The organism is Rhodoferax sp. SPJ21 (genome assembly GCF_058216335.1).
This window is the reverse complement of record NZ_JBYZMO010000002.1, coordinates 1,353,163-1,583,848: the sequence shown is the minus strand read 5'-3', so window position 1 is coordinate 1,583,848 and position 230,686 is coordinate 1,353,163. Positions and strand designations below refer to the sequence as shown.

Below are 230,686 nucleotides of genomic sequence, written 5' to 3'. Positions count from 1 at the left end.
GCATGTACGAAAATTTTTAACATCAATTTCACTCGGGGATACTGATAATTTCAAACAATCCAGTTTTTCAAGCATTGAATCACATGAAGGTAATTTTGATTTACTATTTTCTTGTCCCTGCAATTTATATCTGTTTAAATTTAACGACTCCATCGCATTTAAAGCTGTATAAGCAGTACGCTCCCATGTAAATTTTCCTACTTGCATACGTGCGTGATTTATAAGTTTTTCTCTAAATTTAGTGTTTGTTAAAACAGAATATAATTTCTCTGCGATGCTTGAGGGTAATTTGGGATCAAAAAGAGCTTCATCCAATCCGTGAGCCTCCGGAATACTTGTGCAATTGGATGCGATTACAGCTGCACCACAAAGCATCGCCTCAAGGACAGGCAAACCAAATCCCTCGTGCAAAGAAGGGAAAACATAAGCTCGACAAGATCTATACAAATATGCAAGTTCAGAATCCGTCACATAATCTGTGAGTATTAACTGCGAAGCATCTATTCCAAAAGTACCAGCCTTCCAAATAATTCCTTTAGCATATCCGTCAGGAAGCTTGCTTGCAATAACAAGTTTATGTTCATTCCTAACATTAATCGGCAATAAGGCATAGGCTTCAAGCAATTTATCTAAATTTTTACGCGGATCAAAACCACCCGGCGCATAAAGCAAAAAACCAGGCGAAACTCCAAACTTTTCGAGTACAGATTCTGATTCATTCAAAAGCTCTACACTAGCAAAAAAATCCTCATTAACAGCCGAAGACATATTTACAACATTCGCATTTGGTATTTCTAATACCCTCAATGCCTCTTTCCTTGAAAAATCTGATATTGCCAATAAAAGATCCGCGCACCGGATACTTTCTAGCTTATTTATATAATATTCACGAAATTTATTGTCTAACATATACACATCTGACATTACATAAGGTATCAAATCATAATGTGTAAGTGCGGTTGGCACGTGTATACCCAAGGCACCAACCGATGCAACCGTGTCATCATCCCAGCCATCTGCCAACAACGTTGAAACGTGTATAACATCTGGCAATAAAGATGCCAACGCGTGCTCTCTCAATAATCTTGAAGCCATTTGTCGCCAATGATTTTCCGGCTCACGTGCATGACAATTATTTAGTATATGAAAATCAAAAAATTTTAAAGAAAAAGAATTATTAAAAAATGATAATCTAATCTGCTTTGCCTCTTCAGGAAAAGCACTACTTAACGCAATTATTACCTCGTGACCTCGCGCTATCAACTGAGGCACAATTTTTTGAGCAAAAGACATTGAGTACCGGCCAATCCCTCGAAAGCGACTACTGGATTGACAAGCTTGGAGGTCAAGTACTACACGCATTTAATTAAACTTTCTTTTATTCAAAAATTACTTTCTACTTGCTATAAATATAGTGCCTCGCTCTACTATCGGGAATGAATATTTCCTTACCACCCACCCATAGTGCGCCATCGTTTCTCGAAAATAATTTTCTTTGAAACCAAGTTCTAACCATTTGAAATTTCGACTTGCCCACACGCTTTCACCATCGAACTGCACTCCCCATGGCACAGGAAAGTCCTCATATATAGGTTCACCCGCAAATACAATTATTCCGAGTTCGGTCAACCGATCCTCAAATAAAGAAATTAGTTTCTGATGATCTGAACAATGATGAAAACACTCTTTAAACAATAGTGCATCATATTTTTCATTCAATTGTTCGATAGAAAAAAAATCACCGCATATAGTTTTAATAGGTGTTTCAAAATTTTTCGTACGTCCATTAACAATATCCAGATATCTATGCTCAATATCAATGACCGTAGTTTCGTATCCCATCCTACATAAATTTACAGCTGTATTTCCCCACCCTGCACCAAACTCAAGAATTTTTGCGCCAGGTGTGAGTCGCATTAATTTTATAATCAATCCAATCATTATTATTTGATCAGATACAGTTGAGAAACTTTTTGTATAAAATGGAAATGGCGTAACAATAGACTTTTCAACATTAATAAAATTAGAAAGTTCATTTTTTATTTCATATGGCACACCTGATATTTTTTCATAACAAGAAAATTGCCATTTTTTATACTCACTAGAGAATGGGTCCCTAGGCATACTTGAATAATCAAAATCAAATTTATATGTTTTAAATACTGCCCTAAGTGCATCATCAGAGATGGACAATGCAGCATCACATTCTTTTAAATAAGCATTTAAATCTACAATAGAATTTATATTTTTAATCTCGACAGCATTATTTTCCGGCTCTATATTGTCAAAAAACGCAACCATGATAACCCTTTAAACATTAATTACCTAATGGTAATGTATTAATAAAATCCGCCACTTGACTAACCGCTGTTGCCTGATCGAAAAGATGAAAAATTTTTGAACTCACGGCATCATTAATAGTTAGTGCAGTAATCGCTTTGGATATCTCGTCAATATTCAGAGGATCAACCATAGTACAAAAATTCCCAATTACCTCTTCCGACCACTCCGTTTTACTCAACACCAATGTACAACCCGCCGTTGCAGCTTCCACCGCAGATGTGCCGGGAAAATCTAAAGGCAACTCTATAAAAACACTACTATTTTTCAATGCTGAAATATGTAGATCCGAACCAAATGGCATTGCTGGGATGAAATGTATATTTGAACTTGCTTCCCGTTTACACAAATTCATATAAGCAATATCTCTTACTCGTCCAGATATAACCAAATTAAGATTTAAATCTTTAAATGCTCTTACTGCGGAAATTTGATTTTTTTGTGGTTCTATAATTCCAGGCCAGATAGCGTATTTATCCAATCCATAAGACTCTCTAAACACATCTGAGACATCTTTACTTCGAAATCGACGTGAAATAATACATTCAGATCGAATTACTGCCTTTCTTCCCAGATCAAAATATTCACGAAAATGCTTTTCCTCTGTTTTTGATCGAAATACTACAGCCTCAAAATATGAAAGTAGCAATTCAATGCTTTGCAACTGCTCAGCCAATGGATCTGATACGAACCATAGATTTGGCCAAAGTATTAATTTTATGCCTTCTTCATGTAACGCTTGCAACAAAATCTCAGATCCTCTAACCGTTGAGAAATGTATAGCAGCATCATAAGTATTTATCTCTCGTGATGTAGGTCCATAAATATCTACAACAATTCCAGAGTCTTCCAATGCTTCCTTTAAAAGAAACATTTCTCGCTCCCCACCTCCCTGATGAAGAAATGCACTCGGAAATGTAGTAAGTAAAACCCTCTTCATCACTGCACTCCAATCAAGCCATGTAATTCTACGTGCTCGTATCGCTCAACTATTCCACTATTTAAGTCAAAAAATAAATAGTCACAATTTCCTATCAAAAAATCAGGATAGTCCGACAAGCTCAAGCGAAAAATATATGAATATATTGAACGCAAAGTTCCCTCATGCCCAACAATTAATATGTTTTCGTTAAATTTCCATAATTTTTCATGCTCCTTGAACCATTCGGATACTCTAGTTACCATTTCACGAAAAGTTTCACCTTCCGGATAACGTAATTCAGGATGCAACCAAGGTTTTCGAAAACGCTCATCTCTTTTCCATAATTCAGGAAGTGTTATATGGCTAACACTTCCCGTATTGAGCTCTTTTAATTCTTTACAAATTTTTATTTCGAAATTTCTTTCGAAAAAAGGAACTGTACTTCTCGCCCGCGAAAGTGGTGATGAATAAATATAATCAAACCTTATTGCCTTAAGGTGTGCGGAAATTATTTCAACTTGCTCACAACCTTTTGTAGACAATGGATACTCACTTGCCCCGCAAACCAGCATACGCTCATTTGCAACACTAGCACCGTGTCTTAAAATATAGATTTTCACCTCAAAATCCATACATATTACTTACACCAACCTCATAATCTATATGGCGATTACTCATATCGTCGGGATATGAGAAATTTCCGCCAATTAAATCCAACCGTGCTTTCATTAATTTACCTATCGCACTAATGGAGAAATCACGTTGAATACTTTTTCGTGATCGTATTGCTCGAAGAACCCATTTTTTATGATTTTCAACTAGATCCTTAAATCCATCAATAGCGTCATTCATATCTGGCTCAGCCCATACATCATCAATGCGATAGCGAGGCCTGTTATGTCCTACCTCAACCAAATCATAAGAAACCAATCTAGTTTCCGCAGCGTTACAAAAATCCATATTACCAGAGTATCCTGTTACCAAAACCGGAATTCCTCTACTCATTGCATCCGAAATTGTCAAACCAAATCCTTCTGCTCGATGGAGAGATACATAAGCATCAGCATCAGCATATAGTTGAGATAATTCATCATTACTCAAATATCCGTCCACAATAATTACATTTTTGTTATTTTTTGAAATTAATTTTAATTTACTAGAAAGCTCATGATCAAAATCTAAATTTCTAGTTTTCATAATTAGCCTTACATTAAGATTTCCAGCATGGGCTTCCAAAAAAGCTCTGACCGTAAACAATGGGTTTTTACGTTCAGCGTCACTGTAAACGTCAAATACGGCTAGAAAATTAAATTCAGTAAAAACATCCCCCTTACCAATAGCTAGCATTCTTTTAGTAATTTTATTTATTTCTATAGGATAAGGTATTTTTATTACAGGTATATTTGCAGATTGTGAAATTGCACTTTGGCAAAGCGAGGATGGCGTCCAAATTTCATCAAAAAACTCTAACTGCCTAGCCCATTGATTTGGTATGCTTTTCATTTCATGAACCCAAAAACCAATGTTATAAAAATCTTTTAACGAATCCTCGCCTAATCTGGAAAAATACAGAGGTACTCTTCTTGCATTAAAATGAAAAATATTTATTCTGTACTTCAAAGTTGAAATAAGATTATCATCCACAGTTCCATAATTAATATTCTGATTAGGTTTTGGTCGCGATAACAAATGTATATCATGAGCTACTTTTGAAATTTCCAAGCATGCAATATTTAAAGACGCAACACGGCCTATACTATCTTTCGCTTCAAAAGGCCCAAAAAAATTAACGCCATTTTTCATGTATCTGACTCATGCATTCACGACTGAACGAATAATACTCATCATGTTCTGCAATCTCTTAACCCATGTATTTTCACCGACTAATTGACGCGATTCATTTTTATTAAATCGACCACGATCCATCTGAAGATGGACGGCTTTCTCAAATGCATAAGCATTTTCAGCAATATGTAAACCATCATGATAATATTTCGTAAACTCCAACGGAGTACTAACTACAGGTACACCTGCAGCCAAATACTCGAAATATTTCATCGGAAACATCGACCGGGTGTACTCATTGATCAACGTTGGGAGCGTGCCGACATCGAAACCACGCAGATAGTCGGGCAATACAGCATACGGTTTGTCCCCCAAAAAGTGGACATTCGGCAATGCACGCAATGCTTCAACCAAAGGACTTTGCTGCCCTTCGCGCTCTGCACCGATCACCACCCAATGCCAATCCGGCCGAGCAATAGCCACGCTCCGCATTAGTGCAAAGTCCACTTTGAAGTCCGATAGTGCCCCCACGTAGCCGATTCGTGGCGACGGTATGGCAGCAATATCTGGCGGCAATGTGCCAGGGTGATGGGCACGGCCAAAATGGTCTAAATCTGCAACGTTAGAAAAATAATACGTATTGGCATTAAACGGTGCGCATTTTTCTTTCAGCGCAAGGCTGGTAACAAATACCACAGCGCATTCAGCCAGCAACCGCTGCTCTTCTTGATTGAAGCCCATCGGATCAATGCCGGGCACAGCCGACAGGTCGTCAACACAGTGATAGACGAGCTTGCCATGGGGTAGTTTGGATATCGTTTCCCGCATGAAAGGGTGGTAAGTCCAGATCATGGGTAACTTAAAACCCTGACGCAGCATAAACAGCTTGATGCGTGTTCTGAGCCAGCCTTGGTTGATCGCCCGAACCATCGGCAAGTGCTGCTTAAAGGGTATAGCCAGTGGCGACATAACCCACACATTGGGCTCTACCAGTTTTGCGGGTCGCAATCCCCGCTTTAGCCTTTGCCAAATACGCTTAAGGTCCCGCCCATTCATGGTGGGCGCGCGCAAGCCTATGCTCTCGATATACAAGACTCGATATCCCGCAAGTGCGAGGTGGTGAGCCGTATGCTGCTTGTTGGTCCAATAGGGGGTATCCCAGTCTGCCGTAGCAAATAACACGCAGTCTTTGGAGTTGGGTGCTTCTGGCTCAGCCATTAAAGGCCTCTACGTTGCTGCCCGACAGTATGGCAACAATACGTTGACTGGCAAGGCCGTCGCCGTAGGGGTTGCCTCTTTGCTGCAATTCGGTTTGCAGGCCAGGGTTACCTAAATATCGCTCCGCAGTAGAAACAATCCGACGTGTATCTGTACCGGTTAAAGTGGCAAAACCTGCCGTAACGCCGTCACTACGCTCTGTGTGTTCTCGCATCACAACGGTCGGCACGCCGAAGCTTGGTGCTTCTTCTTGTATGCCGCCAGAGTCTGTGATGATGAGTGCGCACTGGCTTTGCAAATGCAGGTTGGCTTCAAAGTCCACGGGTTCAATCAACCGCAGATTGGGCAATCCGTCCAACTCCATGAACACTACCTTTCGTACCTCAGGATTCAAGTGCACCGGGAACACAAAACCGACTTCCGGATGATTGGTACATAGCATTGTGATAGCGGCACAAATTTGCCCTAAGCCTTGTCCGAAGTTTTCTCGGCGATGCGTGGTGACGAGCACCATGCGTTTGTTTTCAAAGTACACCGGAAACTTGTGCTCATGGCCCGGTTCCGCCCAGCGACGTTGAACCATGCCAATGGCGTCCACAACGGTGTTGCCGGTGATAAAAACCTTTGCCGGGTCTACTGCTTCTGCGCGCAAGCAGTTTGCCGCGCTACGGGTAGGAGCGAAATGCCAGCTTGCAATGCGGCTAATAGCAACACGGTTGAACTCTTCTGGAAACGGGCTGTCCCAAATACCAGTGCGCAAGCCGGCTTCTACATGTGCAACCGGTATGCGCAAATAGAACGCAGCCAATGCGGATGCAAATGCCGTGGTGGTATCTCCTTGCACCATCAGCACATCAGGGCGGTGCTCAAGCAATGCGGCTGTCACGCGTTCCACGAGCTTGGCAGTCAATCCGGCCAAAGTTTGGCCTTCTTGCATGACCGACAAGTCCAACTGCGGGGTGATACCAAAAACGGCCAGCGCCTGGTCCAGCATGTGGCGATGCTGGCCAGAAGAGCACACGATTAAATTGATGGCTGAAGGATGCTTTTGCACCTCCGCAATGACAGGCGCAAGCTTTATGACTTCTGGACGGGTGCCAAAAATGACCATCAACTTCATAACAGAACACCATCTTCCGTGACCTCAAGCAGGTTACCGCGATATTCAACAGCAACTGCCCACGGAGTCACCTTGGCACCAGGAGCTATTGCATATTGAGCGCCTGTAACTGATAGCCTTATAGAGGCGCGATAGTGCAGAAAGTCCATTGCGTCGGTCTCGTTACAGAACAACACGTTCTTTGTCTGCTTCATGTAGGCAATAAACACCTGGTGGAACTCAATTCGCTGAGCTTCTGTCTGCCACCCATATTGATACCTGGGTGAAAACGGGTGGTCTAGATAGCCAAAGAAGGCACCGCCCGCTTTAGAAATGTCAAACGATTGCTTGAATACTGCGTGTGGATCTGCATCCTGTAGTACGCAGTCACCATGCAGCATGCATTGTTGGCTGTGCCCGATAAAGCCTTCACCCGCTGCGGGCACTTGGCCGGAGCGCGCTGTCAAAAAATCTGGGTCATTCCGAATGATGCCACCGATACAACCGGCATATCCTGCGTCAGCCAATGCAGCACGGGCATAACCTGGCGTTTGGTGAAATGGAGACACCGCATACTTGACCCGATAGGCAATGGCATCAGCAATGCATGCCGCAGAGGCAGTGCCTTCAATAAATGCAGCCTCGTAACTACCTCCCCAGTCCGGTGCGTGCGTAGCAGTATGTGACAGTAACGCACCGCCATGGGCCAGTACTTGCTTGGGCAATGTATGGTGGATCGGGTCTGCTAACACTTTGGCATGGAGTGCCAATGAAAACGGCACACCCAGCGCACAATAAGCCTCCCACAGCGGGCGAGCAGACTCGACATCTTCGTCACAATCCAAACGCATGGTGACGGCAGCATCAAACCCGTACGGTATTTCGCGCAGCACCGGCCAACAAGACAAATCGACAGATCGGTAGCTGGCAATAAAGTGTTCGACCAAGGCCCACTCCTGCGAGTCCACCGGGCCTACCGCACGGTTAAACCACAGCAGACTGCTTTGGGGTGTGTCCCAAACCCCAGCATAGGCACTCAAAGCTACGTGATTGGCGTGCACTTCGGCAATCACGTTGGAAGGGGGTGCAGCGGCAGATTGCGCTAATGCCCAAATGGAAGAATACGTTGCATCCATGTGAATGGGCCCGTAGCCCAGATTGTTCCACTCGTCGGTAAAGTCATATCGCAGAAATGGCCGCTCTTGCACAGGAGACACCTTGCTGCCCAAGGCAGCGGTATAACGCACAGCAGCCGCACTTTGCGAAAACCGGCCAGAAAGGGCTGGGGCGCAATTTGCGGCATCCACCAAAGCGTCGCTTACAGGTGATATTGCAACATTTAGATACTGAGCCAACTTGGGCGGCAAAGCACCAAAAACAATGACCTTGCTGTTGGAGACGCCCAATGTGGCAATGATGCTGTCGACCCAATCGTTCAGAGGATCGATGAGAACCCAACAGCAGGGTGTGTCAACCTGGGCCGGATAGGCCATCTGGCTAATGGATGAGCGCGTCACCAGATGGGGGCTGCAACTGCGCACGAATGCAAGTGCAACTACCTCTCCCGCTTGGGCGCGTGAGCCAGGGCAAATGACATTAATCATGGATGAACGACGTGCCTGAATTTAGCGTGACGGCCAACTCGAACGAATGCGTCGTGGTCTACAAACTGTAGTTCAAAACCTTGCCCCCAAAAACTGGTGACCTTTCGGCGTATTTCTTCTTTATCAGCAAACACCTCTGGCACGATTTTCAGTACAGGCGGTGTTGATCGAAGGTCTATCTGAAACTCCTGGATACCTCCCACACGATGATCCAGCATGTCCTGGATATGGTGTGTTGGATGATCGACGCCATTGATAGACACCAGATCGTGTATGCGGCCAACCACGTTGGTCAAGAAAAACCCCTGGGGCCCATCTTCCACCTTGGCGAGATCACCAGTACGATAGCGAATGAGTGGCATGAGTTTGTTGCGAAACCCAGTAAACACCAGTTCATGTTCACCGTTTTCCGCACGATCTACTTCAAATGACTCTGGCCAGGCTTCAGACTCAAGCACCTGCTGCCCATTGCCTGCGCCAGACAGTTCGTAACCAACAACCCCCAACTCCGCCAGGCCATAACGGTCTACAACACGACAATGCAGCGCACGGCTAATGGCTTCTCGCTGATATGGCTCCAACAATTCACCGCTAGACTCAAAAACCTCAAAGGCTTTACCACTACCGTATTTACGTTCAACATAACATGCCAAAGCATAGATGGTGGATGGGTGTGCGTGCGCCAAGTAGGGTCGACGGCGAAGAAGTGTCTGCCATATTTCTTCTAGCCCATTATCATCGACGCTACTGAAAAAAATATTGCTGCGGTTCATCGCAAAGCATTTGAAGTCTTCGCGCGTAGGCCATTGGGACACAGCGGCATCTGGAAAGCGACAGGCGAAATGCAGTTCTGTTTTGTACTTGCGTTTGCCGATGCGCTCCCGCGCATACAAGGTAACAGCAGCCGAATAATCAGCACCTTCCTGATCGTAATAAATTACACATGACAGCCCCGTTGAACCACCCGTCTTACAGATGTGGTGGCGAGTTTGGTCCAGCTCGCGCGACAGCATGCGGTCGCCCTGCTCGCGAATAATGTCTTTGGTTAAGTAGGGAAGATCATTCAGGTACCGGACATCCGCGCGAACATTCTCGGGATTGAATGCGTGCTGGGCAAAAAGGTCTCGGTAATAAGGCACCGAAGTTCCGGCAAAACCAAGGGCATCGGCCAAGCGATTGGTAGCGATGCTGCGGCGCTGGGCTTTGTCCAGGCTATAAAAGCGCCTCAACTCTTCAAGTTTGGGGCGAACTTCACGCTGTTCTCGCTTTTCAGCGTAAGGATATGCAATGTTTGCGCTAAACAGCCCCTTAAGTAACTTGAGCGGCTGGTAGGAGAATGCAATTGCTCCTGCACGAAGAACCGGATGGTCTGCCCTAATCATGCGACAACTACAGTCGTTACTGGCTCATCCGAAATAATCCGCCCATGCTCCATAGTGATCTTGCGGTTGCAGATTCGCTGGATAAGGCTTGGGTCATGCGATGCAACCACAAGAATCGAAGCCTTACCCACAATACTTTCAAGTCGGATAGCGGCCTTGGCACTGAATGCTGCGTCACCTACGCTAAGCCACTCATCCATGATGATGATGTCTGCCTCGATACTGGTCGAAATTGCAAACGCAAGCCTCAGCATCATGCCGCTGGAATACGTACGCACGGGTAGATTGAGGTAATCGCCAAGTTCGCTGAAATCTGCAATCTCGTCAACTTTGGAACGTATCTTGGCAGGTTTCAATCCGTCCAGAATACCCCGGAGATAGATGTTTTCAAAACCAGTGGCATCCGGATCTAGCCCCATGGACACATCCAACAACGATGCAATTGATCCCGACACCTTCAACTGACCACGCACAGGCGCATAAACCCCGGATAGGACTCGCAACAAAGTTGTCTTGCCCGAACCGTTGTGCCCCAACAGTCCCACTCGAGCACCCTCTTCAAACCGGAAGTTCAAACTATCTAGTGCGGTAACGATCGAGTGCTTACCCGTGTCCTGGCCAATTTTTCCACCAGTAGAAAGATTTAGAACGGCTTTTTTGAGAGAGCGGTGTGAGTTTTCATAAATTGGAAACTCTACACACAACTCTCTAGCAACAATTGAAGTACTCACGTTATTACAACCAATATGGCACGCGATTGCGATACCGTTTCATCAAAAATTGCGCAAAAATAAATCCTACGACTAGAAGCCCAATAGCCCATACCCAAGACCCCAAGGGAACTGGACGACCGACAATCGGGCCACGTGCAATTTCGATCAAGTGATAGAGCGGATTAAATTCTGCCACCCAGGCACGGTCGGCTAGTATGTCTGGCGACCACATCACAGGGGTAAAGAAAAAAGTTACCTGCACAAGATTAGCAACGATGGGCGCTATGTCCCTAAAACGAGTGCAAAGTATACCAAGTACAACGCCTATCCAAATTCCCTGCAACCAGAGAATAAGCAATGCAAATGGCAGCAATAATATCTCCGCAGTAGGCCAACGTCCAAAAACCAAAAGAGTAAGTATCACTACCGGTAAACTATGCAGGAGAATGACAAAATTACGCCATGCAATACGACACACATGGACAGTGAGGGGCAAACGTATCTGTTTAATCAAATAAGCAGATCCAATGAATGACGCGCAGCCCTCAGTTACCGCCGAAGCCAGATACTGCCAAACAACAAGGCCGACAGCCAAATAAGGCAAATAGTTACTAATTTCCTGATGTAACAACTGCGAATACAACAACCCCAGAACGACCACCATAATCAACGTACTCAACGTGAACCAGAACGGACCGAGTACAGAACGGCGATACCGCTGGCGAATATCATGCCAACCCAAGGTTCCCCAAACCGTATATGCCGCCATACCCGAACAAAGGTCACTGGAGGAGGTGTGGTCCGCAAGGCCATTCTCAGCCCCACATTTTCTATGCGTCAAAACTTCTGCAATCATATTTAGCCATGTCCATCTTGAAAACGGACCGTATTAACTTAACTGAAATTTTTATAAAATTATTTGCAACATCCAAGGTGCAAATACAAAGATAGACGGACCTTAATCATCGTCATTTTTTCGAAAAGCATGAAATCCCCGTACGATATTATGTCAGACGCAGACCAGCACAAACTTCGGGTTGTGTAACTATTGCACAGACAACCTGCTCCACACTGCAGCAAAGAGAACTCCCGCGAGTCTTATTGCGGCGAACTAGGCCCACATGTACACATTGCTAGCCACACATGCACACCTTCAATCCCGAAATGAATATTTGGACAACAGCCAAAAAGCCATGAAGAATTCCATCGCAAAGCATTCAAGAGATCCGTATTTCTCCAGGACAAGAAGCCGCGTACCTTGACTTAGTAGCAATTTACACAGGACCATCCGTTGATTCAATCGGACAAAAGTCTTTACCCCAAGCATTGAAACACCCGGTCAGCGCCAGCCGCCATTAAGCTTCGCGCCTCAAGTATTTACCCACCTCACTGCCAACACGCAAAATCACATAGCAATACCCTTTGCTTGCCAGTGCATGGCCCCTAAATGCACCAGAGTTCCGATTGAAATAGAAGTCAAGCTCAATACTTGCCGTAACTAGCCGCTGGTGCGAGTGCTTCGCAAGAAGTCTTCATAGGCTCGGGCTATACCGTCTTTCAGCGGAGTACTTGCTTTCCAGCCAAGTTCCTTCAGGCAAGACACATCCAAAAGTTTGCGGGGGGTGCCGTCTGGTTTAGATGTATCGAATTCGATGGTTCCCTGGTAGCCCACCGCAACCTTCACCAATTTGGCTAACTCAGCGATCGAAAGGTCTTGACCGCTACCCACATTGATATGCCCTTGCATCGGCTGTACGTGCAAATCAAGTATGGCCCTTGGCAGCTGCATGACATGGATGCAAGCAGCTGCCATGTCATCCACATACAAAAACTCTCGTTTGGGGGTTCCCGTGCCCCAAATGGTAGCACTGGGGAGATTCGCAACGCGGGCTTCATGAAAGCGTCGAATCATCGCAGGCAGCACATGGCTATTTTCAGGATGGTAGCTATCGCCAGGTCCATACAGATTCGTGGGCATCACACTTCGGTAGTCGATGCCATGGCTGCTGCCGTATTGGCGGTTGTAGCTTTCGCATAGTTTGATGCCTGCAATTTTGGCCACTGCGTAAGGCTCATTAGTGGGCTCCAGCTTGCCCGTGAGCAACACGTCTTCGGCCATGGGCTGTAAGGCAAGGCGAGGGTATATGCAGCTTGAGCCCAAAAACAGCAATTGCTTGACACCCGCCTTAAATGCCTCATGCACCACTACTGTCTCAAGCATGAGGTTGCTGTAGATGAAATCTGCCGGATATGTATTGTTAGCGTGGATCCCCCCAACCCGCGCTGCAGCAAGATAGACTTGGTCAATGCGCTCAGAGGCAAAGAAGGCGCGCACCTGAGATTGCTCGGTTAAATCAAGCTCGGCATGCGTCCGGGTGATGATGTGGTCAGCAGGAATTCCGCGGGCCCGCAGAGTTCGCATGATCGCTCCGCCCACCATACCGCGGTGCCCCGCCACAAATATCTTCTTGATCATTTTTAAATCCTTACGTCAACTTGCAACCGTTTGGAGTACCGCCAAGACTCATCACTCAAAGTACCTCGATCAAAATGCCGCTTGCGAATAACGCCCCAATCATCATAGGTGGACACCGCTTAGCGGGAAGTGAAACCAACTTAACGGCTATGTGACACCGCTCAGCTTGATCCGAACAATTAATCTCGCGCGTGAACACCATTCGTGCATAGTTCCTCCTGAAATTTTAGCTACTTAGCTCTTAAAGACAGATTCGACAATTTGGTGATGCCCCAATTCTTTAGCGCTTAAAGAAGATGCGACGTCAGATAAAAATTTAGAACATTCAACGACCGACTGCCGGCAAACGTAACGGGTGCAGACAAACCCCACCAAACAGACCTGAATGACCAGAAGAAGCAACATGAGTCGGATGCGGAATGTGTCAATTGCGCCCTCTAAACAAGGACCACCACCGCTTGCGACACACAAAACCTACTATCACTGCAATATAAAATATCTATCAAATAAAGATTGTTAATAGCCTATGATAACATCCGGTAGTAAATGCATCCCGCACCCGGCTACCAATGTTTAACAGGAATACCACATGTCTCTGATCAATACCCAAGTCCAGCCTTTCAAGACCGAAGCCTTCCATAACGGCAAGTTCGTTACCGTGAGCGATGAGACGCTGAAGGGCAAATGGTCTGTTCTGATCTTCATGCCGGCCGCCTTCACCTTCAACTGCCCAACCGAAATCGAAGACGCGGCTGAAAACTATGCCGAGTTCCAAAAGGCGGGTGCTGAGGTTTACATCGTCACCACCGACACGCATTTCTCGCACAAGGTGTGGCACGAAACCTCGCCCGCAGTTGGCAAGGCCAAGTTCCCTCTGGTGGGCGACCCTACGCACACCCTGACCAACGCATTCGGCGTGCACATTCCTGAAGAAGGCCTGGCGCTGCGCGGCACCTTCATCATCAACCCCGAGTTGGTGATCAAGACCGCCGAAATCCACTCCAACGAGATCGCCCGCGACGTCAAGGAAACCGTGCGTAAGCTGAAAGCAGCCCAGTACACCGCCGCCCACCCAGGCCAGGTGTGCCCCGCCAAGTGGAACGAAGGCGCTGCTACGCTGACCCCATCGCTGGACCTGGTTGGCAAGATCTAAATCTGCATGAAGTCGACGGCCCGCAAAGGCCGTTAAACCCGCTATCTGCCCACAAAGTGGGTGGCGGGAATGGATAACTACGCCTGAAAAATGGGCAGCAAAGTCGAGATAGGAAGAACACCATGTTGGACGACAGCCTCAAAGCACAACTGAAGAGCTACCTGGAGCGGGTTACCAAGCCGTTCGAGATCACAGCGTCGCTGGACGACAGCAAAGGTGCTGTTGAAATGCGCGGCCTGCTGGAGGACATCATTGGTCTGTCCGACAAAATCACCTTGAAGACCGATGGTACGGATGCACGCAAGCCGTCCTTCAGCCTGAACCGCATCGGCAGCGAAATGAGCCTGCGCTTTGCCGCCATCCCCATGGGCCATGAATTTACATCTCTCGTGCTGGCGCTGCTGTGGACCGGTGGCCACCCACCGAAGGTCGAACCCGGCGTGATCGAGAGCATCCAGGCATTGGATGGCGACTTTAATTTCGAGGTCTACATGTCCCTCAGTTGCCACAACTGCCCGGACGTGGTGCAAGCGCTGACGCTGATGTCGGTATACAACCCCAAAATCAAAACAGTCATCATCGATGGCGCGTTGTACCAGGACGAAGTCAACGCACGCGAAGTGATGGCCGTACCCAGCATTTACCTGAACGGCAGCCACTTCGGCTCGGGCCGCATGACAGTAGAAGAAATCGTCACCAAACTCGACACCGGCGCGGCCGACAAAGACGCCGCCCGACTTTCCGCCAAAGAAGCCTTCGACGTGCTGGTAGTCGGCGGTGGCCCCGCAGGCGCAGCAGCGGCCGTGTACGCGGCCCGCAAAGGCATACGCACCGGCATTGCCGCCGAGCGCTTTGGCGGACAAGTGAATGACACGCTGGCGATCGAGAACTTCATCTCCGTGCTGGAGACCGACGGCCCGAAGTTCGCCATGGGCCTGGACGCGCACGTGAAGGCCTACGGCGTGGACGTGATGAACCTGCAACGCGGCGACAAGCTGATCCCCGCAGCCACGCCCGGCGGCTTGGTCGAAGTGCAACTGGCCAATGGCGGCTCGCTGAAATCCAAGACCGTGATCGTGACGACCGGCGCACGCTGGAGAAACGTCAATGTGCCCGGCGAACAGGAATACAAAAACAAGGGCGTAGCCTACTGCCCGCACTGCGACGGTCCGCTATTCAAGGGCAAGCGCGTGGCTGTCATTGGTGGTGGCAACTCGGGGGTTGAGGCGGCCATCGACTTGGCGGGCCTGGTGGAGCACGTGACTTTGATCGAATTCGGCGAAGCACTGCGTGCCGATGCCGTGCTGGTCAAAAAGCTGCACAGCCTGGCCAACGTGACAGTGCATGTGTCGGCGCAAACCACCGAATTGACCGGCGACGGCAACAAGCTGAACGGCCTAAGCTACACCGACCGCACCAGTGGCGAAAGCCACCACATTGCGCTGGAAGGCTGCTTTGTGCAGATCGGACTGGTGCCGAACACCGAATGGCTCAAAGGCACGCTGGAGCTTAGCAAGCATGGCGAGATCATTGTGGACAGCCGCGGCCAGACCTCGGTGCCAGGAGTGTTCGCCGCCGGTGACGCGACCACCGTTCCCTTCAAGCAGATCATCATTGCCGCAGGCGATGGTGCAAAGGCTGCGCTGGGTGCGTTTGACCACCTGATGCGCAGCTCGGCTCCCGCTGCCTGATTGAGCGTGCGCAGCAGCGCAGCCCGTGCTTCACACGAGACTGCGCTGCGCGATGAACCACTGCAAGGTACGCTGCAACAACCGGGCATCGTTGCTAGCGCGGTGGCGCTGCTCTCCCAGCTCTTGCGACATCTTTTGTTTGACGGTATGCCACTGTTCGGCCTCCTCCTCCGTCAACAGCGAGCGCATGTTCTCCAGCTTGAAGTAAGGGCTGAGATCGGCCACATCGAACAACGCACTGATCCAGGTGAAATCATTCGCCCAGCCGTCCGAATACACGGTTTGCCCGCGCAGTTGGGCATTCAGCATCTGCGCCACCTCTAACGCCGAGCGCCCCTTGTCGCATACCAATTCGCGAGAAATATGGTGCAGCTCTTCCGCCTGCGGGTCCCAGTGGGTCCATTCAGGTTCGGGGCGAATCAATGAGCAAAAGCTCTTGCCATCAGGCAACACGCAGCCTACCTCGATAGGGTAGCTGCGACGCCCGAAACCCGAAGCTTCGATATCCAGGACGGCGGGGGCAGAATGTAAAGGCATGGGCGCAATTGTGCCGAGGGAACCCATAGCGTCAATTGATTCATACCTGATATGCATCAAATATCCGCAACCACTGCGGGTATAGAGTGGTCGGTTCAACCCGGACCCCACATGCCCATCGAGCTCTACCGCGACCCTCAACATGCCTGCCTGATGTTCGCCGACCTGATTGAAGAAGGCGGCCATGCTGTGCAGGCCAACCAGTTCCTTATCGTAGACAACGGTACGGGCGCCATCATCGACCCGGGCGGGAACCTGGCCTTCAATGAGCTGTTTCTGGGCATGTCACGCTACTTCAGCCCGCAGCGGCTGTCCTACGTGATGGCCTCGCATGCCGACCCAGACATCATTGCGTCCCTGGACCGCTGGTTGACCTCCACCAAAGCGGATCTGGTCATCTCCAAAGTATGGGAACGCTTCGTTCCGCATTTCACCAAGGTCGGCAAAACCGAAGACCGCATCATTGGCGTCGCGGATGCAGGCGGCCGCCTGCCGCTGGGCAAAAGCGAGCTCTGGTTACTGCCCGCGCACTTTCTGCACTCTGAGGGCAACTTCCATTTTTACGACCCGATCAGCCGCATCTTGTTCACGGGGGACCTCGGGGCCTCTGTGCTCACAGGCGAAGAGTCCAAGCAGGCCATTACCGATGTACACAAGCACATCCCGCGCATGGAGGGCTTTCATCGCCGCTACATGGTGGCCAACAAAGTGCTGCGCCTGTGGGTGCGCATGGCACGCCAGCTCGACATTTCCATGCTGGTGCCGCAGCATGGCGCGCCGATTGTCGGAGCCCCCGCGATCGCGGCGTTCTTCGACTGGGCCGAGTCGCTCGCGTGCGGCATCGACCTGTTTGACGAGCAGGCCTACCAAATACCCACGCAAAACATAGCCCACTGAACCGTGGCGCCCGGTGTAGCAGGGAGGCAAAGCAGGCATATTTGTTTTGATAGTCGCGCAGACTGCAGCGACAATGGCCCCATCTTTTCACCCCCTGAAGCTAGAGGAAGAACACCATGAAGGGCGACCCACAAGTCATCGCGCACCTGCAAGCGCAACTCAAGAACGAGCTCACCGCCATCAACCAGTACTTCCTGCACTACCGCATGTACAAGCACTGGGGCTTGGACAAGCTGGCAAAGAAGGAATACGAAGAATCCATCGGCGAGATGAAGCACGCGGACCAGTTGATGGACCGCATCTTCATGCTGGACGGCCTGCCCAATCTGCAAGACCTGGCCAAGATACTGGTGGGTGAAGACGTGCCTGAATGCCTGGCCTGCGACCTGAAGGCCGAGCAAGGCGCGCAAGCCACCATCAAGGACGGTATCGCCCACTGCGAAAGCGTGCGCGACTACGTGTCCCGTGACCTGCTGCAAGGCATTCTGGACGACACCGAAGAGCACATCGACTTCCTGGAAACCCAGATCGATCTGGTCGGCAAGGTCGGCATCCAAAATTACCTGCAAAGCCAGATGGGCGAGCTGGGCTAAACCCCGCCACTCCCAAGCCAATAGCGGACCGGTGCAAACCGGTCCGCTATTTTTTTAGTAGCTGCTCGCGCAGGTTCTACCTGCGCTACAGCCATTTTTTCTATAAATGGTGGACTGCCACGGCAGCGGCGGGCAAGGCCGCTTGTGCCACCTGCACCAAATGCTGGTGGTGGGTAAACAGCAGCACCTGGCCTCCTTGGGCGAAGCGGGCCAGGGCCTGGAACACCAGGGCGGCGCGGGCGTCGTCCGATGTCATCAGCACATCGTCCAGCACCAGAGGCATGGTTTTGCCAGCCTCGCGCTGCAGCTCCAGCGCGGCCAGTCGCAACGCCAGGTACAGCTGGTCGGCCGTGCCCTCGCTCATGGCTTCAATGCCAATCACCCGGCCGTCGGCGCCCTCGGCCTGCAGCACTGGCTTGTCGGCAGATGCATCGACCACCAGCTTGGGGTAGCGGCCGCCGGTGATGAGCCCAAAGTACTCCGACGCCAACCGCACCATAGGTGCCTGGGCCCGCTCACAGAAACGCTTCAAAGCCTCTTGCAGCAAGGTCTCGGCCAGGCGCAGCTGGGCCCAGGGGCGCACGGCACCGCGCAGGCGCGCTACAGCAGACTCCATCTGTTCGCGGGCATCAGCGGCGGCGGCTGAGGTGTCTATGGCCTGCAGCGCGCGGCGGGCATTTTGGGCAGCTTCCGCAGCGTGGGCGATGTCCTGGTCCAGCTGCACCACAGCCGCCTCGCAGGCGCTGCGCTCGGCATCCAAGTCCACCACATCCAGCCCTGCTACAGCCGCCCGCAGGTCGGCTACAGGGCGGGTTGCGGCCTGCTGCAACTGGCCCTCCAGCGTGCGGAATTGCTCTTGCAGCAAGCGCTTGGCGCTAGAGCGGTCTTCGGCCTCGGGTAACGTCGTCACGGTGTCCACCGCAGCCGCCAGGCACAAGGCCTGCAGCGCCTGTTCGTTGGCCTGCTTTTGCTGGCTTGCCACGGCCTGCTGGCGCAAAGCAAGCTCCAGCCGCCGCTGGAGCTCGGTCGCCTGCGCGGCATGTGACTGGGCCCGGGCCAGGCGGCTACCTAGGCCGTCCGCGAAATCGTCCACGTGCTGCACTGGCGGCTCTTGCAGCAACTCGGCCAAGGCCTGGGCCTGGCTGTGTAGCGCATCCTCGCGCGCTTGCAGCTGGGCCAGAGACTGGGCGCGGCGGGTCTGCTCCGACTGCGACTGCTCCAGCGCAGCCAACTCTGTCAGGCGCGCCTTCATGGTGGCGGGGCTGCTGGCCAGAGGGAGGAACAGGCGCTTCGCCCAAGCGCCCCGGGCAGCCTCCAGCGTGTCCAGCGCCTGCTGTTGTTCGGCAACACGGGTTTGCAGCGCGCTGCGCTCTGCCTGCAGCAGACCGCGCTGCCGGGTGCGCTCGCGGATACGGGTCTGGGCTTCCAATGTGCTGCGCAGCCAGGCTGACGCCAGAGGCAACAAGGCGCCCAGATCTAACGCAGCGCCCTGCCCCACAGCTTGCAGTGCGGTGGCCAAGGTCTGTGTAGCGCTCTGCGCGCTGCGGTGCATGTCGGCGGCGTCGCGCTGCAGCGCATCGAACTGCTCACACAGCGCAAGCGCATTCTGGTGCTGGGCCAGCCACTCACGCAGCGCTGCAGGGGTGTAGGCGGGCAAACCCGATTGGGCGAGGTGCGCCTTCCATTCGCTTTGCTGCTGCGCGCTGTGTGCAACGCACACCTCTAGTTGCTCGGCAATGGCGGCGCGCCTGCGCTGCGCTTCACCGGTCTGCAGTGCCCACTCGGCTGCCTGGGCGGCCCGCTCGGCACCCGCGCGCAGCAGGTCGGCCTGGCGATCGCCCTCTGCCTGCGCCTGCTCAAAAGGCAGCAGCAACGCTGGGTCGGCAACAGGGTCAGCGTAGGTACTTTTCAGCTGCAGCCAAAGACCATCGCGCTGCAGGCGCGCAGTCTGCAAGCTCTGCGCAGTGACCAGCTCGCCAACCGCCGCCAGCTGCTGCTGGCGCAACTGCAAAGCCTGCAGGGTGCGCTGCAGGCTAGCGTCCTCCTGCTGCAGTGCATCGGTCTGTGCGGCCAGCGTGGCGTGTGCCTTCTCGGCATCGGCGATCTCGGCTTGCAGCAAGGGGCGCACGGCGTACAAGGCGGGGGCATCGGCCAAATGCAACGTGGCCAAGGCCTGCTGCAGCCGAGGGGCCATTGCGTCCAAGCCGCGCTGCGCCTCGGCCAGGCGCTTGGGCAGGTCGCCCAATGCCTGCGCTTGCTGCACGGCGGCGTCCACAGCGGCTTGCAGCGGCGCAGCCACGGGATGCACATCAGCATCAGCAGCTTCGGCCAGCTGGGTGTCGATTTGTAGCAGCCGGGCTTGCTGCTGCGCCGAGGCCTGGGCCTGGTGCGCCAGTTGGTCGAACACGCCATCCAGCGCCACCCGGTCTGCCGGGCCGGGTGCAGCCGCCAGCACAGCGGCCAGATCTTGCTGCGGGGCGATACGGTGCGCCAATGCGGCCAACTGGACGTTGCCCTGCTCTAGCTGTATTTGGATTTGCAGACGTTCTGGCCGCTGCTGGCGCACCAGAGCGCAATCGCGCAACAGCCGCTCGGTAGCGGGCGCATGGGCGAGCAAGGCCGGCTCCAGCTGCAAGCCAGACTGGGCCTGCGCGCAGTGGTCGATTTCGGCTTGGGCTGCCTCCCATTGGCTGTGGGCGGTATGCAAATTGTGCTGCGCAGCCAGGCGCTGCTCGCGCGCGTCCATCGCCAGTAGATTGATAGCACTTTGTGCCTCCAGCGCAGACTGCACCTGCGCAAGCTGCTGCAATAAAGGTAGCACAGCGCGCAGCTCGGTCAAGGTATGGATACGCTTGGTCTGGTGGGCCAGCTGCTGTTTCAGGCCGTCTAGATTCTGGCTGGTGGACTCCAGTGCGCGCTGCCGGTCCTTCCATTCTGCCGGGCGGGTCAACGCAGCCTTGAAAGCAGCCTTGTGCTCTTCAATCTGACGCAGTGCCTCGGGGATGGTGGCCTGGGTGGCGCGCGGACTGTAATAGCTTTTGGCATCGTCCTGCAGGCTGGCCAGCAGGGCCTTCACGCCCTGCAGGCCGGCGCTGGCTTCGAACAAGGCGGCGCCGAGTTCGCCCTCGCCTTTGAGCAGGTCTTCGCCGCCCTGGCGCAGCCGCGTATGGTCCAGGCCGAAGCTGCGCTCGAAGCCGGCGCGGTCCAGCCCACCGGTGAGTGCCTGGGCGATGGCGGCCGACACAGGTGTGGCCAGCGGCAGGCCGGTATCGGGGTCGGCGGCAGTCAGCGCGTCTTTGTTCTTCTTGCGCCGCCCCACGGCCACGCGCTGGCCATCGGCGTCGGTGAACACGCCGGCCAGCAGCAGCTTGGCGCTGTCATGCACAAAGTTGTCGCCACTGCGCAGCGGAATGCCGAAGCGCAGGTCGGCCATGGCGCGCAGAGCCGAGGACTTACCGGCCTCGTTGGGGCCATAGAGCAGGTGCACATTGGCCGAGGTGGCGCTGAAGTCCAGCTCTTTACCGGTGAAGGGGCCGAAGGCGCTCAAGAAAAGTTTTTGCAGCTTCATACGGCGCTCCCCAGCCGCGCAAGCAAAGTGGCTTCGGCGTCCAGCAGCAGGGCTTGCATGGCAGCAGAGGTGCTCCAGTCGGCATCGGTTTTAGCCTCGGCCGGCAGCTTGTGCAGCACGTCGCCACAGGCCTTGGCCGTCCAGGCGGCGAGTGCCGCCGGGTCCGCAGCCAGTTCATCGACCAGGCGCAGCAGCTCGGCCACGGCGTCATCACCCTGGGCCAGCTGGGCCCGGTCTATCGGGCTGGCCAGGCGCAGCTGCACCTGCTCTATCCACAGCTCGGCGCCGGCCACGTCCTGGGCGGCAGCGTGGACCGCGGCCTCCAGCGTGCCGGGTTGCTGGGCCTCGGTGGCGTGCAAGGCGCTGCGGCCGGTCAGCACCACGCGCAGCGCATGCAGGCGGTCGCCCGCGCCCTGGGTGGCCTCGGCCAGTGCAGCGGCGATCTGCTGAGTGGCTTGGGCCAGGCTATCAACGTCGTCCAAAGGCAGCTGCAGCTGGTGCCAGCGCACAACATCCAGCGCCACAAAGCGCGCGTCCATCTGGCCGTCTTGCACCGTCACCAGTTCGCAGCCCTTGGGCCCGGTCTCATTCGCATGCCGGCCCTGCAGGTTGCCTGGGAAGACCACGCGCGGCGACTCGCATTCCACCGAGCGGGTGTGCACGTGGCCCAGCGCCCAGTAGTCGTAGCCCTTGGTCTTCAAGGTCGCAATGTCGGTTGGCGCGTAGGTGTCGTGGCCCGCCGCACCGGTCAGGCTGGTGTGCAGCATACCGATGTTGAACTGGCCCGGCAGCGCATCCGGGTACTGGGGCACAAAGTCTTCGGGCACCTCACGCTGGGGAAAGCTGCGGCCGTGGATGGCCACACCCAGCGCGGCCAGATGCACGGTTTCAGCGCTGCGGCTGGAGAACACTTTCACATGCTCGGGCAGCGGCAGTTCGCGGGTGATGGTGCCCTGGGCATCGTGGTTGCCCTGCACGATGTAGACGGCAATGCCAGCACGCCCCAGGCGCACCATTTGTTCACGGAAAAATAGGCCGGTATGGAAGTCGGGCCAGTCGCGGTCGTACAGGTCGCCGGCCAGCAGCACAAACTGCACCCGCTCGGCCAGCGCCAAATCGACCAGGTTTTCCAGCGCCCGGCGGGTGGCGTTACGCAGCCGCTCCACCGGCGCACCCGCATAGCGGCTCAGGCCGCGCAGCGGGCTGTCGATGTGCAGATCGGCGGCGTGGATGAAACGGAAGCTGCCTGGGGTTTCCACTACAGTATTCATAGCACCTAGTGTAGGTGGAATATGCGGCGAAGGGCTTTTATCAAGCGACAGAAATCAGCCTGCAACTGGCGTTTGCGTTTCGCTTACGTTTGGACATAAAAAAAGCACCTGGCGCAGACAGAGCCTGCGCCAGGTGCTATTGTTTTTGCAGAGCGGGCTTACCCCGCTCTGGTGCTTACTCGCCGAGGTATGCGGCGCGAACCTTGGGATCGCTCAGCATTTCCTTGGCGTCGCCGCTCATGGTGACGATGCCGGACTCCATCACGTAGCCACGGTCGGCAATGCCGAGGGCGCGGCTGGCGTTTTGCTCGACCAGCAGCACGGTCACGCCCTGGGCGTACACGTCTTTCACCACTTCAAAGATCTTGTCGACCATGATGGGCGACAGGCCCATGGACGGTTCGTCCAGCAGCAGCACCTTGGGTCGGCTCATCAGAGCGCGGCCCATGGCCAGCATTTGCTGTTCACCGCCGGACATGGTGCCGGCCAGTTGGTCCTTGCGCTCACGCAGGCGCGGGAAGATGGTGAACATCTTTTCGATGTCTTCCAAAATCGCGGCCTTGTCGTTGCGGATGTAGGCGCCCATCAGCAGGTTTTCAGTGATGGTCATGCGGGTGAACACGCCACGGCCTTCCGGCACCATGGCCAGGCCCTTCTTGACCAGGTCCCAAGCGCCCTGCCCCTTGATGCTTTCGCCCAGGTACTGGATGTCGCCGGCCACGTAAGGCAAGGTGCCAGTAATGGCCTTCATGGTGGTGGTTTTGCCAGCGCCGTTGGAGCCGATCAGCGAGACCAGTTCGCCTTCGCGCACTTCAAAGTCCACGCCCTTGACGGCCTGGATGCCGCCGTAGGAAACCTTCAGTCCACTGACTTTCAGCAGCACAGCGCCCGCTTTTTTGTTGGGTGTTGCAGCCATTATCAATGTCCTCCGGTTCCGAGATAAGCTTCGATCACTTTTTCATTTTTCTGCACTTCGGCAGGCGTGCCCTCGGCAATTTGCTTGCCGTAGTCGAGCACGGTCAGGCGGTCGCACAGGCCCATCACCAGCTTCACATCGTGTTCGATCAGCAAGATGGTGCGGTTGTCCTTGCGGATCTTGCTGATGAGTTCGCGCAGCATGACCTTTTCGGTCGCGTTCATGCCGGCAGCGGGCTCGTCCAGTGCAATCAGCTGCGGGTCGGTAGCCAGGGCACGGGCGATTTCCAGGCGGCGCTGGTCACCGTAGCTCAGGGTGCGGGCCTTGTAGTCGGCCAGCTTGCCGATGCCGACATAGTCCAGCAACTCCTGGGCGCGTTGGGCGATTTCCAGCTCTTCCTTCTTGAACGAAGGGGTACGGAACAAAGCGCCCAGCAGACCCGAATGGGTGCGGATGTGGCGGCCGACCATCACGTTTTCCAGGGCCGTCATTTCAGCGAACAAGCGGATGTTCTGGAACGTGCGGGCGATACCGGCCTTGGCGACTTCATGCACCGCGGTAGGAGAGTACGGCTTGCCAGCCAGTTCGAAACTGCCGCTGTCCGGCGTGTACAGACCGGTGATGACGTTGAAGAACGTGGTCTTGCCGGCGCCGTTGGGGCCGATCAGGCCATATACCTGGCCGCGCTTGATGGTGATGCCTACATCGCTCAGGGCCTGCAGGCCGCCGAAACGCTTGGAAATGCCCGCGACCCGCAGGACCACATCGGTGTTATTTGTATCAGTCATGTGTGTTCCTTACTTACCTTGCAGCGACTTGCCATGGTCGGGCGCTGGCCACAAACCACGGGGGCGCAACAGCATGATCACGATCATGGCGACAGCGATCAGCAGCTGGCGCAAGATGGCCGAGTCCAGACGGCCACCGGTCATGGCCTGCAGCGGGCCAGCCAGGTAGCGCAGTACTTCGGGCAGAGCCGACAGCAAGATGGCGCCCAAAATAACGCCCGGCAAATGGCCGATACCGCCCAGCACCACCATCGCAACAATCATCACCGACTCCATCAAACTGAAGGACTCGGGCGACACAAAGCCCTGGAACGCGCCGAACAAGGTGCCCGACACGCCACCAAAAGTAGCGCCCATACCGAAAGCCAGCAGCTTCATGTTGCGGGTGTTGATACCCATGGCCTTGGCAGCGATTTCGTCTTCACGGATGGCCATCCAGGCGCGACCGATACGCGACAGCTCCAGGCGAGAGCACAGCACGACGCTGATCACCACCAGTGCCAGGAACAGGTAGTAGTACAAGCTGACGGATGCCACCTCGAAGCCAAACACTGTCAGCGGCTTGCCCAGGTCGATGCCAAAGAACTTCAGCGAGTCGATCTGGCCCAGGCCCTTGGGGCCGTTGGTGATGTTGATGGGGTGGTCCAGGTTGTTCAGGAACACGCGGATGATTTCACCGAAACCCAGGGTCACGATGGCCAGGTAGTCACCACGCAACTTGAGGGTAGGAGCCCCCAGCAGCATGCCGAACAGGCCTGCGATCACCGCCCCGACCGGCAAGATCAGCCACAGAGGCATGTGCAGGCCTTCTGGGAACATGGCGGCGATGGCCGGGAATGCATCCGTCAGTTGTGGCGAAGCCAGCAGGCCATAGGTGTAGGCACCCACGGCGAAGAAGGCCACGTAACCCAGGTCCAGCAGACCGGCAAAACCGACCACGATGTTCAGGCCCAGGGCCAGCATCACGTAGATCAAGGCCATGTCGGCGATACGCACCCAGGCGTTGCCAAAGCCTTGCAAGACCAGCGGCAGAATCACCGCAGCTAGCGCCGCAATGATGAAGGTAATAGTTTTGTTCTGTTTCATGGAAGTGCTCCGGTCAGGCGCGGTCGGCCACACGCTCACCCAGCAGACCCGAAGGACGCAGCGTCAGCACGATGATCAAGACGATGAAGGCAAAGATGTCCGAGTAGTTACTACCCAGGATGCCACCAGTTACCTGGCCGATATAGCCCGCGCCAATGGATTCAATCAGGCCCAGCAGAATGCCGCCAACCACCGCGCCGGCCAGGTTGCCAATGCCGCCAAAGACGGCAGCGGTAAACGCCTTCAAACCGGGCAGGAAGCCCATGCTGTGCTGCACCGTACCGTAGTTGGACGCATACATGATGCCGGCGATGGCCGCCAGCACTGCGCCGATGATGAAGGTGGCAGAAATCACCATGTCGGGCTTCACACCCATCAGAGCCGCTACACGGGGGTTCTCAGCCGTTGCACGCATGGCACGACCGAGCTTGGTGTAATTCACCAACCACACCAGCACGGCCAACGATACCGCTGTCAGGCCCAAGATCAAGATCTGGGTGGGCGTGATCACCGCGCCACCCAGGTTGAAGGGCGCACTAGGCAGCAAGGTGGGATACGGCTTGTAGTTGGGCTTCCAGATGATCATGGCCAGCGTCTGCAGCAAGATGGACATGCCGATCGCGGTGATCAAGGGGGCCAGTTTGGGGCTGTTGCGCAGCGGCCGGTAGGCCACTTTTTCAATGACGAAATTGAGTGTCGCCGCAACCACGCAAGCAATGATCATCGAAATGAAAAGCATGATCCAACCCGGTGTGCCCGGCATGGCGTCTTGCATCCAGCCGATGATGGTCCAGCTGGTCAGCGCGCCGACCATCAGTACCTCGCCGTGCGCGAAGTTGATCAAGTTGATGATGCCGTACACCATGGTGTAACCCAAGGCGACCAAGGCATACATGCTGCCCAGTACCAGACCGTTGATGATCTGCTGAAGCAAGATATCCATAAAAATTATTCTCCAATTTGTAATGCACTACAGCCAGCGACAGTGCATAGCCCGCGATCCGGGGCCGGCGTTCATACACAAGCACCCGTCTAGCAAAAAACCCGCCAGGGCCATCCATGGTCGGGTTCTGCCGGGATTGTAGCGAGCATGAATCGGGCCAAAACCAAGGTTTTATGCCGTGTTTACCCTCGAAACCCGAGGAATTAGTGGTTTTTCACAAGTATTAGCCAAACTCATTATGCAAATACATTAACGCGCACAACTTATAGGACATAGGTCTTGCAAAGCGCTTTGGCTTTTCAGGTTGAAAAGCACTCACATTGTTGAAAATTTCGCCCGCGGCCTCGTGCGCCTCGGGCCCGCTCTGACACACGGCGGCACGTCAGCACCAATGCAGAGCGTGGTCGGCCGGAAGTGGGCACGCATCCAGCAGCATGCTTAGGCCAGCCCGCAGACGCAGCGACCACGCAACTATTTACCCGGTGTGCCCGCCTCGTCATCCCACTTCCTCAGCAGGGCCAGCTTCTCGCCAATCTTGGCTTCCAGGCCGCGTGGTGTCGGCTGGTACCAGGCCGGCTCCTGCATGCCATCCGGAAGATAGGTTTCACCTGCGGCGTAGGCATTCGGTTCATCATGCGCGTAGCGGTATGCGTGCCCGTAGCCCAGCTCTTTCATCAGCTTGGTGGGGGCGTTGCGCAGGTGCACTGGCACTTCACGGCTCTTGTCTTGCTTGACGAAGGCTTTGGCCTGGTTGTACGCGTTGTAGCCCGCGTTGCTCTTGGCCGCCACCGCCAGGTAGATCACCGCCTGGCCCAGTGCCAACTCTCCCTCGGGGCTGCCCAGCCGCTCGTACGTCAGAGCGGCATCGTTGGCTATCTGCATGGCGCGGGGATCCGCAAGCCCAATGTCTTCCCAGGCCATGCGTACGATCCGCCGTGACAGATAGCGCGCATCGGCCCCACCGTCCAGCATTCTCGTCAGCCAGTAGAGCGCGGCATCGGGGTGCGAGCCACGGACCGATTTGTGCAGGGCAGAAATCTGGTCGTAAAAATTGTCGCCACCTTTGTCAAAACGCCGGCTGTTCAAAGTCAGGGCGTTCTGCAGGAAATCGGCCGTGATCAAGCGCAGATCCGTCGCCTTGGCGGCGGTGCTGGTTTGCTCCAGCAGGTTCAAAAACCTTCTGGCGTCGCCGTCGGCGTAGCCAATGATGGTGTCGCGTGCCAGGTCATCAAACTCCAGATGGCCCAGCGCCATTTCCTGCGCCCGCTTCAGCAGCAGCTTTAATTCTTCGTCGGTCAGCGACTTCAGCACATAGACCTGCGCACGCGACAGCAAGGCCGAGTTCACTTCAAACGAAGGATTCTCGGTGGTCGCGCCAATGAAGGTCACCAGGCCGCTTTCCGCATAGGGCAGCAGCGCATCTTGCTGGGATTTGTTGAATCGGTGGATCTCGTCGACGAACAAGATGGTGTGCTTACCCATGGCCAGGTTCTGCTGGGCCTGCTCCATCGCCGCACGGATATCTTTGACACCTGAAAACACGGCAGACAAGGCGATGAACTCGCATTTGAAGGCCGTGGCCGTAAGCCGCGCCAAAGTGGTTTTGCCCACACCCGGCGGACCCCAGAAGATCATGGAGTGGGGCTTTCCCGACTGGAAGGCCAGCCTCAAAGGCTTGCCTTCGCCGAGCAGGTGGGATTGCCCAACCACATCATCCAGGGTCTTGGGGCGCAGGGCTTCCGCCAAGGGCGCAGCGGGCTCTTGTGCGAACAGATCAAGCATGGCGCCACCCTGCAAAACCAGCGGAAATCCCCCTAGCCCGCACAACCTCCGCCAGCCTTCGCGTATGCAGGCGATCAAGCCGGCGGACATCTTGGGATGGAGGGATGGAGGTCATGGTGCAGCGCAGGCGGATATGGGAAGGAATTTCTGCGCAGCTAGCGCGCACTGATTCTGCCATGCGACCCATATACAGGAGCCCGCAGCCACCCAGCCCGCCAGATACCGTATCCTCGGGCACTTTCCAAGCAACCCCTTGCGCGCGCCGTTTCCACAATGATTTACGTTCCCGTGCCCGTCTGGCACATCGAGATAGACCGGCCCCTGCCCATCAACATCTGGGACTCCAAAGGCAATCTGCTGCTGCGCAGAGGCCAGGCCATCACTTCGGAACACCACCGCGAACACCTGGACGCACATGGTGCCTGCGCCATACAGAGCGACTACAAAGCCTGGGCCCATAGCTATGACCGACTGGTCTACGCCATGCTGCGGGCCGGCGCGAGCATCGATGAAATCGCCAAAGCCAAAATGCCAGAAGAAGTCCTGGAGCTGGACTACACCGTGGGCGAAGACATCACCGGCGACTGGACCGACGTGCAAGCCGTGCTGGGCACCATCCTGCATGCCGGTGCCGCGGCCAAGAACCCACTGGGTCGTCTGGAAGGCGTGCAAAAGCGCGCTATGGAGCTACTGAACCACGACGTGGACGACAGCCTGTTCAAGCTCTTTCAGGCCCTGGCCGACAAGTCGCTGGGCTACTGCGCCACCCACGCCCTGCTGTGCGCCGTGGTGTGCGAACTGACCGCGCGCAAGATGGAAGTGGATGAAACTGTACGCCCGGTGCTGATGCAGGCGGCGCTAACGATGAACATCGGCATGGTCAAGCTGCAGGACGCATTAGCCACGCAAACCACGCCGCTCGACGCAACGCAAAAGCAAATGATCCAGGACCACCCGCAACGCGGCGTGGACATGCTGCGCGGCTTCGGCGTGGTCAACGACGACCTGCTGGACATCGTCTTGCTGCACCATGACCACGACCCGAAAAAAGGACTGGAGCGTAATCTGCTGTGCCGGCGCATTCTGTACACAGCCGATGCCTTCATCGGCAAGATGGCAACCCGCTCCACCCGCCCGGCCCTTTCTGCGCTGGGCGCAGCCAAGGACGGTATCGTAGGTGCGCGGGAAGAAGATTCCGATGTGGCCAAAGCCATGGCGACGGTACTGGGCTTCTACCCGCCCGGCACCTATGTGCTGCTGGCCAATGGCGAAAAAGCCGTGAGCGCCAAGAAAGGCGCCTCGGTCAACACCCCGTTGGTGGTCAGCGTGGTCAACCCGCAAGGCCTGCCGCTGGGCATCTATGTGATGCGCGATACGCGGGACAAAAGCTATGCCATCCAATCACCGGTGGCTGCCGACAGCATGCGCATACACCACGAACGTGTGCAGCGTGCCCTGGGCAAACAACCGATGAACACCTGAAGGCACTACAGATAGCCGCTACTGCCGCACCACGTCGGCGCCTGCCGGTGGCTTGAACTGGAAGCTGTCCGCAGCCAGGCTGGGGTTGAGCTCCATCTTGGCGAAGCTCATCACCGAACGCTGGCCAAAGCTGTCCAGGATCTCCAGCGCGCCGAGCTCGGTCGCCTTGTCTACCTGCTTGAAGCCCACGCGCACGCTTTGTAGCTGCCCGTCCTTGGCCTTGGGCGTGGCTACCACCCACTGCAGGCCATCCTGGTCGGGTGCGGCCTGCAGCGTGAAATCCGCCTGCAGGGCCTTCAGATCGGGTGCTGCCGCAATCAGTGCAGCGGGCGTGGAGCCCAGCACCTGAGACTGTTTACGCGCGGTCACCTGGTTCAGGTCCACGTCATACAGCCACAGGGTCTGGCCATCGGCCACGATGCTTTGGGCAAACGGTTTTTTGTAGACGAACTTGAAGCGGCTGGGGCGTTGAAACTCAAACGTTCCGCTGGACGTCTTGCTGCGCGCCGCCTGCCCGTCCTTGGGCGGCGAGGTCACCACCTGGGTGAATTCAGCGCGACCGGTCTTCGCGGTCTTCACGAAATCTTCCAAGCTTTCCAGGCCTCCAGCGTAGGCAACACCTGCGCTGGCAGCTATGAATACCGTAGCAATCAGTTTTTTCATGTATTTACTCCGCTCGCGCGGGCACAAGAATCTCGCGCTGGCCCGCACCGCTCATGGCGCTGACCAGGCCGGCTTTTTCCATGTCTTCCACCAGACGTGCGGCGCGGTTGTAGCCGATCTTCAAATGGCGCTGCACCAGCGAGATGCTGGCCTTGCGGTTTTTCAACACCACTTCCACCGCCATGTCGTACATCGGGTCCTTCTCGCCGCCGCTGCCACCCAACCCATCGGCACCCTCTCCGTCTTCACCCTCAACCGTGCCGCCTTCCAGCACACCTTCGATGTAGTCGGGCTCGCCTTGGGTCTTCAAGTAACTGACAACGCGGTGCACCTCTTCGTCGCTGACAAAGGCGCCGTGCACCCGCGTCGGCATGCCGCTGCCGGGCATGTACAGCATGTCGCCCAGGCCCAGCAGGGCTTCGGCGCCCATCTGGTCCAGAATGGTGCGGCTGTCGATCTTGCTGCTGACCTTGAAGGAAATCCGCGTCGGGATGTTGGCCTTGATCAGGCCGGTAATCACGTCCACGCTGGGGCGCTGGGTCGCCAGAATCAAGTGGATGCCGGCTGCGCGGGCCTTTTGCGCCAGGCGGGCGATCAGCTCTTCGATTTTCTTGCCAACCACCATCATCAAGTCGGCCAACTCATCGATAACCACCACGATGTGTGGCTCGCGCTTCAGCGGTTCGGGGCTGTCGGGCGTCAGGCTAAACGGGTTGTAGATGAACTCTTCACGCGAGGCGGCCTCGTCGATCTTGGCGTTGTAACCGGCCAGGTTACGTACTCCCAGCTTGCTCAGCAGCTTGTATCGGCGCTCCATCTCGGCCACGCACCAGGTCAGGCCGTGCGCCGCCTGGCGCATATCGGTGACCACCGGGGCCAGCAGGTGCGGAATGCCTTCGTAGACCGACATTTCCAGCATCTTCGGGTCGATCATCAAGATGCGCACGTCACGTGCCTCGGCCTTGTATAGCAGGCTCAAGATCATGGCGTTGATACCCACCGATTTGCCCGAGCCGGTGGTACCGGCCACCAGCACGTGCGGCATCTTCGCCAGGTCCACCACCACCGGGTTGCCGATGATGTCCTTGCCCAGGCCCATGGTCAGCAGCGACTTGGCCTCGTGGTAGACCTGCGAGCCCAGAATTTCAGACAGGGTGATGGACTGGCGCTTGGCATTCGGGAGCTCCAGCGCCATATAGTTTTTGCCAGGAATGGTTTCCACCACGCGGATGGACACCAGGCTTAAGGACCGTGCCAAGTCCTTGGCCAAGCCGACAATCTGCGAGCCCTTGACGCCGGTAGCGGGCTCAATCTCGTAGCGGGTGATCACAGGGCCGGGCGAGGCCAGGACCACGCGCACTTCGACGCCGAAATCCTTCAGCTTCTTCTCGATCATGCGGCTGGTCATTTCCAGCGTCTCGGGGGCCACGGTTTCCTGGCGCAGCTGCGGGCCGTCCAGCAGGTCCACCTGCGGCAGCTTGGTGTCGGGCATCTCGGTAAACAGCGGCTTCTGGCGCTCCTTGGCGACACGCTGGCTCTTGGGTGGATCGACCAAGGTCGGCTCGATCATGACCGGCTGCGGGTGGTGGGCCTCGATCTCGACACGCTCCTCGCGCACCACGGCTTCGCGCTTTTTGGCGGCCTTCTTACCCACGGCCAGGTCCACGGCCACTTCGCGCTTCTCGCGCCGCGTTTCCACCAGAGAATAGGCCCAGGCGCCCAGGCGTTCAGCAACCTGGCTCCAGGAAAAGCGGAACACCGCCGACACGCCGATCACACCCAGCGTAATCCACACCAGGCCGGAGCCAGTGAAACCCAGCCACTTCACGCCAAACGGGCCCATCAAATAGCCCAGCGCTCCGCCCACGTGGCCTGGCAGCTGCGACTCCAGGCGGTACAGGCGAGACCATTCCAACCCGGTGCTGGCGCACAGCAGAACGACCAGGCCGATCCAGAAAGTCCAGGCATTGCCGCTGAGACGCGACGCAGGCTGCTGGGCGCGCTCATCCGGGGCATGGCCGCGCATCCAGTCGGCCAGGGCGGCCAGCCAGGCGCGCACGCCGGCAGCAAAGCACCACCACACAGAAAAGCCCAAGCTGAAATAACTGAGATCGGCGATCCAGGCCCCCAGACGCCCGCCCCAGTTGCGCACCACCGTACTCTGGCCGGAAGTAGACCAGGCGGGGTCTTGCAAGGTGTAGCCCAACATGGACATGAGCCAGAACACCAGGGCCAGCAGCCCCAGGATCAGACCGATTTCACGCGCAAAGCGGTTCAGGCCCGTGCGCACCGGCGACACCACTGGACCGGATGAATTGAGGGTATTGAGAGAATAAGTCATGGGCAGAGAGAACTGCCCTTAGCTTACCCCATGCCCACCACCCCGAATGGGGCTCGGCGACCACGCACTCCACGCAAGATGTAACAGCCCGTGTAGGACTGCCAATCGCTTAAATCAGACTGCCCAGCACCGACTGAATATGGGTGGAACCATTGTCCTGGCTGACGATATAGCCACGCTCTTCCAGATCCTTCATCACCCGACTGACCATCTCGCGCGATGCGCCCACCATCTTGGCCACGTCCTGGCGGGAGATCTTGTCTCGTATCACCATCTGGCCGTTCACGTCATGGGCGGCAGACTCCAACAACACATGGGCCACGCGCCCATACACATCCATCAAGGCCAGAGACTCGATCTTCTGGTCAGCACGGCGCAGCCGCTTGACCAGCCCGGTCATCACGGCCCGGGCCATGGCGGTGTTGCCCTCCAGGCAATGCTCGAATTCAGCGCGGCCCAGCACCAGACAGTCGGTCAAGGCATCGGCCTGCACAGTGGCCGAATGCGGTTCGTGGTCGATCAGGCTCATCTCCCCCACATAGTCACCCATTTGCAACGTGGCCAGGATCACTTCGCGGCCCCGACCGTCGGTGGTCAACACCCGGGCCCGGCCGCTAAGCACGATAAACAGCGTGTCGGACTTGAGGCCCTGCTCCACGATCACCTCGCCACGCTTGAAACGCCGCTTGGTGACCGCCTTGGCCACGACGTCCGCCTGCTCGGACGTCATGCTGGAAAACAGGGGAACGCGTAACAGCAGCTCTATGTTGGACAACATTGACATTCGCATTTCCTCATAAAAAGACACATCCGCCTGGGCCCAGCCCGAGCTCGGCACACAGCATGGACAACTGCGCTGAACCCTGCAAGCCGTGGGTTCATACAATCTGGGGCAAAATTTCAACCCATAGCCGTCACATTCAACGCGCCTAACAGCCGCGCCGACTTGCATTTCGATAGCAAGACGCAAACTGTACACGGCACCTTCCTATTTTCACTACAGGTTTTCATACATGTCTACGATTAAACATGCCAAGGTTTTGGTTTTGGGCTCGGGCCCTGCTGGCTACACGGCCGCCATCTACGCCGCCCGCGCCAACCTGAACCCGGTGCTCATCACCGGCATCGCCCAGGGCGGCCAGCTGATGACCACCACCGAAGTAGATAACTGGCCCGCCGACGTCATGGGCGTGCAAGGCCCGGAGCTGATGCAGCGCTTCCAGGAGCATGCCGAGCGCTTCAAGACCGAAATCATCTTCGACCACATCAACACCGTGGACTTCAGCAAGCGCCCCTTCACCCTGACCGGCGATAGCGGCAGCTACACCTGCGACGCCCTGATCCTGGCCACTGGTGCATCTGCGCAGTACCTGGGTCTGGAGTCCGAAACCGCCTTCATGGGCCGAGGCGTGTCTGGCTGCGCCACTTGCGACGGCTTCTTCTACCGTGGTGAAGATGTGTGCGTGGTCGGCGGCGGCAATACCGCTGTGGAAGAAGCGCTGTACCTGTCCAACATCGCCCGCAAGGTCACCCTGGTGCACCGCCGCGACAGCTTCAAGGCAGAGGCCATTCTGGTGGACAAGCTGCACGAAAAAGTTGCCGAGGGCAAGATCGAGCTGAAGCTATTCCACACGCTGCAACAGGTGCTGGGTGACGCATCCGGCGTAACAGGCGTGCGCCTGAAAAGCACCCAGAGCGATGCCACCACGGACATCGAACTCAAAGGTTGCTTCATCGCGATCGGCCACAAGCCAAACACCGAGATCTTCGCAGGCCAGCTGGAAATGAAAGACGGCTACATCGTCACCCGCAGCGGCCTGCAAGGCTTTGCCACCATGACCAGCGTGCCTGGCGTGTTTGCTGCGGGCGACGTGCAAGACCACATCTACCGCCAGGCCATCACCAGCGCCGGTACCGGCTGCATGGCCGCACTGGATGCGCAGCGCTTCCTGGAGCAAGGCACGCATTAAAAGGCAGCCCGCGCGCGGGCCTGGATTTAAATAAAAAGAGCGGCTGGCGCAGGTATTAACTGCGCCAGCCGCTCTTTTTTTGATAGTAAATGACTACTGCGCAGGTTTGGGCTGCAAGGTGATGCGTAGGCCCTGCGGTGTCACCTCCAGGCTGCCGGGTACATAGCCCATGCCTTCCACGGCGGCCATGTTCTTGGCGCTCACCTGGTAGAGGCTGGCGTCGTCCAGCAAGCGCTCGGCCAACTGGGGTGCCAGGCCTTGCACCAGGCTTTGGTAGCGCTCGGGCACGCCGCCAAAGTCCAGACTGTTGACGTGCAGATCGACCAGGCGGATGGTCTGGTCGCGGGGCTCAAAGCGCAGGGCATAGTCCACATCCAATGTGCCATTGAACACATTGCGGCCCAGGCGCTCGGACACCTGGATCTGCAGCACTGTGCCGACACGGTTGCGCTCGGGCAGCATGCGCACCTGGGGCGTTTGGGCCTGGATTTCAAACAGCGGGCCGATGCGCCCGGTGTAGGGGAAGCGCTGCGCCAGCAGCGACTCGATCTTCTCGGTACTGATGGTGGTGCTGCGCGGCCCGGTGCCCGCACACGCAGCCAAGAGGCTCACACCCAGCAGCACAACCCAGCGCAACAAATAAACATACACACGCATTACAGCAAAGCCTCCTTGTCTACGCCATTGCGGCCCAGTTGGATGCGCAGCTTGCGCAGGGCCTCGTTTTGCACCTGGCGAACCCGCTCGCGGGTCAGGCCCAGGCGCACACTCAAAGTATCCAGGGTTTCGGGTTCACGGTTGTGCAGGCCAAAGCGGCCGTCCAGCACCTCACGCTCGCGCCGGGTCAGGGTGCCAGTCCAGGCTTCCAGCAGGCGTTCCACCTCGTGGATCTGGGTGTGCGCGGCAGGGTCCAGCGCATTCTCATCAGTCAAGGTATCGCCCAGGGTCTGGCCGTCTTCCGAACGGTCAAAGGTGGAGTCCAGTGAGCGCGGTGTTTCTGCCAGGGCCAGCAGGTCGGCCACCTCATGCTCGTCGCGGCCCATCAGCGCAGCGACATCATCGACCCGCACGCCGTCCGGGCGCAGCGCGGCAAATACCGGGTCATGCTCCAGCGTGCGGCGCGCGCGCAGCACCTGTTGCAGCTCGCGCACCACATGTACCGGCAGACGTATCACCCGGCCCTGTTGCATCACCGCACGCTCGACCGACTGGCGTATCCACCAGGTGGCGTAGGTGGAGAAGCGGAAGCCCCGGTCGGGTTCGAACTTGTCGATGGAATGCATCAGGCCCAGATTGCCTTCCTCGATCAGGTCACCCATGGGTACACCGCGCCCCAGATAGGCCTTGGCGATGCTGACGACCAGGCGCAGATTGTGTTCAATCATGGCCTGGCGGGCCGCGAAATCGCCAGCCCGGGCACGCACCGCCATATCGAACTCTTCGCTGGCGGTGAACAGCTCGGTGCGGCGCACATCGCGCAGATACAGAGTGAGCGCGTCGTGGATTTCTCCGCCGGTGGCGAGCCAGGAGGCCAGGCCGTCACCCGCCAAAGGCACGGCGTCTGCCTCAGGCGCGGCATCTTCGCCCAACACATCCACGACCAAGGTCTTAGCGGATACGTCAGGCTTTTGCATGGTATTTACCGGTTGGGGAGGTATTTGATCGGATCGACCGGCTTGCCCTGGCGCCGGATCTCGAAGTGCAGCTTCACACGGTCGGTGTCGCTGCTGCCCATCTCGGCGATCTTCTGGCCCTTGCGCACCGACTGGTCTTCCTTGACCAGCAGGGTCTGATTGTGGGCATAAGCCGTCAGATAGGTGTTGTTGTGCTTCAGGATCAGCAGATTGCCATAGCCGCGCAATCCAGCACCGGCATAGACCACGCGACCATCGGCGGCGGCCAGCACCGGGTCACCGGCCTTGCCACCCAGGTCCAGACCCTTGTTCTTGGCTTCGTCGAAACCAGCGATCTGGCTGCCACTGGTGGGCCAGATGAAAGCTACGTCGTCGTCACCCCCTGTGGCCACAGGGGCCACTGGAGCCGCTGATACGGGTGCAACCGGCTTGCTGGCGGCGCTGGCCGGGCTGGTGGCAGCATTGGCCGCAGCACTGGCTGCAGGCACCGCAGCCGCCGTCACGGTAGAGCTGGCGACCGGGCGCGTTACCACTCCGGCTTCGGTGGCCGTCGCGTTCGGCGAGATCACCCGCAGCACCTGGCCGACTTCGATCAGATTGGGGTTGTCCAAGCCGTTCCAGCGCGCAATATCTTTCCAGCTCTGGCCGTTGTCCAGGCCGATGCGGATCAGCGTATCGCCGGGGCGCACGGTGTAATAACCAGGCTTGCCTGCATTTTCGGCGCCGGGCAAGGGTTTGGCGGGAGCGGCATCGGCCGGCGCAACGACAACGGACGATTGGGTGCGCACTGCCCCCGTACCACGGTCTTCTACCGGAGCTTTGTGCAAACTGGTACTGGAGCAGCCGACCACGGCCAGTACGGCCAAAACGGCGGCCGTGTATTTCCAATCCTGAGGACGCAAAGCGAGCATGTGTAATTCCTGTTCAAGCAATCCCTGATTTTAGAGGGACAAAGTGAACGGCCTCGAGCAATTGCTGCTGCAGACCTTTGGCCGTTTTATCCACGACCACCAAAGCCTGCTGCCCCCCGGGCGTCACCATGGGTGCCACCAGGCGCCCACCTACGGCCAACTGGTCCAGCCACGCCTGGGGAATCGCCTCGCCGCCTGCAGCGGCGATGATGCCCGCATAGGGCGCCCCCTTGGCGTAGCCCACCATGCCGTCGCCGAACAGCAGGTGCACATTCGGCAGACGAAACGGCCGCAAATTGGCGCGGGCCTTGTCATGCAGACCGCGCAGACGCTCGATGCTGTAGACCTCGCGTGCCAGCACCGCCAGCACCGCCGCCTGGTAGCCGCAGCCCGTCCCGATCTCCAACACGCGGCCCAGCGGGCCAGCATGGCCCAGCGGCGAATCCAGCAATAGCTCGGCCATGCGGGCCACCACATTGGGCTTGGAGATAGTCTGGCCCAGGCCGATGGGCAGGCTGGTGTCTTCATAGGCCTGGTTCACCAAGGCGGTATCGACGAAGCGATGGCGTTCTACCTGGCCCATGGCACGCAGCACAGCGACCGAGCCTATGCCCATGGACGCCAGCTTCTGCACCATGCGCGCACGCACAGCTGCCGAGTCCATGCCGTGGCCGGGTGCCGGTGCATGTTCAAAGCTTTTTAAGCCCCTGTCGCTTGAAGTAACTGCGGTAGCAGTTACTTTTTTTATAGCAACCGTCTTGCCGGATGGGGCACCAGAGGAGAGATCCAGCTGCGCAGGAAAGCGGGGACGTTGGGTCATGGAATCCACCGCCGCTATGCGCCGGCGAGATGGGCTGCAGTCTGCGCCCAGTAACCCAGGTGGTCGTGGTCGGTGAGATCCACTTTGAGGGGTGTCATGGTCACGTGGCCCTGCAGGCTGGCGTGGAAGTCGGTGCCTTCTGCATCGTCCTTGGCGCGACCGGCCTCGCCTATCCAGTACATGGTGTCGCCACGCGGACTGTCCATGGTGATGACTTTTTCGGCCGCATGGCGGCGGCCCAGGCGGCACACCTTGAGGGGCTTGAGCTCTTCCAGCGGCAAGTTGGGGATGTTGATGTTCAACAGGAACGGCTGGGCACCCACCAGCTGCTGCTGGGTCATGCGCAGCACCAGATTGCGCGCAGTCTGGGCTGCGGCATCCAGGTGCTGCCAGCCCTTCTGGGTTTGCGAAAAGGCCAGGGACGGAATACCGAACAAATAGCCTTCCATGGCCGCGCCCACGGTGCCGGAGTAAATGGTGTCGTCGCCCATATTGGCGCCATTGTTGATACCGGAGATCACCATGTCCGGCCGGTAACCCAGCAAGCCGGTTAGCGCGATGTGCACGCAATCCGCCGGGGTGCCATTCACATAGCGGAAACCGTTGCTGGCCTGGTGCACGTACAGCGGGGAGTACAGGGTCAGTGCATTCGACTTGGCGCTGTTGTTGTGCTCGGGCGCAACCACCTCGACCTCGGCCACGTCTTTCAGGGCCTCATACAGCGCAACAATGCCAGCGGCCTGGTAACCATCGTCGTTAGAGATAAGAATTTTCATAAAAGGTTTGTGGCTCAACCCCAGGCCGTAGCGCTGCGCGTCTTTCGCCCCCCTTGCAGGGGGCAACACCAGCAGCCTGGCATAGCCAGTTCTGCGGTGTTTCTGGACGACGGGCGTGGTGCTTCTGGCGTGACGCGAATTGTTACGGTTTGAAAATATCTTGATTGTAGGTGCCGTGTTTCCGGCAAGCCCGGCTAGGCAGGAGCTGTGCCCACCCCCTGCTGCTGCGCAAACACCTCGGGGCGCAAAGGCCGGGCAAAGTGGTAGCCCTGGGCATAGGTGCACTGCAGATGGCGCAGGCGATGGGCGACCGCCTCGGTTTCCACCCCCTCAGCCAGTACCGGCAAACCCAGGCTCAAGGCCAGCGAGATCATGCCGCGCACAATGGCGGCGTTGTCCGGGTCGTCGATCAGGTCGCGCACAAAAGACTGGTCGATCTTGATCTTGTCGAACTTGATACGCCGCAAATACGCAAAGCTGGAATAGCCGGTGCCAAAGTCGTCGATGGACAGCTTCACGCCCAAGGCCTGCAGTCGACGCAGCACGGCGGTGACCGCTTCACCGTCGTGCAGCAGCACGCTCTCGGTCAACTCCAGCTCCAGACAATCGGGTGGAATGCCGGAAACATCCAATGCCTCTTCCACCTGCTTGAGCACCACGCCGCGCTGGAACTGCCGGGCCGACAGATTCACTGCCATCATCAAATCAGGACGGCCTGCATCGTGCCAAGCGCGAAGCTGCAAGGCTGCCGTCTTCAGCACCCATCCCCCCAGAGCTTCGATCACGCCGCAATCTTCGGCAATGGGTATAAACACACCAGGAGGAATTGCGCCGCGCTCGGGGTGGTCCCAGCGGCACAAGGCCTCGACACCAATCACACGCCCGCTGGGCAGATGGATCAGAGGCTGGTACTCCAGGCGCAAGGCATTATTTTCAATCGCCCGGCGCAAGGCCGACTCTATACGCAAGCGCTCCAGCGCAGCCTCGTTCATGGTGGCATCGGCAAACTGGTAGGTTCCCCGGCCACCGCGCTTGGCGGCATACAGGGCTGAATCCGCTCGGCCAAACAGGGCGTCGAAATTGTCGCCATCAGCCGGAAACATAGCGATACCCGCCGAGATGGACACACTCACCGGCATATCGGCAAGCACCATGGGCTGGCCCACGGCATCCATCAGCGCCGTAACCGCATGGGCTGCATCTGTCGTACTGTGCACATTGCGCAGCAGGATAAGAAACTCGTCGCCGCTGAGCCGACCGATAACGGAACGCTCATCGGCAAAGCGGCTCAAACGCAGCCCAACTTCGCGCAGCATATGGTCCCCAGCACCATGGCCCAAGGAATCGTTCAGTGTCTTGAAGTTGTCCACATCAATAACGATCATCGCCACCTGCTCGTGGGTGCTTTGGGCATGCTTGAGCACCAGCGTAGAGCGCAGCGCCACGTGCGTGCGGTTAGGCAAACCGGTAATCACGTCCTGGCTGGACAGATAGGCAATCTGCTCCTCGGCTGCCTTGCGGGAGCTCAGGTCGGTAAATGCCGCCACGTAGTGGGTGATTTCGCCGTGGGCGCGCTGATGCAGAGCCGACAGACTCAGCCACTGCGGGTACACCTCGCCATTCTTGCGCCGGTTCCAAATCTCGCCAGCCCAACGCCCCTCGCCGGTCAAGACCTTCCACATGTTTTCAAAAAACATCGGCGCATGCTGCCCGGACGCCAAAAATTGCGGGTCGCGGCCCAGCACTTCGCTGGACTGGTAACCTGTGATTTCGGAAAACGCGCCATTCACCATGATGATGCGGTTGCGCTCATCCGTGACCATGATGCCGTCGGTACTCTGCTCCAGCACCCGGCCCGCCAGTTCCAGCTTGGTCGCCGCGATTTGCTGGTCTGTAATATCGCGGCGCACCACCAGCAGATGCATGCGCTCACCCCGGCGCCCAAAGGTAGGCACACGGATCACGTCGAAACAGCGCGCGTTACCGTGCCCATCTTCTACCACCTCTTGCATCTGCGACGGCAGCCCTGATTGCCAGGTCGCCTCGTCGGCCAATGCACCGTGGCGCAGGCTGTCGCCCTGAGGATGGTCGCGGTCGGCGATCTCCAGATCGGTATAGCCGTAGGCCTGCTGCTCGGAAATGTCCAGCACCGCGCGTGCAGCAGGATTGGTCAGCAGCCAACGCCCCTCACCATCCTTGAGATACACCAGGTCTGGCAAATGACCAAAGACCGAACCCAATAGTTTGTCGCGGTCGCGCAGCAGGCGGTCAGATTCCGAACGCGCTGTCACATCCAAACCTATGCACCAGATGGCACCGGAGGGTTCACCTTGCTGCAGACCGCCGATACTGGACCAGGCAATACGGCGTTTGGCGCCGGACTTGGTGGTCAACGTGGCTTCCATATCCCGAAAGCTAGACCCCTGATCCAGGAAATCGGCAATCTTGCGCGCTAGATACGCGGAATTTGGATACAGCCACTGCAAGGCCTCAGGATGGCCGACCAGTTCATCGCGGCTATAGCCCGTGACGGCCTCGCATTCACGGTTCCAGTACGTAATGCCCTGGTGTCCGTGGAAATCCTTCGCACAAACCAGGACAGGCAGACTGTCCAGAACGCTCAGTATCTGGGGCGAAACAGCGGCCCCCGCCACCAGAGACGCCAATGCCGCCTGGGCCACATCTCCTGCACCCATACCGAATTGCCGATCAAGTTGCGGCAAAGCGGGTTCCAATAGAACTTTGGGGTGCTGTGTTTCCACGCAAACTTTCTAGAAATAAGGCGGACGGGCATTCAGGATGATATTTTCAAACTGTATACGAGAACACCATCCTGGGCCGCATACGGCCATCGATATTTGATTCGCGCCAGAGAGTAAGGGCGAATGGACCGGCATACCATGTTATGGCAAGCCTTTGGACGCAGAGCAGGCCACGCAAGCATGTCCAGGGAGCACTGATACGCCGAAAATGAAAAAAGCGCACAGCTCGATGAGCAATGCGCTTTTTATTAACTGGGGTGGCTGAAGGGGCTCGAACCCTCGACAACAGGAATCACAATCCTGGACTCTACCAACTGAGCTACAGCCACCGTAGATTTAAATTATAACCTGAGTTTTGGAGGTTAACGATTATTCTGCGCCAGATAGTGTTTTTAGCACCGGTTTAGCCACATTGATCTTGACCTTGAACATCTCTTTCAAAGTTTGGTAGTACGCACGGCCTTCGGCAGCGGCCCAACCCTGGGTGTATTGCTCACGCCCCTGCTGCGCCAGATCCGCAGCAGGCACATCGCGGGGCACGCGCTTGTTGACCTTGACCACGGCATAGCCTTGCTCACCCAAATCAACACCCGCCCAAGCAGGCAGGCTGGCAAGATCGACGCGCATGGCGGCATTCACTACACGGGGCAACTGCTGCTGAGCATTTTCACGCGACACCACAACAGGAGCAGACAACCTCGCAGCGGCAGGGCTTGCCTTCCAGGCCGCCAACTTATCCATGCCGTCCTTCTTGGCCAACTCTGCGGCCCGCGACGCAATCAGCTGCACGCGCACGCGGTCTTTGACATCAGACAATGGCAAGGTATGCGCCGGCGCGTACTGGGTGATACGTCCTGCAACCAACTGATTGGCACCAATGTCAATGGCTTCAGTGTTGCGCTTTTTTTCAATCGAATCAGCCGAAAAAATGGCGTTCAAGAATTTGGCATTGGCCAATGCACCCTTTGCGTCTGCAGCAGGCGTGCGTCCCAGACTTGCGGTCTTGATCTCCAGCTTCAATCTATCAGCAATACGCTTCAGGCTGTCAGACTGCTCATAAACGCCATTGGTGAACACATCAGCCACTTCAGCGAACTTGCTCTGCGCCTGCTGGTTCTTCAGTTCAGCTTCCAGTTCTGGGCGCATTTCTTCAAAACTGCGTTGTTTGGGTGCTCGGACATCCGTCAGCTGGATGATATGAAAGCCAAAGTCCGACTCCACAACGTCACTGATGTCGCCTTTCTTCAAAGCAAATGCGGCGTCTTCAAAAGGCTTGACCATGGCGCCACGCGCAAAGTAGTCCAGGTCGCCGCCCTTCGCAGCGGAGCCGGTATCCTGGGAATTCTTCTTGGCGACATCGGCGAAACTAGCTGGCGATTTTTTCACTAAAGCCAGCAATTCCTCGGCCTTGGCACGGGCCTTTTTACGATCGTCAGCCGACGCATCCTTGGGCGCATTGATCAGGATATGGCTGGCACGACGCTCTTCTTTGCCGGCCAGACGCTCGGCATTTTGCTTGTAGTAGGTTTGCAAATCCTGCTCGTTGGGCACGATGCCTTTTTTCACAGCATCCAGGTCCAACACCAAGTACTCCACCTGGGCTTGTTCGGGCGCCTGGAACAGAGATGCGTGGTCCTTGTACCAAGCGTCCAGTTCTGCATCGCTGGGGCTGACCTTAGAAGCGAAATCCGCCGTCTTGAAAAGGGACACTTGGACCTCGCGCTTTTCAAAAAAAGCGTTCAGGGACACGTCAGCCTCGACCCCAGATGCGAATGCCGTACCGGCCACGCCATTCACTACCTGCCTCTGCGACAAATCAGTGCGCACGCGGGATTCGAACATTTCCGGCGTCATGCCCTGGGCGGACAGCAACTGGCGATAGCGTTCCATATCCAAAGACCCATCGGGCTTGCGCAAAGACGCAATTGTCGAGTCATCCTGCAGACTGCGGGCCAACCGGCTGTCACTGGTCACGAGACGGAATTTCTCGGCAGCCGCCGCCAGCACACGCTCTTGCACCAGGCTTTCCAACGTGGCGTAGCGTGCATCCGCAGAGTCGAGCAGCTTGGGATCCAGATTAGGCCGCGAAGCCATCATGCGCTGAACTTCACGCTGGTGGGCCGCATCCCAATCGGCCTGCTTGATGTCGTGCCCAGCCACCTTGGCGACCGTATCGCCGCCTTCGTTGTAACGCCGGAAGCCCTCACGACCACCGACCACCACGAACGCAGGAATGATCAACAAGAACATCAAGCCCATCATGATCTTGCTGTGCTTGCGGACGAAATCAAACATGGAAGAACTCTTTTGAAAAAACAAAAAAGGCGAACAATCTGTTCGCCTTTGCTGGGTGGGGTTGGTGGGTGCTGACGGGCTCGAACCGCCGACCTACGCCGTGTAAGGGCGCTGCTCTACCAACTGAGCTAAGCACCCCACCTGAAACAGAAAACTCAGTTCAACGCATCTTTCAATGCCTTGCCTGGACGAAACTTTGGCACCTTGGCTGCCTTGATTTTAATCGCAACGCCGGTCCGCGGATTACGTCCGGCACGGGCAGCACGCTTGCCAACAGCAAAGGTGCCGAATCCTACCAGCGAAACGGTTCCGCCTTTTTTCAGCGTGGTTTTCACCGCACCAATGGTGGACTCCAGCGCACGCGCCGCAGCAGCCTTAGAAATATCAGCATGCTTTGCGATGTGTTCAATCAATTCAGTTTTGTTCACAAGGAGCCCCTCGCTCTAATTTATTCAGACCAATGTATCTAACAACTTCCCCTCTGGCTTACTGTTCTGCGGCGCGCAGAAAACAAGCCCGAAGAAAACATAACTTTGCAGCACCTACTGCGCAACCGATTAAAACTTTGGACTCCCAACCTGTCAATCGGACAAACTGCATTCAAGCGGCGCGGAGGCGGATTCTAGACTGAAATCAGGCCACTCTTGAGCAGCACGCACACTTTTTATCTCATCGCAACATCAGCTCACAAACAGTGCGCGGGAACCGCGGCAGTCGCACTACTTTGGGGCCATCAACACAGCTGCTGCAAGCCCTTATTTTGTACGCGCCCGAATCTCCGGCAATGCCTTCTGCAAGTAATAAACCATGGACCAAATAGTCAGGATTGCAGAAATCCAGATCAACCACTGACCCCACACATGGGTGTCCACCACGCCAAACAAACGGCCATCAAAAAGCAAGAACGGAATGGCCACCATCTGCGACACGGTCTTCAGTTTGCCGATCATGTGAACAGCCACACTCTTGGACGCGCCGATCTGCGCCATCCACTCACGCAGCGCTGAAATCGCGATCTCCCGGCCAATGATGATGAGCGCCACGAAGACATCAGCGCGACGCAAATACACCAACACCAGCACACAGGCACACACCAAAAATTTATCCGCTACCGGGTCCAGAAAAGCCCCAAAGGACGAGGTCTGGTTCAGCCTGCGCGCCAGAAAGCCATCCAGCCAGTCGGTGGCGGCAAACACCACGAACATCACAGTCGCAATCAGGTTGCGACTGGGCTCGGCCAGGGGCAAATAAAAGACCCCGACGATCAACGGTATCGCGACGATACGCGTCCAGGTCATGATGGTGGGAATGGTCCAGAACATGCCTGATTGTGTCACGCGATTGAGGCACGGGCCTCAACGCAATGCACGGTAGATTTCTTCCGCCAACTCACGCGAAATGCCGTCAACTTTGGCGATATCGTCCACACCCGCTGCAGCCACGCCACGAATGCCGCCAAAACGCTGCAACAGGCTGGCACGTTTCTTCGGCCCGATGCCAGCAATATCCTCCAGCTTGCTGCCGCCGACGCGGACCTTGGCGCGTTGGGCGCGCATGCCGGTAATGGCAAAGCGGTGGGCCTCGTCGCGTATCTGCGCCACTAACATTAGTGCCGCCGAATCGCGCGCCAGTGTGGCCTTGGTACGGCCATCGGCGAACACCAGTTCTTCGAGCCCGACCTTACGGCCCTCGCCTTTTTCGACCCCCACGATCAACCCCAGGTCCAGGCCCAGCGCCTCGAACACCGACTTCGCCATCGACACCTGACCCTTGCCCCCGTCGACCAGCACCAGGTCCGGCATGCGTCCAGCCGGTGGCTCGACACTGGGCTCCGCCTGCACGCCAAATTTGCTGTAGCGCCGCGTCAGCACCTGGCGCATGGCTGCGTAATCGTCGCCCGGCGTGATGCCCTCGATCTTGTAGCGCCGGTATTCTGAGTTCTGCATCTTGTGCTGCTGGAACACCACGCAGGAAGCCTGCGTTGCCTCGCCGGCGGTGTGGGAGATATCGAAGCACTCGATACGCAAGGTATCGAGGTCGTCCGGCGCCAGGTCCAGCGCATCCACCAAGGCGCGGGTGCGGGCCTGCTGCGAACCCTCCTCGGCCAGCAGCCGCGCCAGTTGCAGGCCGGCATTCTTCTGCGCCATCTCCAGCCAGACGCGGCGCTGCTCGCGCGGGTTGTGCACCGCCGTCACCTTGGTGCCGCTTTGAGATGACAGCGCGTCGAGCAAGCTCTTGCCGACCGGCACGCTGGTGATCAACGCAGGCGGAATCGGTATATCGATGTAATGCTGGGCAATAAAGGCCTCCAGCACCTGCACCTCCACGCCCTGGGCTGCGTCCTCGCCCTCCACCTCGACCGCACTCATGAACACCGCGTCTTCCACATGCGTGGGGTAGTAGGCCCTGTCGCCCAAATGGCGCCCGCCTCGCACCATGGCCAGGTTCACGCAGGCGCGGCCGCCTTGTACCTTCACCGCCAGGATGTCCACGTCCTTGTCGGAGACGTTGTCCACCGACTGCTGGTGCAGCACGGTAGACAAGGCACTCATCTGGTTGCGCAACTCAGCCGCCTGCTCGAACTCCAGCTTGTCAGAGTGGGCCATCATTCGGACCTCCAGCGCCTTCAGCACTTGCTGGGTTTCGCCATCCAGAAACTTCTCGGCGTTCAGCACGTCCTGCGCGTAGTCTTGCGGAGAGACAAAATTCACACAGGGTCCAGAGCAGCGCTTGATCTGGTACAGCAAACAGGGCCGCGTGCGGTTGTTGAAAACTGTGTCTTCACAGGTGCGCAGGCGGAAGACTTTTTGCAGCAGCTGGATCGACTCCTTCACCGCCCAGGCGCTGGGGAAGGGCCCGAAGTAGCGGTGCTTTTTCTCTACCGCGCCGCGGTAGTAGGCCACGCGCGGAAATGTCACCGCGCTAGGTTCTGCCGCGAAGGCCGGCAAAGCCGTGATCTTCAGATACGGATAGCTTTTGTCGTCACGGAACAAGATGTTGTACTTGGGGTGCAGCGTCTTGATGAGGTTGTTTTCCAGCAGCAGCGCCTCGGCTTCGGAGCGCACCACGGTCGTCTGCATGCGCGCGATCTTGCTGACCATGTGGCCGATGCGGGTTCCGCCGTGGTCGCGCTGGAAGTAGGTGGTGACACGCTTCTTCAGGTTCTTGGCCTTGCCCACGTACAGCACGATGCCATCGGCGTCGAAATAGCGGTAGACGCCTGGCAAGGCGGGCAAGGCGGCGACTTCGCTTAGCAGTTGCTCGGAATGCACGGGCGCTTCGGCTGGCGCCTCAGGGGGTTCAACAGGATTAATCTCGGACATAGGCCGTATTGTGGACAATCCCTGGCTGCGCTCCTCCACCGACTCCATGATCCCCCTGAAATACCTGTCGGCTTATCCGGCCCACGTCACCGCCCAGGTGCAGCAGCTGCTGGCCGCCGACAAGCTCGGCCCACTGTTGCTGAAAAAGTACCCCAGCGCCCACAGCGTGCGCACCGACAAAGCGCTGTACGACTACGTGATGGACCTGAAAACCCAGCACCTGCGCAATGCCGCGCAGATCAACAAGGTAGGCTTTGACGCCAAGCTGCACGTCTACCACCACGCGCTCGGCACCCACACCACGGTGTCGCGGGTGCAGGGCAACAAGCTCAAGGCCAAGCACGAGATCCGCATCGCCACCCTGTTCAAGGACGTGCCCGATGCCTTCCTGAAAATGATCGCGGTGCACGAGCTCGCTCACCTGAAGGAGCGCAACCACGACAAGGCCTTCTACCAGCTGTGTACGTACATGGAGCCCGACTACCACCAGCTGGAGTTCGACGTGCGCCTGTACCTAACGCACATCGACGTAGCCGGCAAACTGGACTGGCCCGCTTGAAAACCTGGGACATCTTTTGCCAGGTGATAGACAACTTCGGCGACATCGGCGTCTGCTGGCGCCTGTCCGCCGACCTGGCCGCGCACGGCATGCAGGTGCGGCTGTGGGTGGACGACCCGTCGGCCCTGGCCTGGATGGCGCCGCAGGGCTGCCCCGGCGTGGAAGTGCGGCACTGGGCCCAGCCGCTGGACCTGGCGGGCGTGGGGCCCAGCGATGTCTGGGTAGAAGCCTTCGGCTGCGAAATTGCTCCTGAATTTATAGCTGCTCGCGCAGAATATACCTGCGCCAATGGCACAAAACCCTTGTGGATCAACCTCGAATACTTGTCGGCCGAAAGCTATGTGGAACGCTGCCACGCCCTGCCCTCGCTGGTACGCGACGGCCCGGCTGCGGGCCGGCAAAAGTGGTTCTTCTACCCCGGCTTCAGCGACAAGACCGGCGGCCTGCTGCGCGAAGCCGATCTGGCCCAGCGCCAGACAGACTTCGACCGCAGCGCCTGGTTGCAAGACCTTTGGCCCCAACTTCAGCACGGCTTCGGAGCGCCGCAAGGCGCAACCGGCGAGCAGCGAGTCAGCCTGTTTTGCTACGAGCCCCCGGCCCTGCAGGCCTTGCTGGAACAGCTGGCCAGCACGCCCCTGCCCACCCGCCTGCTGGTCACCGCCGGCAGGGCGACGCATGCGGTGCAGGCCTTGCTTTTAGATAAAAAATGGCTCCAGCGCACATTCCACCTGCGCGGGCAGCTATCAATTTCATACCTGCCAACATTGACCCAACGCGACTTCGACCACCTGCTGTGGGCCGCAGACTGGAATCTGGTGCGCGGCGAAGACTCGCTGGTGCGCGCCATCTGGGCCGGTAAGCCTTTTGTGTGGCAGATCTACCCGCAGGACGACGCGGCCCACCACGCCAAGCTGGAAGCCTTTTTGGACATGGCCCAGGCGCCGGACTCGCTGCGCCAGTTCCACCGGGTCTGGAACGGGCTGCATGACGGCCCCCTGCCGGCACCGGACCTGCCTACGTGGAATGCCTGGGCCCTGGCTTTGCGCGACCGGCTGCTGCTGCAAGCCGACCTGGTGACGCAGCTCCTGAGCTTCCAGCCCAAAACCCGTTAAAATCCAGGGCTTTGCCCAAACGGGCTGCTATCGGCAAACGCGATGTTTTGCCCCACCCGCCGCAGACATATCACCCGGAGATGTTCCCGGGAGCGTTGCGCGGCCCTCACTCCAGAGAATGCTATGAAAATCGCCCAAGAAATCCGCGCAGGCAACGTCATCATGAACGGCAAGGACCCGATGGTCGTCCTGAAAACCGAATACAGCCGCGGCGGCCGCAACTCCGCCACCGTGCGCATGAAGCTCAAGAGCCTGATCGCCAACTTCAACACCGAAGTGGTGTTCAAGGCCGACGACAAGATCGACCAGATCGTGCTGGACAAGAAAGAGTGCACCTACTCCTACTTCGCCGAACCCATGTACATCTGCATGGACACCGAATACAACCAGTACGAAGTCGAAGCCGAAAACATGGGCGACGCACTGAACTACCTGGAAGACGGCATGGAACTGGAAGTCGTGTTCTATGACGGCAAGGCCATCTCGGTTGAACTGCCCACCAGCGTGCAGCGCGAAATCACCTGGACCGAACCCGCCGTCAAGGGCGACACGTCCGGCAAGGTGCTGAAGCCCGCCAAGATCGCCACCGGCTTTGAATTCGGCGTGCCAATCTTTGTGGCCCAAGGCGACAAGGTCGAAATCGACACCCGTACCGGCGAATACCGCAAGCGCGTCTAATACACGCCCAGGCGAACCTAAAAAGGCTCCTTCGGGAGCCTTTTTTATGGCCGACAAACCACACCCTCAGGCCTCCATGCAAGCACCTTCCGCAGTCGATCCCAAAACCGTGGCGCATTTTCAGCCCAAGGCCATCACGCCCACGGCCGAACAGCTGGCGGTGCAGGTCAGCCCAGCGCGCATGGCGATCGTGGAGGCCAACGCGGGCGCCTCCAAGACCACCGTGCTGGCCCTGCGCATGGCCGAGGCCTGGACGCGCGGCACCCGACCCGAACACATCTTCGCGTTGACCTATACCGACGCCGCCCAGCTGGCACTGAAGACGGCCCTGAAAAAAATAGGGGTGCCGGCCGCCATCGTCCAGCAGCTGCGCATACAAACCTTCGAAGCCTTTTGCAGCCAGGTACTGCGCGACATGGAAGGCGGACCGGTGCCGCTCTATACCGAGGCCGAGCAATTCAGCCCAGTGCTCTGGGAGGCCGTGGAACGCGTGGCAGAACACCCCAGCGAAAAGTGGCCGGAAGAACTGCTCATGCCGACCCTGGGTGACCAGGGCCTGGTGGACAGTTTTCTGCAATACAGCGAAATCCTCAAAGGCACGCTGCGCGATGTGCTGGAGCGCCAGGAGCAGTCCGTCACGCCCGACTACGCCGCCTCCCTGGAAATCGAATACACCCAGCTCAAGATCTACCTGGCGTTTGAACGCCTGCGCACCGCCAACCCCGAGAAACCCGCGTTCCGAGGCCCGCAAGACGCCACCTACGACCTGGCCTGCATGCTACGCGAAGCCGAGCCCATGGAGCACTACCCCGCCTGGCCAACCCGGGTGAAGGTGCTGGTCATCGACGAGATGCACGACATGAACCAGGCCATGTTCACCGTGCTGCAGGCCCTGCTGGCCAGCAACCGCTGCTTCTTTTGCGGTGTGGGCGACATCGACCAGGTGATCCACAAAGCCACCGGCGCCGACGCCAAATTCATGCGCAGCAGCCTGGCCGAGCACAGCAGCCACAAGGTACAGCGCTACCCGCTGACGCACAGCTTCCGTTTCGGCGCTGCCGTGGCCAAGCTGGCCGGCCAGATCGCCCACAAAGCCTATGCCACCATGGCCCCGCACAACACCCAGCTCACGCGCCTGGACTACGCCGACAACGCCGCCTGCGCGGCCCTGGTGGTGCAGCAGGCCTTGCAATGGAAGAGCCAGCCGCGCGCCAAGATGCATGAATTTGCAGTGCTGCTGCGCCATGCCCACCAGTCGGTGCAGATTGAAAACGCCCTGATCGAGGCCGGCCTGCCCTACACCACGCGCGGCTTCGACAGCTATGTGCTGCGGCCCGAGGTGCTGTTCCTGCGCGGCCTGCTGGCCGTGGCCACTGACGACCTGCGCAGCGTCACCGTGGAGCGCACCCGCGCCCTGGTGATGCGCGCGCTGGTGTTCTTTGCCGGCTCGCACATCCAGGTGGAGGGGCGCGAACACGAATCACAACAAGAGCTATTGGACGATGCCGTGCGCAGCGTCACCGACAACCCGCTGTTCCTCACCTCGTTCTTCGACAACCAGGTGCTGCGCAACGCGCCGGCCAATACCCGCAAGCGGCTGCAGGCCGCCGTACTGCGCATACGCACCCACACCGGCCCCGGCCTGCTGGACGCCGTGCTGAAAGATTTGCAGATCCATACGCTGGTGAACCAAGTGCTCAGCTCACGTCTGCGCCGCGTGGAGGCAGAAACCAACCTGACCTGGCTGGCCCAGGCCGCCGAGCGATTTGCCAGCCCGGCGCTATTCTTCCAGCACCTGAACGCGATCGAGCAAAAGCAACATGACAGCCAGCGCGACAAAAGCAGCAGCCTGCTGATTGCCAGCATTACCAGCGTCAAGGGGCTGGAGTTCGATGTGGTGCAAATACCGTATCTGGCGCAAGGAGAGTTCCCCGACCCGCATTCCGATGCAGGCGAAGAGGCCAACACCTTCTACGTAGGTGTGACCCGCGCCCGGCGCCAACTGACGCTGCTGGCCAGCCAGACCCGGCCCAGCAGCCTGCTAGCCGACAAGCACTAAATGCAATAAATCGCCTCAGCGGACCATGCAGCTACCGGGTGCGCTGGGCAGGATGATGCCCCAGCGCACCACGCCGGTGCCACTTTTGATGGCCTGCGCCTGCGATACGGCCCAGGGCATATTCCAGGCACCGGTGACAGAGGCCTGCTCCATCAGACGGTTCAGTTCCGGGCTGTTGGCCGAGGAGCCGGTAGCGCCCCGGGTCTGATCGTCCAGCACCATGGCACCGCAGCTGCGGATGGCTTCGGCATTGACCCACGGCGATTTGAAGTAGTGCCCGTCAATCAGCACCGCCACCCGCTGCGAACCCGAACTATGGGCCACGATATTGCCGCCCAGCCAGATATCAGAGACAACGATGCGCAAGGGCACGCTGGTGTGCTTGCGCCACTCTTCCATGGCATTGCGCGCCAGTAAACCGCCTGGGAAGTTGGCCCGGGTACGCCAATGGAAGTGCTCGGCCACCACCGTCTTGCCCAACACCAAACTCAGGCATAGAACAACGTGCGCAGCGATCACCGCACGCAAAATCGAACGCTCAATCAAACTGGACACGGGCATTCGCAGCACGGCCATTGCCAGCAAGCCCGCTAGCAAAAATGCATTCGCGCCCCAACGGGATACCAGCTCCGTCCGGGTCGCGACGCAGTACACCACGGTCAGCACCAGCGGCGACAAGGTAGCGACCCACAGAAACAGGCGATCCGATGGATTGAGGGCCGGCGTGGGTTGCAACGCCTCCGTACTCCTACGGCACAGCCTGCGCAAATACAGCAGGCCCAGCACCAGCGGCCAGACGCGGACCAGCTGGATGCCCGCAAAAGCCCCCAGGCTCGACAACTGGGCCGCCCAGCCCTGCAGGGGCAGCGTCACGGAATGGGCGTAGCGGAAAGGCAGGAAATTGGTGGTTTGCAGCCAGATAGCGTGTGGCACCAGCACGGCCACAGATACCAGGGCCGCCACGGCAAGCCCCTGCAACGTCAGGCGGTGGTGCAAGGCCCGGTCCAGTGCCAGGTACAACAGCAAACCGGCAATGGGCATCAGCGCCACATACTTCACCATCATGGACAAGCCGGCATACAGCCCCACCAAAGCCCACAGATAGAGCGATCCCCGGCGGGTCGCCAGGTAGAACGTCAAGACCATCGCCGCCTGGAAGGGCAGCAATGCCGTGTTGTGGTTGAAGTTGTCAGCCCCCAGGTTGTGGTACGTCACCAGTGAGGTCAGAGCCACCGCCACCAAAGCACGTCGCTGCGACATGAATTCGCAACCCAGGCGCCAGGTCAGGAACAAGGCCAGCACTGTGCTCACTTGGGCAGCCGCGAACGGCAGCACCACCGAGGGGCCAAATACCTGCAGCAAGCCGTGCATCAGCCAAGACGGTACGGGCGGATGTTTCCAGTAGCCGTTCTCCATCGAAAACGACCAGGTGAACTGCTCGGCCGAATCGATCTCGGGGGCCTTGTAGGTCAGGCCAGAAGCCAGGCTCCACAGCAACACCTGGCCCAGGCATAGCAGCAGCACGGTGTGCCATACAGGCCGCTCACGCGTGGCATTCGATGCGGTGGCGCGGCCCAGGGCCTCCAGAGGCATGGCGTCGGTACTCATGCAGGCCGCCCTCCACCCCAAAGACGCGTACGCCTTACGAGGGGATCAGTCCGCCCGCTAAAGGCCATCCACCGCACCTGGCACCCGGTCCCACTTAGCGCTTGAGCAGAATCTTCAGCACGGTCTGCATACGCCGCGCCTGGCCTGCGTCGAAGCTGCTGGCCCAAACCTTGGCAGCATCTTGGGCCCAGGTTTGTGCGGGCGATGGGTCGTTGCGCTTGGTCAGCAACTGCAGTTGCAGCATGCGGCGGGCGCTGACCAGCTCGGCGGGCGTGGGTGCCTCGGCGGCGATTTCCAGACGCAACAGGGCTTCTGCGGCGGTCTTTTCATCGGTCTTGGCGGGCGCGCTCAGGCTCTGTGCCCAGGCCGTACGGGTCGCAGGGTTCACGCCATGGCCCAGGGCCTGGGCGCTGGGCAGCTGGGCGACGTCACGCTTTTCCCAGGCGCTCAGCAGGTCGGTCAAGACCTCGCCATGGGCTTGGGCGGCCAGCTTCTTCAGCGCGTGCTGGGCGTTTTCCAGCGCATCGCGCTGGGCGCGGAAGGCCGCGTCACCCAGACGTGGGCCACGGTCTTCGAACGCGGGGCGGTCGCCAAAACGACCGCCGTCACGGCCACCACGGTCGTCGCGGCGGGGCTCGAACTTGTTGTCACCCGGGCGGGCGGCGCCACGTGGGCCGTCCTTGCGGTCACCAAACTTGCCGCCACGGCCCGCAGCGGGTGCGGGCTCGGCCTTCTTCATGCCGGGGCGGTCGTCGCCGCGCATGGCCACTACGGGCTTACGCGCCGGCTTGGGGGCTTCGACCGGGGCAGCTTCTGCAGCCGGCTCTGCGTTTGCTACATTTTCAGTAGCTGCTTGCGCAGACTCTTCCTGCGCTACAGGCGCATTTTCTTCAGAAGCTTCCGCCACCGGTGCGGCAGCCGCAGATTCGGCCTGCACAGCGGACTGGGCAGCGGCGTCAGCCTTATCAGCATTCACTGCAGCCTGGGCCAGGGCCTGACCGCGCAGCGCGGCCTCCAGGTCGCCCATGGCAGCGCGGATCTTTTGCGCGTCGCCCGAGGCGTTCGCGGCATCCAGTGCCTTGGCGGCGTCCAGCACCATGCGGTCGCGGTCGCTCAGGGCCGTGGCGGCCTTGCTGCGCTCTTCGGTCTTGCGGTTGAATGCCTCGTCCAGCGGCTTGCGGAAGGCGTCCCACAGCTTTTGTTCGAACTTGCGGTCCAGCGGCACGCCCTGGGCCTCAGCCTGCCAGCGTTGCTGCAACGCCTTGACGGCGTCGATGCGCAATACGGGTGCGGCACCCAGCACCTTGGCTTCTTCGATCATGGCCTGGCGGAATTCCACGCTGGCTTTTTGCAGGTTTTCCAGAGGCGCAGCGGCCAGGCCGATGGCCTCTTTCCACAGCGGCTGCATTTCAGCAAACGCCTTTTCGCCCAGGTGGCCGGCATCGCGCCAGCGGTCGCCGAACTGGTGCAGGATGCGGGAGAAGCCCTTCCAGTCGCCGTCCTTGGCCGTCACGTTCTCGGCGGCCCAGGCCTTGACTTCTTCGATCAGCGCCAGGCGCTGGGCCTTGTTGGCCACGGCTTCGGTCTTGACCTTGTCCAGCCAGGCTTCGACGACCTTGTAGGCCTCGTTGCAGGCTTCGTCAAAACGCTTCCACAGCGCATGGTTGGGCACGCCGCCTTGGTCGGTCTGCTTCCATTGCTCGCGCATCTGGCGCAGCGTGTCTTGCATCTTGCGGCCGCCCAGGGCATGGCCGTCGGGGCGCTTGAGCAGGCCTTCGGCTTTGATCAATAGCTCTTCACGCAGTTGGTCGGCGCGCCAGCGCTGCCAGCCTTCGAGTTCACCGGCGGCGGCCAGTGCGGCTTGCGCGGCGTTGCCCAGCTTCTCATCGACCAGACGGTTGTGTTCTTTCAAGGCATTGCGCAATGCCGCTGCGGCGCCGGCGCTGGCCTTGCCATGGCCTTCGGCCACTTCCTGCTCGACCTTGCTGAGTGCGTCTTGCACCGCCTTGTTGGCGGCTTCGCGCAGGGCCGGGTCCACCGGGGCTTTGGGTTCCTTGGCTGGTCTGGCGGGCTTGGCAGCTTCCAATGGAATGCCACGGGCCACACGAATTTCGTCGGCCCACACGTTCACCGGGGGCAGCGGCGCATTGGCGTCGGCGTCGGCCGCGACGACCAGAGCCAAAGCGCCCTGGAAAGCTTCCCACACCACCAGCAGTTGGCCGCGCGAGGCATCCAGCATGGTGGGGTATTTGCCATCCACGCTGGTCCAGTTGCTGTCGGACGCCAAAGCCGTGGCCTGGTCTTGCCAGTGTTGTACATCGTTGCGCAGCACGTCCAGCGCGGCCTGGGCATCACGCCAAGGCTTGGTGGACAGCACTTCGATGCGCTGGGCCAGCAGTACGGCGGCTTCACGCTGCACCTGCACGCGGTGCTGCAGGTCTTCAATGCCTTTGACGCGGTCGGCCAGCTGCACCTTCAGGGCGGCCAGCGGTTCCTTGCTCAGCGGTGCGCCGGCCTTGGCGGCATCGCGCTGCCAAGCCATGGCATCGGCCATGTTCAGCTTGGGCAGGGCCAGCAGCGCGGTGGCCTTGCGGGCCCACTCGGCAGCGATGATTTCAGCGCCCTTGCTGCGCTTGAGTTCGTCCAGCTTTTCCTTCAACGGCTTGGCCGCACCACGGTCTCGTCCGTTCAGCTCCTGGAACACCTCCTGCATCTGCTCGTAGCTGGGGTTGGTCACCAGCCAGTCGCGGATGCGCTGCGCACGCTCACCGGCGGTGTGGGCGGAAAAAGCGCCTCCCGTCAGGGTGTCGAGCGGATGCGGTTCTTGGGATTTTGTGGCGTTCACGGCAGGCTTTTCAGAAGGAGTGGCAGGCGTTGTTTTAGGAGAGGAGAAGCCGAACATGGATGAATTTCTTTGGGGATAGAACAAGCGGCCACCAGGGCCGCTAGGCCCCACGGCACACAGGTCCGGTTCGGGGCAAAGGTGCTATTTTCGCCGCTTTTCAAATAGCTGCACAAATCCAGGCCTGGCGGACCTGGATTTAGCCATCCGGTCTTAAGGCATGGCCAGCTGCAGCTCGGCCTGCGGCTGCCAGGTAGCCTCGGTCGCCAAGGTTTTGGCAGCCCCCAGGAACAAGCGTTCCAGCGGGATTTTTTGCCCCGCCAGATAGTCACGCACAACCACACCGCGCTGTACCGCCAGGCGTTGTAGCGCGTCATCGCTGGCGGGTAGATTGGCCAGCAACAATTGCTCCATCTCGGCATCCGGCAAGTCCTTGAGCAGACCCAGGGCGTTGCGCGGCTTGGGGAAGTTGGCCCGCTTGTACAGGGACTTGAGCAGGGCCGGATATTCGGCGGGGTCTACCGCCATGGACGCCAGCTCGCCGGTATCGGCATCGGGCGCAGCCGCGCCGTCCACTACGGCGTTGCGGCGCTTTTCAGCCAACACGCGGCGTTGCAGCCGGGCCTTTTGCAAAGCTTCACGCTCGGCTTCGACACTGGCGCTGCCCACCACGGTCAACTTCAGGCCATTGCGCGCCTCCAGCGCCTTGGCTACTTTGTCCAGGTTTTGCCGGGCCTCGGGGGTGAGCAGCGCGCTGCCGGGGGCGAAGTGCACTACGCTCAGTTCGTCCCCTCCGCCGCCAAAGGCACTGGCCAGCAGACTGAAGGGCGAGGTAATGGCCTTGGCAATCAGGTTGCCGATGATCTTGAAGATCACCGGTCCGATGCGGAACTGCGGGTCGTTCAACGAACCGGACAAGGGCACATTCAGGTCGATCACGCCATTGCGGTCGGCCAGCAGTGCCACGGCCAGCTTCACTGGCAGGCTGGCCGGCGCTCCCGCCACCTCGTCGCCAAAAACCAGTTGGTTCAGGATGATGCTGTTGGTCGCCGTCAACTGGCCATCGGGCTGGACCACGTAGTGCACGTCCACACTGAGCTTGCCGCGCTCAATGCCGTGGCCAGCGTATTTGATGCTGTAGGGCGACAGCGCGGGCAGCTCCAGGTCGCGCACCTTGGCATTGATGTCCAGTGCCAGGGGCTTGGCCAGCGGGTTGAGCTTGCCCAAAATCTCCAGCGAGGCCGTGCCCTCTGCCCGGCCGCGCAGCTCCAGGTCGGCCTGCTGCACCACGCCCTGCTCGGCCACGGAGGAGAACGCGCCCAGCTTGCCGGTCAGCTCGCTGAGGTTGGCGCTGTAGTTGGGCTTGATGAAGCGGTCCGAGAACTGCACCCGGCCGTTGACCAGGCTGATGGCGCCTATGCGCACCAGGGGTGCGGCGCTACTTGCATCATTTTGGCCGCTGGCGCTTGATTTACCTGCGCCAGCAGCTACAGTATTAGTAGCACCAGGCGGTTCCGCCGGGCTGGATTTGACCAGGTCTTGCAGGTTGATACGGCCGGTTTCGTCCAGGACCACGCGGGCATAGAAGTCGCTGAGCGCGGTTTCCTTGACCTCGACACGGGTCACGGTAGCCGGAGCCAACGCCACGTCCACCCCGCGCAGGTTCAACAATTTCCAGCTCAGCAATTCACGGTTCTGGTTGGCACCTGCATCCGGGGTACTGCTGTAGGGCGAGCGGTTGGCGCGGAACTCCTCCAGCGTGCCGTCGCCACGCACCTTGAGCACCGGCCCGGCCGGGCTGGCGCTGTAAGCGACCTGGCCTTTGAAGCTGGTGTCGGCCCGCACAATGTCCACATTCAAGCTGGCGCCGAAATACGGCTCCAGCGCATGCAGGGGCAGATGCACCACATCCACCTGGCCCTGGGCCGCCAGCGGCTGCAGGGCCAGCGTGCCTTTGTAAGACAGGCGTCCAGCCTCCACATTGCCGGCGCCGATACGGGCGGCAATGTTCAGCGGCGAAGGCTTGGCGCTGTTCGGGTCCAAGTCTTTCATCTGCACCTGCAAAGCCGTCAATTCCAAGGAGACGGGCTGAGCCGCCGCCTTATCTATATAGGAGACAGCGCCGCCTTCCAAGGCAAGGTCGGCCACGTTGATGGACCAGGGCTTGGCCGTTGCGCTGGAAGGTGCTGGCGCGGTCACCGCAGAGTCAGCTACTGGCATGGTACCGGCAGGCGTTTTGAGCCAGCGCTCGAACATCCAGCGCTGGTCGGCGCCCCGCTCCACTTTGGCACGCGGCTCGGTCAAAGCCAGCTTGCCGATGCGCACGCTGTGCTGGGCCAGATCGACCTGGGCTTGCAGCAGCTGCAGTTGGCGCAGGCTGGCCAGGGCAGCCGCTGCCGGCTTGCCGCCGGTAGACGGCGCGCCCAGCGCCAGGCCGTCCAGCGTGAGCTGCTTGGCCGTAATTTGCAGTGCTTCGGACGCCTTCCACTGCAGCTGCAGATCAGCATTCAGCTGGCCACTCAACCGAGGCTCCAGCACAGCCGCCAAGTACGGCGCAGCTAGGTCCAGCGGTAAGCCTCCCAGACTGGCATCGACATTCGCCTCCTGGTCGGTGGCGGAGCCGCTGAAGCGCAGCTCGGCGGCCTTGCCAGCCTGGGCCTTGCCACCCTGTTCCAGCTGGACCTGGCCGCTGAACTTCAGCGGCTGGGTGAACGGCCAGGCGATGGCCGATGCCTCCAGCGCCACATCGTTCAAAGCCAGTTGGGCTGCCGGGCGGGTGGTGGCGTCGCTCCAGCGGACACTGCCCCGCGTCAGCGCCAGCTTGGCCACGTTCAGCTTCCACGGCGAGGACGCTGCAACTTCAACATCCTTTTGAGTGCTAGCGCTTGATTTACCTGCGGGAGTAGCTACGTTTTTAGGAGCAACCGGAGGTACAAGAAAATCCAGCCGCCCGGCGGCATTGCGGCGCATATCCAAGGCCAACGCATTCAACTCGACCGAAGACAGCTTGACCACTTGTTCCAGCGGGCGCACATCCTCCAGCGTCAGCTTCAAGCTGTCCAGCGCCAGCCACGGCGCACCCTGGGGGTTCGCCACCTTCAGCTTGTCGGCCTGCAGCACACCGCGCAGGCGCACGGTCATCTTGGGAGTTTCTTCAAACGCCAGTTGCAGGTCCGCATTCAGCACCGCGCCCTGCACCTTGACCGGCAGGCTGGCGGGTAAGTAGGGCAAATAAGGCGCCAGGTCCAGGTTCTTCAAGACCAGGTGCGCATCGGTCTTGCGGGTGGGCTCAAAGGGCGTGGTCTGGGCCGCTGTGTCAAAACTGCTGCCATTCAGGGTAAAGGCCAACCTGGGCTCGGCCTGAATGCTGCGCTGCGAATCCAGGTTGCTGATGAAAGGCAGGCTCAGGTGCAGGTCGCGCACCGCGTGGGTCTTGCCCACAGGCTGGTCCACAAAGTCCACCGAACCGTCGGTCAGGGTGACGTTGTACAGCGCAAACGAAGGCGTAGGGCTGGGCTGGGGGGCTGGCGGCGTGGCCAGGCGGGCCACGATGTCATCAAAGTCATAGCGCCCATCGCCCAGGTGGGTGATCTTCAGCTGCGGTTGCTGCACAGCGATAGCATCAACCACAGGCGCCAGCCGGCGCAGGGATTGCCACAGCGCCACATCCACCAGCACATGCTCGATGCGCAGCTGCGGCGTCGCCCCTGCTGCCGGTCCGGCGATGGACAACTGGTCCAGCGTCAATGCCAGCGTCCAGGGGTGGAAGTCCACCCGGCCAACCTGCACCTGGCGGCCCAGCTTTTCGCTGCCTGCCTTCTCCAGCTGGCTTTTCAATAGAGGCGGCACCGCCAACCAGGCAAGCACCCATAACACCAACAAACCAACGACAGCCCACAGCACGCGGCGCAGCCATGGACGGGAAGCAAAAGATACAAAGGTCATGTTGCCCATTTTGCCGCCAGACCTGCACCGCACTGTGAGGGAATGCACGGCCCAAAAAAGCAGAAAGCCCGGACGGTAGGTAGTGAGCCTGGCCGCCGGGCTTGACGGCGAACTTGCGGTTCATGCCGTCTGGGTTTGCAAGGGAGAGAGTGATGTCCCCCATTGCATTGGAAGCAAGAGATTGCCTCCATATAGTACCGGGGCTGCTCCACACCACCGTCGCAAAGTGTCAGGCTTAGCAGGCTCCTACCGGTGAACGCCTGTTTGCACAGGCGATGTCAATTTAGTCCATGGTGGGCGAGATTACAAATCTGCTTTTCAATGCATATGCCGTCTGCGATTGAGTCAATTTTCTTGACACAGGAAATGGAGTCTGTCGCCACACGGCGGCTGTATACACGGCAAGCCCTCACTTACATCAAGAAACAAAAAAAATCTGGTTGGCGATGCGAAGTGCCTTCGGCCCTGTGCAAATTAGGCAAAAACGGAGTTGATAATCAACAATTTAGTATATAGAGTGAATTTCATATTCTTGACTTGATATGATAAGTCCTCCTAGAATCCGCCCGTCCCTCCCACTATGGCCTAGGGACAACCCGAATCCGCTGCCGACCCCCGGCTACATCAGATCGCTGCACAAGCCTGGAAGGCGCCGCAGGATACTGATAGCGTACCCACCCAATCGAAGTGCCAAAGCGAATTGCTCTTACGCAAATTGATCGCCCCCGGCCTTCGCTCGATGAGGAAGTGCTATGACAGCGTTACAAAAGTTAGGACATGGACTGCGGACTTTCGCATCCGATATTGCCCAGGGCTTTTTTGAGATTACCCACAACGGATTTGCCCTCTTGGGCTTGGTTGTGGCTTTTACTATCGTGACCATGACCGCCCGGCCCGATCTGCGCCAGGTGGCCGAAGTCCAATTGATGGGCTGGTTACAAGAACGCCAGGTGGAACCCACTGGCATGGAAGACATTGCCGAGGCAGACACCGAGGCCGTGGACCGCGCAACCGCAAGCAACCCCAAGGACCTGCCCAAACAGCAGGCGGCCGTCGCCTATTGGCTGAGCAAAAAATACCATGTCGCGGCCGAACCGGTCAGCGCCCTGGTAGCCGAAGCCTATGACATCGGTAGCCGAGTCAAGCTCGACCCGACCCTGATCCTGGCCGTCATGGCCATCGAATCCGGCTTCAACCCCTTTGCCCAAAGCTCTGTGGGCGCCCAGGGTCTGATGCAAGTCATGACCCAGGTGCATACCCAGAAATACGATGTGTTTGGTGGCAAGCTGGCTGCGTTCGACCCGCTAACCAATCTGCGTGTGGGTGTCAAAGTGCTGCAGGAGTGCATCGCCCGCGCTGGATCGGTCGAAGGTGGGCTGCGTTTTTACGTAGGCGCTGCAAATATTGAAGATGACGGTGGCTACGCCAGCAAGGTCATGGCAGAACACGTCCGCCTGCAACAAGTAGCGGCTGGCCGCGCTACGCCCACGACCCCGCAGTTGCGCACAATCCCCGTCACTGCGCCCGCCCCAAAGCAGCCCGCAACGGATGACGTACAAAAAGTGGCCGTACTTGGCAAGTACTGATCTGCGTTCGCCGGCTCCGTTACACTAGGCAGGTACGCAACTGGCGATAGGCGTGACCCCAGCAGAGGGTGCTCACGCTGACGTGGACCACCGCAGCAAGCTTTTTTACAAGGCTTTTCGGACAACCACTGGGAAGCGTACCGCCAGGCTTTAGCCTGGTGTTCAGCCGTTCGCCTGGGCAGCACTTGTTCCAACCCCAAGACCCTCGTCTGATAGGACTGCCATGTACGACCGCCGCATTCTGATTGAACAAACCGACCCCGAGCTGTTCGCCGCTATCCAGGCCGAAAACGCCCGCCAAGAACACCATATCGAGCTGATCGCCAGCGAAAACTACGCCTCGCCCGCCGTCATGGCCGCGCAAGGCTCGCAGCTCACCAATAAATACGCCGAAGGCTACCCCGGCCGTCGCTACTACGGTGGCTGCGAATACGTGGACATTGCAGAACAATTGGCCATCGACCGCGTCAAGCAACTGTTTGGCGCTGAAGCGGCCAACGTACAACCGCATTGCGGCGCATCGGCCAACGAAGCCGTGTTCCTCGCTTTCCTCAAGCCCGGCGACACCATCATGGGCATGAGCCTCGCCGAAGGCGGTCACCTGACCCACGGCATGGCCCTGAACATGAGCGGCAAATGGTTCAACGTGGTCAGCTATGGCCTGGACGCCAACGAAGCCATCGACTACGACGCGATGGAACGCAAAGCCCATGAAACCAAGCCAAAACTAATTATTGCGGGCGCCAGTGCTTACTCTCTCGCTATCGATTTTGAGCGCTTTGCCAAGGTTGCGAAGGATGTGGGCGCCATCTTCATGGTTGATATGGCCCACTACGCAGGCCTGATTGCCGCCGGCATCTACCCCAACCCCGTGCCACACGCAGACATCGTCACCTCCACCACCCACAAGAGCCTGCGTGGCCCGCGTGGCGGCATCATCTTGATGAAGTCGGAATTTGAGAAAGCCATCAACAGCGCCATCTTCCCTGGCCTGCAAGGCGGCCCACTGATGCACGTCATCGCGGCCAAGGCTGTGGCATTCAAGGAAGCGCTCACGCCCGAATTCAAGACCTACCAGCAACAGGTATTGAAGAACGCCCAGATCGTGGCCGAAACCCTGACCCAACGCGGCCTGCGCATCGTCAGCGGCGGCACCCAAAGCCACGTCATGTTGGTGGATCTGCGCGCCAAGGGCATCACGGGCAAGGAAGCTGAAGCCGTGCTGGGCAGCGCCCACATGACCATCAACAAAAACGCCATCCCCAACGACCCGGAAAAGCCCATGGTCACCAGCGGTGTGCGTATCGGTACACCTGCCATGACCACCCGCGGCTTCAAGGACGAAGAAGCCCGCGCCACCGCGAACCTAGTGGCCGATGTGCTGGACAACCCGCGTGACGCCGCAAACCTCGACGCCGTGCGCGCCAAGGTCGCAGCATTGACCAGCCGCTTCCCCGTCTATCGCTAAGCGCTAAGACGACATGAAATGCCCCTTCTGCGGCCACGGTGAGACCCAAGTAGTCGAAACCCGTGAATCTGACGACGGCGACCTGGTTCGCCGCCGGCGCCGCTGCGGGGGCTGCGAAAAAAGATTCACCACTTATGAGCGACCGGAAGTCAACTTCCCTACCATCGTAAAAAAAGATGGACGCCGCATCGACTATGTAGCCTCCAAACTGCGCGCATCGTTCACACTCGCTTTGCGAAAACGCCCTGTGAGCACTGAACAGGTAGATATGGCGATTGAACGAATTGAAGAAAAACTACTTAATCTAGGGGTACGCGAAGTTCTATCGAACTACATTGGTGAACTGGTTATGCGCGAACTCAAAAAGCTGGACAAAGTCGCTTACATACGTTTCGCAAGCGTGTACCGCAGCTTTGAAGATGTGGATGACTTCAAAACCCTCGTAGACGAAGTGCAACGATAAGGCGCAACACATTAATCGCCGGGGCAACAACAAATAAGCAAAGTTAGCAACGCGATGCGAAACACGGGCATGAGGCAGCTCACCACAGTTTAGGTTGCGTGGATCTCCCTAACGGGCCTTCTCGCACGACGAGCGGTTGTATGGGTACAACCGTAACTGGGATTTTTTTCCTATCATGCGCAAATGGAATCATTGCGCCCCACCCCCCCCGTTTTCCCATTAAAAGCATTGCGAAGAAACAGTCGGCATGTGCGCTCTGCAGGATTTTCCCTGGTAGAAGTGCTGATATCGATCATTGTTTTATCGTTCGGCCTGCTGGGCATGGTTGGACTGCAAGCAACGGCTTTGCAATCCAACAGAGACGCAAAACTGCAATCCATCGCAGTCAACCTTGCGCGTGAATTGGCCGAAATAATGCGTAATAACAAAGATATTGCCTTGTCCAGCACAAGCCCCTACTTTGGCGACTTCAACTCCAATCCATTAGCACCAGCCTCTACCAGTTACTGCCTCAATGTCGCTACCAGCACCACTGCGTGCGCGAGTACAACCGAAATTGCGAGTGCTGAAATGACCGAATGGCTTTCAAGGGTTGACAGCGAATTGCCTGGCGCGCATGTCACCGTCTGCTCCGACTCCGCCCCCTTTGACTCGAACGGCATACCCCAATGGACCTGCGGCACCGGCAGTGGTGCCAGCACTGTCATCAAAATTGGGTGGACAAGGGCGTCAACCGACCGAAAAAGTACGAATAGCACACCACTCGAAAGAGCTACGCTGCCCTCCGTCGTTCTTCCGGTCACTGCAGGTAGCGTGCAGTGAGAGCAAGCTTCCGCAAGCAAAACGGCTTAACCATGGTTGAGCTGTTGGTCGCCATGGCGATCAGTCTGATCATCGCGATAGCAGCCATTGCATCTCTTATCGTAAGTCGCAAAGGTTTCAATGCCATCGATGCATCTTCTCAGTTGCGTGATAACGGCCGATTTGCAATGGACTTGATCCAGCGTATAGCCGTGCAAGCAGGCTACAAAGACGTGCTGTACATCGCCTCACCGCGCCAAACCAACGTAAAAGGTATTTCAACCAATCCAGACCCCGACGTATTCGGCATCGATAACAAACGCCCCAGTTCCAGCGATCCCTTCAATACAGCACCTACAACTGCAGGCATTAACGGCAGCGACATATTGATGGTCCGCTTCCAAACTGCCGCGCTATTCACCGGCGCTACGGCATCTGACAAATCCATGATTGACTGCCAAGGTAGTGGACTCGCCACAGCCCCAATTGACCAAGACGATCGTATAACCAGTGCCTTTTATGTTGGTCTTAGCACTGTCACGAATGAACCAGCGCTGATGTGCGCCACTGGCCCCAATAATGGGCAACCCATAATTGATGGCGTAGAAGACTTCCAAGTTTTATACGGCGTGGATGCAGTCACACCCAATACAGCCCCCACTGGAACGACAGATTCCATTACCGACAGGTATTTAAGGGCAGACCAAATGACAGTAAGCGGCAACGCAGTTGCTACCAACGCCAATTGGCGCAGGGTACGCAGCCTGCGTATTGGCCTGGTACTACGGGGGCCAGTGGGTTCCGCCCAAGACCAGACGGCGCAAACTTTTTACCCCCTGGGCTTAGGCAAGAACTCAGGTAGCACCTCATCTACGCCGGGCTCAGCAATGGCTTCCAGCGGCGATGTTGGCTCGATATTCAGCCCCGCTGCAGACGGTCGGCTACGTCAAGTGGTCACATTCACCGTGCATCTCCGCAATGATCAAAGTCTGAAGCTACAAAGCCCTTGAGTAGAAAATCGAAATGAAACCCGCACTCAATACGCTTAGGCAACGACGACCAGCTGGGTACATACACCGACAAAACGGTATGTCGCTCATTCTGGTAATGATGATTTTGACGATTGTTTCACTACTTGGAGTCGCAGGAATACAAATAGCCATGATGGGGGAACGAGGCGCCCGCAATGACAGAGATATGCAAGTAGCATGGCAAGCAGCAGAAGCTGCACTTATTGACGCTGAATTTGATATCTATGGTCCGACAGCTTCTGTACGCAGATCCATTTTTAAAAATTCAACCGATATTTCAAAATTTACAGCAGGCTGTAGCAACGCTACAAACTATGTGGGTTTATGCCTCCCCGCAACATCTGGAAAACCCATTTGGCTCACTATAGATTTTACAGACACATCTAGCTCAGCCAAAACTACTGCGTTTGGCACTTACACCGGGCGAACGTTTAGTGCAGGGGGTTTAGGCATTCAACCAGCAAAATTACCGCGCTACATCATTGAGGCTATACCTGATACCGAGCAATCTGACCTTTCGGCCACGCCTCCCAAATATATTTACATGTACCGTATAACAGCAATGGGCTTTGGACCCCGAAGCGACATTCAAGCAGTAGCACAAATGATTTACCGTTATTGATCGAAAGAAAATTTATTATGAAAATTAAATTAACTTCAGCCAATAACCATATTTATTTATTTAATAAAATTTTCAACAACCGTTGGCTATTTGTTATTTTATTAACGATTTTATCGATAACAACCACCATTATTGTTAGGGCAGATGCGTCGACCAGCATCCCGTCTATCACCTTATCAACAGTCCCACTTTACGCCACCACCACTGTTGATAAACCAGTCATTGCATTAGCACTCTCAGTTGAGTTTCCAACAGTAGGTGCACAGTACGTAGACCAGCCAGGATCCTCATCAGATGCCACATATTCCAATACCAATGAGTATCTGGGATATTACGATGCGGAAGCATGCTACACCTACAACGATGCCCCCGCAGAAACTCCTGCAACCGGATTAACAAGTAGTGATTACAAACGATTTGACCGTAGTGGTGCAGCCACTAACCGGCAATGTAGCAACGCTTTTAGCGGGAACTTCCTAAACTGGGCCTCTAGCTCTGCTATCGATATGCTGCGGCTAGCGCTCTCTGGTGGCGATCGCTATATAGACACTGCAAGCTTAACGATATTACAGCGTGCTGTCATACCAGATGGAGACCCCACCTGCATGTGGAACACATCGAACTTTCCTGCAAAACAGCTTAAAAGGAGCGGGGGTTCCAATAACTATTTTGGAGCGATACCAACCTCCATGGTCAATGATGCAGCTGGAAACGATATATGGATCGCCAATACATTAAATCGTATTTATTTTCGTGCTGGCACCAGCACGGCCGGTACGTGCGGTAGTACGAGCGGATATACATTAAGCAGCAATGCAGCTCGCCAGATGGGTCCAATTACCACCTCAAATACAAACCGCCCCAATGGGGGTGTCAAATGTGCAGACGAAAGTAGTACCAATTGCCAGTTCACAGGAACAAAAGCGGTATGGTATGGGGCAGGTACCACTTGGGCTGTAGCGCCCGCTTATAACGGCGCAACTTGCTCAAACGGTGTTTTTGGCGACCCCATATCAGGAACATTTAAAGAGTGCTACATAAGCAATTATTCGGGCTCTTGGCAACCGACCACTAGCGGCACCAGCCTGAATTCGGATGGATTTTTTTACGGCCGTGTTCAGGTTTGCAACAAAGTACCGAATTCAAGCACACTCCAAGATGTACGTGATTATGGATTATGCACAGCATATCCGAATGGAAATTTTAAACCCACAGGATCAATTCAAAAATACAGTGACCAACTGAGACTTGCTGCCTTTGGTTACCTTTTAGATCAAACCGATAGTTCTGCAGGCGGTCGATATGGCGGTGTCTTGCGCGCCCCTATGAAATACGTAGGAGCAAAGACATTTGACACAGTGGGTCAAGAAAATACGCCCACCACAGGCAATGCCAATATGGAATGGGATGCTAATACAGGCGTATTTTCAAGCAACCCTGACAATGATACATCCCAAACTCCAAACATCAGTGGCGTTATAAACTATCTAAATAAATTTGGTAGAACAGGTTCTATCCAAGGCAGATATAAAAAATATGATCCCGTAGGTGAGCTTCATTATGAAACATTGCGCTACTTACAGGGTTTACAACCTACTCCCGCCGCAGTAAGTAATATTACCTCAAGCATGTATGATGGCTTTCCAGTTGCTACAACGTGGACAGATCCTTATGCGGGACGCTCTAATACCGCAGATTACTCCTGTTTAAAAAGCAACATTGTGGTAATCGGCGACGTAAATACGCATGACGGCAGCAACTTACCTGCAGCCAATACAAGCAACAACATACCAGATATCAGCTACTGGACAGGAATTACCCAAAGTTTTGAAAATGGAAGCGCAACCTCCTATACCGACGGACAAGGCGCGGCCCGCACTACCGGAAACCCGAACAGCACAGTGAATGGCAGCCCCCCAGGAAACCAAATTATTGGCCAGGCTTATTGGGCACATACGCACGACATACGCGGAACAGATTGGACCAATGCAGTAAGCAGCCAGAGACGTGGATTACGGGTAAAAACAATGTTATTTGACGTTAACGAGTATGGCAACTCCACCTCAGATAACTATCGACACTATAACAATCAATTTTTTACTGCTGCCAAATACGGTGGGTTTCAGGCAGACTCGGCCAATACTGCATCTAAACCGTACAACATATATGGGAATCCATTTAAGCAGCAAAATGGAACTAACAATAACGATGTTTGGCAAGACTCCACCCGCCCTGGGGAGGCCAGCTCTTATTACCTACAAAGCAGTGCTCGTGGCGTATTAAAAGCATTTGATGATATTTTCAACAACGCCACAACCAAATCCAATAATATCGCTGCAACTGCTGCGGCTTCTACCAATATTACGTCAGCAGGCAGCTTGCAATACAAAGGCTCTTTTGACACTTCGGACTGGAGCGGAGATGTTTCGGCCTATCCAATTACAGTAGATTCAACCAATGCTGTTTCGGTGGGATCAACAGCCACATGGAGCGCTGCAACCCAGTTGACAGCCATGAGCGCCCCCGCAACCAATCGCAAAATATATATAGGAGTCCCCCCCCCTATTTCCGGAACTACCGCCACTGAATTCACGTGGACTGCAATTGGCGCCACCTTAAAAGGGAACCTAAATCAATTATCACCATCATCGACATCAGATGGTTTTGGATCTTCTCGCCTAGACTTTATAAGAGGGGATAAAACCAACCAAGTGAGCCCCAGCAATACCGGTGGGCGATTTCGCTCACGAAGTAGTTTATTGGGCGATATTATTAATTCAAGTATTGAATATTCAGGCACTCCCGCATCGAGTATGGCGTATGCCAGCAGCACCTATTCAAGTTTTTATAGCGCTTATACATCACGTACTGCAGCAGTATTTGCGGGTGCTAATGATGGGATGCTGCACGCATTTAATGCAACTACTGGCAACGAGTTGTTTGCCTATATTCCTAGCTGGATGGGCCCCAAGCTGTCTGCACTCACCAGCACGAGCTATAACCAAAACCACCAAAGCTATGTAGATGCACCGCCAGCCATTGCGGAGGCTGAAGTTTTCTCCAATGGAAACGCCGCCGACTGGCGAACCGTACTGGTGGCGGGCACTGGTGCAGGCGGTTCGGGTGTCTTTGCATTGGATGTTACCGACCCTAGTAATTTTGACGCTAGCAAGGTGATGTGGGAGTTCACACGCGCGGACGATCCTGAAATCGGGTTCGTGGTGGGCAAACCCCAAATAGCCCGCCTGAGAACCAGTGCAGCAGGTGCTACCGCCACCTACCGCTGGTTTGCCATAGTCGCAAGTGGCGTAAACAACTATGTACCCGATAGTGCTGGAAGGTATAGCACTACGGGACAACCCGCTATATTTTTACTAGCACTGGACAAGCCTGCTGGAACCGCCTGGACAGCCACGGGCACTACACCCAACTATTACAAAATTTCACTTCCAGTGGATAGCACACTGAGTACGAGCAACCCTACCGGGGTCATCAGCTTCACCGCCATGAAAGGCTCTGCTGGAGAAGTCACCCAAATATATGTGGGCGATTTGCATGGAAAACTGTGGAAACTAGACTTCAGCACCTACGGTGCAGCAGATTGGAATATCAACAAACTGTCGGCTTACAACAAAGGCACTACAGCATCTCCCAATCCCTATCCGTTGTTTATCGCAAAAACAGCCTCTTCAGCCGTGCAACCCATATCGACAGCTCCTATGGTGAAAGCAGGCCCGGTGGTGAGCCAAGTTGCGACCAACTATGTGGCATTTACTACAGGCAAATATTTAGAAAACAGCGATCGAACCTCTACGAATCAAAACTCTGTATACGCGGTCTTTGACAACGGATTGACTGCGGCCGATAGCAATCCGGCAGGCGATAGCGTGATTTCAGGTAGGGGTAGACTTATCGCAGGAACCATTAACCAGTCGGCAGCGACGGTTACCGTACCAGCATTTAACTGGGGACGGGCAGCTAGCGACTCAGACGCTACCCAGCGCTCAGGTTGGTATGCTGATTTTGCAAGTTCAGGCGAAAGAAGTGTAAGCAACGGGCTGGTCAACGGAAACAACATCCTTTTTTCGACATTGGTGCCGGCTGGTGTTGGAACTGCAGGTTCATGCGCCGCCAGCGGCGGCAGTGGATACCTCTACGTAGTCAACCTGCTAAGCGGAACAGGAACCATCACCACATCTACAGTGGGTATTCCAGGAACCCCATTTTTGGTTTCGGGTGAATACAGCAGCACAATATCGAGCATCAGCTACCCTGTGCCTAGTGATTCAACCGGCCGACGCATCAAGCAGAGTACGAAAACCGTGCTGCAATCAGGCACTACGGGGTCCAGCACAGGGGTTACCACCACAACATCCACCGTCTCAGGCCGCTTAAGTTGGCGGCAAATTAATAATTACATCACCTTAAAGAACGCACCATGACCCACAAATACGCGAAGGGCTTTACGCTGTTGGAATTGATGATCGTGGTAGCAGTGGTTGCGATTTTGGGGGCCATTGCCTACCCGTCCTACACATCGTCTGTACTCAAAGGTAAACGCGCACAAGCGCGCACCGCGCTAGTAGAACTTTTACAGCAACAAGAGCGCTACATGACGCAAAAGAATTGCTAACAACAAAGGCACTACAGCATCTCCCAATCCCTATCCGTTGTTTATCGCAAAAACAGCCTCTTCAGCCGTGCAACCCATATCGACAGCTCCTATGGTGAAAGCAGGCCCGGTGGTGAGCCAAGTTGCGACCAACTATGTGGCATTTACTACAGGCAAATATTTAGAAAACAGCGATCGAACCTCTACGAATCAAAACTCTGTATACGCGGTCTTTGACAACGGATTGACTGCGGCCGATAGCAATCCGGCAGGCGATAGCGTGATTTCAGGTAGGGGTAGACTTATCGCAGGAACCATTAACCAGTCGGCAGCGACGGTTACCGTACCAGCATTTAACTGGGGACGGGCAGCTAGCGACTCAGACGCTACCCAGCGCTCAGGTTGGTATGCTGATTTTGCAAGTTCAGGCGAAAGAAGTGTAAGCAACGGGCTGGTCAACGGAAACAACATCCTTTTTTCGACATTGGTGCCGGCTGGTGTTGGAACTGCAGGTTCATGCGCCGCCAGCGGCGGCAGTGGATACCTCTACGTAGTCAACCTGCTAAGCGGAACAGGAACCATCACCACATCTACAGTGGGTATTCCAGGAACCCCATTTTTGGTTTCGGGTGAATACAGCAGCACAATATCGAGCATCAGCTACCCTGTGCCTAGTGATTCAACCGGCCGACGCATCAAGCAGAGTACGAAAACCGTGCTGCAATCAGGCACTACGGGGTCCAGCACAGGGGTTACCACCACAACATCCACCGTCTCAGGCCGCTTAAGTTGGCGGCAAATTAATAATTACATCACCTTAAAGAACGCACCATGACCCACAAATACGCGAAGGGCTTTACGCTGTTGGAATTGATGATCGTGGTAGCAGTGGTTGCGATTTTGGGGGCCATTGCCTACCCGTCCTACACATCGTCTGTACTCAAAGGTAAACGCGCACAAGCGCGCACCGCGCTAGTAGAACTTTTACAGCAACAAGAGCGCTACATGACGCAAAAGAATTGCTATCTTGCTTTCTCAAACACCAATGGCACAGTCGCCGCTATAGCATCTACGTGTGGAGCCACCACTAGCTCAGCGGTGCCGTTCAAAACCTTTTCTGGCGACTCTGCCACCAACACAGCGTACCGCCTGTCCGCAGGTACCTGCCCTGCGCCTGTAACGGGTGCTACGGTGCCAACCATCCAAGAGTGCGTGCAAGTGACTGCGCAGCCTGTGAAATCCGACCCCGAAGTTGGCAACCTCAGCATGACCAGCACAGGGGTTAAATCTTGCACTGGTACGGCCAGTAGCAGCAATTTCAGTTTGTGCTGGCCATGACATACCAGCCAGACCCACAACGTGGGTTTACGCTCATTGAGCTGATGGTGACGCTCGCCATTGCGGCCATTTTGTTACTGACGGCAGTACCCAGCATGCTGACCTACAAGCGCAATGCCGACTTAACCTCTGCGGCCAATACCCTGTTTGCAGCGATCAATGCCGCACGTGGCGAAGCGTTGAAGCGCGGCAGGTACGCGTCTGTAGTGCCCCTCGGAACCGGAGCAGGAAATGGATCAAACTGGGCGACAGGATGGATCGTATTCATCGATATCAACCAAAACGGCGTTTATGACGCCACTGTTGACACCATCGTATTGAAACAAGCCGCCCTGCCAAGCTACATCACCGTAACGGGCAACGGTATAGCAAGCGGCACCGCACCCGCCATCATGTACGACGCATCAGGCTATTCCATAGACAAAACCGGAGCCTTGGGTAGCGCTGTGACATTGCAGCTCTCGCGTAACGACGTGTCGAGTAGCGCGGCATCTGAAGAAACACGGTTTATCAAAATCGCTCGCACAGGCCGCCCCCGCGTATGCAAACCAGCTAGCAGTACAGACACTACGTGCAATCTGAGTTCCACAAGCTGAGTGGAAGGACAACCTATTTCAGACAGTACATCCCCCATGGCGCTTGCGTTGGCGCTTGCACAAAGTGCCGAAAGACTTACGCAACCCAATCCACGCGTAGGCTGCGTCATTACCGATCCTGATGGCAGCATCCTCGGCCAGGGCCACACCCAGCGCGCAGGCGGCCCGCATGCAGAAGTCATGGCTCTGCAAGATGCTGCCGCGCGCAACCACAGAGTGGTGGGCGCCACAGCCTATGTGACGCTAGAACCTTGCTCGCATCAAGGGCGTACCGGTCCTTGTTGCGATGCGCTTGTACAAGCAGGCATTCGCCGCGTAGTCGCATCACTGCCAGACCCCAACCCCCTGGTGGCAGGTAACGGATTTGCACGGCTGAGGGCTGCAGGTGTCGAGGTCGAGGTAGGCCCAGGAGCACACGAGGCCCGTGAATTGAACCTGGGCTTCTTCAGCCGCATGGTACGCAAGACGCCCTGGGTGCGCATGAAGATTGCCGCATCGCTAGACGGCCGCACGGCGCTGGCAAATGGCGAAAGCCAATGGATTACTTCTGCGGCGGCGCGTGCCGATGGCCATGCATCTCGGGCCCGTGCCTGCGCAGTGCTCACAGGCATTGGCACCATTTTGAAAGACAAACCAACACTCGATGCGCGCCTGGTCGATACACCGAGGCAACCCCATGTCATCGTGGTCGATAGCCGACTAGAAACCCCGCCACTCTCTAGCATTTTTATAGCTGGACGCGCAGTGTATATATGCGCTGGCGTCCAAAATGATGAAAAACAAGCCGCACTGGAAGCAGCAGGTGCCACCGTGCTCATGCTGCCTGGCGCAGATGGAAGAGTAGATCTGGCCGCCATGGTGCGTGAGCTAGCACGGCGTGAAATCAACGAGATCCACGTGGAAGCCGGCCAAACACTGAATGGCGCCCTAGTGCAGGCCGGCTTGGTAGACGAATTCCTGGTCTACATAGCGCCCAAGCTGATCGGCCCGGGCATGGATATGGCGCAGCTCAGCCCGCTGACACATCTGCAAGACGCACTCACCCTGGACTTTACATCCGTCAGCCAGGTTGGCCCGGATGTCCGCATTGCCGCGCGTGTGCGGGGCCGCGACCAGTTCTGAAGAATTTCAAGCCGCGCTGGGGTTGCGGTCAAACCCTGCGAAAATAGCGGGATGTTTACCGGAATCATCACCGGCGTGGGGCGCATCGTCGCCGTGCACGACCTGGGTAGCTCTTCTTCGTACGGCAAGCGTCTCACCCTGCAGACGCCCGCCGGGTATCTGGACGACGTAGGCTTGGGCGACAGCATCGCGCTCAACGGCGCCTGCATGACCGCCACGACGCTCGACACGGGCCAGAACCAATTCACCATCGACATCTCAGCCGAGTCGCTAGCCAAAACCACCGGACTGGACCAGCTAGGCCCCGTCAACCTGGAAAAAGCTTTGCGGGCGCATGACAGGCTGGGCGGGCACATTGTGTCGGGCCACGTGGACGGCATCGGCAGCGTTAGTCAATTCACCCAGGTGGGAGAAAGCTGGCTGCTACAGATACTGGCGCCGCGCAGCCTGGCCAAATACCTGGCTTACAAGGGCTCGATCACGGTCAATGGCGTCAGCCTGACGGTGAACCAGATCAAGGACATGGCCGTGGGCTGCGAGATGGATATCAACCTGATACCGCACACCGTGGACAACACGGCGCTGGGCCATTTGAAAGCAGGTTCTCACGTGAATCTGGAGATCGATTTGATCGCGCGTTACGTGGAGCGCATGCTCCAGGCTGACCCCCAGCAACCTTTGAAAGCCCCGCTATGACAGCACCCGTGCCGGTCGCTATTTCCCCCGTGGAAGACATCGTCGCCGACATCCGTGCCGGTCGCATGGTGATATTGGTCGACGAAGAAGACCGCGAGAACGAAGGCGACATCATTCTGGCAGCCGACCACGTTACGGCCGACGCCATCAACTTCATGGCCCGCCATGCACGCGGCCTGATCTGCCTGACCCTGTCGCGCGAAATCTGCGAACGCCTGCAGCTGCCCCCCATGGTGGCCCACAACGGAACCAAGCAGGGTACGGCATTCACCGTGTCGATTGAAGCCGCCGAAGGCGTCAGCACCGGCATCTCTGCCGCCGACCGGGCCCGTACTGTGCAAGCTGCCGTAGCCCGCAATGCCACCGCCAAAGACCTGGTACAGCCCGGCCATATCTTCCCCTTGCAGGCAGTAGACGGCGGAGTGCTGATGCGCGCCGGCCATACCGAAGCCGGTTGCGACCTGTCCGTCATGGCGGGTTGCAGCCCGGCCTCCGTTATCTGCGAAGTGATGAACGATGACGGCACCATGGCCCGCCTGCCCGACCTGCAAATCTTTGCCGCCGTACACGGCCTGAAGATTGGCACGATTGCCGACCTGATCGAATACCGCAGCCGCAATGAATCGCTGATTGAAAAAATAGGCAGCCGAACCATCGAGACAGCTTTCGGCTGCTTTACCGCCCATGCGTTTCGCGATAAACCCAGCCAGGGCGTGCACCTGGCATTGGTCAAAGGCACATGGACAGCCGACACGGTAGTACCGGTGCGGGTGCACGAACCCCTGTCCGTACTGGACGCGCTGGAGATCAACCGCAGCATGCACTCATGGAGCCTGGACGCGAGCCTGCGCCACATTGACGCCGCGGGCCAGGGTGTAGCCGTCTTGCTCAATTGCGGCGAGAGCGCAACCGAGCTGCTGGCACAGTTTGAAGGCACGGCCCGCCCTGCCCAGGCGCCCGAGCGTGGCCGCATGGACCTGCGCACCTACGGCGTGGGCGCCCAGATTCTGCTGGCCTGCGGAGTGCACAAAATGGAACTGATGGGAGCACCCCGCCGTATGCCCAGCATGGCGGGCTATGGCCTGGAAACCACCGGCTACCTCTCACCAAAATAACAACAAGGAATCAATATGCTAAACGCCGACCAAGGAGCACTGGGCTCCGACGATAACCGCTGGGATGGCAGCAAGCTGCGCATTGCCATCGTGCAGGCTCGCTTCAACGAAAGCATCACCAATGCACTCACAGAAGCCTGCAAGGCCGAGCTACAGGCACTGGGTGTTCAGCCTGAGAATATCGATCACGTCCAGGTTCCTGGCGCCCTGGAAGTTGCGCTGGCGCTGCAAGCCTTGGCAGAAACCGAGCATTACGACGCTCTGGTCGCTTTGGGCTGCATCATCCGTGGCGAAACCTACCACTTCGAACTGGTAGCCAACGAATCCGGCAGTGCGGTCACCCGCATCGGGCTGGACTACCAAATCCCGATTGCCAACGCAATCATCACCACCGAAAACCTGGCGCAAGCCGTGGCCCGCCAGACCGACAAAGGCCGCGATGCCGCCCGCGTCGCAGTGGAAATGGCCAAACTGTTGGAACAATTGGCATGAACATCCCTGAAACCCCGCCCTCCCCCAAGCGCCCTCGCCAGTCCCGTAGCGGCCTGACCGATACCGGCGTGCGCAAAGCCGCCGCCAAATCCGACCGCAGCCGGGCCCGCGAATTTGCATTACAGGCGCTGTACCAGCACCTGGTAGGCGGCAACGCCCCCGAAGCCATCGACAGCTTTACCCGCGACCTGGCCGGCTTTCACAAGGCCGACTCGGTGCATTACGACGCGCTGCTGCATGGCTGCATCGAACAATCCGCAGAGCTGGACGCGCTGATCGTGCCGCTGCTGGACCGTAAGCTGGAAGAAATCTCGCCGGTTGAACGCTCCGTGATGTGGATAGGCGTGTACGAGATGCGCAACTGCCTGGACGTGCCTTGGCGTGTGGTGTTGAACGAATGCATCGAGCTGGCCAAGGAGTTTGGCGGCACAGACGGTCACAAGTACGTGAACGGCATTTTGAACAGCCTGGCACCCCAGCTGCGGGCAGCCGAGGTGCAGGCCGACAAGGCCGGCAAAGTTGGCAAAACCAACACCGACTAAGGCGCCCGGCATGCGGATTTCCCGGCGGGCGCAGGCCATAGAGCCGTTTTATGTGATGGAGGTGGCCAAAGCCGCCTCTGAGTTGGCCCAAAAAGTTGCCCACACCGACCGGCCCATGGTGTTCCTGAATATCGGCGAGCCAGATTTCACGGCACCGCCCCTGGTACAAGAAGCAGCGGCCCAAGCAATACGCAACGGCACAACCCAGTACACCCAGGCCACCGGCCTGCAAGCCCTGCGCGAACGCATCAGCGCTTGGTACACCAGCCGCTTTGGTGTGCAGGTTCCGGCAAGCCGCATCGTGGTCACCGCAGGCGCCTCGGCCGCCTTGCAATTGGCTTGCCTGGCGCTGATAGACGCAGGCGACGAAATCCTGATGCCGGACCCGAGCTACCCCTGCAACCGGCATTTCGTGTCCGCAGCAGACGGCAAGGCTGTGCTGTTGCCGACGACCGCCGCCGACCGCTACCAATTGAGCGCCGACCAGGTGGCCGCCGCCTGGACCGACAAGACGCGCGGCGTACTGCTGGCCTCGCCCTCGAACCCCACGGGTACTTCTATCGACCCCGAGGAACTGCGCCGCATCCACAGCGTGGTTCAACAACGCGGCGGCATTACTCTGGTGGATGAAATCTATCTAGGCCTGAGCCATGACGCGCGCTTTGGCCAGACCGCGCTGGCGCTGGACGAGCAGGTCATCAGCATCAACAGCTTCAGCAAATACTTCAACATGACCGGCTGGCGCCTGGGCTGGCTGGTAGTACCTGAAGCACTGGTGCCGGTGGTGGAGAGGATTGCGCAAAACCTGTTCATCTGCCCGAGCACCGTGGCCCAGCATGCAGCACTGGCCTGCTTTGAAGATGCCAGCATTGCCGAGTTTGAACGCCGCCGTGCGGAATTCAAGGCGCGCCGCGACTACTTCATTCCGGCACTCAACGAACTCGGATTCTTAGTACCCGAAATGCCCGATGGCGCTTTTTATGCATGGGCGGACTGCTCTCAAATTTGCAGCAAGCTGGGCATCAAGGACAGCTGGGATCTGGCGTTTGAAATCATGCACCGCGCCCATGTGGCAGTGACACCCGGGCGTGATTTCGGCAGCGCAGAAACGCACCGTTTTCTGCGCTTCTCCACCGCCAGCTCCATGGACAACCTGCACACTGCCATCGCGCGTCTGCGCGAAATGTTGAATTAACGATGGACAAGAACATCTTTACCTTTCCTATACGTGTCTATTGGGAAGACACAGACGCAGGTGGCATAGTCTTCTTTGCCAACTACCTGAAGTTCTTTGAACGGGCGCGCACCGAGTGGTTGCGCGCTCTGGGCCTGGAGCAGCGCAATTTAAAGGAAACCCATGGCGGCATGTTTGTCGTGGCCGAAACCACCGTTAAATACCTGCGCTCAGCCCGGCTGGACGACCAACTTTTGGTAACTGCCCGTGTGGAACAAATTGGCCGATCCACTGTCACATTGCAGCAAGAAGCGATATGCGACGGAGTGGTGCTGTGTGAGGGCAGCATCCGCATCTGCTGGGTACAGGCTGACACACTCAAATCTGGCCGCATCCCGGCCCATCTTTTAGAAGTTCTGCAATGACACAAGACTTGTCCATCTGGACCATGGCTCTCAACGCCAGCACCGTGGTGCAGCTGGTCATGCTGCTGCTGGTCACTGTATCGATCGCCAGCTGGGCAGCGATTTTTCGCAAGCTGTTTGCCCTGGGCAAGGTCAAAGCCCTGAACGAGTCGTTCGAGCGCGATTTTTGGTCTGGCACCAGCCTGAATGACCTGTACACCGGCGCGGCCAAAAAGGCACAGGACGGCGGCCCTATGGAACGCATCTTCGCCAGCGGCATGCGCGAGTACCACAAGCTGCGTGAGCGCCGCATTGCCGATGCCGGCACCCTGATGGACGGTGCGCGCCGCGCCATGCGCGCCAGCTTCCAACGTGAGATGGACGTGATCGAATCCAGTCTTTCGTTTTTGGCGTCCGTCGGTTCAGTGTCGCCCTACGTAGGCCTGTTCGGCACCGTATGGGGCATCATGCACGCCTTCACCGGTTTGGCCAGCATGCAGCAGGTTACCTTGGCCACAGTGGCGCCCGGCATCGCCGAAGCCCTGGTGGCCACCGCCATTGGCCTGTTCTCGGCCATACCGGCCGTGGTGGCCTACAACCGCTTTGCACGCGACATCGACCGCACCGCCAACAGCCTGGAGACCTTTATTGAAGAGTTCTCCAACATCTTGCAGCGCAATGTAGCGGCGCAAACGCCCGCACCCCGCTAAAGGAGCCGCGCACATGCCTTCCATGGTTTCCCGCGGCCGCGGACGGCGCACGATCAATGAAATCAATATGGTGCCCTTCATTGATGTGATGCTGGTGCTGCTGATCATTTTCATGGTCACCGCCCCCATGGTGACTCCCAGCCTGATCAACCTGCCCAGCGTGGGCAAAGCCAATAAGCAACCCGACCGGGTGATCCAGATCGTCATCAACAAGGACGAGTCCCTGGAGCTGAAGCAGGCCAGCGGCAATAGCAGCCACCTCACCAGCCGCGACGTCGCCAACGCAGTCAAAACCGCGCAGGATGGCGAGGCCACCACGCCTGTGGTCATCAGTGCCGACCGCAACGTGAAGTACGAGTCGGTCGTGAAGATCATGGATATCCTGCAAAAAGCTGGCATCCAGCGCGTCGGCCTGTCCGTCCAATTGGGCAAGTAAGGCCCATGCACGCAGCCCAGGACAGCTTCAGCTTTGCGCCGCCCGAACCACCGGGCATGCTGCGCGCAGTCGGCCTGGCACTGCTAGCACATGCCCTTCTACTGCTGGCCCTGGTCTGGAATGTGCAGTGGAAGCAGACCGAAGTGGCCACAGTAGAAGCCGAGCTCTGGTCCAGCACCGTGCAGCAGGCCGCGCCCAAAGCGGTCGAGGAAGCCCCTGCTCCCCCACCGCCACCCACGCCCGCACCACAACCTGCGCCCCCCCCTGTGGCCAAGGTAGTACCGCCACCCGCGCCGGATCTGCACGAAGCCGAAATTGCGCTGGAACGCGCCAAGAAAAAGCGCGAAGCTGAAAAGCAGGCCCAGGCAGAGAAAGACCGGCAAGAGAAAGCATTGCGTGAAAAGGCCAAGCAGGAAAAAGAAAAGCAAGATGCACTGAAGGCCCAGAAAGAAAAGAAGGCCCAAGAGGCCCAAGAAGCTGCGGACAAGAAACGCGCTGAAGAAAAGCAGGCTGAAGACAAGCGCGTCAAAGATAAAAAAGCTGCCCAGGAAAAGCAAGCTAAGGAAGCCCAGGAGGCACAAAAGGAAGAAGCGCAAAAAGCCAAGGCCCAGGCCGAAGCCAAGGCTCTGGCGACCCAACGCGCCGACAACCTCAAGCGTCTGGCCGGCATGGCCGGCGCCAGCGGCGGCGCAACTGCCAGTGGCAGCGCGTTGAAATCCTCCGGCCCCTCAGCCAGCTACGCTGGCAAGGTACTCGCCAAGGTCCGACCTAACATCACATATGCCACGGATTTCGATAACAGTTTGGTCACAGATATTGAGGTCCGTGCGTCCCCCGATGGCACCATCCTCAGCTCCCGGGTAGCGAAATCCAGCGGAAACAAAGCCTGGGATGACGTTGCACTCAGGGCCATCGATAAAACAGCCACCATGCCTCGCGATGTCGATGGAACCGTGCCCCCCCTCTTAACGATTGGCGTCAAGCCAAACAACTAATTTACAGAGAAGCCATGGACTACGTTTTTTCGCCTCCTCCTGTTGTATCCGTACCCGTGGTCGGCCAAACCGCCCGCTTCCCCGTACACCGCGTTTACTGCGTGGGCCGCAACTACGCAGAGCACGCCAAGGAAATGGGCTTCACCGGTCGCGAGCCCCCGTTCTTTTTCATCAAGCCCGCCAGCGCCGTTCTGGCAGTTGAAGCCGGCGAAACCGGCTCCATGAACTATCCCACCCTAACGAACAACCTGCACCATGAGATCGAGCTGGTGGTGGCTATTGGCAAGGGCGGCAAGAACATTGCCGCAGCCGATGCGCACCAGCACATCTACGGATACGCGGTCGGTCTGGACATGACCCGGCGTGACCTGCAGAACGAAATGAAGAAGCAGGGCCGCCCCTGGTGCATAGGCAAGGCCTTTGAGCAATCGGCCCCTATTGGCCCCATCACCCCCGTGGCTCAAGCGGGTGACGTGGAGCTTGCGGAGATCTATCTTCAAGTGAATGGGCAAGACCGCCAACGCAGCAATGTGACCCAACTCATCTGGAACCTGGCAGAAACTATTGAGTCGCTGTCTACCGCGTGGGAGTTGCAGCCCGGCGATCTGATCTACTCCGGCACGCCCGAGGGCGTGGCGGCCGTGGTAGCCGGTGACACCTTGGTGGGCGGCGTAGGCGGCCTGACACCGTTGTCACTGCGCATTGTGTAAAGGCTTGCTACTACACTGGGAACATGATTTACCGCAGCCCCATTAAATACTGCAAAAACTGTGGCACTGCGGTGGTCTACCGCATCCCGGACGACGGCGACACCAAAGAGCGCGCCGTTTGTCCAGCCTGCCAGACGATCCACTATGAAAACCCGCTGAACGTCGTCGGCACCGTGCCCCACTGGGGTGACAAGGTGCTGCTGTGCAAGCGCAACATAGAACCGCGTTTGGGGAAATGGACGCTGCCCGCAGGCTTCATGGAGCTGGGTGAAAGCACATCAGACGGAGCCGCCCGCGAAACCGTGGAAGAAGCTGGCGCCCAGTTCGAGATGGAAGAGCTGTTCACCGTGATGAGCGTCATCCACGTGGGGCAGGTCCATATGTACTACCGGGCACGCCTGCTCAGCGACGTATTCAACCCCGGCTTCGAAACCCAGGAAGCCCGGTTATTCACCGAGGCCGAGATTCCCTGGGACGAAATCGCCTTTCGCACGGTAGCCCACACGCTGAAGCACTACTTCGCGGACCGACGCATGGGGCAGTTTGGCCTACACCACGCCAGCCTGGACTAAGCTCTGAGCTCCCAGTTGCGCTTGGCACCCAGCACCGCATCTGGATAAGGCGCACGGCCACGCGAGCCGTTGTAGCGGCCCAGGCCCATAAACAGATCGCCGCCCTCTCGGTCAAGGTAGTGGCGCAAGATCACGCAGCCGAAGCGCAAATTGGTCTGCATATGGAATAACTTGTCGGCATCGCCATCGCCCAATACGCGGGTCCAGAACGGCATGACCTGGGTGTAGCCACGGGCGCCCACGCTGCTGATGGCGAATTTGCGGAAGTTGCTCTCCACCTGGATCAGGCCCAGCACCAGCGCGGTGTCGAGGCCGGCACGCTTGCTCTCGTACCAGACCGTTTCCAGAAACTCCTTGCGCACCTGCCACTCGGGCTTTTTGGCCCGTAACTTGTCACTCATCGCGGCAAGCCAGCGCAAATAGGCCAGGCGCGATTCGGTGTTAGAAAACTCGGGCACCGGCGGTGCCGCGTTGTGAACTGCTGAGCTCAAGGCCGTGCGCACGGAATCGGCCAGGGGCTCTTCGACCTGGCCCCCTGCATGCGAAAGCTCCACTTTTGATAGCAGCCCCAGCACAGCCGCTGTGCGCAAGACCGCTTTTCTTCTAGTGAGGCCCAGCATCTCCACGGTATCAAACTCCTGTTGCAAGTCCCAACTTGGTTTGCATGAAAGCAAATATGTCAGCCGCGGCCACCTTGGTCGCAGCGGCATCGCGGCGGTGCTGGTATTCCACCTGGCCGTCTTTCAGCGCCTTGTCACCCACGGTAACGCGGTGCGGCACACCAATCAGCTCCCAATCGGCAAACATGGCGCCTGGGCGTTCACCCCGGTCGTCCAGGATCACGTCCACACCCGCTGCCAGTAGCTCTGCATACAGCTTGTCTGCGGCCGCCTTGACGTCGGGACTGCGGTCCGGGCTGATCGGACACACCACCACGGTGAACGGTGCCAATGCATCTGGCCAGATGATGCCGCGAGCATCGTGATTTTGCTCAATCGCAGCGGCCGGCAAGCGCGTAATACCGATGCCGTAGCAGCCCATTTCCATAAACTGCGGCTTGCCGTTCACGTCCAGGAAGGTCGCATTCATGGCCTGGCTGTACTTGGTGCCCAGGTAGAACACATGCCCGATCTCAATGCCCCGCTCGATGGCCAGCACGCCCTTACCGTCGGGCGACAGATCACCTTCGACGATGTTGCGCAGGTCGGCGATAACGTCGGGTTCCGGCAGGTCGCGGCCCCAGTTCACACCGGTGTAGTGGAAGTCGGCCTCGTTGGCGCCGCAGACCCAGTCCGACATGACTGCCACCTCGCGGTCCACCACCAGCTTGACGGGCAGCTTGACGCCCACAGGCCCCAGGTAACCCGGCAGGCTGGCGAAATGCGTGTCAATTTCCTCAATCGTCGCAAAGCGGAATCCTGCGTCCAGGCCCGGCACCTTGCCGACCTTGATCTCATTCATGGAATGGTCGCCACGCAGCAGCAGCAGCCAGACCTGGGTCTTTACGACGTCCCCCTTGTCATTGGTCACTTCAGTGGCCAACACCAGGGATTTCACAGAGTTTTGCAAAGGCAGGTTCAAATACTCAGCCACATCCGCGCAGGTGCTCTTGCCGGGCGTGGCCGTCTTGACCATGGCTTGGCTGGCGGCCTTGCGCTCCACCTGGGGTGGCAAGGCCTCGGCCTTTTCCATATTGGCCGCATAGTCGCTGCTAGGGCAGTACACGATGGCGTCCTCGCCCGTGGCTGCAATCACCTGGAACTCTTCGCTCAGGTCGCCGCCGATGGCGCCACTGTCTGCCGCCACTGCCCGGTAGGTAAGTCCAAAACGGTCGAAAATCTTGCGATAGGCCTGGGCCATCACCTGGTAGCTGGCCTTGGCACCTGCTTGGTCGCGGTCAAAGCTGTACGCGTCCTTCATGGTGAATTCGCGGCCGCGCATCAGACCGAAGCGTGGGCGGCGCTCGTCGCGGAACTTGGTCTGGATCTGGTACAGATTCTTCGGCAGCTGCTTGTAGCTGCGGAACTCCTGGCGAGCAATGTCAGTAACTACTTCCTCGCTGGTGGGCTGCACCACGTAGTCGCGATCATGGCGGTCCTTGATGCGGAGCAATTCGGGGCCCATCTTGTCGAAGCGGCCGGTCTCCTGCCACAGCTCGGCCGGCTGCACCACCGGCATCGCGACTTCGATGGCACCAGCGCGGTTCATCTCCTCACGCACGATGGCTTCTACCTTGCGGATGACGCGCAGACCCATGGGCATGTAGCTGTAGATGCCAGCGCCCAACTTTTTAATCATGCCCGCCCGCGTCATGAGCTGGTGGCTGACCACCTCGGCATCGGATGGCGCTTCTTTGAGCGTGGAAATCAGGAACTGGGAGGCTTTCATGGGTGAATTCGGTTCTGAGGTTCGGGAAACTGGCTGACTCGCTTGATACACAGGCCACGCTGTGCATAATGGACTCAGTTTAAAAATTGGGGTTTGATTATGCTTGACCGCGAAGGCTTTAGGCCTAACGTCGGCATCATCTTGCTCAACCAGAGAAATCAGGTATTTTGGGGCAAACGCATTCGTACCCATTCCTGGCAGTTCCCGCAGGGTGGCATTGACCGTGGCGAAACGCCCGAGCAAGCCATGTTCCGGGAGCTGCACGAGGAAGTAGGCTTACATCCTGAGCATGTACGCGTTGTGGCCCGCACCCGTGACTGGTTGCGCTACGAGGTGCCTGACCGCTTCATCCGAAGGGATGCACGCGGTCATTACAAAGGCCAGAAACAAATCTGGTATCTGCTGCAGTTGGTTGGTCACGACTGGGATTTGAACCTGCGCGCTACCACCCATCCCGAATTCGACGCCTGGCGTTGGAACGACTACTGGGTGCCTCTTGACGTAGTGGTCGAATTCAAACGCGGCGTGTACGAAATGGCGTTGACCGAGTTGGCGCGTTTTCTACCGCGGCAGCAGGACCACCGCAACCGGTATCTGCGCAACAGCATGCGTGGCCGGGAGGGCGAACAGGTCGAAACGTCTTGTGACATGCCCACCAGGCCACTGCACTTTGAACTGCCGCCGGGCGCCACCTTCGAGCCGGATCCGCACCACAGTTACCCTGCGGGCAACCACCTCAGCTAAGCTGATGGACGTACCTGGGTTGGCCTAGCGGACCAGCACCAGGTTGTCGCGGTGCACCATTTCAGGCTCGGCTACGTAGCCCAGCAAGCCCTCAAACTCGTTGGACGGCTTGCGGCAAATAAGCCTTGCTTCTGTGCTAGCGTAGTTCGCTAGGCCACGGGCGATGGCGGTGCCGTCCGGGCCACGAATGGCAATCACGTCACCGCGAGAAAAATCACCATCCACTTGGATCATGCCGATAGGCAGCAAGCTCTTGCCTTCGTCCCGGACCTTCGCTGCCGCGCCCTGATCTACCGTCACGGCGCCGCGCAGCTGCAGATGGTCTGCCATCCACTGCTTGCGTGCCTGGGTTTTTTGGGTTTGGGCCACCAGCAGAGTGCCAATCGCTTCGCCGCGCGACAAACGCACCAGGGCATCGGGCTCTCGCCCCCAAGCAATCACCGTGGAAGCACCGGACCCCGCAGCCCGTTTGGCCGCCAAGATCTTGGTGATCATGCCGCCACGGCCAATGCTGGAGCCAGCGCCACCCGCCATCGCCTCCAAAGCGGGATCACCCGCCTGGGCTTCGTGGACAAAGCGCGCCGCAGGATCTTTGCGTGGATCGGCGGTGTACAAACCCTTTTGGTCGGTCAGGATGACCAGGGCATCTGCTTCCACCAGGTTCGCCACCAGGGCACCCAGGGTGTCGTTGTCACCGAACTTGATCTCGTCGTTGACCACGGTGTCGTTTTCATTGATCACCGGCACCACGCCGTGCTGCAGCAAGGTCAGTAGCGTGGAGCGGGCATTCAAGTAGCGTTCACGGTCGGCAAGATCCGCATGGGTCAGTAGTACCTGGGCACTACCCAAGCCGTTTTCACGCAGCTTGGTTTCATACATCTGGGCCAGCCCCATCTGACCCACAGCCGCAGCCGCCTGGAGCGCATGTACCTCACGTGGACGGGTGGTCCAACCGAGGCGCTTCATACCCTCGGCAATGGCGCCACTGGACACCATGATGACTTCACGCGGACGCAGCGCCGCTCGGCCATCTGACTGCGGGTCCAAACCCTTCACCAAAGCTGCCAGCTGACGACACCATTCACCTATGGCCTGCTCATCCAATCCCCGGCCCTCATTGGTGACCAAGCTGGAGCCCACTTTGACGACGATGCGCCGCGCGTCCCGCAATACCGTTGAAGCGAAGTTTGATGTCATTTATGCCTGTAGCGTAGATTCTCTCTGCGGCAATAGCTATTATTTATATAGCAACCATTTGGCAGCTATTCGCCAGCTGCATCTGCCGGATTGACGGCAAACCGAGGGTCCACCTCCACATGGACCTGCTCAGCCAATTGCTGGGCCTTCACATGCTGGTAGATCGCCTTAACTAGAGGCTCGCAACCCTCACGCGTCAACCCGGAAATTTCAAACACCGGGCCTTTGAACTTGAATCGCTTGACGAAGTCTTTGACCAGCGCCGCGCGCTTGTCGTCGTCCACCATGTCGAGCTTGTTAAGAACCAGCCAGCGGGGCTTCTTAAACAAATCTTCGTCGTACTTTTTCAACTCACCCACGATGGCCTTGGCTTGCGCCACAGGATCAATGGAATCATCAAATGGAGCCATATCCACGACATGCAGCAATAAGCGGGTGCGCTGCAAATGGCGCAAGAACAGATGCCCCAAACCCGCGCCGTCGGAGGCGCCTTCAATCAGGCCGGGCAAATCTGCGACCACAAAGCTCTGCTCCGGGCCCACACGCACCACACCCAGATTGGGGTGCAAGGTCGTGAAAGGATAGTCTGCAATACGCGGACGGGCGTTGGATATCGCCGTGATGAAGGTGGACTTGCCAGCATTGGGCATACCCAACAGGCCCACGTCAGCCAGCACCCGCAGTTCCAGCTTCAGACTGCGCTTTTCGCCTGGCCAGCCAGGTGTCTTTTGGCGTGGAGCACGGTTGACAGCACTTTTGAAGCGCATATTGCCAAAGCCGCCGTCACCGCCCTTCGCGATAGTGATGACCTCGCCGGGCACGAGCAACTCAAACAGCTTCTCACCGGTTTCCGAATCAGAAATGATGGTGCCCACCGGCATCTTGAGCGTGATGTCGTCGCCTGCGGCCCCGAACATATCCGAGCCCATCCCATGCTCGCCCCGCTTGGCGTCGTAGCGGCGCGAAAAACGGAAGTCGACCAAGGTATTCAGATTGATGTCTGCGACCGCAAACACATGGCCACCACGGCCGCCATCGCCACCGTTGGGGCCACCGAATTCCTTGTACTTCTCGTGACGAAACGACACGCAACCCGCCCCACCATCACCTGCGGAGATGTCAATAAATGCTTCGTCAACGAACTTCATACCGACTCCAGTTCACAAAATAGAATCCCCAAAACACCGAAGCCCCGACCAGGCGGGGCTTCGGAGGGATCAAAGCGATCTATGCAACCAGGGCTTTAGGCCGCTGGAGTAATGACCACTTGGTGCTTGTTCATCGAACCCTTAACAGCGAAAGACACGTGGCCGTCCACCAGGGCAAACAAGGTGTGGTCCTTACCCACGCCGACATTGGTGCCGGGGTGGAATTTGGTGCCACGTTGGCGAACAATGATGGAGCCTGCGCTCACCAGTTCACCACCGAACGCCTTGACACCAAGCATTTTTGGCTTGGAATCGCGCCCATTTCGCGTAGAGCCGCCGCCTTTTTTCTGTGCCATGACCTATGCCCCTTATGCCGCAATAGCGCCGATTTGCAGTTCGGTGAACTGCTGACGGTGCCCTTGACGTTTCATGTAGTGTTTACGACGGCGCATTTTGAAAATGCCGACCTTGTCGTGCTTACCATGCGCCACAACCGTGACTGTGACCGTTGCGCCGGACACCAAGGGCGTGCCAACCTTGATCTCGCTGCCGTTACCGACTGCCAGAACCTGGTCGAACACGATCTCTTGGCCTACGTCCGCAGCAATCTGTTCTACTTTAATTTTTTCGCCGGAAGCAACACGATATTGTTTGCCGCCGGTTTTTATGACCGCGTACATGCTTGACCTCTTCACTTAATCTGCAGACCAATTTCCACAGAGCCCTAGATTCTAGCATTCTTTACCGACAAGCTGCGCCAGCCCCGCCATCTATCGCATAAAGGGTTTGCGACCTTCATATAATTGGCCAACTCCTGGTTTCATATTTTGTCCGTCAACTCCTCCCGCACCGCCGACACCCTCGCACTCATTGCCGATGACATGCGTGAGGTAGATCTCGTCATAGCGCAACGTCTTGCATCTGGCGTGCCATTGGTCGGCACGGTGTCGCAGTACATCATTTCGGCCGGCGGCAAGCGATTGCGACCAGCCATTCTGCTGCTGGTCTGCGGCGCGCTCGGTTACCGGGGTGCACAGCGCTTCAATATGGCGGCTGTGGTCGAGTTCATCCACACCGCCACCTTGCTGCACGACGACGTGGTGGACGAATCCACGCTGCGCCGTGGGCGCCCCACTGCGAACGAAGCTTTTGGCAACCCCGCCAGCGTGCTAGTGGGTGACTTCTTGTACTCCCGCGCGTTCCAAATGATGGTGGACGCAAAGGACATGCGCATCATGCAAACTCTGGCAGATGCCACCAATGTGATCGCCGAAGGTGAAGTCATGCAGCTGGTGAATATGCACGACGCCTCGCTCGACGTGACGGCGTATTTGAAGGTCATCCGCTCCAAGACCGCCAAGCTATTTGAGGCCAGCGCGCGCCTAGCAGCCCTGCTGTCCAACAGCAGCCCCGAAGTGGAACAAGCTTGCGCAAATTACGGCCAAGCACTGGGCACGGCATTCCAGGTCATCGACGACGTACTCGACTACGACGGCGACGCTGTCGAAATGGGCAAGAACCTGGGTGACGACCTGCGCGAAGGCAAGGCCACACTGCCGCTGATTGCCGCCATGCAACGCGGAACTCCTGCCCAGTGCGCACTGATACGTCAAGCCATCGAGACCGGCGAAACCGAGCGCCTGGAAGAGATCATCACCATCGTCAAAAGCACCGGTGCGCTGGACGTCACCCGCCAGGCCGCAGCAGCCGAGGCACAGCGCGCGATAGAGGCAACAAAGCACTTCCAGCCCAATGCCTACACCGATGGTTTGCTACAATTAGCTGCTCAATTATTGGAGCGCCGCTCTTAACCCACGCTGTGGGATATGCAGTCATGGCATCGCTTCTGCGGGGTGTAGCTTAGTCAGGTAAAGCGCTACGTTCGGGACGTAGAGACCGGAGGTTCGAATCCTCTCACCCCGACCAAACTCTTCCCGCTCCAAACAAAAAAGCACCTCGTACAAGGTGCTTTTTGCTTTCTCAAGCCAAGGCTGTGCGCCGGACCTTGCGCACATTAAAGGCGCTGGCAATCAACACTGCTTGCACCAGCGCCAGGCCCACGAATACGCTGGTGTAGCGCTGGTGGTCCATCAAAGTACCAAACACCAGGGGCGACAGAGCCTGGCCAATGTCCAGACCTGAATACACCACGCCATATACACGCCCTGTTGAATTGGCAGGCGTGGCCCGCTTGACAATCAGATCCCGCGAAGGCCCGCCGGTGCCGGCGGCAAAACCCATCAAACCAAACAGCACGGGCACACTCCAGGCCGGCACATCCACCAAGGCCAGCACCAGGGCGAAGCTAGCCGCGACGCCAAAACCCAGCCCCACAATCCGCTCGCAGCGCGTGGGATCGGCCGCCAAAAAGCCGCCCAGCACCATCCCGCCAGAGCTGCACACCATATAAATGGTCAGGCACATGGCGACCATGCCCAGCGGCACCGCATGCAGCTGGCGCGCGGCTTCGGGTGCAAAGGCCTGGACGACACTCAGTGCAATGGCGTAAAAAAAGAAGAAGGCAAAGCACATCCATACCGCCGGTATGCGCATAAAGCCCATGCTGCCACCCTCCAGTACAGGCGCACCGGCCTTCGCCGTCGGCAACACAGGCAGCGCCAGCTTGTCGCGGTTCACCCACAGTGCGGCCAGCACGGTGAAGGCCAGCGTGCCCGCCGAAGCCAAGGCCGTACGCCAGGAGAACGCCAGCGCAATCGGCACCAGCATGGCCGGCGCCAGAGCCCAGCCCAGGCTGCCGGTGATGCCGTGCACGCTGTAGGCATGGCCCAGGCGCGGTGCGCTGATCTTGCGGTTCAGCAGCGTGTAGTCCACCGGGTGGAACACGCCATTGCCGATGCCGGCCAGCACCGAGAAAGCCGCCAGCATGGCGTAGCTGGTGCTGGCCGAGAAGCCAAATGCCGCCAGGCCCAGCAGCCCCAGGCCCGCAAACAGGATGGGACGCGGGCCGAACCGGTCCACCACAAAGCCCGAAGCCATCTGCACCGCGCAGGAAACGACGAAGAAAATGCTCATCAAAAAGCCCAGCTCCGCGTAGCTGGCATTGAAGTCCTGCTTCAACCAAGGGAACAGGGGTGCCAACAGCAGCTGGCTGAAATGGCTGATCATGTGGGCCGTGCCCACAAGCCCGATCACGGACGCGTCGTGGCGAAGGCTGGCGGTGGGAGGCAAGGGCAACGAGGTGCTGGAGGTAGACATGCGGCTATCGTAGTATTCGCCACCGTCTTCTGAAATGCATTAATTAGACAGTTTTCATCGAATTCACGCCAAAACCACCATGCTGCGCAGAGGCCCACTCACATCCGCCGATCTGGGAGACTTCCAGAACTTCACTCCCAGCCTCAGCCGGCCGGTGCGCAGCCGCACCCAGATGCAGCCCGCAGACGCGCATTTCGAGCCGCACGAGCACGCCTGGGTGCAGTTGGCATATTGCGACCAGGGCCTGATTCAGGTGACAGCCATGGAGCCGCAAGGCCACACCAGCTTCGTAGTGCCGCCGTGGCGCGCAGTCTGGATACCGGCCAACACCTTGCACGCCGTGACCATGCTGGAAAACGCCCATCTGCGCACGGTGTACATGCACGCTTCAGCCACGCCTGCGGGCTGGACCCAAGCGCGTGCGCTGGTGGTATCGCCACTGTTGCGCGAAGTCATACAGGCCTTGGAAGACATGCAGCCCGGCCCGCGCGAGGACGCCCTGATGCTGCTGACCCTGCAGGAAATCAGCCAAGCCGCGCCGCACCACCTGGCCATCCGCCTGCCCCAGGACAAGCGCCTGCGCGCCCTGTGCGACGCCGTGCTGCGCGACCTGGCCCGGCAGGCCACGCTGGCCGAATGGGCCTCGCATATCGGCGCCAGCGAGCGCACCATCGCTCGCCTGTTCCGAGATGAGTTGGGTACTAGCTATCTGCAATGGCGCCAGCAGGCGGTGCTGGCCCATGCACTGCCCTTGCTGGCGCGCAGCATGCCGGTGGGCCAGGTGGCCCAGGCCTGCGGCTATAGCAGCGACAGCGCCTTCGCCGCCATGTTCAAGGCCGCCATGGGCCATACCCCCAGCCAGTTCCAAGCTGGGCAAGCCTGAATTTGTGTCTACTATGCTTTTGATAGCTACTTGCGCAGAAGATACGTGCGCCAGCGGCCTATTTCATCTAAAAATCTAGGACTGCAAAGCCCACTCTGCCGCGCTGCGCGCATGGATGGCAGTGGTGTCCAGCAGGGGCACGCTGGCATCGGTCGCGCCCACCAGCAGCGAGATTTCGGTGCAGCCCAGGATGATGGCCTGCGCGCCCTGCTCCACCAGCAAGGCCATCACCTTTTGGTAAGCCAAGCGGGATGCGGGCTCGATGCGGCCCAGGCACAGCTCTTCGTAGATCACGCGGTGCACGGTGTCACGTTCTGCCGCCTCCGGCACCAGAACACGCAGGCCGTAGCGCTCGCGCAGCCGGTCGCGGTAAAAGTCCTGTTCCATGGTGAAGCGGGTGCCGAGCAGGCCCACGGTGTGCCAGCCCGCCTGCCGTATCCGGGCGCCGGTCGGGTCGGCGATATGCAGCAGCGGAATGGAGACCGCCGACTCGATCGCCGCCGCCACCTTGTGCATGGTGTTGGTACACAGCACCAGGCAGTCCGCTCCGGCAGCCGCCAATGCGCGGGCAGCACCCGCCAGCAGCAGCCCGGCGGTATCCCAATCACCTGCATGCTGCAGGCGCTCGATCTCATGGAAGTCCACGCTGTACAACACCACCTTGGCCGAGTGCAATCCGCCCAGTTGCTGCTTCACGGTTTCGTTCAGGATGCGGTAGTAGGGAATGGTGGATTCCCAGCTCATGCCGCCGATCAAGCCTATGGTTTTCATACAGATGCCGCCAGACAAAGGGCTGCAGATACTAAGCATTTCAGGCCGCTGGCGCAATATCTAGCTGCGCAAGCAGCTACAAAATAAATAGCGAAATGCCATAAAAAAAGGCCAGACAAAGCTGGCCTTTCGGTGCACACCAGCAGCCCCCAGGGGCTGCAGCGGATTAGACGATGGGGTTGCGCAGGCGGATGTGCAGTTCGCGCAGTTGCTTCTCGTCCACGGTGCTTGGGGCTTGCGTCAGCAAGTCCTGGGCGCGCTGGGTCTTGGGGAAGGCGATCACGTCGCGGATCGACTCGGCACCGGTCATCAGCGTCACGATACGGTCCAGACCGAAGGCCAGGCCGCCGTGCGGAGGCGCGCCATATTGCAGCGCGTCCAGCAGGAAGCCGAACTTGTCTTGCGCTTCTTCGGGCGTGATCTTCAGTGCATCGAACACCTTTTGCTGCACGTCGGCACGGTGGATACGGACCGAGCCGCCACCCATTTCCCAGCCGTTCAACACCATGTCGTAGCCCTTGGAGATGCACTTCTCGGGCGCAGTGACCATCCAGTCTTCGTGGCCGTCCTTAGGCGCAGTGAACGGGTGGTGCGTGGCGGTGTAGCGCTGCGCGTCTTCGTCGAATTCGAACATCGGGAAGTCCACCACCCACATCGGGCGCCAGCCTTTTTCGAACAGGCCGTTCTTCTTGCCGAATTCGCTATGGCCGATCTTGATGCGCAGGGCACCGATGGCGTCGTTGACGATCTTGGCCTTGTCGGCGCCAAAGAAGATCAGGTCGCCGTCTTGTGCGCCGGTGCGCGCCAGAACTTCTGCCAGGGCTTTGTCGTGGATGTTCTTGACGATGGGGCTTTGCAGACCGTCACGGCCCTTGGCCAGCTCGTTGACCTTGATATAAGCCAAGCCCTTAGCGCCGTAGATCTTGACGAATTCGGTGTAGCCATCGATGTCGCTGCGGCTCAGGCCGCCGACTTCCTTGGCACCGCCAGGCACGCGCAGAGCGACCACGCGGCCGTTCTTCATCGTCGCGGCACCGGAGAACACCTTGAAGTCCACATCGGCCATCACGTCGGTCAGCTCAGTGAATTCGAGCTTGACGCGCAGGTCAGGCTTGTCGGAGCCGTAGCGGTGGGCCGCTTCCTGGAAGGTCATCACCGGGAACTCGCCCAGGTCCACACCCAGCGTGTTCTTGAACACGGTGGTGATCATGCCCTGGAACATGTCGCGGATTTCCTGTTCGGTGAGGAACGAGGTTTCGATATCGATCTGGGTGAATTCGGGCTGGCGGTCGGCGCGCAAGTCTTCGTCGCGGAAGCACTTGGTGATCTGGTAGTAGCGGTCGTAGCCAGCCACCATCAGCAGCTGCTTGAACAACTGCGGGCTTTGCGGCAGCGCGAAGAACATGCCTTCGTGCACGCGGCTGGGCACCAGGTAGTCGCGCGCGCCTTCGGGCGTGGACTTGCCCAACATGGGCGTTTCGATGTCCACAAAACCATGGGCATCCAGGAACTTGCGCACTTCCATGGATACGCGGTAGCGCAGCATCAGGTTGTTTTGCATGTAGGGGCGGCGCAGGTCCAGCACGCGGTGCGTCAGACGGGTGGTTTCCGACAGGTTGTCGTCGTCCAGCTGAAACGGGGGCGTGACCGAAGGGTTCAGCACTGTCAGCTCGTGGCACAGGATTTCGATCTTGCCGCTCTTCAGGTTGTCGTTGACCGTGCCTTCGGGACGCGCACGCACCAGGCCTTTGATCTGCACGCAAAATTCGTTACGCAGGGTTTCGGAGACGGCGAACATCTCGGCACGATCCGGGTCGCACACCACTTGCACATAGCCTTCACGGTCGCGCAGGTCAACGAAGATCACGCCACCGTGGTCGCGGCGACGGTTCACCCAGCCGCACAGGGTGACGGTTTGGCCCAGCAGGGCTTCGGTCACGAGACCGCAGTAGGTGGTACGCATTTGAGATTGCATGGCTATCGATTTCTGGCGCCCCGCGGGGCGCAATGGTTACAAAGAAGGCAGACCACCAGGGACTGCCACGCCCATCACGTCTTAATGGGGCTTGGCGAGGTGGGGTGCAACGACGCTCGGCACAACCACCCCCATGGAAACAATGTATTTCAGCGCCTCGTCCACGCTCATTTTCAGCTCGATGCAGTCGCTGCTTTTGAGCATGATGAAGTAGCCGCCGGTAGGGTTGGGCGTGGTCGGCACGTACACGCTGAGGTACTCACCTTGCAGGTAGTTCGCTGCGTCGCCACCGGGCACACCAGTCACGAAGGCAATGGTCCAGGCACCGTCGCGTGGCCATTGGATCAGCACCGCCTTGCGAAAAGCATTACCGGTTTCCGAAAACAAGGTGTCCGACACCTGCTTCACACCCGAATAGATAGAGCGCACGATAGGAATACGGTGCAGCAGGTTGTCCCACCAGCCGACCAGCTTCTTACCGATGAAATTGCTGGCTACGCCGCCCACCAGCAGCAGCATGGCCAAGGCCAGCAAGACGCCGAAACCCGGAATATGGAAGCCCAGCAGTTTGTCGGGCTGCCAGCTGTCGGGCAGGATCAGCAGGGTCTGGTCCAACGTGCTGATGATGGACTCCAGCACCCACACAGTGATCGCCAGCGGCACGATCACCAGCAGGCCGGAGAGCAACCATTTACGGATAGCGGCCATCATGGCTCTCAGCTACCCGAGCCTGTGCCGCCGGAAGCAGCAGGCGCAGGTGCGGGCGCCGCCACCGGGGCTGCGGCTGCAGGGGTGTCGGCGGACTTGGTGGTGCTGGTGGGCTCAGCGGCTGCAGGCTTGCTGTCGTCCACCTTGGGAGCCGGCGTGGACGTAGCGCCGCCACTCTTGAAATCGGTCACATACCAGCCCGAACCCTTGAGCTGGAAACCTGCGGCGGTGACCTGCTTGGCCAGCGCAGGAGCGCCGCAGCTGGGGCAGTCGGTCAGCGGGGCGTCGGACATTTTTTGCAGCACGTCTAATGCGTGCCCGCAAGACTCGCATTTGTAAGCGTAGATAGGCATGGCGTAGAAGGCTCGGGTTGAAGTCGCAAAACCTATGATTATAGTTTGCCCGGGTGAAAACCCGGACTCAGAAGAGGAAGGGCGACAGCAAGGCAACACGCATCACCAGCAGGCCCAGGCCAAAGCCAATAGCGCCAAAAACCAGGCCTTGCAGCAACCGGTTTGTGCGCTTGTGTTCTGCCAGCAGCTCTTCGATTTGCTTGCGCTGGTCGCCGCCCCGGTCGGCCCTCCCCTGCTTCAGGTAGTCCACCAGCAGGCGGGGCAACTCAGGTAGTAACTTGGCATAACGCGGGGCTTCGTTTTTCAGCTGCTCGAAGAAGGCCTTGGGACCCACCTGCTCCAGCATCCACTTTTCCAGGAAGGGCTTGGCGGTGTTCCAGAGATCCAGCTCGGGGTCTAGTTCGCGTCCCAGGCCCTCGATATTCAGCAGGGTTTTCTGCAACAACACCAGCTGCGGCTGGATTTCCACCTGGAAGCGGCGCGAGGTCTGGAACAAGCGCATCAGGATGATGCCCAGTGAGATTTCCTTCAGCGGGCGATCGAAAACCGGCTCGCAGCAGGCACGAATGGCGGCTTCCAGCTCATCCACGCGGGTATTCGCCGGCACCCAGCCTGACTCAATGTGCAGCTCGGCCACGCGCTTGTAGTCGCGCCGGAAGAAGGCGGTGAAGTTCTGCGCCAGATACTCTTTGTCGAACTCGGTGAGGGTGCCGACGATGCCGAAATCCAGCGAGATGTAGCGGCCAAAGGTCGCCGGCTCTACCGATACCTGGATATTGCCCGGGTGCATGTCGGCGTGGAAAAAGCCGTCACGGAACACCTGGGTGAAAAAGATGGTCACGCCATCGCGGGCCAGCTTCTGAAAGTCCACCCCAGCCGCCCGCAGCCGCTCGGTCTGGCTGATGGGGATACCGGTCATGCGCTCCATGACGATGACCTCGGTGGCGCAAAAGTCCCAGAACATCTCGGGAATCAGCACCAGGTTCAACCCGTCCATGTTGCGGCGCAGTTGCGCCGCGCTAGAGGCCTCGCGCACCAAGTCCAGCTCGTCGTGCAGGTATTTGTCGAACTCAGCCACCACCTCCATAGGCTTTAGGCGCTTGCCGTCGGCCGACAAGCCTTGGACCCAGCCGGCCATGGTGCGCATCAGCCCCAGGTCGCTCTCAATCGCCGGCAGCATGCCCGGACGCAACACCTTGACCGCCACGTCACGCAGGCGGCCGTTGCGGTCCTTCAGCACCGCGAAGTGCACCTGGGCGATGGACGCACTGGCCACGGGAGTGTGGTCAAAGCTTTCAAAAATGTCGCCTACCGACTTGCGGAACGCGCGTTCAATGGTCGCAACCGCCACGGCCGACGGAAACGGCGGCACGCGGTCCTGCAAACGCGCCAGCTCGTCGGCGATGTCGGGCGGCAGCAGGTCGCGCCGGGTTGACAACACCTGGCCAAACTTGACGAAGATCGGACCCAGGCGTTCCAGCGCTTCACGCAGACGCTCGCCGCGCGGAGCCTGCAGATTGCGTCCGACCGACAGAACCCGTGCCAGCACCCCCAGCCAGGGCTTCTGGAAGCTGGTCAGTACCAGTTCGTCCAGGCCGTAGCGGAAGACGATCCAGACGATGTAGGCGCCGCGAAAAATCCGGCTCATGTGTGCGCCTTGTCGGCGCTGGCGGCCATACGCTGGCCCAGGAATTGGTGCAAAGCGCCCACTACGCGGCGCGCAACCTGACCAGCCGTATGCGCGGCTGTGTCACCGATGATGCGGGACAGATCTTCCTCCAAGTCCCAGCGCACGTGGTCCACCAGCCAGTTGACCTCGGCCGCCAACTGCACGTCGCCTTCGATGCGCACGCCGGGTTTGTCGGCATTCAGCGCCTGCTGCAACAAAGAGAAAGGCGAAGCTTCGGTCACCGTCAGGGTCAGGCTGGGCTGGACGCCGGGCTCGGCCCGGTCCAGCAAGCCGGCCGGGGTGGCCCGCAAAGCCATGTGGAAATGACGCCATTGCACCACCACCACCTGCCCTTTTTGCCGCGTGAGCCGGGCCATAGCCTCAGGCTCTTGCTGGAGCACATGGTTTAGCAGCAGGACGACGCGGTTCTGCACCTCGTCCACCACCCAGGCGGGCGGCTGCAGGCTCTCAGCGACGCGGTTGAAAATGTTTTCGAACAAAGAAAAAGGGGACTGTGTTGCCATAGTCCCCCATTATCCCGGATAGAAACAAGCTGCCCTTACTGCAGGGCTTGTACCCCTGCAACCAACCAGCCGCTGGCGCCGCTCTTGGGCTTGGTCATGTTCCAGACCTCACGGAACGGGCTCGGTCCGGCGGATGGTTCTTCGCGGATCATGCCGGAGAACTCGACGCTGGCCATGTAATCGTTGCCCAGGTCCTCGATGCCCAGCAACTTGGCGTCCAACATGACCACGTCGGTCTTGTTGATCTGGGCACCAATGTGCAGCTCGCGCTCGTTCAGCTGGGACTGGATCTCGCCCAGCATGGTGTCAGTCATCATGGCCCGCAGGGACGCTATGTCGGAACGGTCCCAGGCCGATTGCAAGGTGATGAAGTTGTTCTTGGCGGCGCGCAAAAAGCCTTCGGTATCAAAGCCCGCAGGCACGCCCCAGCCCTGTGGGCCAGCCAGCGCCGAGCCGATCATCGAAGTGGAAGCGCCTGCGGCCTCCAGCGGCAGCACATTGCTGCGCTCAAAAGGACGTGCAGATGCGTCGTTGCCCACGTTTTCAGGGCGGTACACGCTGGGCGCTACGGGCGCAGCAGCACCCTGGAAGGCATACGGGCTGGCCGATTGCGAGCTATTGGCATTTTTGCGTGCCCGGAAAACACCCCACAGCACCATGCCCGCCAGCACCAGCAAGGCAATCATCAGGAACTGACCCATCTCGGCGCCCAGGCCCAGGGAATGGGCCAGCCAGGCCAAGCCCAAACCTGCAGCCAACCCACCCAGCATGGCGCCCCAGGGACGGCGTGGTGCCGCAGCAGCAGGAGCTACCGCAGGTGAGGGACGGGTTGCGTTGGTGGAGTTTTGCACCGGCGCGGCGGGTGCCGCAGGCGCGGCTTCACGCCGGATGACATTGCTGGACTGCTTGCCCACCGACCTGCCGCCGCCCAAACGCGCGGCCTCGGCATCCACGACCGAGGTCAGCGCCAAGGTCACAGCCAAAACCAATGCCCAGACTTTCATACCATCTCCATTTGAATTATTCAGTCACCACTGCCAACCGACGCGCAGCCTACGGCAGAGTTATACGGGAACAAGGCTAGCACTTGATACCCACATGTAAAGCCACCATGCCACCGGTAAGGTTGTGGTAGTCCACATGGCCAAAGCCGGCGCCCTGCATCAGGGTCTTCAGTTCCTGCTGGCTAGGGTGCATGCGGATGGACTCGGCCAAGTAACGGTAGCTGGCATCGTCGCCCGCCACCAGCTTGCCCAGCCGGGGCAATACCTTGAAGGAATACCAGTCGTACGCCTTCTCCAGAGGTTGGGCCACTTTGGAAAATTCCAACACCAACAACTTGCCACCGGGTTTGAGCACGCGGCACATTTCGGCCAGGGCCACGTCCTTGTGCGTCATATTGCGCAGGCCGAAGGCCACGCTGACGCGGTCAAAACTGGCATCGTCGAACGGCAGTTTTTCGGCATCGCAGACCATGGTGGGCAGCACGATGCCCTTGTCGATCAGCCGGTCGCGGCCGGTGCGCAGCATGGCTTCGTTGATGTCGGTATGCACCACGCGCCCGGTCTTGCCAACCTTTTTGGCGAACGCCATGGACAAGTCTCCCGTGCCGCCAGCAATGTCCAGCACCTGGTGGCCTTCGCGGATGTCTGCCACCAGCACGGTATAGGCCTTCCAGGCGCGGTGCAGCCCGGCCGACATCAGGTCGTTCATCAGGTCGTATTTGCTGGCCACAGAGTCGAACACGCCGCGCACATGGCGGGCCTTTTCGCTCTCGTCCACCGACTGAAAACCAAAATGGGTAGAAGTCATCTCAGCGCACCGTTTCAATAAAATAGGGCTGCAGCGCAGGTAAGGCCTGCGCAAGCAGCTATCAAAAGTATAGCCGCCAGCAACTCAATGGCTGGCGCAGCCATGGCCTTTATTGTCGGCCATGGGCGCATCACGATCCAGCCCCGCAGCGGCCAGGCGCTGGTCGTACTCGGCCCACAGCTTGTCTTGTTCCGAGCCCAGGAAGTACAAGTAGTCCCAGGTGAAGATGCCGGTGCTGTGGCCGTCGGAAAACGTGGGCTGTACGCCGTAGTTGCCTACCGGCTCCAGCCCGGCCAGCGTGACCTCGCGTTTGCCGGTCTGCAGCGTCTCCTGGCCCGGGCCATGGCCCTGCACCTCGGCGGACGGCGAATACACGCGCATCAGCTCGAACGGAATGCGAAAGCTGGCACCGTCCGAGAAACTCACTTCCAGCACCTTGGACTGGCCATGCACCGTGATGTCTTGGGGGGTCGGCGATCCCGCCGTCAAGCCGGCCATCAGACCAAAACCCGCTCAATACCGCCGTTATTGGCTTGCGCCACATAGGTCGGTAGCCACTGGTCGCCCAGGATCTGGTTGGCCATTTCGACCACGATGTAGTCGGCTTCCAGCAGGCCGTTTTGCAGATCGTTGCCGTAGCGGCTCAGGCCTTGCAAGCAGCTTGGGCAGCTGGTCAATATCTTCAGATTCTCTTGCGGGCCCACCTGGCCGGATTCGCGCAGCGCGGTCTCGGACTTGCGCAACTCTTCTTCCTTGCGGAAGCGGACCTGCGTGGAGATGTCGGGCCGGGTCACGCCCAGCGTGCCGGACTCGCCGCAGCAGCGCTTGCTCTCGGTCACCTGGTCGCCCAGCAATGCCTTCACCGTCTTCATAGGCTCCTGCAGCTTCATCGGCGTGTGGCAGGGATCGTGGTACAGGTAGGTGCCGCCGTTGCCCAGGGTGATGCCCTTTTCCAGCAGGTATTCGTGGATGTCGATGATGCGGCAGCCGGGGAATATCTTGTCGAACTCGTAGCCTTGCAGCTGGTCGTAGCAGGTACCGCACGACACCACCACGGTCTTGATGTCCAGGTAGTTCAGCGTGTTCGCCACGCGGTGGAACAGCACCCGGTTGTCGGTGATGATCTTGTCGGCCTTGTCGAACTGGCCGCTGCCCTTTTGCGGGTAGCCACAGCACAGATAGCCGGGCGGCAGCACGGTCTGCACACCGGCATGCCAGAGCATGGCCTGCGTCGCCAAACCGACCTGGCTGAACAAACGCTCGGAACCGCAGCCGGGGAAGTAGAACACCGCTTCCGTCTCGCTGGTGGTGGCCACCGGGTTGCGGATGATGGGCACGTAGTCCTTGTCCTCGATGTCCAAGAGCGCGCGCGCCGTCTTCTTGGGCAGGTTGCCCGGCATCTTCTTGTTGATGAAGTGGATCACCTGCTCTTTGATGGGCGCGGTACCCAGGCTGGCGCGCGGCGCGGCGGTCTGCTTCTTGGCCGCCGGGCGCAGCAGGTCGTTGGCCAGGCGCTGGACCTTGAAGCCCACCCCCACCATGGCCGAGCGGGCCATCTTGATGGTCTCGGGATTGGTCGCGTTCAGGAAGAACATGGCCGCAGCATTGCCGGGGCGGAAGCTCTTCTTGCCCATCTTGCGCAGCAGATTGCGCATATTCATGGTGACATCGCCGAAGTCGATCTTCACCGGGCAAGGCGTCAGGCACTTGTGGCACACCGTGCAGTGGTCGGCCACGTCTTCAAACTGCTCCCAATGCTTGATGGACACACCACGGCGGGTCTGCTCTTCGTACAGGAACGCCTCGACCAGCAGCGAGGTCGCCAGAATCTTGTTGCGTGGGCTGTACAGCAGGTTAGCGCGCGGCACATGGGTGGCGCACACCGGCTTGCATTTGCCGCAGCGCAGGCAGTCCTTCATGCTGGTGGCGATGTCACCGATATCGCTCTGCTGCATGATCAGCGACTCGTGGCCCATCAGCCCAAAGCTTGGGGTGTAGGCATTGGTCAAATCAGCCTCTAGCGCAACACCTGCCTGCGCATGCAGCTGTGAATTTCGTAGCAGCTTGCCTTTGTTGAAGCGGCCTTCGGGGTCCACGCGCTGCTTGTAGTCGGTGAACGGCTGTATCTCGGCGTCGCTCAAAAACTCCAGCTTGGTGATGCCAATGCCGTGCTCGCCAGAGATCACGCCGTCCAGGCTACGGGCCAAGACCATGATGCGCTTCACCGCTTCGTGCGCGGTCTGCAGCATGGCGTAGTTGTCGCTGTTCACCGGCAGATTGGTGTGCACATTGCCGTCGCCGGCGTGCATGTGCAAGGCCACCCAGACCCGGCCCTTGAGCACGGTTTTGTGGATTGCGGTGCACTCGTCCAGGATGCCCTTGAAACCGGCACCGGTGAAGATGTTTTGCAGCCGGGCGCGGATCTGCGTCTTCCAGCTGGCACGCAGGCTGTGGTCTTGCAGCTGGGGGAACAGCGTTTCCACGCCGTCTAGCCAGCCCTGCCACAGGGCGCGGGTCTCGGCCACCAGGCTTTGGGCCTGCACCACGCGCTCTTCCAGCAGCTCTGGGGACGGCACATCGCCGTCTTCATCGCCCTTGCCCAGCGGCAGGTTGCCGCGGCTGAAGAACTCTTGCAGCGCGTCGCACAGTTCCAGCTTGTTCTTCAGGCTGAGTTCGATGTTGATGCGCTCGATGCCGTCGGTGTACTCGGCCATGCGCGGCAGCGGGATCACCACGTCTTCATTGATCTTGAAGGCGTTGGTGTGGCGGCTGATGGCGGCGGTCTTCTTGCGGTCCAGCCAGAATTTCTTGCGCGCCTCGGGGCTGATGGCGATAAAGCCTTCGCCGCTGCGCGAGTTGGCGATGCGCACCACCTCAGACGTGGCGCGGGCCACGTCGTCAGCGTTGTCACCGGCAATGTCGCCAAACAGCGCCATCTTCGGCAGGCCGCCGCGCTTGGACTTGGTGGTGTAGCCCACGGCTTTCAAATAGCGGTCGTCCAGATGCTCCAGCCCGGCCAGCAGCACGCCGGTGCGCTTTTGCTCGGCGAACATGAAGTCCTTTATCTCGACGATGCTGGGCACAGCATTCTTGGCGTCGCCAAAAAACTCCAGGCAGACGGTACGGGTGTGCGCGGGCATGCGGTGCACCACCCAGCGGCCGCTGGTGATCAGGCCGTCGCAGCCTTCTTTCTGGATGCCGGGCAGGCCCGCCAGGAACTTGTCGGTCACGTCCTTGCCCAGGCCTTCCTTGCGGAAGGTGCGGCCGGGGATGTCCAGGCGCTCGGTGCGGATCTTGGTCTTACCGTCGGCTTCGAAATACTGCAGCTCAAAGCTGGCCACTTCCACGTCATGGATCTTGCCCAGGTTGTGGTTCAGGCGGGTGACTTCCAGCCACTGCGCGTCCGGCGTTACCATGCGCCAGGAGGCCAGATTGTCCAGCGCCGTGCCCCACAGCACAGCCTTCTTGCCGCCGGCATTCATGGCGATATTGCCGCCGATGCAGGATGCTTCGGCCGACGTCGGATCGACCGCAAACACATAGCCGCCGCGCTCAGCCGCATCGGCCACGCGCTGGGTGACCACGCCGGCTTCGCTGTAGATGGTGGCCACGGGGTGGTCCACGCCGGGCAGCATGCGCATCTCCACCTCGGTCATGGCTTCGAGCTTTTCGGTGTTGATGACCGCGCTGTTCCAGGTCAGCGGGATCGCGCCGCCGGTGTAGCCTGTACCACCCCCACGCGGAATGATGGTCAAACCGAGTTCGATACAGCCTTTGACCAAACCGGCCATTTCGGCCTCGGTGTCGGGGGTCAGCACCACAAACGGGTATTCAACGCGCCAGTCGGTGGCGTCAGTCACATGGCTCACACGGCTCAGGCCGTCGAACTTGATGTTGTCCTTGGCGGTCAGCTTGCCCAGCACGCGCGCAGTCTTGCGGCGCAGCTCGGCCACCTGGGTGAAGGTGGCGCCAAACTGGGTCACGGCGGCCGTGGCGGCCACCAGCAGCTCGCCCACCAGGGCGTCGCGCTCGCTATCGGCATCCGGCTTGCGGCGCTTGCCAACCTCGTCCAGGCGGTGGTGCAAGGCGTCCACCAGCTGCTTGCGGCGCTTGGGGCTGTCCAGCAGGTCGTCCTGCAGATACGGGTTGCGCTGCACCACCCAGATATCACCCAGCACCTCGTACAGCATGCGGGCTGAGCGGCCAGTGCGGCGCTCCTGGCGCAATGAATTCAGTACATCCCAAGCACGGGAGCCCAGCAGGCGGATGACGATTTCGCGGTCAGAGAACGAGGTGTAGTTATACGGAATTTCGCGCAGGCGCACGGCTTCGGGGGCCTGCGCCAGCAGGGTGGACAACGCGGTGGGAGCATTCATGGAGATAACCTGGGGGTGGGCAGCAGTGCCCGGGAGCCTGGGATGACGAATCGGGTAGCAATTTTAGGTCAGCCCTCTATGACCCCGCCGACAGCGGGTTGTCTGGAAGCGACAGCGGGCTAAAAGAGCACGCGGCTGCGGATGGTGCCCGGCACGGCTGCCAGCTTTTCCAGCGCCAAATCGCTGGATGCGGCGTCGATATCAATCACCACGTAGCCGATCTTTTCATTGGTCTGCAAAAACTGCGCTGCAATATTGATATGGTTGTCGGTAAACACCTGGTTCACCGCCGACAGCACGCCCGGCACATTGCGGTGCACATGCAGCAGGCGGTGCTTGCCCGCATGGCTGCTGAGCGCTACCTCGGGGAAATTGACGGACGAGATGGAAGTACCGTTGTCGCTGTACTTGACAAGCTTTTCGGCCACTTCCAGGCCAATATTGGCTTGGGCCTCCATGGTGGAGCCGCCGACATGCGGGGTCAAAATCACATTGTCCAAGCCGCGCAAGGGCGACTGGAACTCATCTTTATTGCTACGCGGCTCTTCGGGGAACACGTCGATCGCAGCGCCCAGCAGCTTCTTGGCTTTCAACGCAGCCGCCAGGGCATCGATATCCACCACCGTGCCGCGCGCAGCATTGATGAAAATGCCGCCTTGCTTCATGGCTGCAAACTCCGCCGGGCCGATCATCCACTGGGTGGCAGCGGTTTCCGGCACATGCAGGGTGACGATATCGCTCTGGCCTAGCAGCTCATGCAGATTCGCCACCTGGCGCGCATTGCCCAAAGGCAGCTTGGTCACCACGTCATAAAAGCACACCTGCATGCCCAGCGCCTCGGCCAGCACCGACAGCTGCGTACCAATAGAGCCGTAGCCCACGATGCCCAGGGTTTTGCCACGTATTTCAAACGAATTCTCGGCCGACTTGAGCCATCCGCCGCGGTGCGCCACGGCGCTTTTCTCGGGCACGCCACGCAACAGCAGAATGGCTTCGGCCAGCACCAGCTCGGCCACTGAGCGGGTGTTGGAGAACGGCGCGTTGAACACCGCAATACCGTGCTCGCGCGCGGCTTCCAGGTCCACCTGGTTGGTGCCAATACAGAAGCAGCCCACGGCGACCAGCTTGCTGGCGTGGGCAAACACATCTGCGGTCAGCTGGGTGCGCGAGCGGATACCGATGAAATGCGCATCGGCGATCTTTTCCTTCAACTGATCCTCGGGCAAGGCACCAGGCAAGCTCTCGATCTGGGAGTAGCCTGCATTGCGCAGCACCTCTAACGCGGAAGGATGCACGCCCTCCAGCAACAGAAACTTGATCTTGCTTTTGTCCAGAGAGGTCTTGCGCATGCGTTGCCCGGCGTCAGGGAGAGATAAAGGGAAGATGATCCTAGCATGGTGCACCGCAGCAAACAGGCACACAAAGGCACGGCATTGCCAGCAGCAGGGCTATACACCAAGCGCTGGAAGACCCAGCTCAAACGCAAACAAACGCAAACAAACGCAGCCATACGAACGGGTTTTCCCGCTATCACTTTCGTCAGTTACGAGCCAAAATTTCACTGTTTTGTCATAAGCGGCACCTAGCATCGGCCCCTCCCATCTCTTACCGTCACCCTCTTACCGTCCCCCAGGAGATTCCATGCAATTCAACCGTTTAGCGCTGGCCGCCGTGGCCGCTACCGCTGTTCTTTCCGCGCAGGCACAGACCGAGATCCAATGGTGGCATTCCATGAACTCGGTCAACGGCGAATGGGTCAACGACCTGGCCAAAGACTTCAATGCGAGCCAAAAGGAATACAAGATCGTGCCGACCTACAAGGGCCAGTACGACGAATCCATGACCGCCGCCATTGCTGCCTTCCGTGCCGGCAACGCACCACACATCCTGCAGGTATTTGAAGTGGGCACGGCCACCATGATGGCCAGCAAGAAAGCCATTGTGCCGGTCGGCCAGGTCATGAAGGACGCCGGCGAGAAGTTCGACCCCAGCGTCTACATCCCTGCCGTGGCCAGCTACTACACCGCAGCCAATGGCCAGATGATGAGCTTCCCGTTCAACAGCTCGACCACGGTCTTCTATTACAACAAGGACGCGTTCAAGGCCGCTGGCCTGGACCCGAACAAAGCCCCCAGCACCTGGCCCGAAGTGGCACTGGCGGCCGCCAAGCTCAAGGCCAGCGGCCACAAATGCCCGCTGACCATCGCCTGGCAGGGCTGGACCCAGCTGGAGAGCTTCTCCACCTGGCATAACGTCGAGTTCGCCACCAAGGCCAACGGCCTGGGCGGCATGGACGCCCGCATGAAGATCAACTCGCCGCTGCATGTGCGCCACATCGAGAACCTGGGCAATATGGCCAAGCAAGGTCTGTTCGTCTACAAGGGCCGTGGCAACATCCCTGAAGCCAGCTTTGTATCCGGCGAATGCGCCATGACCACCACCTCCAGTGGCTTCTATGGCAACGTCAAGAAGAACGCCAAGTTCGCGTTTGGCGAAGCCCCCCTGCCCTATTACCCCGATGTGCCCGGCGCACCGCAAAACACCGTGATCGGTGGCGCCAGCCTGTGGGTGTTGGCCGGCAAGAAGTCGGAAGAATACAAGGGCGTGGCCAAGTTCTTCACCTATTTGTCCAGCCCCGAAGTGCAATCCGCCAGCCACAAGCGCACCGGCTACCTGCCCGTGACGACGGCCTCGTTCGCACTGACCGAAAAGTCGGGCTTCTACCAAGAAAACCCCGGCACCGATGTCGCGCCGAACCAGATGATCCGCAAGACCACCACCAACTCGCGCGGTATCCGCCTGGGCAACTACCTGCAGGTGCGTGCGATCGAGGACGAAGAACTGGAACAAGTCTGGGCCGGAAAGAAGTCCGCCAAGGAAGCCCTGGACTCCATCGTGCTGCGCGGTAACGAGCAGCTAGACCGCTTCGAAAAAGCTAACAAGCAGTAACACCCCAGGCTACACGCTACGCAATTTCGCCCACCCCACTCGTATCGGTTTGAAAAACCGATACGACACGCAGGGGGCGAACCCAGTGGCCCGGCAGAGCCGGTTCCACGGGTTCCAGGGCTGAAAACCGTTGCGCCCGACGCTAGCTGATTAATAACTACAACAAAGTTGGCCTTAAACATCCATGGAAAAACGCGTCGTCTTTCAATCTCGTTGGCTGCCCTGGGTGCTGATCGCCCCCCAGATGGTGGTGATCTGCGTCTTCTTTTTCTGGCCTGCGGGCCAGGCCATGCTGCAGTCCTTGCAGCAGTCTGACGCGTTTGGCACCTCGGTGGACTGGGTCGGGTTGGACAACTTCCGCAACCTGTGGAACGACGCCAGCTATATGGCCTCGTTCCAGACCACCGCCGTGTTCTCTATCCTCGTGGCGGTACTGGGCATAAGCCTGTCGCTGCTGCTGGCGGTGTTTGCCGACCGCGTGGTACGCGGCAGCGGCATCTACAAAACCTTGCTGATCTGGCCCTATGCCGTGGCGCCTGCGGTGGCGGGCGTGCTGTGGCTGTTCATGTTCTCGCCCAGCATCGGCATCGTGGCCTACTGGCTGGGACTGCTGGGCGTGGACTGGAACCACCTGATGAACAGCAACCACGCCATGGCCCTGGTGGTGATGGCCGCCATCTGGAAGCAGCTGTCGTACAACTTTCTGTTCTTCCTGGCCGGCTTGCAGTCCATCCCCAAATCCTTGATTGAAGCGGCGGCCATGGACGGCGCGCGGCCCTGGCGCCGGTTCTGGACCATCCAGTTTCCGCTGCTCACCCCCACCAGCTTCTTCCTGCTGGTGATCAACATCGTCTACGCATTTTTTGACACCTTCGCCATCATCGACTCCACCACCCAAGGCGGCCCCGGCAAAGACACGGCCATCCTGGTCTACAAGGTGTATTTCGACGGCTTCAAAGCCATGGACCTGGGCGGCTCGGCGGCGCAGTCAGTGGTGCTGATGGTGATCGTGGTCGCCATGACCGTGGTGCAGTTCAAATTTGTCGAAAAGAAAGTGAATTACTGATGGTCGAGCGCCGCACCACCATGGGCATGCTGGCCCATGTGATTCTGATTCTGGGCGTGCTGATCGTGGCCTTTCCGGTCTACATCACCTTTGTCGCCTCTACCCACACCGCATCCGAGATGGTGCAGCGTCCCATCCCCGTGCTACCGGGCTCGCACCTGGTGGAAAACTACGCAGCAGCCTTGCAAGGCACGGGCGCCCACGGCGGCTCCAACGCGGCGGTGGGCCGCATGATGGTGGTCAGCCTGGTCACCGCGCTGGTGATTGCCATCGGCAAGATAGCCATCTCGCTGCTGTCGGCGTTTGCGCTGGTGTACTTCCGCTTTCCGTTCAAGCAATTCTTCTTCTGGATGATCTTCGTCACCCTGATGCTGCCGGTGGAGGTGCGCATAGGCCCCACCTACAAAGTGGTGGCCGACTTGGGGCTGCTCGACAGCTACGCCGGCCTGACGATTCCGCTGATTGCCTCGGCCACCGCCACATTCCTGTTCCGCCAGTTCTTCATGGGCGTGCCGGACGAGTTGGTGGAGGCCGCGCGCATGGACGGCGCTGGCCCCATGCGCTTCTTCTGGGACATTCTGCTACCGCTGTCGCGCACCAGCATGGCGGCGCTGTTCGTCATCCAGTTCATTTACGGCTGGAACCAATACCTGTGGCCGCTGCTGGTCACCACCAATGAAAACATGTACCCGGTGGTGATCGGCATCAAACGCATGATCTCCGGCGGCGACGGCCAGACCGAATGGAACCTGGTGATGGCCACGGCCATTCTGGCGATGCTGCCACCCGCGCTGGTCGTCATGCTGATGCAGAAATGGTTCGTCAAGGGCCTGGTGGATACAGAAAAATAATTTAAAAGAAATTGGGCTCTAGCGCAGGCATTACCTGCGCCAGCAGCTATTAAAAGACTAGCAAAACAGTTTATGGCCGCCATCACACTCAAGAACGTCATCAAGCGCTACGGCAAGGGCGCCAGCGCCAACCAGGTGATCCACGGCGTTAACGCCGACATCGCTGACGGCGAATTCATCGTCATCGTCGGCCCCTCGGGCTGCGGCAAATCCACGCTGCTGCGCATGGTCGCCGGGCTGGAAGAAGTCAGCGACGGCACCATCTCCATCGGCGGGCGCGTGGTCAATAACCTGGAACCCAGCGAGCGCGACATCGCCATGGTGTTCCAAAACTATGCGCTGTACCCGCATATGACGGTGTTCGACAACATGGCCTACGGCCTGAAGATCGCCAAAGTGTCTGAGGCCGACATCAAGACCCGCGTAGACAAGGCCGCCAAGATATTGGAGCTGGGCCAGTTCCTGGCGCGCAAGCCGCGTGAGCTGTCCGGCGGCCAGCGCCAGCGCGTCGCCATGGGCCGCGCCATCGTGCGCCAGCCGCAGGTGTTTCTGTTCGACGAGCCACTCTCCAACCTGGACGCCAAGCTGCGCGCCCAGACCCGGCTGGAAATCCAGAAGCTGCACCGCGAACTGGGCATCACCAGCCTGTTCGTCACCCACGACCAGGTCGAAGCCATGACCCTGGCGCAGCGCATGATCGTGATGAACGGCGGCGTAATGGAGCAGTTCGGCACGCCCGAAGAGGTCTACACCCGCCCCGCCAGCACCTTTGTCGCCAGCTTCATCGGCAGCCCACCCATGAACCTGCTGAAGACTGCCCCCAACACCAGCCTGGGCGGCCCGGTCGACGCCATCCTGGGCATACGCCCCGAGCACTTGCAACTCAGCAACGACGGCTGGCCGCTGACCGTGGAAACCACCGAAATGCTGGGCGCGGAACGCCTGACCTATGCACGCTTAGGCACCGGCCCCAGCAGCGAGCTGCTAATCATCCGCACCGAAGAAAGTGAAGCCGCACCGGCTATCGGCAGCACCATCCACGCCACGCCGCGCACCGACCGGCTGCACTGGTTTAATAGTGACACAGGCAAACGCATAAACCCCTGAATTCCATGCAAATCACCGCAAGCAACTGGCCCTACCCCCGCTGGGTCGCCCACCGTGGCGCGGGCAAACTGGCGCCTGAAAACACCCTCGCCGCCTTCCGCCTGGGTGCGCAGCACGGCTACCGCATGTTCGAGTGCGACGTCAAACTCAGCGCCGACGGCGTGCCCTTTCTGCTGCACGACGACACGCTGGAGCGCACCAGCACCGGCAAAGGCCTGGGCGGCGACCACACCTGGGGCGCGCTGGCCCAATTAGACGCCGGCAGCTGGCATTCGCGCAGCTACGCGGGCGAAACCCTGCCCACACTGGACAACATCGCCGCCTTTTGCCTGCGCAACAGCTACTTTTTGAACATCGAGATCAAGCCGACTCCTGGCGTGGAACGCCTCACTGGCGAAGCCGTGGCGCACCACGCGTCTCGCCTGTGGCGCGGCCAGGCCGTGCCGCCGCTGCTCAGCTCTTTCAGCACCGAGTCCCTAGAAGGCGCCAAAGCCGCCCAGCCCGCGCTGCCACGCGGCCTGCTGCTAGACGAACTCTGGGACGGCTGGCTGGAGGCCGCGCTGGAACTCGGTTGCGTCGCCATCATCTGCAACCACACACTGTGGAATGCCGAAACCGTGACCCGCGTCAAAGCCGCTGGCCTGCGCACCTCCAGCTACACCGTGAACGACGCCGAATCTGTACAGCGCCTGATGGACCTGGGAACCGACGGCATCATCACCGACCGCGTGGACCTGTTCTCGCCAGCACATTGAGCCGCACACATTGCGGCAGCCGCGTTTGCTAGCATCCGAACATGCCAGCACGCTCCACACCCCGCAAGGCCGGCCCCGCGCTGACACCGCTGTTGCAGTACTGCTCGCGGGCTGTGGTGCGCCTGGGCGTTTGGCGCACCACGCTGCTATTCAGCGCGTGCATTTCCCTGATGTCCCTGGGGCTGACCTGGCTGTACATCCGGCTGGGCGGTTACGGCGAGATGGGCGAGGCCTTCTACATCTCGCTGCTTGTGCCGCTGCCCATGACCTTGCTGCCCGGCGGCATGATCTTCGCGCTGGTAGCCGCACTGGAGCAGGCCCGCCACACCGCGCACACCCTGTCCATGACCGACGTGCTGACCGGCCTGCACAACCGGCGTCACTTCATGCAAACCGCCCAGCGCGAGTTGGACCTGGCCCAGCGCCACGGCCTGCCCCTGGCCCTGCTGATCCTGGACATAGACCACTTCAAGCACGTCAACGACCAGCACGGCCACGACGTGGGCGACCAGGTGCTGATGGAAGTAGGCCGGCGCTGCGCCCAGGTGCTGCGCGCCACCGACTTACTGGCCCGCTGGGGCGGCGAGGAATTTGTAGTGCTGCTGCCCAATACCGGCTACGAGCAAGCCCACCAACTGGCCGAACGCATGCGCGAAACCGTGGCCTATTCGGCCCAACTCTACGCCGCGCAAGGCGCTGTCAAGGTGACGATCAGCATAGGCGTGGCCGGCACCGTGGCACAGCAACCCACCACGCTCGACGCCCTGGTACAACAGGCAGACCGTGCGCTGTACGACGCCAAACGCGCGGGCCGCAACCAGGTATGGCTGGCTAAACCGCTCGGCAGTTTTACGCCAGGCCCGCTAGCGCCCCGTTAAACACCACTGGCTGCTGGCGCAGGCTAGCACCAGCGCGGCATAGGTCGCCATCTTGCCGTCATGGCCGAAAAACCAGAGCCCGCCCAGCAGCACCAGCAGGCACACTACAAAATTGATAGCTGCTTGCGCAATTAATCCCTGCGCTACAGCCTTTTTTTTCATAAATATCCGGGCGAGCAGCGCCGTCAGCAGCCCCACAACCAGGGCCGGCGCGGCGAAGTTCAGCAGATGTATCAATGAATCTATGGGTCCCATAGCAGCAATTTTGAGGCTTTGACAGCGAGGCGGCGATTTCGGGCCGCACAAATTTTATAATCCCCCCATGGCAGTCTGGGCATTAGGCATTAACCACAACACCGCACCCTTGGATTTGCGCGGTCGGTTCGCGTTCGCCCTGGACCAAATCGCGCCCACGCTGCAAGGCCTGCGCGCCGCCCTGGCCGGCCCCGAAGCAGCCATCATCTCCACCTGCAACCGCACCGAAATCTATTGCGCGGGCAACCAACAGGCCTTGGACCACACGGTGGACTGGCTGGCTCACAGCGGCGGCGTATCGCCGGCCCTGCTGCGTTCGCACTCCTACACTTTGCAAGACGGCCCCGTGGCGCGCCACGCCTTCCGCGTGGCCAGCGGACTGGATTCCATGGTGCTGGGCGAGCCGCAGATCCTGGGCCAGATGAAAGACGCTGTCCGCGTGGCCGAGCAGGCTGGTGCCCTGGGCACCACCCTGAACCAGCTGTTCCAGCGCTCATTCGCCGTGGCCAAAGAGGTGCGCACCTCCACCGAGATCGGCGCGCACTCCATCAGCATGGCCGCTGCCGCAGTGCGGCTGGCCAGCCAGCTGTTTGAAGACCTGGGTGAAGTGCGGGTGCTGTTTGTCGGTGCCGGTGAAATGATCGAGCTGGCGGCGACCCACTTTGCCGCCAAGAACCCCAAATCCATCGCCATCGCCAACCGCACGCTGGAGCGCGGCGAAAAGCTCGCCACCCGCTTTGGCGGCGAAGTCATGCGCCTGGCCGACCTGCCCAGCCGCCTGCATGAATTCGACGCTGTTGTCAGTTGCACCGCCAGCACCCTGCCCATCATCGGCCTGGGCGCGGTGGAGCGCGCCCTGAAGCTGCGCAAGCACCGCCCCATCTTCATGGTGGACCTGGCCGTACCGCGCGACATCGAGCCCGAAGTGAAGGCACTAGAAGACGTGTACCTGTACACCGTGGACGACCTGGCCCATGTGGTGCAAAGCGGCCAGGCAAATCGCCAAGCTGCGGTGGCCCAGGCCGAGGTCATCATCGACGCCGGCGTGCAAAGCTTTCTGCACTGGATGGACCAACGTGACCCGGTGCACGGCGTGGTGCCGCTGATCCAGCAGCTGAACGCCCAGGCCGACGAATGGCGCGCCGCCGAGCTGACCCGCGCGCGCCGCCTACTGGCCAAGGGCGACGACATCGAGGCCGTGCTGGACATGCTCAGCAAAGGCCTGACCCAAAAGATGCTGCACGGCGCCATGGCCGAGCTGCGCGCCGGCGATGCCAGCAGCCGCGAGCACACGGTACAGGCCATCCACAAACTGTTTTTGCGCAAAGAGCGTTAGCGACGCTGTCGCTTGCGCTTCCGGCCCTGGCTTTTCAGGGGCCTTCATCTCCCTCCATTTAAGTTACCTCGTCACGCCCCACCCCAGACTGCATCAACGCCCTGCCCAGGGATACCGTGGAACCGGCTATGCCGGGCCACTGGTATCGCCCCCTGCAAGGGGGTTGGCGAAGCGCAGCGTAGCCTGGGGGTGAGCCACAATTTTTATGAAACCCTTTCTCCGCCAACAGCTTGAGCGCTACGCCTTTCGCCTTGCCGAACTCGACTTTCTGCTGTCCCGCGAGGACATCATGGGCGACATGAAGCAGTTTTTGCTACTGTCGCGCGAACACACCGAGGTGGGCCAGGTGGCGGCCCGCTTCGCCCGTTACACCCAGCGCGAGTCCGACCTGGCCGCCGCGCAGGAAATGAAGAGCGACCCCGACATGGCCGAAATGGCCGAGGAAGAAATCACCTCCGCCCAGGCCGAGCTGACCCGGTTGGAGGCCGAGCTGCAGCGCATGCTGTTGCCCAAGGACCCGGACGACGCACGCAACGCCTTCATGGAAATCCGGGCCGGCACCGGCGGCGACGAATCCGCCCTGTTCGCAGCCGACCTGCTGCGCATGTACACCCGCTACGCCGAACGCCAGGGCTGGAAAACCGAGATCGTCAGCGAATCCCCCAGTGAGCTTGGCGGCTACAAAGAAGTGGTGCTGCGCATCGAGGGCGACGGCGTCTACGGCCAGCTGAAGTTCGAGTCCGGCGGCCACCGCGTGCAGCGCGTGCCCGCCACCGAAACCCAGGGCCGCATCCACACCAGCGCCTGCACCGTGGCGGTGCTGGCCGAGCCCGACGAGCAGGAAGCCATCAAGATCAACCCGGCCGACCTGCGCATCGACACCTACCGCGCCAGCGGCGCCGGCGGCCAGCACATCAACAAGACCGACTCGGCGGTGCGCATCACCCACATCCCCACCGGTATCGTCGCTGAGTGCCAGGACGGCCGCAGCCAGCACAGCAACAAGGCGCAGGCGCTGAAGGTGCTGACAGCCCGCATCCACGAAAAAGACCGCTCCGAGCGCGCCGCCAAGGACGCTGCCGAGCGCAAGGGCCTGATCGGCAGCGGCGACCGCAGTGACCGCATCCGCACCTACAACTTCCCGCAAGGCCGCTGGACCGACCACCGCATCAACCTCACGCTGTACAAGCTGCTATTCATCATGGAGGGTGACCTGGCCGAGCCGCTGGGCGCCCTGCGTGCGGCCCAGGAAGCAGAGCAACTCGCCGAACTCGAAGTCGGCACTTAAAAGGACCCCATGGCACGTTCCATCAACAAAGGCCCCAAGCCCAGCGGCGGCTACGCCAAGGTCTCCAGCAAATCGCTGAAAGACGCCCAGGAAAAAAGCGCCAAGCGCATGGCGCCTCGGCCAGAACACCCCGGCCTGGGCAAAGTGGCGCGCGCCGCCCGCAAGCCTGTGCCCTCGGTGTATGGAGATACCGTCGCCACGCTGCAAACCGCCCTGCTGGGCGCGCAAAAGCACGGCATCGACAAGCTGGATGCCCGCATGCTGCTGCTGCATGCATTGGGCAAAAATCCATCCGATGCCGCGTGGCTAATGGCCCATAACAACAATGCCTTGAATCCGCTGCAAGCCGCAGCCTTCGGCACGGCGTGTACCCGCCGCCGCGCAGGCGAACCCGTGGCCTATATCACCGGCCAGCGCGAATTCTTTGGCCTGGCGCTGCACGTAGATGCGCGCGTGCTGGTGCCACGCCCTGATACTGAAACCTTGGTGGACTGGGCGCTGGAGCGCCTCCAGGAACAGGCCACGCCCCAGGTACTGGACCTGGGCACGGGCAGCGGAGCCGTCGCCCTGGCCATCCAGCATGCCGCGTCGAAGGCAGTGGTTACGGCAGTGGATGTCAGCGCCGACGCCTTGGCGGTGGCGCAAGCCAATGCGCAGCGGCTGAAATTACCGGTGAAATTTCTGCACAGCAGCTGGCTTGCGCAGGTGAGCGGACGCTTCGATCTGATCGTGTCGAACCCACCCTATATTGCCGATGCGGACCCGCATTTGCCCGCCCTGGTACATGAGCCATTGGGCGCCTTGACCGCAGGTGCCGACGGGCTGGACGACATCCGCCAAATCATCCGCCAGGCACCCGCGCATTTGCAGGCCGGCGGCTGGCTGCTGCTGGAGCACGGCTACGACCAGGCCGCTGCTGTGCGCGCTTTGCTGAAACAGAATGGCTTTACGCAGGTGCAATCCAGGCAGGACCTGGCCGGCATAGAGCGCTGCAGCGGTGGTCAGATCCCCGTCTGAAATTTGTAAGATATTGGCTGCTTGCGCTTATAGAACCTGTGCCAGCAGCTACACAAAATATAGCAACCAGCCCTAGCCCATGTGGGGGCACGGCAGCGCACGCATCCCACCGCAACGTGTGCAGTGAAATAATAGCGGTTTGATTTTCAAGGAGCCCCGCCATGAGCGACGCACAACAACGTATTGATGCACTGGTCAAATCCAACGACGTACTGCTATTCATGAAGGGCAATGCCAGCTTCCCGCAGTGCGGCTTTTCGGGCCGCGCCATCCAGCTACTGAAAGCCTGCGGCGTGGATGCCAAAACGGTCAAGACCGTGAACGTACTGGAAGACGACGAAATTCGCCAAGGCATCAAGGAATACAGCAACTGGCCCACCATCCCCCAGCTCTACGTCAAGGGCGAATTCGTGGGCGGCTCGGACATCATGATGGAAATGTACGAATCCGGTGAACTGCACCAGGTACTGGGCGCCAAGGCCGCCTGAAGCCCGGCCAACAGCCTATGTGGTGAGGAATCCACATAGGCTGTAATAAACGGTACTTTTGCACGGGTTCTACCATGGTGTGCTGGCACGGCTTATGCTGAAATGAAGCTGTGCCAGCAACCAAGGAGTCTTTCATGGAATCCCGCAGTCTTGTTCCGCATGTACCGCAGTTTCAACTGCCCGTCGCCAATGTGCGCAGTGTCTTCCAGACACAAGAAGTCGAACGCAAACTGGCCAAACTCCCCAGCCGAGAACACGAAAACCTGCGCAGCACCTACGAGCGCATGCTGGAGCGCGGCCCTGAGCGCTTCCAGGTCAAGCCCTCTGGCGTGCCGGAAATGTCAGCCCTGTACCAGGCCCTGCCGAACTTCACCGACGTGCTGGACGACGTCAAACGCCATGTGGCCCTGAGTCAGGACAGCCGAGACGGCCTGGAAGTCACACCCATCCTGCTGCTGGGTCTGCCCGGCATAGGCAAAACCCATTTCGCCAAGAAGCTGGCCGATCTGCTGGGCACCGGTATGAACCTGGTACCCATGAGCTCGATGACGGCTGGCTGGCTGCTGTCCGGCTCGTCATCGCAATGGAAAGGCGCTAAGCCCGGCAAGGTGTTCGAAGCACTGATAGACGGTGAATACGCCAACCCAGTGATCGTGGTGGACGAAATCGACAAAGCCAGCGCCGATGCCCAATACGACCCCTTGGGCGCGCTCTACAGCCTGCTGGAACACGATACGGCGCAGAACTTCATGGACGAGTTCGCCGAAGTAGCCATCGACGCCAGCCAGGTGATCTGGATCACCACAGCCAACGACCCGCGCGGCATTCCAGAGCCGATTCTGAACCGCATGAACGTCTTTGAAATCGAGCCGCCCTCACCCGAGGCCGCTAGGCAGATTGCCAATAACCTCTACCAGTCCATCCGAAGCGAACATGGTTGGGGTGAGCGGTTTACACCGGAGCCGCACAGCGATCTGCTGGACGCCCTCGCAGAACTTGCCCCGCGTGAAATGCGCCGTGCGCTGATGACCGGTTTCGGCAATGCCCGCCTAGATGGACGCGACGTCATCAAGGTAGAAGACCTGCCCCGCGCCTCACAGCACAAAAGCCGCATGGGCTTTATCCAGTAATGGGTGCCCTAGAGCAGAAGGCCAATCAGTTGGTCTTCTGCCGCTGCAGCAACTGCACCACGAAGTTGGACGGAATCGCGTAGCTGATACCCGAGGGTTGGCTGATCGCCGACTCTTTGGTGCCTTTGACAAACACCATATTGACGATGCCCACCACTTCGCCGGTTTCGGCATCAAACAGCGGGCCGCCACTGTTGCCCGGATAAGCCGTGCCATCCAGCTGAAAAATATCAAAGCTACCGTCGCGCAGACTGCGGATAGACCGCTCGGTCAGCTGCGCACCTGTGGCCGCTGGCAGCACGATTGCAGTGATAGATGACACCATGGCGCGATGGGTCACAGAAGAAAAGCCCAGCGCCCCGCCGATAGGAAAGCCCATGAACGCCACAGACTGACCTTCCCGCACGCTCTTGGAGTCGCGCAAAGTCAAAGGCGCAACCGGCGCACCCTCAAACCGTAGCAAAGCCAGGTCGTGGATGCGATCCACCTCCAACACCGAAGCGGCGCGCATCTGCAACTCTCCTTTGAAGTCCCTGATCTGCAATGCCAAACTGGCTCCTGCAGGATCTTCCGCAGGCCCCATCAATACATGGGCATTGGTGACAGCAAGATTGCCGCTTTCGACAACAAACCCCGTTCCACGCAACGAAAACCGAGGGCTATTGGTACTCTTGTAGTAACCCACGATGACCACAGATGGCTTAACGTGGGGAATCACGTCCGCCAGCTCCGCTTGGGCGGGGCATTGGATAAAAAGTGCACACAAAACCACATATCGAAAATATGTGTGAATTCCCATGTGATTAACTATCCGATTTGACTGAAGACGGGTTTAGGCATCAAAGAGTCTTGAGTGCAGATTCAACCTCCTCATGCGAGGCAAAATCCTTCCCTAATTTATTCAAATCTTCCAATAGGGATTTGGCCTTTTTCTTATCCCCCGATTTGATATATATTTTTGCCAAATTCAACTTAAGCACCGCATTACTAGGTTGTAGCAACAAAGCCTTATTCTCCATTTCAATGGCTTTTGCATAATCACCCTTATCCGCCCACAACATGGCCAAGGTATCCATAAAGGAGGGTTGGTTCGGCGTCAAACTAACAGCCTTTTCCGCAAAACCTATAGCCGAATCTTTTTTCAACTGACCCGAAACCCAAGCCAGATTGTTATAAGCAAGCGCATTAGTAGGCTGCAACTGCACAACATTGGCATAATATTTCTCAGCAACCAAATAATCTTTCTTTGCCAAAGCATCATCAGCCATATACAACATAAAAGTCGTATCTTTTGGATGCTCCTTGAGCCAAGTTAGTATAAATTTATCAGCATCCGGTTTGTTACCAGAAGCCACCAAAGCGGCATGTATCTTTATAGCGGCTCCCAGCGAGTTGGTTTGCTTCAATCCCAATCGGTATGCTGATATTGCGTCATCCCATTTCTTCTGTTCGGCAAATATGTCCCCTTCCAAGATATAGCCGATGTTTTCTTTGGGACGTTGCCGCTGAATGGTTCTTGCGGTAGTAATCGCATTTTGGTAGCGCTCAGAAGTCGTATCCAAGAATGCCAGAGCACGCTGGGCATCCAACAAGTCAGGCTTCAACTCTAAGGCCTTCTGTAGATTTTGAACTGCCGCGTCTTTGTTCTTGGCTGCCAGATTGACATTCGCCAAACGCATTTGAGGCAAGGGCGACAAAGGCTGCAAGGTAGCCAATTTATTGAAGGTTGCAATCGCTTGGTTCGTATCACCGGATGCCTGCAAGGCACGGCCAAAGGCGTCTAACAACTCGGGACTTTCCGGCAATGCCGTTGTTGCATCCTGAGCAGTCGACAAAGCAGCCTTGGCATCCTTATTTGCCAAATAATAATTTACCAACAATACACGGGGCGTAGGGTCTGACGAGTTTGCGGAAATTGCATTCGCAATCAATTTTGAAACTTCTTCCTTGCTTCCACCTGCTTCTTTGCGTACCTCAGCCAACGCCAATAAAGCCTGCATATTTTTTGGATCTTTGGCAAGAATTTCGTTAAATCGCCTCGATGCTTCATCCGGTTTTTTTTCCGCAATATCCAACGCAGCAAGACTTGCTACAGCAGGAAAATAATTGGGATTCAATTTAGAAGATGCTTCAAAACTCTTTCTAGCTGCAGCGACATTCCCCTGCGCGAACAATATTTTCCCGCGCAAATTTTGTGAAATAGGACTTTCTGGAGTTTTTTTCTCCATCACAGAAATTGCCGCCAATGCTTTATCATACTCCTGCTTGCGCAAATACTCACCAATCAGCGCCATATCGGCACTAATACCCTTGTCGGACGCAGAAATATCGCGCAACTCCAAAAATGCAAAATCACCTTCACCGGCAGCAATGTGCGCCAAAGCCAGCGAAGTTTTCTTCATTGCATTTTTTGGATCTACCTTGGAAGCCTTTGCAAAATAATCAACTGCTTTTTTGACATCTCCATTCTGCATATAAGCCTCACCCGCCACAGAGTACAGCGTGACATCCACCGGCTCCTGGCTCAATGCAGGCTCTAATATAGCGATGGCCTTGGCCACCTGGCCTGTACGCAGATAAACCATGGTCAACATGCGTCGTGACATAGAAAGCTCTGGCGAAGCAGTCAAGGCCTTGTTTAGATAAATTTCTGCCTGCAACATTGAATTCAATTGAAATTCAATGGCTCCGGCCAATTGCAGGCCACGCGTATAATTAGGGGCGACCTTCAGTAGCTGCTGAGAAAATTCTCTTGCAGCTTTATAGTCTTTTTTCTGATAAGCCAACTGCGTTTCAAAATACTTAACCTGGGGACTATTTGGAACAATTGCCTTCATTGCCTCTAATTTTTTAGCAGCCTCGTCTAATTTTTCCTGCTGCATTAGAAGCACCAGCATTCCCATATAACCGGGCAAATAACCGGGCTTGGCTTGTACAGAGTTTTCATACAGAGCCAGAGCTGCATCCTGATCATTGGATGCACTCAATACCAAATCACCCTTTAGTTTCAAAGCATCGGCATTACTGGGTGATTTTTTAATAACAGCATCAATCGACGCCAAAGCACCCGACATATTATTTTTGGCTGCTTGCCTGCGAACGCTCATGATCAAAGCGTCGATATTTCCTGGATCTTCAGCCAAAGCCGCATCCAAGGCTTTCTGTCCCGCAGCCGCACTTCCCTGCTCAAAAAAGGCCGCACTTAACGCCAAATGCAACTCAACCTTCGCAGCCGCAGTCTCCAGCTGGGTCTTCGCAAAATCATCGGTTATTTTCTTGAACTTTCCTTGGGCCAGCAAAGCCTTAGCCAACTCCGGGACGACCAGATCGTCGGGGTACTTCAAAGCTCGCGCTTTGTCCAGCTCGACCTCAGCAGCGCCCGACTCCCCCAAATTCAACAATGTTTTACCCAGTAAGAATCGAGCCTCGGGTAAATTGGGGTTAGCTTGCAGAGCATTTTTGATCTGAATGATTGCAGCTTTTTTTTCATTCTTCTCCAAGTTTTGCTTCGCAGAGGCTAGGTAATTTTCTGGCTTATCATTACCGCAAGCAGTTAAAAAGGCGGCGACCGCCACTGCGCACAAAACACCACGAGATTTTTTATATCGCTGAATCATTGTTACATCCAAATAAAATCAAAATGCATGCATTTCTACTTCAATCCAAGCCGATGCATAATATCGTACAAGGTTGGCCGACTCACACCCAGTAATTCTGCGGCCTTCACGATATTTCCATTTACGCGCCCCAAAGCCGAAATAATTGCATTTTTCTCCGCACTTTCGCGCACAGCCCGCAAATCCAAAGAATCATCTGCAGCTTCAGACACAACAGATTCGAGCCCGACATCTTCCGGCGTAATCTTGTTGCCATCCGCCATAATTACTGCACGTTTAATACAGTTCTCCAACTCTCTAATATTCCCTGGCCATGTGTGGTTCTCTATAACCCGTACGCATTCTTCGCTCAAATTCAAAGATCCGCGATTTTGCTCACGCGCAAACCTACGCACAAAAGAATACGCCAACAAAGCTGCATCGCCATTACGGGCACGCAATGGCGGAATATTGATGACAATTTCAGCCAGTCTGTAATACAAATCCTCTCTGAAACGAGATTCTTTGCTCAAGGCTTTCAAATCCTGGTGGGTCGCGCAGACTATCCGGACGTCAACAGGAATCTCTTGGCGCCCGCCGACCCGTTCAATGGTTCGCTCCTGGATAAAACGCAATAACTTAGCCTGCAGGGAAAAGGGCAAGTCCCCGATTTCATCCAGCATCAAGGTGCCGCCATTGGCCGTCTCAATTTTTCCGAGCGTGGTCTTGGCTGCACCGGTGAACGCGCCTTTTTCGTAGCCAAATAACTCGCTCTCCAGCAGGTTCTCAGGAATGGCCGCACAGTTAATGGCGACAAACTTCTCGCCCTTGCGCTGCGATGCCTGGTGCAGTCCACGTGCCAGCACCTCTTTGCCGGTACCACTTTCACCAAGCAGCATGACAGTGGCGGTGGTGTTGGCTACCTTCTCAATGGTGCGGCATACGCGCAGCATCTCGGGATCACGCGTGACCAGACCAGCCAAGGCGTCGGGCTGGTACATCTCCTGCAAACGGCGGTTTTCTTTTTGTAGTTCGAACATGCGAAAAGCACGATCGATCGTTAAATTCAGAAGCTCGGGCTCAAACGGTTTGGCAAAGAAATCGTAAGCGCCCAATGCAACCGCCCGCAGCGCGTTGGCCTGGTCATTCTGTCCGGTCAAAACGATGACCTTGGTGTCGGGCTCAACCGCCAGAATTTGCTCCAGCAATTTAAAGCCCTCGCTCACGCCGTCAGCATCGGGCGGCAACCCCAGATCCATGGTGACCACGGCCGGGCTGTGCCTGCGCAACTGCACCAGGGCAGTATCTCGGTCATTTGCGGTGACTGACTCAAACTTGTCCACAGACCACTTGATCTGCTTCTGCAGAGCAAGGTCGTCCTCCACAATCAACAGGGAACGGGCGTTCTCACTACTCATATCGCCCCCATGTCGTGCAGATCTGAGCCTTGATGCACCTCGAACAACGGCAACAAAATTGTCACAAGCGTTCCTTTGTTTTGCGCGCTGCTTACCAAAATCTTCCCCCCCAATTCCTGTACATACTGAAAGCTTTCATACGCGCCAATGCCCATGCCCGCCTGTTTGGTTGTTTGAAATGGCTTGAAGAGCCGTTCTTGCACAAACTCTTCCGACATGCCGTGGCCCGTATCGCCAATTTCTACCCGTGCCTGGCCGCTAGCGCGGTCTAGCTTCACCCATACCCGGCCTGATGGGTCTGTGGCGTCGAAAGCGTTTTGCACCACATGCCCGATGATGCGCTCCAAGCGCTCTTCGTGACCACGCGTAACAACCTTGTCTATCTGCTCCATCTCCAACTGCCGGCCACGCTTGAGTGCTGCAGATGCAATGCGCTGAACAATGACTGCCAGATCCACCCCCACAACCGTTCCCGGAGGCGTAGCACCTTCGCGCAATTGGAGCATTAGCTGGCGCATTCTGTCTAATGAATTCTCCACCGTCATGAGCATGTCCTGCTGAAACTCAGGGTTGTCGTGCAGGCGCTTGGCATTCTTCAGCATCAAGGACAGCTGGGTAACAATATTTTTGAGGTCGTGAACCACAAAAGCCGACATTCGGTTGAAGGCGTCAAACTTGCGCACCTCCAACAAGGCTTCCGTAGCACGCATCTGTGCCAGGTAGCTGGCCGCCTGACGACCAGCGGTTTTCAGCAAATCGTTGACCTCCCAGTTGACGTCGATATTGGTTCGCGCGCTGGCCAGCACCACAAAACCAATCATTTCCCCCCCTGCGGTCAAGGGCACGATCAGCCAGGCTTGCGGTAATTCCTGCAACCAGGCTGGCAATGTCAAATCGCCATAGCGTTTGGAATATGTACGAAACTCTTCCAGATTGATCACCCAACCGCTGCTGGCCAGGAACTGGCAAAAAGAAGACTCCGCCTCTTCCTTGACCGGGCTGGACGCCAAGTTCCAGCAGGCCGTCTGGCGGAATGCAGCTTCGCTGCCGCTCTTCATCCACAAGCTACCGCCTGGGCTTTCCAACATGTCCGCAAGTGCCCGCACCACCTGCTGGCCCATGTCGTTCGGCGATTGGTTGCTTGACAGGGTTTGGGTGAACTTGAGCCACTCTTCCCGGTAGTCGTAGCGGTAACGGAAAAAGTGCTTACCCACAAACACTCTTAACTTCGCCCGGAATGCCCCCGACAGAGTCAGCACCAGAAGCGCAATCAACGCAGAAAAAACTAGCCCCTGCTGCAAAGCGCGGCCCCACTCGCCGCCAAAGTAGCGTACGTAGTAGCCCACCGCCGAGATAAAGATCAAATAGGCGCCCGCCACCAGCAAAGTGGCGGAATGAAAAGCAGCCTTTTGCGAAACCCGGATATTCGCGATCCAGTCGCTACGTCGCAGAGTAGAGAGCAGCAGCAGCAGCACCATCAGCCCATGCACTGCACCCCGGACGCTGAGCGCATCGGCGTCAATGCGTTTGAATAACACGGCCTGGGAATACAGGTACAGGTCGAACAAGAAAATGCCTGCAATCCCCAGGCTCAGTGGCTTGATGTTCCAGCGCGAATCCTCGCTGACGTTGCTATAGACCTGCTCCAACAACACCAGCCCCATCACCGGCAAGGCGGTTGCCGCCATCAGATACAACCAAACCGCATCTCCGAAATAAGTGACCTGGAACGCCAGCAGTAGCGGTGCGGCAACAGCGAAGCACAAGGTTGCCAGAGTCACCCATGGCATCCAGCCCATGCCCGGAGGATATCGATCTTCACGGTTGGCGCGGCAAAGCGACAACATGAACCCGAACCAGCAGGCGTAACGAGCCACGTCAGCCGAGCCGCCCAATAGCTGCCACACAGCCTGCGGGTACCAGCGTAATGCAAACAGTAGCCAGCCCCACACCGCCGTGAAGCCGACGGCGGACATCAGATAGACCGAGGATGCATTGCGAGGAGCACGCCAGTAACCCAGGCCCAGCAGGCGCAAGCAGAAAGCCGAGTACACCACTGCAGCCATTGCATAGCCCAGGGAGGTCAACGTAGTGGTTTGGCTATCCATGCAAAGAAACGCTGGGTACAGTGGGCAAGCGCAGCAGCAGGCGCTTATGGTTCAGCGGGCGCCTTTTGCCAGCAACACCACGCCTACGGTTTCGAAAAGAATAACAATATCAAGGAACAGCGAGTGGTTCTTGACGTAGTACAGGTCGTACTACAACTTTTCAGCCGAGTCTTCCAGAGTGGAGCCGTAGTGGTAACGGACCTGGGCCCAGCCCGTCACGCCAGGCTTGACGCTTTGGCGCACGGCATAGTAAGGAATCTGACGCGTCAACTGGTCCACAAAGTAAGGCCGCTCCGGCCTGGGGCCGACCATGCTCATGTCACCGTTCAGCACACAGAACAGCTGCGGCAGCTCGTCGATGCGCACCTTGCGGATGAACTTGCCCACCTTGGTGACACGGTCGTCCCCGGCTGCGGCCCAGCGCGGGGTACCGTCTTTCTCTGCGTCGGTGCGCATACTGCGGAACTTGATGACATTGAACAAGCGGCCATTGAAGCCCACACGCTCCTGCCGGTAGAAAATCGGCCCCGGACTCTCCAGCATCACGAGTAGCATGGTGACCAGCATGATCGGCAAGGTCAGCAAAATCAGCACCAGGGCACTGAAAATATCAAATAGGCGCTTCACCACCGAGCGCAGGCCACCTTGGCTGAAGCCGTCCCCAAAAATCAGCCATCCGGCGTTGACGGAATCCAGGCGAATCTGGCCCTTGGTTTTCTCAAAATGCGTGGCCACGTCCACCACCCGCACGCCGTGCAACTTGCAATCCAGCAGCTCGCGCAAAGGCATGCTGCCACCCCGGCGCTCCACCAGTGCCACCACGATCTCGTCGACCTCCAGCTCCAGGGCCGTATCGGTCAAGGATTTGTGCTTGGACAAAATTCCCCAGGCCGACACCTCGGACTCCGCTTCATTAGGGCTGGCGTAGTAGCCCACCACATCCACATGGGGATCTTCATTCTTCAGCGTCTTACCCACCAATGCCGCCCGCGGCCCCGTGCCGAATACCAGCACACGGTGGCGCATCATGGACTGGGGGGTGGAATGGGCTACGTAGACCCGGTGCAAGAGCACAATAACGAAACCAGCCATGGCCGCCATGGCCAGGTTTTCACGGCTTGCCAGGCTACCTGGGAACAAGGAAAAGACCGCGAACGTCAACGGCACGGCAAATACCAGGGATAGCATGGCCCGTGCGCGCGACTGGTTCAGTGAGCGGTTATGGATGCGTTGGTAAAAGCCCAGGGCCGAATTAATGACCAGCATGCCCAGTGACAGCAGACTGGCCTGCCCAAGCAGGGCCACAACCGAAGTCAGATCCTCACCCCGCCAAACCACAACGGCCAGAACTGCTGCGATTACCAGAGCCAGGTCAAAAAATATCTGCAAAAGTGTTTGTTTATGCAGGTAATGGTTAAAAAGTTTAATCACGACCGCCCCCCGTTAACAACACGCAGCTGCCCCCTGGTCTGTGGCGGGACACGCAATTTTGCACAGGGGACACCAAAGCCGGCGCAAACGTGGTTTGCTGGCCATTCTGCAGGGGGAAATTCATCGAATGTCTTGAACTACGGGGTTATTCTTATTAGCTTTACAGCATACTTTCATCGATTTTTCGGTGATCACAAAGCTGCCCTCTCTTGCTACGTATTCTCCATTATGGGCTTTTTTTGATACAGATCGATTCAACGCCGGATGTAACAGAGACCCTATTGCCGCGCTGAAACTCACGGCTTTCATCCCTTCAGAGGAATGCACGCCTACACACGGCAAAATCCAACCATATGGATACACATGTAGTGGTTGCCGGCGGCGGCATCGGAGGAATGGCGGCTGCACTGGCTTGCAGCCTTGCCGGACACAAAGTCAGCTTATTTGAGCGTGCCAGCACATTTAGCGAAGTCGGTGCCGGCATACAGATTGGCCCTAACGTCGTACGCCAGCTCAACCAATGGGGACTGGACACGGCTCTGCAGGGCGTGGTCGCTTTCCCGCACCGACTGCAGGCCCGCGATGTACGCAACGGCGCGGAGCTAGGCGTTTTATCGCTAGGACGGGCCATGCAGCAGCGCTACGGCGCCCCTTACGCCACGGTACACCGCGCCGACCTGCATACCGTGCTGCACACGGCGGTACAACAGCAAACCAGCGCAGAGCTACACACGCACCACACCCTCAAGCAGTTCCAGCAGAACGACGACGGCGTACAGGTACGCTGGGCAGAGCACGCCGACTCTGCCAGCAACGGGCATTCCGGTGATGTACTGGTCGGCGCCGATGGCCTGTGGAGCCCTGTGCGCCAGTGGCTGCTACAAGACGGCCCACCGCGCGCCACCGGCCACCTGGCCTACCGTGCGCTGGTGCCGCAGGCCCAGCTGCCAGCCCAGCTGCGCTCACAGCAGGTTACCGCCTGGCTGGGTGACAAGCTGCACGTGGTGCAGTACCCCGTGCGCCGGGGTGAATGGCTGAATGTAGTGGCCATTGTGCAAAGTCCCTGGCCGGGGCCTGCCGACAGCCTGGAGCAATGGGACCACAGCGCCAACGCCGCCGACCTGCGCGCCAAGCTGATGCACGCCTGCGCGCCGCTGCAAGACCTGGTGCAAGCCATAGACGGCTGGCGCCTGTGGGTGCTGTGCGACCGCCCACCCATGGCCGGAGCCCACCAGCATGCGCAAGGCCGGGTGGCATTGTTGGGCGATGCCGCACACCCCATGCGGCCCTACCTGGCCCAAGGCGCGGGTATGGCGATTGAAGATGCGGCCGCGCTAGCAGCCGCGCTGGGCTCGGGCCAGCCTATCCCGCAGGCGCTGCAACACTATGCGCAACAGCGCTGGCAGCGCAATGCCAAGGTCCAGGCCCGGGCCGTGCGCAACGGTCAGATATTCCACGCCACCGGCCTGGTGCGCTGGGGCCGAAATCGCGCCATGCAGCTGGGCGGTGAACGGCTGATGGACCAGCCCTGGCTGTACGGCTACACGCCGCCCACCCCGTAACCGCTACAAACTTCATAGCTGCCAGCGCAGGTATTATCTGCGCCAGCGCCCTAAAAAGCTTACAAGTTGGTGCGCAGTGTCCAAATCTCGGGGAACAGCACCACATCCAGCATCTTGCGCAGATAGCTCACGCCACCGGTGCCGCCCGTGCCACGCTTGAAGCCAATCACCCGCTCCACCGTGGTGACGTGGCGGAAGCGCCAAAGGCGGAACGCATCTTCCAGATCGGTCAGCTTCTCGCCCAGTTGGTAAATGTCCCAGTGCTCACGCGGGTCGCGGTAGGCCACCAGCCAGGCCTGCTCCACGGCTGCGTCGGCCACATAGGGCTGGGTCCAGTCGCGCTGCAAGTGACTGGCCGGGATGGCTAGGCCGCGCCGGGCCATCAGGCGCAGCGACTCGTCGTACAGCGAAGGCGCCTCGTATGCCGCCTGCACCAGCGCCAACAAATCTGGCCGGTGCGCATGCGGCTTGAGCATGGCCGCATTCTTGTTGCCCAGCGCAAACTCGATACAGCGGTACTGCGCACTCTGGAAGCCGCTGGAGCTGGCCAGGTAGGGCCGCATGGCGCTGTACTCGGGCGGCGTCATGGTGGCCAGCACATCCCAGGCATGCACCAGCTGGGCCATGATCTTGGACACGCGTGCCAGCATCTTGAAGGCGCTGTGCAGATCGTCTGCCGCCACGCAGCGCATGGCCGCATGCAGCTCGTGCAGCATCAGCTTCATCCACAGCTCGCTGGTCTGGTGCTGGACGATGAACAGCATCTCGTCGTGCGCCGGCGACAAAGGCTTTTGGGCGCCCAGCACCGCATCCAGCTGCAGGTAGTCGCCGTAGCTCATAGACTGGCTGAAGTCCAGTTGGGCCTTTTCTTCCTGCACGATGTTTTCGCCAGAGTTCATGGGGCAGCCCATCTCAGGTCACCGCGTGCTTCTGGTTGAACTCAGGCTGGCGCCACTCCTCGCTCTCCAGCACCTGCTGCAACTGGTCCACCGCGTTCCATACGTCCTCATAGCCCAGGTACAGCGGCGTGAAGCCAAAACGCAGGATGTCCGGGTGCTGCGCACCATTGCCGGCGCGATAGTCGCCAATCACGCCGCGCGCGATCAGCGCCTGCACGATGGCGTAGGCACCGTCGGCCTTGCTCAGGCAGACCTGCGAACCCCGTTTGGCATGCTCGCGCGGGGTGGCCAGGCCCAGCCCGTAGCCGGCGCAGCGCTGCTCTACCAGTTCAATGAACAAATCGGTCAGTGCCAACGACTTCTGGCGCAGGGTCTGCATGGCGCCCTGGTTTGGCACGATGCGGCCGGCCGCGTCGAACACATCCAGCCCGCATTCCAGCGCCGCCAGGCTGATCATGGGCTGGGTGCCGCACAAGTAGCGCGTCACGCCGGGTGCGGGCCGGTAGTCGGGGGTGAATTCAAACGGCGTGGCATGACCCCACCAGCCAGCCAGCGGCTGCCAGAAGCGCTCTGCATGCGCAGGGTTCACCCATACAAATGCCGGCGCGCCGGGGCCACCGTTCAGGTATTTGTAGCCGCAGCCAACCGCGAAGTCGGCCTTGGCACCAGTCAAATTCACCGGCACTGCGCCCGCACTGTGCGCCAAGTCCCACAGCATCAGCGCGCCAGCGTCGTGGGCGGCTTGGGTGACGGCTGGCATATCATGCATGGCACCGGTGCGGTAGTTCACATGGGTCAGCATCAGCACCGCGACCTGCGGGGTCAAGGCGGCAGCGATCTCCTCGGGCTCGACCAGTTGCAGCGTGAAGCCGTGCTGGCGGCATAGCGATTCGGCGATGTACAGATCGGTAGGGAAGTTGCTGCGCTCGCTAACCACCAGCTTGCGCTGCGGCGCATCAGCAGCGGCCATGTTCAGCGCGGCGGTCAACACCTTGAACAGGTTCACCGAGGTGCTATCGGTAGCGACCACCTCGCCCTGGCCCGCGCCAATCAGCGGCGCAATCTGGTTGCCCAGGCGCTGCGGCAGGTCGAACCAGCCGGCGCTGTTCCAGGACTTGATCAGGTCGGTGCCCCACTCCTGCGTCACCACCTGGGCGACACGGGCGGCGGTGGCTGCGGGCAGCACGCCCAGCGAGTTGCCATCCAGGTAAATCACGCCGGGCGGCAGGCTGAAATGGGCGCGCAGCGGCGCCAGCGGGTCCAGCGCATCCAGGCGCAAACAGTCATGCAAAGTGGTCACAGTTCTTCCTTTTCAAATTCAAAGCGGGGTCAAAGTGAGCGCAGCACGGCGCGCACGGGGGAAGCGTCTGCGGTCATCAACTTCAGCGGCAGGGCGATGAGTTCGTAGTCGCCCTCGGGTACGGCGTCGAGCACCAGGTTTTCCAGTACGCGCAGGTTCAGGCGGCGAATGGTCTGGTGGCTGTCCAAGGTCTTGCTGCTGGCCGGGTCGATGCTGGCGGTGTCGATGCCGATCAGCGTCACGCCCAGAGCGGCCAGGCGCTCTACGGTGTCGGGGGCATAGGCAGCCAGGTCGCCGTCCCAGCGGTCCACCGGCATGTGCTGGTAGGTACGCACCAACACACGGGGCGGCAGGTCGTGCACGGCATGGGCCAGATGCTCCCACAGCACCAGCGGGCCACGGCCAATGCAGTGGATGACACGGCACGGGCCCAGGTAGGGTGTGAGATCGACCGCGCCGATTGCCTGGCCCTGCGGGTCGTAATGCAGCGGCGCATCGGCGTGGGCGCCGACGTGGGGCGAAAGGGTCAGCGCGCTGACGTTGACCGGGCAAGCCGGCGAGATGGTCGCCGTCCACTGCTGTTGGTACGGCGTATCACCCGGAAACACCGGGCTGCCAGGGGCTACGGGGGGTGAAATATCCCAGAGGTTTTGCATAGTGCGGCGAAGGTATCACCGCTAAAAACCGCGTGGTGTCGGTTATTTCCAACAGCCTGTAAATTCTGAAACCCGGGCCACATGGGCAGGCCGTGGCGCGCGAACGCTGCTGTGCCAGCAGGTCTATTCATATACAAAAATAGCCTCTGGCGCAGGTATTCTCTGCGCGAGAAGCTATGAAATAAATAGCACCCAGCCTGTCGGCCAGGTGGCTTGCAACTTATGCCACCCGTCCGAGCAGCAGGTACTCCATGAGCGCCTTTTGTACGTGCATGCGGTTCTCGGCCTCGTCCCATACCACCGACTGCGGGCCGTCAATGACGTCGGCCTCGACCTCTTCGCCGCGATGGGCGGGCAGGCAGTGCATGAACAGTGCGTCCGGCTTGGCGGCGCGCATCATTTCGGTATCCACGCACCAGTCGGCAAAGGCTAGTCTGCGCGCCTCGTTCTCGGCCTCGTAGCCCATGCTGGTCCACACATCTGTGGTGACCAGATCAGCACCGGCGCAGGCCTGCATGGGGTTCTTGAAGACCTTGTAGCTGTCGCCGGAACGCAGGCCGGCCACGGACTGGTCCACCTCGTAGCCGCTGGGCGTGCTGACGTGCACGGTAAAGCCCAGAATCTCGCTGGCCTGCAGCCAGGTGTTGGCCATGTTGTTGCCGTCGCCCACCCAGGCCACCGTCTTGCCGGCGATGCTGCCGCGCTGCTCGATGTAGGTAAAGATGTCGGCCAGGATCTGGCAGGGGTGGAACTCGTTGGTCAGGCCGTTGATGACCGGCACGCGCGAATGCTCGGCAAATCGTTCAATCTTGGTCTGCTCGAAGGTGCGGATCATCACCAGATCGACCATGCGGCTGATGACCTTGGCGCTGTCTTCGATAGGCTCGGCGCGGCCCAGCTGGCTGTCGCCCGTGGTCAAGTGCACCACGCTGCCGCCCAGCTGGTACATGCCGGCTTCGAAGCTCACGCGGGTGCGTGTCGAGGCTTTTTCGAAAATCATGGCCAGCGTACGGTCCACCAGGGAATGGTGTTTTTCGTAGGACTTGAACTTCTTCTTGATCAGCGCCGCGCGCTCAAACAGGTAGGCGTATTCCTCGGCGGTGAAGTCGCTGAATTGCAGGTAATGCTTCATACGGGTTCTGCCAAAAATTGCTTGACCAAGGGACACAGAATGCCGACCAGCTCGTCGGCCTCGGCGGCCGTCATGATCAGAGGGGGCACCAAACGGATCACGCTGTCGGCCGTGACGCTGATCAGCAGGCCTGCATCTACCGCTCGCTGGGCCAGCACGCCACAGGGACGGGCCAGTTGCACGCCAATCATCAGGCCCTGACCGCGCACTTCCACGAAGCCTTCCACGCCCGCCAATTCACGGCGTAACGCAGCTTGCAGGTGCTCACCGACGGTGGCCGCGTTCTCCAGCAGGCCTTCTTCTTCCATGATGCGTATGGTTTCCACCCCGGCGCGCATGGCCAGCGGGTTGCCGCCAAAGGTGGTGCCGTGGTTGCCCGGCTGGAAGATGTTGGCGGCCTTGGGGCCAGCGACAACCGCACCCACCGGAACGCCCGAGCCCAAGCCCTTGGCCAGCGGCATCACGTCGGGCTTGATGCCCGCCCACTGGTGGGCAAACCATTTGCCGGTACGGCCCATGCCGCACTGCACTTCGTCGATCATCAGCAGCCAGTCGCGCTCATCGCAGAGCTTGCGCACCTGTTGCAGGTATTCGACGCGCATCGGGTTCACACCGCCCTCGCCCTGGATGGTCTCGAAGAACACCGCCGTCACATTGGGGTTGCCCTCGGTCGCCTTCTTCAAGGCCTCGATATCGTTCAGCGGCACGCGGATGAAGCCTTCAACCATGGGGCCAAAGCCCTTCTGGATCTTCTCGTTACCGGTGGCGCTGAGCGTGGCGATGCTGCGGCCATGGAAGGCCTTTTCATAGACCACGATCTCTGGGCGTTCAATGCCCTTGTCGTGGCCGAACTTGCGCGCCAGCTTCAGGGCGGCTTCGTTGGCTTCCAGGCCGGTGCAGCAGAAGAATACGTTGGTCATGCCCGACAGTTCCACCAGCTTAGCGGCCAGTTTTTCCTGGTTAGGTATGTGGTAATAGTTGCAGCTATGGATGATCTTGCCGATCTGGTCCTGCAGGGCCGGCACCAGCTTGGGGTGGTTGTGGCCCAGGGTGTTGACCGCGATGCCGCCCAGACCATCCAGGTAAGACTTGCCGTTCACGTCCCACACACGCACACCTTGGCCATGCGACAGCGCAATCGGCAGTCGGCCATAGGTGTTCATGGTGTGGGGTGAGGAAGCCTCAATGAAAGCGGTCATGCAGTTCTCCAAAATAAACGGGGATTCAGGGTCAACAGAACCGCTGAAACGCAATTTTAGGCGCAGAGATTGCAAGGTTTTTTGACAATTGCGCATTACTGCAATGCTTTACGCCCCCAGCAAGCCCCCACAAAAAGACCTGAGTCTTATATAAGATACAATTCTTGTGCGCTGCAACAAAGCACCGCAGACAGGCCTATTGCCGCTATGATTCGGTCCATTGCTGCCTCGCAGAACTCCCATCTGGGATGCACCAAACCCCTACTCAAAAGCCCCACCTGATGGTTTCCAACGCTGCCAAAGAAGTCTTTATCCAAGGTGTCACGAGCAACGGAAAAGCCTTCCGCCCCAGTGACTGGGCCGAGCGCCTGGCCGGCGTATTGAGCCAGTTTCGCCCCGGTGGCGCCCAGCCCGGCAGCCACCTCAGCTATTCCCCCTGGTGCGTGCCCACCACCATCAACGGCATCAAGTGCGTGATCCTGAACCACGAACTGCGCGACTACGACGTGATGGCCTGGGACTTCGCCATCAACTTCGCACGCGACAACGGCCTGCAAGTGGCTGAGGCCTGCCTGATCCCCGACGCCACGTCCAAATAAGGCACCGCCCCCCCTAACCAGGGGCTGGCAACACCAAACAAACCCGGCCCCATAACGAAAAAACCGCCAGAGCTTGCGCTCTGGCGGTTTTTTGCTGTGCTGGCAGCGCACCCACAAAACGGCGGACTAACTAGCTCGCGCTAAGCAGTCCGGGCGGTTTGCTTAATAAATTAAGCGGCTACAGGTGCGGCGCCCAGCGCCTTCACCTTGGTGCTCAGGCGGCTCTTATCGCGAGCTGCCTTGTTCTTGTGGAAGATGCCCTTGTCGGCAACCGTGTCCACCACAGCTTGCATCTTGGCAAACAGTTCGGTGGCTTTGGTCTTGTCGCCAGCGAGAACGGCTTTTTCAACGTTCTTCACAGCGGTACGGTATTTGGAACGCAGCGAGGTGTTCGCAGCGTTGATCTTGATGTCCTGGCGGACGCGCTTGCGGCCGGAGGCCAGGCGGGGGTTCTTTTTCTTAGGCTTGGTTGCCATAATATGATTCCTTAGGTGTTAGAGGATGTTGCCAGCAAAGCCCACGATTATAGCAGGCACCTGCACACCGAGGCTGGCGGGCTACACTCAACGGGTGAGCCTCTTCAAATCTGCATCCACCATATCCCTGCTGACCCTGGCCTCCCGCGTGGGCGGCCTGGTCCGCGACCAGCTGTTTGCCGCCACCTTTGGCGCCAACGCCATGACCGACGCGTTCTACGTGGCGTTCCGCATTCCCAACCTGTTCCGCCGCCTGTTTGGCGAAGGCGCATTCAGCCAGGCCTTTGTGCCGGTGCTGGCGGCCAGCAAGGCCACCCATGGGCTGGATGCCACCAAGCAACTGATAGACCACGTAGCCACCTTGCTAACCTGGGTGCTGGCCATCACCTGTGTGCTGGGCGTTACAGGGGCGCCGCTGCTGGTGTGGGGCATGGCCGGCGGCCTGCAGCAAGAACCGCAGGCCTACGCGGCAGCCACCGTGATGACGCGCTGGATGTTCCCCTACATCCTGTTCATTTCGCTGGTGTCCATGGCCTCGGGCATTCTGAATACCTGGCGCATCTTCGCTGTGCCCGCCGCCACGCCAGTGCTGCTGAACATCGCCATGATTGCCGCAACCTTCTGGGGCACGCCCTGGTTCCGCAGCCACGGCATAGAACCCATTTACGCGCAAATCATCGGCGTGATGCTGGGCGGCCTGCTGCAGCTGGGCGTGCAAATTCCCGCCCTGAAACGGCTGGGCCTGTTTCCCAACATAGGGATCAGCTGGGCTGCCGTGCGCACCGCTTGGGCGGACGAAGCTACTAAAAATGTAGCAAAACTGATGGTACCGGCGTTACTGGGCGTCGGCGTGGCGCAGATTTCCATCTTCATCAACACCCAGATCGCCTCGCGCCTGGCCCCTGGCAGCGTGAGCTGGATCAGCGGCGCCGACCGCTTGATGGAATTCCCCACCGCCATGCTGGGCGTGGCCCTGGGCGTGGTGCTGATGCCGCAGCTGGCCGGTGCCCGCGCGGCCAACGACCCCAAACAATACTCCGCCATGCTGGACTGGGGCCTGCGCCTGGTGGTGCTGCTGGCCGTACCCTGCTCGGTGGCGCTACTGACCTTTGCCACGCCGCTGGTGGCCGTTATCTTCCATTACGGCGTGTTTGCCGAAAGCGATGTGGAACAGACCGCCCGCGCGCTGATGGGCTGGGGCGTGGGGCTGCTGGGCGTGGTGGCCATCAAGGTGCTGGCCCCCGGCTTTTATGCCAGCCACAATATGAAAACGCCGGCCCGCATTGCGGTGGCGGTGCTGGTGATAACCCAGGTCTTCAACTTCGTACTGGTGCCGGTATTCCAGCACGCGGCGCTGACCCTGTCGGTCGGCCTGGGCGCGATGGTGAACGCCTGCTGGCTGCTGATTGGGCTGCGCCAGCGCGGCAGCTACCAGCCGCTGCCAGGCTGGTGGAAGTTCATTCTGCAGGTGCTGGCGTCAAGTGCCTTGCTGGCAATCTTCCTGCTGTGGGCGGCGAATGCCGTGCCCTGGACCCATTACGAGCACGCAAAATTGGAACGAATTGGGCTTCTGGCGCTTGTACTACTTGCATCAGCAGCTATTTATTTCGTAGCATTGTGGGCATCTGGCTTAAAGATACGTAAACTTCTGCGGCATTGAGTCCCGTAGCTTGACGACGCCCCCACGCTCCACTACAAAGACGTTATGCAGATCCGCTTCGAAGCACCCACCGCACTTGAATACTTTGCCTCGTTGGTGCAAAGCGACGAACAGCTGCCCTTGCTCGAGGCGGCGGCCAGTTTGGCGCAAGACGAATACCCCGAATTGGACATGGAACAGGTGCTGGGCGATATGGACCAGCTACTGGCCCGCTTGAAGCGCCGCCTGCCACCCGACTCCGCCCCGCTGCAGCGCCTGCGCTCGCTGAACCAGTTCTTCTACCGCGACCTGAACTTCGGCGGCAACGTCAACGACTATTACGACCCAGACAACAGCTACCTGAACGCGGTGCTGCGCACCCGCCGGGGCATCCCCATCTCCCTGGCCGTGCTGTGGATGGAGCTGGCCCAGGGCATAGGCCTGGCGGTGCGTGGCGTGGCATTCCCCGGCCACTTCATGGTCAAAGTCAACCTACCCAAGGGCCAGGTGGTGATGGACCCGTTCACCGGCCAGTCACTGAGCCGCGAAGAGCTGTCCGAGCGGCTGGAACCCTTCATCCGCCACAACGGCCTGGTGGACGACTTCGAAGCCCCGCTGGGCCTTTACCTGCAGGCCGCGCCCTCGCGCGACATCCTGGCCCGCATGCTGCGCAACCTGAAGGACATCCACACCTCGCAAAGCGACTGGGTGCGCGTGCTGGCCGTACAAAACCGCCTGATCGTGCTGCTGCCCGAAGCCTGGAGCGAATACCGCGACCGGGGCCTGGCCCATGCCGCACTGGGCAACAGCGCCCAGGCCGTAGTCGATCTGGAAAAGTACCTGATCTGCTCGCAAGACGCGCTGGACCTGGACAGCATCTCCGAGCGCCTGAGCAGCCTGCGCCGCGCCCGCAACTAGGTGCGACGGCCCCTACCCTAAGCCGCTAGGCCTGGGCCTGGACCTCACGGCGAAAAGGAATAAGTCGGATCAGTGCGCCAGCTCCGCTACCGCGCGCTTGCGGTACAACACCAGGGTGGCGATCAGCCCGCACACAGCGGCAAACGACATCCACATGGCCGGCGCGGCCTTGTTGCCGGTGGCCTCGATCAGGCCTGTAGCGATGGCCGGGGTGAAGCCGCCAAAGATCGCGGTCGCCAGGCTGTAGGCCAGCGAAAAACCCACGGTACGCACCTCTACCGGCATCACCTCGGTCAGCGCCACCACCATCGCGCCGTTGTAGCTGGCGTACAGAAAGGACAGCCACAGCTCTACCGACAGCATCTTGGAAAAGCTGGGGTCGGCCGTCAGCCAGGCCATGGCCGGGTAAGAACTAACGATGGTCAGCACCGTGAAGAACAGCAAAATCGGGCGCCGGCCAATCCGGTCCGACAGTGCGCCCATCACCGGCAGCCAGATGAAGTTGGAAATGCCCACACACAGCGTCACCACCAGCGCGTCGGTGGTGCTCAGGTGCAGCACGCTTTTGCCAAAGGTGGGGGTGTAGACCGTGATCAGGTAGAACGACACCGTGGTCATGGCCACCAGCATCATGCCGGCGATCACCAGGCCCCAATTGTCCAGCATGGAGCGGAAGATGGCCCGCGTGTCAGGCCGGTGCTTGCGCTGCTTGAACTCCTCGGTTTCCTGCAGCGAGCGGCGCAGCACAAACAGCACAGGCACGATCATGCAGCCCACGAAGAAAGGCACGCGCCAGCCCCAGTCGCCAATCTGCAGCGGCGTCAGCCAGATGTTCAGCGCGTAGCCCAGCGCAGCGGCGACGATGATGGCCACCTGCTGGCTGGCCGACTGCCAGCTTACATAAAAACCCTTGTGGCCCGGCGTGGCCATCTCGGCCAGGTAGACCGACACGCCGCCCAGCTCCACACCCGCCGAGAAGCCCTGCAGCAAGCGCCCGGTCAGCACCAGGGCCGGGGCCAGGTAGCCGATGCTGGCATAACCCGGTACGCAGGCGATCAGCACCGTGCCAGTGGCCATCAGCGCCAGGGTCACGATCAGGCCTTGCCGCCGCCCCACGCGGTCCACATAGGCGCCCAGGAAGATGGCGCCCAGCGGCCGCATCAGAAAGCCCGCGCCAAAGGTCATGAAGGTGAACATCAGCGACGCAAACTCATCCGCCGCGGGGAAGAAGGTCTTGGCGATGTAGGTGGCGTAAAAGCCGAACAGGAAGAAGTCGAACATCTCCATGAAGTTGCCACTGGTCACCCGTAAAACGGTGCCGAACTTCGATGCAGAGGGAGCGGTAGAGGTACGCATGCGGGGCTCTCGAACGGTGGCGGCATGCGCCATCCGCAACGGGGTGGCGACATACACAGCGCGATTAATTGTCTAGACAATTTTATCGGCGCACCTAGCAAACTACCCTGCACTCACCCCAAGTACACAAGACTTTACCCAGAGCGCCCTGGAGGCGTATCGGCCAGAAACAGCGCCTGCAAATCGCTCAAGAAGTCGAAGCCACGCTCGGTAGGCCACACACGCACGCCATCCCGCTGCAGCAGGCCCTTGCTCTCGCCCTCGGCCAGGCCCTTCTGGATGCGGGTCAGCGGCAGGCCGGTGCGCTCGGTGAATTGCGGCAGCTCGAAGCCATCGCGCAGGCGCAAGGCGTTCAGCATGTATTCGAAGGGTAGCTCGGCGCGCGCGATGTCTTCGTCCTGGGTCACGGCATTGCCAGCCAGGGCGTTGTCCATGTACAGCTTGGGTTCGCGAAAGCGCACCTGGCGCACGATGCGGTGGGCAAAGCTGAGCTTGCTGTGCGCGCCCGCGCCAATGCCCAGGTAGTCGCCAAACTGCCAGTAGTTCTGGTTGTGCACGCAGGCGTGGCCAGGCAGAGCGTAGGCCGAGACTTCGTAGCGATACATGCCGGCGGCCCCGGTCATCTCGGTGATCTTGTCCAGCATGTCGTAGCCCAGGTCGTCCTCGGGCACCTGGGGCGGGAACTTGGCGAAGTAGGTATTGGGCTCGATGGTCAGCTGGTAGATGGAGATGTGTTTAGGCCCTAGCGCAAGCGCTGTCTGCATATCCCGCTCTAAATCTTGTAGCGTCTGGCCGGGCAGTGCGTACATGATGTCGAGGTTGAAGGTATCAAACGACTGCGCCGCCTCCTGCACCGCTGCCAGCGCCTGGGCGCTGTCGTGCACGCGGCCCAGGGCCTTCAGATGCGCGTCATTGAAGCTCTGCACGCCGACCGACAAACGCGTCACGCCTGCGCCACGGTAGGCGCGGAAGCGGTCTTTCTCGAAGGTACCGGGGTTGGCCTCCATGGTGATTTCGCAGTCCGGCTCCAGCCGCAGCCGGGCGCGGATGTCGCCAATCAGCCGGTCTATCGCCTGCGGCGAAAACAGACTGGGCGTGCCACCACCGATGAAGATGCTGTGCACCGTGCGGCCCCAGATCAGCGGCAGCGAGGCCTCCAAATCGGCCATCAGCGCATCGATATAGCGCTGCTCGGGCACTTCAGCCGTGGGCACGGGCGCGGCCAGGCTGGCGGCGGGATGCAGGGTCTGCGCACCGTCAGCCCGCAGCTCGTGCGAGTTGAAGTCGCAGTACGGGCATTTCTTCAGGCACCAGGGCAGGTGCACGTAGAGCGAAAGCGGCGGCAGCGCGGCCAGCTGCAGCAGGCCGGGGCGCATATAGTGTTGCAGGTCCTTCATGGCAGCCAGCGCTCACGCATCAAGGCCAGCATGGCGCGCGACGACTGGCCGCGGTGGCTGTTGGCGTTCTTCACCTCGGGGCTCAGCTCAGCAAAGGTCTTGCCGAACTGCGGCAGAAACATCACCGGGTCGAAGCCAAAGCCGTTCTCGCCCTGCGGCGCACGGGTGATCTCGCCGACAGCGCGGCCCACTGCGATCAGCGGCTCGGGGTCTTGCGGCGAACGTACGGCCACCAGGGTGCTGACCAGTGCGGCGCGGCGGTTGTCTATGCCCTGCATCTGCTCCAACAAGGCCCGCACATTGTTGTCGTCGCCCTTGGGGTAGCCAAACTGGGTGGCGTAATACGCCGTCTGCACGCCGGGCAGGCCGCCGAATGCATCGACGCACAGGCCGGCATCGTCGGCCACGGCTGGCAGGCCGCTGTGCTCGGCGGCGTGCCGGGCCTTGGCCAGAGCATTCTCAACAAAGGTGTGGAAGGGCTCTGCCGCCTCGGGAATGCCCAAAGCGCCCTGCGCCACCAGTTCCACGCCCAGCGGGGCGAACAGGGCCTGCAGTTCAAACAGCTTGCCCGCGTTATTCGATGCCAATACGATTTTCATAAAAATATGCCTTCAGCGCAGGTATTACCAGCGCAAGCAGCTATTAATTCAATAGCGCCTGTTGTTGCAAACCCATCAGTTCGACGATGCCTTTTTCGGCCAGGCCCAGCAGCGCATCCATCTCGGCGCGGGTGAAGGCCACGCCCTCGGCCGTGCCCTGCACTTCGACGAAATGGCCGGCGCCGGTCATCACCACATTCATGTCGGTGTCGCAGGCCGAGTCTTCGGTATATTCCAGGTCCAGCAGCGGCGTGCCGTCCACAATGCCCACAGAGATAGCGGCGACGCTGTGGGTGATAGGCGTAGCCTTGATCTTGCCGGCTTGCAGCAAGGTGCTGACCGCATCCTGCGCTGCCACAAACGCGCCGGTGATGGCGGCGGTGCGGGTGCCGCCGTCTGCCTGGAGTACATCGCAGTCGATGTGGATGGTGCGCTCGCCCAGCAGCTTCAGGTCGAATACGGCGCGCAGGGATCGGCCGATCAGGCGCTGGATCTCCTGGGTGCGGCCGGTTTGCTTGCCGCGAGCAGCCTCGCGGTCACTGCGGCTATGGGTGGCGCGCGGCAGCATGCCGTATTCGGCGGTCACCCAGCCCTCGCCGCTGCCCTTCTTGTGGCCGGGGACTTTTTCTTCGACCGAGGCGGTGCACAGCACCTTGGTGTTACCAAACTCGATCAGCACCGAGCCTTCGGCGTGGATGGTGTAGCCCCGGGTGATACGCACCGGGCGCAGCTGGTCGGCGGCGCGGCCGCCGTTACGGGCAAATTCAGTCATCAAAATCTCCAGTTGGGGTAAAGCGGAGCAGGCCCAGGCCGACCGCCAGCGCCACATCCGGCATGCGGATCAGCCCCTCTTCGTTGCAGAGCGGCGGATGGCTTCGTTGATCTCGGCAATCGAGCGTTCTATGGCCGCGTCGTCCAGCTCATCCAGTCCGCTGCCGGGTCCGCCGGCCTGGATGGACGACGCAAACACGCCATCCTGTATGGATTCGGTGGAAATGCCACGTGTGGACTCAAAAGGGTCCGGGGTCTCCCACTCTATCGCCATCACGGTGACGTTGTCACTACTGGGGCCAGCCTTGCGCAGCGCCTGCTCCACCAGGTCGGGCACGGCCTCGGACACCGGTGACTGGCAGAGAACGCGCACGATGTCTTCGTCCGGCAAGCTATCCCACAATCCATCCGAGCACAGCATGATCTTGTCGCCCTGGTGCAGGACGATCGGCCCGGTGATGTCGAATACCGGCCGCACCGAGGCGCCCAGACAGGTATAGAGCACGTTGCGGTTCACTGGCCCGGGGGGCGCGCGCCCATCGGAGCGGCTTTGCTCGGCGTAGGAGTGGTCGCGGGTGCGGGTGAGTAACAGGCCGTCGCGCACCACATACAGGCGCGAATCGCCGCAATGCACCCAGGTCGCCGTACTGCCCTGCACCACCGCCGCCACAAAGGTGGTGCGTGGCGAATCCAGCATGCCATTGCGGCCGGCGTAACGCAATATCTGCTCGTGCGCAGCAAGAATGGCAGCGGTCAAAAATTCGGTGACATTGGGCAGCGAAGGCTGGGCCTGCTTCTGGTACAGCGCAGAGGCGGACTGCAAGGCCAGCTGTGCCGCCACCTCGCCCTCCGGGTGGCCGCCCATGCCGTCAGCCAGCAGGAACAGACCAGACTCGCGGGTGTAGCAATAGCCCATGCGGTCTTCATTTTTGGCGCGGCCGCCCTTGCGGCTGACCTGGAATACGGAAAACTTCACTTGGGTGTGGCGCCGATGCCGGTGGCATCACGCACGTTCTTTTTGGTGTCAGACACCAGGGTGTCGAACTGCAGGCGCAGCTTTTCAGCCACGGACAGCTTGGTATAGCGGCGCTCGCCTTCGCGGCTGAGCTCTTTTTGCAGCGCAAACACCGACTGCGGACGCGACAGCGGGTCTACCGACATGCACCACTCCACCACTTCGATCAGGTTGTCGGAGTAGACGCCGCGCAGGCGCGACAGAGCCAAGGCCAGCCGGTCTTTTTCCAGGCGCTGCGGCGCCTCGTTGGGCGGGTAGCCCTGCATGCAGGCATAGATGCAGGCGCCAATGGCGTAGATGTCGGTCCACGGGCCCATGGACGCATCGCGCCGGTACATCTCGGGGGCGGCAAAGCCGGGGGTGTACATGGGGCGGATGAAGTTGCCTTCCTTGTTCAGCACCTCGCGGGCCGCACCGAAGTCAATCAGCACCGCCTTGTTGTCGTCGGTGATGAAAATATTCGCCGGCTTGATGTCCAAGTGCAGCATCTTGTGCTGGTGCACGATGCGCAGGCCGCGCAGGATCTCGTCAAACAGGCTGCGGATGGTGGATTCGCGGAACACCTTCTGCTTGCGCAGGTCGCGCGAGGTGATGATGAAGTCCTGCAGGGTCGCGCCCTCCAGGTAGTTCATCACCATGTAGACGGTTTCGTTCTCGCGGAAGAAATTCAGCACGCTGACCACCGAGGGGTGGGAAATCTGCGCCAGCGAGCGGCCTTCTTCGAAAAAGCTCTTCAGGCCCAGGCGGTAGAGCGACAGCTTTTCGGGCGGAACCTGGGGCAACAGCTCACCAGCAGCACGGGTCGCCAAAGACGAAGGCAGGTACTCCTTCAAAGCCACCTGCCCGCCTTCGTTGTCACCAGCCAGGTACACCACCCCAAAGCCACCGGAGGACAGGCGCCGGACAATCCGGTAACCCCCTACAACAGTGCCTGGCGGTAGCGTGGCAGGTTTAATCTTGGACATAAATTTGGTGGGGAGAGCGGCTCTGCAACGTAACCCAGTTATTCTCGGGCCATTGCAACGATAAGTACCATCTAATGCCAGTTTACAGCATGACCGGCTACGCCAGTGCCCAGCACAGCAGCGCCGCCAACACCCCAGAATCCGAATCCAAAAGCAGCTCCGCGCGGCGCCTGGGGCTGGAAATCCGCTCGGTCAACAGCCGCTTTCTCGACCTGACCTTCAAGCTGCCCGACGAGCTGCGCAGCCATGAACCCGCACTGCGTGAGCGTGTCATGGCCAAGCTCAAACGCGGCAAGGTAGAAGTACGCGCTGCCATCGAAAACACCGCCAGCGGCAGCCTGCCCGACCCGTCGCCGCGCTTGATGCAGCGCGTAAATTCGCTGCAGGACTCGGTCAAGGCCTGGCTGCCCCAGGCAGCGCCGCTCAGCGTGGCCGACGTGATCCGCCTGGCTTCCGGCGAACAAGGCCCGGCCCACGACTGGGCCGACGACCTACTGACTCTGTCCGACACCGTACTGGCTGCGCTGGTAGAAGCCCGTCAGCGCGAGGGCGACCGGCTCGCCACCATGCTCAAAGGGCACATCACCCAGCTGCGCGCCCTGGCCCAGAAAGCCGTGCCCCTGGTGCCGCAGCTGGTGGAGCAACAGCGCCAGCGTTTCCTGGAACGCTGGAAGGAAGCCATGGCACTGACCGACGGCGCCACCCTACCCGAGGCTGCGCAAGACCGAGCACTGACCGAAGCCACCTCTTTTGCCATCCGCATCGATGTGGCCGAGGAACTGACCCGCCTGCATTCGCACCTGGACGAGATGGAACGCATCCTTAAAAAAGGCGGCGAAGTCGGCAAGCGCATGGACTTCCTGATCCAGGAGCTGCACCGCGAAGCCAACACCATGGGCAGCAAGTCTGCCGCACTGGAGTTGACCAAGATTTCCGTGGATATGAAGGTGCTGATCGAGCAGATGCGCGAGCAGGTGCAGAACGTCGAGTAAAAAACTCGGTGCTACAAAAAGAATAGCCGCTAGCGCAGATGGTTTCTGCGCTAGCGGCTTTTTTTATGGCTTAAAACTCTAAGCGATGCGAACCGGAATGCCCCGCTCGGCCATGCGCGCCTTGGCCTGGCCCACGGTGTATTCGCCGTAGTGAAAGATGCTGGCCGCCAATACGGCATCGGCACCGCCCAGGCTCACGCCGTCAGCCAGGTGGTCCAGGTTGCCCACACCGCCGGAAGCGATCACCGGCACGCTGACGGCGTCGCTGACGGCGCGGGTCAGGGCCAGGTCGAAACCGGATTTGGTGCCGTCGCGGTCCATGCTAGTGAGCAGGATTTCGCCCGCACCACGGCGCGCCATCTCGGTCGCCCAGGCCACCGCGTCCAGGCCCATGTTCTTGCGGCCGCCATGGCTGTACACATCCCAGCCGGGGCCACGGGTGGCTGCGTCTTCCGCGCTTCGGCGCTTGGCGTCGATGGCCACGACGATAGCTTGGGCACCGTACTTGGCGGAGGCAGCGTCAATCACGTCCGGATTGGCGATGGCGGCAGAATTGAAGCTGACTTTGTCGGCACCAGAATTTAGCAGTCGGCGCACGTCTTCCACGGTGCGCACGCCACCGCCAACGGTCAAGGGAATGAAGACCTGCGAAGCCACAGCTTCAATGATGTGCAGGATCAAATCACGGCCATCGCTGGTGGCGGTGATGTCCAGGAAGGTCAATTCGTCAGCGCCCTGCTCGTTGTAGCGGGCGGCGATTTCCACCGGGTCGCCCGCGTCACGCAACTCCACGAAATTAACGCCTTTGACGACCCGACCACCGGTCACGTCCAGGCAAGGGATGATGCGTTTGGCCAGCATGGCGACTCCAACAGAACAACAAAAACAGGTTAATCAAGGCTCAGGCGCTGCCAGCCGGTCCACTCGGCACCGGGCTCCAGCTGCACCGGCGCGTTGACCTCGGCGGCCTCCACGCACACCATGTGCAAATAGCCGTCGGCCGGCATATCGGCCATGGTGGCGCATTTCGCAGCACCCGGGTTCCAGACCACGGTATCCGCCAGGTTCTCGCTCTGGGCGATGCGCAGCTGCTGCGTGCCGTCCACCAGCACCAGGGGCTCTGCGGGCGTTTGGTAGACGCGGTCCACCTCGCCGTCAAAACTGACCACGCCAGGCTCCAGCCGGTTGGTCTTTGCCACGTCGTCCCAGTAGGGCTGGGCGGCCAGGCCTTGCAGACGCAAGCCAGCCAGGTCCTGCACGTTGAGGTAAGTGTGCAGAGCCAGGGCGAAGTCCAGCGGCGTGCTGCCCAGGTTCTGCAAGCTAAAGCCGAACTCCACCACGCCCGGCGCTAAATCGACGCGAAGCGTGGCACGGAAGGCATGGGGCCAAATGGCTTGCGTGTCCGCATCGCTGTGCAGCTCCAGCTCCAGCGCGTCCACGGTCTGTGCAACCGGCGTCCAGGCAGTGTTGCGGGCAAAGCCGTGCTTGGGCAGCGGGCCGCGCATATTGAACTGGGGGAAGCATACGGGCACACCGCCGCGGATGGCGGTCTTGCCATCGAACACCGAACGCGGGCTGAGGTACAGGCGCTCTACTCCACCACTGGTCCACGACAGCACGTGCGCACCGTGCAAAGCGACCAGCACGCTGTCGCCACTGCTGTGGCGCAGACGTAGGCAGGGCTGGTTGTGGAAGGTCTCGGCGCTGATCTGCAGATCAGACATCGCCGTAGAAGGTGTCGGCGCGCTCTTGGGCGGAAGCAAAATCCAGGTCGCCGGTGTAGATGGCACGGCCACAGATCACGCCTTCAATGCCTTCGTCTTCGACTTCACACAGACGCTCAATGTCCGTGATGTTGCTCAGGCCGCCGGATGCGATCACCGGCGTGTTCAAAGCCTGGGCCAGCTTGACCGTGGCTTCGATATTGATGCCGGTCAGCATGCCGTCGCGGCCGATGTCGGTGTAGATGAAGGATTCGACGCCGTAGTCCTGGAACTTCTTGGCCAGGTCCACGACCTCGTGGCCGGTGAGCTTGCTCCAGCCGTCGGTGGCGACCTTGCCGTCCTTGGCGTCCAGGCCCACGATGATGTGGCCGCCAAACGCGGTGCAGGCATCTTGCAGAAAACCAGGGTTCTTCACGGCGGCCGTACCGATGATGACGTAGCGCAAGCCGGCGTCCAGGTAGCGCTCGATGGTGTCCAGATCGCGGATGCCGCCACCCAGCTGCACGTCGATCTCGCCACCCACTTCTTTCAGGATCTTGCGAATGGCCATTTCGTTCTTGGGCTTGCCCGCGAACGCGCCATTCAGATCCACCAGGTGCAGGCGCCGCGCGCCCTTGTCCACCCAGCTACGGGCCATTGCGGCGGGATCTTCGCCGAATGTGGTGGTTTGGTCCATGTCGCCTTGTTTGAGGCGCACGCAATGGCCGTCTTTCAGATCTATCGCAGGAATGAGAAGCATGGTGCCGTGAACAGCAAGTGGAGAAAGAGAGATTAAGGGGCCCAGTGCAAGAAGTTGCGGTACAGCGCTAAGCCGTGCTCAGCACTTTTCTCTGGGTGGAATTGGGTTGCGAAAATATTATCACGCGCGACGGCCGCAGTGAACGGCTCGCCGTACTCCGCCAGGCCTGCGCTGTGGTGCGCATCCGACGGTTTGACATAAAAACTGTGGACGAAATAGAAGTAACTGTTATCCGGCACCTCACCCCAGACGGCATGGCGCTTGCCACCAGGGCTTTGCTGCTGTACCTGGTTCCAGCCCATTTGCGGTACTTTGAAGCGGCTGCCGTCCGCTTGCAAGCGGCCTTCGAGGTCAAAACGCAGCACACGGCCGGGTATCAAGCCCAGGCCGGGGGTGTCTTGCTCTTCGCTGTGGTCGAGCAGCATTTGCATGCCTACGCACACGCCCATCAGGGGCTTGTTGCGGGCGGCGTCCAGCACCGCTTCTCTGAGGCCGGAGTCGTGCAGCTCGCGCATGCAGTCGCGCATGGCGCCCTGGCCGGGCAGGACCACACGCTCGGCGGCGAAAACTTCTTCCGGTTTAGAGGTGACTACCACCTGGTAGCCACTGGAGGCCGCCACGTGCATCACGGCCTGGGAGACGGAGAACAGGTTGCCCATGCCGTAGTCAACCACGGCAACCGTTTTATTTGCTATCAATGTCATAGCTGCTTGCGCAGAAGGAATGTGCGGTAGAAGCCGATTCTACTTTTAAATTTACAAAGAGCCCTTGGTGGACGGGATCATGCCCACAGAACGCGGGTCCAGCTCTAGCGCCGAGCGCAGCGCGCGGGCAAAAGCCTTGAACACGGTTTCGGCCTGGTGGTGGGCGTTCACGCCTTTCAGGTTGTCGATGTGCAGAGTGACGAAAGCATGGTTCACAAAGCCCTGGAAGAACTCGTAGGTGAGCTGGCTATCGAACGTGCCGATCATGCCGCTGGTGAACGGCACATGCATTTCCAGGCCGGGCCGCCCCGAGAAATCGATGACCACGCGGCTCAGCGCCTCGTCCAGTGGCACATAGGCGTGGCCGTAGCGGCGAATGCCCTTTTTGTCGCCGACCGCCTTGTGCACGGCCTGGCCCAGGGTGATACCCACGTCTTCCACCGTGTGGTGGCCGTCGATGTGCAGGTCGCCCACACAGGCGATGTCCAGGTCGATCAGGCCGTGGCGGGCGATCTGGTCCAGCATGTGGTCGAAGAAGCCGATGCCGGTGCTGAGGGTGGACTTGCCGGTGCCGTCCAGGTTCAGCTTGACGGTGATTTTGGTTTCAGCCGTGTTGCGGGTAACTTCGGCGGTGCGTTGCAGAACAGGAGCGGTGGGGGTGGTCATAGGGATTTTTGAAAGGCTGCCAACAAGCGTTCATTCTCTTCGGCGGTACCCACCGTGAAACGCAAACAATTGGCCAGCAAGGGGTGCATTTTAGAAACGTTCTTGACCAGCACGCCCTGGGCCTTCATGGCGTCGAAGGTTTTGGCGGCATCGGGGACACGCAGCAGCAGCATATTCGCCTCGCTGGGCCAGACCTTGACGCCAGGCAGAACGCCCAGTGCTGCGAAAAGGATAGCACGCTGCGTACGAATGTCCTGCGCCTGCGCCGCAAACACCTCGGTGTGCTCCAAGGCGAACAAGGCACACTCGCAGTTCAGCAGGCTGACGTTGTAAGGTGGCCGCACTTTGTCGATTTCAGCGATCAGCGCCTGCGGACCCACCAGATAACCCAGGCGCACGCCGGCCAGACCGAACTTGCTCAGGGTGCGCATCAGCAGCACATGGCTGTGTCGCGCCGGGTCGCGGCGGATCACGTCCAGATAGCTTTTGCTGGAAAACGGCTGGTAGGCCTCGTCGATCACCACCAGGCCGGGCGCGGCCTGGATGACTTGCGCGATGGCAGCCTCGTCCCACAAATTCGCCGTGGGGTTGTTCGGGTAGGCCAGGTAAATGATGGCAGGCTGGTGCGTGTCGATGGCGGCCAGCATGGCGGGCAGGTCCAGCTCGAAATCAGCGGTCAGCGGCACACCGACAAATTCCAGGCCTTGCAACTGCGCGCTCATGGCGTACATCACAAAGCCGGGCAAGGGGGCAAGCACCTTGGCACCCGACTGGTCACAGGCGATGGACAACAGGCTGATGAGTTCGTCCGAGCCGTTGCCCAGCAGCAGGCCATAGCCCTCGGGCAGGCCGGTGTGGGCGGCCAGCACCTGGCGCAGGTAGTCCACCCGGCCATCGGGGTAGCGGTTCAACGCGACGGCGCCCAGGCGCTCGCCAAGCTCGGCCTGCAGTGCGATTGATAAGCGGTGCGGGTTCTCCATGGCGTCGAGCTTGACCATGCCGGTGGCGTCCTGCACCAGGTAGGAATGCATGGCCCGGATGTCGGGGCGGATGGTGTTCAGCGGGTTTCTCATGAGGCTCTCTTGGCGTAGCGTTGGGCCAGCACGGCACACACCATCAACTGGATCTGGTGGAACAACATCAAAGGCAGCAGCATCACGCCCACGGTGTGGGCGGCAAACAGCACCTTGGCCATGGGTACGCCGCTGGCCAGGCTTTTCTTGGAGCCGCAGAACACGATGGTGACCTCGTCTTCGGTGCTGAAGCCCAGAATGCGGCTGGACCAGGTGGTCATGGACAGCGACAAGGCCAGCAACAGGCAGCAGGCAGCCACCAGACCCAGCAAGGTAGGCAAAGGCACCTGCTTCCACAGGCCTTCAATCACAGCCGCGCTGAAGGCGGTGTAGACCACCAGCAGGATGGAGCCCTGGTCGACAAACTTCAGCCCGGCTGCATGCTTTTTCACAAAGCCGCCAATCCAGGGCTGCAGCAATTGGCCGGCGACAAAAGGCAGCATCAGCTGCAGCATGATGCGGCCCACAGCCTCCAGCTCGCCCGAGCCTGACACCCCGCCCGGCACCACCAGCCAGCCCACCAGCAGCGGCGTAATGAACACGCCAATCAGGCTGGACGCCGAGGCGCTGCACACCGCCGCCGACACATTGCCACGCGCCATGGCGGTAAAGGCAATCGCGGACTGCACGGTGGCCGGCAAGGTGCATAGAAACAGCATGCCCACGGCGAGGTCTGGCGTGAGCATGAGCGAGAACGCGGGCTTGAGCAGCAGCCCCAGCACCGGGAACAGCACAAAGGTACACACCACCACCAACAGATGTAGACGCCAATGGCTCAGGCCCGCCACCACCGCGGCACGCGACAGCTTGGCACCATGCAGAAAGAACAATAGTGCGATGGCCGCCGTGGTCAACATCTCAAACCCCTGGGCCACCGGGCCCTGGGCGGGCCACAGGCTGGCCAGGGTCACGGTCGCCAGCAGGCACAGGGTGAAGTTGTCGGGGAGAAAGCGGGGGCGTTTCATGGTGCGAGGATGGCTGCTCGCCATGCCGCTACGCATTTTGTAGCTACAGGCGATGGAAGGATATGCGTTGGCTGGGCATTTTATGTCGATGCCCATAAGTCCATGGCTTGTCGGATGTTTTCCGGTTGCGCGCTACTTGCACGGCAATTGCTTGCCCGATATTGGGCATTTTTTATTCTCTTTGAAAATATGGGATATATTCCCATTAAATAAAACAACCAACACCAACATGCTCTTCACCACCCCGGAGCCCGTCCAGGCCAGCATGTACACGGCAGCGGCCAACGCAGCACCTAGAACGCCCATGGTGGTACTGACCGCCACGGAATCCGCCGGCCCGTCTTCGCTGCTGGACATTCTGGACAACCAGGCACTACAGCGCTGGGACATCACCGAGGGCCGCAAGGGCATTCCCGTCACACTGGCACTGCAGCTGATAGACCTGGACAACCAGGGCAGGGCCATCAGCGGCGCCGAGGTGTATTTGCGCCACGGCAGCAGCAGCGACGATGCGGCGACCGAGGCCGCCAGCACCCTGCAGGGCGTGCAGTGCACCACGTCGGGCGGCAAGGTCACGTTCAAGACCCTGTATCCGGGCAGCAACCCGGCGCAACAACAGTTGCACATGCAGTTGCTGCTGCCGAACACCGTGCCTTCATCGCGCACGCTAACGTCAGCCAGCACGCAGCTGCGCTTTCCGCAGGCCGCCAGCGAGCCCGCACAGCCCTACCGCCTGGTGCCAGCCGGCGAAACGCTGAGCGTCAGCGGCGACGACTATGTCGGCTTCGTCGCCAGCATCGTGATCGGCATTACCCGCGTCGAGGCTTAACGCAAATCCGCCGTCGCCACAAAGCTGCCGCTGGCAGCGCTCTGCTCGCCCCGGCCCAACATGGCCATGACCTGGAACACCTGGCGTGGCGTCACCGGGGCGCTGCCGGTGGCACCGCTCAGATAGTCGCGCAAACCAGCGTAGTACAGCAGATAGTTGCCAGCCACGTCCGGTGTGGTCTCGCCCACCTCTTCGCCGTCCAGATGGCGGGTCAGCTGGCCGGGAAGACGGTCGAAGCCCCAGTTACCCAGCAGCTCCAGTTGGGGACGACCACCGGCCTTGAGCGCATCTTCCTGCGGGTCCAGGCCGAACTTGGTAAACGATCCGCCGGTGCCATGCACGACAAAACGCGGCCCCGGCGTGGTGACGCAGGAACTGGCGTGCAGCACCACACGCAAGCCGGGGTGCACCGACTCGTAGCGCAACTGGGCATGGAAGTAGTCATTCGTCTGGGTGTTCTCACGCTGGCGCGCCACATCCAGCGAGATATCGTCGGGCACGCCGAACAGCTGCAGCGCCTGGTCCACCAGGTGCGCACCCAGGTCCAGCCACAGGTCAGAGCCAGGAATATCCTGCTCGCGCCATTTGCCGGGCACCACATGGCGGAAGCGGTCAAAGTGCGACTCGAAATGCGTGATGCGCCCCAGCTGGCCGCCGGCCAACACCTGCTGTAGTAACAGGAAGTCGCCATCAAAACGCCGGTTCTGGTAGACCGTCAGCACGCGCTGCTGCTGCGCCGCCACGGCCAGCAGGTCCTCGGTTTCCGCCAGGGTCACGGTGCAGGGCTTGTCCACCACCACGTGCTTGCCCGCCAGCAGCGCAGCGCGCGCCAGCGGGTGGTGGCTGGTGTTGCTGGTGGCAATGACCACCAGGTCGATGTCCGGATCGGCAAACGCCGCCTCAGGCGTGGGCACCACGCGTACATCCGGCCAGTCGGCGAGCACTACCTCGGGCTTGCTGGAGCAGATACAGGCCAGTTTCAGCCCCGGCACGCCAGCAATCAAGGGTGCATGGAAGACGCGGCCCGCCAAGCCGTAGCCAATGACGGCGACGCGGATGGGGGCGGGAAGCGGGGTCAGGGAGGTATGTGCCATGGTGGTTTTTAAAAGGATAACTGGTGCCCAAAAATGTTTATGCCGCTTCGCGTTCGTCCAGCGAAGCCTCTAAGTCCTCGACCGCCAACTGGGTGTTACTGGCATCGCCACCGGCACGCCGGGCACGGGCCACGGCCTTGCGGGTGGCACGGCTGACCAGCTTATGCAGGTCGCGGCCCGACCAGCCCTGCGTCTTGGCAGCCACTGCTTCGGCAGCCGGGGTCGGATCGAATGCCAAGGGCTTGCCACCCAATTCCAGTAACAGGATCGCAGTGCGCGCGGCCAGGTCGGGTAGGTCGATACGGATTTTTCGGTCCAGCCGCGACAGCACCGCGCTATCCACGCGGTCGGGGTGGTTGCTGGCGCAGAGCAGAAACACCTGGCCTTTTTTGCTGGCCACGCCGTCCAGCTCTTGCAACAACTGGCCAACGATTTCCTGGGTCATCACGTCGTCACGACTCCCGTCGCGCGACGGGGCGACGATGTCGATCTCGTCAATGAACAAAATACAGGGTGCCTGCGCACGGGCCCGCTCGAACAAGGCCTTGACCTTGCTGCCGGACTGGCCCAGGTAGTTAGCCTTCATGTCGGCCGTACTGGCGGCGACAAAGCCCAGCCCCGATTGTCCGGCCAGAACGCGAGCGATCTGGGTCTTTCCCGTGCCCGGTGGGCCGTAGAGCAAGATGCCCGCTGGCGGCGAGATGCCAAGCTTGGCCAGTTGCTCGGCATCGCGGAGTTCGGCCCCCAGGCTCTCAAACTCCTCGCGCGTGTCGGGGGGCAGCACGATGTCGTTCCAGCCCAGTTCGGCGACTTGCGTGGAGCCTTTGCCCCGCACCTGGCGGATCGCCGCCAACAGGCTCTCGGGTTGCAGCTCGCGGTCCAGGTGGTCGGCGATCACGGAGGCCACCAGCGTGTGCAAGTCGCGCCCAGACATGCCGCTGCTCTCCTGAACCACCGTGTCCGGCAGCGCGCTCTCCACCCCGGCCTGCAGGAGCTCGTGGGCCAGGATGCGGCGGCGGGCGGTGGCATCGGGCAGGCCGATCTCCACCTTCGCAGTGAAACGCGAGACGACAGCATCGTCCAGGATATCGCTGCGGTTGGTGGCCCCGATCACCAGCACCTGGCCAGAGGATTGGTTGAAGCCATCCCATTCAGAGATAAAGGTCTGCACCAGCTCGTTACCAAAGCTATCGGTGTCCACGCCACCCCGGCGCGCAAAGACGCTCTCGCATTCATCCACAAACAACAGGGCCGGGGCATTTTTGCGGCAGCGGTCCCATACCGCCTTAACCATCGGGGCGGTGCTGCCCATGTGCTGCCCTTTGAGGTTGGCGATATTGACCGCCTCGAAATGGCAGCCAGCATGCTTGGCCAGCCTGCGAGCGATCAGGGTCTTGCCTGTGCCGGGCGGGCCGTACAGCAGAATACCCTTGGGCGAGGGCTTGCGCCCCGACACGAACATATCCACCAATTTGAGCACCTGGTCCAGCGTCGGCTCGTTGATGGCCACATCCGTCCAGTTGTGGATGACCTCTTGCAGGGTTTTCATGCGCTGGCGCAGCGCATTGACACGGCTGGCTTCCAACGACCACGCATCGCCATGCTGGGCCAACGTGCGGATTGGAGCCACCAGTCCGGCCAGCGCAGGAACTGCTGCCATGGCCAAGGATTCCTGCCACGTCCAGTGCAGCGAGCGCTCCTTGGCATCCATCAAGATCAGCCTTGCGGGCTGGTCGCCGGTCGGCAAACGCAGCTGGGCATACACGCTATCGCCACCTTCGGCCTTGCGGATGGTAACGAGATCCGCACCGAACAGCTTGCCGTATTGGGAGTCGATGTTCAAATGGGCGCGAATGACATGGTCTGGCCACGGTGCCCTGGTCGCCAGGTAAGGGTGGCGGCTGTCACCACTCTCCTTGTCGCCGAAATGCAGCAAGCTGAGCGCACGTCGGCCAAACTCCAGCACCGCCTCGCGTGCCGCCAGGCTGTCGCGGTCGCCCTGGCGTACCGCCCCCCATTTGACCAGTGCACCGTACAACAGGGCCACGGGCAGGTAGAGAATGAACAAGGTGCTGATCGACAGGCTCGTCAACACATTCACCAGCCACTGCCAATAGCCGAGTGTGAATGGACTCCCCACGAACGGCATGAACAGATGCGTGGACAGCCACGGCCCCAGCAACAACAGGCTGGCCCACAGCAGCAAGCGCAATTTGCCGTGGGGAACCAGCGCTTTCAGGGAACGCGCCTTGTCCAGTGCAGCCTTGCGCGCCTGGCTGCGCAGGTCAGCAGCCAGGCGCGTCGAGGTAGTCGCCAGCACCACCTGCATCTCCTGGGCCGCACTTTCACAGGCCGGGTAATGCGACATGAATTCGGCCCGCAGGCGCTCAAGCCGGTTTTCGGCTTCGGCCAGCTCGGTGGCAGCCTGGGCTTGCCGGTTTTGGAGATAGCTTCCGTTTGAAGGGGGGGTGTTTGCCATTGCGGTTACGGGCCGGTTTGTAAATAGGTGTACGGATAGTAGCCGTGGATGTGCATGTGATTTTCAAAACCCATAGCACCAGATGCATTTCGGACCGTGGCAGAGGGCACAAATGCTGGTGTCGTTTTGACGCGGATGCCTGTCGCTCGGCTCAATGGCCGCGATGGCCCGGGGCCTCCAGCCATGCCAAATGCTGGGTCGCACGCTATATCGTCGCCAGCAGCACCGCCATGGGGGCCTTGTCAACGGGCTGTGGCTGGCTGCTGCCGGGCGGGGTGGTCAATGTATCGCCTGCGGTTCGACCATCCATCCCACCAGTTGCCGCAGCTCGTGAAACAGCGCCAGACGCGGATCGCCGAGTTGCAACCAAGCCGCGGCCAGTTCGACCTGCACCTTGCGAAACGTCAGGGCATGCACGCTGCGGCTGCGTGCGTCTGCATCCTGCGCGGTGAGTTGGCCCGGCCGCCGCAATTGCAACTCCTAGCCAAAGCGCTACATGGCCGCATTGAAGCTAAGCAGACCCAAGTCAAAAGCCGCGGCACCCGCGTAGCGGCGTTGAAAATCCACCGTCGCTTGGGGTGCAAGCACCGCCCTCGCCAGGGCCCATGGCCCCCCCCCGCAGCAGGGGCCGCACGCGCAACAGGTCGGCCCGCCCTGCAAGATGCAGCCCACCAGCGGCCCGGCCAAAAAAACCGCCGACATGGGCCGCGTTGTCCAAACCCGTCTGCAAAAACCAAGTACCAGCGAATACACCACGAAAAACCCGAGGCTCCGAAGCACTTGCTTGCCAAACAGCTGGGGCCGGCTCTCGCGCTGCCGCAAGACGGCCACCAGCACCACCATGGCCAGCCGAAACACCGCACCCGAGGCCCCGACAAAAACGGTCGTTTGGGCCGAAAAATGCAGACTAAGGGCACTGGCAGCCAACGCCGAACCAAGGTCAGTCCCTAAAAACTCCCGGGAGCCGTAGATACGTCATCGAACTGGTGCTCTTCCGCCTGAGCGGGGAAGACTTTGGTGATGCCCCTCAGCGTCCCCAGTGGATGCAAGCAGCCATCACACGCCCTGGTTGCGCATCCAATCGGCGGTTTGGAAAAAGCTGTCGCGCAAGCGGGCGCGCAGGGCTTCGTCCACCCCGGTCTCGCCCATGGCCTGGTCCATGCAGGCCAGCCATTGGTCACGCTCCAGAATGCCGATCTTGAACGGCATATGCCGCGCGCGCAGCCGAGGGTGGCCAAACTGCTCGGTGTAGTACTGCGGCCCGCCCAACCAGCCGCACAAGAACATGAACAGCCGCTGCCGCGCATTGTCCAGCGTGGAGCCGTGCGAGCCGCGCAGCGCGGCATAACCAGGCTCCAGGTCCATCAGGTCATAGAAGCGCTCTGTCAGCGCCTTGACCCGCTCTTCGCCGCCTATCCATTCGAACGGGGTAGCGGCAGGTGGCTTTTCTTGGATTTGCATGGGCTCAGAAAAAAAAGGGCCGCAGCGCAGATAAACCTTGCGCTAGCAGCTATTAAAAATGCAGCATAGCGCCGCTACGCGGGGCCAGGCCGAAGCGGGTATTTTCGGCCACCCGGAGCTACTGCATCGATGTTTCAAAAAAACTATCAATGGCATTCATTTGATTTACTTCACAAATCACCAGGCTCTCTCTACCATTTGAGCCTATACATCCCGACCCCACCCCACAGGAACAAGCACCATGAAAGAACTGAAAACCACCGCCGGTCTTTTAATCAACACCTCGGGCCTGGTGATTCTGTTGTCCAACCTCGCGCTGTGGCACGCGGGTTAAGAATCTATGAAAATTAGCGCTAGCGCAGATAAATTCTGCGCTAGCAGCTATCAAAAAAAGAGCGATTACGCCGCAGCCCGGCGCAGCGTCTCCACCACCGGCCGGCGCAGCACATCACGCAAACCCCACCAACCCGCCGCCAATGCCAGCACGGCGCCGGCCAGTGCGCCGAACAAGGGCACCCACAGCGAGCCGCTCCAGGCGAATTCGAAAACGTAGCGGCTCAAGGCCCAGCCCACGGCCACGGCGACCAGGCTGGCCAGGAAGCCGGCCAGCAGGCCTACGCCGGCCAGTTCAGCCCGCTGCACCTGTCGCAGCAGGCTGCTGGGGGCGCCCAGGGCGCGCATGATGGCGAACTCGCGGGCGCGCTCCTCGCGGGTGGCGGTGATGGCGGCGAACAGCACCACCAGGCCGGCGGCCAGGGTGAAGCCGAAGAGGAACTCTACCGCGCGCACCACCTGGTCCAGCACGCGCTGCAGCTGGCCCAGCGTGATGCTCAGGTCCACCGCCGTGATGTTGGGAAACTGGCGCACCAGCTGGTTGTCAAAACCCTTGGTAGGCGGCGCCTTGAAGGCGGCCAGGTAGGTGACGGCGATGTCGGGCGGCATCTGCGCCAGCGGGTAGATCACGAAGAAGTTGGCGCGCATGGAGCCCCAGTCCACCTTGCGCAGCGAGGTGATCTTGGCCTCGCTGGGCTGACCACCAATGTCGAAGCGCAGCGTGTCGCCCAGGTGCAGGCCCAGGGTCTTGGCAATGCCCTCCTCCACGCTGATGGCGCCGGCCTCCTGGTCGGCCCATTGGCCGGCGGCCAGGGGGTTGTGCGCTGGCCGCTCGGCGGTGTTGGACAGGTTGAACTCGCGGTCCACCAGGCGCTTGGCGCGGTCTTCCACGTAGTCGTCCGGGCTGACGGGCTTGCCGTTGATGGCCACCAGGCGGCCACGGAACATGGGGAACCAGTCGTAATCCTTCACCCCGGCGTCAGCCAGGTTCTTGCGGAAGTCGGCGGCCTGGTCAGGCATGATGTTGATGACGAAGCGGTTGGGCGCATCCGGCGGCGTGGCCTTGCGCCAGCTCTGGATCAGGTCGGTGCGCAGCAGCACCAGCAGTACCAGGGCCAGCAGGCCCACGGCCAGCGCGCTGACCTGCACCACGGCGTAGGCCGGGCGGGCCGACATCTGCCGCGTGGCCAGTACCAGCCAACGCGGCGCGGTGGTCTCGTTCACGCTGCGGCGCAGCAGCTTCACCGCCACCCAGCCCAGGCCGGCAAACACCAGTACCGCACCCGCAAAACCGCCCACGGCAATCAGGCCCAGGGTGATGTCGCTGCTGGCCGCCAGCAGCAGCGCGGCAAAGCCCAGTACACCCAGGCCCAGCACGCCCACCGAAGCCGGCTTGAGGCCGCCCACATCGCGGCGTATCACCCGCAGCGGCGGCACCGAGGCCAGCTGCAGCACCGGCGGCAGGCCGAAGGCGAACAGCAGGGTCATGCCCATGCCCAGCCCCAAGGCCGCCGGCCACCAGGTGGCGGCGGGCAAGCTGGCATCCACCAGGCCGGCCAGTAGTAGCACGAACAGGTAGTGCACGCCAAAGCCAATCGCCACGCCCAGCAGACTGGCGAAGATGCCTACCAGCGCGAACTCGAAGGCATAGCTCAGCGCGATGGTGCGCTGGCTCTGGCCCAGCACACGCAGCATGGCGCAGTCGTCCAGGTGGTTGGCGGCAAAGCCGCGCGCGGCCAGGGCCACGGCCACCGCGCTGAGCAGGGCCGACAGCAGGGCCACCAGGTTTAAGAATTTATTGGCGCGGTCTAGCGTCTGGCGCATCTCGGGGCGGCCGGTTTCTAGCGACTCGATGCGCACGCCGTGGATGTCCGGCTTCTTGACCTCGGCCGTGGCCCAGTCCACATAGCGCTGCACAGCCGGATCGGCCCCGGCCACGGCGAAACGGTAGGTGATGCGGCTGGCCGGCTGGACCAGGCCGGTGGCGGCCAGGTCGGCCTCGTTCAGCATCACGCGCGGTGAAAACGACATGAAGCCGCTGCCCCGGTCGGGCTCGATGGCGATGGTCTTGGCCACGCGCAAGCGCGCATCGCCCAGCAGCAGGCTGTCGCCCAGCTTCAGCCCCAGCGCCTCCAGCAGGGACGCGTCCACCCAGGCCGTGCCGGGTGCAGGGATCTCGCGTGTGGTGTGCTGGGGGCCATCGGCGCTGTCGGCCACGGTCAGGCTACCGCGCAAAGGGTAGCCGGCGGCCACGGATTTGAGCGCCACCAGCTTGCTGGCACCGCCCTGCGCGTCCTCGGCCCGGGCCATGGTGGCCAGGGTCAGCGTGCCTACGGACTGCAGGCCCTGGGCCTGCGCCTGGGCCAGAAAGCTGGCCGGCATGGCGTTGTCACTGACGACCACCGCGTCGCCACCCAGCAACTGGCGCGCATCGCGCTGCAAACCACCTTGCAAGCGGTCGGCAAAAAAGCCCACTGCACTCAAAGCAGCGACGGCCAAAGTGACGGCCACGATCAACAGGCGTAATTCCCCCGAGCGCAGATCGCGCCACAAGGTGCGCCAGCCCAGGCGCAAGAATGATGTTTGCATGGGGGCGTACCTTAGCGTAAACCCCAGCCGACTCCCAGCACACCTTGCAAAACCCCGCAGGCTGTCGGCCATAGGAACGGATCAACGCACCGCTGCCCCGCCCCGCGCGCAGGCCAGCACCGCCAGGGCCGATACCGCAAACCCGGCCAGCGCCAACGGCGACAAGCGCTCGCCCAACAGCGCAAAGCCGAACAGCGCCGTCACGCCTGGAATCAAATAGAACAAACTGGCCACCTGCCCAGCCTGGCCCCGACGCACCATCACAAACAGCAGACTGAACGCACCGATGGAGTTCACCAGCCCCAACCACAGCACGGCAAACACCAACTCGCCATGCCAGTGCACGACAAAGCCCTCGGCAGGTGCCGCCAACACGGCGGCAGCCACGGTAGCCACGGCCATCTGCACACAGGCGCCACTGCGCAAGTCCATACCGGCACAAAAACGCTTTTGGTACAAGGTACCCGCCACCAGGCCCAGCAACCCGAGCAAGGTGACAGCCACCGCCGCCGCACTGATGCCGCCACCCGGCGCTTTACCGGCCACCACCAACACCACGCCCAACACCCCACCGGCCAAACCCAGCAGTTGCAAACGGCCCACCCGCTCGCCCAGCCAGACATGCGCGCCCAGCGCCGTCGCCAAGGGCATCATGCCGATCAGCAGGCCCGCCACCCCGGCCGACAAGCCCAGCCGCAAACCGTAATACACCCCCGAAAAATGCAGCGCCTGCATCAGCAGACCGACCACGGCCAGGTGCCCCCAGTCGCGCGCCCGCCGGGGCCAGGGCGCTCGGCTGACCCAGGACACCAGCCCCAGCACCAGAGCCGCCAGGCCAAACCGCAGCACCAGCAGGGTGAACGGCCCCACATGCGGCAGCGCCAGCTTGCCCGCCACATAGCCGGTGCTCCACAGCAAGATGAAGGTCAGCGGCAGACTGGCGTCGGCCAGGCCCTGCAGGCGCTGCGCCAGGCCAGGGGGTGAAATCGCAGAAAAAGTGCTGGATGCAGCCATGGTGAACTCCTTGCGGCACCACAGACAGGCCGCACCACTAATGTAAAAACTGGAGCCTCTGGACACAATCCACCACAATGGCGCATCAGAGTTTCCAAAAGTAGAACGACCATGGGACGCCTGGAAGACCTAGCCACCTTTACCCGCGTGATCGAAGCGCGCAGCCTATCCGGCGCGGCACGCCGCCTGGGCAGCACCAAGTCTGCCGTCAGCAAACAAGTAAACCGCCTGGAAGCCCAGCTCGGCACCCGGTTGTTGCACCGCACCACCCGCAGCGTGAGCCCCACGGACGAGGGTAGCCGCGTCTACGAGCGCGCCCAGCGCATGCTGGAAGAAGCCCAGGCGCTGGAAGCCGAAGTCGCGGGCGACCAGGCGCTGCCCCAGGGCACGCTGCGGCTGAGCACCTCCACCGCCTTTGGCAACCAGCAGCTCACCGCACTGATGGCGCAGTTCTGCGCGCGCTACCCACAGCTGCGGGTGGTGCTGGGCCTGAACGACCGCTACGTGGACCTGGCCGAAGAAGGCTTCGACGTGGTGCTGCGCCTGACCGCCAGCCCCAGCCCCGGACTGGTGGCGCGCCGGCTGGCCCCCATCCTGTACCGGCTGTGCGCCACACCGGCCTACCTGGCGCAGCACGGCACGCCGACCACACTGGAAGCGCTGGCCCAGCACCGCTGCCTCACCTTCGGCTACCTGCACACGCCCACCCAATGGCGCTTTCGCCACAGCACACTGGGCCATGAAGAGACGGTGGACGTGCAGTCAGCGCTGCGGTTTGAAAGCGGCCTCACCACCAACAGCAGCGAAGCCCTGCGCGTGGCCACACTGGCCGGCATGGGCCTGGCGGTGCTACCCACCTATGCAGCCGGGGCCGACCTGCGCACTGGGCGGCTCGTTCCCCTGCTGCAGGACTGGCAACCCGTGGGCCGCCCGGCCGAGGCCGACACGCTGTACGCCGTGTACCTGCCCAGCCGTTTCCCCAGCCCCAAGGTGCGTGCGCTGATCGACTTTCTGCTGGAAGTGCTAGGCGACATTCCACCCTGGGACCGGCCCGACGCGGCCCCATAGGCTGCGCCGCAGGCATACTGGCCGCTTTGCTTTTCGAGGAAGCTCCCCATGTGGCAAGCCTGCGAACGTTACCCCGACCCGGCCATCCAGGTGCTGGACCCGCGTTTTCAAAAATACCACCTGTATGCCGCCGCTGTAGAACGCCTCGCCACCGGCATGCGCTGGGCCGAGGGGCCTGTATGGTTCGGCGATGGACGCTATCTTTTATGGAGCGACATCCCCAATAACCGCATGCTGAAGTGGGAAGAATCCACCGGCGCGGTGAGCGTGTTCCGCCAGCCATCGAACTACAGCAACGGCCACACCCGCGACCGCCAGGGCAGGCTTGTCAGCTGTGAACACGGCGGGCGGCGCGTGGTGCGCACCGAGCACGACGGCAGCACCACGGTACTGGTGGACAGCTTCAACGGCAAGCCGCTGAACTCGCCAAACGACGTAGTGGTGAAGTCTGATGGCACGGTGTGGTTTACCGACCCGCCCTTCGGCATCATGGGGCACTACGAGGGGCACAACGCCACGCCGGAGCTGCCCACCTGCGTCTACCGCTTCGACCCGGCCAGCGGCCAGTGCACGGTGGTGACCGATGCGGTGGCCCGGCCGAATGGCCTGTGCTTCTCGCCGGATGAGCGGCTGCTGTATGTGGTGGAGTCGGGCGCCTCGCCCCGGCGCATCCGGGTATTTGACCTGGCGGCCGATGGCGCCACGCTGGTGAACGACCGCGTGTTCTTCACCTGCGAAGACGGCGTCAGCCCTGACGGTTTCCGCTGCGATGTGGACGGCAATCTGTGGGCCGGCTGGGGTGGCGGGCCGGGGCATGACGGCGTGATGGTCTTCGCCCCCGACGCCACACCCATAGGCCATATTGCCCTGCCCGAGCGCTGCGCCAACCTGTGTTTTGGCGGCCCCAAGCGCAACCGCCTGTTCATGGCGGCAAGCCAGTCGGTCTATGCCCTCTATGTGAACACCCAGGGCGTGGCCGGCGGCTGATAGAGACTTATAAGAAATAAGCCTCTAGCGCATATAAAACCTGCGCAGGAAGCTATTAAATATATAGCACCTAATATCAGGCGGTGTAGCGCACCGCACGCGGGTCGCGGCACAGCCCCCAGAGCTGCAGCCCAGCGGTTTCGGCGATCTGGATGGCCAGCGCCGTGGGCGCTGAAATCGTGGCCAGCGCCGCCACGTTCAGGCGGGCGCATTTGCGCACCAGCTCATAGCTGGCCCGGCTGGACATCACTACTAAGCCCGGCTCGCCCAGGCGCCCGGCGCGCGCCAACTGGCCCAGCAGCTTGTCCAGCGCGTTATGCCGGCCCACGTCTTCCAGTACATCGGTCAACACGCCGTCCGGCGTGGCCCAGCCGGCTGCGTGCAGCGAGCCGCAGGCCGCGTTCAGCACCTGCAGAGGCGGCATGGCTTGCAGCACCTTCAGCACCGTGGCTGCCTGCAGCTGGGTGGCCCAGGCTTGCGGCGGCATGGGCGTGGGCTCCAGGTCCAGCGCGGCCAGGCTGTCGATGCCGCAGACACCGCAGCCGGTACGGCCGGCCAGGCTGCGGCGGCGCTCCTTCAGGCGCTGAAAGCAACGCGAAGACACCTCCAGCTGCACCTCACAGGCGCCCGCACCGGCCTGCACCTCGATGCCATAGCAGTCGGCCACGCGATCCAGAATGCCTTCGCTCAGCGCAAAGCCGAGTGCAAAGGCTTCCAGGTCTTGCGGCGTGGCCATCATCACCGCGTGCGAGATACCGTTGAACACCAGGGCCACCGGTACTTCGGCTGCCACCTGGTCGGCCTGCTCCTGGTCGGCTGGAAAGCGCCGCACCGCCACGGACACCAGGGGCGGCGGTAGCTCAGCCATGCAAGGCCTCGGCACAAAAGCGCCGGCCGGCCTCGGTCAGCCCAGCCATCCAGCGTTCATCTTCCAGTCGCAAGGTGACCCAGCCCGGGCCGGGCTGACCGCCCAAGCTGGCCTCACCCATCAATGCAAGAGCGCGCATCAGCACACTGGCGCCCAGGCCCAGACGCTTGCCCAGGCGCGGCAGGGATATGGGCTCGGATTCGGACAGCAATGCCAGCAAGATGGCCCGGTTCAGCTCCTCAGCCATACCTAGGCTGCGGCTGATATGGCTTCGGCCCGTTGCGACGCAGGCGCAGCCGGTTTCTGGTGCGGCAGCATCAGCACCGGAATGCACTTGGAGGTAGGCGTACCGGCGTTGGCCGCCACAGACGACAGCGGCACCAGCGGGTTGGTCTCGGGGTAGTAGGCCGCCACGCAGCCGCGCGGGATGTTGTAGGCCACCAGCTTGAAGCCATCGGCCCGGCGTTCCTCGCCGTCGTCCCATACGGTGTGGAAGTCGATCCAATCGCCGTCTTTCATGCCCAGCGCGCGGATGTCTTCTGCGTTGGCAAACACCACGCGGCGTTGGCCGTAGACACCACGGTAGCGGTCGTCCGCGCCGTAGATGGTGGTGTTGTACTGGTCGTGCGAACGGGTGGTCATCAGCGCGAACACGATGGCGTCGCCCTTGCGCTCGCGGGCGCGCTGCAGCGGCGTGCCGGTAGGCACAGCATGGGTTTTGAACACGGCCTTCTTGGAGGCGGTATTCCACACCCGCTCACTGGCGGTGTTGCGCAGCCGGAAGCCGCCGGGCACCTGGATGCGCTGGTTGAAGTCCTTGAAGTCAGGGAACACGGCTTCGATCTTGTCGCGGATACGGCTGTAGTCTTCCAGCAGCCACAGCCAGGGCGTTTTAGTCCGACCCGCCAGGGTCGTGGCAGCCAGTCGGGCCACGATGGCCGGCTCGGACAGCAAATGCTCGGACGCGGGCGGGTTGATGCCCATGGAGATGTGCACCATGCTCATCGAGTCTTCCACCGTCACGCCCTGCGCACCGCCGGCCTGCATGTCGATCTCGGTACGGCCCAGGCAGGGCAGGATCAGCGCAGCCTTGCCGTGCACGATGTGGCTGCGGTTCAGCTTGGTGGTGACGTGCACCGTCAGGTCGCATTTGCGCAGCGCCTTCCAGGTCTGCACGGTGTCGGGTGTGGCCGTGGCAAAGTTGCCGCCGAGTGCAAAAAACACCTTGCCCTTGCCGTCCAGCATGGCCTGGATGGATTCCACCGTGTCAAAACCGTGTTCGCGTGGTGGCGTGAAGCCAAACACTTTTTGCAGGTTATTCAACAGGGTCTCGGGCGGTTTTTCCCAGATGCCCATGGTGCGGTCGCCCTGCACATTGCTGTGGCCGCGCACCGGGCACAGGCCGGCGCCGGGGCGACCGATGTTGCCGCGCATGAGCAGCAAGTTGGTGATCATCTGGATGGTGGCCACCGAGTTCTGGTGCTGGGTGATGCCCATGCCCCAGCAGGCGATCACGCTCTTGGCCTGGCGATACACCTCGGCGGCAGCGCGGATGTGCTCTGCGCCCAGGCCGCATTCGGACTCCAGCAGCGCCCAGGACTCGGTACGCAAATCGGCCAGCATGGCCTCAAAACCGGTGGTGTGCTCGGCGATGAAGCCGTGGTCCAGCACATCTTCGCCCGCATCCTGCAACTCCACCAGGTGCTTCATCATGCCTTTGACAAAGGCGAAGTCGCCGCCAATGCCCAGCTGGAAGTAATGGGTGCTGATGCGTGTGTCGGTCAACGTGGCCATCTGCAGCTTGTCCTGCGGGTCGGCGAAGCGCTCTAGCCCACGCTCGCGCAGCGGGTTCAGGCTGACGATGCGCGCGCCACGCTTGGCCGCCTGGCGCAACTCGCCCAGCATGCGCGGGTGGTTGGTGCCGGGGTTCTGGCCAAAGATGAAGATGGCGTCGGCCTGCTCGAAATCATCCAGCGTGACCGTGCCTTTGCCGATACCGACGCTTTCGCGCATGCCGCTGCCGCTGGGCTCGTGGCACATGTTGGAGCAGTCGGGGAAGTTGTTAGTGCCGTATTCGCGCACGAACAGTTGGTACAAAAAGGCGGCTTCGTTGCTGGCCCGGCCGGACGTGTAGAAGATGGCCTGGTTCGGGTCGGGTAAAGCGTTCAGGTGCCGGGCGATCAGCGCAAAAGCGTCGTCCCAGGCGATGGGCTTGTATTTGTCGTCGGCCGGGTCAAAAACCATGGGTTCGGTCAACCGGCCCTGGTCTTCCAGATAGAAGTCGCTTTGGGTGGCGAGATCGGTCACGGTGTGCTGGGCAAAGAAGTCTGCCGTCACGCGCCGGGCCGTGGCCTCGGCTGCTACAGCCTTGGCGCCGTTTTCACAAAACTCGAAGGTGGATGCGTGGTTGCGGTCCGGCCAAGCACAGCCCGGGCAGTCAAAGCCATCGGGCTGGTTGGCATGCAGCAAGGTCTTGGCGCCTTTGAGGGCCACGTCCTGGTGCACCAAGGCTTTGCCCACGCTCTTCAGGGCACCCCAGCCGCCTGCGGGGCCGGTATAAAACTCAATTTTTTGTTCGCTCATGGGAGATTCTTTCGTCTCGTTTTATACGACCTTGCACCCTACCCTGGTGGCTAAGGGGTTTTAAAGCTGTTCACCGCCGCACCCAGCGCGGTGGCTTGCTCGCGCATTTTCATGGCCGCAGCGGCAGACTCTTCTACCAGCGCGGCATTTTGTTGCGTCATTTCGTCAATCTCGGCCACGCTACGGTTGACATCGGCAATGCCCGCGCGCTGCTCGTTGCTGGCCAGCGCTATCTCGTCGACATAGCCCACCACCTGCTGGATGGAGCTGGTGATGTCGGTCATGGACTGCTGGGCTTTCTCCACCAACTCGCCCCCGACATTAGCGGTTTGCACCGATGCGGCAATCAGGTTGCGGATCTCTTTGGCGGCAGTCGCGGACCGCTGCGCCAGGCTGCGCACTTCCGACGCAACCACCGCAAAGCCACGCCCCTGCTCGCCCGCACGGGCCGCCTCCACGGCCGCGTTCAGGGCCAGGATGTTGGTCTGAAAGGCAATACCGTCGATCAGGCCGATGATGTCGTTGATGCGGTGCGCGCTGGACTTGATCTGCCCCATGGTGTCCACCACCTGGCCCACCACGCCGCCGCTGCTCTGCGCCAGCTTGGCCACGGAACCGACCAAGGCGTTCACCTGGTTGGCCTTGTCGGCAGTTTGGCTTACGGTGGCGGTAAGTTCGACGATGGCAGAAGCAGCAGAGTTAATCTCGCCGGCCTGCTTTTCCGTGCGCGACGCCAGGTCGTTGTTGCCGTCGGCGATCTCGCTGGTGCCGCTGGCCACCATGGAAGCAGCCTGGCGCACATTGCCCACCAAGCCGGTCAGGCCGACGCTGATACCGTTGATGGCCAGCAGCAATTTGCCCACGTCGTCGCGGTCACGTACGTCCAGCTGGTTGGTTAGGTCACCGCTGGCCAGGCGCAGCGCGGCTTGCCGGCCCTGGTTCATGGGCTCGGTGACATGGCGCCGCATTTGGAAATAGGTCAGTGCCCACAGCATGGCCATGGACAACAGCGTAAAACCACCGCTGAGCGGGTCCAGCAACTTGCCGGTGGCTGCATGGAAGGCGCAAGCCAACACTCCAAATGCCAGAGTTATGGTGGTCGCCATCCGGGGTGCTACATGGACCGGTGCCATATCGCTCACGTCCAGGCCCACATACAAAATACCCACCACCTGGCCTGCGGCGTCGCGCACAGGGTCGTATCGGGTCATGCATTGCTTGCCAAAAATCGTCGCGTAGCCCACATAGGACTTACCGACCAGCGCCGCCCGGTAAGCCGGTTGGGACCGGTCCAGCGGGGTGCCGATAGCGCGCTCACCGTCCTGCTTGCGCACGGAGGTGGTGATGCGGATGAAGTCTTCACCCATGCGCACAAAAATGGTGGCCCGCATACCGGTTCTTTGGGTAAAGCCGTCGGGTACGGAGAAGTCCAAGTTCAGCACCCGGTTGCCGCAGCGCAGCACCGGCGTCTTTTTGCCCTGCACATCGACTTGCTGCGATGCGTCCAGCGCAAACCCCTCGGGCAAGCTTGACGCAAATGCCTTGGCTGCAGATTCGATGCGTTGCTTCAAGGATTTCAATAACTGCATTGCGTTAAACCCTGTCTCGTTGGAAAAGCAAAAAAGCCTGCCAGGCACTGTATCCAACAGCGACTGACAGGCCTTGTTCAGCGAAGCGTTAGTTGAAGAACTTGGCTACGCTTAGCAGGGTACGGTAAATACCCCAGGTCAGCGGCAAGCCTACAGCCACCCAGGCCAGCGCCACCCAGACCGGGCTCACCGCGTGGTCGTCCACCACACCGCTGGAGCCGACTTCGGAGGCTGCAGCCTTTTCATGGGCCAGGCGTTTTTCATGGGCCAGTTCATCGGGCGTCATGAAATACTTGTCTGCCACCGGCTTGACCAGCAGATTACAAACCAAGCCGATCACCAGCATGCCAACCAGGATGTACATGGTCTGGTTGTAGACCTGCTCACGGGGAATGCCCAGGCCCAGTTGGTACTCGCGCATGTAGTTCACGACCACCGGGCCCAGAATGCCCGCCGTAGCCCAGGCGGTCAGCAGACGACCGTGGATGGCGCCCACCATTTGCGTACCAAACAGGTCGGCCAAGTAGGCCGGCACGGTGGCAAAACCACCGCCGTACATGCTCAAAATAACGCAGAACGCACCTACGAACAGCACGATATTGCCAGCCGCCGCGCTGCCAGGCACGCTGAAATACATCACGCCACCCAGCACGAAGAACACCACATAGGTCAGCTTGCGGCCCAGCTTGTCGGACAGGCTGGCCCAGAAGAAGCGGCCACCGATGTTGAACAAGCTCAACAAGGCGGTAAAGCCCGCCGCCACGGCAGCAATCGCCGCCAACTGGGTTTTATCCAGCTCGCCAAACTTCTGGCTCACGCCAATCAAGGTGCCGCCAAACACTTCTTGCAACATGGGTGACGACATGCCGATCACGCCAATGCCGGCGCTCACGTTCATGCACAACACCATCCAGACCAGCCAGAACTGGGGAATGCCCCAAACCTTCTTCACGTGCACGTGGCGCTGGGTGATCATGGCGTTGTTGACTTGGGCTGGCGGCGGCGTCCAGCCGGCGGGCTTCCAGCCGGTTTCAGGGACGCGGTAGGTCAGTGCGCCGCCCATCATGAACACGAAGTACACGACGGCCATCACCACGAAGGTCTGGGCCACGCCCACGTTGGTCGGGGTGGCGAAATACTTCATCAGATCAGCGGCCAGGGGCGAGCCGATCATGGCGCCGCCACCAAAGCCCATGATGGCCATGCCGGTGGCCATGCCGCGGCGGTCAGGGAACCACTTGATCAGTGTCGATACCGGCGAGATGTAGCCCAAACCCAGGCCCACGCCACCGATCACGCCCGAGCCCACAATCATCAGCCAGAACTGGTGCAGATACACACCCAGGGCAGACAACAACATGCCGCCACACCAGCACAGAGCCGACACCACGCCAGCCTTGCGCGGGCCTACGCGCTCCAGCCAACCACCCCAAAGCGCGGCCGACGAACCCAGCAGCACAAAGAACAGGGTGTACATCCAGCCCAGGGTGGAAATCTTCCAGTCACAGCTAGTGGTAAAAAGCTCAGCCCAGAAACCCACTTCGGGGCCACACTTGATGGCTTCCTTGATACCCAGCGCCTTGGACAAAGGCAGCCAAAACACCGAAAAGCCATAGGCCATGCCGATGCATAGATGGATCGCCAACGCAGCCGGCGGCACCAACCAACGGTTGAAGCCGGGGCCCGCAATGATGCGTTCCTTGTCTAGAAATCCTGCCATTCATTCCTCCATTGCAGAAAAAGCCCGAAGCGGGCTGCAACAGTCTACACAATTAGTTACACAAACAATGGGTAACACTGCACAAGAATCATTCCTATCTAAAGGGTTATTCAGGCTTCAGAAACAAAACCGCCCCCAAACGGGGGCGGCAACAGGAGCATCAAAGCTCAGGTGTTTTTGGAGATCGTGATTGACGGGAACTTGGACGAGAAGTCCTTGTTCTTGCCCGCAATCGACACCGCCACCTGGCGGGCAATACGCTTGTAGATAGCGGAAATTTCGCCGTCTGGATCGGCAACCACCGTGGGCTTGCCGCCGTCGGCCTGGATGCGGATCTGCATGTTCAAAGGCAAGGCGCCCAGGTAGTCCATGCCGTTGTCGGCCGCCATCTTCTTGCCGCCATCGGCACCAAAAATATGCTCCTGGTGGCCGCAGTTGCTGCATACATGGACGGCCATGTTTTCCACGATGCCCAAAATGGGCACGCCCACTTTTTCAAACATCTTGATGCCCTTGCGCGCGTCCAGCAAAGCAATGTCTTGCGGCGTGGTGACGATGACCGCGCCGGTCATGGGCACGCGCTGGCTCAACGTCAGCTGGATGTCGCCAGTGCCGGGCGGCATGTCCACCACCAGATAGTCCAGGTCCTTCCAATTCGTCTGGCGCAGCAGCTGCTCCAGCGCCTGGGTTGCCATGGGGCCACGCCAGACCATGGCCTGGTCCTGGTCCACCAGAAAACCGATCGACATGGCCTGCACGCCGTAGTGCTCCATGGGCTCCATGGTCTTGCCGTCAGCGCTTTCGGGCTTGCCTGCTATGCCCAGCATCATGGGCAGGCTGGGGCCGTAAATATCGGCATCCAGCAAACCGACCTTGGCACCCTCTGCAGCCAGTGCCAGCGCCAGGTTGACCGCCGTGGTGCTCTTGCCCACGCCGCCCTTGCCCGAGGCCACGGCAACAATGTTCTTCACGCCCGGCAGCAGCTGCACACCGCGCTGCACCGCATGGGCGGCAACTTTGGTGGTGATGGTGATGTTGACGCTGCTCACACCGTCCAGGCCCTGCACCGCTGTGGCAAGGGCCGCTTGCAAGGCCGCTTCCTGGCTTTTCGCGGGGTAACCCAGCTCCACGCCAAACGCTACCGCGCCGCCGGTGATGGTCAGATGGCGGATGGCTTTGGTGGAGACGAAATCGGTGCCGGTATTGGGGTCCACCACGGTTTTGATGGCGTCCAGCACCTGCTGTTCTGAGAGAGGCATGCATAACTCCTAAGGGGCGCGTAGTCTATTTCAAACCAGCGCGCCCCTTCCGCGTAGGGGCTTGCCAACCTTAGTCGTCGCTGCCGATGCCAAACAAACTCAGCAAGCTGCTGAACAGGTTGAAGATCGATAGGTACAGGCCCACGGTAGCCAGCACATAGTTGGTTTCACCGCCGTTCACAATGCGACTGGTGTCCATCAGGATGAAGCCTGCCGACAGCAAAGCCACCATGGCCGACACCGCCAGACCCAGCGCGGGCACTTCCATGAACACGGCCGCCAAGCCGGCCAACAGCGCGATCACCATGCCGGCAAACAAGAAGCCGCCCAGGAAACTGAAGTCGCGTCGCGTCGTCACCACCCAGGCCGACAAAGCCAGGAAGGTCACACCCGTGGCCGCCAAAGCCATCGCCACCACTTCACCGCCGCCGGGCAAGGCCAGCGAACGTGCCAGCACAGGCCCCAGCGTGTAGCCCATAAAGCCGGTGAAGGCAAACACCGCCGGCAAGGCCCAGCCGCTGTTTTGCAGCTTGTACACCGCAAACAGCAGGCCAAAGCTACCCGCCAGGCTGATCAGCAAACCGGGCGACGGCGCCCGCAGCACCAGGCTGGCGGTAGCAACCACGGCGCTGAACAGCAGCGTCATCGCCAGCAGGGCGTAGGTATTGCGCAGCACGCGGTTGACAGGCATGGTCTGCGACCCCGCCGTGGTGACCAGCCCACCACCCGGGTGGGTGCGAACGCTTGAGTTGAGGTTTTCCATAGTCTTTCTCCAAATGAGGAAACAAGCCCCGACCATACGCCGCTCATTACTTCTTAAAAAGCAGATAATTTAGAAACAACCATTCATAAATACCTGAATATGGAACACAGCTTCAGCTACCGGCACCTGCACTATTTCTGGGTCGTTGCGCACGAGGGTGGCATGTCGCGCGCAGCAGATCGCCTGGGCATGGCGGTGCAAACCATCAGCACCCAGGTGCGCGAGCTGGAACGCTCGCTGGGCGTGACCCTGCTCAAGCCTGATGGCCGTGGGCTGGCCTTGACGGAGGCAGGCGTAGCCGCACTGCGCCAGGCCGACCTGATCTTCCAGCTGGGCGAGCAGCTGCCCGCAACGGTGCGCGACGCCGTCAGCGCGCCGTCCGTGCGGCTGGCCGTGGGCATATCCGACGGCCTGCCCAAGCTGGTCGCCCGGCGCCTGCTGCAGCCGGTGATGCAGGAGCCTCGCCTGCACCTGATTTGCCATGAAGACGAATTCGAAGACCTGCTGGGCGACCTGGCCCTGCACCGGCTGGACGTGGTGCTGGCCGACCGCGCCGCCCCGCCCAACCCCAACCTCAAGGTCTACAGCCACCGGCTGGGCGCGTCCGACATGGCCTGGTACGCGCCACCCAACTTGCTGGATGCCGTCACGCAGGACTTCCCCCGCAGCCTGGCCAAAGTGCCGGTACTACTGCCCACCACGCATGCCGCCGTGCGCCCCCGGCTGGACCACTGGTTCGAAAACCTGGGTATCAAGCCGCATATCACCGGGGAGTTTGAAGACAGCGCCTTGCTGGCCACCTTCGGCGCCGAAGGCATGGGTGTATTTGCGGCGGCAGACTGGGTACATGAAGACCTGACCACCCGCTACGGCGTGCAGCGCATAGGCGCCTGCCAGGGAGTGGAAGAACAGTTCTACGCGATTGGCACCGAGAAGAAGGTGCAGCACCCGCTGGTGCAGCGCCTGCTGCCTGCCAAGAAAGCCACCTCTTAAATAGAAAAGGCCGCCAGCGCACATAAAACCTGCGCAAGCAGCTATATATTCAATAGCATGCAACGCAAGCACGCCAGCCCATAAACCCTGATTGACGGCGGCGCACACGGCACCTTCCTATGCAGGCATAACACCCGCCACCTCCACCCCGCCCAGTGCCCCCCTACACCGCCATCAGGCCGCGCCGATGGCACCTGCGATGTCCAGCCTCGTCCGCGCCATGCGGATGCGCGGAACACGCCGCACCGCCGCTGGCCGCGCAATCTGAAAGTCCACCGACGGCTCGGCACTCAGCCGCACGTTGACCGCGTGCGGCGCAGTCCAACTGGCGGGAGCTTGCAGCCACACGTCTTCGCTGCAGCCATCCTGCGTCAACCACAAACGACCACTGCTGACACGGAGCACCATGCCTGCGGCCAAACGCAGCGCCACCACATCGGGTGTGCGCAGTTCGAAGTGTTCAATTTTGACCATTGCCATCTCCTGAAACATCACCCACCACGGCTTGCGGTGGAGTGGCATTCACTGTAGTCTTGGCACCTATACAGTACCGATACAGTTCACCAAATAACTACCGCCACTGGCCTGCTCAAATCACCAATACAGTCCATGCCCACATCCTCCACCGATCTCAGCGCAACCCTGGGAGCTCAGACCACCCTGGTAGACCAACTGGTGCAGTGGGCCGAGCAGCGCATCCAGCAGCAGGTGTTTCGCCCTGGCATGCGCATGCCCTCGGTGCGCGAGCTGGCTCAGGAGCGCGGGGTGTCGCGCTTTACCGTGGTGGCGGCCTACGAACGGTTGGTGGCGCGCGGGCACCTGCTGGCGCGGCGCGGGGCGGGATTTTTTGTACGCGAAGCCGCGCCGCCGCCCAGCACACGCGCCAAGTCGGCCCCTGCCCTCGCCAAACCGCAGCAGGCCATCAACATGGGTTGGATGGTGCGCAACATGACCAGTGGCATTCCGGCGCACCTGTCGCCGGGCTCGGGCTATCTGCCGCCCGACATGTGCGGTGGCGACCTGCTCAAAATGGGCCTGCGGGCGATGGCCAACCACAGCACCAGCCAGCAGTTGGCGCAAGGGGCTTCGGCACAGGGCTACGCCCCGCTACGCACGCAAATCCAGCGCACACTGGCCGAGCGCGAGATCCAGGCCCATCCGGCGCAAATACTCACCACCAACGGCGCGGCCCAGGCCATCGACCTGATTTTTCGCATGCTGCTGCGCCCTGGCGATACCGTGCTGGTGGGTGAGCCAGGCTGGTGCAATCCGCTGCTGTGGCTGCAGGGCGTGGAGGTAGTGGGCGTGCCCTACACCCCGCAAGGACTCGACGTACAGGCCCTCACCGCGCTGGTCGAGAAGCACAAACCCAAGCTGATGTTCCTCAACCCGGTGCTGCAAAATCCCACCGGCACCCTTCTGAATGCGGCCACGGCTTACCAGATTCTGCGGCTGGCCGAGGCCCACGACATCCTGGTCATCGAAGACGATATTTATTCCGACTTCCTGCCCCAGGGCATGGCCGTGACGCGCTTGGCCAGCCTGGACCAGCTGCGCCGCGTGGTGTATGTGAACAGCTACTCCAAAATGCTCGCGCCCAACATCCGCGTGGGCTATCTGGCCGGCCCGGCCGAGCTGGTGGACACCTTGACCACGCACAAGCTGTTGACCGCCCTGACAACCCCCGAGATCAACGAACGCATCGTCTACAAGGCGCTGACCGAGGGCAGCTACCGCAAGCACTGCCAGCGGGTGCACGCAGCTCTGGACAGCCTGCGCGAGCCCGCCTTCAAGCGCATGCAAGACCTGGGACTACAGGCTTTTTGCCAGCCGCAGGCCGGCTTTCTGGGCTGGTTCGACACCGGGGTGGACACCAACCATCTGGCCGCCTTGGGGCTGGATGCGGGCTACCTGCTGCGTCCGGGCGCGCTGTTCTCGCTGCGGCAAACACCTAGCACCTGGATGGGCGTCAATATCGCCACCAGCCAAGACCCCGGCATGCTGGCCTGGCTGGGAAAAACCCTGGAACAACTACGCAGCCGTGGCCAAAAATAAAGCGAAACAAGCCGCCAGCGCATATATCGCCTGCGCAAGCAGCTACACATTCAATAGCATGCAACGCGCGTGCGCCAGCCCCATAAACCCTGATTGACGGCGCCCTGCGCAGCACCGTCCAATGCAGCCATGTCCTCCACGCCCCCCCTTCCCCCTGCGGGTCTGCTGCTGACCGGCGGCGGGGCCCGCGCGGCCTACCAGGTCGGCGTGCTGGAGGCCATTGCCGACCTGCGCCTGGCCTGCGGCGCGGGCGACCAGGGCAACCCGTTTCCCATCATCACCGGCACCTCGGCGGGTGCCATCAATGCCGCAGCCCTGGCCTGTGGCGCCGACGACTTTGACAGCATAGTGCGCCAGATGGTGGGCATCTGGAAGAACTTCACCGCCGACCAGGTCTACCGTACCGACGCCATCGGCGTGATGCGCAGCGGGGCGCGCTGGCTGACCCTGCTGTCGGTCGGCTGGATGCTGGCCAAATGGCGCAAGGTGCACCCGCGCTCGCTGCTGGACAACAGCCCCCTGCACGACCTGCTGAAGCACCTGGTGCCACTGGAGCGCCTGCCGCGCCTGATGCGCCAGGGCCATGTGCGGGCGCTGGCCGTCACCGCGTCCAGCTACAGCTCGGGCGAGCATCTAACTTTCTTCCAGGGCACGACCGATCTCAAGCCCTGGGTGCGCTCGCAGCGCCAGGGTGTGCGCGGGCGCCTGCGGCTGAACCATTTGCTGGCCTCCTCGGCCATTCCCTTTGTGTTCCCGGCCCAGCCGCTACAGATCCACGGCCATACCGAATACTTTGGCGACGGCTCCATGCGCCAGTCGGCGCCGGTGGGCGCAGCCATCCACCTGGGGGCCGAACGTGTACTGGTGATCGGCGCAGGCCGTATCCACGAGCCGCGCGAAGACGCCTCGAAAAAGCCCAATGACAGCTACCCCTCGCTGGCGCAAATCGCCGGCCATGCGCTGGCGAATATCTTCCTGGACGCGCTGGCGGTGGACGTAGAGCGGGTGCGTCGCATCAACCACACCCTGTCGCTGATACCCGCCGAACTGCGCCACAACAGCGCTCTGCGCCCGGTGGAACTGCTGCTGATTGCCCCGTCGCAGCGCATAGACGAAATCGCCGCCCGCCATGTGCAAGACCTGCCCCACTCCATACGCACCATGCTGGGCGGCCTGGGCATGCGCTCGCAATCAGACGACGCCAAGGGCTCGGCCCTGGCCAGCTATCTGCTGTTCGAGTCCAACTTCACCCGCGAGCTGATGGCCCTGGGCTATGCCGACGCGCAGCGGCAACGCGCCGAGATCTGCAAATTCTTCGGCTGGACCGATCCCCAGGCCGACCCCGCCACGCCCCGGGTCGAGCGGCGCAAACACGCATTCCGCTGAACCAACAAGGCCCTCTGGCAACGGCACACCCCGAAGCGATAGCCCCCGACTAAAATCAAAGGCTGTTCTGAAAGCCCGTCTGTCCATGCCACGCCAACTCTTCGTCACCACCGCCCTGCCCTACGCCAACGGCAACTTCCACATCGGCCACATCATGGAATACATCCAGGCCGACATCTGGGTGCGGTTCCAGCGCATGCAGGGCCATGCTGTGAACTTTGTGGGCGCGGACGACACCCACGGCGCGCCCATCATGATCGCCGCCGAAAAGGCCGGTATCACGCCCCAGCAGTTCGTGGCCAACATCGCCGCCGGGCGCAAGCCGTATCTGGACGGCTTCCACATTGCCTTTGACAACTGGCACAGCACCGACGCCCCCGAAAACCACGCCCTGGCGCAGCAAATCTACCGCGACCTGAAGGCCGCCGGCCTGATCTCCAGCAAGGTGATCGAACAGTTCTTCGACCCCGAGAAGAACATGTTCCTGCCCGACCGCTTCATCAAGGGCGAGTGCCCCAAATGCCACGCCAAAGACCAGTACGGCGACAACTGCGAAGTCTGCGGCTCGGTCTACGCGCCCACCGATTTGATCAACCCGTACTCGGCCCTGTCTGGCGCCACGCCCGAGCTGAAAAGCTCGGAACACTTGTTCTTCCAACTCTCCGACCCGCGCTGCGTGGCGTTTCTGGAAAGCTGGACCCAAGACGGCCGCCTGCAGCCCGAAGTGGCGAACAAGGTCAAGGAATGGTTCACCGTGCGCACCAACCCCGACGGCACCACCAGCGAAGGCCTGGGCGACTGGGACATCAGCCGCGACGCGCCCTACTTCGGCATCGAAATCCCGGACTCGCCGGGCAAATACTTCTATGTGTGGCTGGACGCGCCCGTGGGCTACCTGGCCAGCCTGAAGAACCTGCTGGACAAGCGCGGCGAGAGCTATGACGCCTACATGGCCAACCCCGACCTGGAGCAGTACCACTTCATCGGCAAGGACATCGTCACCTTCCACACCCTGTTCTGGCCCGCGATGCTGAAGTTCAGCGGCCGCAAAACGCCGGACTCGGTGTTCGTCCACGGCTTCCTGACCGTGAACAACGGCGAAAAAATGAGCAAGAGCCGTGGCACCGGCCTGGACCCGCTGAAGTACCTGGGCCTGGGCATGAACCCCGAGTGGCTGCGCTACTACATAGCAGCCAAACTGTCGGCCCGCAACGAAGACATCGACTTCAACGCCGACGACTTCATGGCCCGCGTGAACAGCGATTTGATCGGCAAGTACGTGAACATCGCGTCGCGTGCGGCAGGTTTCCTGACCAAACGCTTCGGCGGCAAGCTGGGCACGATATCAAGCGATGGCGCAGCATTGATAAGCGCCATCAGCTCTCAAAAAGAGAGCATCGCAAGCATGTACGAACAGCGCGAATACGCCAAGGCACTGCGCGAAACCATGCTGCTGACCGACCGCGTGAACTCCTATGTGGACGCCAACAAGCCCTGGGAACTGGCCAAGCAGGAAGGCGCCGACGCCCGCCTGCAAGACGTGTGCAGCACCTGCATCGAAGCCTTCCGCCTGCTGACCATCTACCTGAAACCGGTGCTGCCCGCGCTGGCCGCCCAGGTCGAAGCCTTCCTGAACGTGGCGCCGCTGGGCTTTGCCGACGCAGACACGCAGCTGGGCGCCGGCCACACCATTGGCGACTACAAGCACCTGATGCAGCGCGTGGACATCAAACAATTGGATGCACTCTTTGAGCCTCCAGCGCAGGCAGAATCTGCGCAAGCAGCTACAGAAACTGTAGTGCCTGGCGGTGAGGAAATTGCGCCCACCATCACCATCGACGACTTCGCCAAGGTGGACTTGCGCATCGCCAAAATCGTCAATTGCGAACCGGTCGAAGGCTCCACCAAACTGCTGCGCCTGACGCTGGACGCTGGCGAAGGCCGCATGCGCAATGTGTTCAGCGGCATCGCGGCCCACTACACGCCGGACCAGCTGATCGGCAAGCTCACCGTGCTGGTGGCCAACCTGGCGCCGCGCAAGATGAAGTTCGGCATCAGCGAAGGCATGGTGCTGGCCGCAAGCCATGCGGATGAAAAAGCCCAGCCGGGCGTCTACGTGCTGGAACCCTTCCCCGGAGCGCAACCCGGTATGCGCATCGGCTAAACATGGCCTCTCCGCTTGCCCGCTTCCGCCCGCGTCTGTGGGACGCGTTGCGGGGCTATAGCGGGGAGCGTTTCGCCAAGGACGTGGGCTCGGGCGTCACGGTGGGCATCGTGGCCCTGCCACTGGCCATGGCGTTTGCGATTGCCAGCGGGCTGTCCCCCCTGGCGGGGCTGTGGACAGCCATCATCGCCGGCTTCCTCATCTCGGCACTCGGCGGCACCACGGTGCAGATTGGCGGGCCGGCCGGGGCCTTCATCGTCATCGTCTACGGCATTGTTGAGCGCTACGGCGTCGCCAACCTGCTGATCTCCACCGCCTGCGCGGGCGTGCTGCTGTTTGGGCTGGGCCTGTTCAAGCTGGGCACGCTGGTGCGCTATGTGCCTGTGAGCATCGTCATCGGCTTCACCAACGGGATTGCAGTGCTGATTGCACTGTCGCAGCTGAAAGACTTGCTGGGGCTGGACATTGCCAAGATGCCGGGCGACTTCTTCTCGCAAATCAAGACCATCATCGCCCACCTGGGCAGCACCAACCCCTATGCGCTGGCGCTGGGCGCGTTGTGCATCCTGGGCCTGGTGGTCTGGCCGCGCATATTCGTGCAGGGCTCGCCAGTGGTGCGCCTGCTGGAGGGGCGCACGGTGCGCACCTTTGCGCGCGTGCCGGGGCCCATCGTGGCGCTGGTCAGCCTGTCGCTGCTGGCCTGGGGTCTGGACCTGCCGGTGGAAACACTGGGCAGCCGGTTTGGCCAGATTCCCGGCGGCCTGCCGGCGTTTGCGCTGCCCGACTTCAGCTGGGCCACGGTGCGCCTGCTGGTCACGCCCACCATCACCATTGCACTGCTGGGCGCCATCGAGTCGCTGCTGTGCGCCCGCGTGGCCGACCAACTGGCCACCGACCCGCACCATGTGAAGCACGACCCCAACCAGGAGCTGATGGCGCAAGGCATCGCCAACTTCGTCGTGGCTTTCTTTGGCGGCATGCCGGCCACCGGCACAATTGCGCGCACGGTGACGAATATCCGCTCCGGTGCCACCTCGCCCATTGCGGGCATGGTGCACGCCCTGGTGTTGGCGGCGGTGGTGCTGGTAGCCGGGCCGCTGGCCCTGTACATCCCGTTGGCGGTGCTGGCGGGCATTTTGCTGTTCGTGGCCTGGAACATGGGCGAATGGCATGAGTTTGTGCGGCTGCGCAACTTCAGCAGCCACTACCGCACGCTGTTGCTGGGCACCTTCTTTCTGACCGTGGTGTTCGACCTGACGGTGGCCGTGGAGGTGGGCATGGTGCTGGCCTGCATTCTGTTCATCAGACGCATGAGTTCGCTGTTCCGCGTGGCGCCCCAGCCCACGCGCACAGGCGTGCTGGCTTTCAAACTCTACGGCGCGTTGTTCTTTGGCGCGGTGGCCAAGATCGACCCCATCGTGCAGGCGGTGGAAAGCCACATTGGCGGCGTGCGGGTGGAGCTGGACGCATCGCAGCTCATCTCGCTCGACGCGACCGGCCTGGACGCGCTGGAGCAGCTGTTCAAGGTGGTGCTGCAGCACGGCGGCCAGCTGCACATCCGCCATGTGAACCCGCAGCCGCGCGGGCTGATGGAGCGCTCTGGCTTTGCGGCGCGGCTGAACGGCTTCCAGCCGGCGCCGGCCACGCGCTACTAAGCTAGCGCCGCTCGGTGTCCGGGTCGGTGACGGACAAGGTGCGCAGCACCCGCATGTCCGGGTCAAACACCACGGTGAACACCATGGACTGGTTGGGCGGCAGCAGGTAGCGCCAGTCGTATTCGGTCTCATGCTTGAGCACAAAGGGCGTGATCTTCATGGGCTTGCCCAGCATGCGGCGCACCTGTTCCATGGCCATGCTGGGCTGCACCTTGGCGAAGTTTTCTGGCGTCAGCACCTGGCGCAGCGCGGACATCTTGCCGTCCGGGGCGATGGTGACCATGTAGTTGCGGTGGCCTGCGGGCTGGCGGTTGTATTCAAAGATGCGGGCACCACCGGGTGCGTCCCAGATGTTCTCGGGCGTACCGAACTGGGCGCGCACATCGGCCTCGGTGGCCACGCCTTCTTCGAGTTGGTCGATGCGCTGCGCATCGCAGCCCGGCAAGCCCACCGCCGACGCCCACACTGCCGCCAACAACGCCATTTGACGAATCCTTTGCACCACACATACCCCCGGTAAAATCACACCCATACATGCCCGTTCTGCGGCATGCCCGAGCCAACACTGAGGTTTAGTTTATGCCCTTCTTCCGCCGCGCCGACTACACGTCCGAAACCACGGCCTTCATCGACCAACTCAAATCGCAAAAACCCCAGCTGGAAGCCCAGCAACTCGCAGGCCGTGCCCTGTTGTGGGACAAAAAAGTGGACCGTGACGCCCAGGCCGAATTCCGCGCCGGCCGCGTTGAGCAAAAGCCCTACGTCTACCAAACCAATAGTTAAATAGAGAAACTGCTTGCGGCGTAGGTATTACCTGCGCAAGCAGCTACTCTTTCGATAGCAGCAATGGCATCCGCCAAGCCCGCCCACGCGGACGCATTGCCCGCTGGCAGTGCTGCAGCCCTGGACAGCATGCCCGAGGTCGTTGACCAGGTGGCTTTGGCACGCCTGTACGGCGAGCCATTGTTCGCCATGCCGCTGGACCTGTACATCCCGCCGGACGCGCTGGAGGTGTTTCTGGAGGCCTTCGAGGGGCCGCTGGATTTGCTGCTGTACCTGATACGCAAGCAAAACTTCAACATCCTCGACATCCCGATGGCGCCGCTGACGCGGCAGTACCTGGCCTATGTGGACGAGATCCGCAGCCGCAACCTGGAGCTTGCGGCCGACTACCTGCTGATGGCGGCCATGCTGATCGAGATCAAGTCGCGCATGCTGCTACCACCCAAGAAGGTGGCCGAAGGTGAAGAGGCCGAAGACCCGCGTGCCGCCCTGGTGCGCCGCCTGCTGGAGTACGAGCAGATCAAACTGGCCGCCGCCCGGCTCAACGCCCTGCCGCAGTTCGGCCGCGACTTCCTGAAGGCCCAGGTCTACATCGAACAAGCGCTACAGCCGCGCCTGCCAGAGGTCCACATCGCCGATCTGCAAGAGGCCTGGCGCGACATTTTGCGCCGAGCCAAGCTGGTGCAGCACCACAAAATCAGCCGCGAAGAGCTGTCGGTGCGCGAGCACATGAGCTTTGTGCTGAAGGTGCTGCAGGGCCGCAAGTTCGTCGAGTTTGAAGAACTATTCGACCCCGCCAAGGGCATGTCGGTGCTGGTGGTGACCTTCATCGCCCTGCTGGAGCTGGGCAAGGAAACCCTGGTGGAAATCGTCCAGGCCGAGGCCTTTGCGCCGATCTACGTGCGCCTAGCGTATTCCCCGGTCTAGCCGCCAGCGCTAGGCCGGCACTCAGTTATCCCTTGAACTGCTTGCGATAACGACCAGGCAGGTCGGCTACGCGCATCAACATGGGCAGGTCGGCGGTGTTGAAGTCTGGGTCCCAGGCCGGGGCGCCCAGCACCTTGGCGCCCAAGCGCAGATAGCCACGGATCAGGGCCGGTGGTTCGATGTCCAGGCTGCTGTCGAACTGGTGCAAAGGCAGCGGCAAGCGGGGCTGCACATGGTATTCAATCGGTGCCATATGGCTGGCCTGCAGCTGGCGCCAGATGCTGGCCGCCGCATCGCCACTGACCAGGCCGTTGTGCAGCATTGGGATGCTGGCGCAGCCCACCATGGTGTCAAGCTGGTTGCGCTGCATGAACTCGGCCAAGGCACCCCACAGCGCCAGGATCACGCCACCGTGGCGGTGCGCGGGGTGCACGCAGCTGCGGCCCAGCTCCACCATGCGGCTGCGCAGGCTGCGCAAGCGCACCAGGTCAAATTCAGTGTCGCTGTAGGTGCTGCCCACGCGCTTGGCCTGTACCGGAGTCAGCACGCGGTAGGTGCCGATCACCTCCTGCGTGGCCACATCCCGCACCAACAAATGCTCGCAGAAGTCATCAAACAGGTCCACGTCGTGGCCCGGTACGCGGCTGGACAGGCGTGCGCCCATTTCCACCGCAAAGACCTGGTACCTCAGGCGCTGGGCTTCGCGGACTTCATCCTGCTGCCGCGCCCAGGAAACCACGATCCCCGCCCCAGGCTGCGCATCCGCACGGCTGCCCGGTGTTTCCAGCCGTTCTGAGGGTCGATGAAGCGACCCCCGAAGCAAAGACGCGGGCGTCAACGGCGAGAGCGCAAAGGTGGGGGTAGGCAGTTCTTTCATGGACTTCTCCTGTGTTGAGGAGAGTCTGAAAGAGCGTCATGACAGCACCGTGTAGGTTTTATGGCGCCGGCGTGACATTACAACTGATACATCTGACGCGGGCGCCGACGGGACTAAACACGAAGGGCCGCCAGACGACGACCCTTCTTCTAAGGCATGGAGACTCAGCGCAGGGTCGCCGCGATCCGCTCCGCGCAGGCCTGGGCCTGCTGCGCGTCGCGGGCTTCCACCATGACACGCACCAGGGGCTCCGTGCCGCTGGCACGTATCAGCACGCGGCCGTTCTTGCCCAGCTCGGCTTCCACCGCCTTGGTGGCAATGGGCAGCTGGGTATTGGCTTTCCAGTCCTGGCCGGGCTGCAGGCGCACGTTGACCAGGGTTTGCGGAAACAGCGTCAGGTCGGCTAAAAGTTCGGACAGGCTTTGGCCTGCACGCACGCAGGCTTGCAGCACTTGCAGCGCGCTGACCAGGCCGTCGCCCGTGGTGTGCTTGTCCAGCGCCAACAGGTGGCCGGAGCCTTCGCCGCCCAGCAGCCAGCCGCGCTTTTCCAGCTCTTCCAGCACATAGCGGTCGCCCACCTTGGCGCGCACCAGTTCTACGCCCTGTTCCTGCAAAGCCAGCTCCACCGCCATATTGGTCATCAAGGTGCCGACCACGCCGGGCACGGCATCGCCCGCGCGCTTGCTGCCGGCTTTGCCGCCCCGCGACAGCCGCTCTTTCACCATCAGGTACAGGATCTCGTCGCCATTGAACAGCCGGCCCTGACTGTCCACCATTTGCAGACGGTCGGCATCGCCATCCAAGGCCACGCCAAAGTGGGCCTGGTGGGCTTTGACGGCCTCTACCAGGGCTTGGGGGTGGGTTGCACCCACCTTGTAGTTGATGTTCAGGCCATCCGGTGCGCAGCCGATGGCAATGACTTCGGCGCCCAGCTCATGAAACACCTTAGGCGCAATGTGGTAAGCCGCGCCATGGGCGGCATCCACCACAATGCGAATGCCTTTCAGCGTCAACGCATTGGAGAAAGTGCTTTTGCAGAATTCGATATATCGGCCAGCGGCATCTTCCAGGCGGCGCGTCTTACCCAGCGAGGCGGAATCGGCCCACACCGGAGGTTTATCCAAGGCCTCCTCGACCGCCATTTCCCAGGCATCGGGCAGCTTGGTACCTTCGGCGCTGAAGAACTTGATGCCGTTGTCTGGGAACGGGTTGTGGCTGGCGCTGATGACCACGCCCAGGCTGGCGCGCTGCGCCCTCGTCAGGTAGGCCACGCCGGGCGTTGGCAGTGGGCCCAGCAAGACCACATCCACGCCGGCAGAGTTGAAGCCGGACTCAAGCGCGCTCTCCAGCATGTAACCGGAGATACGGGTGTCCTTGCCGATCAACACGGTCGGGCGGGCCTCAGTCTGCTTCAGCACACGCCCCACAGCATGGGCCAGGCGCAGCACAAAATCAGGGGTAATGGGAGCCTGGCCGACGGTTCCTCGAATGCCGTCAGTGCCGAAATAGGTACGGGTCATTTTTTTCCTGTTCTTATGAAATGCGTGCGATTACATCGCAGTTTTGCTAGTTTTCTAATAGCCGTTTCAGCCAGCACTCGCCGCCTGCCAGACCTTCAGAGCCTGTACCGTCTGGGCCACGTCGTGCACGCGCACGATGCGGGCCCCACGCTCCACCGCCAGCAAGGCGGCTGCCACGCTGGGCACCAGCCGCTCCTGCGGCGCCAAAGCTCCGCCACCGGCGCCCATCTGGGCCAAAGAAGATTTGCGGGACCAGCCCACGAATAGCGGATAGTCCAATACCAGCAGTTCAGACTGGCGCGCCAGCAAGGCAAAGTTCTGCTCCACAGTTTTACCAAAGCCAACACCAGGGTCGAGTGTAATACGGGTCTTTTCGACCCCCAGCGCAGACAAACCCTGCGCAGCATGCTGTAAAAACAATAGCACTTGCTGCACCACGTCGCCTTGCATGGGAGCGGCCTGCATGGTCATAGGCTCGCGGTGCATATGCATAAGGCAGACACCGCATGCCGGGTGGCTGGCTACGATGTCGGGACCTCGATACTGCGGTGCGGCAGGGTCCGTCCAGCGCAGCGCCCAGATGTCGTTGATGATGTCCGCTCCAGCATCCAGCGCGGCCTGCATGACCTGCGGCTTGTAGGTATCTACCGAAATCGGCACACCCAAGGTGGCCGCCGCACGCAAGACGGGTAGCAGGCGCGCCAGCTCCTGCTCTACCGGTACCGGCTGCGCGCCGGGGCGGGTGGACTCCGCGCCTAGATCCAGAATCTGGGCACCGTCGCGCAGCAGCTGCTCACAATGCGCCATAGCAGCCGAGGTGACAGCATGCTGGCCTCCGTCTGAAAACGAATCAGGGGTGACGTTGACGATGCCCATGACCTGGGGCTGGTCCAAATGGATCTGGAAGCGGGACGTTTGCCAATACATGACCGTTGAATACCGAGAGGGACTATTTCAAAAACAGAAAAAGGGCCCTCAGAGGGCCCTTTTCAACAGGCGCAGCGCTCAGGCTGCGGTAGGTGCTGGGTCGGTAGAAACGGCAGGTGCTCCGCCGCTGCCACCATTGCTGCCGCCACCGGTTGGTGTGCGCGGCGTCCAGTCTTTGGGGGGGCGTGGCTCACGACCGGCCATGATGTCATCGATCTGGTCGATGTCGATGGTTTCCCATTCCAGTAAGGCCTTGGCCATGGCGTGCATTTTGTCGCTGTTCTCTTCGATCAGCTTGCGCGCCAAGGAGTACTGCTGGTCGATGATGCGGCGAACTTCACTGTCCACCTTCTGCATCGTCTGTTCGCTCATATTGGTGGTCTTGGTCACCGAGCGGCCCAGGAACACTTCGCCTTCGTTTTCGGCATACACCATCGGGCCCAGTGCATCAGTCATGCCGTAGCGGGTCACCATATCGCGGGCAATGGAGGTAGCACGCTCGAAATCGTTGCTGGCGCCGGTGGTCATCTGGTTCATGAACACTTCTTCGGCGATACGGCCACCAAACAGCATGCTGATTTGGCTCAGCATATATTCACTGTCGTAGCTGTAGCGGTCTTGGGCTGGCAGACTCATGGTCACGCCCAGGGCGCGGCCACGGGGGATGACAGTAACCTTGTGCACCGGGTCGCACTTGGGCAAGAGCTTGCCGATCAGCGCGTGGCCAGACTCGTGGTAGGCCGTGTTGCGGCGCTCTTCCTCGGGCATGACCATGCTCTTGCGTTCCGGGCCCATCAGGATCTTGTCCTTGGCCTTCTCGAAGTCCTGCATTTCCACCACGCGAGCATTTCTACGGGCCGCCATCAGCGCAGCTTCATTACACAGGTTTGCCAAATCGGCTCCCGACATTCCGGGCGTACCGCGAGCAATGATGCTGGCATTCACGTCCTGGCTGACCGGGACTTTGCGCATGTGCACATGCAGGATCTGCTCGCGGCCACGGATGTCCGGCAAAGTCACATAGACCTGGCGGTCGAAACGGCCTGGACGCAGCAAAGCGGCATCCAGAATGTCAGGGCGGTTGGTGGCAGCCACCACAATCACGCCGAGATTGGTTTCGAAACCGTCCATCTCGACCAGCATCTGGTTCAGGGTTTGTTCGCGCTCGTCGTTACCACCACCCAAGCCGGCACCACGTTGGCGGCCAACGGCATCGATTTCATCGATAAAGATAATGCAAGGTGCGTTCTTTTTGGCGTTTTCGAACATGTCGCGAACACGGGCCGCGCCCACGCCGACGAACATTTCAACGAAATCAGAGCCAGAAATCGAGAAGAAAGGCACTTTGGCTTCGCCTGCGATGCCCTTGGCCAGCAGCGTCTTGCCGGTACCGGGAGGGCCGACCAAAAGCAGGCCACGGGGAATGCGGCCGCCCAGCTTCTGGAATTTGGCCGGGTCTTTCAAGAAGTCCACGACTTCCTTGACTTCTTCCTTGGCCTCGTCGCAACCCGCCACGTCGGCAAAGGTGACGACGTTGTTGTTCTCGTCCAGCATGCGGGCCTTGCTCTTGCCGAAGCTAAATGCTCCACCCTTGCCACCGCCTTGCATCTGGCGCATGAAGTACACCCAGACGCCGATCAACAGCAGCATGGGGCCCCAGCTGACCAGTAGCGTGGTGAGCAAGGAGCCTTCTTCACGCGGCTTGACGTCGAATTTGACGTTGTTGGCGATCAGGTCGCCAACCAGGCCACGGTCCAGATAGGTGGCATTGGTGCGGATACGGCGGTCATCATTGGTGATGGCCACGATCTCGGTACCGCCCTGGCCTTCCTGGATGGTTGCTGTCTTGATGTGCTTGTTACGCACTTCATCCAGAAACTCGGAATAGCCAAGATAGCCAGACCCCACGCTGGCGCGGGTGTCGAACTGTTTGAAAACCGTGAATAGCACCATCGCAATGACGAGCCAGACGGCAATTTTGGAAAACCACGGATTTTTCAAGCAAGGCTCCGGTAGAAAGACTTCAACGTAAGTGCGTACTATTTTAGGCGTTTCAAGGCCACGCACCGTATATCTTGACTATGGCAGCCATAGGCGTAACAAGGGTTTAACGGCATAACCAGGCAATTCACCGAGCTGTTACGGAACTGTTACGAAACTACTGCTGGGTTTTGGCCACTGATTTCAAGCCCAGACCTACCAGGAACGTCTCCGTAGACTTGTCCCGCGAAGCCTTGGGCTTCATGGGTTTCACCGTATGGAACGACTGCTTGAACAGCTTCACCAGCGGATCGTAGGCACCACCATGGAACAACTTCACCACCAAAGCACCCTGGGGTTTCAAATGGCTTTGGCAAAAATCCACGGCTAACTCCACCAAACCCTCGACTCGGGCCGCATCCGCCGAATGGATACCCGACAGATTGGGCGCCATATCAGAAACGACGACATCCGCCAGACGTCCGCCCAACTCCGTGGCCAGCTTGTCCAGCATGCCCTGCTCGCAAAAATCGCCCTGGAAAAACACCACGCCTTCGATAGGCTCCATGGGCAACAGGTCGATGGCAATGATGCTGCCATTGAGCTCACCCACCGCAGCACCACCACCCACCGCCGTCTTGGGCGACAGCTTGCGCCGCACGTACTGGCTCCAGGCACCAGGACTGGAACCCAGATCGACCACTACATGTCCGGGCTTGATCAACTGAAAGGCCTCGTCAATTTCCTTCAATTTATAAGCCGCGCGGGCACGGTATCCCTCTCTTTTGGCCAAAATTACATAGGGGTCGTTGACGTGATCGTTCAACCAAGCCTTGTTGACTTTTTTACTTTGTGTTTTAACTTTCATCTTGGCCTTGATAATACGCACATGTCTCAAATACAACTTACCCCTGCCCAGCGCAAGGTTCATCGCGCTGAAGCCCACCATTTAAACCCGGTGGTGATGGTTGGCAGCGACGGCTTGACCCCCGCTGTCATCAAAGAAGTCAACCTAGCGCTGAACGCACACGGCCTGATCAAGGTACGTATTTTCTCGGACGACCGCGTCGCCCGCGAAACCATGTACCAAACTCTGGCGGACGAACTCGGCGCTGCCCCCATCCAGCACATCGGCAAGCTGCTGATACTCTGGCGCCCGCAGCCGGAAATCACCAAAGAACGCAAAATCGACGAAGACCGCATGCCCGGTCCGCGCGATTTCAAGGTGCTGAAACATAGCACGCGTGGTGGTCAGCGTCCTGAAGTAAAAACTTTGCGGGTTCTGGGCAACCAGCGCCTGACGGCTGGTGGCACCGTGAAGCGCGCCAAGCCAAAGCCCAAAACCAGCCTCAAAAAGCGCAGCCAGACCTGATCTAGGTCTGCGGGGCCGACACCTTCCAGAGTGTCGCGCCCGCTGCCAGCCACTGCAGCAAATACAAGCCTGTACCCAGGCTATGCCACAGCTTCAAGCTCTCCCGCGCCACGATGTGCGGGGACACGGCAAACTCCACCAGCACTGCAGCAAGCAAACCAAATGCTATCAAAATAGTAGCTACAGGCGCATACTTTGCCTGCGCAAGAGCCTCATTTGACCTGGAAATCAACAGCAGCAACAAGGTGCATGCCATAGATAGCCAGGTTTGCGCCGTAAACAGCTTGGCGGCCGCACTCCCCGCAATCGCAGGGCTCGGCAGCACCATGAACAACAACGGCACGACCATAAAGCCAAGCGTGGTCAGGCTGCCCCACCAAAGGGCGGCCAAACCAATAGGCAAACGCTGGCGCATGGCTTAGCTTAGATGTAGCTGACCGCCATCACCTCGTAACGCTTCAGGCCACCCGGCGCGTTTACCTCGGCGGTATCACCGACTTCCTTGCCGATCAGGGCGCGGGCAATCGGGCTGGACACGTTAATGCGGCCCAGCTTCAGATCGGCCTCGTCTTCGCCAACGATCTGGTATTGCACTGCCTGGCCAGAATCTTCGTCTTCCAGATCAACAGTTGCACCGAACACCACACGACCACCAGCATCCAGTGCCGCAGGATCAATGATCTGCGCGGCGGAGAGCTTGCCCTCCACCTCCTGGATCCGGCCTTCGATGAAGCCCTGGCGGTCTTTCGCGGCTTCATATTCGGCGTTTTCGCTCAAGTCACCTTGGGCGCGTGCTTCTGAAATGGCGTTGATCACCCACGGACGGTCAACCGTCTTGAGCTTGTGCAACTCGGCCTTGAGTGTCTCAGCGCCGCGCTTTGTAATAGGGAGAGTGGACATAGTGAACCTGTATCTTTACTTTAGGCGCCTAGCTGAGCGTGCATTTCCTGCACCGAGATCACATCCAGGTCGTCCAGGTACTGCATGCCTTCCACCGCCGCTTCAGCACCAAAAATGGTGGTGAAGGTGGTGACGCGGGCCAGCAAGGCGGAGGTACGGATGTGGCGCGAATCGGCTATCGCGTTGCGGCGCTCTTCCACGGTGTTGATGACCAAGGCAATCTCGTTGTTCTTGATCATGTCCACGATGTTCGGGCGGCCTTCGGTGACCTTGTTGACCGTGGTGCAAGCAATACCCGCAGCCTGGAAAGCCGCCGACGTGCCCTTGGTTGCGATCAAATCAAAGCCCAAGGCCGCCAATCCACGCGCCACTTCCACGGCACGCGCCTTATCGTTGTTTTTAACCGACACAAACGCCTTACCGGAACGCGGCAGCTTGGTGCCCGCGCCGATTTGCGACTTCACAAAAGCTTCGCCGAAGGTCTTGCCCACGCCCATCACCTCGCCGGTGGACTTCATCTCGGGGCCGAGAATCGTGTCCACACCGGGGAACTTGACGAAGGGGAACACGGCTTCCTTGACGCTGAAATACGGCGGGGTAACTTCCTTGAAGATGCCCTGCGCGTCCAGCGACTGGCCGACCATGCAGCGCGCGGCCACCTTGGCCAGCTGGATGCCGGTGGCCTTGCTGACGAAGGGCACGGTGCGCGAGGCACGCGGGTTCACTTCCAACACGTAGATCACGTCCTTGCCGTCCACGTTCTGGATGGCGAACTGCACGTTCATCAGGCCGACCACCTTCAGCGCATGCGCCATGGCGGTGGTCTGGCGTTTGATTTCGGTCACGGTCTCGGCCGACAGGTAGTACGGAGGCAGGGAGCAGGCCGAGTCGCCGCTGTGCACGCCGGCTTGCTCGATATGCTCCATCACGCCGCCGATGAACACGCGCTGGCCATCGCAGATCGCGTCCACATCGCATTCAATCGCGTCGTTCAGGAAGCGGTCCAGCAGCACCGGAGAGTCATGGCTGACCTTGACGGCTTCGCGCATGTAGCGCTCCAGATCGCGCTGCTCGTGGACAATTTCCATGGCGCGGCCGCCCAGCACGTAGCTGGGGCGCACTACCAGGGGGTAGCCTAGGGCAGCAGCCTTTTCCAGCGCTTCGGGCTCGGTACGGGCCGTAGCGTTCGGTGGCTGGCGCAGGTCCAGAGCGTGCAGCAGCTTCTGGAAGCGCTCGCGGTCTTCGGCCGCATCGATCATGTCGGGGCTGGTGCCGATGATGGGCACGCCATTGGCTTCCAGGTCGAGTGCCAGCTTCAACGGGGTCTGGCCGCCATACTGCACGATCACGCCAAAAGGCTTTTCCTTGTCGACGATTTCCAGCACGTCTTCCAGGGTCAGTGGCTCGAAGTACAGGCGGTCGCTGGTGTCGTAGTCGGTGGACACGGTTTCGGGGTTGCAGTTGACCATGATGGTCTCGTACCCGTCTTCACGCATGGCCAGCGCTGCGTGCACGCAGCAGTAATCGAACTCGATGCCCTGGCCGATGCGGTTCGGTCCGCCGCCCAGCACCATGATCTTCTTCTTGTCCGTTGGCGCGGCTTCGCACTCGCCACCTTCCGCCTCGTAGGTCGAATACAGGTAGGCGGTATCGGTAGCAAACTCGGCCGCGCAGGTGTCCACGCGCTTGTAGACCGGGCGCACGCCCAGCGCACGGCGGGCGTTGCGCACCGCGGTGTCGGTGGTCTTCAGCTGCTTGGCCAAGCGGCGGTCCGAGAAACCTTTTTGCTTCAGGGCGCGCAGGGTAGCGGCATCGATGTCCGCCAGGCTCTTGGTTTCGAGCTCCAGCTCGACCTTCACGATCTGCTCGATCTGCACCAGGAACCACGGATCGATCTTGGTCAGCGCAAAAACTTCATCCACGCTCATGCCCTGGGCAAACGCGTCGCCTACGTACCAGATGCGCTCAGGGCCGGGCTCGCCCAGCTCCTTTTCCAGCACTTCGCGGTCCTGGGTTTTCTCGTTCATGCCGTCCACGCCGACTTCCAGGCCGCGCAGGGCTTTCTGAAAGGACTCCTGGAAGGTCCGGCCCATCGCCATGACTTCACCGACCGACTTCATCTGCGTGGTCAGGCGCGCATCGGCGGTGGGGAATTTTTCGAACGCGAAACGCGGAATCTTGGTGACCACGTAGTCGATGCTGGGCTCGAAACTAGCGGGTGTAGCACCACCCGTGATGTCGTTACGCAACTCGTCCAGCGTATAGCCCACAGCCAACTTGGCCGCGACCTTGGCGATGGGGAAACCCGTTGCTTTGGAAGCCAATGCCGAGGAACGCGAGACGCGGGGATTCATCTCGATCACCACCATGCGCCCATCTTTGGGGTTGATGGAGAACTGCACGTTGGAGCCGCCGGTGTCCACGCCGATTTCGCGCAGCACAGCCAGGCTGGCGTTGCGCAGCAACTGGTATTCCTTGTCGGTCAGGGTCTGGGCGGGTGCCACGGTGATGGAGTCGCCGGTATGCACGCCCATCGGGTCCAGGTTTTCGATCGAGCAGACGATGATGCAGTTGTCGGCGGTGTCGCGCACCACTTCCATCTCGTACTCTTTCCAGCCCAGCAGCGATTCCTCAATCAGCAGCTCGTTGGTGGGCGAGGCTTCCAGACCGCGCTTGCAGATGGTTTCAAACTCTTCCGAGTTGTAGGCAATGCCGCCGCCGGTGCCGCCCAAGGTGAAGCTAGGGCGGATAACCGTGGGGAAGCCCAGGGTCTTCTGCACGTCCCAGGCTTCAAGCATGCTGTGCGCAATGCCGGAGCGGGCCGAACCCAGGCCGATCTTGGTCATCGCGTCCTTGAACTTCAGGCGGTCTTCGGCTTTGTCGATGGCTTCGGGCTTGGCGCCGATCAGCTCGACCTTGTACTTTTCCAGCACGCCGTTGTGCCACAGGTCGAGCGCGCAGTTCAGCGCGGTCTGGCCGCCCATGGTCGGCAGGATTGCGTCAGGGCGCTCCTTGGCGATGATCTTCTCAACCGTTTGCCAGGTGATGGGCTCGATATAGGTGACGTCGGCCGTGGCCGGGTCGGTCATGATCGTGGCAGGGTTGCTGTTGATCAGAATGACTTTGTAGCCTTCTTCGCGCAGCGCCTTGCAGGCTTGCACGCCCGAGTAGTCAAACTCGCAGGCCTGGCCGATGATGATCGGGCCAGCGCCGATGATGAGGATGGATTTAAGGTCGGTCCGCTTAGGCATTTTTTGTTTTCTCCATCAGTGCGGTAAAGCGGTCAAACAGGTACGAGATATCGTGCGGGCCGGGCGAGGCTTCAGGGTGGCCCTGGAAGCAGAACGCCGGCTTGTCGGTACGGGCCAGGCCTTGCAGCGTGCCGTCGAACAGGGATACATGGGTGGCGCGCAGGTTGGCCGGCAGGCTGGCCTGGTCCACGGCAAAACCGTGGTTCTGGCTGGTGATACTGACGCGGCCGTCGTCCAGGTCTTTCACCGGATGGTTCGCGCCATGGTGGCCAAACTTCATCTTAAAAGTCTTAGCGCCGCTGGCCAGGGCCATGATCTGGTGGCCCAGGCAGATGCCGAAGGTGGGAATGCCGGACTCAATCAGTTCACGAGCCGCAGCAATCGCGTAATCGCAGGGCTCCGGGTCGCCAGGGCCGTTGGACAGGAACACGCCATCGGGTTGCAGCGCCAGAACCTCTTTGGCGCTGGTCTGGCCCGGCACCACGGTGATGCGGCAGCCGCGGCTGGCCAGCATGCGCAGAATGTTGAATTTGACGCCAAAGTCATACGCCACCACATGGAAGCGCGGCGCGGCTTGCTCGCCATAACCTTGGTGCAGTTGCCATTCGGTCTGGGTCCAGGCGTAGGACTCCTGGACCGACACCACCTTGGCCAGGTCCAAGCCGGCCATGCTGGGTGCGGCCTTGGCGGCAGCCACTGCTTGGGCTGTGACTTCGGGCGTGACAGCGTGGCCTGCGGGCAGGGCCAGGATGCAACCGTTTTGCGCGCCGTGGGTACGCAGGTGACGGGTCAGTTTGCGGGTGTCGAGATTGGCGATGGCCACCGTCTTTTGCTGGACCAGATAGTCCGACAAGTTCATGTGACTGCGGAAGTTGGAGGCGATCAGCGGCAGGTCTTTGATGACCAGGCCGGCGGCATGCACGCGGGCGGCTTCAACGTCTTCCACATTGACACCATAGTTGCCGATGTGGGGGTACGTCAGGGTGACGATCTGCTGGCAGTAGCTGGGGTCGGTGAGGATTTCCTGGTAGCCGGTCATGGCGGTGTTGAACACCACCTCGCCCACGGTGGAGCCTGGGGCTCCAATGGAATTGCCAACAAAGACCGTGCCGTCTGCGAGCGCCAGGATGGCGGATGGGAAGGTTCCCTGAAGAGACAAAAGCACTGGGTTCTCCGAAATAGTTACGGGTACGCCCAAGCGGTCCAAGAGAAAACTCTTGCAAATGCTCTGGAAGGGGGTTCGGTGAGACCGGCGCTAGGCGTACGTGGATGCGGGAAAGCCAATGATTATAGCTCAGCCCCAGGCCGCACACACTGCGTGTGGCTACGCTACCCCCCTTGCCGGGGGCGGTACCAGCGGCCCGGCGGAGCCGGTTTGCGGCACCCTGGAAAGGGGGCGAACCGCCGTCAGCGGCCTGTGGACGAAGCGTGCAGGCAAATTGCTGCCGCCGCCGCCACGTTCAACGACTCCTCGCCGCCAGGCTGGCCAATGCGCACCGCAATCTGGGCGCGCGCCTGCAAGGCCGGGCCCACGCCCTGCCCTTCGTGGCCCATGGCCCAGGCGCAGGGAAAGGGCAGCTTCTGGTCTTGCAGCAGCGCGCCCTGGTGCGAGCTGGTGACAACCAGGGGCACGGCCAGCGCCTCCAGCGCTTCGGGCTCCAGGCCCTCGATCAGCCGCAGGCCGAAATGCGCGCCCATGCCGGCGCGCAGCACCTTGGGGCTCCACAGCGCCGCCGTGCCCTTGAGGGCGATGATCTGCTTGAAGCCAAAGGCGCCGGCGCTGCGCAGGATGGAGCCGACGTTACCAGCGTCCTGCACCCGGTCCAGGATGACGCTTGCTGCCGCCGGGTCCAGCGCGGTGGCGCTGGGCAGATCAACGACAAAACCCATGGGCGCGGGCGATTCCAGACTGCTCAGGTCGGCCAGCAACTTATCCGCTACCACTATGGTTTTAATAGCTGCTTGCGAATATTCCGCCTGCGCCTGAGGCCAAAAAGACTCCGCAAAAACCGCCAGCGCAGGTTTCCAGCCACGGGCCAGAGCGGCGCGGCACAGATGGTCGCCTTCGAGCCAGACGCGGCCCTGCTTACGGTAGGCCGTGCTGTCCTGCGACAAGCGGCGCAGCTCTTTCAGCAGCGGGTTGTCGCGCGACTGTATGTGGGTGATGGGGTCAGAACTCATCGCAGTACCTGGGTTGAACCTAGAGTGCCTTTCATGCCTCGGGACGGCTCTGCCGCCCAAGCATGGAAGTCACGGGGGCAAATGTTTTTCGGTGTAACGGACAGGCGCCATGGGCCTGCAGCGCTGCCAGATGGGCGGCCGTGCCGTAACCCTTGTGGCCGGCAAAACCGTACTCCGGATAGGCGAGGTCCACCTGCGCGCACCAGCGGTCTCGCGTCACCTTGGCCAGAATGGAGGCCGCCGAGATCGCAGGCACCAGGGAATCGCCTTTGACGATAGCCTCGCTGGTCATGCGCAGCGTGGGCAGGCGGTTGCCGTCCACCAGCACATGGCCGGGCTTGAGGCGCAGGCCTTCGACCGCGCGCTGCATGGCCAGCATGGTGGCTTGCAAGATGTTGAGGCGCTCAATCTCTTCGACGCTGGCTTCGGCGATCGAGCAGCACAGGGCCTTGGCCAGTATCTCGCTATACAGCTGTTCCCGGCGCTTGGCGGTCAGCTTCTTGGAGTCAGCCAGGCCACGGATGGGGTGCAAATCGTCCAGGATCACGGCTGCAGCCACTACCGGGCCGGCCAGCGGCCCGCGCCCGGCTTCGTCCACGCCGGCGACCAGGCCACGCGGGCTCCAGGCCAGCGGAACCTGCTCAGGCGCTGATAATTTTTTCGATGGCATGGGTGGCAAGCTGGGCGGTATCGCGCTGCAACGTGTGGTGCAGCGCAGTGAATTTTTCTTCAAGGGCAGCGATTTTCGCAGAGCCCTTGGCGTCCAGCCATTGCAACGCGGCATCGGCCAGGGCCTGGGGCGTAGCCGCGCCCTGTAGCAGCTCGGGCACCACAAAGTCAGCGCACAGGATGTTGGGCAGGCCGACCCAGGGCTGCAGCTGCTTACGCTGCATCAGCTTCCAGGACAGCCAGTGCATGTTGTAGGCGATGACCATGGGCCGCTTGAACAGTGCGGCCTCCAGCGTGGCCGTGCCGCTGGCGATCAAGGTCACGTCGCAGGCGGCCAGCACGGTGTGCGACTGGCCGGCAACGATCTGCACGCGCCCGGCCAGGCCGGCCTGAGCGGCGATGGCTTCGATCCGCTCTTTCAGCGAAGGGATCGCCGGCACTACAAATTTAATAGCCGGTCGCGCAAGCAGCATCTGCGCTGCAGCCTGAAAGAACCGCAAAGCCAGGTATTTGATTTCAGACTGGCGGCTGCCGGGCAGGATGGCGACCACATCGTCCGCACCACCCAAGCCCAGCTTCTGCCGCGCGGCGGCGCGGTCGGGATTGAGCGGGATGACGCTGGCCAGTGGGTGGCCGACGTAGGTGGCGGCAATGCCGTGCTCGGCCAGCAAGGCCGGCTCGAACGGGAAGATGCACAGCACGTGGTCGGCCGCGCGGCGGATCTTCTCCACCCGCTCAGGGCGCCATGCCCAGATCGACGGGCAGACGAAATGCACGGTGGGCACGCCCTGGGCCTTCAGCGCGGCTTCCAGGCCCAGGTTGAAGTCGGGCGCATCCACGCCGATGAACACCGCCGGGCGGTCTTGCAGCAGGCGTTGGCGCAGCTGCTTGCGGATGTTGATGAGCTCGTACAGACGCAAAAACACGTCCATGTTGTAGCCGTGCACGGCCAATTTTTCACTGGGCCAGGCCGCCTGGAAACCACGCTTGGCCATCTGCGGACCGCCAATCCCGGTGGATTGCAGATCGGGCCAATGCACGCGCAAGCCGTCAAGCACCAGACCCGCCAGCAAGTCGCCAGAGGCCTCGCCGGCCACCATGGCGATACAGGGAGCGGACATCAGCGGGCGATGCCGCTGACGGAAGAACCGAGGAAGTCGTCCACCAAGGAGATGTCGGCGGCGGCTTCAGGCACTTCCGCAGCCAAGATCTGGATAGCAGCACGGGCTTCGTCTAGCGTCTTTCCCTGGCGGTAGATCAGCTTGTGCATCTCGCGAATGGCCTTCAAGCGCGCATCCGAAAAATCACGGCGCTTCAGGCCCACCAGATTGACTGCCCGCACCTCCAGCGGATGGCCATCGACCACCATGAAGGGTGGGACATCCTTGTTCACATGGCTGGCAAAACCGACCATGGTGTGTGCTCCAATGCGCATGCGCTGCAGCACACCGGTCAGGCCACCAATCGTGGCCCAATCGCCTATCTGCACATGGCCGGCCAAGGTGGTGTTGTTGGCCATGGTGATCTGGTTGCCCAGCTGGCAGTCGTGCGCGATGTGCACGTAGGCCATGATCCAGTTGTCATCGCCGATGCGCGTGGCGCCCGCATCCTGCACCGTACCAAGGTTGAAGGTGCAGAACTCGCGGATGATGTTGCGGTCGCCAATCACCAGCTCGGTGGGTTCGCCGGCGTATTTCTTGTCCTGCGGCACCGCGCCCAAGGAGTTGAACTGGAAGATGCGGTTGTCACGGCCTATGGTGGTGTGGCCCTCGATCACGCAGTGCGGACCTATCGTGGTGCCAGCACCGACTTTGACGTGCGGGCCGATCACCGTGTAGGGGCCGACGCTGACCGTAGGGTCCAGCTGGGCCTGTGGATCGACGACAGCAGTGGCGTGGATAAGGGTCACGCGCTGTCCTTAGGCGATGGTACGCATGGCGCAGGTGAGCTCGGCTTCAACTGCCAGCTCGTCACCCACAGTGCCCTTGCCCTTGAATTTGAAGATGCCAGACTTCATACGCACCAGCTCCACGTCCAACATCAGCTGGTCGCCAGGTTCGACAGGGCGCTTGAAACGCGCGTTGTCGATGGCCGCAAAGTAGTACACGGTGTCGTCCTCGGGCGATTTGCCGAGAGCATCAAAAGCCAGCAGGGCCGCAGCCTGGGCCAGTGCTTCGAGCATCAGCACGCCAGGCATGACAGGGCGGCGCGGGAAATGGCCCTGGAAAAACGGCTCGTTAATGGTGACGTTCTTGAACGCGCGGATGGACTTGGATTTATCGATGCTCACCACCCGGTCCACCATCAGGAAGGGGTAACGGTGGGGCAGCTGCTTAAGGATTTGGTGGATGTCCATCATGGTGTTTCTAGGCTCTTCAAATGTTGTTCTAGTGATTTCTCGACCGCTTTCAAGCGGTCACGCAAACTGTGCAGCTGTTTCAGGGAAGCAGCGTTCTTTTCCCACTTGCTGTTTTCATCGATCGGAAACATGCCGGTGTAGTGGCCGGGCTGCGAGATTGAGCGGGTCACCACGGTGGCGGCAGAGATATTGACACGGTCGGCCAGCGTCAGATGGCCCAGCACGATGGCCCCGCCACCGACGGTGCAATGCGCGCCGATGTGGGCGCTGCCGGCCACGCCGACGCAGCCGGCCATGGCGGTGTGATCGCCGATCTGCACGTTGTGGCCGATCTGGATCAGATTGTCGAGCTTGACGCCATTGCCAATCACAGTGTCGTCCAGCGCACCACGGTCTATACAGGTGTTGGCGCCGATTTCCACGTCATCGCCTATGCGCACCGCGCCCAGCTGTTCAATCTTTTCCCAGGCGCCGGCATTGGGTGCAAAACCAAAGCCATCGGCACCGATCACCACGCCCGCATGCAACAAGCAACGTGCGCCCACGCTGCAATACTCGCCCACGGTTACGCGGGACTTGAGCACTGAGCCGGCGCCAATGCGCGCACCACGCTCCACCACGCACAACGGGCCGATGGTGGCCGTTGGGTCAATATCAGCACTCGGGTCCACCACCGCGCTGGGGTGTATGCCCGGCGCCTGTCCAGCCACTCGCTGGCGCTTCCACAGCTGGGTAAGTTTGGCGAAATACAGATATGGCGCATCGGCCACGATGCAGGCGCCACGCGCCAGCGCCATATCACGCTGGGCAGGCCCAACGATCACGCATCCAGCTTGGGCATGCGTCAGCTGCTGCTGGTATTTGGGATTACTGAGAAAAGCGATCTCGCTGGCAATCGCCGACTCCAGGGGCGCAATGCCAGTGATGGCCAGATCGGCATCACCATGCAGCTCGCCCCCCAGGGCCTCCACGATCGCGCCAAGGCGCAACACCACGCTGGAAGCCCCCATCATCACTTCAATTATTTAGCGCCCGTCGTCGCATTCAAGGCCTTGATGACCTTGTCAGTAATGTCGTACTTGGGGTTGATGTAGACGGCCTCTTGCAGCACAGCATCGTACTTTTCAGTCTCTGCCACCTGCTTGATCACCTTGTTGGCCTTTTCAAGCACCTGCTGCAGCTCTTCGTTCTTACGGGAATTCAGATCTTCCTGGAATTCGCGGCGCTTGCGCTGGAATTCGCGGTCTTGGTCTACCAGCTGCTTCTGGCGTGACGTGCGCTGGCTTTCGGCCAGAGTCGTAGCTTCACGCTCGAACTTGTCTGAGGCGGCCTTGAGCACCGAACCCGCATCGGTCAGCTCTTTTTCGCGCTTGGAGAACTCTTGCTCCAATTTGGACTGGGCTGATTTGGCGGCAGCAGACTCGCGGAAGATCCGGTCCGTGTTGACAAATCCAACGCGGAACTCGTCTGCCTGCGCGTGTGCCGACAGAAGCATGGCTCCCAGAACAATGCCGGAGCCCCAGTTGCGTAGAAATTTCTTCATTAGAAAGACGTGCCTATTTGGAATTGCAAGGACTGGATTCTATCGCCAGCAAATTTACGTATCGGTTTGGCATAAGCCAGACGCAGCGGACCAACCGGAGAAATCCAGCTCAGGCCCAAACCGGTGGATGCCCGCATGTCGCTGAAACTCATTTTCTGGTCTTCACCGTAGACATTACCCAGGTCTGCAAATGCGAACAAACGCAGGGTACGGTCGTTACCGGCACCAGGGAAAGGCGACTGGATTTCGGTGTTTAGCGTGAACTTCTTCGGGCCACCAATGACCGAGCCGGTCACGTCACGAGGCCCCAGCGTGCCCTGCTCGAACCCGCGCACCGAACCCAGGCCACCGCCATAGAAGTTCTTGAACACCGGGAATGGCTCGCCACCCATGCCCTTGCCGTAACCCAGCTCGCCGTTGAAGGCAAAGGTGAACTGCTTGGTCAAAGGGACGTACTGCTGGTACTGGTAATTGCTGCGCAGGTAGCGGGCATCGCCAAACAAGCCAGCTTCAGTGTTGAAACGCTGGTAAATACCGGAGCTGGGCGCCAAGGTGCTGTCGCGGTTGTCACGCGACCAACCCACAGTCAAGGGAATAGCCGAACTGGTGTAGCCAAATTTCTCGGCATAGGCCAAATAGGCCGCCGGAATATTGGTACCCGGCTTGATGGTGGTGCGTTCCAGGCTGGCGCCGAAATAGACCGTGTCCAGTTCGCTGAACGGCACGCCGAAACGCAAGCCCGCACCCTGGGTTACCAGTTGGTAATTACCACCCTGGTCGTTATAGGGCTTGGTAGCACGGTGGAACACATCGATGGAGCGCGAAATGCCGCTGTTGGTGAAATACGGATCCACCGTGCTGACCACCACGACCTGGTTGTATTTGCTGGTGTTGACTTCCAGGCCCAGGTAGTTGCCCGAGCCAAAGGCGTTTTCCTGCTTGATGCTGAACGACAGCGCCAGCTTTTCAGCGCTGGAGAAGCCGGCTCCCAACTGGATGCTGCCCGAGGATTTTTCTTCCACATTGATCTGCAGGTCCACCTGGTCGGGCGAGCCGGCCACGTCCTGCGTTTCTACGCCGACTTCCTTGAAATAACCCAGGCGGTCCACGCGGTCGCGCGACAGCTTGATCTTGTCGCCGTCATACCAGGAGGATTCGAACTGGCGAAACTCACGGCGTATGACTTCGTCACGCGTACGGCTGTTGCCAGCCACGTTCACCTTGCGCACGTAGGCGCGGCGCGAAGGCTCGGCCTGCAGCACCAGCACCACGCGGTTGGTGGCGCGGTCGATTTCGGGGCGGGCCTCAACCTGGGCAAAGGCAAAGCCGAAACTGCCGAAGTTGTCCTTGAAAGCCTTGGTGGTCTTGGCGACCAGATCGGCGTTGTAGGCTTCACCGGGCTTGATGCTTACCAGGGACTTGAATTCGTCTTCCTTGCCCAGGTAGTTGCCTTCAAGGCGCACGGCCGACACCACAAAACGTTCACCCTCTGTCACGTTGATGGTGATGGACATATTCTGTTTGTCGGGCGAAATCGCCACCTGGGTCGAGTCCACCTTGAACTCCAGGAAGCCGCGCGACAAATAGTAGGAACGCAGGGTTTCAATGTCGGCGTTGAGCTTGGCGCGGGTGTAACGGTCCGACTTGGTATACCAGCTAAGCCAGCCGCCCGTGTCCAGCTCGAACAAGCCACGCAAAGTGGACTCCTCGATGGCTTTGGCACCGACGATGTGGATGTCCTTGATCTTGGCGGGCTCGCCTTCGGTGATGGTGAAGGTCAGGTTGACGCGGTTGCGCTCCACTGGTGTGACGGTGGTCACCACGGTGGCCGCATACAGGCTCTTGTTGATGTACTGGCGCTTGAGCTCTTGCTCGGCGCGGTCGGCCAGAGCCTTGTCGAAGGGGCGGCCATCGGTCAAACCTACGTCGCGCATGGACTTCTTCAGCGCGTCCTTGTCAAACTCTTTGGAGCCAACAAACTCCACTTCGGCGATCGTCGGACGCTCTTCCACCACCACCACCAGCACGTCGCCATTCACTTCCAGGCGCACGTCCTTGAACAGCCCCAATGCAAACAAGGTACGGATAGCCGCCGAGCCCTGTTCGTCGTTGTAGGTATCGCCCACACGGAAAGGTAAAGATGCGAAAACGGTGCCGGGCTCTACACGCTGCAGGCCTTCGATGCGGATGTCGCGCACGGCAAAAGGCGTTACTGCCCAGGCCGTATTGGCGACAAAAATCAAAGCCGCAGCAGCCGACAAAGTCCGCAGGCGAAAGCTATTAAAGTGGTTTTTCATGGATAAGGGTCTTGCCAAACCTGCAGAGCAGCTCAGCGATTGAATGTTAGCCAAAGAGGCGGTTGACATCGTTAAACAGCGCAATGGACATCATGAGCAAAAGCACCGCACCACCTCCGCGTTGCAAGCGCTCCATCCAGGCGTCGGATACGGATTTGCCTGTCACGGCCTCCCAAAGATAATACAACAGGTGCCCGCCATCGAGGATGGGCACGGGCAGCAGGTTCAGCACGCCCAGGCTCACACTGATCAAGGCCAGGAACACCAGATACTGTGTAAAGCCCAAGCTGGCGGACTTGCCCGCGTACTCCGCGACCGACAGGGGGCCACTCAGATTCTTGATGGAGGCGTCGCCCACCAGCATGCGCCCCATCATGCGCAAGGTCAGACCGGACACCTCCCAGGTGCGCTCCATACCGCGCCACAGACCATCGACCAGGCCGTAACGCTTGGTCACCATTTCAGGGGCAGCGCCCACATAGGCACCGATGCGACCGACCGACTGCAGACCCTCAGGCTTGATGTCCGGCGTGACGGACACATCCAGCCTCTGGCCCGCACGCTCTACGCGCCAGGTCTGTGCCAGCGGCTGGCCGTCTACCAAGGAGGCACGGATAACCGCGCGCAGCTGCTGGCCATCCACGATCGGCGTGGCGCCGACCTGCACAACCAGGTCACCGCGTTGCAAACCGGAGCGGGCACCGGCGCCATCGGCAGCCACATCTCCCAGCAACGGACGCGTCCAGGGGCCCACCACGCCTATGGTGCGGAACAGCTGGGCATCCGCATCCTGGGCATGCAGGCTGGCTAGGCCCATGACGATTTCACGGCGGGCGCCATGCTCGTTCGAGGCCAACTCCAGGCGCACATCGCGGCCATCCAGCGCGCCGCGCGTCAGCAGCCAGCGCAGGTCATCAAAAGACTGGACCTCGTCGAGCTCTTCGCCGTCCCAGCCAGCACGGGTCACCACTTCGCCGCCCTGCACGCCCGCCTTTTCCGCCACCGAGCCTATGCCCGGGCTGGCCAGCACCGCGCGTGCTTCGTCCACACCACTCCAATTGACGATGCCGTACAGCAGTACCGCCAACAGCAAATTGGCCAAGGGCCCGGCTGCTACGATGGCAGCCCGTTTGGCCAAGGTCTGGGTATTGAAAGCCAGATGGCGCTCTGCCGGCGCCACAGGCGCTTCGCGCTCGTCCAGCATCTTCACGTAGCCGCCCAGGGGAAATGCCCCGAGTACGAATTCGGTCGGCGAACCCTTGGGCTGCCAGCGCAATAAGGGCTGGCCAAAACCTACGGAAAAACGCAGTACCTTGACGCCGCAAGCCACAGCCACGCGGTAGTGGCCGTACTCGTGCACGGCGATCAACAAGCCCAGCGCCACGATGAAAGCCACTATGGTCAGCATGGCAGTCCTTTCCTAGATTTCTAGATCTGCAGACGTGACACGGTCTGCTGTGCGTCGGCGCGCGATTGCGCGTCCAACGCCAGCAAATCTTCCAGCGTCTGCGGCTTGGAGGGGCTGACCGCCTCCAAAGTTGCAAGATTGATGGAATGGATCTGGTCGAAACGGATACGCCGGTCTAGAAACGCCGCCACAGCCACCTCGTTTGCCGCATTCAGCACCGCGCAGGTACCGGAAGGCGCACGCAAACTCTCCCAGGCAAGCTGCAGGCAGGGGAAGCGCTGAAAATCTGGCACCTCAAAGGTCATAGCCGCCATCTTGGCAAAGTCCAAACGCGCCGTGCCGCTCTCAATCCGCTCCGGCCAGGACAAGCCGTAGGCAATCGGCACACGCATATCCGGCGTGCCCAGCTGCGCCATCACCGATGCATCGTGGAACTGCACCATGGAGTGGATGATTTGCTGCGGATGGATGACCACCTCGATCTGCTCAGGCGTTACGCCGAAGAGGTACTTGGCTTCGATCACCTCCAGCGCCTTGTTCATCATCGTGGCGGAATCCACCGAGATCTTGCGACCCATGGCGAAGTTGGGATGGGCACAGGCCTGCTCGGGCGTGACATCGCGCAGCGTGGCCGGGTCGCGGGTGCGGAAAGGTCCGCCCGACGATGTCAGCATGATCTTCTCGATGCGCCGTGGCCAAACCGCCGGGTCTTCAGGTAACGACTGGAACACCGCTGAATGCTCGCTGTCGATCGGCAGCAGCAAGGCGCCGCCTTCTTTTACCGCCGCCAAGAACACTTCGCCGCCAACCACCAGCGCCTCTTTGTTCGCCAGCAGCAAACGCTTGCCGGCGCGGGCCGCAGCCAGGCAGGGGGCCAGGCCGGCAGCCCCGACGATGGCCGCCATCACCGCGTCCACATCTTCATGCGACGCTACCATTTCAATAGCTGCCGACGCAGATAATACCTGCGTGGGAAGGCTTATTTCTTTAAATTTCTGAGCCAGCAACTCGGCATGCGGCACGCTGGCCATCACGGCAAAACGGGGCTTGAATTGCACGCATTGCTGCAACATCAGGTCCACCTGTGTGGCTGCCGTCAGGGCAAAAATCTCGAAGCGTTCGGGATGGCGGGCCACCACATCCAGCGTGCTGGTACCCACCGAGCCGGTGGAACCCAAAATAGTCAAAACCTGTTTCATACCCTGCTTCATGGGTTCATTAAGCTACGGCGGAGGCCAGCATCATCGCCAACGGCAGGGTCGGCAGCAAAGCATCCACCCGGTCCAACACACCGCCGTGGCCGGGCAGCAAACCGCTGCTGTCTTTCACGCCTGCGCTACGTTTGACCAGCGACTCAATCAAATCACCCGCCACACTCATGGCGGCCAGGAACAAGGCCGCCAAAAGCAGCAGCACGTTGCTGCGTTCCGCCAGGCGGGTGTACAGGCTGGCCACCGTGGCGTGGTTCGCGCTATCGACGGCCACCCAGGCAAAAGCCAACACCACAACCCCCAGCATGCCGCCACACACGCCTTCCCAGCTCTTGCCGGGGCTAATGGCGGGCGCCAGCTTGTTCCTGAAAAATTTAGTGCCGAAGGCACGCCCGGCAAAGTAGGCAAAGATGTCGGCCACCCAGACCAGCACCAGGGCCGACAGCAAAAAGTTGGTACCCATCACGCGGGCCTGGCAGATCGCCAACCAAGCGGCCCACAGGGCGGCAAACCCCACCGTGCCGCGCACGGCGCCAGGGATGCGTCCCCACCCATCCACGCCACCGCGCAGCAACCAGGCCCCCACCAGCACCCAGGCTGAACCGACAACCGTCCACAGCATCGGGGTATGCGCGGTCAACAGGCCCATCAGCCAGGACACAGCGCAAGCCAGCACCATCAACAGACCCAAGCCTAGGGATTTGGCCTGGTTCAAGCCATTCATGCGGCCCCACTCCCAGGCGGCTGCAGCTATCGCCAATACGGCCAGCAAGCACAAGGGCTCTGGAGCAGGATAGAACAGCGCAGGCAGAAGAATCGCCAACAGAACGATGGCCGTGATGACACGTTGCAGCAGCATGGAAGGTGATCAGGTGGGCGTAGCCACCTGCTCCGAGGTTTTGCCAAAGCGGCGTTCACGGCGGCTGTAAACAGCAATCGCCTCGTCCAGCGCGGCTTCGTCGAACTCAGGCCACAGCTTGTCACTGAAGACCAGCTCGGAATACGCTGCTTGCCAGATCAGGAAGTTGCTGATGCGGAACTCGCCTCCGGTGCGTATCAGCAGGTCCGGGTCGGGCGAATGCGCCAGGGCCATGGCGCGGTCCAGGCTTTTTTCGGTGATGGCCTCACCCGCAGCAGCGAGCTTGCGTGCGGCCTGGGCAATGTCCCAGCGGCCACCGTAGTTGAAGCAGATATTAAGCACCAGCCGGGTGTTGTCGGCCGTGGCTTTCTCGGCTTCCAGCAGGCCGTTGCGGACCTTTTCCGACAAGGCGCCCAGGTCGCCCACGAAGTGCAGCTGCACGCCATTGGCCTTGAGCTTGACGACTTCCTTGGCCAGCACGCCGACCATCAATGACATCAGCCCCGAAACCTCTTCTGCCGGGCGGTCCCAGTTCTCGGAAGAAAACGCAAACACAGTCAAAACGCCGACGCCACGGTCCAGGCAAGCCTGCACGCAGCGGCGCAGCGAATCCACGCCCTGATGATGGCCGGCGATGCGCGGCATGAAGCGCCGCGTGGCCCAGCGGCCATTGCCATCCATGACGATGGCGATGTGGCCGGGAACCGAAGATAAAGAAGTAGCCATGTTAAAAATCAACCCCTGTCAAAAACACCGTGGAACCGACTGCATAGAGACCGGGGATGGTCCACATGCTAGACGGCCATGATGTCCTGCTCTTTGGCAACCACCAGTTGGTCGATCTCGGCGATGTGGCGGTCGGTGACCTTTTGCACATCGGCTTCGGCGCGTTTCTGGTCGTCTTCTGAGGCCAGCTTGTCCTTGACCAGCTTCTTCACGGCTTCGTTGGCATCGCGGCGCACATTGCGCACCACGATCTTGGCGCTTTCGCCTTCGGTGCGCGCCAGCTTGGTGAGCTCCTTGCGGCGCTCTTCGCTCATGGCGGGCATGGGTACGCGGATCAGATCACCCAGCGAAGCCGGGTTCAAACCCAGATGGCTGTCACGGATGGCCTTTTCGACCTTGGACGCCATATTCTTTTCCCAGGGCTGAACGCCGATGGTGCGCGAGTCGATAAGCGACACATTGGCCACCTGGCTGATAGGCACCATGGAGCCGTAGTACTCCACTTGCACGGTATCGAGCAAAGCGGGATTGGCGCGACCCGTACGGATCTTGGCCAGGTTGTTCTTGAAGGCAACGATGGACTGGTCCATCTTGGCTTGCAGATTGGTTTTAACGTCGGCGATAGTCATGCTTTTCTCCTCAGGGGCCTGCACACAGGGTCAGGCATGGACCAGGGTGCCCTCATCTTCACCCATCACCACGCGTTTGAGTGCGCCGTGCTTGAATATGGAAAACACCTTGATCGGCAACTTCTGGTCACGGCACAGGGCAAAGGCCGTTGCGTCCATGATGCCCAGGTTTTGCGACATGGCTTCATCGAAGGACAGGCTGGCGTAACGGGTTGCCGAAGGGTCTTTCTTGGGGTCGGCGGTGTACACGCCGTCTACCTTGGTGGCCTTGAGCACCACCTGCGCACCGATCTCCGCACCGCGCAAAGCTGCAGCCGTATCGGTGGTGAAAAATGGGTTGCCAGTACCCGCAGCGAACACCACGACCTTGCCCTCTTCGAGGTACTGCAAAGCCTTGGGACGCACGTAGGGCTCGACCACCTGGTCGATGGCGATGGCAGACATCACACGCGCTGTCAGGCCGGCCTTGTTCATCGCATCGGCCAATGCCAATGCGTTCATCACCGTGGCCAGCATGCCCATGTAATCGGCGGTGGCGCGGTCCATACCGACCGAGCCGCCCGCCACACCACGGAAAATATTGCCGCCACCAATCACCACAGCAACCTCCACACCCAGACGGGTGACTTCGGCGACCTCTTCCACCATGCGCACGATGGTGTCACGGTTGATGCCGAATTGATCGTCTCCCATGAGAGCCTCCCCCGACAGCTTGAGCAAGATACGCTTGTAGGCTGGTTGGGCTTGGGTCATGGAAACTCCTTGGATGGTTGGATGAAAAATGGTAAGGGCAAAGTGTTTCGCGTAGATGTCTGGAACAGGACTTAGGCCGTAGCCTTGGCCGCAGCCACTTGTGCCGCCACTTCAGCAGCAAAGTCGTCCACCTTCTTCTCAATGCCTTCACCCACCACGTACAGGGTGAACGATTTGACATTGGTCGAGGTTGCCTTGAGCATTTGCTCCACGGTTTGCTTGTCGTTCTTGACGAAGGTCTGGTTGAACAACGAGACTTCCTTCAGGTACTTCTGCACGCCGCCTTCGATGCGCTTGGCAACGATTTCGTCGGACTGCACAGGCTTGCCGGCAGCCACTGCCACAGCAGCGTCTTCAGCGGCCTTGGCTGCTGCCACGGAGCGCTCTTTGGCGATCAGGTCAGCAGGCACGTCAGCACTGGTCAGGGCCACGGGCTTCATGGCGGCGATGTGCATTGCAACATCCTTGGCAGCTATTTCGTCGCCTTCAAACTCCACCACCACGCCGATACGCGTGCCGTGCAGGTAACCCGCCAGCTTGGAGCCGGAGAATTGCTTGAAACGGCGGAAGGTCATGTTTTCGCCGATCTTGCCGATCAGACCCTTGCGCACATCTTCCAGCGTGGGGCCGAAACCGTCTTGCTCATAAGCCAGGGCGCTCAGGGCAGCCACATCGGCAGGGTTGTGCTTGGCGATCAATTGCACTGCACCTTGGGCCAGGGCCAGGAAGCTGTCGTTCTTGGTCACGAAGTCGGTTTCGCAGTTCACTTCCAGCAAGGCACCGGTCGTGCCTTCGAAGTAGCTGGTCACAACGCCTTCAGCGGTCACGCGCGAAGCGGCCTTGCCAGCCTTGCTGCCGAGCTTGACGCGCAGCAGCTCTTCGGCCTTGCCCATATCGCCTTCGGCTTCGGTCAGGGCCTTCTTGCATTCCATCATGGGAGCATCGGTCTTGCCACGCAGTTCAGCGACCATGCTTGCGGTAATTGCAGCCATATTTTTCTCCGTCTTCAAATCAAAAAAATTAGTAAAAAAAAGGGGGCTTGCGCCCCTCTTTCATGGCGGCGAACCGCGCAATGGAGAAGCGCTTAGGCAGCGGCTTCGCTCACTTCCACGAATTCGTCGGCAGTTTCAGCAGCCACGGCCTTGACCACATCGCTGGCGGCGTTGTTACGGCCTTCGATGATGGCGTCAGCGATGCCACGGGCGTACAAAGTGACAGCCTTGGAGGAGTCATCGTTGCCTGGGATCACGTAGTCAATGCCTTCTGGCGAGTGGTTGGTATCGACCACGCCGATCAGCGGGATGCCCAGCTTGCGGGCTTCAGCGATGGCGATCTTGTGGTAGCCAACGTCGATCACGAAGATTGCATCTGGCAGGGTGGTCATGTCTTGGATGCCACCGATGTCTTTTTCCAGCTTGGCCATTTCGCGGGCAAACATCAGCTGTTCTTTCTTGCTCATGCTGTCCAGACCGGCTTCTTGCTGGATCTTCATGTCTTTCAGACGCTTGATCGAGGTCTTGACCGTCTTGAAGTTGGTCAACATACCGCCCAACCAGCGTTGGTCAACGAAAGGCACGCCAGCACGGGCTGCTTCACCGGCGACGATTTCGCGGGCTTGGCGCTTGGTGCCGACCATCAGGATGGTGCCACGGTTGGCGGTCAGTTGCTTGGCAAACTTGGCCGCGTCCTGGAACATCGGCAGCGATTTTTCCAGGTTGATGATGTGAATTTTGTTGCGGTGACCGAAGATGAACGGGGCCATCTTGGGGTTCCAGAAGCGGGTTTGGTGACCAAAATGGACGCCGGCTTCTAACATTTCGCGCATGGTGACAGACATGGAGTTCTCCGTAAGGTTGTGTCTAAAATTCAGTCCGATTTGCAACTGTTTTGAGATACTCAAAATCAGCGCAACACCTTGAATGGACTGGTTTGCGATTAGTTTTACTGCAACAGTCAAACGATTCTGACCGATCAGCAAAACCCAAGGAGTGTAGCACGCTCCACGCCACACCATGCATACAGACCTTGTCGCCTCCCGCCTGAAGCTGCAATCGCAGCAGTCCACGCCCCCGAAGGAACTGGAACGCTCGATAGCCATCGCCCAGTCAGACGCATGCAAAAGCGCTTTTCTGCACACCCGCTTTGATACCGCCCGCAGCGTGGCCGCACAGCCCCGCATCATAGAAACACCGCTGGCCGGCCTGGCGGTGTCGGTCAAAGACCTGTTCGATGTAGCGGGCGAGGTCAGCACCGCTGGCTCCACGGTGATGGCCGACCGCCCCGCCGCCACCGCCGACTGCCCCGCCGTGGCCCGCCTGCAGGCCGCTGGCGGCGCCATCCTGGGCCGTACCCACATGGTGGAGTTCGCCTTTTCCGGCGTGGGCACCAACCCGCACTTCGACACACCAGCCGCCTGGGATGGCCGCTACAACCAGCCTGCAGGCGCCCGCACTGTCGGTCCTGTTGCGCGGGTGCCGGGCGGCTCGTCTTCGGGCGCGGCAGTATCGGTAGCCACCGGCGCGGCTTTCATCGGCCTGGGCTCGGATACCGGCGGCTCGATCCGCATCCCAGCCGCGCTGAATGGCATCGTGGGGTTCAAAAGCACAGCCCGGCTGGTACCCACGACCGGCGCCATCCCCTTGTCCAGCACGCTGGACACAGTCTGCGCGCTGACCCGCAGCACGCGCGACGCGGTGCTGGCACATGAAATCCTGGCTCAGCGCAGCGTTGCGCTCAGCGATGCACCGCTGTCGCAATACCGCATTGCGGTGGCCAACAACATCCTGCTGGACCAGATGGACTCCACCGTGGCCCGCGCCTTCGCGCGCGCGCTGCAGCGCCTGCGCGATGCCGGTGCCACCCTGGTAGAGCTCCCGCTGGAGCCGCTCAACGCGCTGGCGCGCATCCAGCAAACCGGCGGCTTCTCGGCGGTCGAGTCGTATATCTGGCACCGCCCTCTGCTGAGCCGTGGTCCGCTCACACGCGCCGCCTACGACCCCCGGGTGCTGGTGCGCATAGAGCGCGGAGCGCAGATGCGGGCTTTCGAGTATTTCGAGCTGGTAGAAGCCCGTGCCGCCTGGATCACGCAAATGGAGTCCGCCCTGCGCGGCTTTGACGCCGTGGTCTCGCCCACCGTGCCCATCTTGGCGCCGCCCATCTCGCACATGGCACCGGGCACGGAGCGCGACGACGCCTTCTTCCACGCCAACGGCCTGTTGCTGCGCAATACCAGCGTGGTGAACATGCTGGACGGCTGTGCCATCTCGCTGCCCTGCCATACGCAAGACGAACTGCCTGTGGGCCTGATGCTGTGGAGCACCGCGATGCGCGATGATGCCCTGCTGAGCCTGGCCTTAAAAGCCGAGGCCACACTACAGTTTTGATAGCTGCTCGCGCAGACAATATCTGCGCCATAGCCACATTTCTTATAAAAACAAGGTCCCCATGCATGTCGTGAAGATGCGGATGTTTTCCGCATGAAAGTTGCCATCATTGGCGCCGGAGTCATCGGCGTCAGCACAGCCTATGAGTTGGCCGCCGACGGTCACGAAGTCACCGTTTTCGAGCGCCGCAGCGCCGCAGCCGAAGAAACCAGCTTTGCCAACGCCGGCATCATCGCGCCCGGCGACATCACCCCCTGGGCGGCCCCGGGCATGCCGGGCAAGATGTTCAAAAGCCTGTTCCAGCGCCACGCCCCGCTGCAGCTGGGTCTGCGCCTGTCCACCAGCGACCTGGCCTGGATGTGGAAGTGGCGCCGCGCCTGCAAGCTCGATACCCACCTGGCCAACCGGAGCCGCCTGCAACGCCTGGCCTTCTACAGCCGCGAACGTCTGCACGCGCTGGCCCACACGCTGCGCCTGGAATACGACCGCAGCGACGGCTATATGGTGCTGCTGCGCACCGCGCAGGACGCCGCCATGGCCGAGCCCGGCCTGCAGCTGCTGCGCGATGCGGGTGTGCGCTTCCAGCAGATCGACGTGGCTGCGGCACGCAGCATCGAGCCCGCGCTGTGCGCCGAAACCGACTTCTTCGGCGCCATCCACCTGCCGGACGACGAGGTGGGCAACTGCCGCCAGTTCACCATGCTGCTCAAGGCCGCAGCCCAGCAGCTGGGTGCAAAATTTGAGTTCAATCGCACGGTAGCGCAGATAAATCCTGCGCCAGCAGCTACTGTTTCCATAGCAAACGAGACCACGCCCCGGCGTTTCGACGCGGTGGTGGTCTGCGCCGGCATGGCCTCCGCCGCCCTGCTCAAGCCGCTGGGTGTGCGCATCCCGCTGGCGGCGGTGTACGGCTATTCGCTCACCGCCAACATCCGCGAGCCGCTGAACGCCCCGGTCAGCGCCGTGATGGACGAACACTACAAAGTCGCCATCTCGCGCATGGGCCAGCGCGTGCGCGTGTCTGGCAGCGCCGAGCTCGGTGGCCAGCCCGACACCAAAAACCCCGCCGCCATCGCCACCCTGTACAAGGTGCTGCACGACTGGTTCCCCGGCGCGGCCCAGCTAGCCAGCAATGTCCAAATCTGGAAAGGCGCCCGCCCCATGCTGCCCGACGGCCCGCCCCTGATCGGTGCCAGCGGCCTGCCCGGCGTCTGGCTCAACCTGGGCCATGGCTCCAGCGGCTGGGCCCTGGCCTGCGGCAGCGCCCGCGCCACCGCCGACCTCGTTGCCGGCAACAGCCCGGCCATCGATATGGAAGGCCTGGGCCTGGAACGCCTGCGAAACTAAGCCCATGCAACGCATCAACGCCGACCAATCGCAGCCTCTGTTCGATACCGCCGCCTCGCGCCGCATCGAAGAGAACGCGCTGGCGGGTCTGCCCGCCAACACCTTGATGCCCCGCGCCGGCCTGGCCGTGGCCCGCCTGGCCCGCGCCCTGGCACCGCATGCGCGCCGCATCTGGGTCGCCTGCGGCCCCGGCAACAACGGCGGCGACGGCTTGGAGGCCGCAGCCCAGATGCAACAGCGCGGCATCCAGGTCGTGGCGACCTGGCTGGGCCAGGAAGCCCGCGCCTCCAGCGACACCCTGGCCGCCCTGGGGCGCGCCCGTGCCGCCGGCGTGCAATTTGCCGATACCCCACCTACCGACCTGGACGCCCAGGACCTGTGCATAGACGCCCTGCTCGGCCTAGGCCAAAGCCGCGCCCCCAGCGGCAGCATGGCCAGCTGGATCGTCGCCATGAACGCCAGTCCGGCACCCACCCTCGCGGTGGACCTGCCCACCGGCCTGCACACAGACACTGGCGCATTTGCTACTAATTCAGTAGCTACCAGCGCAGATGAATCAAGCGCTGCAGCCATTATTCGTGCCGAACACACCCTCAGCCTGTTGACGCTCAAACCCGGCCTGTTCACCGCCCATGGCCGGGACAGCGCAGGCCAGGTCTGGCTGGACGCACTGGGCGTCACACCCGGCGTTGCGGCCAGCGCCCGGCTGCTGGGCGCGCCGCCCGCGCCACAACGCAGCCACGCCAGCCACAAAGGGAGCTACGGCGACGTGGCCGTCATCGGCGGCGCACCCGGCATGACGGGTGCTGCGCTGCTGGCAGCCACCGCCGCCCTGCACCATGGCGCGGGCCGCGTCTTCGTCGGCCTGCTGGACGGCGGTAGCATGCAAGTCCACCCACAGCAACCCGAGCTGATGTTCCGCGCCCCGGGTGCGCTCAAACTGCATGCCTTGGCTGTAGTCTGCGGCTGCGGCGGCGGCGAGGCCGTACGCCCCCTGCTGCCGCGCGTGCTGGGCGAAGCCGCCCGCCTGGTGCTGGACGCCGACGCCTTGAACGCCATCGCCAGCGACACCGCATTGCAAGCCCTGTTGCGCTACCGCGCAGCCCAGGGCCTGCCCACGGTGCTGACGCCGCACCCGCTGGAGGCCGCGCGCCTGCTGGGCTGCACCACACAGCAAATCCAGGCCGACCGCCTGGCCGCCGCCCAGCAGCTGGCCGACCGCTTTGCCTGTGTGGTGGTGCTGAAGGGTTCGGGCACGGTGATCGCGGCGCCGCTGCGAACACCCGCCATCAACCCGACGGGCAACGCCCTGTTGGCCACGGCGGGTACGGGTGATGTGCTGGCAGGCATGGTGGGCGCACGGCTGGCTGCCGGCCAGTACGCCATGGATGCGGCCTGCGATGCGGTCTACATGCACGGGCTGGCAGCGGACGGCTGGCCTGACGGCAAGCTTCTGACGGCCAGCGCGCTGGCGCAGTTCTAGCCGCCCGGCGCAAGGCGACGGAGCAAACGACGGACTAACCCCGGCCCACGAACGGCATCTTTGTCGCCATCACGGTGTGGAACAGCACATTGGCCTCAAGCGGCAGGCTGTCCATATAGAGCACCGACTTGCCTACGATGTTGACGTCCATCACCGGCTCCACCACCATCTCGCCATGGGCTTGCAGAATGCCGGTGGTCATGCGCTGGGTCATATTGGTGGCGGCGTTGCCGATATCGATCTGGCCCACCGCAATATCGTATTTGCGCCCGTCCAGCGCGGCCGACTTGGTCATGCCGCGCACCGCGTGTTTGGTGGCGGTATAGGCAATTGAATTGGGCCGCGGCGTGGTGCTGGAGATGGAGCCGTTGTTGATGATGCGCCCGCCGCGCGGCGTCTGCGCCTTCATCACCCGGAAGGCCTGCTGTATGCACAGAAACATGCCGGTGAAGTTCACATCCACCACGCCCTGCCACTGCGCAAGGCTCAGGTCTTCCAGCAACACGCCCGGCGTGCTGGTGCCGGCATTGTTGAACAGCAGATCGACGCGGCCAAAAGCCTGCACCGTAGCCTCAAACAAGGCCTGCACGGCCGCCGGGTCGGTAACGTCGGTAGGCACTACCAGCGCATTTTGCGCAGCACCGGATTCGGCCTGCACCGCCAGCAAGGCCTCGCTGCGCCGCCCGGCGAGCGCGACACGGTAGCCATCGGCCAGCAAGGCCAGTGCCACAGCCCGGCCAATGCCGCTGCCGGCGCCGGTCACCACGGCGACTTTGGATTGGTTTTCCATCGCCTTCCTTCGCCTATCTGCGGGTACGCGGCTTCTGGGCCTTCTTCTTGGCCGCACCGCCCTTAGCAGGCGCAGCCCCCGAAGATTTTGCCGCCGACTTGGCCGCCTGCACAGGTGTGCGCGGCGCATGGTCACGCGACTGCGACTCCTTGCGGCCGGAGCGCTTGGAAGGCGCGGCCTCGGATTTGGAACGATTCGGGCCCTCACGCTGCACGCCCTTGTCCTTCATGGCGCGGTTGACCAGATCTTCGCCTTCACGGATCAGGCGGAAGTCAATCTTGCGCCCGTCCAGATCGACGCGGCTGACCTGGACCTGCACCCGCGTGCCTATGGAGTAACGGATGCCGGTGCGCTCGCCACGCAGCTCCTGGCGGGCCTCGTCGAACTTGAAGTATTCGCCGCCCAGCTCGGTAATGTGCACCAGGCCTTCCACGTACATAGCGTCCAAGGTGACGAAGATGCCGAAGCCGGTGGCTGCGGTGACCACGCCGCCAAATTCCTCGCCCAGATGCTCACGCATGTATTTGCATTTGAGCCAGGCTTCCACATCGCGGCTGGCCTCATCGGCGCGGCGCTCGTTGGCGCTGCAATGCAGCCCGGCAGCCTGCCAGGCCAGGGTTTCGGGGCTGATCTTCTTGGGTTTCAGATCGGGCTCTGCGACCTTGCCTTGCAGGCGCGCATGGTTGTTCTTACTCAGGCGCTTGGCCAGCTTGGCATGGGCTTCACCCGGGGTGGGCAGCGTAGGCAGCTGGTACTTGCGGTGCGCCAGGATTGCCTTGATGACGCGGTGCACCAGCAGGTCCGGGTAGCGCCGGATCGGGCTGGTGAAGTGGGTATAGGCATCGAACGCCAGGCCGAAGTGCCCGCTGTTGCTGGGCGTGTAAATGGCTTGCTGCATGGAACGCAGCAGCATCGAATGGATTTGCTGCGCGTCAGGCCGGTCTTTGGTGGCCGCCGCAATCGCCTGGAACTCGCCCGGCTTGGGGTCGTCGCTGATCGACATGCCCACGCCGGTGGCCTTCAGGTAGTTGCGCAGAATCTCGATCTTTTCGGGCGTGGGGCCTTCGTGCACACGGAACAGGCCCGGGTGCTTGCCCTGGGCGATGAAGTCGGCGCTGCAGACGTTGGCGGCCAGCATGGCCTCTTCGATCAGCTTATGCGCCTCGTTGCGGGTGCGCGGCACGATTTTTTCAATCCGGCCGTTTTCATCGCAAACGATCTGGGTTTCGGTGGTTTCAAAGTCCACCGCGCCACGCGCCTGGCGCGCCACCAGCAGCGCCCGGTACACATCGTGCAGATTCAGCAGGTCGTTGACACGGTCTTTGCGGCGCAGCGCCTCGGGGCCACGGGTATTGCCCAGAATGGCCGCCACTTCGGTATAGGTGAAGCGCGCATGGCTGTACATCACCGCAGGGTAAAACTGGTAGGCATGCACCTCGCCCTTGGTCGTCACCAGCATGTCGCAGACCATGCACAGACGCTCTACCTCGGGGTTCAGGGAGCACAGGCCGTTGGACAGTTTCTCGGGCAGCATGGGAATGACGCGGCGCGGGAAATACACGCTGGTGGCACGGTCATACGCATCCACGTCGATGGCCGAGCCGGTTTCCACGTAGTTGCTGACATCAGCAATCGCCACCAGCAAACGCCAGCCCTTGCTGCGACCGACCTTGGCAGGTTCACAGTACACAGCGTCGTCGAAGTCGCGCGCATCTTCGCCGTCGATGGTGACCAGGGGCACATCGGTCAGATCGACGCGGTTCTTCTTGTCTTGCGGCCGCACCTTGTCCGGCAAGGTACGCGCCAGGGCAATACAAGCATCGGAGAACACATGCGGCACATCGTATTTGCGCACCGCGATTTCGATTTCCATACCGGGGTCGTCCACCTCGCCCAGCACTTCCTTGACGCGCCCCACCGGCTGGCCGAACAAAGCGGGCGGCTCGGTGAGTTCAACCACGACCACCTGGCCGGGCTTGGCGCTACCAATGGCCGTCTTGGGGATCAATACATCCTGGCCATAACGCTTGTCTTCAGGAGCCACCAGCCAGATGCCGCTTTCTTGCAACAGACGACCAATGATGGGCTGGACCGGGCGTTCAATGATCTCCACTACCCTGCCCTCGGGGCGGCCCTTGCGGTCGCTGCGCACGATGCGGGCCTTGACCCGGTCCTTGTGCAGCACAGCGCGCATTTCATTGGAGGGCAGATAGATATCCGACTCACCGTCATCGCGCAGTACAAACCCGTGTCCATCGCGGTGTCCCTGGATGGTGCCTTCGATCTCGTCCAGCAAGCCGCTGGTATGACTGGTCGTTTTGATAAGGATTCTCTCTTTCTGGTTTACCCAAAGGGTAGCAGAGCACGGCAGGCAGTGGAAAAAACTGCGGATTTCATCAAGCCTTCAACCCGCGAGTCAAAAACGCTGTTTTTCCCATGTTATACTTTAACTCGTGGGCCCAGATGGCGAAATTGGTAGACGCACTGTGTTCAGGTCGCAGCGCCGCAAGGCGTGCTGGTTCGAGTCCAGTTCTGGGCACCACACCTTATCTCGAACAAAAACCGCTAAATTATTGGCGGTTTTTTTCTGGTTAAAAATCTGCAAACTACCTATTGCAGATGGTTAGAGTTTAGTGGGCCCAGATGGCGAAATTGGTAGACGCACTGTGTTCAGGTCGCAGCGCCGCAAGGCGTGCTGGTTCGAGTCCAGTTCTGGGCACCACAACTTACTCGGAAAAAGCCGCTAAGAAGTTAGCGGCTTTTTTTTGCGCGTCTTTTCCCGGCACTACTCCCCCGCACTGCATGGGCAATGCGGGGAAATCAAAACTAGATTGGCAATGCCACCAGATCGTGCCCTTGCGTGCCCACAATCCGCGCCTTGGTGAACTCACCCACCTTTAAGGTTTTGCTAATCTTCTCAGGGGGCAGCAATCGCACAATGCCATCAATCTCTGGCGCATCCGCGTAACTACGGCCAACCCCACCCTTCTTACCCAAGCCCGGCGCCGAATCCACCAACACCTGCATGGTGCTACCAACACGCTTGAGCAGCTTGTTCGCCGAGATCTCTTCCGCCACCGCCATGAAGCGCGCACGGCGCTCTTCGCGCAACTCCAATGGCAGCATGCCGGGAATATCGTTGGCCGCGGCGCCATCCACCGGGCTATAGGCAAAACAACCCGCGCGATCGATCTGGGCTTCACGCATGAAGTCCAACAAATGGGAAAACTCCTCTTCCGTCTCGCCAGGGAATCCCGCAATAAAAGTGCTGCGGATAACCAGCTCAGGGCAAATCTCGCGCCAGCGCTGGATGCGCTCCAGATTCTTTTCACCGCTGGCGGGACGCTTCATGCGCTTGAGCACGTCTGGATGGCTGTGCTGCAAAGGCACATCCAAATAGGGCAGAACGCGACCAGTCGCCATCAAGGGCAGGATGTCGTCCACGCTGGGGTACGGATAAACGTAGTGCAAGCGCACCCAGGCACCATAGGGCTCAGCAATATCCGCCAAAGTTTGCACCAGCTCCAACATGCGGGTCTTGACTGGCTTGCCATCCCAGAAACCGGTGCGGTATTTCACATCCACACCATAGGCCGAAGTATCCTGGCTGATCACCAGCAACTCCTTCACGCCGCCTTCGAACAAGGCCTTCGCATCGCTCAGCACGTCGCCAATCGAGCGCGAAACCAGGTCGCCGCGCATGGACGGAATGATGCAAAAGGTGCATCGGTGGTTGCAACCTTCGCTGATCTTCAGATATGCGTAGTGGCGAGGCGTGAGCTTGATACCCGCGCTGCCGAACGCATTGGGCACCAGATCCAGAAACGGGTCGTGCGGCTTGGGCAGGTTGGCATGTACGGCATCCATCACCTCTTGCGTGGCATGTGGTCCAGTAACAGCTAGCACACTGGGATGCATTTCACGCACCAGGTTGCCACCGGAATCCCCGGCCTTGGCACCCAAACAACCCGTCACGATCACCCGACCATTGGCAGCCAAGGCTTCGCCGATGGTGTCCAGGCTCTCCTTCACCGCATCGTCGATAAAGCCGCAGGTGTTGACGATCACCAGATCGGCACCCTCGAAGGTCTTGGAGGTTTGGTAACCCTCGGCGCTCAGCTGGGTGAGGATCAACTCGGAGTCCGTCAGCGCCTTGGGGCAGCCCAAGCTGACAAATCCAACTTTGGGTGTGTGGGTGGGGGAAATTACTTCAGTCATCCCCCTATTGTCGCCGCGCCGGGGAAATTCAGGGCTTCAAGCCAAAGCTGCCCAGCATTTGCTCGGTCTGGCGTTGCATTTGCTCCTGCATTTGCACGAAGATATTTTTGGACTGCTCCACATAAGCACCCATCATGCCCTGCATCACGGGGGATGGCATTTTCAACATCTGCGCCCAGGCCTCTGGTGTGACGCCCTTGGCCTGCTCACCCATCTTGGACTGCAAATCCATAAAAGTTTGCACATTCTTTTCCAAATAGGGCCCCAAAAAACCCTGCATAGTGTTGCCGTAAAAACGAATGATGTTGGCCAGTACCTGCTCGGTTAACAAGGGCGCGCCACCCGCCTCTTCTTCCAGAATTATCTGCAGAAAAATAGCGCGCGTCAGATCCTCACCAGTTTTGGCATCGCGCACCTGCACCGGCACGTGCTGCATCACCAACTTTTTGACTTCTGCCAGGGTGATATAGGTGGAAGTATCGGTATCGTAGAGACGCCGATTGGGGTATTTCTTAATGACGCGGTGCGCCGGTTTATCGCTATCGGGAGGGTTGCTCGGCACTGCGGTCCTTGGTGGTCAATAGTCTTGCTGCGTGCACTGTACTGCACCGCAACATATTGTAAAAAAACCACCTCGCAATCAGTGTCAAGGATTACCCTGAACAGATTGCACCGCGCAATGTACGGCGGCACAAATAAAAAAGGCCTAGCGGTTAAGCTAGGCCTTTTTTACTACCAAATTATTGGTAGGCGCGATTGGACTCGAACCAACGACCCCCACCATGTCAAGGTGGTGCTCTAACCAGCTGAGCTACGCGCCTAAGGATGCATTCGAGACCACGAGTATAGCACGGGTTTTTTGCAATTCTGCGCACTCGCCATTATTTGCGTCGTGCGGAGCGTACGCCCACCACTTCCGACACCACGCCCAACACCTTATTGAGTCGCGCCGCGTCGGCCACTTCCACTGTGAACGTCATCCACGCCGTGCCCTTGACGGACTGGGTCTGCACGCCGATCACGTTCATCTTCTCCTTGGTGAACACTTCCGAAATATCGCGCAACAAGCCCTGGCGATCCGCAGCCTGCACAGCCACATCGACCGGGTAGACGGCGGCGTGTTCCTTCTTGTCACTGCCCCACTCCACCGGAATCACGCGCTCGCCATTGCGGGCAGACATTTCGCGGAAGTTGCTGCAGTCGGCGCGGTGGATGCTGACGCCCTTGCCACGCGTGACAAAGCCCAGAATCGGGTCCGGTGGCGCGGGCTTGCAGCATTTGGCCAACTGGGTCATCAGCGAATCCACGCCGACCACCAACACCCCGCCTTTAGGCGACTTCTCGGTGTTGCGGGACTTTTTGAGCAGCAGGAAGTCGTCCTGCGGCAGCACCGGCTCGGGCGGGCGCAGCAGGGTCTCAATGCTGCGCAGCGAGAACTCGTCCTTGCCCACCACCTCGAACAAATCGTCTGCCGACTTGAAGCCCAGGCGAGCTGCCAGGTCGTCCAGCTTGATGGAGGTTTTGCCCTCGCGTTGCAACAGTTTTTCCACCGCTTCACGGCCCCGTGCCACGGTGGTGTGGATGGCCATGGCATTGAACCAGGCGCGGGCCTTGGCACGGGCACGGTGGCTGACCAAGTAGCCTAGCTCGGCATTCAGCCAATCGCGCGACGGGCCGCCTTCCTTGGCGGCCGTGATCTCCACGGTCTGGCCGTTTTGCAAGGGCGTGTTCAAGGGGACTTGCACGCCATCCACCTTGGCTCCCCGGCAACGATGGCCCAGGCTGGTGTGCAAGCTGTAGGCAAAGTCCACCGCCGTGGCGCCCGCAGGCAACTCGACTACCGCCGCATCAGGCGTCAGCACGTAGATGCGGTCGCTGAGTACATGCACATCACCAGCATTCGGTGCAGCGCCAGATAGATCTCGCTCCCAGGCCAGCAGTTGGCGCAGCACGGCGATCTTGGCGTCGTATTCACCGCTGGCGGACACGCCCGCATAGCCCTTGGTTCCGGCCTCTTTGTAGGCCCAGTGCGCGGCCACTCCGTACTCGGCATGCTCGTGCATGGCCTGGGTACGGATCTGTATCTCAATCGGCAAGCAAGCCACACCGTCCACCATTTGCTGCACCACGGTGTGCAGCGACTGGTAGCCATTGCCCTTGGGCTTGGCGATGTAGTCGTCAAACTCGTCGGCCATGGGCACGAAGCGGCTGTGCACCCAACCCAGCACGGCGTAGCAATCAGCCACACTGGGCACCACCACGCGCAAGGCCCGTATGTCGAACAGCTGGTCGAAGCCCAGCGACTTGCCGCGCATCTTCTTGACGATGCTGTAGATGTGCTTCGGCCGGCCCTGCACTGTGGCCTGCAGACCCTGGGCGATCAGCTCGGCCTCCAGGGTGGAGCGCAGCTGCTCCATATTGGCCTCGCGCTCCACGCGCTTTTCGTCAAGCAAGCGCGCCACCTGCTTGTAGGTATCGGGCTCGATGAAACGGAACGACAGGTCCTCCATCTCCCACTTGATCTGCCAGATACCCAGGCGGTTGGCTAGCGGAGCGAAGACCTGCAGCGACTCGCGCGCCAGGCGCGGCGATACCGGCGTCTTGCTGGCGGCACAGTAGCGCAAAGTCTGCAGGCGTGAAGCCAGGCGCAGCATGACCACGCGCAAGTCGCGCGAGAAGGCCAGCAGCATCTTGCGCACGTTTTCGGTTTGCGCTGCCGGGTCGTCCGCAGAGTTGGCGGCGCTGTCGGAGCCGCGCGACAGGCGCTGCACGCGCATCAGCTGCGTGGTCTCGACCGCCAGCGCCGCAAAGTTCGCGCCGAAGGCTTTGGCAATCACTTCCTGCGGCTTGTTCAGATGGACGCAGGCGTAGACCAGGTAGCTGGCCGCCTGCATGGCCTCGGAGCCGCCTACCGAGCGAAGGATGGCGGCCACGGCATCGGCATGTTCCAGCGTGTTCTCGCCGCTATCCAACAGCTCTCCGGAAATCAGCGGCTCGGCAAAAGCCCGTGCCCGTGCCAGCGCATTCACCTGCTCGGGCAAGGTCTCGGAAGTAACCGCCACCACATCTGCCAGGCGCTCTTCAGGCGGGCTCGCGGTGGCTTGCACAGTCGGTGCACTTTTCATCCCTAGCTGGTCCTCAGGTAAGCAAAAAACCAACGACTTCGGCAAGCTGCGCGTTGGCAATCAAGGTCGGGGCGTGGCCAACGCCCGCAAACTCCACCAGGCGCGCTTTCGGGCCACGCTGGGTCATGGCATGGGCCGTCGCAGCCGACAACAAATCAGACTGCGCTCCCCGCAGCAGCAAGGTCTGTGCCGTGATGTTGTCGTACAGCTGCCACAGCGCGGCTTCACCCTCGGCCGCAGATGCGGCGCTGAAGCTGCGAAAAGACTCGGCCAGCGCCGGGTCGTAGTGCAGGGTCAGCGCTGGCTCGCCTGGCACCAGGGGTTTGACCATATGGCGCGACAGCTCCAGCCACTGGGCCGGTGTGTGCGGCCCGAAGCTGGACGAGATGGCCCACATCGCATCGGCCGCCTGCTGCAGCGTTTCGAAACGGCCGGTATCGCCCAGGTAGGTGCCGATGCGCTGCAGGGCCGTCCATTCCAGCGCCGGGCCAACGTCGTTCAGCACCAGGCGACGCACCGGTACCGGCAAGGGCAGGCCGGGCGTGCCCAGCACCCCCATGCCGATCAGCCCGCCCATGCTGGTGCCCAGCCAGTCCAGGGTCTGCACCGGGGACTGCTGGTGCAGCTGGGCCAGCAGCGCCAGCATGTCGGCAGCGTAGGTGGGCATTTGGTAGGCCAGCGGGTCTTGCAGCCAATCGCTTTGGCCACGGCCCACCACATCCGGGCAAACCACGCGGGCGCTGCGGCTCAGGGCCTGGGCCAGCACGTCGAAGTCGCGGCCCTGGCGCGTCAGTCCATGCACGCACAGCACGACATGGGGGTTGCTTGGCTCGCCCCATTCCCAGTAGGCCATGCGGTGGCCGCTGGCGTCTGGCGCGTTGCGGGTGGCTGCAGGGCCGGGGCAAGAGACGTAGTGGAGGCGGGGCTCGGTCATGGCAGGCACAGGGTAGAAAGATGGGACCATCCTAATCCATAGCGACACCACGGCGGCATCGCATTGCGCATCACCCCATCACTTTGCAATATATAAAAAATAGGCCGCAAGCGCAGGTAAATACAGCGCCAATAGCTACCATTTATATAGCAATCAAGCAGCACATGAGCGGAAGCCGACAAAACGTACGTCATCACCAGGGAGGGCAAAACCCCGGTGCTTGGGGTGCTTCATGCGCGCACGCGTGGCAAACGACGCGCCACGCATCACCTTGGCGTGGCCAAACCAGGGCACGGAATAGGCCATCCACGGGTCAGCGCTAAAACCGGGCCAGGGCCGGAAGGTGCTGGCTGTCCATTCGTGCACATCCCCCCAATGGAAACCCCTACGGGCCGCATGCATGGCCGCATATTCCCACTCAGCCTCGCTGGGCAGGCGACGCCCGGCCCAGCGGCACCAGGCATCGGCTTCCCACCAGCTCATGTGCATGGCCGGCTGCTGGCCCGCAGCGCGCAGACGCACGCCAAACCGGTTTTGCAGCACAGCGCCGCTGGCCACGCCGATCTGGTCTACATAGCGCGGTGCGCGCCGGCCTTCTTTCTCGTCCATGGCCTGTAGCCAGGCCCAGCCCTCGGGCTGCCACCAGGTGGAATTGTCGTAGCCGCCGTCGTCCACAAACTCCACGTACTGGGCCCAGCTAACGGGCTGCGCGTCGATCTCAAACGCGGGCAGTGCGACCGCGTGCGCCCATTTTTCGTTGTCAAACACAAAGCCGCCCGGCTGCGATCCGAGCTGCCACTGGCAGGCTGGCATCTGCAGCGGTGGCCGCGCGGCCATGCCTGCGGGTGGCTGCAATTGCAGAGGCACGCCGTGCACCTGTGCCAGGGTGATCATTTGCTCGCCGCGCAGGTCTTCATGGAACAGGGCCAGGCGGTAGAAGTACAGCGCGGCGTCGTTGTCGGGCGTCTTCTCCAGCAGCTCCAGCGTGCTCTCCAGCGTTTGCAGCAGGAAGTTCTTGGTGGTAGCCAGGTCTGGCGCGAATGCGGCGCCACGGCCCTCCATCTGCTCCTGGTTCCACCAGATGTCTGCATGGGGCTCTATTGATGCCAGCCGGGTGGGCTGAAAGGCGCATTCCGTACCCCGGCTGCGCTGGGTATTGCGGCCCAGCCAGGCCTCGGCCATCCAGCCGATATGGCCGGCCAGCCAGCGGGGCTGCAAGCCGTACGGCAAGCCCATCTGAGCCGACTCAAACTGGTCCAACAAATGCAGGGTGTGGTTGCGCGCATCCATCAGCGCCAGCGACAGCAGGTCGTGGCCCGCGCTGCGCATGGACGGCGCATCGATAGAGCCCGGCAAGGCCCGTGGCAGGGTGGAGGACATGGACCATTATTCACCCAAATACCCGCATTTGTAACGCCCGCCAACGGGCGCGCCCCAGCTTTACGCTAACAGCCGCGCGCAATGCTCACGCGAGTTGAAGGCATATTCGCGCGGACCGGGCACCCAGTGCGCCATGGCGGGCGAACGGTTGACGATATCGCCCCAGGTGTCACGCATGATGTCGGAGTCCTGCTCCTCGGCCATCAGCTTGTGCAAACTGCGAATTCTGCGTGCATCCGCATCGCACAAGGGTTGCTGCAGCATGCGCTCCACCAAACGGTTGAACCACTTGCGCGCCGGCATCCACTCGCCGACTGCGGGATTGAAGAGGTGGGCATCCATACCGTCGCGGCAAGCCATGAAGCGGCTGACCCGCTCGGTGTTATACGGAATCGGAGTGGCGGCATAACCCAGCTCGCCCTGCAAGGCCAGGGCCGCGCAGGCGCGGGTGAATGCCGCCAGGGACACTGCTTTGCGCACGCTCAGCGGCGTGTCAAACACGCGCACTTCCACCGTGCCGAACTCGGGTTTGGGACGCACGTCCCAGTAAATATCTTTCAAACTTTTGGCCAGGCCGGAGTCGAAAATTTCCTGGGCCACCTTTTCAAACGCGGCCCAGTTCTCCACACGCGGCATAGGGCCACCGTAGGGGTAGACCAACGGCTCCAGCGGGCGCGCAGCGCAAAAGCCGGTATCCACACCTTGCTGAAACGGCGATGCCGCAGACAGGGCAATAAACAACGGGCACAGGCTTTGCAGCACGTTGGCCACTTGGATCGCCTCCTCCTTGCCGGGCACGCCCACGTGCACGTGCATGCCGTAGGTGGAAAAGCGTTTAGGCAGGAAGCCGTACTTGGCATGCAGCTCGGCTGCACGCTCGGTCTCGGTGAACTCGTGCTCGTTCCAGAACTGCAAGATGTGTGTGCCGCCACCGCGCAGGTCGGCACTTTGGCGGCGGGCGATCTGCTTCACGGTGCGCACCAGTTCGCGCGCCTCGTCTTCCATGGCGTCGGCATCTTCGTGCACCGAGGTTGTCACCTCGATGGTGGATTGGGTTGCCTCCAGGGAGAAGCGTTCATGCTCCGGCAGCACTTCCAGTTCGCGCCAGAGCGCGGCACTGCTGGGGGACAGACGGCCGGTGGCGTCGTCCACGATCTGCAGTTCCAGCTCCATGCCGAACGTAAGTGCTTTTGAATGTTGGAAATGCATGTATTGGCTCCTTTTGGGGTGAGTCACTTGAAGGCCAGGCAGCAGTACTGCAGCTGGGCATCTCAAGTTATGGGGGTCAGAATGCCGGTGTGCAAGCAAACCGGGCTCGCAACTTGGTAAGCAATCCGCACAAATGACCCGTTCAGCACCGCCAAGCGACCTGGTTTCCAAAATACAAAAATGCCGCTAGCGCAGATAAATCAAGCGCATTCAGCTACTTTTTAAATAGCACGGCAGCGCTTTACATGCAGAAACAATAAATGCCGACCCTCATCCGCCAGAGGGCCATCTAGGCGTAAACCCGGCCCCTGCCGCGGCATCGGGCGTACGTTACAAAGCTATCATCGTGCGCTGCAAAAAAGCGGCCTCCATCGCCGCAGCCAAGGGCAGCGCCCTATCTTTTTCTGTATCGGAGTGACACCATGTCCGGATTACTCAAGCTTGCCCTCGGCATGGATTGGATCAGCCACCAAATGGGCCGCATTGCCGCCTGGGCGGTGCTGGCCGCAGCCTTTATATCTGCCGGCAACGCCTTCGTGCGCTATGGGCTGGACATCAGCTCCAACGGTTGGCTGGAGATCCAGTGGTATATGTTTGCCATCACCGTGATGCTGGGCGCGCCGGTGGTGCTCAAGCTGAATGAGCATGTGCGCGTGGACATCTTCTACGGCCGACTCAAGGGCCATGCCCCGGTGTATGTGGACCTGTTCGGCCTGGTGTTCTTTCTGATGCCGGTGATGGCCACCATCGCCTGGCTGAGCTGGCCACTGTTCATCGGCATGCTGCGTTCGGGCGAAATGTCGAACAACGCCGGCGGCCTGATTCGCTGGCCCGCCATGATGCTGTTGCCACTGGGTTTCGCGCTGATGTTTCTGCAGGGCCTGGCGGAGGTCATCAAGCGCATCGCCTACCTGCAAGGCAAATTCGAGATGGACACCCACTACGAGAAGCCGGTGCAGTGAGCACTCCAGCCTTCAAGATTTAACGCTTTTCGGGACACAACATGCAGATGGAAAATTTCGCGCCGATGATGTTCGGCGGGCTGGTGCTGATCATGCTGATCGGCTTCCCGGTAGCCTTTTCGCTGTCGGCGCTAGGCATGGCCTCGGGCCTGTTTGCGATCCAGATGGGCTGGTTCCCGGCAGTCTTTATGGAGAACCTGCCCATCAACATCTTCGGCATTTTGTCGAACGACCTGTTGCTGGCAATTCCCTTCTTCACCTTCATGGGTGCCGTGCTGGAAAAATGCGGCCTGGCCGAGGACATGCTGGACTCCATGGGCCAGTTATTCGGCACAGTGAAGGGCGGCCTGGGCTACTCGGTCATCATCGTCGGCTTCATCCTTGGTGCCATCACCGGCACGGTGGCAGGCCAGGTGATTGCCATGGCGCTGATCTCGCTGCCGGTGATGATCCGCTACGGCTACAACATGCGCTACGCCACCGGCGTGCTGGCGGCGTCCGGCACCATCACCCAGTTGGTGCCGCCCTCGCTGGTGCTGATCGTGATGGCCGACCAATTGGGCCGCTCGGTGGGCGACATGTACCGTGGCGCCTGGGGCCCATCCATCCTGCAGGTGCTGATTTTTGCGGGCTACACATTTTTGCTGGGCGTCTTCAAGCCCGACCACATTCCGGGCATCCCCAAAACCGCCCGCACGCTGAGCGGCGCCAAGCTGTGGGCCAAGTGCCTGCGCGGCATCATCCCCTCGGCCGTGCTGATCTTTGCCGTGCTGGGCTCCATGGGCGGCCTGCCGGGCATTGATACCGCCATCGCCACACCGACAGAAGCCGGCGCCATGGGCGTGGTCGGCGCACTGCTGCTGGCCGCTCTGCACCGGCGGCTGACGCTGCCGCTGATCTGGGAGTCCATGGTCAGCACCATGCGGCTGACGGCCATGGTGGTGTTCATTCTGATCGGCGCACGCGTGTTCTCCATGGTCTTCCAGGGCGTGGACGGCGCCAAGTGGGTCGAGCACATGCTGACTGGCCTGCCAGGCGGACAGATCGGCTTCCTGATCGCGGTCAACGTGTTCATCTTCTTCCTGGCCTTCTTCCTGGACTTCTTCGAGATCGCCTTCATCATCCTTCCCATGCTGGGCCCGGTGGCGGCCAAACTGGGCATCGACCTGGTGTGGTTTGGCGTGCTGCTGTGCGTGAACATGCAGACCAGCTTCATGCACCCGCCGTTTGGCTTTGCGCTGTTCTATCTGCGCGGCATTGCCGATACGCTGTTCAAGGAAAAGCGCATCGAGAAGCCGATCCAGTCGAACGACATCTACATGGGCGCCATACCCTGGGTGCTGATGCAGCTGATCCTGGTGGCCATCGTGATCTTTGTGCCGCAGACTGTGACCGTCTTCCTGCCCAAGGAAGAAAAGATCGACACCGAGAAGATCCAGATCGAGGTGCCTGTGGACGATTTGCAAAAGTCCGACAGCGCGGGCGAAAACCCGTTTGGCGATGCCCCCGCAGCAGATGCGCCCACCGATGCAGCATCGGCGCCCACCTCTGAACCCGCGAAGCCCTGAGCCTTGGGTCCCGCTCCTTTCCGTTTCGTGCCGAGCGGCGGCCAGCCGGTGGAAGACACGGCGTTCTCGCCATTGTTCAAGCTGTTGACCACCGCCATCGTGGGCGGCTGCGCGGTCTGGCTGGCGCAACTATTCACCAGTGGAGTGCTGGGCACCGGGCGCACCACCGGCGTGGGGTGGTTCATTGCCGGGCTGGTGCTGATGGCCTGGACCTGGTGGCACATCCTGCGCAGCCGCACCCGCATCAGCTTGGAGGGCCTGCACCAGAGCTGGATCTGGAACAAGCAGTTGGCCTATGACGACCTGGCCTATGGCAAGCTAATACGCGTGCGCGGCCTGGACTGGCTGATCGCCCCGCGCCTCTATGTGCGCACGTTGATGGGCAAGTTCGATGTGTTCTACGGCGCCACGCCGACACTCATAGCCGAATTCGAACGCCTGGTGCGCGAGTTGCAGGAATTCCGCAAGCCATAAAAAACTGCGCCCATGAAAAAACCGCGCCTCGGCGCGGTTTTTCTATTCCAGTGATACCGTGGAACCGGCTTTGCCGGGCCACTGGTATCGCCCACTGCATGTCGCATCGGTTTTATAAACCGATGCGAGGGGGGTTGGCGCAGCGAAGCGCAGCCTGGGGGTGTTCTAGAGTTTTATACTTTGCATATAGCTGTCGAAGCGGCCTTCGGCCACGCGGAACCAGGCCACCTGGTTGCGCTGGAAGGCGCGGAAGTCGGCAAAAATCTTCTTCCACTCGGGGCTCTTGGCATCGTTCTCTTCGTACACGGCCTGGGCCGCCTTGAAGGATGCATCCAGAATGTCCTTGGAGAAAGGCAGCAGCTTGATCTTGGAGCCCAGCAGTTGCTTCAGCGCTTCCGGGTTACGTGCGTCGTACTTGGCCAGCATGTCGACTGCGGCAACGGTGGTGGCGGCTTCCACGATGGCCTTGTTCTCGGGCGACAGCGCATCCAGGGCCTTCTTGTTGATGAAGAAGTCCACCTCGGGACCGCCCTCCCACCAGCCGGGGTAGTAGTAGTTGGGCGCCACTTTGGCAAAGCCCAGCTTCTGATCGTCGTAGGGGCCTACCCATTCGGCCGCGTCGATCGTGCCTTTTTCCAGCGCCTGGTAGATCTCGCCACCAGGCAGGCTTTGGGGCACCACGCCCATCTTGGCCATCACCTCGCCGACCAGGCCGCCGCCCAGGCGCATCTTCAGGCCCTTCAGGTCGGCCACGGTCTTCACTTCCTTGCGGAACCAGCCACCCATCTGCGTGCCGGTATTGCCGCCGGCATAGCTGACCATGCCGTAGTTGGCATAGAACTCGTTCATCAGCTTGCGGCCGTTGCCATGCATCATCCAGGCGTTCATCTGGCGTGCATTCATGCCGAAAGGAATGGCAGCGCCGATGGCAAACGCGGGGTTCTTGCCGTAGAAGTAGTACGGCACGGTGTGGCACATCTCCACCGAACCCTGCTGCACGCCGTCCACCACGCCGAACGGGGGCATCAGCTCGCCGCCGGCATGCACCGAGATTTCAAACTTGCCGCCCGACATGGCTTTCACCGCGTTGGCAAACACCTCGGCCCCGCCGTAAATCGTGTCCAGCGGTTTGGGAAAGCTAGAGGCCAGGCGCCAACGCACGGCGGCCTGGGCGTGTGCTGCAGGCGCCATGCCCGCAGCCAGTACACCCGCAATACCGGAATGTTTGATAAGAGAACGACGGTCCATGAAAAATCTCCCTCCGATGAATAAGTGCAGCCCCGCAGGCGCAGGGGGTAGACGGTAGTCTGCGCAGATTGTAGGGAGGCTTAACAGCCGATTTCGCACGGGTTTTCCCCTGCGCGCACCGGCCCAGAGTGCTACATATTCAATAGCTGCCAGCGCAGATAAGGTGTGCGCCAGCGGGCTATTTCTCTTTTGGCCAACCGTACCGACGCCAGACCCCACATCCCGCTCATATGTTTTGGTAGTTAGCAAACGCCGAATTAATCGTTCTCTTTCCAGCGCAGCCGTCCTACATTCGCCCACACATTCGGTACCCGTGGTACCCATCTGACAAGGCATACGATGACAACGACCCTGGAACGCACACCCACCCACACAGCTACGACGCAAGCACTTGAGATACGCCCTTTCGACGCCCCGCTGGGCGCCGAGGTGCTGGGCCTGGATCTAAGCCGGCCATTGGCTGCCAGTGACTTTGCACGCATCCACCGCGCCCACCTGGAGCACCACGTACTGGTGTTCCGCGACCAGCGCATCACACCGCAGCAGCAGGTGGACTTCAGCGCGCGCTTTGGGCCGCTGCAGATCCACGTGCTGAAGAATTTTCAGCTGCAAAACCACCCGGAAATTCTCGTTGTCTCCAACATCAAGGAAAACGGCCAACCTATCGGCCTGGGCGATGCCGGCGCTTACTGGCACTCTGACCTGTCGTACAAGGAAAAGCCCAGCCTGGGCTCGCTGCTGCACGCACAGGAACTACCCAGCGAAGGCGGCGACACCTTGTTCGCCAACCAGCACACCGCCTGGGACACCCTGCCCGGCGCGTTGCAAAACGCCGTGGCCGGACTGCGCGCCGAGCATTCCTACCTGGCCAAATACGAAGAGCTGCGCGCCCGCAACCCCTGGCGCCCCAAGCTGACGCAAGCCCAGCTGGACGAGGTGCAGCCTGCTGTGCACCCCGTCGTGCGCACCCACCCGGAGAATGGCCGCAGGGCGCTGTTCGTCAGCGAACACTTCACCACCCGCATCGTCGGCATCCCCGAAGACGAAAGCCGCGCCCTGCTGGACGAGTTGTTTGCCCACACCTCCCGCGCCGAGCTGGTCTACCGCCACGTCTGGCAGCCGCACGACATGGTGTTCTGGGACAACCGCTCGGTCACGCACCTAGCCGCCGGCACGCCCGACCACCTACGCCGCAAGCTATTCCGCACCACCATCGAAGGCAATGCGCCTTTTTAAGAACACCATGCCATTCACTCTTACCCGCCTCGTCGCTGGCCTGGCGCTAGCCACGGTAGCGCTCACAGCCCAGGCCGAAGGCCGCATCAGCATCGCCCAGCAATTCGGCATCGGCTACCTGGTGCTCGACGTGGTGCAAGACCAGAAACTGATCGAAAAACACGGCAAGGCCCAGGGCCTGAACATTGATGTGGACTGGACCCAGATCTCTGGCGCCACCGCCATGAACGAAGCCCTGCTGGCCAACGCGCTGGACGTGGTGTCCGCCGGCGTGCCGCCAATGCTGACACTGTGGGACCGCACCAAGGGCCGGCAGAACGTGAAGGCCGTGGCCGCCCTCGGCTCGCTGCCCAACTACCTGATCAGCAACAACCCCAAGGTCAAGACACTGAAAGACCTGGGCGACAAGGACCGCATCGCCGTGCCGGCAGCCGGCACCGGCTTCCAGTCACGCACGCTGCAGATCGAGACCGCCAAGTTGTACGGCAAAGACGACTTCAAGCGCTTCGACACTATCTCGGTGAGCCTGGCCCACCCCGATGCCACTGCCGCGCTGATCGCTGGCGGCTCAGAGATCAACACGCATTTCTCCAGCGCACCCTTCTACTACCAGGCGCTGGAAAACAAGAACGTGCACAAGGTCATCAGCTCGTACGAGATTCTGGGTGGCCCGGCCACGTTCAACGTGCTGTACACCACGCAGAAATTCCACGACGAGAACCCCAAAACCTACAAGGCCTTCTACGCCGCGCTGCTGGAGGCATCGCAGTGGATCAAGGCCAACAAGCCCAAGGCGGCCGAGACCTTCGTCCGCGTGCAGAAGTCCAAGCTGCCGCTGGACTTCGTGCGCAGAATAGTGGAAGACCCGGAAAACGACTTCACCATCTCGCCCTTCCGCACCTATGTCTATGCCGACGAGCTGAACAAACTGGGGGTACTGAAAAACCGCGCCGCTTCGTGGAAGGACTATTTCTTCGAAGAAGCCTACGCCCAGCCGGGCAGCTGAGCACGCCATGGCCACCGTGACCAATTTGAAATCCATACCTGACACACCACTGCTGGAAGTCGATGGCGTCAGCCTGGAATACCGCACGCCAGCCCGGTTGGTGCGCGCCACCCACAAGGTCAGCCTGAACGTGTTCGAGGCCGACCGCTTCGTGCTGCTGGGCGCCTCCGGCTGCGGCAAATCGACCCTGCTCAAAGCCATGGGCGGCTTCATCGCGCCGGTGGAAGGCGAGATCCGCATCGCCGGCCGCAAGGTGACCCAGCCCGGGCCCGACCGCATCGTCGTGTTCCAGGAATTCGACCAGCTACCGCCGTGGAAAACCGTGCTCGACAACGTGGCATTCCCGCTGCTGGCATCCCGCACCCTGGGCAAGAAGGAAGCGCATGAACGCGCGCTGCACTACCTGGACAAGGTGGGCTTGTCGGCCTTCGCCAAGGCCTACCCGAACACCTTGTCGGGCGGCATGAAGCAACGCGTGGCGATTGCCCGCGCGCTGGCCATGCAGCCCAAGGTCTTGCTGATGGACGAGCCCTTTGCCGCGCTAGACGCACTGACGCGCCGCAAGATGCAAGAAGAGCTGCTGGCGCTGTGGGAAGAGGTGCGCTTCACCCTTGTGTTCGTCACGCATTCAATCGAGGAAGCGCTGGTCGTCGGGAACCGCATCGGCCTGCTGTCACCCCACCCTGGCCGCGTCCGTGCCGAGATCAACAGCCACGACTTCGGCATGCACAGCCAGGGCGGTGCCGATTTCCAGGCCGCTGCGCAGCGCATCCACCGCCTGCTGTTCAATGAAGAATCCGACGGCAGCCCCACGCCCGCCAACGAACTACCGCGAAAAATTGCATGAGTACTTTGAATCCGCCCATCCGGGCCGAATACGAGCGCGTGCTCGAAGCCCTGCCCGACACACATGTGGAGCGCCTGCTGCCCTGGACCGCCCGCGTCTGGGAGCAGGCCTGGCTGCGCCGTGGTTTGATCCTGGTGGCGTTGCTCATCCTCTGGGAAATCGTGGCCCGCCTGCAGAACAACGACCTGCTGCTACCCACCGCGCTGCAGACCGGCCATGCGCTGGTCGAGGGCCTGGCCAGTGGCGAGCTCATCACCAAGACGCGCATCTCGCTGAGCCTGCTGCTGCAAGGCTATATCGGCGGCGTCATCGCCGCCTTTGTGCTGACGACACTGGCGGTATCGACCCAGCTTGGGCGTGACCTGCTGGCCACACTGACGGCCATGCTGAACCCGCTGCCGGCCATCGCGCTGCTGCCGCTGGCCCTGCTGTGGTTCGGCCTGGGCCAGGGTAGCCTGGTGTTCGTGCTGATCCATTCCGTGCTGTGGCCGCTGGCCTTGAACACCTACGCCGGCTTCCAGGCGGTGCCCGAAACCCTGCGCATGGCCGGGCGCAACTATGGACTGACAGGGCTGCGCTATGTGCTGCAAATTCTGGTGCCGG

The 230,686-nt window shown here is 60.2% G+C and carries 202 protein-coding genes, 6 tRNA genes and 1 riboswitch (2 of these 209 running past the window's edge); of the genes, 76 read left to right on the top strand and 132 right to left on the bottom strand.

Going from position 1 to position 230,686, the window contains the following annotated elements:
- From AC4BBN_RS15270 to AC4BBN_RS15215, 12 genes are all read right to left on the bottom strand, one after another.
- A protein-coding gene (locus AC4BBN_RS15270) for a glycosyltransferase family 4 protein (protein WP_490592813.1) crosses the window boundary here: on the bottom strand, positions 1-1,293 show its 5' portion. The gene continues 27 nt to the left of window position 1, outside the view; only the first 1,293 of its 1,320 coding nucleotides appear in the window; its start codon is at positions 1,291-1,293; its stop codon lies beyond the left edge, outside the window.
- Positions 1,294-1,389: 96 nt separating this feature from the next.
- Positions 1,390-2,301: a class I SAM-dependent methyltransferase gene (locus tag AC4BBN_RS15265; RefSeq protein ID WP_490592812.1), complete on the bottom strand. Its 912-nt coding sequence runs from the start codon at positions 2,299-2,301 to the stop codon at positions 1,390-1,392.
- Between the two features lie 16 nt (positions 2,302-2,317).
- Positions 2,318-3,280, bottom strand: coding sequence for a glycosyltransferase (locus tag AC4BBN_RS15260; RefSeq protein WP_490592811.1), 963 nt, complete (start codon positions 3,278-3,280; stop codon positions 2,318-2,320).
- Entirely contained in the window at positions 3,280-3,882 is a 603-nt protein-coding gene (locus AC4BBN_RS15255; RefSeq protein ID WP_490592810.1) for a histidine phosphatase family protein, read from the bottom strand. Before AC4BBN_RS15255 ends, AC4BBN_RS15260 begins: the two co-directional genes overlap by 1 nt.
- A 1-nt stretch (position 3,883) precedes the next feature.
- The gene (locus AC4BBN_RS15250) at positions 3,884-5,065 is read right to left on the bottom strand and encodes a glycosyltransferase (RefSeq protein ID WP_490592809.1); all 1,182 of its coding nucleotides are present in this window, start codon (positions 5,063-5,065) and stop codon (positions 3,884-3,886) included.
- Positions 5,066-5,074: 9 nt separating this feature from the next.
- The gene (locus tag AC4BBN_RS15245; RefSeq protein WP_490592808.1) at positions 5,075-6,265 is read right to left on the bottom strand and encodes a glycosyltransferase; all 1,191 of its coding nucleotides are present in this window, start codon (positions 6,263-6,265) and stop codon (positions 5,075-5,077) included.
- Positions 6,258-7,385 (bottom strand): non-hydrolyzing UDP-N-acetylglucosamine 2-epimerase, encoded by a 1,128-nt coding sequence (wecB, locus tag AC4BBN_RS15240; protein ID WP_490592807.1) that lies wholly within the window; start codon positions 7,383-7,385, stop codon positions 6,258-6,260. The genes AC4BBN_RS15245 and wecB overlap by 8 nt, the downstream gene beginning before the upstream one ends.
- Positions 7,382-8,968, bottom strand: a complete 1,587-nt coding sequence (locus AC4BBN_RS15235) for a polysaccharide deacetylase family protein (RefSeq protein WP_490592806.1) — start codon at positions 8,966-8,968, stop codon at positions 7,382-7,384. The genes wecB and AC4BBN_RS15235 overlap by 4 nt, the downstream gene beginning before the upstream one ends.
- Positions 8,965-10,347, bottom strand: a complete 1,383-nt coding sequence (locus AC4BBN_RS15230) for a phenylacetate--CoA ligase family protein (RefSeq protein WP_490592888.1) — start codon at positions 10,345-10,347, stop codon at positions 8,965-8,967. Before AC4BBN_RS15230 ends, AC4BBN_RS15235 begins: the two co-directional genes overlap by 4 nt.
- Positions 10,347-11,081: an ABC transporter ATP-binding protein gene (locus AC4BBN_RS15225; RefSeq protein ID WP_490592805.1), complete on the bottom strand. Its 735-nt coding sequence runs from the start codon at positions 11,079-11,081 to the stop codon at positions 10,347-10,349. The genes AC4BBN_RS15230 and AC4BBN_RS15225 overlap by 1 nt, the downstream gene beginning before the upstream one ends.
- A gap of 4 nt (positions 11,082-11,085) precedes the next feature.
- Complete coding sequence (locus AC4BBN_RS15220) at positions 11,086-11,919, bottom strand: ABC transporter permease (RefSeq protein ID WP_490592804.1); 834 nt, start codon at positions 11,917-11,919, stop codon at positions 11,086-11,088.
- Positions 11,920-12,561: 642 nt separating this feature from the next.
- Positions 12,562-13,539, bottom strand: coding sequence for a GDP-L-fucose synthase family protein (locus AC4BBN_RS15215; RefSeq protein ID WP_490592803.1), 978 nt, complete (start codon positions 13,537-13,539; stop codon positions 12,562-12,564).
- A 589-nt stretch (positions 13,540-14,128) separates the two neighbouring features.
- On the opposite strand from AC4BBN_RS15215, the gene ahpC reads away from it, so the two are divergent.
- Positions 14,129-14,692: an alkyl hydroperoxide reductase subunit C gene (gene ahpC / locus AC4BBN_RS15210; RefSeq protein WP_490592802.1), complete on the top strand. Its 564-nt coding sequence runs from the start codon at positions 14,129-14,131 to the stop codon at positions 14,690-14,692.
- Between the two features lie 122 nt (positions 14,693-14,814).
- Entirely contained in the window at positions 14,815-16,383 is a 1,569-nt protein-coding gene (gene ahpF / locus AC4BBN_RS15205) for an alkyl hydroperoxide reductase subunit F (protein WP_490592801.1), read from the top strand.
- A gap of 30 nt (positions 16,384-16,413) precedes the next feature.
- On the opposite strand, the gene AC4BBN_RS15200 is transcribed toward ahpF, so the two are convergent.
- Entirely contained in the window at positions 16,414-16,920 is a 507-nt protein-coding gene (locus tag AC4BBN_RS15200) for a 3'-5' exonuclease (RefSeq protein WP_490592800.1), read from the bottom strand.
- A gap of 111 nt (positions 16,921-17,031) precedes the next feature.
- Between AC4BBN_RS15200 and AC4BBN_RS15195 the strand changes: the two genes are divergently transcribed.
- Both AC4BBN_RS15195 and bfr read left to right on the top strand, forming a co-directional pair.
- A complete protein-coding gene (locus AC4BBN_RS15195; protein WP_490592799.1) occupies positions 17,032-17,817 on the top strand; it encodes an oxygen-binding di-iron domain-containing protein in 786 nt (261 codons plus the stop codon).
- Between the two features lie 116 nt (positions 17,818-17,933).
- On the top strand, positions 17,934-18,410 hold the full coding sequence (gene bfr, locus AC4BBN_RS15190) for a bacterioferritin (protein WP_490592798.1): 477 nt from the start codon (positions 17,934-17,936) through the stop codon (positions 18,408-18,410).
- Positions 18,411-18,510: 100 nt separating this feature from the next.
- On the opposite strand, the gene AC4BBN_RS15185 is transcribed toward bfr, so the two are convergent.
- The 7 genes from AC4BBN_RS15185 to AC4BBN_RS15155 all read right to left on the bottom strand — a co-directional run bounded on the left by AC4BBN_RS15185 (position 18,511) and on the right by AC4BBN_RS15155 (position 28,764).
- Positions 18,511-21,978, bottom strand: a complete 3,468-nt coding sequence (locus AC4BBN_RS15185; RefSeq protein ID WP_490592797.1) for an ATP-binding protein — start codon at positions 21,976-21,978, stop codon at positions 18,511-18,513.
- Entirely contained in the window at positions 21,975-23,249 is a 1,275-nt protein-coding gene (locus AC4BBN_RS15180; protein ID WP_490592796.1) for a metallophosphoesterase family protein, read from the bottom strand. The genes AC4BBN_RS15185 and AC4BBN_RS15180 overlap by 4 nt, the downstream gene beginning before the upstream one ends.
- Before the next feature lie 175 nt (positions 23,250-23,424).
- Entirely contained in the window at positions 23,425-24,165 is a 741-nt protein-coding gene (locus tag AC4BBN_RS15175; RefSeq protein WP_490592795.1) for an ABC transporter ATP-binding protein, read from the bottom strand.
- A 2-nt stretch (positions 24,166-24,167) separates the two neighbouring features.
- Positions 24,168-24,953, bottom strand: coding sequence for an ABC transporter ATP-binding protein (locus AC4BBN_RS15170; protein WP_490592794.1), 786 nt, complete (start codon positions 24,951-24,953; stop codon positions 24,168-24,170).
- Positions 24,954-24,962: 9 nt separating this feature from the next.
- The gene (locus AC4BBN_RS15165; protein ID WP_490592793.1) at positions 24,963-26,039 is read right to left on the bottom strand and encodes an ABC transporter permease subunit; all 1,077 of its coding nucleotides are present in this window, start codon (positions 26,037-26,039) and stop codon (positions 24,963-24,965) included.
- Between the two features lie 13 nt (positions 26,040-26,052).
- Entirely contained in the window at positions 26,053-26,982 is a 930-nt protein-coding gene (locus AC4BBN_RS15160; RefSeq protein ID WP_490592792.1) for a branched-chain amino acid ABC transporter permease, read from the bottom strand.
- A 471-nt stretch (positions 26,983-27,453) separates the two neighbouring features.
- Positions 27,454-28,764, bottom strand: coding sequence for a replication-associated recombination protein A (locus tag AC4BBN_RS15155; RefSeq protein WP_490592791.1), 1,311 nt, complete (start codon positions 28,762-28,764; stop codon positions 27,454-27,456).
- Between the two features lie 273 nt (positions 28,765-29,037).
- Between AC4BBN_RS15155 and AC4BBN_RS15150 the strand changes: the two genes are divergently transcribed.
- Positions 29,038-30,246, top strand: a complete 1,209-nt coding sequence (locus tag AC4BBN_RS15150; protein WP_490592790.1) for an HD-GYP domain-containing protein — start codon at positions 29,038-29,040, stop codon at positions 30,244-30,246.
- 18 nt (positions 30,247-30,264) lie between these two features.
- On the opposite strand, the gene lolA is transcribed toward AC4BBN_RS15150, so the two are convergent.
- From lolA to AC4BBN_RS15135, 3 genes are all read right to left on the bottom strand, one after another.
- A complete protein-coding gene (lolA, locus tag AC4BBN_RS15145) occupies positions 30,265-30,909 on the bottom strand; it encodes an outer membrane lipoprotein periplasmic chaperone LolA (RefSeq protein WP_490592789.1) in 645 nt (214 codons plus the stop codon).
- A 4-nt stretch (positions 30,910-30,913) separates the two neighbouring features.
- Positions 30,914-33,250: a DNA translocase FtsK gene (locus AC4BBN_RS15140; RefSeq protein ID WP_490592788.1), complete on the bottom strand. Its 2,337-nt coding sequence runs from the start codon at positions 33,248-33,250 to the stop codon at positions 30,914-30,916.
- Positions 33,251-33,359: 109 nt separating this feature from the next.
- Positions 33,360-34,034: a Crp/Fnr family transcriptional regulator gene (locus tag AC4BBN_RS15135; protein WP_490592787.1), complete on the bottom strand. Its 675-nt coding sequence runs from the start codon at positions 34,032-34,034 to the stop codon at positions 33,360-33,362.
- Between the two features lie 229 nt (positions 34,035-34,263).
- Between AC4BBN_RS15135 and trxB the strand changes: the two genes are divergently transcribed.
- Positions 34,264-35,220: a thioredoxin-disulfide reductase gene (gene trxB / locus AC4BBN_RS15130; protein WP_490592786.1), complete on the top strand. Its 957-nt coding sequence runs from the start codon at positions 34,264-34,266 to the stop codon at positions 35,218-35,220.
- A 93-nt stretch (positions 35,221-35,313) separates the two neighbouring features.
- Here the strand turns inward: trxB and AC4BBN_RS15125 are convergent, their stop codons facing one another.
- The 12 genes from AC4BBN_RS15125 to uvrC all read right to left on the bottom strand — a co-directional run bounded on the left by AC4BBN_RS15125 (position 35,314) and on the right by uvrC (position 47,741).
- Complete coding sequence (locus tag AC4BBN_RS15125) at positions 35,314-35,877, bottom strand: YceB family lipoprotein (protein WP_490592785.1); 564 nt, start codon at positions 35,875-35,877, stop codon at positions 35,314-35,316.
- Positions 35,877-36,854, bottom strand: a complete 978-nt coding sequence (locus AC4BBN_RS15120; RefSeq protein WP_490592784.1) for a sigma-70 family RNA polymerase sigma factor — start codon at positions 36,852-36,854, stop codon at positions 35,877-35,879. The genes AC4BBN_RS15125 and AC4BBN_RS15120 overlap by 1 nt, the downstream gene beginning before the upstream one ends.
- Positions 36,855-36,859: 5 nt before the next feature.
- Positions 36,860-37,765 carry a peptidoglycan DD-metalloendopeptidase family protein gene (locus AC4BBN_RS15115; RefSeq protein ID WP_490592783.1) on the bottom strand — a complete coding sequence of 302 codons (906 nt, stop codon included), beginning with the start codon at positions 37,763-37,765 and terminating at the stop codon, positions 36,860-36,862.
- 13 nt (positions 37,766-37,778) lie between these two features.
- Entirely contained in the window at positions 37,779-38,429 is a 651-nt protein-coding gene (locus AC4BBN_RS15110) for a protein-L-isoaspartate(D-aspartate) O-methyltransferase (RefSeq protein ID WP_490592782.1), read from the bottom strand.
- Positions 38,430-38,599: 170 nt separating this feature from the next.
- Complete coding sequence (gene surE, locus AC4BBN_RS15105) at positions 38,600-39,361, bottom strand: 5'/3'-nucleotidase SurE (RefSeq protein WP_490592781.1); 762 nt, start codon at positions 39,359-39,361, stop codon at positions 38,600-38,602.
- Between the two features lie 194 nt (positions 39,362-39,555).
- A complete protein-coding gene (locus AC4BBN_RS15100) occupies positions 39,556-42,084 on the bottom strand; it encodes a sensor domain-containing protein (RefSeq protein ID WP_490592780.1) in 2,529 nt (842 codons plus the stop codon).
- A gap of 292 nt (positions 42,085-42,376) precedes the next feature.
- Positions 42,377-42,452, bottom strand: a tRNA-His gene (locus AC4BBN_RS15095).
- 40 nt (positions 42,453-42,492) lie between these two features.
- A complete protein-coding gene (locus tag AC4BBN_RS15090; protein ID WP_490592779.1) occupies positions 42,493-44,418 on the bottom strand; it encodes a peptidylprolyl isomerase in 1,926 nt (641 codons plus the stop codon).
- Positions 44,419-44,480: 62 nt separating this feature from the next.
- Positions 44,481-44,556 (bottom strand) — tRNA-Val (locus AC4BBN_RS15085).
- Positions 44,557-44,573: 17 nt separating this feature from the next.
- Positions 44,574-44,846 carry an HU family DNA-binding protein gene (locus tag AC4BBN_RS15080; RefSeq protein ID WP_490592778.1) on the bottom strand — a complete coding sequence of 91 codons (273 nt, stop codon included), beginning with the start codon at positions 44,844-44,846 and terminating at the stop codon, positions 44,574-44,576.
- Positions 44,847-45,173: 327 nt separating this feature from the next.
- Positions 45,174-45,740: a CDP-diacylglycerol--glycerol-3-phosphate 3-phosphatidyltransferase gene (pgsA, locus tag AC4BBN_RS15075; RefSeq protein WP_490592777.1), complete on the bottom strand. Its 567-nt coding sequence runs from the start codon at positions 45,738-45,740 to the stop codon at positions 45,174-45,176.
- A gap of 33 nt (positions 45,741-45,773) precedes the next feature.
- On the bottom strand, positions 45,774-47,741 hold the full coding sequence (gene uvrC, locus AC4BBN_RS15070) for an excinuclease ABC subunit UvrC (RefSeq protein ID WP_490592776.1): 1,968 nt from the start codon (positions 47,739-47,741) through the stop codon (positions 45,774-45,776).
- 46 nt (positions 47,742-47,787) lie between these two features.
- Here uvrC and AC4BBN_RS15065 point away from each other — a divergent pair, with 46 nt between their 5' ends.
- The 4 genes from AC4BBN_RS15065 to AC4BBN_RS15050 all read left to right on the top strand — a co-directional run bounded on the left by AC4BBN_RS15065 (position 47,788) and on the right by AC4BBN_RS15050 (position 52,149).
- Complete coding sequence (locus tag AC4BBN_RS15065) at positions 47,788-48,300, top strand: M48 metallopeptidase family protein (protein WP_490592887.1); 513 nt, start codon at positions 47,788-47,790, stop codon at positions 48,298-48,300.
- Complete coding sequence (gene earP, locus AC4BBN_RS15060) at positions 48,288-49,412, top strand: elongation factor P maturation arginine rhamnosyltransferase EarP (RefSeq protein WP_490592886.1); 1,125 nt, start codon at positions 48,288-48,290, stop codon at positions 49,410-49,412. Before AC4BBN_RS15065 ends, earP begins: the two co-directional genes overlap by 13 nt.
- 123 nt (positions 49,413-49,535) lie before the next feature.
- Entirely contained in the window at positions 49,536-50,090 is a 555-nt protein-coding gene (gene efp / locus AC4BBN_RS15055; RefSeq protein ID WP_490592775.1) for an elongation factor P, read from the top strand.
- Positions 50,091-50,136: 46 nt separating this feature from the next.
- Positions 50,137-52,149: a UvrD-helicase domain-containing protein gene (locus AC4BBN_RS15050; RefSeq protein ID WP_490592774.1), complete on the top strand. Its 2,013-nt coding sequence runs from the start codon at positions 50,137-50,139 to the stop codon at positions 52,147-52,149.
- Positions 52,150-52,164: 15 nt separating this feature from the next.
- Here the strand turns inward: AC4BBN_RS15050 and AC4BBN_RS15045 are convergent, their stop codons facing one another.
- The 3 genes from AC4BBN_RS15045 to AC4BBN_RS15035 all read right to left on the bottom strand — a co-directional run bounded on the left by AC4BBN_RS15045 (position 52,165) and on the right by AC4BBN_RS15035 (position 60,544).
- Positions 52,165-53,757: a glycosyltransferase family 39 protein gene (locus AC4BBN_RS15045; protein WP_490592773.1), complete on the bottom strand. Its 1,593-nt coding sequence runs from the start codon at positions 53,755-53,757 to the stop codon at positions 52,165-52,167.
- A gap of 94 nt (positions 53,758-53,851) precedes the next feature.
- Entirely contained in the window at positions 53,852-56,659 is a 2,808-nt protein-coding gene (locus tag AC4BBN_RS15040) for a DUF349 domain-containing protein (protein WP_490592772.1), read from the bottom strand.
- A 153-nt stretch (positions 56,660-56,812) separates the two neighbouring features.
- Positions 56,813-60,544: a DUF748 domain-containing protein gene (locus tag AC4BBN_RS15035; protein WP_490592771.1), complete on the bottom strand. Its 3,732-nt coding sequence runs from the start codon at positions 60,542-60,544 to the stop codon at positions 56,813-56,815.
- Between the two features lie 752 nt (positions 60,545-61,296).
- Between AC4BBN_RS15035 and AC4BBN_RS15030 the strand changes: the two genes are divergently transcribed.
- The 23 genes from AC4BBN_RS15030 (at position 61,297) to AC4BBN_RS14920 (ending at position 82,029) form a co-directional block, all read left to right on the top strand.
- A complete protein-coding gene (locus tag AC4BBN_RS15030; RefSeq protein WP_490592770.1) occupies positions 61,297-62,130 on the top strand; it encodes a lytic transglycosylase domain-containing protein in 834 nt (277 codons plus the stop codon).
- Positions 62,131-62,156: 26 nt separating this feature from the next.
- A riboswitch (ZMP/ZTP riboswitch) is annotated at positions 62,157-62,317 on the top strand.
- A 36-nt stretch (positions 62,318-62,353) separates the two neighbouring features.
- A complete protein-coding gene (gene glyA, locus AC4BBN_RS15025; RefSeq protein WP_490592769.1) occupies positions 62,354-63,598 on the top strand; it encodes a serine hydroxymethyltransferase in 1,245 nt (414 codons plus the stop codon).
- A gap of 13 nt (positions 63,599-63,611) precedes the next feature.
- Positions 63,612-64,061 (top strand): transcriptional regulator NrdR, encoded by a 450-nt coding sequence (gene nrdR / locus AC4BBN_RS15020; protein ID WP_490592768.1) that lies wholly within the window; start codon positions 63,612-63,614, stop codon positions 64,059-64,061.
- A gap of 183 nt (positions 64,062-64,244) precedes the next feature.
- Entirely contained in the window at positions 64,245-64,883 is a 639-nt protein-coding gene (gene pilV, locus AC4BBN_RS15015) for a type IV pilus modification protein PilV (protein ID WP_490592767.1), read from the top strand.
- Positions 64,880-65,872, top strand: a complete 993-nt coding sequence (locus tag AC4BBN_RS15010) for a PilW family protein (RefSeq protein ID WP_490592766.1) — start codon at positions 64,880-64,882, stop codon at positions 65,870-65,872. Before pilV ends, AC4BBN_RS15010 begins: the two co-directional genes overlap by 4 nt.
- A gap of 79 nt (positions 65,873-65,951) precedes the next feature.
- Complete coding sequence (locus tag AC4BBN_RS15005; protein WP_490592765.1) at positions 65,952-66,515, top strand: pilus assembly PilX family protein; 564 nt, start codon at positions 65,952-65,954, stop codon at positions 66,513-66,515.
- Positions 66,516-66,532: 17 nt separating this feature from the next.
- Positions 66,533-70,957, top strand: a complete 4,425-nt coding sequence (locus AC4BBN_RS15000; protein ID WP_490592764.1) for a pilus assembly protein — start codon at positions 66,533-66,535, stop codon at positions 70,955-70,957.
- Complete coding sequence (locus AC4BBN_RS14995; RefSeq protein WP_490592763.1) at positions 70,954-71,148, top strand: type IV pilin protein; 195 nt, start codon at positions 70,954-70,956, stop codon at positions 71,146-71,148. Before AC4BBN_RS15000 ends, AC4BBN_RS14995 begins: the two co-directional genes overlap by 4 nt.
- A gap of 37 nt (positions 71,149-71,185) precedes the next feature.
- Entirely contained in the window at positions 71,186-71,962 is a 777-nt protein-coding gene (locus tag AC4BBN_RS14990; protein WP_490592762.1) for a hypothetical protein, read from the top strand.
- Entirely contained in the window at positions 71,959-72,465 is a 507-nt protein-coding gene (locus tag AC4BBN_RS14985) for a type IV pilin protein (RefSeq protein ID WP_490592761.1), read from the top strand. Before AC4BBN_RS14990 ends, AC4BBN_RS14985 begins: the two co-directional genes overlap by 4 nt.
- Positions 72,462-73,061, top strand: a complete 600-nt coding sequence (locus AC4BBN_RS14980; RefSeq protein WP_490592760.1) for a GspH/FimT family pseudopilin — start codon at positions 72,462-72,464, stop codon at positions 73,059-73,061. Before AC4BBN_RS14985 ends, AC4BBN_RS14980 begins: the two co-directional genes overlap by 4 nt.
- A 36-nt stretch (positions 73,062-73,097) precedes the next feature.
- On the top strand, positions 73,098-74,183 hold the full coding sequence (gene ribD, locus AC4BBN_RS14975) for a bifunctional diaminohydroxyphosphoribosylaminopyrimidine deaminase/5-amino-6-(5-phosphoribosylamino)uracil reductase RibD (RefSeq protein WP_490592759.1): 1,086 nt from the start codon (positions 73,098-73,100) through the stop codon (positions 74,181-74,183).
- Between the two features lie 51 nt (positions 74,184-74,234).
- Complete coding sequence (locus AC4BBN_RS14970) at positions 74,235-74,879, top strand: riboflavin synthase (RefSeq protein ID WP_490592758.1); 645 nt, start codon at positions 74,235-74,237, stop codon at positions 74,877-74,879.
- A complete protein-coding gene (gene ribBA, locus AC4BBN_RS14965) occupies positions 74,876-75,994 on the top strand; it encodes a bifunctional 3,4-dihydroxy-2-butanone-4-phosphate synthase/GTP cyclohydrolase II (RefSeq protein WP_490592757.1) in 1,119 nt (372 codons plus the stop codon). Before AC4BBN_RS14970 ends, ribBA begins: the two co-directional genes overlap by 4 nt.
- 15 nt (positions 75,995-76,009) lie before the next feature.
- A complete protein-coding gene (gene ribH, locus AC4BBN_RS14960) occupies positions 76,010-76,486 on the top strand; it encodes a 6,7-dimethyl-8-ribityllumazine synthase (RefSeq protein ID WP_490592756.1) in 477 nt (158 codons plus the stop codon).
- A complete protein-coding gene (gene nusB / locus AC4BBN_RS14955) occupies positions 76,483-77,028 on the top strand; it encodes a transcription antitermination factor NusB (RefSeq protein WP_490592755.1) in 546 nt (181 codons plus the stop codon). The genes ribH and nusB overlap by 4 nt, the downstream gene beginning before the upstream one ends.
- A gap of 10 nt (positions 77,029-77,038) precedes the next feature.
- Positions 77,039-78,223 carry a pyridoxal phosphate-dependent aminotransferase gene (locus AC4BBN_RS14950; protein WP_490592754.1) on the top strand — a complete coding sequence of 395 codons (1,185 nt, stop codon included), beginning with the start codon at positions 77,039-77,041 and terminating at the stop codon, positions 78,221-78,223.
- A 2-nt stretch (positions 78,224-78,225) separates the two neighbouring features.
- Entirely contained in the window at positions 78,226-78,627 is a 402-nt protein-coding gene (ybgC, locus tag AC4BBN_RS14945) for a tol-pal system-associated acyl-CoA thioesterase (RefSeq protein ID WP_490592753.1), read from the top strand.
- On the top strand, positions 78,624-79,316 hold the full coding sequence (tolQ, locus tag AC4BBN_RS14940; RefSeq protein ID WP_490592752.1) for a protein TolQ: 693 nt from the start codon (positions 78,624-78,626) through the stop codon (positions 79,314-79,316). Before ybgC ends, tolQ begins: the two co-directional genes overlap by 4 nt.
- A gap of 13 nt (positions 79,317-79,329) precedes the next feature.
- Positions 79,330-79,752: a protein TolR gene (gene tolR / locus AC4BBN_RS14935; protein WP_490592751.1), complete on the top strand. Its 423-nt coding sequence runs from the start codon at positions 79,330-79,332 to the stop codon at positions 79,750-79,752.
- A 5-nt stretch (positions 79,753-79,757) separates the two neighbouring features.
- Positions 79,758-80,747: a cell envelope integrity protein TolA gene (gene tolA / locus AC4BBN_RS14930; protein ID WP_490592750.1), complete on the top strand. Its 990-nt coding sequence runs from the start codon at positions 79,758-79,760 to the stop codon at positions 80,745-80,747.
- 14 nt (positions 80,748-80,761) lie between these two features.
- Entirely contained in the window at positions 80,762-81,457 is a 696-nt protein-coding gene (locus tag AC4BBN_RS14925) for a fumarylacetoacetate hydrolase family protein (protein WP_490592749.1), read from the top strand.
- A 23-nt stretch (positions 81,458-81,480) separates the two neighbouring features.
- Entirely contained in the window at positions 81,481-82,029 is a 549-nt protein-coding gene (locus AC4BBN_RS14920; RefSeq protein WP_490592748.1) for an NUDIX hydrolase, read from the top strand.
- Here the strand turns inward: AC4BBN_RS14920 and AC4BBN_RS14915 are convergent.
- Positions 82,026-82,649, bottom strand: coding sequence for a lytic transglycosylase domain-containing protein (locus AC4BBN_RS14915; RefSeq protein WP_490592885.1), 624 nt, complete (start codon positions 82,647-82,649; stop codon positions 82,026-82,028). The genes AC4BBN_RS14920 and AC4BBN_RS14915 overlap by 4 nt on opposite strands.
- A 10-nt stretch (positions 82,650-82,659) precedes the next feature.
- Positions 82,660-84,417, bottom strand: coding sequence for a proline--tRNA ligase (locus tag AC4BBN_RS14910; protein ID WP_490592747.1), 1,758 nt, complete (start codon positions 84,415-84,417; stop codon positions 82,660-82,662).
- A 99-nt stretch (positions 84,418-84,516) separates the two neighbouring features.
- On the opposite strand from AC4BBN_RS14910, the gene AC4BBN_RS14905 reads away from it, so the two are divergent.
- Positions 84,517-85,161 (top strand): RNA pyrophosphohydrolase, encoded by a 645-nt coding sequence (locus AC4BBN_RS14905; RefSeq protein ID WP_490592746.1) that lies wholly within the window; start codon positions 84,517-84,519, stop codon positions 85,159-85,161.
- Positions 85,162-85,185: 24 nt separating this feature from the next.
- On the opposite strand, the gene proB is transcribed toward AC4BBN_RS14905, so the two are convergent.
- From proB to rplU, 4 genes are all read right to left on the bottom strand, one after another.
- On the bottom strand, positions 85,186-86,358 hold the full coding sequence (gene proB / locus AC4BBN_RS14900; protein ID WP_490592745.1) for a glutamate 5-kinase: 1,173 nt from the start codon (positions 86,356-86,358) through the stop codon (positions 85,186-85,188).
- Positions 86,359-86,423: 65 nt separating this feature from the next.
- Entirely contained in the window at positions 86,424-87,506 is a 1,083-nt protein-coding gene (gene cgtA, locus AC4BBN_RS14895) for an Obg family GTPase CgtA (RefSeq protein WP_490592744.1), read from the bottom strand.
- A 95-nt stretch (positions 87,507-87,601) separates the two neighbouring features.
- Complete coding sequence (gene rpmA / locus AC4BBN_RS14890) at positions 87,602-87,862, bottom strand: 50S ribosomal protein L27 (protein WP_490592743.1); 261 nt, start codon at positions 87,860-87,862, stop codon at positions 87,602-87,604.
- Positions 87,863-87,874: 12 nt separating this feature from the next.
- Positions 87,875-88,186, bottom strand: coding sequence for a 50S ribosomal protein L21 (rplU, locus tag AC4BBN_RS14885; RefSeq protein ID WP_092756606.1), 312 nt, complete (start codon positions 88,184-88,186; stop codon positions 87,875-87,877).
- Between the two features lie 201 nt (positions 88,187-88,387).
- Between rplU and AC4BBN_RS14880 the strand changes: the two genes are divergently transcribed.
- The gene (locus AC4BBN_RS14880) at positions 88,388-89,317 is read left to right on the top strand and encodes a polyprenyl synthetase family protein (RefSeq protein WP_490592884.1); all 930 of its coding nucleotides are present in this window, start codon (positions 88,388-88,390) and stop codon (positions 89,315-89,317) included.
- A gap of 38 nt (positions 89,318-89,355) precedes the next feature.
- Positions 89,356-89,432 (top strand) — tRNA-Pro (locus tag AC4BBN_RS14875).
- Positions 89,433-89,486: 54 nt separating this feature from the next.
- Here the strand turns inward: AC4BBN_RS14875 and AC4BBN_RS14870 are convergent.
- The gene (locus tag AC4BBN_RS14870; RefSeq protein WP_490592742.1) at positions 89,487-90,722 is read right to left on the bottom strand and encodes an MFS transporter; all 1,236 of its coding nucleotides are present in this window, start codon (positions 90,720-90,722) and stop codon (positions 89,487-89,489) included.
- Positions 90,723-90,801: 79 nt separating this feature from the next.
- On the opposite strand from AC4BBN_RS14870, the gene AC4BBN_RS14865 reads away from it, so the two are divergent.
- Complete coding sequence (locus tag AC4BBN_RS14865) at positions 90,802-91,605, top strand: AraC family transcriptional regulator (protein WP_490592741.1); 804 nt, start codon at positions 90,802-90,804, stop codon at positions 91,603-91,605.
- A 75-nt stretch (positions 91,606-91,680) separates the two neighbouring features.
- Here AC4BBN_RS14865 and AC4BBN_RS14860 read toward each other — a convergent pair whose 3' ends face one another.
- The 11 genes from AC4BBN_RS14860 to serA form a co-directional block, all read right to left on the bottom strand.
- On the bottom strand, positions 91,681-92,376 hold the full coding sequence (locus tag AC4BBN_RS14860) for an aspartate/glutamate racemase family protein (protein WP_490592740.1): 696 nt from the start codon (positions 92,374-92,376) through the stop codon (positions 91,681-91,683).
- Between the two features lie 166 nt (positions 92,377-92,542).
- The gene (gene aspS / locus AC4BBN_RS14855; RefSeq protein ID WP_490592739.1) at positions 92,543-94,351 is read right to left on the bottom strand and encodes an aspartate--tRNA ligase; all 1,809 of its coding nucleotides are present in this window, start codon (positions 94,349-94,351) and stop codon (positions 92,543-92,545) included.
- A gap of 81 nt (positions 94,352-94,432) precedes the next feature.
- Positions 94,433-95,059 (bottom strand): DUF502 domain-containing protein, encoded by a 627-nt coding sequence (locus AC4BBN_RS14850; RefSeq protein WP_490592738.1) that lies wholly within the window; start codon positions 95,057-95,059, stop codon positions 94,433-94,435.
- Between the two features lie 8 nt (positions 95,060-95,067).
- Positions 95,068-95,412 carry an FmdB family zinc ribbon protein gene (locus tag AC4BBN_RS14845; protein WP_490592737.1) on the bottom strand — a complete coding sequence of 115 codons (345 nt, stop codon included), beginning with the start codon at positions 95,410-95,412 and terminating at the stop codon, positions 95,068-95,070.
- Positions 95,413-95,479: 67 nt separating this feature from the next.
- Positions 95,480-97,060 carry a ubiquinone biosynthesis regulatory protein kinase UbiB gene (ubiB, locus tag AC4BBN_RS14840; protein WP_490592736.1) on the bottom strand — a complete coding sequence of 527 codons (1,581 nt, stop codon included), beginning with the start codon at positions 97,058-97,060 and terminating at the stop codon, positions 95,480-95,482.
- Complete coding sequence (locus AC4BBN_RS14835) at positions 97,057-97,605, bottom strand: ubiquinone biosynthesis accessory factor UbiJ (protein WP_490592735.1); 549 nt, start codon at positions 97,603-97,605, stop codon at positions 97,057-97,059. The genes ubiB and AC4BBN_RS14835 overlap by 4 nt, the downstream gene beginning before the upstream one ends.
- A 35-nt stretch (positions 97,606-97,640) precedes the next feature.
- Complete coding sequence (locus AC4BBN_RS14830) at positions 97,641-98,609, bottom strand: Tim44 domain-containing protein (RefSeq protein ID WP_490592734.1); 969 nt, start codon at positions 98,607-98,609, stop codon at positions 97,641-97,643.
- 76 nt (positions 98,610-98,685) lie between these two features.
- On the bottom strand, positions 98,686-99,417 hold the full coding sequence (gene ubiE, locus AC4BBN_RS14825) for a bifunctional demethylmenaquinone methyltransferase/2-methoxy-6-polyprenyl-1,4-benzoquinol methylase UbiE (RefSeq protein ID WP_490592733.1): 732 nt from the start codon (positions 99,415-99,417) through the stop codon (positions 98,686-98,688).
- 84 nt (positions 99,418-99,501) lie between these two features.
- Positions 99,502-99,915 (bottom strand): gamma-butyrobetaine hydroxylase family protein, encoded by a 414-nt coding sequence (locus AC4BBN_RS14820; protein WP_490592732.1) that lies wholly within the window; start codon positions 99,913-99,915, stop codon positions 99,502-99,504.
- Positions 99,915-103,793: a DUF3683 domain-containing protein gene (locus AC4BBN_RS14815; protein WP_490592731.1), complete on the bottom strand. Its 3,879-nt coding sequence runs from the start codon at positions 103,791-103,793 to the stop codon at positions 99,915-99,917. The genes AC4BBN_RS14820 and AC4BBN_RS14815 overlap by 1 nt, the downstream gene beginning before the upstream one ends.
- A 119-nt stretch (positions 103,794-103,912) precedes the next feature.
- Positions 103,913-105,142, bottom strand: coding sequence for a phosphoglycerate dehydrogenase (gene serA / locus AC4BBN_RS14810; protein ID WP_490592730.1), 1,230 nt, complete (start codon positions 105,140-105,142; stop codon positions 103,913-103,915).
- A 292-nt stretch (positions 105,143-105,434) separates the two neighbouring features.
- On the opposite strand from serA, the gene ugpB reads away from it, so the two are divergent.
- The 6 genes from ugpB to AC4BBN_RS14780 all read left to right on the top strand — a co-directional run bounded on the left by ugpB (position 105,435) and on the right by AC4BBN_RS14780 (position 111,399).
- Positions 105,435-106,742: a sn-glycerol-3-phosphate ABC transporter substrate-binding protein UgpB gene (ugpB, locus tag AC4BBN_RS14805; protein WP_490592729.1), complete on the top strand. Its 1,308-nt coding sequence runs from the start codon at positions 105,435-105,437 to the stop codon at positions 106,740-106,742.
- Between the two features lie 184 nt (positions 106,743-106,926).
- Positions 106,927-107,808: a sn-glycerol-3-phosphate ABC transporter permease UgpA gene (gene ugpA / locus AC4BBN_RS14800; protein WP_490592728.1), complete on the top strand. Its 882-nt coding sequence runs from the start codon at positions 106,927-106,929 to the stop codon at positions 107,806-107,808.
- Positions 107,808-108,659 (top strand): sn-glycerol-3-phosphate ABC transporter permease UgpE, encoded by an 852-nt coding sequence (ugpE, locus tag AC4BBN_RS14795; protein ID WP_490592727.1) that lies wholly within the window; start codon positions 107,808-107,810, stop codon positions 108,657-108,659. The genes ugpA and ugpE overlap by 1 nt, the downstream gene beginning before the upstream one ends.
- Before the next feature lie 72 nt (positions 108,660-108,731).
- A complete protein-coding gene (locus tag AC4BBN_RS14790; RefSeq protein WP_490592726.1) occupies positions 108,732-109,766 on the top strand; it encodes a sn-glycerol-3-phosphate import ATP-binding protein UgpC in 1,035 nt (344 codons plus the stop codon).
- Positions 109,767-109,771: 5 nt separating this feature from the next.
- The gene (ugpQ, locus tag AC4BBN_RS14785; protein ID WP_490592725.1) at positions 109,772-110,521 is read left to right on the top strand and encodes a glycerophosphodiester phosphodiesterase; all 750 of its coding nucleotides are present in this window, start codon (positions 109,772-109,774) and stop codon (positions 110,519-110,521) included.
- Positions 110,522-110,562: 41 nt separating this feature from the next.
- The gene (locus AC4BBN_RS14780) at positions 110,563-111,399 is read left to right on the top strand and encodes a GGDEF domain-containing protein (RefSeq protein ID WP_490592724.1); all 837 of its coding nucleotides are present in this window, start codon (positions 110,563-110,565) and stop codon (positions 111,397-111,399) included.
- On the opposite strand, the gene AC4BBN_RS14775 is transcribed toward AC4BBN_RS14780, so the two are convergent.
- On the bottom strand, positions 111,385-111,597 hold the full coding sequence (locus AC4BBN_RS14775) for a hypothetical protein (protein WP_490592723.1): 213 nt from the start codon (positions 111,595-111,597) through the stop codon (positions 111,385-111,387). The two genes, AC4BBN_RS14780 and AC4BBN_RS14775, sit on opposite strands and share 15 nt — an antisense overlap.
- Before the next feature lie 124 nt (positions 111,598-111,721).
- Between AC4BBN_RS14775 and hemA the strand changes: the two genes are divergently transcribed.
- The 5 genes from hemA to AC4BBN_RS14750 all read left to right on the top strand — a co-directional run bounded on the left by hemA (position 111,722) and on the right by AC4BBN_RS14750 (position 116,913).
- Positions 111,722-112,990 (top strand): glutamyl-tRNA reductase, encoded by a 1,269-nt coding sequence (gene hemA, locus AC4BBN_RS14770; RefSeq protein ID WP_490592722.1) that lies wholly within the window; start codon positions 111,722-111,724, stop codon positions 112,988-112,990.
- A 205-nt stretch (positions 112,991-113,195) separates the two neighbouring features.
- On the top strand, positions 113,196-114,278 hold the full coding sequence (gene prfA / locus AC4BBN_RS14765) for a peptide chain release factor 1 (protein ID WP_490592721.1): 1,083 nt from the start codon (positions 113,196-113,198) through the stop codon (positions 114,276-114,278).
- 9 nt (positions 114,279-114,287) lie between these two features.
- Positions 114,288-115,295, top strand: a complete 1,008-nt coding sequence (gene prmC, locus AC4BBN_RS14760) for a peptide chain release factor N(5)-glutamine methyltransferase (protein WP_490592720.1) — start codon at positions 114,288-114,290, stop codon at positions 115,293-115,295.
- Positions 115,296-115,456: 161 nt separating this feature from the next.
- The gene (grxD, locus tag AC4BBN_RS14755; RefSeq protein ID WP_490592719.1) at positions 115,457-115,783 is read left to right on the top strand and encodes a Grx4 family monothiol glutaredoxin; all 327 of its coding nucleotides are present in this window, start codon (positions 115,457-115,459) and stop codon (positions 115,781-115,783) included.
- 134 nt (positions 115,784-115,917) lie between these two features.
- Complete coding sequence (locus AC4BBN_RS14750; RefSeq protein WP_490592718.1) at positions 115,918-116,913, top strand: AAA family ATPase; 996 nt, start codon at positions 115,918-115,920, stop codon at positions 116,911-116,913.
- Positions 116,914-116,938: 25 nt separating this feature from the next.
- Here the strand turns inward: AC4BBN_RS14750 and AC4BBN_RS14745 are convergent, their stop codons facing one another.
- From AC4BBN_RS14745 to AC4BBN_RS14725, 5 genes are all read right to left on the bottom strand, one after another.
- A complete protein-coding gene (locus tag AC4BBN_RS14745; protein WP_490592717.1) occupies positions 116,939-117,712 on the bottom strand; it encodes a S1C family serine protease in 774 nt (257 codons plus the stop codon).
- A 40-nt stretch (positions 117,713-117,752) separates the two neighbouring features.
- Positions 117,753-120,530, bottom strand: coding sequence for an XrtA/PEP-CTERM system TPR-repeat protein PrsT (prsT, locus tag AC4BBN_RS14740; RefSeq protein WP_490592716.1), 2,778 nt, complete (start codon positions 120,528-120,530; stop codon positions 117,753-117,755).
- 35 nt (positions 120,531-120,565) lie between these two features.
- On the bottom strand, positions 120,566-121,927 hold the full coding sequence (prsR, locus tag AC4BBN_RS14735) for a PEP-CTERM-box response regulator transcription factor (RefSeq protein WP_490592715.1): 1,362 nt from the start codon (positions 121,925-121,927) through the stop codon (positions 120,566-120,568).
- Entirely contained in the window at positions 121,924-123,993 is a 2,070-nt protein-coding gene (prsK, locus tag AC4BBN_RS14730) for an XrtA/PEP-CTERM system histidine kinase PrsK (RefSeq protein ID WP_490592883.1), read from the bottom strand. Before prsK ends, prsR begins: the two co-directional genes overlap by 4 nt.
- Before the next feature lie 192 nt (positions 123,994-124,185).
- Entirely contained in the window at positions 124,186-125,466 is a 1,281-nt protein-coding gene (locus AC4BBN_RS14725) for a TIGR03013 family XrtA/PEP-CTERM system glycosyltransferase (protein ID WP_490592714.1), read from the bottom strand.
- Between the two features lie 353 nt (positions 125,467-125,819).
- Here AC4BBN_RS14725 and AC4BBN_RS14720 point away from each other — a divergent pair, with 353 nt between their 5' ends.
- A complete protein-coding gene (locus tag AC4BBN_RS14720) occupies positions 125,820-127,028 on the top strand; it encodes an FAD-dependent monooxygenase (RefSeq protein ID WP_490592713.1) in 1,209 nt (402 codons plus the stop codon).
- A 59-nt stretch (positions 127,029-127,087) separates the two neighbouring features.
- On the opposite strand, the gene kynA is transcribed toward AC4BBN_RS14720, so the two are convergent.
- The 5 genes from kynA to AC4BBN_RS14695 form a co-directional block, all read right to left on the bottom strand.
- The gene (gene kynA, locus AC4BBN_RS14715; protein ID WP_490592712.1) at positions 127,088-127,927 is read right to left on the bottom strand and encodes a tryptophan 2,3-dioxygenase; all 840 of its coding nucleotides are present in this window, start codon (positions 127,925-127,927) and stop codon (positions 127,088-127,090) included.
- 13 nt (positions 127,928-127,940) lie between these two features.
- Positions 127,941-129,227 carry a kynureninase gene (gene kynU, locus AC4BBN_RS14710; protein ID WP_490592711.1) on the bottom strand — a complete coding sequence of 429 codons (1,287 nt, stop codon included), beginning with the start codon at positions 129,225-129,227 and terminating at the stop codon, positions 127,941-127,943.
- Positions 129,228-129,256: 29 nt separating this feature from the next.
- Complete coding sequence (gene kynB / locus AC4BBN_RS14705) at positions 129,257-129,883, bottom strand: arylformamidase (protein ID WP_490592710.1); 627 nt, start codon at positions 129,881-129,883, stop codon at positions 129,257-129,259.
- Between the two features lie 220 nt (positions 129,884-130,103).
- On the bottom strand, positions 130,104-131,015 hold the full coding sequence (gene argF, locus AC4BBN_RS14700; protein WP_490592709.1) for an ornithine carbamoyltransferase: 912 nt from the start codon (positions 131,013-131,015) through the stop codon (positions 130,104-130,106).
- On the bottom strand, positions 131,012-132,214 hold the full coding sequence (locus tag AC4BBN_RS14695) for an aspartate aminotransferase family protein (RefSeq protein ID WP_490592708.1): 1,203 nt from the start codon (positions 132,212-132,214) through the stop codon (positions 131,012-131,014). The genes argF and AC4BBN_RS14695 overlap by 4 nt, the downstream gene beginning before the upstream one ends.
- Before the next feature lie 281 nt (positions 132,215-132,495).
- On the opposite strand from AC4BBN_RS14695, the gene AC4BBN_RS14690 reads away from it, so the two are divergent.
- Complete coding sequence (locus tag AC4BBN_RS14690; protein WP_490592707.1) at positions 132,496-132,813, top strand: DUF3579 domain-containing protein; 318 nt, start codon at positions 132,496-132,498, stop codon at positions 132,811-132,813.
- 170 nt (positions 132,814-132,983) lie between these two features.
- On the opposite strand, the gene rpsT is transcribed toward AC4BBN_RS14690, so the two are convergent.
- Positions 132,984-133,289, bottom strand: coding sequence for a 30S ribosomal protein S20 (gene rpsT / locus AC4BBN_RS14685; protein WP_490592706.1), 306 nt, complete (start codon positions 133,287-133,289; stop codon positions 132,984-132,986).
- 94 nt (positions 133,290-133,383) lie between these two features.
- Between rpsT and murJ the strand changes: the two genes are divergently transcribed.
- The gene (murJ, locus tag AC4BBN_RS14680) at positions 133,384-134,949 is read left to right on the top strand and encodes a murein biosynthesis integral membrane protein MurJ (protein ID WP_490592705.1); all 1,566 of its coding nucleotides are present in this window, start codon (positions 133,384-133,386) and stop codon (positions 134,947-134,949) included.
- A gap of 45 nt (positions 134,950-134,994) precedes the next feature.
- Positions 134,995-135,846: a SirB1 family protein gene (locus AC4BBN_RS14675; RefSeq protein ID WP_490592704.1), complete on the top strand. Its 852-nt coding sequence runs from the start codon at positions 134,995-134,997 to the stop codon at positions 135,844-135,846.
- A 69-nt stretch (positions 135,847-135,915) separates the two neighbouring features.
- Here the strand turns inward: AC4BBN_RS14675 and AC4BBN_RS14670 are convergent, their stop codons facing one another.
- The 6 genes from AC4BBN_RS14670 to AC4BBN_RS14645 all read right to left on the bottom strand — a co-directional run bounded on the left by AC4BBN_RS14670 (position 135,916) and on the right by AC4BBN_RS14645 (position 141,949).
- A complete protein-coding gene (locus tag AC4BBN_RS14670) occupies positions 135,916-137,202 on the bottom strand; it encodes an MFS transporter (RefSeq protein WP_490592703.1) in 1,287 nt (428 codons plus the stop codon).
- Positions 137,203-137,336: 134 nt separating this feature from the next.
- Complete coding sequence (hemW, locus tag AC4BBN_RS14665; RefSeq protein WP_490592702.1) at positions 137,337-138,599, bottom strand: radical SAM family heme chaperone HemW; 1,263 nt, start codon at positions 138,597-138,599, stop codon at positions 137,337-137,339.
- Positions 138,596-139,198, bottom strand: coding sequence for an RdgB/HAM1 family non-canonical purine NTP pyrophosphatase (gene rdgB / locus AC4BBN_RS14660; protein ID WP_490592701.1), 603 nt, complete (start codon positions 139,196-139,198; stop codon positions 138,596-138,598). Before rdgB ends, hemW begins: the two co-directional genes overlap by 4 nt.
- A gap of 43 nt (positions 139,199-139,241) precedes the next feature.
- On the bottom strand, positions 139,242-139,970 hold the full coding sequence (gene rph, locus AC4BBN_RS14655) for a ribonuclease PH (protein ID WP_490592700.1): 729 nt from the start codon (positions 139,968-139,970) through the stop codon (positions 139,242-139,244).
- A gap of 69 nt (positions 139,971-140,039) precedes the next feature.
- The gene (locus tag AC4BBN_RS14650; RefSeq protein ID WP_490592699.1) at positions 140,040-140,945 is read right to left on the bottom strand and encodes a PP2C family protein-serine/threonine phosphatase; all 906 of its coding nucleotides are present in this window, start codon (positions 140,943-140,945) and stop codon (positions 140,040-140,042) included.
- Entirely contained in the window at positions 140,942-141,949 is a 1,008-nt protein-coding gene (locus tag AC4BBN_RS14645) for a serine/threonine protein kinase (protein ID WP_490592698.1), read from the bottom strand. Before AC4BBN_RS14645 ends, AC4BBN_RS14650 begins: the two co-directional genes overlap by 4 nt.
- Positions 141,950-142,023: 74 nt before the next feature.
- Here AC4BBN_RS14645 and AC4BBN_RS14640 point away from each other — a divergent pair, with 74 nt between their 5' ends.
- On the top strand, positions 142,024-142,941 hold the full coding sequence (locus AC4BBN_RS14640; protein WP_490592697.1) for a YicC/YloC family endoribonuclease: 918 nt from the start codon (positions 142,024-142,026) through the stop codon (positions 142,939-142,941).
- Between the two features lie 78 nt (positions 142,942-143,019).
- On the opposite strand, the gene hisF is transcribed toward AC4BBN_RS14640, so the two are convergent.
- From hisF to AC4BBN_RS14605, 7 genes are read right to left on the bottom strand one after another with little or no spacing between them, the layout of a single operon-like run.
- Positions 143,020-143,802 (bottom strand): imidazole glycerol phosphate synthase subunit HisF, encoded by a 783-nt coding sequence (hisF, locus tag AC4BBN_RS14635; RefSeq protein WP_490592696.1) that lies wholly within the window; start codon positions 143,800-143,802, stop codon positions 143,020-143,022.
- A 29-nt stretch (positions 143,803-143,831) separates the two neighbouring features.
- Entirely contained in the window at positions 143,832-144,665 is an 834-nt protein-coding gene (locus AC4BBN_RS14630; RefSeq protein WP_490592695.1) for a D-hexose-6-phosphate mutarotase, read from the bottom strand.
- Positions 144,658-145,404 carry a 1-(5-phosphoribosyl)-5-[(5-phosphoribosylamino)methylideneamino]imidazole-4-carboxamide isomerase gene (gene hisA / locus AC4BBN_RS14625; RefSeq protein ID WP_116603995.1) on the bottom strand — a complete coding sequence of 249 codons (747 nt, stop codon included), beginning with the start codon at positions 145,402-145,404 and terminating at the stop codon, positions 144,658-144,660. Before hisA ends, AC4BBN_RS14630 begins: the two co-directional genes overlap by 8 nt.
- 32 nt (positions 145,405-145,436) lie before the next feature.
- The gene (hisH, locus tag AC4BBN_RS14620; RefSeq protein WP_490592694.1) at positions 145,437-146,108 is read right to left on the bottom strand and encodes an imidazole glycerol phosphate synthase subunit HisH; all 672 of its coding nucleotides are present in this window, start codon (positions 146,106-146,108) and stop codon (positions 145,437-145,439) included.
- A gap of 51 nt (positions 146,109-146,159) precedes the next feature.
- On the bottom strand, positions 146,160-146,774 hold the full coding sequence (gene hisB, locus AC4BBN_RS14615; RefSeq protein WP_490592693.1) for an imidazoleglycerol-phosphate dehydratase HisB: 615 nt from the start codon (positions 146,772-146,774) through the stop codon (positions 146,160-146,162).
- Positions 146,771-147,847, bottom strand: a complete 1,077-nt coding sequence (gene hisC, locus AC4BBN_RS14610; protein WP_490592692.1) for a histidinol-phosphate transaminase — start codon at positions 147,845-147,847, stop codon at positions 146,771-146,773. Before hisC ends, hisB begins: the two co-directional genes overlap by 4 nt.
- The gene (locus AC4BBN_RS14605) at positions 147,844-148,812 is read right to left on the bottom strand and encodes a bile acid:sodium symporter family protein (RefSeq protein WP_490592691.1); all 969 of its coding nucleotides are present in this window, start codon (positions 148,810-148,812) and stop codon (positions 147,844-147,846) included. The genes hisC and AC4BBN_RS14605 overlap by 4 nt, the downstream gene beginning before the upstream one ends.
- Before the next feature lie 229 nt (positions 148,813-149,041).
- On the opposite strand from AC4BBN_RS14605, the gene AC4BBN_RS14600 reads away from it, so the two are divergent.
- Positions 149,042-149,641, top strand: a complete 600-nt coding sequence (locus AC4BBN_RS14600; protein ID WP_490592690.1) for a peptidase associated/transthyretin-like domain-containing protein — start codon at positions 149,042-149,044, stop codon at positions 149,639-149,641.
- Here AC4BBN_RS14600 and AC4BBN_RS14595 read toward each other — a convergent pair.
- From AC4BBN_RS14595 to AC4BBN_RS14565, 7 genes are all read right to left on the bottom strand, one after another.
- On the bottom strand, positions 149,638-150,735 hold the full coding sequence (locus AC4BBN_RS14595; RefSeq protein ID WP_490592689.1) for an oxidoreductase: 1,098 nt from the start codon (positions 150,733-150,735) through the stop codon (positions 149,638-149,640). The genes AC4BBN_RS14600 and AC4BBN_RS14595 overlap by 4 nt on opposite strands.
- Positions 150,736-150,772: 37 nt before the next feature.
- On the bottom strand, positions 150,773-153,214 hold the full coding sequence (locus AC4BBN_RS14590; protein WP_490592688.1) for an AAA family ATPase: 2,442 nt from the start codon (positions 153,212-153,214) through the stop codon (positions 150,773-150,775).
- A gap of 279 nt (positions 153,215-153,493) precedes the next feature.
- Positions 153,494-153,631: a hypothetical protein gene (locus AC4BBN_RS14585; protein ID WP_490592687.1), complete on the bottom strand. Its 138-nt coding sequence runs from the start codon at positions 153,629-153,631 to the stop codon at positions 153,494-153,496.
- A 75-nt stretch (positions 153,632-153,706) separates the two neighbouring features.
- Positions 153,707-154,186, bottom strand: a complete 480-nt coding sequence (locus AC4BBN_RS14580; protein ID WP_490592882.1) for a rhomboid family intramembrane serine protease — start codon at positions 154,184-154,186, stop codon at positions 153,707-153,709.
- Positions 154,187-154,270: 84 nt separating this feature from the next.
- Positions 154,271-154,675, bottom strand: a complete 405-nt coding sequence (locus AC4BBN_RS14575; RefSeq protein ID WP_490592686.1) for a group II truncated hemoglobin — start codon at positions 154,673-154,675, stop codon at positions 154,271-154,273.
- Positions 154,676-155,074: 399 nt separating this feature from the next.
- A complete protein-coding gene (locus AC4BBN_RS14570) occupies positions 155,075-157,597 on the bottom strand; it encodes an ABC transporter permease (RefSeq protein WP_490592685.1) in 2,523 nt (840 codons plus the stop codon).
- A gap of 81 nt (positions 157,598-157,678) precedes the next feature.
- Positions 157,679-158,611 (bottom strand): DMT family transporter, encoded by a 933-nt coding sequence (locus AC4BBN_RS14565; protein ID WP_490592684.1) that lies wholly within the window; start codon positions 158,609-158,611, stop codon positions 157,679-157,681.
- A 111-nt stretch (positions 158,612-158,722) separates the two neighbouring features.
- On the opposite strand from AC4BBN_RS14565, the gene AC4BBN_RS14560 reads away from it, so the two are divergent.
- Positions 158,723-159,679, top strand: coding sequence for a LysR family transcriptional regulator (locus AC4BBN_RS14560; protein WP_490592683.1), 957 nt, complete (start codon positions 158,723-158,725; stop codon positions 159,677-159,679).
- Between the two features lie 48 nt (positions 159,680-159,727).
- Positions 159,728-160,666 (top strand): SMP-30/gluconolactonase/LRE family protein, encoded by a 939-nt coding sequence (locus tag AC4BBN_RS14555; RefSeq protein WP_490592682.1) that lies wholly within the window; start codon positions 159,728-159,730, stop codon positions 160,664-160,666.
- Between the two features lie 76 nt (positions 160,667-160,742).
- On the opposite strand, the gene fdhD is transcribed toward AC4BBN_RS14555, so the two are convergent.
- The 7 genes from fdhD to AC4BBN_RS14520 all read right to left on the bottom strand — a co-directional run bounded on the left by fdhD (position 160,743) and on the right by AC4BBN_RS14520 (position 169,448).
- Entirely contained in the window at positions 160,743-161,534 is a 792-nt protein-coding gene (gene fdhD / locus AC4BBN_RS14550) for a formate dehydrogenase accessory sulfurtransferase FdhD (protein ID WP_490592681.1), read from the bottom strand.
- Positions 161,527-161,781: a hypothetical protein gene (locus AC4BBN_RS14545; RefSeq protein WP_490592680.1), complete on the bottom strand. Its 255-nt coding sequence runs from the start codon at positions 161,779-161,781 to the stop codon at positions 161,527-161,529. Before AC4BBN_RS14545 ends, fdhD begins: the two co-directional genes overlap by 8 nt.
- Before the next feature lie 2 nt (positions 161,782-161,783).
- Entirely contained in the window at positions 161,784-164,117 is a 2,334-nt protein-coding gene (locus AC4BBN_RS14540) for an FdhF/YdeP family oxidoreductase (protein WP_490592679.1), read from the bottom strand.
- A gap of 50 nt (positions 164,118-164,167) precedes the next feature.
- Positions 164,168-165,706: a Cache 3/Cache 2 fusion domain-containing protein gene (locus AC4BBN_RS14535; protein WP_490592678.1), complete on the bottom strand. Its 1,539-nt coding sequence runs from the start codon at positions 165,704-165,706 to the stop codon at positions 164,168-164,170.
- Positions 165,707-165,794: 88 nt separating this feature from the next.
- Positions 165,795-167,426: an OFA family MFS transporter gene (locus AC4BBN_RS14530; RefSeq protein WP_490592677.1), complete on the bottom strand. Its 1,632-nt coding sequence runs from the start codon at positions 167,424-167,426 to the stop codon at positions 165,795-165,797.
- Positions 167,427-167,593: 167 nt separating this feature from the next.
- Positions 167,594-168,685 (bottom strand): iron-sulfur cluster carrier protein ApbC, encoded by a 1,092-nt coding sequence (gene apbC, locus AC4BBN_RS14525; protein WP_490592676.1) that lies wholly within the window; start codon positions 168,683-168,685, stop codon positions 167,594-167,596.
- Between the two features lie 70 nt (positions 168,686-168,755).
- Positions 168,756-169,448 (bottom strand): Bax inhibitor-1/YccA family protein, encoded by a 693-nt coding sequence (locus AC4BBN_RS14520; protein ID WP_490592675.1) that lies wholly within the window; start codon positions 169,446-169,448, stop codon positions 168,756-168,758.
- A 99-nt stretch (positions 169,449-169,547) separates the two neighbouring features.
- Here AC4BBN_RS14520 and AC4BBN_RS14515 point away from each other — a divergent pair, with 99 nt between their 5' ends.
- Positions 169,548-170,441: a LysR family transcriptional regulator gene (locus tag AC4BBN_RS14515; RefSeq protein WP_490592674.1), complete on the top strand. Its 894-nt coding sequence runs from the start codon at positions 169,548-169,550 to the stop codon at positions 170,439-170,441.
- A 174-nt stretch (positions 170,442-170,615) separates the two neighbouring features.
- On the opposite strand, the gene AC4BBN_RS14510 is transcribed toward AC4BBN_RS14515, so the two are convergent.
- Positions 170,616-170,915 carry a DUF2917 domain-containing protein gene (locus AC4BBN_RS14510; protein ID WP_490592673.1) on the bottom strand — a complete coding sequence of 100 codons (300 nt, stop codon included), beginning with the start codon at positions 170,913-170,915 and terminating at the stop codon, positions 170,616-170,618.
- Positions 170,916-171,050: 135 nt separating this feature from the next.
- Here AC4BBN_RS14510 and AC4BBN_RS14505 point away from each other — a divergent pair, with 135 nt between their 5' ends.
- The 4 genes from AC4BBN_RS14505 to AC4BBN_RS14490 all read left to right on the top strand — a co-directional run bounded on the left by AC4BBN_RS14505 (position 171,051) and on the right by AC4BBN_RS14490 (position 177,701).
- Positions 171,051-172,496, top strand: coding sequence for an aminotransferase-like domain-containing protein (locus AC4BBN_RS14505; protein WP_490592672.1), 1,446 nt, complete (start codon positions 171,051-171,053; stop codon positions 172,494-172,496).
- Positions 172,497-172,625: 129 nt separating this feature from the next.
- On the top strand, positions 172,626-173,882 hold the full coding sequence (locus AC4BBN_RS14500) for a patatin-like phospholipase family protein (protein ID WP_490592671.1): 1,257 nt from the start codon (positions 172,626-172,628) through the stop codon (positions 173,880-173,882).
- Between the two features lie 85 nt (positions 173,883-173,967).
- Positions 173,968-176,046, top strand: coding sequence for a methionine--tRNA ligase (metG, locus tag AC4BBN_RS14495; RefSeq protein ID WP_490592670.1), 2,079 nt, complete (start codon positions 173,968-173,970; stop codon positions 176,044-176,046).
- A 2-nt stretch (positions 176,047-176,048) separates the two neighbouring features.
- On the top strand, positions 176,049-177,701 hold the full coding sequence (locus AC4BBN_RS14490) for a SulP family inorganic anion transporter (RefSeq protein WP_490592669.1): 1,653 nt from the start codon (positions 176,049-176,051) through the stop codon (positions 177,699-177,701).
- Between the two features lies 1 nt (position 177,702).
- Here AC4BBN_RS14490 and AC4BBN_RS14485 read toward each other — a convergent pair whose 3' ends face one another.
- A complete protein-coding gene (locus AC4BBN_RS14485) occupies positions 177,703-178,185 on the bottom strand; it encodes an outer membrane protein assembly factor BamE (protein ID WP_490592668.1) in 483 nt (160 codons plus the stop codon).
- Between the two features lie 95 nt (positions 178,186-178,280).
- Between AC4BBN_RS14485 and AC4BBN_RS14480 the strand changes: the two genes are divergently transcribed.
- On the top strand, positions 178,281-178,484 hold the full coding sequence (locus tag AC4BBN_RS14480; RefSeq protein WP_490592667.1) for a DUF3460 family protein: 204 nt from the start codon (positions 178,281-178,283) through the stop codon (positions 178,482-178,484).
- A 63-nt stretch (positions 178,485-178,547) separates the two neighbouring features.
- The gene (locus AC4BBN_RS14475; protein ID WP_490592666.1) at positions 178,548-179,411 is read left to right on the top strand and encodes a segregation and condensation protein A; all 864 of its coding nucleotides are present in this window, start codon (positions 178,548-178,550) and stop codon (positions 179,409-179,411) included.
- Positions 179,412-179,436: 25 nt separating this feature from the next.
- Here the strand turns inward: AC4BBN_RS14475 and AC4BBN_RS14470 are convergent, their stop codons facing one another.
- The 5 genes from AC4BBN_RS14470 to AC4BBN_RS14450 all read right to left on the bottom strand — a co-directional run bounded on the left by AC4BBN_RS14470 (position 179,437) and on the right by AC4BBN_RS14450 (position 185,583).
- Positions 179,437-180,288, bottom strand: coding sequence for a GNAT family N-acetyltransferase (locus tag AC4BBN_RS14470; RefSeq protein WP_490592665.1), 852 nt, complete (start codon positions 180,286-180,288; stop codon positions 179,437-179,439).
- A gap of 164 nt (positions 180,289-180,452) precedes the next feature.
- Positions 180,453-181,808: a phosphoglucosamine mutase gene (gene glmM / locus AC4BBN_RS14465; RefSeq protein ID WP_490592664.1), complete on the bottom strand. Its 1,356-nt coding sequence runs from the start codon at positions 181,806-181,808 to the stop codon at positions 180,453-180,455.
- Positions 181,809-181,874: 66 nt separating this feature from the next.
- A complete protein-coding gene (gene folP / locus AC4BBN_RS14460; RefSeq protein WP_490592663.1) occupies positions 181,875-182,735 on the bottom strand; it encodes a dihydropteroate synthase in 861 nt (286 codons plus the stop codon).
- Positions 182,736-182,813: 78 nt separating this feature from the next.
- Positions 182,814-184,736, bottom strand: coding sequence for an ATP-dependent zinc metalloprotease FtsH (gene ftsH, locus AC4BBN_RS14455; RefSeq protein ID WP_490592662.1), 1,923 nt, complete (start codon positions 184,734-184,736; stop codon positions 182,814-182,816).
- 157 nt (positions 184,737-184,893) lie between these two features.
- Positions 184,894-185,583, bottom strand: a complete 690-nt coding sequence (locus AC4BBN_RS14450) for an RlmE family RNA methyltransferase (protein ID WP_490592881.1) — start codon at positions 185,581-185,583, stop codon at positions 184,894-184,896.
- 21 nt (positions 185,584-185,604) lie between these two features.
- On the opposite strand from AC4BBN_RS14450, the gene AC4BBN_RS14445 reads away from it, so the two are divergent.
- Positions 185,605-186,087, top strand: a complete 483-nt coding sequence (locus AC4BBN_RS14445; RefSeq protein WP_490592661.1) for a YhbY family RNA-binding protein — start codon at positions 185,605-185,607, stop codon at positions 186,085-186,087.
- Between the two features lies 1 nt (position 186,088).
- On the opposite strand, the gene AC4BBN_RS14440 is transcribed toward AC4BBN_RS14445, so the two are convergent.
- The 20 genes from AC4BBN_RS14440 to rpsB all read right to left on the bottom strand — a co-directional run bounded on the left by AC4BBN_RS14440 (position 186,089) and on the right by rpsB (position 206,710).
- Positions 186,089-186,502, bottom strand: coding sequence for a DUF4149 domain-containing protein (locus tag AC4BBN_RS14440; RefSeq protein WP_490592660.1), 414 nt, complete (start codon positions 186,500-186,502; stop codon positions 186,089-186,091).
- Positions 186,503-186,510: 8 nt separating this feature from the next.
- Complete coding sequence (gene greA, locus AC4BBN_RS14435) at positions 186,511-186,987, bottom strand: transcription elongation factor GreA (protein ID WP_490592659.1); 477 nt, start codon at positions 186,985-186,987, stop codon at positions 186,511-186,513.
- Between the two features lie 20 nt (positions 186,988-187,007).
- Complete coding sequence (gene carB, locus AC4BBN_RS14430) at positions 187,008-190,238, bottom strand: carbamoyl-phosphate synthase large subunit (RefSeq protein WP_490592658.1); 3,231 nt, start codon at positions 190,236-190,238, stop codon at positions 187,008-187,010.
- Positions 190,231-191,403, bottom strand: a complete 1,173-nt coding sequence (gene carA / locus AC4BBN_RS14425; RefSeq protein ID WP_490592657.1) for a glutamine-hydrolyzing carbamoyl-phosphate synthase small subunit — start codon at positions 191,401-191,403, stop codon at positions 190,231-190,233. The genes carB and carA overlap by 8 nt, the downstream gene beginning before the upstream one ends.
- Positions 191,404-191,645: 242 nt before the next feature.
- Positions 191,646-192,419, bottom strand: coding sequence for a TrmH family RNA methyltransferase (locus AC4BBN_RS14420; protein WP_490592656.1), 774 nt, complete (start codon positions 192,417-192,419; stop codon positions 191,646-191,648).
- A 31-nt stretch (positions 192,420-192,450) separates the two neighbouring features.
- The gene (gene rnhB, locus AC4BBN_RS14415; protein ID WP_490592655.1) at positions 192,451-193,089 is read right to left on the bottom strand and encodes a ribonuclease HII; all 639 of its coding nucleotides are present in this window, start codon (positions 193,087-193,089) and stop codon (positions 192,451-192,453) included.
- The gene (lpxB, locus tag AC4BBN_RS14410; RefSeq protein ID WP_490592880.1) at positions 193,061-194,188 is read right to left on the bottom strand and encodes a lipid-A-disaccharide synthase; all 1,128 of its coding nucleotides are present in this window, start codon (positions 194,186-194,188) and stop codon (positions 193,061-193,063) included. Before lpxB ends, rnhB begins: the two co-directional genes overlap by 29 nt.
- 20 nt (positions 194,189-194,208) lie before the next feature.
- Positions 194,209-194,997 (bottom strand): acyl-ACP--UDP-N-acetylglucosamine O-acyltransferase, encoded by a 789-nt coding sequence (gene lpxA / locus AC4BBN_RS14405; RefSeq protein WP_490592654.1) that lies wholly within the window; start codon positions 194,995-194,997, stop codon positions 194,209-194,211.
- Between the two features lie 9 nt (positions 194,998-195,006).
- A complete protein-coding gene (gene fabZ / locus AC4BBN_RS14400; protein WP_490592653.1) occupies positions 195,007-195,447 on the bottom strand; it encodes a 3-hydroxyacyl-ACP dehydratase FabZ in 441 nt (146 codons plus the stop codon).
- Entirely contained in the window at positions 195,444-196,460 is a 1,017-nt protein-coding gene (lpxD, locus tag AC4BBN_RS14395) for a UDP-3-O-(3-hydroxymyristoyl)glucosamine N-acyltransferase (RefSeq protein WP_490592652.1), read from the bottom strand. Before lpxD ends, fabZ begins: the two co-directional genes overlap by 4 nt.
- Positions 196,461-196,468: 8 nt before the next feature.
- Entirely contained in the window at positions 196,469-196,990 is a 522-nt protein-coding gene (locus AC4BBN_RS14390; RefSeq protein WP_490592651.1) for an OmpH/Skp family outer membrane protein, read from the bottom strand.
- A complete protein-coding gene (bamA, locus tag AC4BBN_RS14385; RefSeq protein ID WP_490592650.1) occupies positions 196,990-199,287 on the bottom strand; it encodes an outer membrane protein assembly factor BamA in 2,298 nt (765 codons plus the stop codon). Before bamA ends, AC4BBN_RS14390 begins: the two co-directional genes overlap by 1 nt.
- A gap of 46 nt (positions 199,288-199,333) precedes the next feature.
- Positions 199,334-200,695, bottom strand: coding sequence for an RIP metalloprotease RseP (gene rseP, locus AC4BBN_RS14380; protein ID WP_490592649.1), 1,362 nt, complete (start codon positions 200,693-200,695; stop codon positions 199,334-199,336).
- Positions 200,696-200,715: 20 nt separating this feature from the next.
- Positions 200,716-201,894, bottom strand: coding sequence for a 1-deoxy-D-xylulose-5-phosphate reductoisomerase (gene ispC / locus AC4BBN_RS14375; protein ID WP_490592648.1), 1,179 nt, complete (start codon positions 201,892-201,894; stop codon positions 200,716-200,718).
- Between the two features lie 19 nt (positions 201,895-201,913).
- A complete protein-coding gene (locus tag AC4BBN_RS14370) occupies positions 201,914-202,765 on the bottom strand; it encodes a phosphatidate cytidylyltransferase (RefSeq protein WP_490592647.1) in 852 nt (283 codons plus the stop codon).
- A 9-nt stretch (positions 202,766-202,774) separates the two neighbouring features.
- Positions 202,775-203,491 carry a polyprenyl diphosphate synthase gene (gene uppS / locus AC4BBN_RS14365; protein WP_490592646.1) on the bottom strand — a complete coding sequence of 239 codons (717 nt, stop codon included), beginning with the start codon at positions 203,489-203,491 and terminating at the stop codon, positions 202,775-202,777.
- Positions 203,492-203,559: 68 nt separating this feature from the next.
- On the bottom strand, positions 203,560-204,120 hold the full coding sequence (frr, locus tag AC4BBN_RS14360) for a ribosome recycling factor (RefSeq protein ID WP_490592645.1): 561 nt from the start codon (positions 204,118-204,120) through the stop codon (positions 203,560-203,562).
- A 30-nt stretch (positions 204,121-204,150) separates the two neighbouring features.
- Entirely contained in the window at positions 204,151-204,873 is a 723-nt protein-coding gene (pyrH, locus tag AC4BBN_RS14355; RefSeq protein WP_490592644.1) for a UMP kinase, read from the bottom strand.
- Between the two features lie 71 nt (positions 204,874-204,944).
- On the bottom strand, positions 204,945-205,865 hold the full coding sequence (gene tsf / locus AC4BBN_RS14350; protein WP_490592643.1) for a translation elongation factor Ts: 921 nt from the start codon (positions 205,863-205,865) through the stop codon (positions 204,945-204,947).
- A 92-nt stretch (positions 205,866-205,957) separates the two neighbouring features.
- Entirely contained in the window at positions 205,958-206,710 is a 753-nt protein-coding gene (rpsB, locus tag AC4BBN_RS14345) for a 30S ribosomal protein S2 (protein ID WP_490592642.1), read from the bottom strand.
- A 175-nt stretch (positions 206,711-206,885) separates the two neighbouring features.
- Here rpsB and AC4BBN_RS14340 point away from each other — a divergent pair, with 175 nt between their 5' ends.
- From AC4BBN_RS14340 to AC4BBN_RS14330, 3 genes are all read left to right on the top strand, one after another.
- Positions 206,886-208,256: an amidase gene (locus tag AC4BBN_RS14340; protein WP_490592641.1), complete on the top strand. Its 1,371-nt coding sequence runs from the start codon at positions 206,886-206,888 to the stop codon at positions 208,254-208,256.
- Positions 208,257-208,349: 93 nt separating this feature from the next.
- On the top strand, positions 208,350-209,603 hold the full coding sequence (locus AC4BBN_RS14335; protein WP_490592640.1) for a D-amino acid dehydrogenase: 1,254 nt from the start codon (positions 208,350-208,352) through the stop codon (positions 209,601-209,603).
- Between the two features lie 4 nt (positions 209,604-209,607).
- Positions 209,608-211,086 (top strand): NAD(P)H-hydrate dehydratase, encoded by a 1,479-nt coding sequence (locus tag AC4BBN_RS14330; RefSeq protein ID WP_490592639.1) that lies wholly within the window; start codon positions 209,608-209,610, stop codon positions 211,084-211,086.
- A 34-nt stretch (positions 211,087-211,120) separates the two neighbouring features.
- On the opposite strand, the gene AC4BBN_RS14325 is transcribed toward AC4BBN_RS14330, so the two are convergent.
- Positions 211,121-211,876 (bottom strand): SDR family oxidoreductase, encoded by a 756-nt coding sequence (locus AC4BBN_RS14325; RefSeq protein ID WP_490592638.1) that lies wholly within the window; start codon positions 211,874-211,876, stop codon positions 211,121-211,123.
- 13 nt (positions 211,877-211,889) lie between these two features.
- Positions 211,890-214,172 (bottom strand): ribonuclease R, encoded by a 2,283-nt coding sequence (gene rnr / locus AC4BBN_RS14320; protein ID WP_490592637.1) that lies wholly within the window; start codon positions 214,170-214,172, stop codon positions 211,890-211,892.
- A gap of 161 nt (positions 214,173-214,333) precedes the next feature.
- Between rnr and AC4BBN_RS14315 the strand changes: the two genes are divergently transcribed.
- Both AC4BBN_RS14315 and AC4BBN_RS14310 read left to right on the top strand, forming a co-directional pair.
- Positions 214,334-214,418 (top strand) — tRNA-Leu (locus AC4BBN_RS14315).
- Positions 214,419-214,513: 95 nt separating this feature from the next.
- Positions 214,514-214,598, top strand: a tRNA-Leu gene (locus AC4BBN_RS14310).
- A 104-nt stretch (positions 214,599-214,702) separates the two neighbouring features.
- Here AC4BBN_RS14310 and rimO read toward each other — a convergent pair.
- The 7 genes from rimO to AC4BBN_RS14275 form a co-directional block, all read right to left on the bottom strand.
- Positions 214,703-216,094, bottom strand: coding sequence for a 30S ribosomal protein S12 methylthiotransferase RimO (gene rimO / locus AC4BBN_RS14305; protein WP_490592636.1), 1,392 nt, complete (start codon positions 216,092-216,094; stop codon positions 214,703-214,705).
- A gap of 28 nt (positions 216,095-216,122) precedes the next feature.
- Positions 216,123-216,656, bottom strand: a complete 534-nt coding sequence (phaR, locus tag AC4BBN_RS14300) for a polyhydroxyalkanoate synthesis repressor PhaR (RefSeq protein WP_490592635.1) — start codon at positions 216,654-216,656, stop codon at positions 216,123-216,125.
- Between the two features lie 182 nt (positions 216,657-216,838).
- Positions 216,839-216,915, bottom strand: a tRNA-Val gene (locus AC4BBN_RS14295).
- 60 nt (positions 216,916-216,975) lie between these two features.
- A complete protein-coding gene (locus tag AC4BBN_RS14290) occupies positions 216,976-219,219 on the bottom strand; it encodes a RelA/SpoT family protein (protein ID WP_490592634.1) in 2,244 nt (747 codons plus the stop codon).
- A 13-nt stretch (positions 219,220-219,232) separates the two neighbouring features.
- On the bottom strand, positions 219,233-220,153 hold the full coding sequence (locus tag AC4BBN_RS14285; protein WP_490592633.1) for an alpha/beta fold hydrolase: 921 nt from the start codon (positions 220,151-220,153) through the stop codon (positions 219,233-219,235).
- A gap of 153 nt (positions 220,154-220,306) precedes the next feature.
- Positions 220,307-221,533 carry an SUMF1/EgtB/PvdO family nonheme iron enzyme gene (locus tag AC4BBN_RS14280; protein ID WP_490592632.1) on the bottom strand — a complete coding sequence of 409 codons (1,227 nt, stop codon included), beginning with the start codon at positions 221,531-221,533 and terminating at the stop codon, positions 220,307-220,309.
- A 60-nt stretch (positions 221,534-221,593) separates the two neighbouring features.
- Positions 221,594-222,742 carry a carboxylate-amine ligase gene (locus AC4BBN_RS14275; protein ID WP_490592631.1) on the bottom strand — a complete coding sequence of 383 codons (1,149 nt, stop codon included), beginning with the start codon at positions 222,740-222,742 and terminating at the stop codon, positions 221,594-221,596.
- A gap of 422 nt (positions 222,743-223,164) precedes the next feature.
- On the opposite strand from AC4BBN_RS14275, the gene AC4BBN_RS14270 reads away from it, so the two are divergent.
- From AC4BBN_RS14270 to AC4BBN_RS14260, 3 genes are read left to right on the top strand one after another with little or no spacing between them, the layout of a single operon-like run.
- Complete coding sequence (locus tag AC4BBN_RS14270; RefSeq protein WP_490592630.1) at positions 223,165-223,704, top strand: TRAP transporter small permease subunit; 540 nt, start codon at positions 223,165-223,167, stop codon at positions 223,702-223,704.
- A gap of 41 nt (positions 223,705-223,745) precedes the next feature.
- Positions 223,746-225,272 (top strand): TRAP transporter large permease, encoded by a 1,527-nt coding sequence (locus AC4BBN_RS14265; RefSeq protein WP_490592629.1) that lies wholly within the window; start codon positions 223,746-223,748, stop codon positions 225,270-225,272.
- 3 nt (positions 225,273-225,275) lie between these two features.
- The gene (locus AC4BBN_RS14260; protein ID WP_490592628.1) at positions 225,276-225,746 is read left to right on the top strand and encodes a hypothetical protein; all 471 of its coding nucleotides are present in this window, start codon (positions 225,276-225,278) and stop codon (positions 225,744-225,746) included.
- A 165-nt stretch (positions 225,747-225,911) separates the two neighbouring features.
- Here the strand turns inward: AC4BBN_RS14260 and AC4BBN_RS14255 are convergent, their stop codons facing one another.
- Positions 225,912-226,994: a TRAP transporter substrate-binding protein gene (locus AC4BBN_RS14255; RefSeq protein ID WP_490592627.1), complete on the bottom strand. Its 1,083-nt coding sequence runs from the start codon at positions 226,992-226,994 to the stop codon at positions 225,912-225,914.
- A gap of 339 nt (positions 226,995-227,333) precedes the next feature.
- Here AC4BBN_RS14255 and AC4BBN_RS14250 point away from each other — a divergent pair, with 339 nt between their 5' ends.
- The 4 genes in view from AC4BBN_RS14250 to AC4BBN_RS14235 are tightly spaced (at most 7 nt apart) and all read left to right on the top strand, a layout consistent with a single transcriptional unit that may run on beyond the window.
- Positions 227,334-228,230: a TauD/TfdA dioxygenase family protein gene (locus AC4BBN_RS14250; protein ID WP_490592626.1), complete on the top strand. Its 897-nt coding sequence runs from the start codon at positions 227,334-227,336 to the stop codon at positions 228,228-228,230.
- 7 nt (positions 228,231-228,237) lie between these two features.
- On the top strand, positions 228,238-229,236 hold the full coding sequence (locus AC4BBN_RS14245; protein ID WP_490592625.1) for an ABC transporter substrate-binding protein: 999 nt from the start codon (positions 228,238-228,240) through the stop codon (positions 229,234-229,236).
- A 7-nt stretch (positions 229,237-229,243) separates the two neighbouring features.
- Entirely contained in the window at positions 229,244-230,083 is an 840-nt protein-coding gene (locus tag AC4BBN_RS14240; protein ID WP_490592624.1) for an ABC transporter ATP-binding protein, read from the top strand.
- On the top strand, positions 230,080-230,686 hold the 5' portion of the coding sequence (locus AC4BBN_RS14235) for an ABC transporter permease (protein ID WP_490592623.1). The gene runs 263 nt beyond the window's last position; 607 of the gene's 870 nt are visible here — the first part of the coding sequence; the start codon lies at positions 230,080-230,082; the stop codon falls past the right edge of the window. The genes AC4BBN_RS14240 and AC4BBN_RS14235 overlap by 4 nt, the downstream gene beginning before the upstream one ends.

Coding starts and splice junctions, on each gene's coding strand:
- aspS (WP_490592739.1), bottom strand. CDS start 94,351: ATGCAATCTCAAATGCGTACCACCTACTGCGGTCTCGTGACCGAAGCC.
- prsK (WP_490592883.1), bottom strand. CDS start 123,993: ATGGCTGCAGTGGTGTACTCGGCTTTCTGCTTGCGCCTGCTGGGCCTG.
- AC4BBN_RS14545 (WP_490592680.1), bottom strand. CDS start 161,781: ATGGCTGAGGAGCTGAACCGGGCCATCTTGCTGGCATTGCTGTCCGAA.
- AC4BBN_RS14860 (WP_490592740.1), bottom strand. CDS start 92,376: ATGAAAACCATAGGCTTGATCGGCGGCATGAGCTGGGAATCCACCATT.
- rnhB (WP_490592655.1), bottom strand. CDS start 193,089: ATGCCATCGAAAAAATTATCAGCGCCTGAGCAGGTTCCGCTGGCCTGG.
- fdhD (WP_490592681.1), bottom strand. CDS start 161,534: ATGGCTGAGCTACCGCCGCCCCTGGTGTCCGTGGCGGTGCGGCGCTTT.
- AC4BBN_RS15005 (WP_490592765.1), top strand. CDS start 65,952: ATGTCGCTCATTCTGGTAATGATGATTTTGACGATTGTTTCACTACTT.
- ahpC (WP_490592802.1), top strand. CDS start 14,129: ATGTCTCTGATCAATACCCAAGTCCAGCCTTTCAAGACCGAAGCCTTC.
- AC4BBN_RS14505 (WP_490592672.1), top strand. CDS start 171,051: ATGCCCACATCCTCCACCGATCTCAGCGCAACCCTGGGAGCTCAGACC.
- glmM (WP_490592664.1), bottom strand. CDS start 181,808: ATGACCCGTACCTATTTCGGCACTGACGGCATTCGAGGAACCGTCGGC.
- AC4BBN_RS14865 (WP_490592741.1), top strand. CDS start 90,802: ATGCTGCGCAGAGGCCCACTCACATCCGCCGATCTGGGAGACTTCCAG.
- AC4BBN_RS14485 (WP_490592668.1), bottom strand. CDS start 178,185: ATGGCGTTGTTGGCGGCAGTGTGGGCGTCGGCGGTGGGCTTGCCGGGC.
- AC4BBN_RS14275 (WP_490592631.1), bottom strand. CDS start 222,742: ATGCATTTCCAACATTCAAAAGCACTTACGTTCGGCATGGAGCTGGAA.
- bamA (WP_490592650.1), bottom strand. CDS start 199,287: ATGAAAAACCACTTTAATAGCTTTCGCCTGCGGACTTTGTCGGCTGCT.
- AC4BBN_RS14605 (WP_490592691.1), bottom strand. CDS start 148,812: ATGAAACGCCCCCGCTTTCTCCCCGACAACTTCACCCTGTGCCTGCTG.
- AC4BBN_RS14640 (WP_490592697.1), top strand. CDS start 142,024: ATGCCAGTTTACAGCATGACCGGCTACGCCAGTGCCCAGCACAGCAGC.
- hemA (WP_490592722.1), top strand. CDS start 111,722: ATGGCAGTCTGGGCATTAGGCATTAACCACAACACCGCACCCTTGGAT.
- ugpA (WP_490592728.1), top strand. CDS start 106,927: ATGGAAAAACGCGTCGTCTTTCAATCTCGTTGGCTGCCCTGGGTGCTG.
- ubiB (WP_490592736.1), bottom strand. CDS start 97,060: ATGAGCCGGATTTTTCGCGGCGCCTACATCGTCTGGATCGTCTTCCGC.
- AC4BBN_RS15050 (WP_490592774.1), top strand. CDS start 50,137: ATGGCCGACAAACCACACCCTCAGGCCTCCATGCAAGCACCTTCCGCA.
- AC4BBN_RS14480 (WP_490592667.1), top strand. CDS start 178,281: ATGCCCTTCTTCCGCCGCGCCGACTACACGTCCGAAACCACGGCCTTC.
- rph (WP_490592700.1), bottom strand. CDS start 139,970: ATGACTGAATTTGCCCGTAACGGCGGCCGCGCCGCCGACCAGCTGCGC.
- AC4BBN_RS14250 (WP_490592626.1), top strand. CDS start 227,334: ATGACAACGACCCTGGAACGCACACCCACCCACACAGCTACGACGCAA.
- AC4BBN_RS14330 (WP_490592639.1), top strand. CDS start 209,608: ATGCAACGCATCAACGCCGACCAATCGCAGCCTCTGTTCGATACCGCC.
- ubiE (WP_490592733.1), bottom strand. CDS start 99,417: ATGACTTCTACCCATTTTGGTTTTCAGTCGGTGGACGAGAGCGAAAAG.
- grxD (WP_490592719.1), top strand. CDS start 115,457: ATGAGCGACGCACAACAACGTATTGATGCACTGGTCAAATCCAACGAC.
- tolA (WP_490592750.1), top strand. CDS start 79,758: ATGCACGCAGCCCAGGACAGCTTCAGCTTTGCGCCGCCCGAACCACCG.
- AC4BBN_RS15265 (WP_490592812.1), bottom strand. CDS start 2,301: ATGGTTGCGTTTTTTGACAATATAGAGCCGGAAAATAATGCTGTCGAG.
- AC4BBN_RS15245 (WP_490592808.1), bottom strand. CDS start 6,265: ATGGCTGAGCCAGAAGCACCCAACTCCAAAGACTGCGTGTTATTTGCT.
- AC4BBN_RS14720 (WP_490592713.1), top strand. CDS start 125,820: ATGGATACACATGTAGTGGTTGCCGGCGGCGGCATCGGAGGAATGGCG.
- AC4BBN_RS15090 (WP_490592779.1), bottom strand. CDS start 44,418: ATGTTTGATTTCGTCCGCAAGCACAGCAAGATCATGATGGGCTTGATG.
- AC4BBN_RS15065 (WP_490592887.1), top strand. CDS start 47,788: ATGATCCCCCTGAAATACCTGTCGGCTTATCCGGCCCACGTCACCGCC.
- AC4BBN_RS14695 (WP_490592708.1), bottom strand. CDS start 132,214: ATGACCGCTTTCATTGAGGCTTCCTCACCCCACACCATGAACACCTAT.
- AC4BBN_RS14690 (WP_490592707.1), top strand. CDS start 132,496: ATGGTTTCCAACGCTGCCAAAGAAGTCTTTATCCAAGGTGTCACGAGC.
- AC4BBN_RS14905 (WP_490592746.1), top strand. CDS start 84,517: ATGCTTGACCGCGAAGGCTTTAGGCCTAACGTCGGCATCATCTTGCTC.
- rpmA (WP_490592743.1), bottom strand. CDS start 87,862: ATGGCACAGAAAAAAGGCGGCGGCTCTACGCGAAATGGGCGCGATTCC.
- AC4BBN_RS14915 (WP_490592885.1), bottom strand. CDS start 82,649: ATGCTGGGCCTCACTAGAAGAAAAGCGGTCTTGCGCACAGCGGCTGTG.
- AC4BBN_RS14880 (WP_490592884.1), top strand. CDS start 88,388: ATGCGTGAGGTAGATCTCGTCATAGCGCAACGTCTTGCATCTGGCGTG.
- rplU (WP_092756606.1), bottom strand. CDS start 88,186: ATGTACGCGGTCATAAAAACCGGCGGCAAACAATATCGTGTTGCTTCC.
- AC4BBN_RS14245 (WP_490592625.1), top strand. CDS start 228,238: ATGCCATTCACTCTTACCCGCCTCGTCGCTGGCCTGGCGCTAGCCACG.
- AC4BBN_RS14630 (WP_490592695.1), bottom strand. CDS start 144,665: ATGTCTGATCTGCAGATCAGCGCCGAGACCTTCCACAACCAGCCCTGC.
- AC4BBN_RS15120 (WP_490592784.1), bottom strand. CDS start 36,854: ATGCAAAAGCCTGACGTATCCGCTAAGACCTTGGTCGTGGATGTGTTG.
- fabZ (WP_490592653.1), bottom strand. CDS start 195,447: ATGATGGACATCCACCAAATCCTTAAGCAGCTGCCCCACCGTTACCCC.
- pilV (WP_490592767.1), top strand. CDS start 64,245: ATGGAATCATTGCGCCCCACCCCCCCCGTTTTCCCATTAAAAGCATTG.
- tsf (WP_490592643.1), bottom strand. CDS start 205,865: ATGGCTGCAATTACCGCAAGCATGGTCGCTGAACTGCGTGGCAAGACC.
- AC4BBN_RS14985 (WP_490592761.1), top strand. CDS start 71,959: ATGACCCACAAATACGCGAAGGGCTTTACGCTGTTGGAATTGATGATC.
- hisH (WP_490592694.1), bottom strand. CDS start 146,108: ATGACATTGATAGCAAATAAAACGGTTGCCGTGGTTGACTACGGCATG.
- ugpQ (WP_490592725.1), top strand. CDS start 109,772: ATGCAAATCACCGCAAGCAACTGGCCCTACCCCCGCTGGGTCGCCCAC.
- apbC (WP_490592676.1), bottom strand. CDS start 168,685: ATGCCTCTCTCAGAACAGCAGGTGCTGGACGCCATCAAAACCGTGGTG.
- trxB (WP_490592786.1), top strand. CDS start 34,264: ATGTCTACGATTAAACATGCCAAGGTTTTGGTTTTGGGCTCGGGCCCT.
- ispC (WP_490592648.1), bottom strand. CDS start 201,894: ATGAAACAGGTTTTGACTATTTTGGGTTCCACCGGCTCGGTGGGTACC.
- rpsT (WP_490592706.1), bottom strand. CDS start 133,289: ATGGCAACCAAGCCTAAGAAAAAGAACCCCCGCCTGGCCTCCGGCCGC.
- lpxB (WP_490592880.1), bottom strand. CDS start 194,188: ATGGTGGCCGGCGAGGCCTCTGGCGACTTGCTGGCGGGTCTGGTGCTT.
- prsR (WP_490592715.1), bottom strand. CDS start 121,927: ATGAGTAGTGAGAACGCCCGTTCCCTGTTGATTGTGGAGGACGACCTT.
- AC4BBN_RS15235 (WP_490592806.1), bottom strand. CDS start 8,968: ATGATTAATGTCATTTGCCCTGGCTCACGCGCCCAAGCGGGAGAGGTA.
- prsT (WP_490592716.1), bottom strand. CDS start 120,530: ATGATTCAGCGATATAAAAAATCTCGTGGTGTTTTGTGCGCAGTGGCG.
- AC4BBN_RS14910 (WP_490592747.1), bottom strand. CDS start 84,417: ATGAAAGCCTCCCAGTTCCTGATTTCCACGCTCAAAGAAGCGCCATCC.
- wecB (WP_490592807.1), bottom strand. CDS start 7,385: ATGAAGTTGATGGTCATTTTTGGCACCCGTCCAGAAGTCATAAAGCTT.
- AC4BBN_RS15030 (WP_490592770.1), top strand. CDS start 61,297: ATGACAGCGTTACAAAAGTTAGGACATGGACTGCGGACTTTCGCATCC.
- serA (WP_490592730.1), bottom strand. CDS start 105,142: ATGCGCAAGACCTCTCTGGACAAAAGCAAGATCAAGTTTCTGTTGCTG.
- AC4BBN_RS14475 (WP_490592666.1), top strand. CDS start 178,548: ATGGCATCCGCCAAGCCCGCCCACGCGGACGCATTGCCCGCTGGCAGT.
- AC4BBN_RS15110 (WP_490592782.1), bottom strand. CDS start 38,429: ATGGACTCGGCAGCTGTGCGTGCGCGCATGGTGCAGAAGCTGGCGTCC.
- AC4BBN_RS14535 (WP_490592678.1), bottom strand. CDS start 165,706: ATGCAGTTATTGAAATCCTTGAAGCAACGCATCGAATCTGCAGCCAAG.
- rpsB (WP_490592642.1), bottom strand. CDS start 206,710: ATGTCTGTCACCATGCGCGAAATGTTAGAAGCCGGCGTCCATTTTGGT.
- AC4BBN_RS14490 (WP_490592669.1), top strand. CDS start 176,049: ATGGCCTCTCCGCTTGCCCGCTTCCGCCCGCGTCTGTGGGACGCGTTG.
- AC4BBN_RS14950 (WP_490592754.1), top strand. CDS start 77,039: ATGCGGATTTCCCGGCGGGCGCAGGCCATAGAGCCGTTTTATGTGATG.
- prmC (WP_490592720.1), top strand. CDS start 114,288: ATGGCACGTTCCATCAACAAAGGCCCCAAGCCCAGCGGCGGCTACGCC.
- metG (WP_490592670.1), top strand. CDS start 173,968: ATGCCACGCCAACTCTTCGTCACCACCGCCCTGCCCTACGCCAACGGC.
- AC4BBN_RS14445 (WP_490592661.1), top strand. CDS start 185,605: ATGTCTCAAATACAACTTACCCCTGCCCAGCGCAAGGTTCATCGCGCT.
- AC4BBN_RS14560 (WP_490592683.1), top strand. CDS start 158,723: ATGGGACGCCTGGAAGACCTAGCCACCTTTACCCGCGTGATCGAAGCG.
- efp (WP_490592775.1), top strand. CDS start 49,536: ATGAAAATCGCCCAAGAAATCCGCGCAGGCAACGTCATCATGAACGGC.
- AC4BBN_RS14565 (WP_490592684.1), bottom strand. CDS start 158,611: ATGGCTGCATCCAGCACTTTTTCTGCGATTTCACCCCCTGGCCTGGCG.
- AC4BBN_RS15115 (WP_490592783.1), bottom strand. CDS start 37,765: ATGCTCGCTTTGCGTCCTCAGGATTGGAAATACACGGCCGCCGTTTTG.
- AC4BBN_RS14670 (WP_490592703.1), bottom strand. CDS start 137,202: ATGCGTACCTCTACCGCTCCCTCTGCATCGAAGTTCGGCACCGTTTTA.
- AC4BBN_RS15180 (WP_490592796.1), bottom strand. CDS start 23,249: ATGAATACTGTAGTGGAAACCCCAGGCAGCTTCCGTTTCATCCACGCC.
- AC4BBN_RS14510 (WP_490592673.1), bottom strand. CDS start 170,915: ATGGTCAAAATTGAACACTTCGAACTGCGCACACCCGATGTGGTGGCG.
- AC4BBN_RS14645 (WP_490592698.1), bottom strand. CDS start 141,949: ATGTCCAAGATTAAACCTGCCACGCTACCGCCAGGCACTGTTGTAGGG.
- kynB (WP_490592710.1), bottom strand. CDS start 129,883: ATGCAAAACCTCTGGGATATTTCACCCCCCGTAGCCCCTGGCAGCCCG.
- AC4BBN_RS14500 (WP_490592671.1), top strand. CDS start 172,626: ATGTCCTCCACGCCCCCCCTTCCCCCTGCGGGTCTGCTGCTGACCGGC.
- AC4BBN_RS14240 (WP_490592624.1), top strand. CDS start 229,244: ATGGCCACCGTGACCAATTTGAAATCCATACCTGACACACCACTGCTG.
- ugpE (WP_490592727.1), top strand. CDS start 107,808: ATGGTCGAGCGCCGCACCACCATGGGCATGCTGGCCCATGTGATTCTG.
- AC4BBN_RS14420 (WP_490592656.1), bottom strand. CDS start 192,419: ATGAGTTCTGACCCCATCACCCACATACAGTCGCGCGACAACCCGCTG.
- AC4BBN_RS14745 (WP_490592717.1), bottom strand. CDS start 117,712: ATGGGAATTCACACATATTTTCGATATGTGGTTTTGTGTGCACTTTTT.
- uvrC (WP_490592776.1), bottom strand. CDS start 47,741: ATGTCCGAGATTAATCCTGTTGAACCCCCTGAGGCGCCAGCCGAAGCG.
- rseP (WP_490592649.1), bottom strand. CDS start 200,695: ATGCTGACCATAGTGGCTTTCATCGTGGCGCTGGGCTTGTTGATCGCC.
- pyrH (WP_490592644.1), bottom strand. CDS start 204,873: ATGACCCAAGCCCAACCAGCCTACAAGCGTATCTTGCTCAAGCTGTCG.
- AC4BBN_RS15000 (WP_490592764.1), top strand. CDS start 66,533: ATGAAAATTAAATTAACTTCAGCCAATAACCATATTTATTTATTTAAT.
- AC4BBN_RS14675 (WP_490592704.1), top strand. CDS start 134,995: ATGCAGATCCGCTTCGAAGCACCCACCGCACTTGAATACTTTGCCTCG.
- AC4BBN_RS15185 (WP_490592797.1), bottom strand. CDS start 21,978: ATGAAGCTGCAAAAACTTTTCTTGAGCGCCTTCGGCCCCTTCACCGGT.
- AC4BBN_RS15040 (WP_490592772.1), bottom strand. CDS start 56,659: ATGTTCGGCTTCTCCTCTCCTAAAACAACGCCTGCCACTCCTTCTGAA.
- AC4BBN_RS14780 (WP_490592724.1), top strand. CDS start 110,563: ATGCCAGCACGCTCCACACCCCGCAAGGCCGGCCCCGCGCTGACACCG.
- AC4BBN_RS14575 (WP_490592686.1), bottom strand. CDS start 154,675: ATGCAAATCCAAGAAAAGCCACCTGCCGCTACCCCGTTCGAATGGATA.
- ugpB (WP_490592729.1), top strand. CDS start 105,435: ATGCAATTCAACCGTTTAGCGCTGGCCGCCGTGGCCGCTACCGCTGTT.
- tolQ (WP_490592752.1), top strand. CDS start 78,624: ATGACACAAGACTTGTCCATCTGGACCATGGCTCTCAACGCCAGCACC.
- AC4BBN_RS14820 (WP_490592732.1), bottom strand. CDS start 99,915: ATGGCCGGCTTGACGGCGGGATCGCCGACCCCCCAAGACATCACGGTG.
- AC4BBN_RS14270 (WP_490592630.1), top strand. CDS start 223,165: ATGTCCGGATTACTCAAGCTTGCCCTCGGCATGGATTGGATCAGCCAC.
- AC4BBN_RS15175 (WP_490592795.1), bottom strand. CDS start 24,165: ATGGCTGCAACACCCAACAAAAAAGCGGGCGCTGTGCTGCTGAAAGTC.
- greA (WP_490592659.1), bottom strand. CDS start 186,987: ATGTCCACTCTCCCTATTACAAAGCGCGGCGCTGAGACACTCAAGGCC.
- AC4BBN_RS14570 (WP_490592685.1), bottom strand. CDS start 157,597: ATGCAAACATCATTCTTGCGCCTGGGCTGGCGCACCTTGTGGCGCGAT.
- hemW (WP_490592702.1), bottom strand. CDS start 138,599: ATGAAGGACCTGCAACACTATATGCGCCCCGGCCTGCTGCAGCTGGCC.
- AC4BBN_RS14515 (WP_490592674.1), top strand. CDS start 169,548: ATGGAACACAGCTTCAGCTACCGGCACCTGCACTATTTCTGGGTCGTT.
- rdgB (WP_490592701.1), bottom strand. CDS start 139,198: ATGAAAATCGTATTGGCATCGAATAACGCGGGCAAGCTGTTTGAACTG.
- ybgC (WP_490592753.1), top strand. CDS start 78,226: ATGGACAAGAACATCTTTACCTTTCCTATACGTGTCTATTGGGAAGAC.
- AC4BBN_RS15260 (WP_490592811.1), bottom strand. CDS start 3,280: ATGAAGAGGGTTTTACTTACTACATTTCCGAGTGCATTTCTTCATCAG.
- AC4BBN_RS15195 (WP_490592799.1), top strand. CDS start 17,032: ATGCCCATCGAGCTCTACCGCGACCCTCAACATGCCTGCCTGATGTTC.
- tolR (WP_490592751.1), top strand. CDS start 79,330: ATGCCTTCCATGGTTTCCCGCGGCCGCGGACGGCGCACGATCAATGAA.
- AC4BBN_RS14555 (WP_490592682.1), top strand. CDS start 159,728: ATGTGGCAAGCCTGCGAACGTTACCCCGACCCGGCCATCCAGGTGCTG.
- frr (WP_490592645.1), bottom strand. CDS start 204,120: ATGACTATCGCCGACGTTAAAACCAATCTGCAAGCCAAGATGGACCAG.
- folP (WP_490592663.1), bottom strand. CDS start 182,735: ATGTATTGGCAAACGTCCCGCTTCCAGATCCATTTGGACCAGCCCCAG.
- AC4BBN_RS15125 (WP_490592785.1), bottom strand. CDS start 35,877: ATGCGTGTGTATGTTTATTTGTTGCGCTGGGTTGTGCTGCTGGGTGTG.
- AC4BBN_RS14835 (WP_490592735.1), bottom strand. CDS start 97,605: ATGGCAACACAGTCCCCTTTTTCTTTGTTCGAAAACATTTTCAACCGC.
- AC4BBN_RS15220 (WP_490592804.1), bottom strand. CDS start 11,919: ATGATTGCAGAAGTTTTGACGCATAGAAAATGTGGGGCTGAGAATGGC.
- ribH (WP_490592756.1), top strand. CDS start 76,010: ATGCTAAACGCCGACCAAGGAGCACTGGGCTCCGACGATAACCGCTGG.
- AC4BBN_RS14440 (WP_490592660.1), bottom strand. CDS start 186,502: ATGCGCCAGCGTTTGCCTATTGGTTTGGCCGCCCTTTGGTGGGGCAGC.
- glyA (WP_490592769.1), top strand. CDS start 62,354: ATGTACGACCGCCGCATTCTGATTGAACAAACCGACCCCGAGCTGTTC.
- AC4BBN_RS15150 (WP_490592790.1), top strand. CDS start 29,038: ATGATTTACGTTCCCGTGCCCGTCTGGCACATCGAGATAGACCGGCCC.
- AC4BBN_RS15135 (WP_490592787.1), bottom strand. CDS start 34,034: ATGTCAATGTTGTCCAACATAGAGCTGCTGTTACGCGTTCCCCTGTTT.
- argF (WP_490592709.1), bottom strand. CDS start 131,015: ATGAAGCATTACCTGCAATTCAGCGACTTCACCGCCGAGGAATACGCC.
- AC4BBN_RS15045 (WP_490592773.1), bottom strand. CDS start 53,757: ATGAGTACCGACGCCATGCCTCTGGAGGCCCTGGGCCGCGCCACCGCA.
- AC4BBN_RS15035 (WP_490592771.1), bottom strand. CDS start 60,544: ATGACCTTTGTATCTTTTGCTTCCCGTCCATGGCTGCGCCGCGTGCTG.
- lpxD (WP_490592652.1), bottom strand. CDS start 196,460: ATGATGGGGGCTTCCAGCGTGGTGTTGCGCCTTGGCGCGATCGTGGAG.
- AC4BBN_RS14520 (WP_490592675.1), bottom strand. CDS start 169,448: ATGGAAAACCTCAACTCAAGCGTTCGCACCCACCCGGGTGGTGGGCTG.
- AC4BBN_RS14750 (WP_490592718.1), top strand. CDS start 115,918: ATGGAATCCCGCAGTCTTGTTCCGCATGTACCGCAGTTTCAACTGCCC.
- AC4BBN_RS14790 (WP_490592726.1), top strand. CDS start 108,732: ATGGCCGCCATCACACTCAAGAACGTCATCAAGCGCTACGGCAAGGGC.
- AC4BBN_RS15140 (WP_490592788.1), bottom strand. CDS start 33,250: ATGACTTATTCTCTCAATACCCTCAATTCATCCGGTCCAGTGGTGTCG.
- AC4BBN_RS14995 (WP_490592763.1), top strand. CDS start 70,954: ATGACCCACAAATACGCGAAGGGCTTTACGCTGTTGGAATTGATGATC.
- hisB (WP_490592693.1), bottom strand. CDS start 146,774: ATGACCACCCCCACCGCTCCTGTTCTGCAACGCACCGCCGAAGTTACC.
- AC4BBN_RS14265 (WP_490592629.1), top strand. CDS start 223,746: ATGCAGATGGAAAATTTCGCGCCGATGATGTTCGGCGGGCTGGTGCTG.
- prfA (WP_490592721.1), top strand. CDS start 113,196: ATGAAACCCTTTCTCCGCCAACAGCTTGAGCGCTACGCCTTTCGCCTT.
- AC4BBN_RS14290 (WP_490592634.1), bottom strand. CDS start 219,219: ATGAAAAGTGCACCGACTGTGCAAGCCACCGCGAGCCCGCCTGAAGAG.
- carB (WP_490592658.1), bottom strand. CDS start 190,238: ATGCCTAAGCGGACCGACCTTAAATCCATCCTCATCATCGGCGCTGGC.
- rimO (WP_490592636.1), bottom strand. CDS start 216,094: ATGACTGAAGTAATTTCCCCCACCCACACACCCAAAGTTGGATTTGTC.
- AC4BBN_RS14920 (WP_490592748.1), top strand. CDS start 81,481: ATGATTTACCGCAGCCCCATTAAATACTGCAAAAACTGTGGCACTGCG.
- AC4BBN_RS14595 (WP_490592689.1), bottom strand. CDS start 150,735: ATGGCACATACCTCCCTGACCCCGCTTCCCGCCCCCATCCGCGTCGCC.
- nusB (WP_490592755.1), top strand. CDS start 76,483: ATGAACATCCCTGAAACCCCGCCCTCCCCCAAGCGCCCTCGCCAGTCC.
- AC4BBN_RS15160 (WP_490592792.1), bottom strand. CDS start 26,982: ATGGATATCTTGCTTCAGCAGATCATCAACGGTCTGGTACTGGGCAGC.
- AC4BBN_RS15155 (WP_490592791.1), bottom strand. CDS start 28,764: ATGCTTGATCTGTTCGCACAAGAGCCCGCTGCGCCCTTGGCGGAAGCC.
- AC4BBN_RS14255 (WP_490592627.1), bottom strand. CDS start 226,994: ATGGACCGTCGTTCTCTTATCAAACATTCCGGTATTGCGGGTGTACTG.
- AC4BBN_RS14830 (WP_490592734.1), bottom strand. CDS start 98,609: ATGAAAGTCTGGGCATTGGTTTTGGCTGTGACCTTGGCGCTGACCTCG.
- AC4BBN_RS15215 (WP_490592803.1), bottom strand. CDS start 13,539: ATGATCAAGAAGATATTTGTGGCGGGGCACCGCGGTATGGTGGGCGGA.
- kynA (WP_490592712.1), bottom strand. CDS start 127,927: ATGAACTCTGGCGAAAACATCGTGCAGGAAGAAAAGGCCCAACTGGAC.
- AC4BBN_RS14340 (WP_490592641.1), top strand. CDS start 206,886: ATGCATACAGACCTTGTCGCCTCCCGCCTGAAGCTGCAATCGCAGCAG.
- AC4BBN_RS14370 (WP_490592647.1), bottom strand. CDS start 202,765: ATGCTGCTGCAACGTGTCATCACGGCCATCGTTCTGTTGGCGATTCTT.
- AC4BBN_RS14845 (WP_490592737.1), bottom strand. CDS start 95,412: ATGCCTATCTACGCTTACAAATGCGAGTCTTGCGGGCACGCATTAGAC.
- uppS (WP_490592646.1), bottom strand. CDS start 203,491: ATGGCTACTTCTTTATCTTCGGTTCCCGGCCACATCGCCATCGTCATG.
- cgtA (WP_490592744.1), bottom strand. CDS start 87,506: ATGAAGTTCGTTGACGAAGCATTTATTGACATCTCCGCAGGTGATGGT.
- AC4BBN_RS14540 (WP_490592679.1), bottom strand. CDS start 164,117: ATGAGCGAACAAAAAATTGAGTTTTATACCGGCCCCGCAGGCGGCTGG.
- surE (WP_490592781.1), bottom strand. CDS start 39,361: ATGAAAATTCTTATCTCTAACGACGATGGTTACCAGGCCGCTGGCATT.
- hisF (WP_490592696.1), bottom strand. CDS start 143,802: ATGCTGGCCAAACGCATCATCCCTTGCCTGGACGTGACCGGTGGTCGG.
- bfr (WP_490592798.1), top strand. CDS start 17,934: ATGAAGGGCGACCCACAAGTCATCGCGCACCTGCAAGCGCAACTCAAG.
- AC4BBN_RS14590 (WP_490592688.1), bottom strand. CDS start 153,214: ATGGCAAACACCCCCCCTTCAAACGGAAGCTATCTCCAAAACCGGCAA.
- AC4BBN_RS14450 (WP_490592881.1), bottom strand. CDS start 185,583: ATGAAAGTTAAAACACAAAGTAAAAAAGTCAACAAGGCTTGGTTGAAC.
- hisA (WP_116603995.1), bottom strand. CDS start 145,404: ATGCTTCTCATTCCTGCGATAGATCTGAAAGACGGCCATTGCGTGCGC.
- AC4BBN_RS14870 (WP_490592742.1), bottom strand. CDS start 90,722: ATGTCTACCTCCAGCACCTCGTTGCCCTTGCCTCCCACCGCCAGCCTT.
- AC4BBN_RS14970 (WP_490592758.1), top strand. CDS start 74,235: ATGTTTACCGGAATCATCACCGGCGTGGGGCGCATCGTCGCCGTGCAC.
- AC4BBN_RS14285 (WP_490592633.1), bottom strand. CDS start 220,153: ATGACCGAGCCCCGCCTCCACTACGTCTCTTGCCCCGGCCCTGCAGCC.
- AC4BBN_RS14335 (WP_490592640.1), top strand. CDS start 208,350: ATGAAAGTTGCCATCATTGGCGCCGGAGTCATCGGCGTCAGCACAGCC.
- AC4BBN_RS15250 (WP_490592809.1), bottom strand. CDS start 5,065: ATGAAAAATGGCGTTAATTTTTTTGGGCCTTTTGAAGCGAAAGATAGT.
- proB (WP_490592745.1), bottom strand. CDS start 86,358: ATGACATCAAACTTCGCTTCAACGGTATTGCGGGACGCGCGGCGCATC.
- AC4BBN_RS14530 (WP_490592677.1), bottom strand. CDS start 167,426: ATGGCAGGATTTCTAGACAAGGAACGCATCATTGCGGGCCCCGGCTTC.
- ahpF (WP_490592801.1), top strand. CDS start 14,815: ATGTTGGACGACAGCCTCAAAGCACAACTGAAGAGCTACCTGGAGCGG.
- AC4BBN_RS14925 (WP_490592749.1), top strand. CDS start 80,762: ATGGACTACGTTTTTTCGCCTCCTCCTGTTGTATCCGTACCCGTGGTC.
- AC4BBN_RS14850 (WP_490592738.1), bottom strand. CDS start 95,059: ATGGCCGCTATCCGTAAATGGTTGCTCTCCGGCCTGCTGGTGATCGTG.
- AC4BBN_RS14280 (WP_490592632.1), bottom strand. CDS start 221,533: ATGTCCTCCACCCTGCCACGGGCCTTGCCGGGCTCTATCGATGCGCCG.
- ribD (WP_490592759.1), top strand. CDS start 73,098: ATGGCGCTTGCGTTGGCGCTTGCACAAAGTGCCGAAAGACTTACGCAA.
- ribBA (WP_490592757.1), top strand. CDS start 74,876: ATGACAGCACCCGTGCCGGTCGCTATTTCCCCCGTGGAAGACATCGTC.
- AC4BBN_RS14980 (WP_490592760.1), top strand. CDS start 72,462: ATGACATACCAGCCAGACCCACAACGTGGGTTTACGCTCATTGAGCTG.
- AC4BBN_RS15200 (WP_490592800.1), bottom strand. CDS start 16,920: ATGCCTTTACATTCTGCCCCCGCCGTCCTGGATATCGAAGCTTCGGGT.
- AC4BBN_RS15170 (WP_490592794.1), bottom strand. CDS start 24,953: ATGACTGATACAAATAACACCGATGTGGTCCTGCGGGTCGCGGGCATT.
- AC4BBN_RS14325 (WP_490592638.1), bottom strand. CDS start 211,876: ATGGAAAACCAATCCAAAGTCGCCGTGGTGACCGGCGCCGGCAGCGGC.
- nrdR (WP_490592768.1), top strand. CDS start 63,612: ATGAAATGCCCCTTCTGCGGCCACGGTGAGACCCAAGTAGTCGAAACC.
- AC4BBN_RS15165 (WP_490592793.1), bottom strand. CDS start 26,039: ATGAAACAGAACAAAACTATTACCTTCATCATTGCGGCGCTAGCTGCG.
- AC4BBN_RS14600 (WP_490592690.1), top strand. CDS start 149,042: ATGCTCTTCACCACCCCGGAGCCCGTCCAGGCCAGCATGTACACGGCA.
- hisC (WP_490592692.1), bottom strand. CDS start 147,847: ATGAGAAACCCGCTGAACACCATCCGCCCCGACATCCGGGCCATGCAT.
- pgsA (WP_490592777.1), bottom strand. CDS start 45,740: ATGTTCTGGACCATTCCCACCATCATGACCTGGACGCGTATCGTCGCG.
- lolA (WP_490592789.1), bottom strand. CDS start 30,909: ATGAAAAAACTGATTGCTACGGTATTCATAGCTGCCAGCGCAGGTGTT.
- AC4BBN_RS14815 (WP_490592731.1), bottom strand. CDS start 103,793: ATGAATGCTCCCACCGCGTTGTCCACCCTGCTGGCGCAGGCCCCCGAA.
- AC4BBN_RS14470 (WP_490592665.1), bottom strand. CDS start 180,288: ATGAAAGAACTGCCTACCCCCACCTTTGCGCTCTCGCCGTTGACGCCC.
- AC4BBN_RS14390 (WP_490592651.1), bottom strand. CDS start 196,990: ATGAAGAAATTTCTACGCAACTGGGGCTCCGGCATTGTTCTGGGAGCC.